We start from the raw sequence: 207,456 nt of genomic DNA on the forward strand, positions 1-207,456 counted from the left end.
TTAATCCAGCAATCCATAAAATAGTAATAGGATAACTTAACCAACCAAATTCAATCGTACCAAAATAAGGTAGTGTGATTGAGTGCATGATAATATCGAAAACAAAACACACATAGAGTGCGGCTAATATAATACCAATCATTTTTTGTTTGGGAGTAATTTCAAAAATGTCATCAATTAACCCAGTTATGACAATAATCCCTGAAGGAATAATCAAGTGCAAGGCATAGCTTGTTGGAATAATATCATCAAATAAAAATAAAATAGATAATGAAAATGTGATAAAAATAGCTAATCCACCTGCAGTAGGCATTGGTTTAGTATTGATTCGTCGCTTATTAGGTTGATCAACTGCCCCAATGACAAAGGCTAATTTACGAATGAAAGGTGTTATAATGAAAGAAAAGAGCATCGTTAACACTAAACGAAATGATATTTCAAAAATAAAGTCCATTCTCTTACCTACTTTCAGAATTCAACACATATTATAGCACGGCAACTCTTTAATGCACAATTTAATTCTAAATATAAGAATTCTTTAAAAAAGTATAAAAATATTAGATTGGTACCATAAAAACTTCTCATTATGCTATACTATCTTAGATTGAAATTATGTTACTATATTATTTATTATCTAGGAGATTGATAGAGTGAGTAAAAAGAAAAATAAAAAAACTCAGAAAAAAACTGACAAAAATCTTAAAATACAAGAATTTAGTTCCTTACACTCTAGAAAAAATAATCGCAAGAAAGATTCTGGGTTAAAGAAGACACTATTGAGTATTAGCAAAATTTTAGGTGTATTACTCGTAATCTCTCTCTTGGGGATTGTCGTATACGGTGTTAAAATGGTGGTCGATGGCAATAAGTTTTTAAATGATGCTTACAAGCCAAGAGAGACAAGTCAGGTAGCCAATGATAAGATTGATGTGCAAAAAGACCCAATTTCTATCCTTTTACTTGGTCTTGATGATGACGCGGAGGATACTAGAGGAACAGGCGGTGCTAGAACTGATTCAATGATTCTACTTACAATCAATCCGTCAAATGAGCTAGTCAGTATGGTAAGTATCCCACGTGACACTTATACACATATTTCTACTAAAAATTTTGATGGGAACGATAAAATAAATGCAGCTTATGCTCACGGTGGAATAGAAGGATCTATAACGGCTGTGGAAGAACTATTAAATGTCCCAATCAATTACTACGCAACAGCAGATTTCCAGGCATTTGAGGATGTTGTTAATGCAGTTGGTGGGATTGAGATAGACGTCCCATTCACTCTAACTGAACAGAATGCACAAGGAAAAAAAGTGGTGCAACTTAAAGAAGGAAAACATAATTTAAACGGTGAAGAAGCACTAGCATTTGCAAGAACTCGTTATATTGATAATGATGTTGAACGAGGGAAACGTCAACAAGAAGTACTTGAAGCTATTGCTCAAAAGGCAATGGAAGTAGGATCGCTAGCCAAGTATAAGAGCATATTGAATGCATTAGATGGTCATGTAACAACCGATATGCCACCAAGTCGTATTTTATCAGTAGCGCAATCTGGTTTAACGAAAGACTATAAGTTTGATTCGTATATCTTTTCATGGATGAGTTATAACTACGGTGAGCAAAGTATGGTAGGTTTACATAAAGACAGCATCGACTACATTTCACATAAATTACGTCTATCTTTAGGGTTAGATTCAACGGATGATCGTGATGACGCAAACTATAAGTTTGAAACGGATGGACTCGTTGACCCAAGAACCTATCCACAAGATGGTATGGCAATTGATGATTATTAAAAGAGTTTAGGGGGGTTGTCCCTTAAACTCTTTTTTAAATGCTGAAGAATGACTTAAATTTATGATGAAACTTTGATAAAATACAGATAATAGTGTAAAATGGTGTAGTTTTAATGAACTGAAAAAGAATAGGATGGGTCAACGTGAATCAAAAAGAAAATCCAAAAGTAGAATTAGCGATGATTACCAAAGAATATGATTTATATAAGAAAAAGTCCGATAAAATCAAAGCATTGTTCAAGTTCTCAGAAAAAAGTGTACCGCATTTTTGGGGATTAAGAGGAATAGATTTAAAAGTCTATCCTGGTGAAGCAGTCGGATTAATTGGAATTAATGGATCAGGAAAATCTACGTTATCAAATATATTAGCAGGAATCATCCCTCAAACAACTGGGCAAATGATAATCAAAGGTGAAACATCCATTATTGCCATTGGAGCTGGATTGAAACCACAATTAACAGGTCTTGAAAACATTCGCTTAAAATGTTTGATGCAAGGATTAACCAATGAAGAAGTAGACGAAATACTACCAGATATTATGGAGTTTGCTGATATTGGGGATTTTGTTAACCAGCCAGTAAAAAACTACTCAAGCGGGATGCGATCACGCTTAGGTTTTGCGATTGCCGTACACAATAATCCTGACGTTTTGATTATTGACGAGGCGTTATCAGTAGGGGACGATACGTTCTATCAAAAATGTGTGGACCGTATTTTACAATTTAAAAAAGAAGGAAAAACAATTTTCTTTGTATCACACTCTCTTAACCAAGTAAAAAAACTATGTGATAAAGTGGCATGGATTCATTATGGTGAATTACGTGAGTATGGTACCACAGAAGAAGTCGTTGCTAACTATAATGACTTTATTAAATGGTTTAGAGCCTTATCAGAAAAAGAGAAAAAAGAATATCAAAATGGCTACAAAGAAAAGCAAAAAAACTTTAACGTTAATGAATTAAAAGAAATTGCAGTTGAAAGAGGACATGGAAAGTCTGTCTTAAGAGGTCCTGCAATAGGAAAAATGTCTAGCCTAACAAAACTAATGTTAGTACTGATGATTGTTGCAATCGTGGTGTTTGGTACGATACATGTTAGAGGTAGATCGTTTAAGTCTTACTTTGCCCAAGATACCACACAAAAAATCGAACAAACAGTGACAGATAAAACCTCTATGGATAAATTGTATGACACATATATTGGTTAGTTACTTAAAAGAGCTATATAGTGTTGTCGTTAGAAGATTATCTAAAAAAAATAAATCGAAACCAGTAATCAAAAGAGTCTGTTACTTGATGAGTTTTCCTAATAATAATCAAGGGTTGATTGAAGCCATATCACACGAGAAACAAGTGATTGTTTTATATAAAAAGAATTGCTTAGAAGAAGTGAAACAACTTAAAAGTTTTGGGATTGAGTGTATCAATCTAGACACAGTTAGTGGTTTCATCAAAGGAATTAATTGTCTTTGTCAAAGTCAGGTGATAATAGCTGATAATTATTTTGCGTTTTTAGGAGATATTACCTTTAAACAAAATCAAACAGTTTACCAACTTTGGCATGCGACTGGAGCGATTAAACAGTTTGGCTTAGAGGATAAGTCAGCTGTAAAACGCTCTGAAAAAGATAAACATCGTTTTAGACGAGTGTATGAGTCGTTTGATTATGTCTTTGTTGCGTCGGAAAAAATGGCCGATGTATTTAAGAGAAGTTACGGCTTTTCTAAAGAACAAATACTTTTTACTGGCTTTCCAAGAACAGACAGACTATGTCAAAGAATAGCTAAACCAAACAGTAATAAAAGACGCATTTTATATTTACCAACTTATCGTGAAAATGAACCTGTTGAGACATGGTTATTAGATATCAAAAAAGTAGCTGATAGCTTAAAAGATGAGGGGTTACTTCAGGTGAAGCTACATCCCCACGTTGAGTTAGAACATGTTAATCAAACAAATGTCGACTGGATATCGTCACACGAATCGGCTGATGAGTATATCATACAAGCGGATGTTTTGATTACTGATTATTCTTCTGTGGCGTTTGATTTTACTCTAGCCAATCCGACTGGGCAGTTAATCATGTATTGGCCGGATGAAATGAAGTATCGTCAAGTGACAGGTATTCAGCCAAATATTGAAGCAGACTTCCCGCAATCTGTGGCTCATACAACAGACGACGTCATTAAACAACTAACTAATCACCCGATGCTTGAGGGAAATAAGCAGTTTAATGCATTATGGAATACATATAACGACGGACAAGCAACAAACAGAGTATTAGATGAAATCAAAGAAGTATTGGATGGAGAAAAATGACTAAAAAGGTAGAATACATTTTAAATACGCCTGTTGACTATTTGACCATGACAGATATTAAACGAGATTTATCTTGGTATTTTGACCATCATCAAAAAATGGTGCTTGCAAGTATCAACCCGCAAATCATTTTAATATCTGAAAAAAATAAGTGTGTCAAATCATTTATTGAACATGCGACTCATCGCTTTGCTGATGGGATTGGTGTTGTCAAAATGTCACAATGGACAAACGGACGTATCAAAGAACGGGTTGCAGGGATTGACGTAATGGCAAGTGTGTTAGAATTTTGTCATGAAAATAAAAAATCAATCTTTTTATATGGAGCAAAACCAAAAGTGGTCGCGCAAGCCGCACGTAACATACAAAAAGACTACTCAAACATTCGAGTGAGTGGATGGTTAGATGGCTATGACAAAAAAAGTAGTGGTGAAATCATCGATATAATCAATCAACATCATGCCGATGTGTTATTCGTTGCATTAGGATCACCTAAACAAGAGGAGTGGTTACAACGCTACATGCCACAACTCAATCCAACTATCTTTCAAACAGTTGGGGGAAGTTTTGATGTGTATAGTGGTGAAGTGAAACGAGCTCCTGAAGTATTTATCAAAACAAACTTAGAGTGGTTGTATCGCTCGGTAAGTAATCCGAAACGCTTTAACCGTATTTTTCAAGTACCTTTGTTTGTCACAAAAGGATTAGTGTGGCATTTAAAACAAAGTAAACAGTAAGGAGAGCTAAAACGTGAATGACGTAAAGACCGTAATTACGGAACAATTTAAAAATTTTGGGATTATTCGTCGTATTTCGAAATATGAAGAAAAAGCCACTTATCAAAGTCACTATCTAGGCCTGTTGTGGCAAGTATTAAATCCAGCAATTCAGATTGGAATTTATTATTTAGTCTTTGGTTTAGGAATGAAGAGAAAAGACATAGATGGCGTGCCATATATTATTTGGATGCTTGTAGGGATTATTGCGTGGTTCTTTATTAATAGCTCAATATTAGGAGAATCAAATAGTATCTACAAACAAATTGGGATGGTATCAAAAATGAAGTTCCCAGTCAGTATTTTACCGACTGTTAATATGGCAAGTAACTTTAAAAGTTATCGATGGATGATGTTTATTTTATTAGTTTCCATGTTTTCAGTCGGAATCTATCCTAATATTTATTGGCTACAGTATTTTTATTATTTATTCTGTATGTTTGCCTTTCTGTTTGCTTTTGGTATATTGAATTCAACCATTTCAGTCTTGGTGCGAGATTATCACATCATGCTTCAATCAATTTTACGTCTACTATTCTATTTATCAGGACCGATAATGCAATTTAATACAATTTTTGCAGGAACAAGACATGCATGGATAACACGAGTACTTGAATTAAATCCTATCTACTATATTATAGATGGGTTTAGAGATTCGCTACTATTCGGTCGTTGGTTCTGGGAAAAAGGCGTACAAACTGTCTTTTTCTGGTTAGTTGTTGGCGTCCTATTGATTTTAGGGTCACACATTCACATGAAATTTAGAGCACGCTTTATGGACTTTATCTAAAAGGGAGATTACCATGAAAAAAATGATAGAAAAATTGATTTCAATCTGGTTTAGTATGCTAGGCCATTTGCCGAAAAAAAATATTGTCTACTTTGAAAGCTTTCATGGTAAGCAGTTTAGTGATAATCCTAAAGCAATTTACGATTATTTAAAAAAAGAAAATACAACACTTGAACTAGTGTGGGGAGTAACAGCTGGATATGAGGAGACCTTTAAAGAAAAAAAGGTCCCTCATGTTCGACGTTTTTCTTTACGCTGGTTTTTTATGATGCCTAGAGCTAAATTTTGGGTGATTAATACGAGAACACCATTATGGTTAACAAAATCAAAAAAGACAACTTATATCCAAACATGGCACGGAACACCACTAAAACGAATTGGTACAGATATAGAAGAGGTCAATATACCTGGTTACACCAAAGAAAGTTATGACAAAGAATTTTTAGCAGAAAGCAAGAGATGGGATTATTTAACCACCTCAAGTAGCTATACTACTACACATTTTAAACAAGCATTCGGCTATCCTGGAAAAATCATCGAAAAAGGATTTCCAAGAAATGACCAGTTAGTTAATCTGAAACAAAATAATGATAAGGCTGATGATTTAAGAGCTATACTAGGCATCTCACCAGATAAGAAAATAGTTTTGTATGCACCTACTTGGCGTGAGACAGATAACAAGACATCAGAGGGCTATGAATTTAATATCGATTTTCCTTATACAAATTTTTTGAAACAGTTCAGTGATGAGATGGTATTGTTAGTCCGAATGCACTATTTAGTGGCACAAACACTTGATTTTTCAAGTTGGCCATCTGATCAAGTCATCGACGTTTCAACTGGATATGATATGAGTGATTTACTACTAATCAGTGATGTATTGATTACTGATTATTCCTCATGTCTATTTGATTTTAGTTTAACCAACAGAACAATGCTGTTCTTTATGCCAGATTCAACTCAATATGAAGAAGACATTCGTGGCTTTTATCTGCCCATTCAATCATTGTTGCCAGGACCGATTATTAAAGAACCTGATGCCTTAATCGAGCAATTAAAGCAAATAGATGATATTGTGGTGGATAAACAATACGAAGAGTTTAAACAAACATTTTGTAACCATGAAACTGGTAAATCAGCACAGCATATTGCAGAGATAATAAAAAAAGAAATGAGTGAAACACGATGAGTATACTATCTCCAGTCAAAAGGTTAGCTCAACCGTTTGTAAAAACTAAACTATCACCAACCGGAAAACGTGTTGAGACTTATACACGTTTTTATATAAATGAACCCGTGCAACAAGATACCATCCTTTATGAAAGTCGAGATGGTAAATCTCTGACGGATTCACCGTTTGCTATTTTTAATTACTTATTAAAACAAGACATAGAGAAAAAGTACACACATATATGGAGTATTCAGTCATCTGACGAGATGACTTATTTTATGACGCGATTTAAAGACCTGAGTAATGTCTTATTTGTCGAGCGAAACTCAGAAGAGTATTTGAAATGGTTAGCTAAAGCAGAGTATCTGATAAATAATGCAACCTTTCAATCGTTTGTTACGATTAAAGATGAGCAAACATATATCAATACGTGGCACGGGACACCGCTTAAAACAATGGGATTTGACATTCCAGGTAATCCAAATGGTGCACGTAATGTGGTTCGTAACTTTTTTATGGCTGACGTGTTAATCAGTCCAAATAAACATACCACCAATATGTTTTTAGATAGTTATCGTTTGCGACATAATTATCAAGGTGTGATTTTAGAAGGTGGCTACCCTCGGATGGATGCAACCTTTAATAACAATCACGATACAGTGATTCGCACACTACATGAACGAGGTGTGACACTTGATTTGAGTAAAAAAATCCTGTTATACACGCCAACATGTAAAAGTGGCGAAGTGGCTTATACAGAACAAGAACTTCGCCAAATCATCAGCGAGACATCTGTTTTAAGAGAAACATTTGGTGACACATACAATATCTTAATCAAAGTTCATCCATTTATTTATGACAAAGCCAAAAAAGAAGAAGGCATCTTACCGTATCTGATTCCTGATGGGATTGATACCAATGCCTTACTTGCATGCGTGGATTGTTTGGTGACAGATTATTCCAGTATCTTTTTTGATTATTTAGTGACTGATAAACCAATTGTCTTTTATTGTTGGGATGATGATTTATATAGTCACGAACGTGGGAAATACTTTGATTACGATGAGTTACCAGGGCCAGTAGCATTTAATCTCGATGAGTTAATCACTATTTTAAAAGAGTTGCCGAAAAAAATGGAGGAAGCACGCTGGAACTATGAGCGGTTCAAACGGTTATATGTGCCATATGAAGATGGACAGGTCACACAGCGATATGTCGATTATCTCTTTTTCAATCAGCCGCTTCCTGAGAAAATAAAAGAAGTCAGACAATCAGAAGATAAAGAGACACTGCTTATTTATCCTGGTGGGTTAAGAAAAAATGGGATTACCAGTAGTTTTCTGAATCTACTATCTAATATAGACTATGAAAAATATGCTGTAACGTGTCTTTTAGATAATCCAAAATCACTCGAACAGATTGATTCGATTCACCGTATTCCAAAAGAAGCATCTATCTTATTTAACTTTGGGGAGCCGATTTATACCTTTAGTGAAAGCTATCAAGATTTGTACTATCACATAAAAGGAGTCAACCCATCTAAAAAAGAAAAGTTTCCACTTAATATCTATCAAAGAGATGCAAGGAGACTACTTGGAAAAACTGCTTTTGATGTGAGTATTGATTTTAGTGGCTATAGTTTGTATTGGACTAAAACGATTCTAGGTACCACCTCAGAAAAGAAAGTGTGTTACTTACACAGTGACATGCTTGCTGATATGGATCGCGAGGTAAATGGTAAAAAAATCCACAAAATGAATGTTCAAGGAATCATCAGTGTGTATGATTTTTACGATAAATTAGTGTCAGTCTCTAGTGTGATTAGTGACATTAACAAAGAAAACTTATCTCAGTATGCTGATGCATCCAAATTTGTTTACTCAGAAAACTTGTTAAATATTACTGACATCCTATCAAAAGAACAAGATGTACCTGAGCAGAAAGTTGATTACACGACACGTTTATTTAGAGAAGGTAAACTTACAGTTGAAGAAGATGTCACAATCTATGACACTAGGCCAGATAGTCGTTATGCAAAAGCAACGACAAAATCATTACTTGATAGTTCAGTCACTGTTTTAGGAGAGTTTAGTTATCAAGAAGAAACTTATTTGAAAATCAGTCAGTCAGATTGCTATATTGGTTGGATAAATGCAGCACACATTGATATTATGCCAGACAGTATTCAATCAGAGACAGATGTCTATGATTTATCAAAATTGATAGTAGGTAAAAACTCACAGCTCTTTACAGCACCTATTGGGTTGGATCATTCTAAACCAATATGTTCTCTAGCTAGCTTTGATGAATTATATGTGTTGGTGACTAAAAAAGTTATCACGAATACAGGAACGAGCTTTTTAGTGTCCAATGGCTCTGAAGATTTAGGCTGGGTAACACCAAACGTCTTGCGTGAGATGAGTTCAGTGGCAGTATTTAAACATCAAGTAGCTAAAAAAATGCTAAACAAGTTGTTTTCAGCATCTAATCGAAAACAACTTAATAAACTGACGGAAAAAGCTGCCAACCATCCAATCAACGAGCTCGTAAAAGTGACAGCTCCGATGATGGTATCTGATAGTGCGAGTGAAGAAGCAATCAAAACAGCTCTACCAGTTGGAGAAAAAGTTGTGTTGATTTCAAAAAATACGAGCACACATTGGGTGACTATTCTTTTAGATGATGGCCAACACTATTTTGTCAAAGAATCTGAATTAACAGTTGAAAAACGTGATGAGAGATTTGTATTAGAAGTAAAAGACACGCTATTTTCTGCGGTCTTTACCCAATCAAAAGCGGTAATCTATGCCTCTGTTGAGGATGTCCTTGATGAAAAGGGACTACTATCTAAAGTACCTAAAGAAATTACCGTGACAAAATTCATCGTGAGAAATGACCGACAAGAATACTATCAAGTCTTACTCCAAAACAAACGCGTGTGGGTAAAAAAAGAGATGGTCACCTTTGACTTTACGAAAGGTGTATTGAATAAAGATGGCCTCTTTTTTGATTACCCTAAATCAGATGAACCAACTTTTGTCACAGTGGGAAGATTATCTCAAGAAAAAAATCAGTCGTTACTGATAGAGGCTTTTCATCGATACAGAGAAACTTATCAGAAAGGTCATTTATATATTATTGGTGATGGACCTGAAAGAGGAAAGTTAGAGAAAAAAATAAACGAATTATCACTAAAAAATGACATAACAATGGTAGGACAATTAAATAAACCATACATATTTATGGCATATTGTGATATATTTGTTTTAACGTCTTTTTATGAAGGGCAATCACTTGTGTTACTTGAAGCACTGACTTTAAAAATGAAAGTAGTATCGACAGATATACCAGCGTGTCGCAACGTGTTAGATGGCGGTAAATATGGGATGTTGGCTAAGACAAATGATGCCAAAGGGGTTTTCCAAGCGATGGAAGCCACACTTAAAAAGAAGAAAAACTTCAAAGCTTTTAATCCAGTCCAATACAATAAAAAAGCAATGTTGGATTTTTACGATATAACACGTTTAGGAAACAAATGTATAGTTAAATGAAAAAATATTGTACTTAGGAACACAGTTTATGTTACAATGCATAATGGGTTATCAGTTAAATCTGAATAAAAATAAAATTGAACACATATAATTTGGAGGACATGATGGAAGAAACAGTTAGTTTAGATGAAATATTTCAACTTTTGAAAAAAAAGTGGACATTGATTGTGAGTATGCTTATTTTAGGTACCGTTATTTCGACAGTGGTCACGTTGTTTGTTATCACGCCTAAATACAGTTCGACAACACAATTAGTGGTTCAAACAAAAGATGCAGACTCAAATATCAATACTGATAAGATTAATTCAAATCTTTTATTAATTAATACATATAAAGATTTAGTGAAGAGTCCGACAGTCACTGAAAAAGCCAAAGACCGTTTAGTAAAAGATGGTATGACAGATATCACAAAAGATTATTTATCTGGTGTGGTTTCAGTTGAGCAAAATCAAAATTCACAGTTGTTTTCTATTAAAGCTGTGACAACTAATCCTATTGAGTCTGCTGCAATTGCAAATACAGTATCTGAAGTTTTCCAAGAAGAAGCAGTGAAGATGACTGAAACAAACAAAATATCCATTGCTTCTGAAGCAACGCCAAATAACAAAGCTGTGTCGCCAAATAAAAAAGTTAATATTGCCATTGGTGCTGTATTAGGTTTGATTGTTGGTGTGATGTTAGCTTTATTAGGTGAGTTATTCAATCGTACTGTTCGTTCAGAAGAGTTTGTTTCAGAAACGATAGGTGTACCAATATTAGGTACATTGCCAATTGTTAGTGAGCGTGAGATGGAAGAAATTAGAAAGTTACAAAAAAATGCTTTTATCAATGAAGAGTTTTTTCTTGAAGTGAGTGATAATTATGAAAACTCACTTAATACTGAAGTTGATGGATTAGATTTTGACTTAAGAATGACGAAAGATTTTGATGATAGATATTAAAAAGGAGACCAACATGAGTAAGAGGAACCAACATGGTAGAAATAAAAAAAATAAACTAGAAGCATCAAAGCCTGCGACACTTTTTACGGTGATTGAGCCAAACTCACCAATCTCAGAGCAGTTTAGAACCATTCGTACAAATATCATGCATGCTCAATATGGAGTTCAAACACATAGTATCGCCATTACGTCAGCTGGACCTAGTGAAGGTAAATCAACGACAGCCGCAAATTTAGCAGTTATGTTTGCTAAGTTAGGATTGAAAACACTATTAGTTGATGCGGACATGCGACGTCCAACAGCTCATATGACGTTTGAATTAGATAACTCCATGGGGTTAAGTAATATTTTAAGCATCAAGAAACTCTCTGTGGGAGAGGTTGTAAAAGAAAGCAATATTCCCTATCTTGATGTCATGACAAGTGGGTTTAAAGCACCCAATCCTTCAGAGCTTTTGGCTAGTACAAGAATGCAAAAACTCATCAAAGTACTAGAAAATCTATACGATTTCGTAATTTTCGATATGCCACCAGCTTCAACTGTGACAGACGTGCAACTTGTCGCATCTCATTTAGATGGTGTGGCAGTTGTTGTTAGAAGTAACGTCACAGATAAAAAACAATTACAGAGAACCATTGAATTACTGGAAAAAGTAGATTCAACTATTATGGGATGTATTTACTTTGCTGAAAGTAATTTAAGTTACACAGATTACTACTATAGTTAAAAAGGGGGGAGAGTACTGTGTTTATTGATTTACATTGTCATATATTACCAGGTATAGATGACGGTGCTCAGACAATAGAAGATTCCCTTTTTATGGCAAAAGCAGCAGTGTCAGAAGGGATATCTCACATACTCTGCACACCTCATTATAATAATGGAAAGTATCTAAATAAAAAAAATGACGTCATCTCATCTGTCGTCCATTTACAAACAGTACTTGACGAACAGAATATCCCACTGACGTTATTTGAAGGACAAGAAATACGTATTTCTGCTGACTTATCTCGTCGAATGTTAAAAGATGAGATTTTATTTGCTGATTTAAATGACACGTACATCTTGATAGAGTTTCCGTTTACTACAGTACCAGATTATGCATATGGAGTGTTATCTGAGTTATGTCGTAATGGGCATCAGCCAATCATTGTTCATCCAGAGAGAAATAATGTTTTCTTAGAACAACCAAAACGTTTGGATACATTCATTGAGATGGGATGTCTCACACAAGTGACAAACGGCAGTTATATCGGCCAATTTGGGAAAAAAATCCAACGCGTCACAAGACAAATGATTAAGCACAATCAGGCACATATGTTGTCATCAGACGCGCATAATGTGTCGTCACGGGGGTTTTATACCAAACAAGCGTATGAATTATTAGAAAAAGAGTTTGGAAAAGAAAAAAGAGAAGCCTTTGAACAAATCACAAAAGATATTGTCAATGGCGATAAGGTAAAGGTTGACCCAGTTGTTTCTAGTAAAAAGCATTGGGTGTTTTCTTAAAAAAGTTAGGTGGTTTTTGTCGTGAGTCGTAAAATAAAGATGTCGATATTAATCGGGGTAGACACAGTTATTATCATTTTAGCTAACATTTTAGTTAGTTTTTATACCAATTTTTTGTACGATATAAATAGCCCTATCCCAGTAAAAGTGATAGGGTTACAAATTGTGTTGTACTTGATATTTGGGTCATTTTTTAAAGTCTTTAATAGACTGACCAGATATACAAGTATCAATGCGATTGTTTCAATATTCTTCGCAGTAACAGCATCAAGTATTTTAGAGTACATCATACTAGGTTTTTATACATCATCTTCGATTGAACATTTACAGATATTATTAGCTTATTTTATTGTATTATTGACGATTATCAGCTCACGCGTGGTGTGGCGATTGATTGTCGATTATTTAAACATGTACCACAATAAAGGAAATAAAACGTGCGATAATGCCTTTATTATTGGTGCAGGAGATGGTGGCGAGCTACTTTACAATACCGTGAAGTATAAATCCGGACAGTTAGGATTAAACTTTAAAGGATTTATAGATGATGATATTAATAAAAAAAATACGTATCTATCTGGGTTAAAAGTCGTGGGGTCAATTGATGACCTACCAATGTTAGTGAAAGAATATGAAGTTAATGTGTTGACGGTGGCGATTCCGTCGATGACAGCTAGTCAGTATGAGCATCTACTTGATGTGACACGCGATTTGGATGTCACCATCAACTCGATTCCGTCAATTGAAGAGTTAGCGATGGGTGAAGTTGCGGTGACAAAACTTCGCGAGATTGATGTCGTTGATTTACTCGGACGTGATGAAGTCAAACTTGATATGGATGCCATCAAAACACAACTAGCCAATGAAACCATCCTCGTAACAGGGGCAGGTGGCTCGATTGGCTCAGAAATCTGCCGACAAGTCATGGCCTTTTCACCAAAAAAACTCGTACTACTTGGTCATGGTGAAAACTCGATTTACTTAATAGAAAAAGAATTACGACAAAAGTATGCGGATAAAATTACGGAAATAGTACCAACGATTGCGGACGTAAGAGATGCTAAACGAATGTTTGATGTGATGCATGAACACAAACCGTCGATAGTCTATCATGCTGCCGCTCATAAGCATGTCCCTTTGATGGAGTACAACCCATCAGAAGCCTTAAAAAATAATATTTACGGTACAAAAAACGTGGCTGAAGCTGCTTTAGCCAATGATGTGGATAGCTTTGTCATGGTATCAACAGATAAAGCCGTCAAACCACCCAATGTGATGGGATCAACTAAACGCATTGCTGAAATGATCGTGACCGGTCTAAACGGCAAAGGGAAAACAAAATTCTCTGCCGTTCGTTTTGGTAATGTATTAGGCAGTCGAGGAAGTGTGGTCCCGCTCTTTAAAGAACAAGTCGCAAAAGGTGGACCAGTCACTGTGACAGATTTTCGTATGACACGCTACTTCATGACCATACCAGAAGCGAGCCGTTTGGTTATCCAATCAGGTGCTTTAGCAAAAGGTGGCGAAATCTTTATCTTAGACATGGGAGAACCAGTGAAGATAGTTGATTTAGCTAAAAAAGTCGTTAAGTTGAGTGGGTATAGTGAAAATGAAATCCAAATAGTAGAAAGTGGTATCAGACCAGGCGAGAAACTTTACGAAGAGTTACTAGTCGATAAAGAACGATCGAAAGAACAAGTTCATGAAAAAATCTTCGTCGGAAATGTCAATGGGTTTACCTATGATGAAGTGATGAAAAAACTAGACGAGTTGCCAGAAGACTATACAGAGTTAGCAAAAGAGTTGGTACTATTTGCTAATCAATCAAGTGAGGAGTAGTAAAATGAAAGAGTTTGAGAGAATTTATTTATCATCACCCCATATGAGTGATGAAGGCTATGAGCAAGAATATGTGAAAGAAGCTTTTGATACAAACTGGGTTGCCCCACTTGGAAAAAACGTTGATGGTTTTGAACAAGAATTAGCTGACTATGTAGGGATTGACCATGCAGCTGCCTTAAGTTCAGGAACATCAGCTATACACCTAGCGTTAAAAGCTGTTGGAGTAACAGAGGGTGACATCGTTTTTTGCCAAAGTTTAACTTTTTCAGCAACTGCTAATCCGATTATTTATGTAGGAGCTACTCCTGTTTTTATAGATAGTGATAGAAAAACTTGGAATATGGATCCAAAAGCACTGAAGAAAGCTTTTGAAAAATATACACCTAAAGCAGTGTTAGTTGTTCATCTTTATGGCCAATCAGCTGATTTAGATGAAATAAAAGCTTTATGTGATGAATACAATGTAGCATTGATTGAAGATGCTGCAGAAAGTTTAGGGACTCTTTATAAGGGGAAACATACAGGCACTATAGGTGATTATGGTATTTTCTCTTTTAATGGTAATAAAATTATCACTACATCAGGTGGTGGTATGCTTGTTTCAAACAATGAAGAAAAAATAAATAAAACACGTTTTTGGGCTACACAAAGTAGAGACCAAGAAAGACACTATCAACATTCAGAGATTGGTTATAACTATCGTATGAGTAATATAGTCGCAGGTATTGGTCGAGGACAATTAAAAGTACTAGATGACAGAGTTGAAAAGAAAAGACAAATATTCTCATTATATAAAGAGCATTTAGGAGAGTTAGATGGTGTTATCTTTCCAAATGAAAATGAATTTGAGTATTCAAATCATTGGTTATCACCAATGTTAGTTACAAAACATGTGACACCAATTGAGATTATGGAAGCTTTGGAAAAAGAAAATATTGAGAGCAGACCAATATGGAAACCAATGCACCTACAACCAGTTTTTTCTTCGTATGATTATATTGGTGGCAATGTATCAGAAGAATTATTCAATCAAGGAATATGTCTACCGAGTGATACAAAAATGAGTGTAGAACAACAAATGAGAGTAATCAACATTATAAAAGAATTATTTGGAGAGAAAGATTTATGATAGAGGAAACATTCTATGTTAAGTATATGAAACGATTTTTAGATATAATCCTTTCAGGGTTGGCATTGATTGTTTTATCACCAGTTTATTTGGTAGTCGCTATTTTGGTTAGAACAAAACTAGGCTCACCAGTTATATTTATACAAAAAAGACCAGGTAAAGATAATAAGATTTTTAATATGTATAAGTTTCGAACAATGACAGATAAAAGAGATGAACAGGGGGATTTATTGCCAGATGATGAAAGGCTGACATCATTTGGAAAAATGCTTCGTTCCACTAGTTTAGATGAATTACCAGAATTGTGGAATATATTTAAAGGTGATATGTCTATAGTTGGACCAAGACCACTATTAATAGAGTACCTTGATATATATACAGATGACCAAATTAAAAGACATCTAGTAAGACCTGGATTAACTGGATTAGCTCAAGTAAATGGAAGAAATGCTATCTCATGGAATGAAAAGTTTCAATTTGATATTGATTATATTGAATCTATTTCTTTATTACTAGATATAAAAATAGTCTTTTTAACAATAAAAAAAGTACTTATCAAAGAGGGGATTAGTTCAGATACTTCAGTTACGATAGAAAAATTCAATGGAGAAAATTAATGGAAGAATTAATAATAATAGGTTCAGGTGGACATGGTAAAGTTTGTGCTGAGATAGCTGAGTCGATGAATAAATGGAAAACTATTAGGTTTTTGGATGATAGTTTCCCGGGTGCTAGAAAATGTTTAGATTTTGATATTATAGGAAAAACTTGTGATATAGATAAATATTCTTCACATGATTTTTTTGTAGCTATTGGTGATAACGATATTAGAGAAAAGTTTTTTGAAGAATTAACCTTATTAAAATGTAATATTGTTTCATTAGTTCATCCTACATCATATATTAGTAAATATTGTAGTATTGGCAACGGAACATCAATTCATCAAAATGTTGTTATTAATACAGATTCTACAATTGGAAAAGGTTGTATTATCAATACAGGAACTATAGTAGAGCATGAAAATGTCATATCCGATTTCGTTCACCTATCTCCTAATGTCAGTTTAGGAGGTAGGGTGAGTGTTGGTAGAAAAACTTGGATAGGTATAGGTAGTACTGTTATAAATGATATACAAGTAGGTGAAAAAATCATTGTGGGAGCAATGTCGTTAGTTTTAAACAATATTAGTGATGCTAACGTTTACTATGGAGTACCAGTAGTACGTAGTAAGGAGAGTTTTTAATGAAATATTTATTTTTTATTAGTTTGTCTTTTATTTTTTACACAATGATATTTTATCCGATTATACTTCAAGTACTTGATAAGGTTATGAAGAAAGATAAATTAAATTTAAATACTGATTTTAATCCATTTATATCTATCATCATACCCGCGCATAATGAAGAAGACGTAATAGAAAGAAAAATAAAGAATTTATTGCAAATAAATTACGATAAATATAAGTATGAAATCATAATTGCTTCAGATCATAGTACAGATAAAACAAATGATATAGTGGAAGATTTATCAAGGAATTTTTCTAATATATTCTTGGTTGACGTAGACGAGAGAAAAGGTAAAACTAATGCTCAGAACGAAGCTGTTGGAGTTGCAAAAGGAGAAGTATTAATTTTTTCAGATGCTAATTCTATCCTTGACAGTGAGGCTGTGAAGCAAATTGTTTATTATTTATCGGATAAAAATGTTGGATATGTTGCTGGAAATTTACAGTATACGAATTCTTTAGAATCAATTTCAGCTAATACAGAAAGTGTTTATTGGAATTACGACTTGAGAATGAGAAAAGTAGAATCAGATATCAGCTCCATAACAGCTGGTAACGGTGCCATTTATGGATTAAGAAAAGAGGATTACATTGATATAGATCCTATCTATTCTCATGATAGTATTTTTCCAGTTTTACAGGTATTAAATGGTAAAAAGTCAAAATTTAATCCTAAAGCGATTGCGTACGAAAAAGCAGGAGAAAGTGATAAAGAAGAATATAAAAGAAAAGTTAGGATGTTTAGAAAAATAATCAAAATTAATTTTATAGACATTCAAAAATATAACTTCTTTAAATATGGTATTTTTAGTTATTTTTATTTTAGTCATAGATTTTGCAGAAACTTTTTATTTGTATTTCATATTTTATTAATTTTTAGTAGCCTTTTCTTAATACTAAATCCAATATATCGAGTACTATTTTTTCTCCAGTTAATGTTTTACATAGTCTCATTAGTAGGATATAAAGCGCAAATCAAAATGCTTAAACCGTTTACTTTTTACTCAATGACGTTATTAGCACAGTTAGTTGGGGCTTACAAAGAGTTAACTGGTAAATCTAAACCTTTTTGGGAAGTACCACAAAGTACAAGAAAGTAGAGAAAATATATGATAACTATACTAGCTATATTAATGATAGTCTTAATTTTAATTTTAGTACATAATAATATCATATCTAGTTTTTTTAATCCTGGAGTGTTCTTTGGATTAGTATGGTCCATCCAGATATTGATAAGTAATATATTTTTGGAAAATAATCATAATTCTGGCAGTTTATATATTTTAATTGTAGTTTTTTTTAGTCTTATTTCGGGTTTTATAGGGGAAAAACTACCTATGTTTGTGAACAATAAAAAAAAAATAGATTATTCTTTTAATGAAAGACTAAGTACAGTTTGTCTTTATGTAAGTATATTGCTAGGTGTTTTGTATGAAATTTTTTTATTACGAAGTAAAGGTATGTCCATATTGTCTATTTTTGAAGTTGGAGGCTTATTAGATTTAAACGTTCAAAATGCAGCAATAAGATATGGAGATGTAGCTATAAAGTCTTCATTAGTGACAAAAGTATTATTACCATTTACCTATTTGGCACCTTCTATTGGGGGAATTCATTTTGTATTATCAAATAAAAAAAGTAACAAATATTTATCGCTTTTATCGTTTTTACCGACTTTTTTATCTTTGACTATTGAAAATACTAAATCAGGATTTATTTCAGCAATAATTCTATTTGTATCTGGAATAATAATTGCAAATTTATTAAAGAATAAATATTTTGAAATAAATCTAAAAAAAATATTCATGTTAGTAATCATTACAATTTTTTTGTTTTATTTATTAATTTTTAGCATGGTTCTAAGGTCAGGAGAAATTTCTACAAGAATGTTTGATTTTGCTCAAAAAAAAATTATTGTGTACGCATTAGGTCACATATCTGCTTTTAATATTTGGTTTTCTGATTTTAGTATGGTTCCACCGAATGGTATAGGTAAGTATACTTTTTTAGGTATATACAACACTTTGGGGTTAACAGTAAGAGACCAAGGAGTATTTAATGAATTTGTGTATATTAATGGAACAACAACAAATGTATATAGTTTTTTTAGGAGTTTAATAATGGATTTTTCTGTAGTAGGAGCTTTTTTATTTATTTTACTATTCACTATTTTAGCAACGATAGCTTATAAGTCATTAATTAATAAAGTTAATATTTATTTTTCTATATTTATACTTTTTAATTATTATTTTTTCACTATGTTTAATTTCACTAGTATTTGGACGTATTCTAGCTATATTTTAATGTTAATATTAATTTTAGTATATTCTAAAATGATTATTAGGGAGATAAAAAATGTTAAAGAAAAATAGTGTTTTATTTGATATGATTGTTACTTTTGGAGTGCAGTTTATAATATTAATCCTGAATTTCTTAATTAATAAAATTTTTGCGATTAATTTAGGAGTTGAAAGTTTTGGTATATTTAATATAGCACGTAGGGGAGCAACATTAATCGGATTTTTGATTTTATGTGGTCAAGGTATATCGATAGTAAGATACTTGTCAATAAAGAAAAATAAGAACAATCAAGAAAAAATAAGTTACATATTTGCAGGACTTACAATTATATTATATATGGTTCTACTGTTTATTTTATTGTTATTTTTTTTCAATAATATTCTCACTAATATTTTATTTGGTTCTCAAGAATATAAATATTTAATGATACCTATTTTATTTTTTGCCTTTAGTACTAGTATATCAACCTATGTTTCTTCAGTCTTCAGAGGATTAGAGAAATTTGTTCAATTTAATATATCGCAGTTAATTATACAAGTTCTAATTGTAGTTTTTTTTATGATTACTAAAGAGACAAATTTAATATCTATATTTTTTTATTGGTCTATGATATCGTTAGTAGTCTCAATTATTTTTTCTATAATCCTATTTTTTAAAATGTTTAAATCGAATAGATTTGAAATTATAAATTTCAAATCTATTCGACTTAACATGTTTAAGTATGGAGCATCAAGAGTGATAGGAGAGTTTATTCAGTTTGCTTATTATTTGGTTCCGTTAGTTTTTGTTAATAATAAATTTGGTAACATAGAAGCAGGGTATTTTTCAGCTTCAACTGGAATACTACAAATGATGCTTCCTTTTTTTAGTTATATTGGCCTTGTTTTATTACCAAAAGCAAGTTCTTCAATTACTGATGGTCAGTTTAAAGATTTCAAGTATAAAATTAATAAAGGGATGTTTGTATATTTAATAATAAGTTTATTAGGAGTAGTATTCGCTATGATCTTTACACCATTTATAATTAGAATTTTATATTCTACCGATTTTTTAAGCGGAGTTCAGGTAGCAAGAGTTTTGATTATTAGCTTGATTCCAAGATCTCTATTTTTATTATTGAGAAATCCAATAGATGCTATAAGTCAAACACCATATAATACGATAAGTTTATTATTAAGCTTCCTTATAATGATAGTGCTGATGTATTTTTCAACTAGTGTGACACAAATTGCTCTTTCATTTGTATTATCTGATATTATACTTGCATTATGTAGTTTAATTATTTGGTTAAAAAGTGAAAAGCTTATAAAGGAGGAGTAGATTATGGTTAAGTACGATTTTGTATTCGTAGTTTTAGTATATAAAAATTATGATGATTTTATAGATTTTTATGAGTCTGTAAAGAAAGTCAATAATAATTTCCAAATCGTAATAGTTGACAGCTACTATAATGAAGAAACTTTGAAAAAAGGAAAAAAAATTGCAAAAGACTATAATATAGATTTTATACATGTCCCAAATAAAGGATATGGATTTGGAAATAATGAAGGAATAAAGTATGCGTTAAATAAGTATGAATTTGAGCATTTAGTTATATCTAATCCGGATGTTAAAATAGTTAATTTATCAATTGATAAATTATCTTCATCTGCTATAACTGGTCCTAAAATTTTAAATTTAGAAAATAAAAATCAAAACCCTCATTATTATACAAAAAATAGATTATGTTTCTATCTCATGAAAAAGTATGCAGAAAGTAGTAAAATATTTTATTTATATCTTTACTTAGTAATAAATAAGTTTATTAGAAACTACTATCAAGCATTAACAAATTCTAAAAATAATATACAAGTTTATTCTTTGCATGGCAGCTTTATTGTAATACCTAAAAAAGTTTTATTAGTATTAGAACCAATTTTTGATGAAAGTGTTTTTTTGTATACCGAGGAAAATTTTATTGCAGATTTAGCAAAAAAAAATAATATAAAAATGCTTTACGATAAAGAGTTAGAAATAATTCATAAAGAAGATGGAAGTTCCCAAAATGTAAATACTAGATTGCATACTTTAGAGTCATTAAAGATATATTTTAAAGTGAGAGATAATTAATTATGAAAAAAATTAAATTTGTTAGTAGACGTAGAGGCTTCTTTAATCATTTAGAAAACATAAATGATGAAATAGTATTTGAATTTATTCAGTCTTCATTTGAAGTACCTAGTATAAAAAGAAAAATTGCTAGTCAATTAATACGTACTAAATTCATGACTTTGTTAGGTGTTATAGAAACAATTAAATACAATACCAATGAAGATAAAGAAACACTTCTTGGGAGTTTTAATCGATTTTTAAGTGTTGAGAGACCTTATTTTATATATTTAGAAAATCCAACAGCTTTGTTTCACTATACACTTGGGAGAAACAAATCTTATTTAGGAAAACATAAATTTAAAAATAATTTAGAAAATGCTTATTTAAAAGAAATAGTTTGCATGTCATATGCCTGTATGAGCACTATGGATGATATTTTTAGTCCAGCAATATACAGGGGGAAAAGAAGAGTAATCTATCCTTTAGTGCCAGATAATAATAATGTTACAGTAAATTTGATTAAAGAAAGATGCAAAGATGATGAATTAAATGTTTTATTCATTGCTCAAGGTACTAGGTTTATTTCTAAAGGAGGACTTGAAGTTTTAGAAGCTTTTAAATATTTAAAAGATGTTAAAATAACAGTTATCACCAATATATCTAGTGTTGAGGGATTAATAAAAGAATATAGGGAGCTTCCTAACATTAAGTTCTACGATTTTAAATATTCTTATGAGGATATGGAACAAATATATGCGCAACATCAAATTTTATTACATCCATCTAGCGATGATAGTTTTGGATTAACTGTTTTAGAAGCGATGAAAGCAGGTTTACCCATAATTACTACCAGATTATACGCATTTCCAGAAATGGTTGAAGAAGGGATTAACGGATATATGGTACAACCAAAATGGGAATTTTTTGGCAAAAATAATCTTCCAAATCCGTTAGTGTGGAATAATAGAAAAAAAAACTCTATATTCGACTGAATTATCACAAACTATTATTGATTTCATAATTAAAAAAATAAATTCTTTAAATGAGGATAGAGAGTTATTAAAAGAAATGAGTATTAATTCATATAATAAAGCACGAAAGAAACCATTTTCTAGTGAATTTATACTTAAGCAATGGGAAAATATCTATATTGAGAGCATAGAGAACGAAGAGGAGTGGTAAATTGAAAGGTATAATCTTAGCAGGAGGAAGTGGAACTAGACTGTATCCACTTACTAAATCAGTATCAAAACAGTTAATGCCTATATATGATAAGCCAATGATATATTATCCATTGGCTAGTCTTATGTTAGCAGGAATTAAGGATATTTTAATCATATCAACACCAACAGATACACCAAGATTTGAGGAGTTATTAGGTGATGGACATGATTTAGGAATAAACATTGAATATGCTATTCAAGAAAGTCCTGATGGCTTAGCGCAAGCCTTTATCATAGGAGAAGATTTTATAGGTGAGGATTCTGTTTGTCTGATATTAGGTGATAATATTTATTATGGAAGTGGACTATCAAAACTATTACAACGTTCAGCACAAAAAGAATCAGGAGCAACAGTATTTGGTTACCATGTAAATGATCCTGAGAGATTTGGAGTAGTTGAATTTGACGACAATATGAGAGCAATCTCTATCGAAGAAAAACCAGAAAAACCAAAATCTAATTATGCAGTTACGGGACTTTATTTTTATGATAATAGAGTGGTCAATATTGCGAAAAATATAAAACCATCAGAACGTGGTGAATTAGAAATTACTGATATTAATAAAGAATATCTACGACTAAATGAATTAGAAGTTGAATTAATGGGACGAGGGTTTGCCTGGTTAGATACTGGAACACACGAGTCATTATTAGAAGCTTCAACATTTATTGAAACGATAGAGAAAAGACAAAATCTAAAAGTCGCTTGTTTAGAAGAAATTGCTTATCGCATGGGATATATAACAAAAGAAGAATTAGAGGTTTTAGCGAAACCACTATTGAAAAACCAATATGGCCAATACTTAAAAAGGTTATATGAAGATTAATTTTATTTTGGAGGGTGTATAGGTGAAGATTTTTAATACGAAATTACAGGATGTTAAAATTATAGAGACACCCGTTTTTGGAGATAATCGCGGATTTTTTACAGAATCTTACAATAAAGAAAAATTTTCTGAAATAGGAATCACAAATGATTTTATACAAGATAACCACTCACTTTCAGTTGAGGTTGGAACGTTACGTGGTATGCATTATCAACTATCTCCAAAGGCACAAACTAAGTTAGTACGTTGTACTACTGGAGTAATATATGATGTATTAGTAGATATGAGAAAAGGTTCTCCAACTTATGGACAATGGGAAGGATACCTTTTAAGCGAGTACAATCACAGACAGTTGCTTGTACCAAAAGGATTTGCACATGGTTTTTGTACACTTACTCCGGATGTAAATATTCAATATAAAGTAGACGAATTGTATTCACCTGAGCATGATAGAGGGATTGCTTATGACGACCCTAGTATTGGTATCGAATGGCCGATGAATGCAACAGTGTTATCTGAAAAAGATAAAAATCATCCTAATCTAAAAGATGCTGAAAACAATTTTGTATGGGGTGAAGTATAATATGAAAAATATTTTAGTTACAGGTGGAGCAGGTTTTATAGGAAGTAATTTTGTACATTATATGCTAGATAAACATCCTGACTACACTATTATAAATCTTGACTTACTAACATATGCTGGGAATACCCATAATCTGGATGATGTTATTGATAATCCAAGACATATTTTTGTTAAAGGAAATATAACTAATAGAGAGTTAGTTAGTTATTTAGTAGAAAAGTATTCAATTGATGCATTTGTAAATTTTGCTGCAGAATCACATGTGGATAGAAGTATATTAAATCCATCTATCTTTGTAGAGACGAACGTACAGGGAACATTAGCCTTATTAGACGTAGCAAAAAAATATGAAATACAAAAATATTTACAAGTATCAACAGATGAAGTATATGGAAGTCTTGGTTCTACTGGATACTTTACAGAGGAAACACCATTAGCACCAAACAGTCCTTATTCTGCTAGTAAAACAAGTGCTGATTTATTAGTTCGTTCATACTATGAAACATATGATATGAATGTAAATATTACTAGATGTTCAAATAATTATGGACCATATCATTTTCCTGAAAAGTTAATTCCATTAATGATTTCTAATGCATTAGATGGAAAAAATTTACCAATATATGGTGATGGTATGAATGTAAGGGACTGGTTACATGTTTATGATCATTGCCAAGCAATAGATTTAGTCCTTCATAAAGGTAGAAAAGGTGAAGTATATAACGTTGGTGGGCATAATGAACGAACTAATAATGAAATAGTAGATATTATCATTGAAAAACTACAAGTGTCTCCTGATTTAAAAGTATATGTTGAAGACAGATTAGGCCATGATAAGAGATATGCAATTGACCCTACTAAATTAGAAACTGAGTTAGGATGGAAACCTAAATATACATTTGAAACAGGTATTGTGGAAACAATAGATTGGTATTTAGCAAATGAATCATGGTGGAGACCATTGCAAGAAAAAGCAAAATTAAACTAGTTCTATAGATTGGACAGGAGGAATTGTAGTGACTGTATTAATCACAGGTGCAAATGGCCAATTAGGTAGTGAGTTAACTAATCTTTTAAAACAACAAAATATAGATTTTATTGCTTATGATAGTCAAGAGATGGATATTACAGATTTTGATAAGACGCTTTCTATTATTAAAGATATTAAGCCCTCAGTAGTTTATCATTGTGCAGCCTATACAGCAGTTGACTTAGCAGAAGATGAAGGAAAAGAGATGAATTATCTTGTAAATGTCGATGGTACTAAAAATGTTGCTCAAGCATGTAAAAAAGTTGGTGCTACATTGGTTTATATCAGTACTGATTATGTATTTGATGGAAAAAAAAGGGAAGTTCCATACATAGAAACAGATAAAACCTCTCCAATTAATGAATACGGAGAAGCAAAATTATTAGGAGAACAGGTGGTTCAGGAGATTTTAAACAATTATTATATTATAAGGACATCTTGGGTTTTCGGTGAATATGGAAATAATTTTGTTTATACAATGAAAAAGCTTGCTAAAACCCATGACCAATTAACGGTAGTAAATGATCAAGTAGGCAGACCAACCTGGACAAAAAGTTTAGCAGAATTTATGACATATTTAGTACAAAATAATTGTGAATATGGAACTTATCATTTTTCTAATGATGATATATGCACATGGTATGAATTTGCACAAGAAATATTACAAGATGATAATGTAACTATTTCTCCTGTAACATCTGATCAATTCATTACTAAAGCAGCAAGACCAGAGTATTCAATTATGGATTTAGAAAAAGCGAAATCAACTGGGTATGAAATAATTTCGTGGAAAACAGCATTACAGCATTTTTTGGAGGGAATTAAATGAAGGTCTCAGTTGTAGGTTTAGGTTATGTTGGTTTAGCTAACGCATTATTATTATCACAAAATAATGATGTAATAGCATATGATATAGTAGATGAAAAGATTGAATTGTTGAACAAAGGAATCTCACCATTAGTAGATAATGAAATTGAAGAATTCTTAACAGATAAATCTCTATCTATAGAATTCACAACAGATTTTGATAAGGCAATTAATCATGGTGAGTACTGTATTATTGCAACACCAACAGATTATGATGAAAAGAAAAATTATTTTAATACATCAACAGTTGAAAGTGTGATAGAAAAAGGATTTGCAGTCAATCCAGATACTATCTTTATTATAAAATCAACAGTTCCTGTAGGGTATACAAAAGAGTTGAAAGAAAAATACAACACAGAAAACATTATTTTTTCACCAGAGTTTTTACGTGAAGGAAAAGCCTTGTACGATAACTTACACCCATCAAGAATTATAGTGGGTGAGAGAAGCGAAAGAGCAGAGGTATTTGCTAAAGCATTATTGGATAATTCTTATGAAGAGGATATACCTGTTTTATTAACTGACTCTACAGAAGCTGAAGCAATTAAACTATTTTCAAATACATACCTTGCTTTAAGAGTGTCATACTTTAATGAGTTAGATACCTATGCAGAAGTGAGAGGACTAGACACTAAACAGATTATCGAAGGTGTTGGTTTAGATCCTCGTATAGGAAGTCATTACAATAATCCTTCATTTGGTTATGGTGGTTATTGCTTACCAAAAGACACCAAACAATTATTGGCTAATTATGACCAAGTACCTAATAATATTATTGGGGCAATCGTTGAAGCCAATAGAACGCGAAAAGATTTTATCGCTGACCAAATCATTGCTAAACAACCAAAAGTTGTTGGTATCTATCGTTTAACGATGAAAGCTAACTCGGATAATTTTAGATACTCGTCTATTCAAGGCATTATGAAACGATTAAAAGCTAAGGGAATAGAAGTGATTGTTTACGAGCCAACATTAAAAGAAGACACCTTTTTTAATTCAAAAGTCTATACTGATTTAGATGAATTTAAAAAAGTATCAGAAGTTATCGTAACAAATCGTATCGAAAAAGAATTATCAGATTCATTGGATAAAATTTATACAAGAGATATATTTAATCAAGATTAACAAAATCCCCCCACAAGAAGTCTATCTGATTTCTCGTGGAGGGCTATTTTTTTATCCTAATCTATCTTTCTAACATAATCCTTGTGAAGTGTAACAAATACCTTGCGATGATTATAGAGTATACAAGCATGCGTTGTTGTTTTGGTGTGGCAAATTTGCTCAATATCAAAGACAGTACTTTTGGAAAAGTGCATGCCAGATGCTTTTTTAAAGGATTCATCTGCTTGAATGACGAGTGTTCTTAATGCTTCAAATCGTGTTCCTGTTGTGTGATAAGCGTCCTTTTGTTGGGTGATGGTCTTTTTTGGTGCAGCATATTGTTGCCAAGCAAGTTTATCTCCGTAAAAATGACTTGTATCAACAGGTGTACTGGTGTATTGCCACATAGCATAGCTAGGCCATTGCTTAACAACAGGTGTGTGTTGAGAGTATTTGGCAACCCATAAACCATAATCACCAGCTACGACATCTAACCAATCATCAGAGTTTGCATCACTTTCATTCATATAGATGAGAGGTTTTACGCCAGTTTGTTTGTAGACATAATCTAAAAACTCTTTGGCTTTTTGTGCCCCTTGTTTACCATACTCTTCATAGTCAAGAACTAAGATGGCTTCACCTATATAGCCTTTGATATGTGTTAAGAAAAAGTCTGCTTGTTTGATGACATCATTTTGATCTAAAAAATGATACACCCCATAAGGCTTGTTTAATTTTTTGGCTTGTTGGACAAAAGTGTCACATGTATCATCAATAAAGTAAGTGCCTTCTGTTGCTTTAAAGATAAAGGCGTCCGCTTTTAGTGTATCAAGTGACATCCCTCGTTGGTGGTTTGATAAGTCAATAACTTTTAGCATATAAAAACTCCTTTCTGATATAAGAAAAGACGACGTTTGTGGTAAACGTCGCCTAAATTGTTAGAACAACTCTGTAATAATCGTTTCACTATAGTGTGCTGATTTTGGTGTCACATAAAGTTGTTTGCCGTTTGCTTCAAAGATTCCTAAAGCTGAGATAGCCATCATCGCATCTTTTACTTCATCTTTTGTTAGTTCTTGGCTGGCTACTTTTGGTACTAATGTTGTTTTTTTGTTTTCCTCGTTTAAAAAGTTTAAGTTTAGTTTTTTCATGGTTATGTCCTCCTAGTATAGTTGTCTGATTGATTACATATCGTAGTGGTGAGTGTTTACGATTGACAGTCTTTCTAATGGTTCATCTTTTGGAGCAAGTGAGTCGAAGATATCACCTAAGTCTAAAATGTTTTCATCAGTGGCACTTTCTTTTAAGTTAGCTAATGTTTGTTTACGTGGTTTGTCGTCACCTACTGCTTTGAATGTTAAGATTGATTTTTTACTGTCGAAGATTTTTTCCATGTTCGTCACGTCCTTTTGTTAGTTTAGTAAGTTGCGCGCCTTACACTTATATAAACGTTTCCCAAATCAAAAGTGTTAACCCCTTTTTTCAAATTTTTTATATTTTTTTCTTACACCATCTCGCCAGCGATAAACTGTCTTCCTAGAAACCTTGTATTTATCAGCTATTTGGCTCATAGTCAGTTGATCAAAAAAACGATCAGCCAAATATTTTTTTCGCAAGGAGTCAGCGTCTGAGCGAGTTGATGATACAAATCGGTTGTGGCTAAAGAAGAAGAGATATCATTATCCTCAGTGAGTAAGTCTAGTTGAGTATCTTCTATGATATCTTTGTCATAGCGTCGTTGTTCTTTTCTGATTTTATCGACTGTCGCCCAACAGATTTTTTGATAAACAAACGGTCTAAAGGGAGCTCTGTTGTCTGGTCGTTTTTGATAATCTCGATGTGTTAGTAGTAACTCTATACGAGCATGCTGCAAATAATCATCAAACTCTGGGTGTGATGGGGTAATGTGGTATTTTTTCAATGCGCCTAAGATAAGTGAATGATAGGTTGTAAATAGTGTCTCTTCCATAAAAATAATCCTTTCAAGTTATCATTTGGCTAGCCACTGTGAGTATAGACAATTTTTTAAAATCAGGAAAAAACCAAAATTTGAATTTTCTGCGTAAAATTAATTATTTTTGTATGAAAACGCTTTTAAAATAACTTGGATATGTTAATATAAGGTGTAATTAAAAAACGTAAACTTAGGAGTGATAATCATGGATATCAATGCAAGAAAACTTTTAATTCACGAGGATTTAGTACATGGAGATGCGATTAAACTAGATGATTTATATAACAAGTTTTTACCTTGTTGTGTGAAGACAGGAAACACGTCGTTAACACGTGATGTCTATTTTATACATGATATATCTGAATTGGGCATAAAGTATAAAGCCATGCTATTAACGTCTAATCATCTACCTATTTTAACGACCTCTACAACACGTGAACTAATGAGTGAATACAATCAATCTCATAATCGAATTTTTGAAAGGGTATACAACACGATTGAACTATATAATGATTTTCAGCAAAAAAATTATAAACAAGCCATGATTGACAAGCAGTTGATCTTTATGCCGCTAAATGGCACGGTGAGAAAAAATACAAGTTTTATTAATCCAATGTATATCACCAATTTTCATAAGATTGGTCAAGGGCAAATGACGATAAACTTTACTAATTTTTTAGGGATTGATCTGGATTATGGATGTCAGGCGTTTAATCAACGAGTAAACAAAGCGGTGAATCAGTATATGTTATATTTTTTCCCTGAAGCGTTTGACATATTAGAGCATGTTATTTCGTGGAAAGGAGATTACTTAATGAGTGAACTAACAAAAACAAGAAAAAAACGTCATAGTATTGATAGTGAAAAGTTAACTATATGTCGAAAGAAAGTGGATTATTTTTTAGTGATTCAGCAGTTGAATCAATCGCTTACGATTCAAGAGTTTATTGAGGAGTTTGATAGTTATTGGGATAAAATTTAGTTAAAATGTGATATAGTAAAAAGATGCAAGGAGGCTGAAAGAAAATGGAAGTCATTCAAAGCATCAAAAAAGAAAAAACAGGGTACTTGTTGGTGACAAAAAGTGGGATAAAGATACCACTGTCTGAGGATTCTCTGGTGAAGCATCGTCTACTTAAAGGTAGTGAAGTATCAGAAGAATTATTAAACCAAGTAAAAGAAGAAGCCAGCTTTGATATTGGGTATCAAAAAGCACTAAACTATTTGAGCTACCAGCTTCGTAGTGAAAAAGAGATAAAAGATTATCTCAAAAAACAAGAGATTAACCCCCCTCAAATAAAACAAATTATTGATAAATTAAAAGACTTATCACTTCTTGATGATAAGGTTTTTGCTGAAAGTTATGTTCGTACGGCTATTCGTACGACTGATAAAGGGCCACAAGGTGTCAAAGAATTTTTGATGAAAAAAGGTGTGCCAAGTGACTTCATAGATGAGGCACTTATTTTATTTGATGACACGCATCAATTAGAGCTAGGTCAAAAGCTTGGCGAAAAGATGGCAAGAAAGTATCAGAAGAGTAGCCAAAAAGAACGCATCAATAAAATTCGTCAGCAATTATTTATAAAAGGGTTTAAATCGGATGTTATCTCTAGCGTTATAGATGGTTTAGCTTTTGACGATGATGAGGACGAGTATGATTTATTAGTCAAACAAGGTGATAAATTATGGCGTCGACATGAAAGAGTCGAGACACGTAAGAAACATCAAAAGATAAAACAAAGTTTGTATCAAAAAGGGTTTTCTATAGATGATATCAACCGTTACATAGAAGAAAAAGAGATGGAGTTAGAGTAAGAGATGAGTGAAGAAGTAACTTGGACGCAAGAGAAGATAGAGAGCTTTCAAGATGATTTGTTGGCATGGTATCATCATGAAAAACGAGATTTACCGTGGCGAGAGTCGACAGATCCATACCGAGTATGGGTATCTGAGATTATGCTACAACAAACGCAAGTCGTGACGGTGATTCCATATTTTAATCGGTTTATGGAGTGGTTTCCCACGATAGAAGATTTGGCAAATGCTGAAGAAGATAAACTACTAAAAGCATGGGAAGGTTTGGGATATTACTCTCGTGTTCGCAACATGCAACATGCGGCAAAAGAAATGGTCGAAACGTTTGATGGGCAAATGCCACAGACGATAGAAGACATATTATCATTAAAGGGAATAGGGCCATATACAGGTGGAGCGATTGGAAGTATTGCTTTTTCGTTGCCAGAGCCGGCAATTGATGGAAACGTGATGCGAGTATACAGTCGCTTATTTTGTTTGTCTGATGATATCGCGTTACCTAAAACACGAAAAGTTTTTGATAAGTATGTGAGAGAAACAATGTCACAAACTGAACCAGGAGATTTTAATCAAGCCTTGATGGATTTAGGTGCCACAATTTGTACACCGACTAAACCATCATGTGAGACGTGTCCGATAAAAAATTATTGTGAGGCTAGAAAAACAGATACAGCATCATCTTATCCAGTGAAAAAGAAAAAAGAAAAAGCAAAGCCACTTTACTATGTGGCAGATGTGATTAGAAATAAAACGGGTGCTTTTTTATTGGAGAAAAGACCAGAAGATGGCCTGCTTTCAAACATGTGGACATTTCCTATGCATGAAGTCACAAAAGAAGACTATGATCGTTTGGCTGCATCGTATGACTCTGTTGAAGAAAAATCATCACAGGTAGCAGAGCAATTGAGCTTGTATGAAGAAGAAAAAATAGACATCAAAGAAAAACAACTTTTAGGTGTTGTGACGCATATTTTCAGTCATAGAAAATGGCATGTGTTAGTAGTGGAGGATTTATTGAGAGGCACAGATCGCGAAATGTTAGAAAAACAAAAATGGGTCTATCAAGAAGAGTTTGGTCAGTATGTTTTTCCTAAGCCACAGCAAAAGATGGTCGACTTACTAAAGAAAAGTATGAATAATTAGTGATATCATAGTCCAAGATATGCTATAATAATTCTGATATTGGTATTAAATGTTAAATTTAATACCCATGTGAAAAATTGACACAATTTGTCAAGGAAAGCAGGATTAGATAGTGATGCGTGTTCCTAAAGAAGGAGAGTTTATCACGATCCAAAGTTACAAGCATGACGGAAGTTTACATCGAACTTGGCGCGATACAATGGTCCTAAAAACAAGTGAGTGTTCGATAATTGGAATGAATGACCACACACTTGTGACAGAGTCAGATGGACGACGATGGGTAACGCGTGAACCTGCTATTGTATATTTCCATACAAAATATTGGTTCAACATAATTGCTATGATACGAGAGAAAGGAGTTTCCTACTATTGTAATCTTGCCTCACCTTATGTTTTGGATGAGGAAGCTTTAAAGTATATTGATTATGACTTGGATATAAAAGTGTTTCCTGATGGAGAAAAACGCTTGTTAGATGTTGACGAGTATGAAGACCATCGAAAACTAATGAACTACCCAAACGAAATTGATATTGTTCTTAAAGAAAATGTGAAGATTTTGGTAGACTGGATTAATGAAGGAAAAGGTCCTTTCTCTGATGAGTATGTCGATATTTGGTATAAACGGTATCAACAATTATCAAGAAAATGAAACAACTGTGTGTTTCGTAAATTCAGGGTTTGATAAGCATTACAAAAAATAGCGAAAGACTTCAAATTTTTTTGAAGTCTTTCGTTATTTTTTATCATTTTGAAACGAAAAAAATAACAATTTTTCTTGAAAAAAATATGTTATACTTTTTACAAGATGAATAAAGGAGGGTATTTAAGTGAAGAAAAAACTATCTATTCTATTTTTAGTAAGTGCTGTATTGTGTATTGGTTTGGTTCTTTTGAAAGTTCATGAATCAAGAACGACTGCTTCAGAAAAAGTGATTAGAGAGGTCATTGAACCTGAAAAAAAATCCTTACAATACCAAAAAAAGCATCTCTTAATTATATTAAAGAAAAACAAGTGATGTCGATTAAAGAAATGTAATTAGCCGAATAAAAAAACAGGAAACTTCATTAAAAAGTATCCTGTTTATTTTTATACCGTTTTTTTCATGTTTTGGTGCTGGATATTTGCTTCGATGTAGGTGTCACCAAAAGGCTCGTACCCTAAAGAATGATAGAAATCTAATGCGTGTAATTGTGCTCCTAAAATGAGTGTGTTTGCCTGGTGAGTTTTTGCTACTTGTTCGGCATATTCCATGAGCTGTTTGCCGATTCCTTTTCCACGATCGTCTTTAGCAACTGCCATGCGTTGAATTTTCATGGCTGTCTCATCAATAGGAAATAATCTTACAGTACCTAAAGCTTGCTGAAAGTCATCATATAATACACAATGAATTGCTTGATCTTCATCAGCGATTTCAATCGATTCTGGTACGTGTTGTTCGTTAACAAAGACGTCTAGTCTAATGCGTTTAGCGTCTTCGTATGCTTTTGACGTAAGGTCTTGAGTATGAATTAAGTTTACCATTTGTTTATCTCCTTTGTTATGCTTTTAATAAGTTTATCAAATTAGCAGTTTTTTTAAAACAAATAGATTATAATAAGTGTACGTGAATTTTAGATAAAGCGAGGGGAATTTATGCTACAAAAACTTAAAGCTTCTAAATTAATGTTTTGGTCACTAGAACTACTGATTATTGCGACATTAATTTTAGTTGGAACGAAAATCAATTTTATCTTTAAACCAATTGGAACACTGTTTACAACGATGTTCGCACCGATTATCATATCCGGTTTTTTATTTTATTGTGTTAACCCAATTTTACAATTTATGATCAAAAAAGGGATTAAACGGACATGGGCTGTGTCAATTATCATGATTTTTTTGATAGGTGTCGTGTTGTTGCTTATTATGTCGGTCATCCCAAATTTGATTAAACAAATGACTATGTTAACAAAAGCTGCACCAGATTTTTATATAGCGATTGAAAAAACAATCAATGAATTAGCACACCATCCTGTGATGAAAAATGTTGATATTCAACAATATCTAGAACAGTGGAATGTGTCTTTTGGAAATATTATTAAGACGACTATATCTAGTTTAGGAAATGGGTTAGGCTCATTTATTTCTTCTATAGCTGGAATTGTTATGATTATTTTTACAGTACCGTTTATTTTATTTTATATGTTAAAAGATGGGGAACGTTTTTTACCGAATGTCGCACGTTTTTTCCCAGAAACGCACCGAAAAGAAATGACAGAATTACTGATAAAAATGAGTCAAACGATTTCAAAATACATTAGCGGTCAAATGATTGAGTGTTTATTCGTTGGGGTTGCAACAAGTATTGGGTACATGTTGATAGGTGTCAATTACGCCTTTTTATTTGGTGTAATAGCAGGTCTTTCAAATATGATTCCATATATTGGTCCATATATCGGTTTAGCACCTGCCTTATTTGTGACGATATTTACAGATCCAGTTAAAGCTGTTCTAGCATGTATCGTCGTATTAGTTGTTCAACAAATAGACGGGAATATTATTTACCCAAATGTGATAGGGAAGAGTTTAGATATTCATCCATTAACTATTATTATCATTTTACTGGTTGCTGGAAATATTGCTGGACTACTTGGAATGATTTTAGGTGTACCATTTTATGCAGTCTGTAAGACCATTGTTGTTTATGTCTATGATATGGTTCAACTTGATAAACGAATTAAGAAAGAAAATACTCCCGTTAAATAATTTTTGTGTCTATATCTTTTATATTGAATTTAACTGATGTTTATGATACGATTTTTGGAGGAATATTAAAAAGAACGAAAAAGTTAGGAGAGAAAAGCTTATGAACGCTGACCCCGAGAGTCAGTCTATTTTTATCAATATTATTATTTTGATTGTGTTAACATTACTAAACGCCTTTTTTGCAGCCGCGGAGGTTTCCGTTATTTCGGTAAACCGTAACAGACTGGAAAGTAAAGCAGAAGAGGGAAATAAAACGGCGATAAAATTACTGGCATTAATTAATGATTCAAGCAATTTTTTATCTACGATTCAAGTAGGGATTACATTAGTGACTATTTTATCAGGGGCTTCATTAGCTAATTCATTTGCTAGAGAGTTAGCACCTGTTTTTGGCGGAGCACCTTGGGCAAAACAAGCTTCTCAAGTCATTGTTTTAATCTTGTTAACATATATATCGATTGTGTTTGGAGAATTGTATCCTAAACGAATCGCTTTAAACAATCCTGAAGCTGTGGCAGGATTTGTAATGAGACCTATCACATTATTAGGTAAGATAATGAGACCATTTGTATGGTTATTGTCAAGCTCGACAAACTTATTGAGCCGTATCACCCCAATGACATTTGATGATGAAAACGAACGAATGACACGTGAAGAGATGGCTTATCTTCTGACGAATGAGGGTGTATTAGATTCGGATGAATTGGAGATGGTGCAAGGTATTTTTGATTTAGACACGACAATGGCACGTGAAGTAATGGTTCCTCGTACAGAAGCCTTCATGATAGATATCCATGACGCTGCAGAAGAAAATATTGATAAAGTTTTAGCAAACAATTTCTCACGAATCCCAGTTTATGACGACGACAAAGACAAAGTCATTGGGATATTGCATCTTAAAAATTTACTAAAAGAAGCTCGAAGTAAAGGGTTTGAAAATTTAAACTTATTAAATGTGATTCATGAACCACTTTATGTTCCTGAAACCATATTTATTGATGATTTATTGTTAGAGCTGAAAAAGACTCAAAATCATATGGCAATTTTATTAGATGAGTATGGTGGAGTATCTGGCTTAGTAACATTTGAGGACTTGTTAGAAGAAATTGTTGGTGAAATAGATGATGAATCTGACGAATTAACGATTGACCATTTATTAAAACAAGTGAGTGACAATGAATTCTTAATCGAAGCTCGTATGCCAATCAATGATTTTAATGAAAAGTTTGGTACGAATATCTCTATGACAGATGTTGATACGATGGCTGGTTTTATGATTACAGAGCTTGGTGTGATTCCTGAAAAGGACGAACGTTTAACCATTCATGTTGATCATATTGATTTAACGACGTATAAAGCAGAAGGCACTCGCTTACTAGAGATATTAGTGACGATTAATGAAGTAGAAGAAGAAGAAGAAGATAAATATTACAAATCACGCGATGATGATTAATAGATAGTGAGGTATAACAGTGAGAAAAGTTATTACATATGGTACATTTGATTTATTACACTACGGACATATTAATTTATTACGTCGTGCAAAAGAGCAAGGTGATTATCTGATTGTTGCCTTGTCTACTGATGAGTTCAACTGGGACGAAAAGCAAAAAAAATGCTACTTCTCATATGAAAAGAGAAAGATGCTTTTAGAAGCGATTCGTTATGTTGACTTGGTCATACCTGAAGAGAGTTGGAACCAAAAGATGACAGACATTGAAGAGTTTAAAGTTGATGTGTTTGTCATGGGCGACGATTGGAAAGGTCAATTTGATTTTGTAAAAGAAACCGGTGCTGACGTTGTTTATCTTGAACGCACGCCAGAAATATCAACAACACAAATCAAAAAAGATTTGAATAAGAGATGATGAAGATAAGGAAATTAGGGGACTTACTTGGCTCTTAATTTCCTTATTGAATTTTCGTGAGGAGAAAACGATGACTAAGTTAAAATATTTAATTAATTCTATTGTTATAGCAGTTGGATTAAATTTTAGTTTTACTAAAGGACAACTTTTAGTAGTATCAATAAAAAACAGTTTAATGAAAAATGCTATTTTACTTAACGGTATTGCAATTATCTTATTCTATATATTATATAAAAATAGAGATTTTTTAAAAAAATCAAAAATTTCACTTATGCAATGGGTTGTTAGTTTGTTTTTAGGTATTGTTCAACTATTTAAGACAGCTCTATCTTCAACAGATGGATTAACAATCCTTTATAGTTCTTGGTTAAATATACTTATTAGTTTAGTAGTGCTGTATTCTTATACATATATATTTAATATTATTCAAATGCTGTTCATGGCCTTCATACAGAAAAATGATATGGTTGAATTTGTTCAACCAGAAAAAGGATTCTTAAATAAAAATTTAGCAAACCATCCTTTTATCACAAGTTTTGTTATCATACTAATTTGTTGGTTACCTGTCATAGTGATTAATTACCCAAGTATTTTGGTAGTTGATGCATTTAGGCAGTTACGACAGTACTATGGTGAAATTCCAATAACAAATGCACACCCACCAATTCATACGGTGATGCTTGGATTATCCGTTAGTCTAGGTAGAAAATTAGGTGATGCAAACTTAGGCTTATTTTTGAGTAATATTCCTCAAATTTTAATGACGTTGATTGGCTTTTCTTTATCAAGTGTCACGATAAGAAAAATGAAATTACCAACTTTTTATTCATGGGTTAATATCGTTATTGGAGCACTAAGTCCAGCTGTATTGGGGATGCTTTTAGTTAGTACAAAAGATTTATTCTTTACAAGTAGTCTTCTTGTAGTGTATAATATAACAATTTTATATTATTTAAAGAAAAATAAAACAACCACTACAAATGTTTTTTATGCATTAATGTTTATTCTCATGTCTACATTAGTCATTTTATTTAGAAAAAATGGTATTTATATGATGATTCCGTTGGTTGTTATTTTTATATTTAGAGTATTGATTTATATAGTTAAGTCTATACAACAAAAGAAAATTAAAATGATAGTTCCATCAGTAATGATGTTACTAATTCTTATTATCCCAATCGTATTATCACAACTAGTAGATAAAACGTTAGAAACAAAATATAATATGGTTGAGGATGTCAGAAAAAGCGAAATGCTATCTATTCCTTTTCAGCAAACAGCTAGATATGTTAAAAAGTTTCCAAATGAAGTCACTGCTGATGAGAAAGAAAAAATTAAAGCGGTTATGTATTATGATGGATTAGGCGAGATATACAATCCGATTATATCTGATCCAGTAAAAAGAACCACACCTAAAGACGTTACAAATGAAGAGTTGAAAGATTATTTTAAAGTTTGGTTTCAAATGTTTTTAAAACATCCAGTAACATATATAGAAAGTACTGCTGCACAGAATTATTATTTATTCAGTCCTGAAAATTATAATTTCTATTATTCTACTTTGACAGATGGATATGACAAACAGCAACCTGAAGAAAGAAAGACTTATGATGTTTTAATGGATAAAACAGGTATTAAAAAAACAGAACACAAAAAAGATATGCAAAAAGATTTAACTACTTATTTTAGAATATTTGATTCACTTCCAATTTTAGGATTGTTTAGTAGTTTCTCTTTTGGTGTTATGATTTTATTAATGATATTTGCCTTAGCAGTTAGACTACGACTAAATGTAGGAATGATGGCAACATTACCTATGTTGATGCTTCTATTAACAATATTTGCCGGTCCTGTTGTTAGAGGTTATTTACGTTATGGTTTACCATTTGTATATGTGATGCCGTTATTAGTTTGTTTTATTATTTATTTAAATAAAGAAAAAAATAATCAAACAATGTCAGAAGAACCTCAGCTAACTACAAATTGATAGTTAGTTGTGGTATAATTTGTTGATGTGTGTATACAACATTTAACTAGTAAGTTGATGATATTGAAGGAGATAAAATGAAAGTTTTAGTAATAGTACCAGCCTACAATGAAGAGGCAAGTATTGTAAAAACATCACAATCTATTGAAGAATATAAGAAGAAAGCTAATTTTACTTTGGACTATATTGTTATTAATGATGGTTCTACTGATTCTACAGGAAATATTTTAGAAAAAAATTCTATACCTTGTATTCATTTAATTAAAAATTTAGGTATAGGTGGAGCAGTTCAAACAGGATACATTTATGCCCATGAAAATGGTTATGATATCGCTGTACAGTTTGATGGGGATGGGCAACATGATATCTATTCATTAGATACTTTAATTGCTCCAATAGTTAATGATGATTATGATTTTGTTATTGGGTCAAGATTTACTAAAGAATCCCCATCAGATTTCAAAACATCATTTTCAAGAAGAATGGGAATCAATTTGATTTCGTTTTTCATTAAATTAAAAACAGGAAAAGAAATTTTAGATGTTACATCTGGTTACCGAGCTGCAAATCGTTCAGTAATTGAAATGTTTGCAAAATCTTATCCTAGAAAATATCCAGAACCAGAAACTAATGCCTATTTATTACTATTAGACAAAAAAGTAACCGAAGTCGGTGTAAAAATGTTTGAAAGAGAAGAAGGAAAATCATCGATTACACCTATAAAATCTGTGAGATATATGGTCGAAGTTCTCATTTCAATCATACTACTGAATAAAAATAGGAGGAATAAATAATGACAAGTTTGTCAATATCAATAACTATGATTATTTTTTCTGTATTATTTTTAGTTTTTATTATACGCCTAATAAAAACTGCTACGTTTACGTTGGAATACTCTCTTATGTGGTTAGCTATAGGAACTATTATGCTTGTTTTTTCTATCTTCCCACAGATTCCAGAGTATTTTGCTAATTTATTTGGTTTCGAAACAATGTCTAATTTTTTATTAGTCATGGCTGTTTTGTTTAGTTTGTTACAATTAATTATTTTTACAAAATATACGACAAAACAAACAGATGATATAAAATCATTAATTCAAGAAGTCTCGATTTTAAAAGAAAAAGTCAAAAAGGAGGAATAATACTATGTTTTTGTTTGTACTTTACGTTATCTTATCCTCTTCAGGTATTATTCTATTTAAATTGGGCTCATCCGATATGTCCATTAGATTTTTGAATAGCCAATTGAATATGAATATTCCATTTCTTAGTGTACTAGGATTGTTATGTTACTTAATAAGTTTTGTTCTATGGATGATTATTATTTCTAAATCAGATGTTAGTTTTATCGTGCCTCTTGGATTAGGTTTGACGAATGTTTTAATACTAGTTGGATCAGTAGTGGTCTTAAAAGAAGAGATAAATCTTTATGCTATATGTGGCATTGTGCTTATTTTAGTAGGAACATTATTAATAAATAAAGGATAAATAAAAGCGAGAGTTCATACTTCTTGCTTTTTTTTAAAGCTTACAGTGAAAGGACTACTAACATGGAAAAAAAAAGACTTTCAAATTTTGAGTTGCTTCGGATTATTTCAATTTTCTTAATCGTGATTCATCATTTTGCTATATGGACTCCTTGGAATTTTGACCAACATTCTCAATCGTATAGATTATTAGTAAACTTTCTCATGATTGGTGGGAAGTTAGGTGTGAATGTGTTCGTCATGATTACAGGCTATTTCATGATTAAATCAAATATTAAAATGAAAAGTATCATAAAATTAATCGTACAAGTAACAGTTTTTTCAGTTGTCTTATATGGTGTGACGATTTATTTTAATATACAAGGTTCATCTTTAAAATGGCCGGATTTAATCAATAGTATGTTTCCAATTTTGTTTAATAGATATTGGTTTATGACAGCTTATTTGCAATTGTATTTGTTAATACCACTAATAAATATAGCATTAAATAAAATCACTGAGATTAATTATGTGAGATTTATGACACTTTTTTTTGTTATATTTTCTATTTGGCCGATGATTTATTTTGAAGCAGGAACCACAAGCTCTCATTTAAGCTGGTTTATTTTTATGTACTCACTAGGGGCTTTTTTCAAACTTTATCAAGAAAGATTTGACAAAAAAGCAGTTTCTTATTTTGTTAAGATGAGTATGAGTATTGTTGTTACGATGCTGTGTACTTGGGGATTAACTGTTTTATTAAGTAACTCAGGTAATACAGGTTATTATTTTGTAAAAGACTTTTTAGGCTGGTATACGAATATTTTCGTTACTAGAGAATATAGTCCTTTTATATTGGTGATATCTATTTATCTATTTTTAACATTCATGAAACTGCCTATCAAATACAACCGTTTTATTAACTATACTGCGTCTATGATTTTAGGAGTCTACCTATTTCAAAGTACACCAGTTATTTCAGGCTGGCTGTGGAAGACAGTATTTAGAGGTCATTTAGTGAATAGTGGAGTAAAATTATTTTTCTATAGCTTATGTGTTGGATTAGTACTAACTATTATTGGAGTACTTCTTAGCATTATTTTAAATCCAATAGTTAGAGTATTGACTAACGTAATTGACAAAGGATTAAATAACTTATTAAAAAAAGAAATAAACTAACTATGGAAGGTTTATAAGTAAAATTCAGGGGGAACATTAATGTCGATTAAATTATCTATCATTGTACCAGTGTACAATGTGAGTAATTACTTGGAAGAGTGTCTGGACTCTTTATTAAAGCAAAATATTACAGATTATGAAGTTATTATGGTTGATGATGGTTCAACAGATAACTCTTATGAAATTGTGCAAGAGTATGAAGAAAAGTATGATCATTTTGTTGGTATGACAAAGGTTAATCAAGGTTTAGGACATAGCCGAAATGTTGGAGCAGCTATGGCTAAAGGTGAATACATCACTTTTGTTGATTCAGATGATATTATTCCAAATAATTCATATAAAGAAATGCTTGAAACGATTGAGAGAACAGGATCCGATTTTATCATTGGTGACGTTATCAGATTTAACTCTAATGGACAATTTGAATCAACTTTACATAATCATGTCTTTAGAGAAAACTATGAGAAAATATCAATAAAAACACATAAAGAGTTATTATATGATACAACGGCTTGGAATAAAGTATATCGATCATCATTTTGGAAGGAACATAATTTTATGTTTCCAGAAGGTATGTTGTATGAGGACATTCCTGTTACGATACCTAGTCATTTACTTGCAAAGAGTGTGGATGTGTTAACGAAAACGACTTATTTGTGGAGAGCTAGAGACGAGGGAGACCAGTCAATTACACAACAACGATCAAGTATCAATAATTTATCAGATAGACTGAAAGCAATACAAATGGTTTGGGATTTCATGGAAGAAAATCAGACATCAAAAGAGATTAAAGATGCGTTTGATTTTAAAAACCTAAATATGGATTTTCAAATCTATTTAAATTATTTAAAAGAAAAAAATCCAGAGTTTAATGAATTATTAATAGAATATTTGAAAAAATATTTGTCCCATGTGTCTGAAACAACTATCTTAGAGTTAGATGTTATTAAGCGATTAAAGTATCAATTGATTAAAGATGAAAGAATTGATGATTTTATTTCATTGATTGATTTAGAAACTCAACATGATTTAGATAAGAAACCATACAAAAAAGGAGATAGTTTTTATTACAACTATCCATATATTGACTGTCTGACTCCCGAGCAACAAGTTGCAAATGGAACTTTTGATATAAGAACTAGAATTGAAAAAGTACAGTGGTCAACACCAACTAATTTAAAAATTGAAGGTTTCGCTTATATTTATCATTTAGATACCTCTAAAGATACATCATTTTCTTTTTATTTAACTAATGAAAAAACAGGGTATTGTTGTGAGTTAACAACTCATTATAAACCTCATAAACGTCAAGATGTAAAAACAATGTTTGGAGGGAAAGTCAAAAATAGTAGAAATCCATTAAAACGACTATACGATTATTCTTATTCAGGATTTTCTATTGAAATTGATCCTACTGAATTTGATTATAAACAGTTTATGAATGGGGCAAATTATATTTCTATAGCTATCTATAATCAAGGACTTAGCGTAACGAAAAATCTTCGCTCTCCTATTGCAGGATTTGCAACAAGACCTAAATATCGATTAAAAGAGTTTATTAAATTATCGGCTGAATATAATTCATTTTGGGAGTTTAAGTACAAACTCGAAGAAGTTGACAATGTTATTCGTAAGGTAAAACTTGAAAATGAACAGTTAGTTATAACAGGAGAACATAATGGACAAGTTGTTGAAGACAATTCAACTAGATTTTATTTAGAAACGTCTTTTTACGACAATCCTTATTTAACTAATCAGACGATCCTTCCTATAGAAACTCAAATCAATGATAATCAATTTACTTATATATTTAATAAAAATGATTTAGATTACACTAGTCAGTCGGAAAACTATGATTTAATAGGTAAGAAAAACTATGTTGTTGATTCAAATTATTTAGATGAAGTGTACAGGTTTGATGATCAAAAGCAGATAAAGATTGATTATTATTTGAATAGTGAACTTAAACTTTCTATAACAGATTATCAAGCAGTTATAGAAAGTGTAAACTTTGAACAGAAGCAAATGAAGTTAACGTTATCGATAAAGCAATTAGATGTAATGAAGTTAGATTCTTTAAAAATGGAATTAAAACTATATGATTTAGAAAATAGTGAGTATACGTTTAAACCACATTCTAGTTGGACCAGTAATAGTAAGATGTTTTATGAGTTTAGGATAGATTTAATGGATAAAAAGAAACCGATATTGAAAGAGAAAACATATCGATTATTTTTAGCTATATCTTGTTCTGAACAACTAGATAATATATATGAGGCTCCTGTTGTTTTTTCAAACGAAGGAATTGATCGTTATAGAAATGAACTACATGGTTATAGGTTTGAAATACGTCATTTACGAGGCTCTAATATCGCAATATTTTCTCAAATGAAACATTGGAAGAGTATAGAGAATGGACCTAGAAGACAGGCTTTATTACGTGATATTTTCTATCCTTTAATGCGTAAACTACCATTAAAAAATGTTGCAGTTTATGAGTCGTTTTGGGGGAAAGAGTATAGTTGTAATCCTCAAGCGCTATGTGAATATATACAACAAAACGACACATCGATTAAAAATGTGGTGTTTTTGAAAGATGGATTTCATGAAGTTGATGGTAATGTAGAAACTGTAAAGATAAATTCATTAAAGTATTATTATTACCTAGCACGAGCAAAATATCTCTTTAATAATGTAAACTTTCCAGATTTTTATAATAAGAGAGTTGATGCGATTGAAGTTCAGACAATGCACGGTACACCTTTAAAAAAATTAGGTTTAGATTCTCCAAACGAAATCAAGCCACATTATGTAGAGACATATATTCAAAAAAATGATCGTTGGGATTATTTATTAATTCCAAGTGATTATGTAGGTGAGATATCTAAGACAGCATTTAAATTTAAAAAAGAATTTATTAAGTCAGGTTACCCTAGAAATGACAAACTGTTTGCTGATAACAATGTTGAAAATATTGAAAGACTTAAAGAAAAATATAATGTTCCTAAGGATAAAAAAATAGTTCTTTATGCACCAACTTGGAGAACTAAAGGGAATTTTACATTAGCGATGGATATAGAAAAAATGAGTAAGGAACTTGGAGAGGATTACTTTATTTTAGTTAAGTTACATCATTTTTCAAAAGCTAATTTTGATTTAAGTGATTATGCCGATTTTTGTAGAGATGTTTCTCTAGAAAGTGACATAAGAGAGCTTTATTTAATATCTGATATTTTAATTACTGACTATTCGTCGGTTATGTTTGATTTTGCGTTATTAGAAAAACCAATGATTTTTTATGTTTATGATTATGAAAAATATAAAGATGAATTAAGGGGATTCTATTTTGACTTTGAAAAAGAAGCACCTGGAGAATTAGCATATACAACTAATGATTTGGTAAAAATTTTAAAAAATATGGATAAATATACTAATCTGAATAAAGACAGATATCAAGCTTTTAGTAATAAATTTAATCAATATGATAAAGGCAATGCAAGTGAAATTGTCTATAAAAAAATTATTAATTAAGCTGTTATCCAGACGTTAATACAAAAATTAGCACTATGAACCTGATTTTTTACGATCAGGTTTATGGTGCTATTTTGTATTAATTTATTATGAATATTTTTTTTAAATAGTATTTTTAAAAATAGAGGTTATAATGTATAATGTGTATAACATGTAAAAAATGTGCTTTTTTGGGGAGGAAATTATGAAAAAAAGGATTAATACAGGACTTTGTTTATTATTATTTAGTACACCTATACTAACTTTAGCATCGGAAACCACAAACTCAAGCCAACAAGAGGGAGTTGGCGAGAATAAAACTATTGAAAGTACAACAATGAGTGACGGGATAACCGATAATACGGGAAGTACAGATACGTCTGACTCATTGGATAAAGCAAAACAGTCGGAAACAAAAAATAAAAAGGAAATTATTTATCTAAATGGTGAAGCCATTGAGATTGATGCTGAACCAGATAATTTAAAGAATGCTGAAGAAATGGTTATCACAGAAGAAAACCAAAGTGCTATGGGTGATTCATTCAAAAGTCTGACTCGTAGTTTTGATGATAAAGCATTTCTATCAAGTAATAAAGATTTACCACGTATGGATTTTGTAGACGTTTCTTCTCATCAAGGTGAAATAACAGTTTCTGATTATCAAAATATGAAAAAACAAGGGGTAACAGGGGTAGTTGTTAAATTAACTGAAAGTACCTCTTATACGAATCCTTATGCAAAATCTCAAATTAATAATGCTAAGGCAGCAGGTCTTAAAGTAAGTGCATATCATTACAGTTGGTTCACTAATAAGCAAAGAGCCGAAGCTGAGGCAACTTATTTTGCAAATGCTGCTAGGAGTTTAGGATTAGGAACTGATACAATTTTAGTAAATGATGCAGAAGAATCTTCAATGAATAATGGTCGAATGACTGAAAATTCATTATATTTTGCATCAACACTATCAAATAAATTCGGATATAAAAATATTCATCATTATAGCATGGCGAGTTGGTTTACACCTGGAGTAATCGATATGACCAAATTGGGTGGAGAACAGTTCTCTTGGAAAGCTCATTTTGTTAATAATCCATCAAAAAATAATTTATTATACCAATCATCTTCTGCTTGGCAATGGAGTAGTCAAATGAAATTTGTTGGAGATAGAGTTTCTAATAGACTATTTGATGTGAATATTGATTATAAAGGAAGCTTTTCAAATCCTTCTTATGTTGAGGATTTTCCAGAAACACAAATTTCTAAAAGAAAGTTTATCAATAAAGATTATGGTATTATTTATGAACGTCCATACACTTCAGGTGTATCTAAAATAGATACAACTGCGGGAATGAAGAATCAATTAGTTTATTTAACAGCTGAGTCTAAAACAGATTATGGATTATGGTATAAATTTGCCTATTCCAAAGGTGGAGTTAGTTACACTGGTTGGATTAAGTCAACTGATTTAGATGATGTAATTAATCATCAAAACGTCAATAAGAGTTTATATATAAAAAATAATAATGCTCATGTGTATGACACACCTTATACTGAAACAACAAAAAAAATTGATACCACACAAGGAATTAGTGGAACCATTTTTAAAGCTACAAAAACAGCTACTACTGGTTACGGAAACTGGTATTATGGAACATACGCTAAAAATGGCGTACAAAAATCTGGCTGGATTAAGTATAACGATTTAGGCGATTATACAAATTATGAAAATACTAAGGGTCTATTTTATGTGAATAAAGATTATGGAGATGTCTTTAACGAACCTTATGAAGGATCAAGTACTAAGAAAGTTTCTTCTTTAGAGAATATGAAAAATGTTGTATTTTCTTATACAGCTAAAGCTACAACAGCATATGGAACATGGTATCAAGGAGAATTTATAAAAAATGGTCAAGTAGTTAAGGGATGGGTAAAAGATAAGGATCTCTCTACTACATACACTTCAAATATTGAAAATGATACTAGAGAAGTTATTACCAATAAAGGGTACATTTATGATACTCCTTATAATAAAGGTTACACGAAAAGAATAGGCACAACGACTGATTATTTAAATAAAACAATTCATGTAACGCGTTCAGTTAAAACTCCATATGGTTTATGGTATGAAACAACATTTAATATAGACAACAAAGTAGTAACTGGATGGATTAAGTCAACGGATACATTGAAAAAAGAAGTGGTTAGCGGGACATTATACGTTAATAAGGACTATGGAGACGTATATGATTCAGCTTATGTGCGTGGTAAGTCTAAAAAGGTAGATAATTTAAATAATATGAAAAATGTTCCGTTCTCATATAAATCAAAAGTAATAAATGAATATGGGACATGGTATGAAGGTGAATTCATAAAAAATGAAAAAACTGTTAAAGGATGGATTAAAGAAACAGATTTAAATAAAGACTATACTTATAATAGTGAAAATGATACCCGTTATGTAATAAATGATAAAGGATATATTTATGATTCGCCTTATAACATGGGATATACTAAAAAAATAGGAACTGCTACTGGGTACAAAGACAAGAGTATCAAAGTGACTAAATCTGTTAAGACACCATATGGTTTGTGGTATGAATCTCAATTTACTATTAATAATAAAGTAGTGACAGGTTGGATAAAATCAACGGATATTGATAAGTATGATCATTTTGAAGTAGCAAAAGGATTATTCTATGTAAATAAAGATTACGGTTCTGTTTATGATAGTCCATATGAAAAGAATAAAACAAAACAAATTGCTAATTTGAATGATATGAAAAATGTTGTATTTTCTTATACAGCTAAGGCCACAACGTCTTATGGGACATGGTATCGAGGTGAATTTATAAAAGATGGTAAATTAGTTAGTGGCTGGGTTAAAAATACAGATTTAAGTTCAAGCTATACTGATGAAAAAATTAATGTTATGAAACATATTACTAACTTATCTGGTTATATTTATGATTCACCATATAATGAAAATTACACCAAAAGAATTGGTACTGCATCAGATATTTTAGAACAGAAATTCTTAAGTACAAAACGAGTCAAAACACCATATGGTTTATGGTATGAAGCTAAATATACTCAAAATGGTAAACAAACAACAGGATGGATTAAATCTGTTGATTTAGATTAATCAAATTTGGAGGCTATTATGAAAAAATCAGGGATTATACTATTTTCGTTAATGTTATTAGGACAACCGTTAGTATCAGTGGCGGTTGATACAACGCAAAGTAGTTCAATAATTAGTAGTGACAAATATTCAGAGGGAGTAACTGATAGTACATCAGTGATACCAGAAACGAGTACACAAACCACGGATTCAACTACAAGTACTAGTGAGTCTACGAATGCCAAATCGGCAGAAGATGAATATCAAAAGATGGCTGAGCTTGCTTTAAAGGCTCAAACACCAGAGGAACAAGAAAAAGTATTAGAATATATTAAAGAGAATACTGACTATGCTTCTAGTGGAGCGTTTTCAGGAATGATGAATAGGGCTTCTAGAAAAATGGGTGTTGCTGAGTATATGGGAACAACCAAAGCTAAATTACTAAATGAATTACAAAGCCATGAAAAAGATAATTTTTATTTAGGAACCCCTTTTAGAAGTATTTGGATACCTAGTGAACAAAATATGAGTCCAAATGGAGCGCCGAATAGATTTGGTCCAGGGATGAACTGCACTGGATTTGTTGCAACAGCGTTTAAAAGATCAGGAGGAGATTTAGGTCAAATTACTCGTGTTGCTAATGCGTGGGGAGATGTTGCTAATGCTTATAACTGGCGTGATGCTTTGAGTAAAAATACGGAATATTATGAGTTTAATTCTGTTGAATCACTCCTTGCTAGTGGTAAAGCTGAAAAAGGTGATATTTTGTATTTTGAACCAAATTATTCAATTCCCGGGTATGATCCTCATATTGGTTTTTTCTGGGGAAGTAAATCAAATGAAAATAAAATGTGGCATTCTTATGATAAAAATAGAATCAGTAATATAAAAGCAGCAAGACCATGGACTAAGATTCTTTTATTCAAACTAGGATCAAATAAAAATGATATTATTAGTCAGAAAAATATGGATGTTCAACGTTTCGTAAACACTAATGAAGCGTATGTTTACTCACGTCCCTATCAATCTGGAGATAGTAGAAAACAAACTACTAATGGTTTGAAGGATAAACAAGTAAGAGTAACTAAACAAGTAGAGAATGGATACGGAATATGGCAAGAGTTTACTTATAACGAATCAGGTAAAATTGTCACTGGGTGGATTAAATCAAATGAGTTTGATGATTATATTAATAAACAAAATTATTCTGCTAAACTTATTCTTAAAGGTAATACCGCCTATGTCTATTCACAGCCTTATTATCCAGGAGTAAATACACTTAATATTTTAAAAAATCAACAATATAAACCAGTTGAAATTACTCAAAAAGCTACGTCAGGATACGGTGAATGGTACTATAGTACAACTGTTGTTAATGGAAGAAAAGTTACAGGTTGGATGAAATCAACAGATTTTATAAAACAGTCACCATCAGTAGCTGTCAATAAGAACTATGTGGTAACTCAAAAAAATGGAGATATTTACGATACACCATTTCTATCTAAAAGTGAGACACGTAAGATAGCTTCTACTCAGGATTTATACCAAAAAAGTGTATTATTTACAGAAAAAGTCACAACAGGCTATGGTGAATGGTACAAAACTACTCTATCAAATGGACAGGCAGGATGGATAAAGTCTACCGATCTAAGCTATTATCACGACTATGAAACAACATCAGGAGCATTTTACTTAAATCGTAGCTATTCTGAAGTATACAATGAACCATATAGAGGAAGCCAAACAAATAGAATTGACCAATTGAGAAATATGGATAATGGATACTTTACATATACAGAAAAAGCCACAACTTCTTATGGAACTTGGTATAAAGGAACAATCATTCGTAATGGCAAGAAAGTTAATGGATGGGTAAAATCAACAGATTTGAGTAATAACTATAGTTCTACAAAAATCTCTGAGACTCGTGAAGTTATTAATGTGAATAATGGCGATATTTATGACAGCCCATATAATGATGGTCTAACTAAAAAAATCGCTTCTACATCAGATATTAAAGATAAAACTGTTAAAGTAACAGAAACAGTAAAAACTCCAAGAGGTCTTTGGTATAAAGCTTCAATTAGTCTGGCTGATAAAGAAATAATAGGATGGATAAAGTCATCAGATTTAAGTTACTACTCAAATGTTGAGAATGTAGAAGGTCAATTTTACATCAACAAAAATTATGGTGATGTATATGATGAACCACATAGAAAAGGTAATACAAAAGTTGTTGATAAATTAACTGATTTACAAAATACGCCGTTTGTCTATACACAAAAAGCAACAACAAATAGTGGAACATGGTATAAAGGTGAGTTTTATAAAAATAAGAAAAAAGTAACTGGTTGGGTAAAATCAACAGATTTAAATCAGGATTATGTTTCATCACAAGTTAATGAAACGAAAACTATTAAAACAAGTAAAGGCCATATCTATGATTCTCCATATAATGATTTCTTTACCAAAAAAATAGGAGACACTTCTAACTTGAATGGTAAGAGTATTAAATTAACTAGATCAGTAAAAACACCAAGCGGTCAATGGTTTGAATCTGAATTTGATATTGACGGCAAACAAACAACAGGTTGGATAAAATCAACAGATTTAAAATAACCTTAGCAAATTAAATGGGCTCTTTGTCAACTACTGTTGGTAAGAGTTAAAACGTTAGAATTTAGGATCTAGAAAACAACATGTTTTCTAGATCTTTTTTGGTGTCTTGAAGACAGATTTCTTTAAACAAATTGCTATTCGTAATTTGAAATTATAAAAACTTCTCATGCCATAGGCATTACGCTTAATGACTTTAATATGATTGTTCATACATTCTAAAGGACCGTTTGAATACGATGTTTCAAAAGTATTTTTTATTTCTTCTTGATACTTTCTAAATGTTTTCATTTGTCAAATTAAGCTAGACAAAATATCGTTGTCTACATAACTCAAAAATACTTCCAATGGTGTTTTATAGTTTAATGATTTTCTAGGAATATTATTTCTTTTAGAAGCGATAGATTGGATAAAAGATTCCTCAACTTTGTTGAAATCCATTTGTTTAGGTAATCCATCTTTACGTAATAACCCATTAGAGTTTTCATTTAAGCCACGTTGTGATGGTGTTCCTGGATCGGCAAAATAAATATCAATATCATTTAGATTGCTGATTGATTTCCAATTAGAAAATTCTTTACCACAATCGAATGTGATTGATTTAAATAGATGGCATGGAAACTTTTTAAACCAATTATTTAAACTATTTTCGATATCTATTGCTCGTCTGCCTATTGGTTTTAACGTAATAATCACTTTCGATAGTCTTTCAACGAGTGTGATAACAGCACTTTTATGATCTTTTCCAACAATTGTGTCACCTTCAAGGTGACCAAATTCATTATTAAAGAGTTGATAGTCCTTATTACGTTGATGGATGGTTCTTTTAAAGGCTTGTTTACCTCTTTTTTCTTTATAACCATTCGCTTTCCTTTTACCTTTCATAGGTAATGCGGTCAAATCAAACAGTCCTTGCTTAAATAATCTATAAAGAGTACTGATAGAACATGAGATAGGAAACTCAGCACGACCAATAATGACATCTGGAGTCCATCCTTGAACAACCTTCTTTTGAATGTATTCTGTTTCATTATCAGATAAAGAAATAGGACGCCTGCCACAATTCTTTTTATTATTTTTGTATCTTTTATAGTAATCTAGTGCAGATAATCCCTCATCAAAAGCTTTGTAAACATTATAGATAGTCTGTTTTGCTCGTTTCAATTGTTTCGCAACGTATGTTCCTTTTTTATTTTGATGGTAATAAGCTTCTATCAAAACTAGCTCGTCTGTAGTAAGATGTGTATAGGTCATTTGTGATCACTCTCCTTGTTTTCTTTGGTTGGAAATACAATTTGAGTGTATCACAAATGATTTTTTAGTTGTCTAGCTTAATTTTACAATCGGCGTGTTTTAAAAACAGGTATATACTCTTGAAAAAGAGTTTTTTGATTGATTAAATCTACAAATAAAGAATAATCTTTTGTTTGAAAAGCTCTTAAAATCTGTTGATAAATATTATAAGCATCTGTAAGTTCAGCATTGTAAGTAAGTAGGCGTTCAAGTAATTCTTTTTCAGAAAGATACGTTTTAAATGAAGAGTGCCATTGTTGTTGAATAAAGTCTAGTTTGCCATAACTTTTTTGAAGTAATTTCCAATATTTTTTTATTCGTCTATAAATAATTCCATTATCTTTATGCTTTAATTGATTCATTATTCTAATTCGTATTTTTTGAAAAGCTCTACCAATGTGTTGAACTAGATGAAATTTATCTAAAACGACTTTAGCGTTAGGAAAAAGTCTCTTAGTTAAGATGATGTAGGGTTGATAAATATCAGAAACAACATACTTCACTTGTTCTCTGTTAGATAAAGAGAATCCGTTAAAGTATTTCTCGATCTTAGATAATCTTCGATCAGGTAAAATATCAATTAACTCCTTAGTGTCACCATCTATCATAATAAAACTCATAGATCCAGCTACTTTTTTTACAGATTTAAACTCATCAAAACAAAGGACAGCTGGTAAGGAATAACTATATTTCTGAATGGGTTGATACCATTCTTTAAGTACCCGATAAACAGTTGAAGTAGAAACGTTTGCTTGTTTTGAAATGTCACTCATAGATTGTTTAGAAGTTAGTTTTTTAGCAACAAGACGTTTTAAATTGTTAGAAATAGAATTGTTTCTAGAAACAAAAGGCGTATCTAAAAAAAATGTCGATTTACAATCTTTGCACAAGAAACGACGTTTCATTAATTGAACATATGTAACGTATTCAGAAATAGCAGGAACTTTAATTAAACTAGCAGTATATCCCCACTTAATAATGTGTGTATCCTTTTCTTCGCAATGAGGACAACATTCTGGTGTTTCATCTAAAAAACCTTCAAATACTCTAGAGAAAACTCCCTTTATTTTCCTAGTAGACAAACAATTTTCATTAAAAATAATATTTAGGTCTAGTATATTTAAGATATCTTTGATAGTCTGTGAGTATGACATGTGGTATCCTCCTTAGATTGTTGTTTCGCAATTTCATTCTAACGGATAACACATGTTTTTGTGTACTAAAAACTGCTGGTAACTTTCGTTACCAACAGTAGAAATTATAGAGCCATTAAATGTTCAGACCACCAAGATACTTTATTATCTTGGTGTTTTTTTTCATTGATTAACCCTCCAATAAAAAAATAATTGAATGTAAGCCTATTCTTTATAAAGTCCACATTGACAGTGTTTTGAGTGAGCTATAAAATGAGTTCAGACGTTTAGTAAGTAGGGGTGTGTAGCGTCAAGAATTGGGGGAAAGTAAGTTGGGAATGACCGTGTTCAATGAAACAATCGTATTAATTTTTTTTATGTTTGTAGGTGTTTGGTTAAATAAACGAGGTAAATATTCATCAGGAGCAAATATTTATATAGGGTATTTGTTAACGACTGTTGCGTTACCAGCAGCAATTATTAATAGTTTTCAAGTAGATAAGAGTGATAAATTATTAGTTATGATGAGGCAAACAGCAATTTATACCTTTATCATGATTGTCGCAACACTGATTATTACCTATGTTATTGCAACTTTGTTTAGAAAAAAAGATATGTTACGAAGTTTATGGGTCGTTAGTTTAACTTTTTCAAACATATTATTTATCGGAATACCGATTGTTGGCAAATTATATGGTGAAGTTGGATTGATTGTCTTAGTAGTATGTAATACAGTAACAAGCTTGTTTTTATTCACAGTAGGGATTATGTTTTTATCTAATAGTCGAGAAATCAGAATTCGAAGTATTTTGACTACACCAGCTATTTTAGCAGCTGTCTTAGGGTTTGCGTTGTTTATGTTTGGTGTAAAATTACCAAAACCAATTCATACTTTTAATGTTGATTTGTCGATTATGACGGCTTCTCTATCTATGATTATCAATGGTAGTTTGTTCTCACAAGTAAAACTAAAAGAGTTGTTCTTCGATAAAGATAATTTACAATTTCTATTTGTTCGAGCAATTATTATACCCATTATTTTTATTCCAATATTAAAATTCTTTATCACAGATCCAATTATTTTAGGTGTGCTAGTGTTATTAGCTTCTATGCCAGTTGGCTCATTGGATGCGATTTTAGCTGAAGAATATGCTGGCGAAGGAACAAAAGTGTCACAATACATTGCATTGACAACTGTTACAAGTATGGTAACATTACCAATTATTATGTCATTAATATAAATAAAAAAAGTATCTGAGAGGATACTTTTTTTATTTATATGGTATAATTTTTAAAACTGAACGTGGAGGAAGAGTGACGTGATATATACACGATTAGCGAAAAAAGAAGATGTACCTCAAATAGTAACCATCATTGAAGAAGCAAAAGACGTATTAAAGAAAAGTGGGAGCCCACAATGGCAAGAAGGCAGCCCAAATGAGTCAATGATATATGACGATATTGAGCATCATTATGGCTATGTCTTAGTTTATGATAACCAAGTAGTTGGCTATTTGGCTATGATTAATCAAGAAGATGAAGATTATAAAATTTTAACCAATTGGCAGCAGACGTCTGACTATATTGTGATTCACCGAGTAGCCATCTCATCTAACTATCAAGGACGTGGGTTAGCAAATTATTTTTTCTCTAATATATTGAGCATTGCATTAAGCAAAGGCTATTCAGCTGTGAGAATCGATACACACAGAGTGAATGTAACCATGCAAACTCTATTAGAAAAGTTTGATTTTGTTTACCGAGGGATAGTATATGTTGCCTCTGATATCGATGGTGAACGTTTTGCTTATGAGTTGGTAATTGAAGACTAATTAAAAAGATATTAAAACAGCTAAATATTTGCTAGAATCGATTTATAAAGCATGTGTTTTTATGATGCTAATTAAATTGATTTTTTATTGATGTTGGAGGTGGGTAGAAATGAAGGTAATAATCGTTGGTGGCTCATTTGCGGGCATTCATTGTGCGATTAAGGTAAAAGAGTTGTATCCGTCATTTGATGTGGTACTGATAGAAAAAAAGACAAAAATAGGTTACATACCTAGTGGGTTATCTATGTTGTTGAATGGTGAAATTGATTCATTAGAAGAAGCCTATTTTATGACTAAGAAAGAACTAGAAAAGACTGGGATTAATGTATTAACTGATACAGAAGTTTTATCCTATGACTTTAAGGGCAAAACAATCGATACAACAAAAGGATTGATGTCCTTTGACAAATTAGTATTAGCAACTGGCTCGTCACAAAAATCATCAAAAATGGAAGATGATTTTGATCATATTAAAACATATAAAGATAAAGAATCAGCTGAACAGACATTAAACGCATTAAGTAATGTTGACGAAGTTATAGTGATAGGAGCTGGACAAGCTGGAATGGAGCTTGCGAGTGGGTTAATCTATCAAGGGAAAAAAGTTCATGTCATTGAGACGATGGATTATCCGCTATATAAGTATTTCGACAAAGATTTCTTAAAATCTTTTTACACTGCAACAGGAGACATTCCCAATATGACGTTTCATTTCAGTGAGACAGTAAAGGAAATTGATGAGTCTAGGTTAGTACTATCAAATGGAAAAACGATGAACATCACTGATAAGATGGTACTTAGTGCAAATAGTGTGAGACCCGAATTATCTATTTTTAATCACCAACTACGAGCTAATAGTGATAATACACTGTATGTTGATGATTATTTAGAAACATCTGTATCTGACGTTTATGCGATAGGGGACTTGATACAAGTGCCAAGTTTTCTGTTTCATGCACGAGTTTATGCCCCATTGATTGTCAATGCCGTACAAACGAGTATGACGTGTGCCAAAAATATTGTGAAAAAAAAAGAAACCCTTAGACCAATGTTAAAAACAGTTGGAATTAAATTATTTAATCATTATTTGGCGAGTACTGGTTTGATGGAATCAGAAGGCTTTTTATATGATGCGGAAGTTAAAAGTGTGATTATTACCTTGCCAATATCAACAGTGAGTAAAAAAGAAGTAAGTATCAAATTAGTTTATGACGGGAAAAATTATCACTTGTTGGGTGTGCAGCTTATTTCTAAAGAACCAATTTTAGATAAAATAAACACCTTTGCCCTAATGATAAAAGAGAGGATAGATATAAGGAATCTGAGTCAATTACCTCATTTCTACAATGCTGTTTTTGCGAATACATCGTTAGGTCTGCCGGATGTGTTTGGAAAAGGAGATGATTTGGGTGAGATTTGATGAGTTACTTGAAAAAAAAGAAGCCAAACAAGTACAACTTCTAAAAAGTCTCTTACTTCGTGGTGGGACGTCGATGATTAGCTCATTAGCCAAGGAGCTTGGCATTAGTAAATCATCTCTTGAAACGTACATTGAGGATTTGATGTGGATTAATGATACATATAAAAAAGAAGCAACTTTGTTTTATGACGGGGCACTTGTCACGTTAGAGTTAGCTCCCAGTTTTTCTTTAGAAGTGATTGAAACACATTTGTATAAAGACTCCATTAAATATCAAATTATGGACTATTTGTATCATCATTTTGAGTATTCAACTGTTGCGTTGACTAATAGAATAGGCATCAGTGAGTCAACACTTTTTCGTAAAATAAAAGAGTTGAATGTGTCACTGAAAGAGTTTGGTTTGACTATTTGGCAAGGTAAGTTAGTTGGAGAAGAAAGTCAGATTCGTTACTTTTACTATTGTTTTTATTGGTATTTAGATAATTATGCACAAAAAGAGATATCATTTAAACAACAATCATTGATTGATGCAATAGAGCGAGGATTAGGCGTTAATTTTTTACCTGAAAATACGAAACGTATCAATTTATGGCTGATTATTTCAAAAAAAAGGATTAGTTACGCCTCACCAATATATACAGAACTAAAAAAAGCAATAGAACCTTACGAACGAGACACACTTTACCTTGAGTTAAAATCAATTGTTTTACGTGTTTTAGGGCACTACGCTGTAGAAGTAGATGAGGAAGAAGCAATGATTCATTTTTGCTTTTTAATGAGTTTTCAAGCGATGTCTCAAAATGATTTTTATAAATATGAGATACTTCGCTCCAAATTTACACCAGTCGGATTAGTGGATACCTTTATTTTAGAGTCGTTAATTTTATATTATGCACCACTGAAACTATCACATCAATTGGAAAGCCAAGTTAATTATTATTTGTCGCGTGTTCACTACAGATTATATTTTTTTAGAGGAACCATTGAGGTATTATCACGTGAATACATTATAGAAACTGAAAAAGACTGGTCAGGGCATGTGATTGCACCGTTAATTGAAACACTTTTTTCGTCAGTCGAAGGAGACTATGAAGGTTTAAGTTTAGAACATAATAAGACGCTAATTGACTACTCAAAATTACAGTATCTTCATATTATTGCGTTAATTGATAGTCAAATTAATCGCACAGTAACAATTGGTGTCAAACTTGTGTTAGAAGATGTGTATCAAGACGTATCAACCACTCGCTTAATTAACGAAATAAATTGTTTGAATGGTGTGAGATGCATGAAGTATGATGCGTCTAAATCATTTGACCTAGTGATAAGCAATAAGCCAATAAATCACGCTAAAGCTCAAACTTATCTTTTGTCAGAATTAGGTACAACGTATGATGTGATTCATATTACTCGACTCATTCGAGATATTTCTACAAATAAAATGACAAAAGAAATAAACGTTAAAAAAATCCAATTATAATTGGTCTAAGTAGTATATAATTTAATAAGCAATATGAAACAGTCAATTATTTGTAAAAATAAATAAATATTGACTGTTTGTTTTATAAAAAAAAGGGTAGAATGAATCTATCAAAAAGAAAACGCTATCTTAAGTGTTTGGGAGGAATTATCATGACAGAAAAATCTTATATTATGGCGATAGACCAAGGTACAACAAGTTCTAGAGCAATTATTTTTGATAAAGCAGGAAATAGTGTTGGAAGTTCTCAAAAAGAATTTACGCAAATTTTCCCTGAATCTGGATGGGTAGAACACAATGCAAATGAAATTTGGAACTCGGTACAATCTGTTATAGCCGGCGCATTGATCGAGTCAGGTGTTCGCCCAACTCAAATTAAAGGTATAGGTATTACAAACCAACGTGAAACCACAGTTATCTGGGATAGAAAAACTGGAAAACCAATTTACAATGCTATTGTGTGGCAATCAAGACAATCTGCTCCTTTAGCTGAAAAGTTAAATGAAGACGGTTACGCAGATATGATTCATAAAAAAACTGGTTTAGTCGTTGATGCTTACTTCTCAGCTACAAAAGTTCGTTGGATTTTAGATCATGTAGAGGGCGCTCAAGAACGTGCAGAAAAAGGCGAATTAGCTTTTGGAACAATTGATACATGGTTATTATGGAAGTTAACAAACGGAGCAACTCACGTAACAGATTACTCAAACGCAGCTAGAACAATGATGTATAACATTCATGATTTAGAGTGGGATGACGAAATCTTAGAACTATTAAATATTCCAAAATCGTTATTACCAGAAGTTAAAAGTAACTCAGAAATTTATGGTTACACACAAAGTTACCACTTCTATGGTAGTGAAGTGCCAATTGCTGGTATGGCAGGTGACCAACAGGCTGCATTATTTGGTCAATTAGCATTTGAAGAAGGATCAATTAAAAACACTTATGGAACTGGTGCATTTATCGTCATGAACACTGGTGAAAAACCTCAATTATCAGACAATAAATTATTAACAACAATTGGGTACGGAATTAACGGTAAAGTTTATTACGCGTTAGAAGGTAGTATCTTTGTTGCTGGATCAGCTGTTCAATGGTTAAGAGATGGTTTACGTATGATTGACTCATCTGCTGAATCAGAACAATTAGCAAATGAATCAACAAGTGATAATAGTGTTTATGTTGTACCAGCATTTACTGGATTAGGAGCACCTTACTGGGATTCAGAAGCACGTGGCGCAGTATTTGGCTTAACTCGTGGAACAACTAAAGAAGATTTTGTTAAGGCAACACTACAAGCAATTGCTTACCAATCAAAAGATGTAATTGACACGATGCAAAAAGATGCTGGTGTGAAAATTCCATTAATTAAAGTAGACGGTGGAGCAGCAAATAACAATTCATTATTACAATTCCAAGCTGATATTTTAGATATTAAAGTTCAACGTGCATCTAACTTAGAAACAACCGCTTTAGGAGCAGCTTATTTAGCTGGTTTAGCTGTAGGATTCTGGAAAGACTTAGATGAATTAAAAGAATTTACACAAGAAGGTGAAATCTTTACTCCTCAAATGAGTGAAGAAGAACGTACAGAATTGTATGAAGGATGGACAGAAGCTGTTAAAGCAACACAACTATTCAAGAGAATTAAATAATATAAGGACTGATAAAAATGAGTTTTTCTTTAAAAACGAGACAAGAAAGTATTAACTATCTAAAAGATCATTCCGTTGATGTATTAATCATTGGTGGCGGTATTACAGGAGCGGGTCTGGCTTTACAGACCGCTGCTTCTGGCATGAGTACAGCTTTAGTTGAAATGCAAGATTTTGCTGAAGGAACATCTTCACGTTCGACTAAGCTAGTTCATGGTGGTATTAGATATCTGAAAACCTTTGATGTTGAAGTGGTATCAGATACAGTGAGTGAGCGAGCAAATGTCCAAAAAATTGCGCCACATATTCCTAAACCAAATCCAATGTTATTACCAATTTATGATGAGCCTAATAACACATTTTCATTATTCTCATTGAAAATTGCGATGGATTTATATGATCAATTAGCTCACGTCACAGGAACAAAGTATGAAAATAGAGTATTGACAAAAGAAGAAGTGCTTGAAGTAAGTCCATATCTAGCTAAAGAAAATCTTCTAGGTGGCGGGATTTACCTTGATTTTAAGAATAATGATGCCAGACTTGTTATAGAAAATATCAAAAAAGCTCATGAAGATGGTGCTCATCTGTTAAGTAAAACTAAAGTAACTGGATTTATTTACGATGAAAACAATAAAATTTCAGGTGTTCATGTAGTCGATGTGTTAACGAATGAAACATATGATATTCATGCTGATGTCGTAGTGAATACAACTGGACCTTGGAGTGATACGATTCGTGGCTTATCAAATGATGAGACAATTGTTGGTCAAATGCGTCCGACAAAAGGTGTTCATTTGGTGGTTGATTATGACAAGTTACCTGTGACTCAACCAGTTTATTTCGATACAGGTTTATCCGATGGGCGTATGGTTTTTGTGATTCCAAGAGAAAACAAAACATACTTTGGAACAACAGATACTGATTATACAGGAGATTTAATGCATCCAACGGTGACACAAGAAGATGTTGATTATTTACTAGAAGTGGTTAATAATCGCTTCCCAGATCGTGATATTCGTTTATCTGATATTGAAGCAAGTTGGGTAGGATTAAGACCTTTATTATCTGGTAATGCTGGTTCAGATTACAATGGTGGTTCTAAAGCCTCATTATCTGAAGAAAGTTTGGACTTAGTTATTCAATCTGTTAAAGAATTTGAAGCAGGAAATGGTTCTAAAGAAGCAATTGAGCAAACTATTAAAGATGCTAAGACAAGTAGTGGTGAAAAAGAAGTCTCTTCTTCATCTGTGTCACGTGGTAGTAGCTTAGATGTGACAAAAGATGGCCTTGTGACGTTGGCTGGTGGGAAAATAACGGACTACCGTTTAATGGCTGAAGGTGCTCTTGAAGTGATTGCATCATTATTAAAAGAACAAAAAAATAAAGACTATAAGTTAGTGGATTCTAAAAACTATCCAGTGTCAGGTGGCGAGTTTGACGCAACAAAAGTTGAAGAGATGACACAGGAATTTACAAAACTTGCAATGGCTAGTGGTTTAACTGAAGAAGAAGCGGCAGATATTGCAAATCTTTACGGGGCTAATACGAAAAAAGTACTAGCTTATGGCACAACAGAATTTGATGGTTTAACCAAAGCAGAATCAATGAGTTTAATGTATGCACTTGAAGAAGAAATGACATTAACTCCAGTTGATTATAGTTTACGACGTACAAATTATTTATTATTTAAACGTGAGCGCTTAGAAGAAATAAAAGACGCATTAGTGAATGCTATGTCACATTATTTTGAGTGGACACAAGAAGAAGAAAGCACTTATAAAAATGAATTAGAAAAAGCAATGTCTGAATCTTTCTTAGAAGATTTAAAGACAGAAGGGTGAGTAAATAATGGATGCAAATAATTTACAGATTTTTAGTGAGTTTTTGGGAACATTGATTTTAGTGTTACTTGGAGACGGAGTTGTTGCTGCAGTTAGTTTAAACAAAAGTAAAGCACAAGGTGCTGGTTGGGTTGCTATCACTTTAGGTTGGGGTGCAGCTGTAACTATGGCCATTTATGTATCTGGATTTATGGGTCCTGCTCATTTAAATCCTGCTGTAACACTAGGTTTAGCTATAACCGGTGATTTTTCTTGGGGCTTAGTAGTACCATTTATGATTGCTCAAGTCTTAGGAGGAATTGTGGGAGCTATTTTAGTTTGGATTACTTACTTACCACATTTTGCTGCAACAGAAGATGAAGCAGCTATTTTAGGAACTTTTGCAACAGGACCAGCAATTCGTGATTATAAATCAAACGTTGTGACTGAAGCAATTGGAACATTTGTATTAGTATTTGCTTTACTAGCATTTGGCCAAAATACATTTGCTGATGGATTTAACCCAGTAGTTGTTGGATTATTAATTTTAGCATTAGGTCTATCTTTAGGAGGACCAACAGGGTATGCAATTAACCCAGCACGTGACTTAGGTCCACGTATTGCTCATCAAATTTTACCAATTGCTAACAAAGGTGGATCGGACTGGTCTTATTCATGGGTACCAATCGTTGGACCATTAGTAGGTGGTGCTTTAGCTGCTGGTTTATGGATGATGATTCCTTTATAGAATAAAAAGTATTAAAGTTGTTAGATTGAGCTTGTCTCATCTGACAACTTTTTTTAGGTAAAAAACACTCCTTTTTTTGTGTTATTAACTTGTATTATTTTTCTAAATAACTCATAATATATAATAAAAGTGTTATTTATGAGATGTGATAGATCTCAGATGAAAATAGATTGTTAAGGGGATAGGAAAATGAAAAAAGTGACACCGTATTTATTATTATCGACTTTAGTATGCCAAAGTCTATCTGTAGGGAGTATTGTTCAAGCAACAGAACTTAATAAGGCAGATAGTGAATTAATAAATCAAGAAGTAGTAGCAACAAATGATAGTACAACTGAAACAATACTTGGTAATGACTCGGATACTGATATAGAGAATATACCGGAAAACAAACCAGAAGAAACACCAGAGCAACAACCGGAAAACAAGCCAGAAGAAAAACCAGAATCAAAGCCGGAAGAAACACCAGAGCAAAAACCAGAGCAAAAACCAGAGCAAAAACCAGAGCAAAAACCAGAGCAAAAACCAGAGCAAAAACCAGAGCAAAAACCAGAGCAAAAACCAGAGCAAAAACCAGAGCAAAAACCAGAGCAAAAACCAGAGCAAAAACCAGAGCAAAAACCAGAGCAAAAACCAGAAACAAAACCGGAAACAAAACCAGAAACAAAACCAGAAGAAACACCAGAACAAAAACCAGAAACAAAACCAACAGTTAATTATCCATCACAAGACAAAGGTACATACTTTGCTGATACTAGTAAATTGACCACAAATAAAGACAATTCTCCAATTAATTTTTCAGTGACAAAAACGACACAAGAATTTATCAATGAAATTGGAGAAGCAGCACGAAAAATAGGGCAAGAATATGATTTATATGCTTCTGTCATGATTGCTCAAGCTATACTTGAATCAGGTAGTGGACAAAGTTCTTTATCGACACATCCTAACTACAATTTATTTGGCATTAAAGGTGAGTATAAAGGAGAATCAGCATCATTCTATACATTAGAAGATAATGGTGCAGGTCAGCTTTATGGTATACAAGCTAAGTTTAGAAAATATCCATCAGTGAAAGAATCCCTAGAAGATTATGCTGAGTTGATGAAAAAAGGCATTGCATCAAATGAAGATTTTTATAAAGGCGTGACTAAAAAAGAAGCTAAAACATATAAAGAAGCAACCGCTTATTTAACTGGTCGATATGCAACAGACACTAGATATGACGAAAAACTAAACGCTTTAATCGAAACATATGATTTAACTTATTTTGATCAAGCAGTGAAAAAAGGAAAACGTGTAACAAAAGGTAATGTTGAAGTGGATACCTATGAAATTATGAATCCAGAAACGAAGAAAACAGCTATCTTTACACTGCCGTTAGAAGAAAAATATGTAATTTCTAGTCCATTTGGTTATAGAGGGAATGAACATCACGATGGTATCGATTTAGCCATCGCAGCCAATACGCCAGTACTTGCTTCAAGTGATGGTGTGGTTGTAGGTACAGGATTTGACCCATCAGCAGGTAATTATGTCATCGTCAAACATGCGAATGATTTGTACACTAATTATTTCCATTTAAATTCAATTAGTGTGTCACTAGGAGAAAAAGTAACAAGCGGAAACATCGTAGGTCTTGTAGGAAGTACTGGAAATTCAACAGGTAGTCATTTGCATTTTGGTATTAGCACAGATATGTGGCGTAACTATTTAAATCCAGCATCTTATTTTGAATTTTAATAGATTTAAGTATAATAAGAAAGACAAGGCTGACCCAAAAGTAACTTTTTAAATGAAAATCACTAAACTAACAAAATAGAAATCCCATGAAGTCGGTGTTTTAATAAGCTGATTTCATGGGATTTTTCTATGTTTAAGACTTTTGAATCAGCCTCTTCTTTTAATTTAATGGCTTAATATGTTTTGAGGCAAGTTCAAACGCCAATTCTTTATCTACTGTTGATAGTAATCCAATGGCAGATAGAATATAATCGTGATCAATAAACAAATGACTTTCTTCTGGTGTCAGTGTTAACTCATCTGTTGGGGTAAGGGCAGAAGCTAATATATTTTTAGGTTGGTCGTTGTGTACAAGTATACCTCCAGTACCAATAATCGTTTGAAATTGTCTTAAGTCTTTACCGTATTGATGATAAATGGCTCTTGAAGGAGTTTGCTCTTTCTTATAATAGCCAGCATGACGGGCAACAGCGGTTTTAATCGCTAATTTAGCAATGGCATTATCTAATTGCTTTTCTTCACTAGAATCTGCTATATAGCTAGGATGTTGACTTCTGAATTCGCATTTACGTGATAATTGACTTTCGTTAAGGTTGATATAATCGTAAAATGCTTGGGGAGAGACACTCTCTAGGAGACTTTTAGCAGAATATCTCATGCCTAAGTCACCTTCAACAGTCCGTTTGCTGTAAGGTTCAGCTAATCCATCAAACTGTACATTTTTCTTTTCTTCTTTTCCACTTCCAATAGAATGAATATCAGTTGTTGCACCGCCAACATCAACAATCAATGTATTACCAAATCCTTTTTGAGTTGTTGTTCCTTCTGATAAGAGTTGCGCGGCATATAAAACAGCTGTTGGCGTGGGAATAATTTCCGCTGCTACTTGAGTTTGGATATCGCTCATCCCTTTTGCTTTGATAATATTATTAATAAAAATATCTCGTAATATTTTTCTAATAGGTAAAGCATTTAATTGATTAATTTGAGGCATGACATTTTCTGTTAAATGGTAATTAGTACAATATTGGTTAAAAAGCGCTTTTATTTTAGGATAAGTTTCTTCATTTCCGGCCACTACAATAGGTATGTTTAAAGATAGTTCGGTTAATTGTTTTGCATCTTTTAAAATATTTTTATCATTTCCTCCATTTGTTCCTCCACTTAACAAAATGACGTCAGGATGTAGCACTTCGATTTCTTTGATATTGTCAGATGTTAGGCCATAACTGTATACTTTCAGAATTCTCGTTCCAGCACCAAGAGCGGCTCGCTTAGCTGCCTCAGCAGTTAGAGTAGGAGATAGGCCAATCGCTACCATCTTAAAGCCACCTTTAGCAGATGAGCAAGCAAGGACTTGATCAAATGATTGTTGAGTAAGATGTTTGGTCAAATCATCATAAGCCTTATGATAACCATCAAGTACATTTGTTTCGATAGTTGTGTATGATTTACTAGTTGCTAATATCTTTCTTTCTTCATCATCAACTGCTGTTAATTTAGTGTAAGTACTACCAAAATCTACTAATAAATAAGTTGTCATGTTTATCACCTCGAAAATATTTTTTGTTATTTAATTATTTTTTTCTTCGTCTTTTATTATCTAATAATCGTCAAAATCAGTTTTGACGTTTTAAACTTTCATTTTAAAAATGAGAATATATCGTTGTTGAATAAATAATGTTTTTTTAAGTGATTTTCTATTTATAAAACAAATAAGTTAGTAGATTCATCGCAACAATGGCTGTTCTAGGTTTGTAATATCAATGTTTTTCTACTATCTAATAGTATTGAAAGTTAGATTTGTCAAAAAAAGGTCAAAAGATTAAGGCTAGAAAAAACAGTTTTTTTAACTTGGTTTTTGTTAGCAAATAAAATAAAAATATTGTATAAAAAATGACTATTACTAATTGTTTCACAAGTTGTCTTTTTATATAAAAGTGGTGTTGACTTGTTATTTAAAGGGTGCTATTCTTTGGGTGTCAATTGAAAGCGCTACCTAAGAAGTTGTGCTTTATTTTAACAAAAGTAAGGGAGTGAAAAAAAGAGTAAAATCTTACTTTTTATTATAAAAGTAGGTTATAGTATTTGTACATAGTTTTTACGCGTATCAAAATCATAAATTGAAAGGATGTTGTTTATAATGGCAAAAATAATTGAATGTGTCCCAAATTTTAGTGAAGGTAAAAATGAAGAAGTAATTAACGGATTAGTTTCAGTGGCAAAAAGTGTCGGTGGAGTGACGCTGTTAGATCATTCTTCAGATAAAAGTCATAACCGTAGTGTATTTACACTAGTTGGGGATGAAGATGGTATTCAAGAAGTTGCTTTTCAATTAGTAAAATATGCAAGTGAAAATATAGATATGACAAAACATTCTGGTGAACATCCAAGAATGGGTGCAACAGACGTTGTTCCATTTATTCCGATTAAAGATGTGACACTTGAAGAATGTGTGGAAATTTCTAAAAAAGTAGCAAAACGAATCAATGATGAATTGGATATCCCAATTTTCTTATATGAAGAATCAGCATCTGCACCAACTCGTAAAAACCTTGCAAAAGTTCGTAAAGGTCAATTTGAAGGCATGCCAGAAAAATTGAAAGAAGAAGAATGGGCACCTGACTTTGGTGAAAGAGCTATCCATCCTACAGCAGGAATTACAGCAGTTGGAGCAAGAATGCCATTAGTAGCTTTCAACGTCAACTTAGATACTGATAACATTGACATTGCTAACAAGATTGCTCGTATCATTCGTGCATCAGGTGGTGGATTTAAGTATTGTAAAGGTATTGGGGTTATGTTAGAAGATAGAAACATCGCTCAAGTTTCTATGAACATGGTTAACTTTGAAGGAACACCACTTTATCGTACATTTGAAACAATCCGTTTTGAAGCAAAACGTTACGGTGTAAATATTATTGGTAGTGAAATCATTGGTTTAACACCAGCAAAAGCATTGATTGATTGTGCGGAATACTACTTACAAGTAGAAGACTTTGATTATGGTAAACAAGTATTAGAAAATCATTTATTAAATTAAGGAGCTGCTAAAGATGAAATTAGTCGAATTAACGGTAAGTGAATTTATTGAAACATTGGGATCAGATGCTCCCGCTCCTGGTGGAGGATCAGCAGCGGCATTATCTGCAACAATGGGAATTTCTTTAACAAAAATGGTTTGTGAATTAACAATCGGTAAAAAGAAATATGCTGAATATGAAGATGAAATTAAACTAGTGTTCGATGAAACAAAAGAACTCCAAAAGAATTTACTTGAAGCAATAGATAAAGATACAGAAGCATTTAACGCAGTTTCAGCAGTGTTTAGTATGCCAAAAGAAACAGATGATGAAAAAGCAGCTAGACGTGCGGCTATGCAATCAGCTTTAGAAGGAGCAGCTAAATCACCACTAGAGATGATGAAATTAATGTTAGAAGCACTTGACGTAACAAAACGTGCTATTGGAAAATCAAATACTAATGCAGCAAGTGACTTAGGTGTTGCAGCACTTAGCTTAAAAGCTGGAATTCAAGGCGCATGGCTGAATGTTTTAATTAATTTATCAGGTATCAAGAATGAAGAATTTGTCGCGTCTTATCGACAAGACGGTGAAGCATTATTAGCTAAGGGTTGTTTATTAGCAGATGAAATTTATGAGGAAACATTAAAAGTCGTTTAAAAAAGATGTTAATTAATTAAATGGAAGGGTTGAAGAAAAAGTTATGGCACATTTATCAGATATCGAAATCGCAAATTCAGTTGAAATGAAACCAATTAAAGAGGTAGCGGCTCCATTAGGATTAAAAGAAGAGGATTTAACACTTTATGGTAATTATAAAGCGAAATTAGATGCTCGTGAATTAACTAGGCTAGAAAATGAAAAAGACGGTAAATTAATTTTAGTAACTGCTATTACACCAACTCCAGCTGGAGAAGGAAAAACAACAACATCTGTTGGGTTAGCTGATGCCTTTACTAAATTAGGTAAAAAGGCAATGATCGCTTTACGTGAACCATCATTAGGACCAGTATTTGGTGTTAAAGGTGGAGCAGCAGGTGGTGGACACGCTCAAGTTGTCCCTATGGAAGATATTAACTTACATTTTACAGGTGACTTCCATGCGATAGGCGCAGCAAATAACTTGTTAGCTGCTTTGATTGATAACCATATTCATCATGGTAATGCGTTAGGTATTGATAGTCGTAACATCACATGGAAACGTGTTGTTGACATGAATGACCGTCAATTGCGTCATATTGTGAATGGATTACAAGGACGCGTCAATGGTGTTCCGAGAGAAGATGGTTATGATATTACTGTAGCATCAGAAATTATGGCTGTGTTATGTTTATCAAATGATATTGATGACTTAAAAGAAAAACTTAAAAACATGGTAGTAGCATATAATTTTGAAGGAAAACCAGTTACTGCTGGCGATTTGAAAGCAGAAGGTGCAATGGCAGCTTTACTTAAAGATGCGATTCATCCAAACTTAGTTCAAACATTAGAACACACACCAGCCATTATTCATGGTGGACCATTTGCCAATATTGCACATGGATGTAACAGTATTATCGCAACAAAAATGGCGATGAAATACGCAGATTATGCGATTACAGAAGCTGGCTTTGGAGCAGACTTAGGTGCTGAAAAATTCATCGATATTAAATGTCGTTTAGGAAATATCAAACCTGATGCTGTTGTATTAGTAGCAACAATTCGTGCACTAAAAATGCATGGTGGCATTCCTAAGAAAAAATTAGAACCAGAAAACGTAGAAGCCGTTGTTAAAGGATTAACTAACTTAGACAAACATATTGAAAACATTCAAGACGTTTATGGTTTACCTGTTGTTGTAGCAATCAACAAATTTCCATTAGATACAGATGCTGAAATCGAAGCAGTTGAAAAAGCATGTAAAGAGCGTGGCGTAGAAGTTGTTTTATCTGACGTTTGGGCTAATGGTGGCGAAGGTGGTATTGAGTTAGCTGAAAAAGTCATGGAATTAGCAGAACAAGATAATAGTTTCAGCTACGTATATGACTTAGAAGATTCAATAGAAGAAAAATTAACTAAGATTGTACAAAAAGTTTATGGCGGTAAAGGAATTGAATTAACTGGACCTGCTAAAAAACAATTGAAACAATTAGAAGAATTGGGTTACGATAAGTTGCCTATCTGTATGGCGAAAACGCAATACTCATTCTCTGATGATGCGACACTTGTTGGTGCACCAAAAGACTTTACGATTACGATTAAAAATCTCAAAGTATCTGCTGGAGCAGGTTTTATCGTAGCGTTAACTGGTGCAGTTATGACAATGCCAGGACTACCAAAATCACCTGCATCTGAAAGAATTGATATCGATGAAGAAGGTAACATTACTGGATTGTTCTAAAAGGTAGAGGAAAAAATATGTCGTATCATTTATTTAAACAGAATGATCATCAAACATCTCGTTGGAGTGGGGGAGAAACGACCCAAGTGTTTCTCTACCCACCAACGGGTAAGTATGAGCCTGGAAAATTTGACTACCGCATTTCTACGGCTTCAGTAGAAATCGAAGAAAGTACATTTTCAGCGTTACCTGGCTATAAGCGTTTGTTGATGTCATTGAATCATCCATTAGAACTAACACATGAATCAGAATCGTTTACTGTTAATAAAAAAATGAAACCGTTTGAAGTTGATGCGTTTGATGGAGCAGATAAAACAAAAAGTGTAGGGAAATGTCAAGACTTTAACGTTATCTTTAAACCAACCTACACTAGTGAAATGTCTGCTGTTTCAACTATTCGTGATAGACAATTATTACCTTGTGTTCGATACTTTTACTATATGTTAGTTGATGGAGTCATGACGTATATAGACCAAGAAGAAAAACATGTTGCCAAGTTGGAAGCCGGAGATTGTGTCATGGTAGAAGAGGGTCGTACGATTTCGATGATTAGTATAGAATCTCATCAACCACAACAATCACCAGCAGTTGTCGAAGTTGTTGTTTGGAAAAATGAAAAGTCGCTCTAATAAAAATAATTTGGATAGGAAGCATTTTTATATATTAAAAATGAACAAATTATGTTAACGATCAGATGATCGGAAAGGGGCCCCTTATGATTACCGAAACAAAAACACCGGTTGATGAGATTAAATTAACCGAAATAGACTCAGAAAGTTCAAAATTTAGTTTAGGTGGTGCAACGCTTTACGGTATTAATGCAGTAGTTGGTTCAGGTATTTTCTTATTACCACAAACAATTTATCGAGATTTAGGACCAGCTTCTCTATTAGCCATGGTATTTGATGCGGTGTTGGTGTTACTTTTGGCAGTATGTTTTGCTGAAGTAGCGTGTTATTTTGACAAAAATGGTGGTGCGTTCCAATATTCTAAATCAGCTTTTGGTGATTTAGTTGGATTTATCGTTGGACTATTAGGTTGGTTTGTAACGATTATCGCTTGGTCAGCAATGGCAGCAGGATTTGCCAAATTATTAATTGTTACAATACCTGCATTAGAAGGGCATAATAAAGCGATTAGTGTTATTTTAGTGATATTATTATCTATTATTAATAGTACCGGACTTAAAACATCCAAAATTTTTACCATAAGTATCACAATCGCAAAATTGATTCCGATTATTGCGTTTACCTTTATGAGTATTTTCTTTATTAAAAATGGTTTTGACGCTGGTAACTTTACACCATTCCTACAACTAAAAGAAGGTATGACGTTATCTAAAGCGATGGCTGGAACATCAATGACAGTATTCTATGCGTTTATTGGATTTGAAGCTTTACCAGTTGTAGCTGGTGAGATGAGAAATGCGAAGAAAAATGTTCCAAAAGCAATTATTGGCTCAATTAGTATCGTATCAATTCTTTACTTCATGATTATCGCTGGAACCATTGCGATGCTTGGAGTGGGGATTTTAGAAACAAATGCTCCTGTACAAGATGCCTTTGCTATGATGATAGGACCTGCTGGTAGATGGATTATTTCCATCGGTGCACTTATTTCAATTCTTGGATTAAACGTTGGGGATTCAATGATGATTCCACGTTATGGTGCAAGTATTTCTGATGAAGGTTTACTACCAAAAATCGTTTCTAAGAAAAATAAAAAAGACGCACCTTATGTAGCGATTATCATCTCTTGTGTATTAACTTGCTTATTATTATTAAGTGGAAGTTTCGAACAATTAGCAGAATTAAGTGTGGTATTTAGATTTATTCAATATATTCCAACAGCAATCGCCGTTATTTTCTTACGTAAGAAAAATCCTGGTGTTGAAACTGCCTTTAGATTACCATTTGGTCCAGTGATTCCAATACTTGCTGTAGTAGTTAGTGTGTGGATGCTTGCAATGGGTGCCAATAGTAAGAGTTTAATTGCTGGAGGTATTGGTATCATCATCGCCGCAATTTTCTATTTTGTATTGAATGGTAAAAACGCTAGTAAAGTGAAATAAAGGGTTAAAGAGTATTAAATGAGTGAAGTGAGTTATTAAGTTGAAAATGAGTTTAGGAGGAAGTAATAATGACTGAAGTAATTACATTAACAGGTAATGATTTAACATTGGAACAAGTGGTAGAGGTAGCAAGAAAAGGTGCAACAATTACGTTATCACAAGAAGCAATCGAGGCAGTGAATGCTTCAAGAAAAATTATTGATGATATTGTCGAAAGTAAAAAAGTAACTTATGGTGTAAATACTGGATTTGGTTCCCTTGTTAAAGTAAGTATTCCACAAGAAGAAACTAGACAATTACAAGAAAACTTAATTCGTACTCATTCAAGTGGATTTGGTGATCCTTTAGGAGAAGACGAAGTACGTGCTATTATGTTAATCCGTATCAACTCTTTATTAAAAGGTTATTCAGGTATCCGCTTAAGCACTATTGAAACATTGATGGCAATGCTAAACAAAGGTGTCGTGCCACATATCCCTGAAAAAGGATCATTAGGGGCTTCAGGAGATTTAGCACCATTATCACATATGGTGTTACCAATGTTAGGATTAGGACGTGCTTATTACAATGGCGAATTGCTTGAAGGTAAAGAAGCAATGGCTCGTGCTGGTGTTGAAGTGATTCACTTAGAAGCAAAAGAAGGTTTGGCTTTAATTAACGGTACAACTGTTTTAACAGCAATCGGAGCATTAGCAACACATGATTCAATCGAGTTATTAAAACTTTCAGACATTGCCGGAGCATTATCATTAGAAGTACACAATGGTATTGTAAATGCCTTTGATGAAGAATTACATATTATTCGTCCTCAAAGTGGACAACTTGCAACAGCGAAAAATATTCGTCACATGTTAGAAGGAAGTACCTTAACAACGCAAGCAACAGCTGAACGTGTACAAGATCCTTACACATTACGTTGTATGCCTCAAATTCATGGTGCAAGTAAAGATACTGTGGCTTACGTGAAGAAAAAAGTGGAAATCGAAATTAACTCTGTAACAGATAATCCAATTATCACTCGTAGTGGAGATGTTATTTCAGGAGGTAACTTCCACGGTGAACCAATGGCACAACCATTTGACTATTTAGGAATTGGTTCTGCTGAAATTGGTAACGTGTCTGAACGTCGTGTGGAACGTTTGGTAAATACTAACTTAAGTGGTTTGCCTTCATTCTTAGTGAAACATCCAGGTGTTAACTCAGGATTTATGATCACACAATATGCTGCAGCATCATTAGCATCAGAAAACAAAATCTTATCACATCCAGCAAGTGTGGACTCAATTACATCTTGTGAAAACCAAGAAGACTTTGTCAGTATGGGAACAACAGCAGCTAGAACTGCTAGAGATATTACGAAAAACTCTCGTCGTATCGTCGCAACTGAAATGATGGCAGCGTGTCAAGCTATTGACTTCATTAAAGACCGTGGTGTATTAGGTAAAGGAACTCAAGTAGCGTATGATGTCTTTAGAAAATATGTGAAATTTATTGATTTAGATAAAGACATTGAAATGTATGATGAATTAGAAAAAGCAACAGATGTATTAATCAATGGTGAATTATTAAAAGCTGTTGAAGAAGTTGTAGACTTAGATATCGAATTTGATTTTGGAAAATAAATAAACCACTTATTAAGCTCTGAATTGATTAAGATTCAGAGCTTTATTTGTAAATAAGTCGTGATAACTATTGAGTATCGAATCAATATTATGTAGTATGAATATAACGAGAAAAGGATGGTGTATGACGATGAAATATCAGAAACCAAAAGGAACAAACGATATTTTACCAGGTGAATCAGAAAAATGGCAGTTTGTAGAATCAACTGCACGTGACGTATTAAAAAAATATGACTTTCATGAAGTCAGAACGCCAATGTTTGAACATATTGAAGTTATTACACGAGGTGTTGGTGAGTCAACAGATATCGTGACAAAAGAGATGTATGATTTTAAAGACAAAGGTGATCGCCATATTACGCTTAGACCTGAAGGAACTGCTCCATTAGTTCGTTCATACGTTGAGCATAAATTATTCGGACCGGAACATCAAAATCCGTTTAAAGCTTTTTATATTGGCCCAATGTTTCGCTATGAACGCCCTCAAGCAGGACGTTTACGTCAATTTAACCAAATGGGGATTGAAGTATTAGGTAGTAGTAATCCAGCAACAGATGTTGAAGGGATTTTAGTCGCACTAGATTTCTTTAAACGTTTAGGCGTGACACATACTCAATTAGTGATTAACTCACTTGGAACAAGAGAAAATCGTATGGTTTATCGCCAAGCATTAATTGATTATTTAGAGCCTTTAAGCGACCAATTAAGTGATGACTCAAAACGTCGTTTACATACTAACCCACTTAGAGTATTAGATAGTAAAGATAAAAAAGATAAAGAAATTGTCGAAAATGCACCGTCAATTTTAGATTATCTAGATGAAGAGTCAAATGCTTTCTTTACTGAAGTGAAATCATTACTTGATGCAATGGGTGTGGAATATGTAGTCGATCATAGAATGGTTCGTGGTCTTGACTACTACAACCACACAGTATTTGAAATTATGAGTAATGCTCCAGGATTTAATGGTGCGATTACCACAATTTGTGCTGGTGGACGATATGATGGATTGGTTTCAGAATTTAATGGACCAGATAGTCATGATTCAGGATTTGGGTTTGGTATGGGAATTGAACGTGTCCTAATCACAATGGACGCTGAAGGAGTGGAAATTCCTGCAGCAAACAACGTGGATGTATATGTTGTTGGTCTAGGTGAAGAGACAAATTGTGAAAGTTTAAAATTAGCTCAAGCAGTAAGACAAGCAGGATTTGTTTGTGAACGTGATTTCCTAAATCGTAAAGCAAAAGCTCAGTTCAAGTCTGCAGATAAATTAAATGCTAAACTTGTTTTGATTATTGGTGAATCAGAATTAGCAGAAAAAATTGTTCGTATAAAAAATATGGTGACAGGTGAAGAGACAACCGTTTCATTAGATGATGTTTATACATCCTTTAGCAATGTTTACAACAACATTATAGGAGCGTAAACGTATCTTTGGAGGAGACTTATCATGAAACGATTTAGCAAGGACTCTAGTACCATTGCTGATTATACTCGTAAATTAACGGTTATATTTTTATACGCGTTATTATACGCAATTGCTTTGAACATGTTTTGGCATCCAGCTTCAATCTATACTGGTGGAATCACAGGTTTTTCTCAAATAGTAAACACTGTTTTTGAAAAATGGTTTGGCGTGAGTTTGTCGATATCAGTCATTTATTATTTGATGAATCTACCCTTTTTAATTTACGGTTGGAGAAAGATGAATAAAGAAATTGTCATTTTTACTTTAATAAGTGTGACAGCCGCATCCCTTGCAATTAGCATTGTACCTGAAATTGTACTAACTAAAGACCCAATTATCTGTGCACTGTTTGGTGGGGCCATTGGAGGGAGTTCTCTAGGTTTAGCTTTAAAAAATGGTATTGCTACAGGTGGGCTTGATATTGGGATTATTGTGATTCGACGCAAGACAGGGCGTAGTATCGGCTCAATTTCGATGGTAATCAACGGGATTATTGTAATAGCAGCAGGCTATCTATTTGGTTTTCCGTATGCTTTTTATAGTTTGCTATCAATTATTGTGAGTGGAAAAGTGACTGACTTTATTTTTACTAAACAACAAAAAATGCAAGCTTTAATCATTACTAGACAGCCTGAAAAAGTGATCGCCGAACTTAAGGTGCGATTACTTCGAGGTGTGACGATTTTAAATGAAGCAGAAGGAGCGTATGATCACCGTGAAAAAGTGGTTCTTTTGACGGTTATTACACGTTATGAAATGCCATTATTGGAAGAAGCAATCAAAGAAGCGGATAATGAGGCCTTTGTTAGTATCTCAGAAAATGTCCACACAATTGGAAAATTTGATGATTTTGAATTTTAAATCAATAGAAAAGCCACTTAGCGATTTGCTAGGTGGCTTTTTATAAACTCATTTTCACATGACAGGTAAAAATAAGACTTACACAAGTTGACGATTTTTTGAAACCAATTCTCCATTTTTATAAACGTCTTCGACTAAGTTTGTTGCAAAGAAATACAATGGATAATCAATGTTTGGTGCATCAAATACGGCAATATCAGCACGTTTTCCTTCTGTGAAACTTCCGATTGATTCTCCTAAACCAACTGAATAAGCAGCATTGATTGTCACAGCATTAAATACTTGGATTGGTGTTAAATGCATTTTGAAACAACCAAGTTGCATAATAAATTGGATATTAGCGGTTGGGCAGCTTCCAGGGTTTGAGTCAGTAGACAATGTAATGGCCATTCCAGCATCTAACATTTTTTTAGCTGGAGCATAAGTATCAGCCATTAAACTGAACGTTGTTCCTGGTAATAAGTTACCAATAACACCTGCTTCACTCATTTTTTTGATTCCTTCATCAGTAGCAGCCATTAAATGTTCTGCACTAACTGTTTCAAGTTCTGCAGCCACATCAACTCCACCGATTGAGTCGATTTCATCAGCATGAATACGTAATTTGAAGTCTAAGTCTTTTGCTGCTTGAAGTAAGCGACGAGATTGCTCTGCTGTAAATACACCAGTTTCACAGAATATATCACAGAAGTCTGCTAATTTTTCTTCTTTTACTTTTGGAAGCATTTCAGTGATGATTTGATCGATAAAGGCATCCCCATCTCCATTAAATTCTTCCGGAATGGCATGAGCTGCCATAAATGTTGACACTAAATCAATTGGATGAGTATGATTTAATTCTTTTACCACATTCATTTGTCTTTTTTCTGTTTCCCAATCAAGACCATAGCCACTTTTGGCTTCAACTGTTGTTACACCGTGAATTAACATCTCATCTAATAAATGACTTGATTTATCGTAAAGTGTGTCAAAAGAAGCACTCTTTGTTGAGCGTACGGTACTTAAAATACCGCCACCTTCTTTTAAGATATCTAGGTAAGAGATACCATTTAATTTTTTGGCAAATTCATTTTCACGACTGCCACCATATACTAAGTGAGTATGGCAATCAATCAATCCTGGTGTTGCAAGTTTTCCTGTATAATCATGGATTTTAGTATGATCACCAATTAGTGACTCATCAGGTTGTCCACTACCTATTTTGAGGATTTTACCATTTTTAATCGCGATATAGCCATCTTCAATAATGGTTGCCTCAGACATTTCGCTTCCTTTTAAAGCGCGTTGTTTATCTATCGGTGAAAAAATTTGACTAAAATGTACTAATATTTTATCTGCTTGCATGAAAAAGTTCCTCCTTTTTATTTCTATACTAATTATAACCATTTAATGAATATAATGTAGTCTTGTATCATCTAAAAAGGGTCAAAAAAATTTTTTTAGAAAAAAAAGAGAAAAAAAGAGACTTTTTGCTGTGAATTGACCCATAATAGACTATGGGAGGATAAACTAAGGCCATAACTTAATGATTCATTCACTTATGTCTACAGGAAAAGAGATAAGTAACTCAAGATAAACTAAGGAGGAAGTAAAATGATTAAAAATACTGATATTAGTAAAGCGATGACGATTAAATTACCAGATGTGTTACCAGATATGCCGAAATTTGAAGAAGGCATTCGTCGTGCCCCAGACAGAGGATTCCGTTTAACTGAAGCACAAACTGAATTAGCATTAAAAAATGCACTTCGTTATGTACCAGAACAATTTCATGATCAAGTGATTCCAGAATTCTTAGAAGAATTAAAAACAAGAGGTCGTATTTATGGCTATCGTTGGTATCCAAAAGAGCGCATCTATGGTAAACCAATAGATGAGTACAAAGGAAAATGCACTGCAGCTAAAGCAATGCAAGTTATGATTGATAATAACTTAGACTTTGACATTGCACTATATCCATATGAATTAGTGACTTATGGAGAAACAGGCCAAGTTTGTTCAAACTGGATGCAGTATCAATTAATTAAACGTTACCTAGAAGAGATGACTGATGAACAAACATTGGTTCTTGAATCAGGTCACCCATTAGGATTATTTGCTTCTAAAAAAGATGCTCCAAGAGTCATCATCACAAATGGTTTACTTGTTGGGGAATATGACAATATTCACGACTGGGAAATCGCAGAACAAATGGGTGTCACAAACTACGGACAAATGACTGCTGGAGGATGGATGTACATTGGTCCTCAAGGGATTGTACACGGAACATTTAATACATTATTAAATGCCGGTCGTTTGAAATTAGGAATTCCAGACGATGGAGATTTAACTGGAAAACTATTCATAACATCAGGTCTAGGTGGTATGAGTGGGGCTCAAGGTAAAGCTGGTGAGATTGCTAAATCAGTGACAATTGTGGCGGAAGTTGACCGCTCTCGTATCGATACTCGTTTAGAACAAGGATGGATTAGTCATGTGACTGAAACACCAGAAGAAACAATGACATTAGCTAAAGAATATTTAGATAACAAAGATTCAACATCTATTGCGTATCATGGTAATATTGTTGACTTACTTGAATATGTTGACAAACATGATATTCATGTTGATTTATTATCAGATCAAACATCTTGTCATAACGTATATGAAGGTGGCTATTGTCCAGTAGGTATTACATTTGAAGAAAGAACTCGTTTACTTGCTGAAGATCAAGAAACATTTAGAAAAATGATTGATGACACGTTGGCTCGTCACTTTAACGTGATTAAATCATTAACAAGTAAAGGAACTTACTTCTTTGACTATGGTAACTCATTTATGAAAGCTATCTATGATACAGGAATTAAAGAAATTTCTAAAAATGGTGTGGATGATAAAGATGGATTTATCTGGCCATCATACGTAGAAGACATTATGGGACCTATGTTATTTGATTATGGTTATGGTCCATTTAGATGGGTATGTTTATCACGTAAACATGAAGACTTAATGGCAACAGATAGAGCAGCTATGGAAGTAATCGATCCAACTCGTCGTTATCAAGACCGTGATAACTACAACTGGATTCGTGATGCTGAAGATAACAAATTAGTTGTTGGAACAGAAGCTCGTATACTATATCAAGATGCAATGGGCCGAGTGAATATTGCACTTAAATTTAACGAAATGGTTCGCCGTGGGGAAATTGGCCCTGTGATGATTGGTCGTGACCATCATGACGTATCTGGAACTGACTCTCCATTCCGTGAAACATCAAATATTAAAGACGGAAGTAATGTAACGGCTGATATGGCAACACAATGTTACGCTGGTAATGCCGCTCGTGGTATGAGTTTAATCGCTTTACATAACGGTGGTGGTGTTGGTATTGGTAAATCTATTAATGGTGGATTTGGTTTAGTATTAGATGGAACTGAATTAACAGACGAAATCATCAAATCTGCGATTGCATGGGACACTATGGGTGGCGTTGCTCGTCGTAGTTGGGCAAGAAATGACCATGCGATTGAAACATCAATGGAATACAATGAAATGAGAAAAGGATCAGATCATATTACCATTCCATATTTAGCTGATGAAGCGAAAGTAAAATCAGCAGTCAGTGAATTATTTAAATAACGATTAGAGTGGACTTCCTATCCAAATCTCTAAACCCTCTCGTTTTTACAGCGAGAGGGTTTTATTGTCTCAATTTGCCGAAAACGATTTCTTTTACTATAACAAAATAGTATAATTATGGTGACAGGGTATATGTGTATATCGTTAATATACAAACAAGGTATGATTTATTAAAGTGGGGAGAGTTTTTACGGTATGGGAAATTATTTAAATTGTCGATTGTTTGGAACACCAGAAGTAAGTTTAGATGGTGAGATTGTTTTGTTTTCTTTTTCTAAAATCAATGCCATGCTTTATTATTTATTAATTAATAAAACCGTTAGTCGTGATGAATTATCAGGACTGTTATGGCCAGATAAGAGTGATAAGAATGCAAAAAAGAATCTTCGAAACGCCATTTATCAAGCAAATAAAAGTTTAGGTATGGAGCTAATTATTTCTCCAAATAAATCATTGTTAATGTTAAATGACACAATTAACTTCACAAGTGATGTGGAACAATTTACTCAGGATCCTGAAACATATTATTATCTTTATAAAGGTGAATTTTTGAAAGGGTTTTATTTAAAAGAATGTGAAGGATTTGATTTTTGGGTTGTTAGGATGAAAAGCTTTTTTGAGAAAAAGTTCGTTGAGACCGTTCATCGCCGCATAGAACAAGATATTGCCAATGGTGTGAATGAGCATGTGGAAGAAGTGATTGAACAATTAATGTTTATTGATGAATTTAATGAAATTAACTATCAGTATTTGATGACTTTTTATCAACAACAAGGCCGAGATAATAAAGTAGTAGATGTTTATCATAAGTTATCAAATTTGTTGAAATCAGAGCTTGGCGTGACACCAAATAAACAAACAAAAGCCATTTATGAAACGTCACTTGAACGGATTTTGTCAGAAAATACGACAAACAATCAACGTTTTTCATCACTATTTTATGGTCGTTCAGAAGAGTTACAACAATTATCAGTGAATTTTGCGGCTTTTAAAAGTCGTCAGTCTTATCAATCTGTGGTGGTTCGCGGTGAAGCAGGTATTGGAAAAAGTGCGTTGATAAATCGGGCGATAGATAGCGTATCAGATGAGTTTAAAGTCATCGAAACACAGTGCTATCAAGCAGAAGAAAATCATTTGTTACGTCCATGGAAAAAAATTATTGATCAATTGACGGTTATAATAGAAAATCAAGAATTAATCGATCCACTTGTTTGGCAAAAAGTGATTCGAAAAGTTTTTCCTAGTTTTACTCAGCCGTTTCTTGAAGTGATTTCGCATGGAGAGACAGAACCTTACAAGGAAAAGATGTTATCAGATTTGATGATAGAGGCTATTAATAAGTTATCTCAACAACAACAACTTATTTTCTTATTTGATGATATTCAGTGGATGGATGAATCCAGTTTAGATTTGTTGACGACTGTTATGCTACATTGCCATACAAATGCGATGTTTATGATGTCCGCTAGAAGTGTTGAGCGTTATCCATTGGACAAATTTATCAATACATTAAAACAGAGTGGTAAGTTAGCAGTTATCAATCTAGAGCCTTTCTCATATGAGGAAACAGATGGATTTATTCGCAAAAAATTGCCGCATTTTGATGTGACAACTACAATAGTCGACAATGTGTATCAACATACTGAAGGAAACTTATTTTTCCTAATTGAGTACGTGTCTTTGTTAAATAGTAATACGAATTTAAATACCATGACAGTGAAGATGAAAGATGCTTTACGAAATCGCTTTTTATATTTAACAGAAGAAGAACAAGAACTAGTGTCTATTATTTCTTATTTTTATGATTATGCTTTAATTGATAGTTTAGTGTTTTTAACAAAGAAGTCAAGCTATGATATCGTGGCGATGATTGAGAGTCTCGTATCAAAAAATATTTTGGTAGAAAAAGCCGTTGGAGATAAAATTGCGACAAGTTTTACTCATGTGAAGTTACGAGAATTTGTTTATATGAACCAATCTCTTGCTAAAAAACGTGTACTCCATCACCGAATCGCTGAATTTTTAGAATCGCAACTTAAACCTGGAGGCAATGATATTCTTCAGTATGACACGATAGCCTATCACTACAAACATGGAAAAGATGAATTAAGTGGTTTGAAATATCGTCTAAAATATTTTGAAGGGTACCTTGGTTTTTATCACGAGCTATTCCCAGTTGAAGGACAATACGGTGTGGATCCATTTAGTTTCAACAAAGAATGGGCAACAGAGCAATTTGCGAAAATAAATCAACGATTGACGCAACTTAGTCTAGATGACAAACAAACAGATTTGTATAACTTACTCAGACTTCAATATTTGTACCTGGAAGGTCGTTTTTTGATAAAATATGGAGAGTATGAGCGTGGTGTAGCAAACATTCAAAGCGTATTGATTAGAGCAAGAGAATTAAACGAAAGCTCTTATTTATTAAATGGGTATAAGCAAATGATTTATTATTATATTCAGATAAATGAACCTAAAGAGATGATTTATTACATAGAACTGGCTTTGGATTTGTCGATTCGAGAAAACAATCATCAATCAATCGGTATTTTATTACGTCTTAAGGGACTTTATCATATGATGAGCGGTAATAATACGGTGGCTGAAAAGTTACTAAAAGAGTCCATTAATACGTTTATGTTGACTGATGAAATCAGTAAAAAGTATTCAGTGAGCATTGCAGCAGCCTATAACTACTTAGGTGAAATACGGATGAATAATGGAGAGTACCAAGATGCTGTGGGTACGTTTGAAAAAGCCATTGATTTGTGTCAAAGTAATCAAGCACTCTCAAGTTTAACCATATTCTATATTAATGTTGGCGTGGCATTATTTGCTTTAGAAAATTATGAAGAAGCAGAAATCTATTTCCTAAAAGCAGAAGAAATTTTTTCTAGTCTAAATTTTTACTGGAAACGAGCTAAATTAGATGCATATCTTTCTATTTTGTATGCACAAAAGAATCATATGCAAAAATCTCAGTTTTATTTAACTCAAGGTGAAAAACACGCAAAACGGATGGGAAATTGTCGTGATACAGGCATGATAGAATACGCAAAATATATCAATTATCACGTGTACCATCATGACGCTATAGATGATTTTTTACCAGTTGAAACGATTTGTGAGTATTTAAATGACTACCAAGATGCTTATGAAATTAGTAAATTAAAAGAAATTAGATAATAAATTCAAGTCTCCATAAGAGGCTTGAATTTTTTGTTTTTAATCATCGAAGATATTTAGTGAAACCAGTGATTTGATGTTAAAATAAAAATATAAAGAAAAAGAAGGGTGGATATGGGATGTATCCTTTAGCGATTGACGTTGGGACAACCAATATTAAGTTACAAATTTTTGAAAAAGACACGATTATAGAAGAATTAGTCTTACCAATAGAAACATTTACAGATAGAGGAAGTAGAGTTTTCCAAAGTCCAGCTTATATTTATCGTCAAATTGTACGAGGTATTCGTACCATGACACAAGAGGGTTACAACATTGATTCAATCGTTTTGACAACAGCTATGCATAGTATTATGCCAATAGTTGAGGGACGAGACGAGGAAATGTATATTTGGCTAGATGCGCAAAGCAAGCCATTTGTCGAAACAATAAAATCAGAAAAAAATTATCTGAATTATTATAAAAAAACTGGGACACCCATTCATGAGATGTCACCTTTTGCAAAAATTGGGCATTTCCAAAAAGAAAAATGGTTTAAAGATGTTATTCGTTGGGTTGGGATGAAAGATTACTTAATGGAACGATTGACAGGAGAATTTGTCGTAGATTATTCCATTGCCTCAGCAACAGGCTTATTTAATATCCATGATAAGAAATGGGATGCAGCCATTTTGAAAAAAGTTGGAACAGATGAATCAATGTTAGCTAAGTTAGTTGATACGGATTATTCTGCCCCGCTTCTTGAAGACGTTGCAGCTGAATTATTTTTAACACCAAATATCCCAGTTTATATTGGTGCAAGTGACGGTTGTTTAGCGAGTTATGCGAGTTATGTCGCTAATGGTACGCTTAATACCATCACGATTGGAACAAGTGGCGCGGTGCGTAAATTATCTAAAACAATTGAGTTAGATGATAAAGGACAGACGTTTTGCTATTACTTAAACGATACTTACTGGGTCATTGGTGGTGCGACAAATAATGGCGGACAAATAATGACATGGGCTGAACATGTCTTTTTTGAGGGTCAGTCTATTTATCAAGAGCTAAATCATTCTCTTAGTCAATCACCAATCGGAAGTGACGGTCTACTATTTTTCCCTTATTTAACAGGAGAACGTGCCCCAATTTGGCAATCAACTCCTCAAGGAAAATACATTGGACTCAGTTTAAAACATACTAAACATCATATGGTTAGAAGTATAGTTGAAGGTATTTTTTATAATTTACGCTATATTAGTGAATTAGTTGAATTAGAGCCAAGAGAGATTACGGTAAATGGCGGCTTTTTTGCTAATGAATTATTAGCCATGATGGCAGCCGATATTTTTGGTCAAAATGTTGTTCAATCAGTTTATAATGAACCAAATTTTGGAGCAGTGAGCCTAATTCATCCAGTTAAGTCGTTTTTATTATCAGACCACCGTCGAACATTTTATACGGAAGATAACCATCATTTATATAATCATAGCTATGAATCATTCAAAAAAGAACTAGAAACGAACGTTTTAAAAAATAAATTTTAAAACTTACGTATATTTTTGACAGGGTTTTTATCACTTGTTACAATGAACAAAAAGATAGAATGGAGAGTAGTCATGAGTGATATTGCTGTGATAATGGGTAGTAAATCTGATTGGGATACGATGAAAGAAGCATGTGATGTCTTAGATGAACTAAATGTAACGTATGATAAAAAAATTGTGTCAGCTCACCGGACACCAGAGTTAATGTTCGCTTTTGCTCAAGAAGCAGAAAGTAAAGACTATAAAGTCATTATCGCAGGAGCAGGTGGTGCGGCTCATTTACCAGGAATGGTGGCAGCTTTAACGACGTTACCAGTGATTGGTGTACCAGTAGAATCAAAAAGTTTAAAAGGAATGGATTCACTTTTATCAATTGTTCAAATGCCAGGAGGAATTCCTGTCGCAACGACAGCGATTGGTAAACCTGGCGCTAAAAATGCCGGTTTATTAGCAGCTCAAATTATTGGCATCACAGATAAACATATTAGAGAAAATCTGCATCAATATAGACAGCAGTTAAAGAAAACTGTACTAGAAAGTGGTGACTCTTTTGATTAATCCTATCTTGCCTTCGAAAACAGTTGGTATTATTGGTGGTGGACAACTTGGTCAAATGATGGCTCAAAGTGCAAAAGAAAAAGGATTTGTTGTCGGTGTACTTGATCCTAATGACAATTGTCCAGCTGCTCAAGTGTGTGATTTTCATATTCAAGCGTCATATGATGATGTATCGGCTATTAAGAAATTAGCTAATCAATCAGATGTTTTGACTTATGAATTTGAAAATGTTGATTCTAAAGTATTAGAACCATATGACAATATAGGCAAACTCCCTCAAGGATTGAAGCTATTAAAAATATCGCAAAATAGACAATTTGAAAAAGAATTTTTAGTTCAACATAATATCCCAGTTTCTCCATTTGAAGTCATTCAGTCAGTTGACGAATTAAAAAAAGCACTTAAAGTGATTGGGTTTCCAAGTGTACTGAAAATGATCGTTGGTGGGTACGATGGAAAAGGTCAAATTGTGTTGCGTAGTGAAGATGATATAAAAGACTGTCAAAAATTACTAAAAAATGCGACATGTATTTTGGAAAAATGGGTGTCGTTTGAAAAAGAAATCTCTGTGATTATTTCAAACAATAAACGTCAAGAGATTAGTGTGTTTCCTGTGGCAGAAAATAAGCATGTGAACAATATTTTGTTTACTAGCATCGCACCAGCTAGAATCAGTGAAGCATGTGCAAAAGAGGCTATATCACTAGCCAAGCGAATTAGTAAAGAACTTGAAGCATGTGGCACAATTGCGATTGAAATGTTTGTAACTGAGACAGAAGAATTGGTAGTCAATGAAATTGCACCAAGACCACATAATTCTGGTCATTACACGATAGAATCGTGTTCAGCAAGTCAGTTCGATACACATATATTAGGAATCTGCCAATGGGCAATGCCTAATATCAAAAGTTTTAGTGATGCAGTGATGGTGAACTTAATTGGAGACGAGCAAACTAAAGCAAAACAGGTTGTCTCTGAAAAAAATAATTGGGATTTTCATTTTTATGGAAAAAAAGATGAAAAACCAGGTAGAAAAATGGGTCACATTACGATATTATCAAATAGTATTTCAGAAACATTAACAGAAATTCAAAATCAAGATATTTGGCAATAAGAAAGGAAAAGACAATGATAGAACGTTATACTCGTAAAGAAATGGGAAATATCTGGTCAGATGACAATCGTTATGCTGCATGGTTAGAAGTTGAAATTTTAGCTGCGGAAGCATGGGCAAGCTTAGGAGAAATTCCTAATGAAGATACTGTGTTGATTAGAGAGAATGCGACGTTTGATATTGATCGTATTTTAGAAATCGAACAAGAAACACGTCATGATGTTGTGGCGTTTACGCGTGCAGTTTCTGAAAGTTTAGGACAAGAGAGAAAATGGGTTCACTACGGCCTAACAAGTACAGACGTTGTTGACACGGCTTATGGTTATTTGATGAAACAAGCTAATGATATTTTACGTAAAGATTTGTCTGAGTTTCTTGAAGTAATAAAAGAAAAAGCGCTAGAGCATAAATACACCGTTATGATGGGGAGAACGCATGGCGTACACGCTGAACCAACGACATTTGGGCTTAAACTAGCATTATGGTATTCAGAAATGAAACGAAACATCGAGCGTTTTGAACATGCTGCTAGTGGTGTTGAAGCCGGTAAAATTAGTGGTGCTGTTGGAACATTTGCTAATACACCACCTGAAGTCGAAGCGTTTGTCTGTGATAAGTTAGGAATTCGCGCGCAAGAGATTTCAACGCAAGTATTGCCTCGTGACCTACATGCTGAATATATTGCAACAATTGCATTAATCGCCACAAGTATTGAAAAATTTGCGACAGAAATCAGAGGATTGCAAAAATCTGAAACACGTGAAGTCGAAGAATTTTTTGCAAAAGGGCAAAAAGGGTCTTCAGCTATGCCACATAAACGTAATCCAATCGGTTCTGAAAACATGACAGGGTTGGCTCGTGTGTTACGTGGACACGTGGTGACAGCTTATGAAAATGTGTCTTTATGGCATGAAAGAGATATCTCTCATTCATCTGCAGAACGTATTATTATTCCAGATTCAACGATTTTATTAGATTATATGTTGCAACGATTTACTAACATTGTTAAAAATTTAACAGTATTCCCTGAGAATATGAAACGTAACATGGGTGCTACGTTTGGCTTGATTTATAGTCAACGTGTGCTATTAAAATTGATTGATAAAGGGATGTCTCGTGAGGAGGCGTATGATTTAGTACAACCAAAAACAGCTATTTCTTGGGATGAACAAACTGATTTTAGACCATTACTAGAAGCTGATGAAAAAATTATGTCTGTCTTATCTAAAGAAGAATTAGACGATGCATTTGATTATAACTATCATTTAAAACATGTTGATGATTTATTTGATAGAGTAGGATTAATAAATTAATGACTGAGGTTCGCGAAATGTTTTTTCGCGGCCTTTTTATTTTGTCTAAAACCACACTAATTAGATTAAAAGCGAACGTTTTAAAGAATGTTTTGTTTTATCGTTAATAATTAATTGACGTTCAAAAAAACTCTTGTTACTATATGTTTATTAAATGAATAATGTTAATAAAATACATACAAATGTTCTCTAATGGAGAAAGGAAGGGAAGAAATGTCAGAATTTTTATATTTAGGCAAGGCTAAAAGCGTACATTCAACAGAAAAAGAAAATGAGTTAAGGTTGGTTTATCTAGATCAGGCAACGGCATTAAATGGTAAAAAGAAAGATGAAATTATTGGTAAAGGTCAATTGAATAATTCAATTAGTTCTGAAGTGTTTCGATATCTATCTTCAAAAGGAGTTGCACATCATTGGATTAAGCAACTTAGTGAGAATGAGCAGTTAGTTAAAGCTGTGACAATAATTCCGCTTGAAGTCGTCGTTCGAAACATTGCAGCAGGGAGTTTTTCAAAACGTTTTGGTATAAAAGAAGGGACGATTCTACCAAAACCAATTCTTGAGTTTTATTATAAAGACGATGACTTGGATGATCCATTTATGAATGAAGATCATATTGATTATTTAGATATTGCAACAAAAGAAGAAGTGGCTTTTATTAAAGAACAATCTTTTACAATTAATGATTGTCTAAAAGAATTGTTTTCATCCATTGGCTTGACATTAGTTGATTTTAAATTAGAGTTTGGACGAGATAGTGACGGACGCATTATTCTAGCAGATGAGGTAACACCAGATACGTGTCGTTTATGGGATGATAAGACGAATAAATCATTGGATAAAGACGTTTACCGAAAAGATACTGGAGATTTGGTGAGTGTATATAAAGAAGTTGAAAAACGATTAAACGAAAGAAAAGGAGAATAATCATGTTTAAAGTAAGAGTGTATGTAAACTACAAAGCATCCATTTTAGATCCACAAGCTGCAGTTATTGAAGGAGCTATCAAACGTTTAGGTGAAAATGGCGTATCAGATATTCGCGTGGGAAAAGTATTTGATTTTGTGATTAAAGCAGATAGCAAACAAGATGCTGAAGCAAAAGTTGATAAGATTAGTGATAATTTATTAGCTAATCCCAACATGGAGAGCTATGACTTTACTGTTACGGAGGTTAACTAATCATGGCAAAATTTGGTGTAGTAGTATTCCCTGGTTCAAATGGTGATCAAGATTTATTGTTAGCTATTCAAGATGTGATTGGTGAAGAAGCCGAATATGTTTCACACAGAGCAACTGACTTGTCAGAGTATGATGTTATTTTATTACCAGGTGGTTTTTCTTATGGTGATTACTTAAGATGTGGGGCTATTGCTAAATCAAGTCCAGTGATGGAAGCAGTAAAACAGTTTGCCAGTGAAGGAAAACTAGTTTTTGGCACATGCAATGGATTCCAAATATTAACAGAGACAGGTCTTTTACCAGGTGTTTTATTAAATAACACATCGCTGAAATTCATTTGTGCCATGCAACCATTAAAAGTGAAGAATAATCAAACAATGTTTACAAATGAATATGAACAAGATGAAATCATTACCTTACCGATTGCTCACGGTGAAGGAAATTACTACTGTGACAATGCAACTTTAAAAGAATTAAAAGAAAACAACCAAATTATTTTTACTTATGAAAAAACAAATCCAAATGGCAGTGCGGAAGACATTGCAGGCATTACAAATAAGGAAGGAAATATTATTGGTTTAATGCCCCATCCAGAACGTGCGATGGAAGATTTATTAGGTAGTTCTGATGGTAAAAAACTATTTCAATCAATCGTAAATCATTTAAGAAAGGTGACGGCATAACATGGTAAAAGCACAAACAATGACTCCAGAAGAAGTGAAAGAATCTAAGATTTATCAAGAATGGGGTTTGAAAGACTCTGAGTATGAGTACATAGCTGATTCGATTTTAGGTCGTTTACCTAACTACACAGAAACAGGTTTGTTTGCTGTCATGTGGAGTGAGCATTGTTCTTATAAAAATAGTAAACCTGTGTTAAAACATTTTCCAACATCGAACCAACATGTTTTACAAGGGCCTGGTGAAGGTGCTGGTATTGTGGATATTGGAGATGGGTTAGCTGTTGTGTTTAAAGCAGAAAGTCACAATCATCCATCAGCGGTTGAACCTTATGAAGGGGCAGCTACAGGAGTTGGTGGAATTATTCGTGATATTTTTAGTATGGGTGCTAGACCGATTGCTATGTTGAATTCTTTACGTTTTGGTGAAATTAAAACCAATCGTACTAAATATTTAATTGAAAAAGTAGTCGCGGGGATTGGTGGCTATGGTAATAGTATTGGGATACCAACTGTTGGTGGCGAGATTGCGTTTGACGCGTGTTATGAAGGAAACCCATTAGTGAATGCGATGTGTGTTGGTTTAATTAGATATGAAGACATCCAAAAAGGACAAGCAAAAGGAATTGGTAATCCAATCATGTACGTTGGAGCAAAAACAGGACGAGATGGGATTCATGGTGCAACGTTTGCGTCAGTTGAGTTTGTAGAAGGTGAAGAACAACAACGTTCTGCGGTACAAGTAGGCGATCCATTCATGGAAAAAGGCTTAATGGAAGCGTGTCTTGATTTGATTTTAAATCATTCAGATTGTTTAGTCGGAATTCAAGATATGGGTGCGGCTGGTTTGGTTTCTTCAAGTTCAGAGATGGCGTCAAAAGCTGGATCAGGATTAGAACTTTACTTAGATGACGTGCCACAACGTGAAACAGACATGACACCTTATGAAATGATGTTATCTGAGTCACAAGAAAGAATGTTACTTTGTATCAAAAAAGGAAAAGAACAACAAGTCATCGAATTATTTGAATCTTACGGTTTAGATGCTGTAACAATTGGTCATGTAACAGATGACAAGCGTTATAAATTATTTTTCCAAGGAGAAAAAGTCGCGGATATTCCTGTTGACTCGTTAGCGGAAGATGCGCCGGTGTATCATAACGAACAAGAAAAACCAAAACGCATCATTGAATTTGAAAAACAAGAAGCATATAAACCTAAAATAAAAGACTTTAAACAAACAACATTATCTCTTTTAGCTCAACCAACTATTGCGTCAAAACAATCATTATACGAAACTTATGACTCACAAGTTCGTACTAATACTGTTGTGGGTCCTGGTAGTGATGCTGCTGTCCTACGTGTAAGAGGAACACAAAAAGCTCTTGCGATGACAACTGATTGTAATGCGAGATACTTGTATTTAGATCCAAAAGAAGGCGGAAAAATGGCGGTGAGTGAAGCAGCTAGAAATATTGTGGCAAGTGGGGCAAGACCATTAGCTATTACAGACTGTTTAAACTTTGGTTCACCAGAAAAACCTGAAGGATTCTATGAGTTAGATCAAGCAGCAAGAGGAATTGCTCAAGCGTGTGAAGCATTTGATACGCCCGTTATTTCAGGTAATGTTTCGTTATACAATGAAACGAATAATCAGTCTATCTACCCAACACCTATGATAGGAATGGTTGGCGTAGTTGATGATTTATCCCATGTTACAACTCAAGATTTTAAAGAAGCATCAGATTTGATTTATGTGTTAGGTGAAACGAATGCTGATTTTTCAGGTAGCGAAATTCAAAAATTATTAACTGGTAAGATTTCAGGGACTATATCAGCTGTTGATTTAGAAGAAGAAGTGGTCATTCAAGCTAAATTATTACAAGCTATTCAATCAGGTTATGTAAAAAGTGCTCATGACTGTGCTGAAGGTGGACTATTAATTAGTGTGATTGAATCAACATTTGGAAATGGATTAGGTGTTGATATTAAGACGAACCTAGCAACAGAATTAGTGTTTGCCGAGACATCAGGACGATTCGTTGTCAGCGTGTCACCTGAATATAAAGATGCATTTGAATCTGTATTAAAGAAAGATGCTACTTTATTAGGAAAAGTGACAAATGATGGTGTGATAAAAGTTAGTACAGCCGACGATTCATTAGAATTACCAGTTGCAAAAGCCAAAGAAGTATGGGAGGAAGCAATACCATGTCTCATGAAATAAAAGGGATAAATGAAGAATGTGGTGTGTTTGGTGTATGGAACCATAAAGATGCCAGTCAAATGACTTATTATGGCTTACATAGTTTACAACATAGAGGACAAGAAGGTGCAGGGATTGTGTCATTAGAGAACAATCGCCTGCATGGTCATCGAGGATTAGGGTTATTGCATGAGGTATTTGCTAACCCTGATTTATTAACACAATTAAAAGGCCACTCTGCGATTGGTCATGTGCGTTATGGAACAAGTGGCGAGGGAGATATTATTAACATTCAGCCCTTTTTATTTCGCTTTTACAATGCTGAAATTGCATTAGCTCATAATGGAAATTTGATTAATGCTAAAACGTTACGTAAAGAATTAGAAGAAGATGGGGCTATTTTTCATTCTAATTCTGATACAGAAATCTTGATGCACTTAATTCGTCGTAGTAATAAAGACACATTCATCGACAAATTATCTGAAGCGTTGAATATTGTCAAAGGTGGGTTCGCTTATTTACTGCTAACTGATGACGCCATGTACGCGACTCTTGATCCAAATGCATTTCGACCGTTATCAGTTGGTCGTTTATCAAATGGGGCTTATGTTGTATCAAGTGAAACGTGTGCTTTAGATACAATTGGTGCAAAGTTTGTCAGAGATGTCGAACCTGGTGAAATTATTGAGATTAGCGATAACGGATTAAAAAGCTACCGGTACACTGATGAGACGATGTATTCAATTTGTTCAATGGAGTACATTTACTTTGCACGACCTGATTCAAATATTAAAGGAATTAATGTTCACTCTGCTCGTAAACGCATGGGAAAAACACTAGCTAAAGAACATCCAGTTGAAGCAGATATGGTCATTGGTGTGCCTAATAGTTCTCTTTCAGCGGCTAGTGGGTATGCTGAAGCAAGTTCTATTCCTTATGAAATGGGATTAGTAAAAAACCAATATGTCGCTAGAACGTTTATTCAACCAACACAAGAACTGCGAGAAGAAGGTGTTAGATTAAAACTGTCTGCTGTTCGGGGTGTTGTGGAAGGAAAACGTGTGATTTTAGTGGATGATTCAATCGTTCGTGGGACGACATCAAAACGTATTGTTCGTTTGTTAAAAGAAGCTGGTGCAAAAGAAGTTCATGTTAGAATATCATCACCTCCATTAGCATATCCATGTTTTTATGGGATTGATATTCAAACAAAAGAAGAATTAATTGCTGCAAATTATTCAACAGATAAAATGAGAGAAATTATTGAAGCTGATTCGTTAGAATTTTTAACTGAAGAAGGATTAATTAACTCGATAGGATTAAAGTTAGATGCCCCTTATAACGGGTTATGTATGGCGTATTTCAATGGTGATTACCCAACACCTTTATATGATTATGAATACAGAGAAAACAAGGAGGACTAATATGTCAACAGCATATGAAAAATCAGGAGTCAATGTTGAAGCAGGATATGAAGTCGTAGAAAGAATTAAAGCTCACACAAAACGAACTGAACGCTTAGGTATGATGAGTGCATTAGGTGGATTTGGTGGCTGTTTTGATTTAAGTCAGTATCATGTGAAAGAGCCTGTCCTTGTTTCTGGAACAGATGGTGTGGGAACAAAATTAATGGTTGCCATTGAAGCAGACAAACATAACACAATTGGGATTGATTGTGTTGCCATGTGTGCAAACGACATTTTAGCTCAAGGAGCGGAACCTTTGTTCTTTTTAGATTATATTGCTACAGGAAAAACCTATCCTGAAAAAATCGAAAAAATTGTTGAAGGTGTAGCTAATGGCTGTGTGGAATCTAAAATGGCTTTAATTGGTGGCGAAACAGCTGAGATGCCTGATATGTATGGTGAAAACGATTATGATTTAGCTGGATTTGCGGTGGGATTGGCAGAAAAATCAGAATTAATCGATTCATCGACTATTTCTGAAGGTGATGTGTTAATCGGTATTGCATCAAGTGGGATTCATTCAAATGGTTTTTCACTAGTCAGACAAATTTTATTTAAAGATAATGATTTTTCTTTAGATACAGTCTTAGATGAGTTAAATGGAAAAACTTTAGGTGATGTGTTATTAACGCCAACAAAACTCTATATAAAAAGTGTTTTACCATTAATTAAAATGCAAAAAATTAAAGGTATTGCTCATATTACGGGTGGAGGCTTCTATGAAAATATTCCTAGAATGTTACCAGATAATATATCAGCCACTATAACAAAAGGCACGTGGCCGGTACTACCTATTTTTGATTGTTTACAAAAACTTGGAAATATCAGCGAAAAAGATATGTTTAGTACATTTAATATGGGAATTGGTATGGTGCTGGCAGTTGATAAAACAGATGCTCAGACAGTTGTAGATTATATCAATGCTCATGATGAACATGCTTATACAATTGGACAAGTTGAACTAGGTGCGACAGGATCTGTTCACATTAAAGGAGAGAGTCGATGAGATTTGCCATTTTTGCTTCAGGAAACGGATCAAATTTTGAAGCAATAGTTAAAGCGAGTCAACAAGGAAATATTGCGGGAACATTGGTCTGTTTATTTTGTGATAAAAAAGATGCCTACGTGATTGAACGAGCAAAAAAGTATGACGTGCCTTATTTTGTGATGGAAAAAAAGGCGAATCAGACAAAAGAAGCGTATGAACAAAATATTTTGACGATGCTAGAAAATGAAGACATAGATTTCATTGTGTTAGCAGGCTATATGAAAATTATCGGCCCAACACTATTGAATCAATATAAAAAGAAAATCATTAACTTGCATCCATCCTTATTACCAAAATATCCGGGAAATAAAAGCATAAAAGAAGCATATGATAGTACTGATGAAAAGACTGGTGTGACGATTCATTTAGTTGATGAAGGTGTGGATACTGGCCCCATTATCTATCAAGAAAGTGTAGCGATTAACCGCGAGCTTTCTTTAGAAGAATTTGAGGAAGAGATGCATCAATTAGAGCATCATGTATTACCAATTATTTTAAATCAATTTATCTTGGGGGAATTTAAGAATGTCTAAAAAGCGTGCACTCATTAGCGTTTATGATAAAACTGGTGTAGCAGATTTTGCAAAAGAGTTAGTTAAGTTAGGATATGACATTATTTCAACAGGCGGCACAAAACGAATACTTGAATCTGAGGGAATTAAGTGTTTGAGTGTGGAAGAAGTAACGAAGTTTCCAGAGATGCTTGATGGACGAGTAAAAACACTGCATCCATTTATTCATGGAGGATTATTAGCTAGACGTGATAATCCAGAACACATGAACACATTAAAAGAGCACAAAATAGAGACAATTGATTTAGTGTGTGTCAATTTGTATCCATTTAAAGAAACCATTGCTCAACCCAATGTGACACAAAATGAAGCGATTGAACAAATTGATATTGGTGGCCCGAGTATGTTACGAAGTGCCGCGAAAAACTTTGCTAGTGTGACGGTTGTTGTTGATAATAGTGATTATGAGATTGTTTTAAACGAATTGAGTGAAGCAGGGGACACAACACTTAAAACAAGGCAATCATTAGCAGCAAAAGTATTTGCAACGACATCAGACTATGATGCAAGCATCGCTAATTACTTATCAGAAGAAAATGATGAAAAAGGGTTACCGAACCAATTGTCACTAAACTATACAAAAGTCGATACTTTAAGATATGGTGAAAACAATCATCAAAAAGCGTATTTCTATCAATCAGATGATAATAAATCAGAAATTGGAATAGGAACAGCAAAACAATTACATGGGAAAGAATTATCTTATAACAACTATAAAGATACTAATGCAGCGATACATTTAGTCAAAGAATTTGATGAACCAACAGTGGTTGCTGTGAAACATATGAATCCGTGTGGTGTTGGTTTTGGAAAAACGATACATGAAGCTTACAATCTAGCTTATGAAAGTGATCCGATTTCGATTTTTGGTGGCGTACTAGCTTTTAATCGTGAAATTGATGCTGATTTGGCTGAAAGTTTAAATCAATTGTTTTTAGAAATTATTATTGCCCCAAGTTTTACAGCTGACGCTTTAGAGATATTAGAGAAAAAGAAAAATCGTCGTTTGCTTCAATTAGACACAACGAAACCAAACCAATCTGAGTGGGAATTAGTTAGTGTTTCAGGTGGGTTACTAGTACAAGAATCTGACACTGAAATTGATGATGAGACAGAATGGACAGTTGTTACGGAGACATTACCAACAGCTGAAGACATTGATGCATTAAAAAAAATGTGGCTAGTGGTTAAATCTGTAAAAAGTAATGCGATTGTTGTGGGTAACGCTCGCCATACATTAGGTATTGGTGCTGGACAAATGAATCGTGTCGGTTCAGTAAAATTAGCAGTAGATCAAGCAGGTGATTTAGCAAAAGGAGCTGTATTAGCTAGTGATGCGTTCTTCCCAATGCCTGATAGTGTGGAATACGCAGCAAAACATGGGATAAAAGCAATCATACACCCAGGTGGTAGTGTGAAAGACCAAGAATCAATTGATGTAGCAAATGAGTATGGTATTGCAATGATTGTCACTGGAACAAGACATTTCAAACATTAAGAGGAGAAGACTTGATGAAAAGAAAACTATTGGTAATTGGTAGTGGTGGACGCGAGCATGCGATTGGTAAAAAATTATTACAAAGTCCACTAGTTGAAACAGTCTATTGTTTACCGGGAAACGCAGGAATGGTCATAGATGGGATTCAGTTAGTAGATGGAAACGAAAGTGATCAAGAATTTATTGCATCATTTTGTCAGGAGAAAGAGATTAGTTGGGTATTTGTCGGACCTGAAGTGCCTTTAATAGATGGATTAGTCGATTTTTTAGAGACAAAAGGGATTAAAGCGTTTGGACCTAAAAAAAATGCAGCCATTATTGAAGGTTCAAAAGATTTTGCAAAACAACTAATGGCAAAATATGATATTCCAACGGCAAATTATGAAACATTTACCGATAGAGATGATGCAATTGCCTATTTATCAACACAGGAATTACCGATTGTCATCAAAGCAGATGGATTAGCTGCAGGTAAAGGTGTTGTGATTGCAGAAACCATTGAAGAAGCAACACAAGCTGTTGATGATAATTTATTAAATAATGTTTTTGATAGTGAAGAACCTAAAATTGTGATTGAAGAGTTTTTAGTTGGTAAGGAATTTTCTTTATTGTCATTTGTGGGAGAATCTTTTGTGTATCCAATGGTTGCAGCGAAAGACCACAAAGCAATTTTTGATGGAGACAAAGGACCAAATACTGGTGGGATGGGTGTATACAGTCCAGTACCATATGTGACAGATTCAGTGTATCAAGAGTCACTATCAAAAATAGTTTACCCGACAGTAGACGCAATGAAAAAAGAAGGAAGAACTTTCCAAGGGATTTTATATACTGGATTAATCATTACAAAAGATGGTCCGAAAGTCATTGAATATAATGCTCGATTTGGAGATCCTGAAACACAAGTATTACTTGAGAGATTAGAAACAGATTTAGTTGAAGTAATCGAATCTATTTTTGATGATAAATCAATAGAAGTTTCTTGGAAAGATACTGGATTTGACTTAGGTGTTGTTGTCTCTGCAAAAGGGTATCCAAATAGTTATGAAAAAGGAAGGCCTTTACACATTGATACAACGAATAAAGAAGTGAACCTTTTCTTTGCAGGAGTTGCAAGTAAAAATGATTCTCTTGTCTCAAATAGTGGCCGAGTATTTATGGCTGAAAGTAGTGGAGCAACACTCGAAGAAGCGAGAGGAAAAGTATATGGTTGGTTATCTGAGCAACAGTTAACTGATTTTTATTATCGAACAGATATTGGAAAATAAAACAAGCTGACTAGGACTATCTTAACCTGGTCAGCTTGTTTTATTATTTTAACTTATTGCCAAAAACACTAATTAATCCGCCACCCAAATTATTATTAGTATAGGGATAATTTGTGATAGTCAGATACAATTCACCGGTTTCTTTTGATAACTGTCCACTTATAGCTAATGGAGTAAGTGACGCTCTTAAATCAGAAACGACACGTGGTAAGTAGCTGTTATTCTCAAGAGTTGTTTTAGCTTTTGTTAGTATCGCTTTTTCATTTTTGGGAATTTCTTTAAGTATCAGCTTATCAATACAACATATAAACTCCTTGTTAGACATTTGTTTTTGCATGAAATATCCTCTTTTCGTTTTTATGATAATATTACGACATGTTTTACTCTGTGTAGTAATAAAAGTTATTATTCTAGCCGTTTGTCAATAATGGAACGTAGTACTTTTTCTCTTAACTCAAGCGAATCAACATTATACTTAATTTCATATCCTTTAATTAGTAAATCACAAATATATAATTGGGACATTTTACCGGCAATTGATCCTCCATCTAAAAATTCATCAACAGTTGTTTGAAGTACAACATCTGCTAATTGAGCGATTGGTGATAATAAATAATTTGTAATAGCAATAATTGTTGCCTGATTTTGTTTCGCGATTTTTAAAGAATCATAGGTGTCCTTAGTCTTACCAGAAAGAGATAATCCAATCACCAAATCTTCTTTGGTTAGTAATGAGGCAATTTGTGCTTGTAAATGGGGATCAATACTTGCATTAGATTGAAGGCCAACTCTTAAAAACATAGATTCTAAATCATTGGCTGTATTCCCGCTTGATCCCATGCCAAAAATATGAATGTTTTTGGCCGAACTTAGAAGATTAATGGCTGTATCTAAAGCATGATTATCTAATATCTTTTCTGTCATTTTTAACGTATGAGCCAAATTAGTAGCAAAATCACTGTAGAAAAAGGTCGAATTATTTTGTTTTTTTTTGTTGGTGAAGTCTTCTTTAGCAATTTCTATTTTTAAGTCAGTAAAGCCAGAAAATCCTAATTTTTGACAAAATCGAATTATTGTAGCGTCTCCAACACCTGTTTCTTGTTTGACTTCACTCATTGTAGAATGGATAATTTTTTCATTAGTGGTTGTAATATAATCAGCAATTTTTTTCTCTGATTTAGTTAATGTTTCGTAATGATCCTGCAATAGCTGTTTAAAGCTCATAATAACCCTCCGTCAATATAGTTACTGTTATAAGTATACGATAAAAAAAATAAATTGACTAATCTATTTACATTTATGAAAACGTATGCTAAATTAATTTTGGAGAATAAATCCGAAATAAATTAAAAACGGAGCGAAAGTGGAGTATGAAGAAAGAAGAATTTTTATCGCAAATTCATAAAGGCTTAATTGTTTCCTGTCAAGCATTACCGGGAGAACCCCTATATACTAAAGAAGGTGGTGTAATGCCTTTATTGGCTTTAGCAGCAAAGGAAGCTGGAGCAGTTGGAATCAGAGCAAATTCAGTTAGAGATATTCAACAGATTAAAGAAAAAGTTGATTTGCCAGTCATTGGTATTATTAAGCGAGATTACTTACCTGAGAAACCTTTTATCACAGCAACTATGAAAGAGGTAGATGAATTAGTAGAAACAGGTGTAGAGGTTATTGCTTTAGACTGTACGTTAAGACAACGTCATGATGGCTTAACGATTAATGAATTTATTAAACAAATAAAAGAAAAATATCCACAACAACTATTTATGGCAGATATCGCTACATTAGAAGAGGGGATAAATGCCCATAAAGCAGGGATTGATTTTATTGGGACAACACTTTGTGGCTATACAGAAGAGAGTAAGGATATGGTCGTACCAAATGATGATTTAATTAAATCATTGATTGAATGCGGAGCTAATGTAATAGCTGAAGGACAAATACATACACCAGAAGTAGCAAAACGTATCATGGATTTAGGCGTGAGTGGCCTAGTCGTTGGTGGTGCAATTACACGTCCAAAAGAGATAGCAACTCGTTTTATTAACGAATTAAATAAGGAGGAAAACTAATATGTTTAAAAAATTCTCTCAATTGGGTAGAGCATTTATGTTACCAATATCGATTTTACCAGTAGCAGGGTTGTTACTTGGTTTAGGTGGTGCGTTAACAAATGAAAGTGCTGTGGCTGCCTATCCATTTTTAAATCAAGGTTGGTTACAAACGATATTGACTGTGATGAGTTCAGCAGGAAATGCCGTATTTGCTAACTTAGCATTAATTTTTGCTATTGGTATTTCTGTTGGGTTAGCTAAGGGAGACAAAGGAACAGCTGGATTAGCTGGTGGTGTAGCCTTTCTAGTTTATACAGCAACTATTAGTGGATTATTACAATTATTTTCAGCAGAAGGTGCCACGATTGATACAGGGGTTGTTGGGTCAATCGTTATAGGTGTCACTGTTGCTACGCTACATAATAAATATCGTAAAATTCAATTACCACAATTTTTAGGTTTTTTTGGTGGGTCAAGGTTTATTCCAATCGTTTCATCTTTTGCTGCAATTATTATAGGTAGTTTCTTTTATATTATTTGGCCACCAATTCAAGATGCGTTAGTTGTCGCAGGAAATCACATTGCTGATATGGGAAGTATCGGAACGTTTTTCTACGGGTTCTTATTACGTTTAACTGGTGCAGTTGGACTACATCATACGATTTACCCAATGTTTTGGTATACCTCTCTTGGTGGTAGTGAAGTTGTGGCAGGTCAAACGATTTCAGGTGCACAAAATATCTTTTTCGCTCAGTTAGCTGATCCTCAACATACAGGATTATTTACTTATGGAACTCGATTCTTTGCAGGTCGTTTTATTACAATGATGTTTGGGTTACCTGCTGCTTGTTATGCTATGTATCGTGCTATTCCGAAAGCTAATAGGGAAAAAAATGGCGGATTATATTTTAGTGGAGCTTTGACATCGTTTTTGACAGGTATTACAGAACCAGTTGAATACATGTTCTTATTTGTTGCACCATGGTTATACGTCATTCACGCATTTCTGGATGGATTAGCCTTTTACTTTGCTGATATTTTAAATATTCGTATAGGTAATTCTTTTTCCGGTGGATTAATCGACTTTTTATTATTTGGTTTACTTCAAGGCGAAGATAAAACAAATTGGATAAAAGTAATTCCTTTAGGGTTGTTATGGGCAGTTATATACTACTTAGTCTTCACTGTATGCATTAAAAAATTCCATGTAGCCATTCCAGGAATGGAAGAAGCAAGTAGTACGTTAAATGAAGCTGATGTAGTGGATAAAAATAGTACATTGCATGAAGAAGCGGTACAAATTATTGAAATTTTAGGAACTGAAGAAAACATCGAATCTGTTACTGCTTGTGCAACACGCTTGAGAGTTTCTGTGAAAGATAGTCAAAAAGTTCAAGTAGAGGTGTTCAAAACGCTAGGAGCTACAGCTGTATTTGAAGTTCAAGGTGGAATACAAGCTGTTTATGGTGGTAAAGCCGATTTGTTAAGTCAAGAAATTAATCAAATTTTAGGATTAGATGAATAAATTTATTTTTAGCCGAATAAATGAGTGAATAGCGAGAATAATTGAGGTGATATAAATGTTTAAGATGTTTCAAAAGAAAGAAAAAACAATGCCGATTTATGCTGTAGCAACAGGTAAATTAATTGAATTAGCTGAAGTGTCTGATGAGATGTTTTCTCAAAAGTTGATGGGAGATGGTTTTGCAGTTTTACCAACAGATGGGAATGTGTCATCACCTATAGATGGAAAAGTAATGTCTGTTTTTCCAACGAAACATGCTATCACATTGGAAACAAATGATGGCTTAGAGTGTTTAATTCATATGGGGGTTGATACGGTTGAATTAAACGGAGAACCATTTACTATCCATGTTCAGGAAGGGGATAATGTATCTTCAGAGACGAGATTAGCAACTATCGATTTAGATAAACTAAAATCAGCAAGTAAACATGCAGATATTATCGTTGTTTTTCCAAATTATGCCGAAAAAATTAAATTAATGACAATGAACACGTTAAAGCAAGTTGTTTCAACAGATCAAATAGGCAAGCTAATTTTAAAATAAATTTGTTTTATTCATGGCTCTATAAAAGTAATGAATCAAATAAAGAAATGGTATATCTAGCACACTAAGAGTTAAGTGAATCATTCTGACTTTTAGTGTGTTTTTTTAATTAGAGACTTCTTTTTTTTCGATAGAAATTAATTAATCGTAACGGATGAAATATCATTAAAAATAGCGTATAATAGCAATTGACGTAGAGTGCCTAGGAGCCTCTATTTTTTTTGAAAGGAAGAAACTATGTTTAATCAATATAAACCGACATGGATGGTAGATAAAATTTACAATATTACGCCTGCGCAATTGAAGTCAAAAGGAATTGATGCAGTGTTGACTGACTTAGACAACACTTTAATTGCTTGGAATAATCCTGATGGAACGCCTGAGTTATTGGAATGGATTAAAAGTATGAAAGAAGCTAATATTCCAGTGATTGTCGTGTCTAATAATAAAGCATCACGAATTGAACGAGCTGTTAATTCGCTAGGTCTTGATTATGTGTCACGAGCAATGAAACCTTTTAACAAAGGATTTAAGGAAGTTGAAAGACGCTATAATTTACCGAATAAACATCTAGTGATGATTGGTGACCAGTTGATGACGGATATTAAAGGAGCTAATAGTGCTGGTATTCGTACTATATTAGTAAAACCGATTGTTGAAACCGACGCTTGGAACACCCAGTTTAATCGTGCGATGGAAAAGAAAATAATGTCTTATTTATTAAAAAAACATCCAGATATGAAATGGAGGACGTCATTGAATGACTGATGAACTAAAATGTATAGGGTGTGGCTCAACTATACAAACTGAAGATGCAAATAAAATAGGTTATACACCTCAATCTGCTTTAGACAAAGGAATGGAATCTGGTGAGTTATATTGTCAAAGATGTTTTCGTTTAAGACATTATAATGAGATTCAAGATGTGGATTTAACGGACGCTGATTTCTTAGCCTTGTTAAATAAAATTGGTGACACAGATGCATTAATTGTAAATGTTGTTGATATCTTTGATTTTAACGGTAGCTTAATTCCAGGCCTACACCGTTTTGCAGGAGATAATCCCGTGTTATTAGTAGGAAATAAAGCAGACATATTACCTAAGTCTTTGAAGAAACCCCGTTTAATTCAATGGATGAAAGAACGTGCTCATGAAGCTGGTTTACGTCCAATAGACGTGACGTTAACTAGTGCAAAACGCAAACAGGATATTCAGGAGTTTTTAGAATTAATAGACAAATATCGTGATGGACGAGATGTTTACATCGTTGGTGTGACAAATGTTGGTAAGTCAACATTGATTAATGAAATTATCAGACAATCAGCAGGAGTTGATAATGTCATTACAACGTCTCAATTTCCTGGAACGACACTTGACTTGATTGAGATTCCATTTGAAGATGGTAGTTGTTTAATAGATACACCTGGTATTATTCATCGTCATCAAATGGCACACTATTTAGGGAAAAAAGATTTACGTTTGGTATCACCAACTAAAGAAATCAAACCCAAAGTGTATCAGTTAAATGCAGGACAAACACTCTTTTTAGGTGGTCTTGCTCGTTTTGATGTGATTCAAGCTGAAAAGATGGGCTTTATTGCTTATGTATCTAACGATTTAATGATTCATCGTACAAAACTTGAAACAGCGACAGAGTTTTATAAAAAACATGTCGGTGGATTGTTACAACCACCTAGAGAAGATGAAGTAGAAGAATTTCCAGAGCTTGTTCGGTTTGAATTCTCTGTAAAAGAAAAGACAGATTTAGTATTTGCTGGACTTGGTTGGGTTACTATACCAAAACCATGTGTCATTGCAGGATGGGCACCAAAGGGCGTTGATGTTATCATCAGAAAAGCCTTGATTTAAGAAAGAGGGATAAAACATATATGGAATTACGTGGAAAACAAAAAAGATTTTTAAGAAGTCAAGCACATCACTTAGATCCAATCGTACAAATTGGTAAAAATGGCTTAACTGATACAGTATATGATCAGGTAGATGATATTTTAGAAAGACGTGAATTGATTAAAATAACGTTATTACAAAATACTGATGAAGATATTCAAGACGTTGCTTGGCGTATGGAAGAAGAACTTGATTGTGCGGCTGTTCAAATAATTGGACGCATTATAGTTCTATTTAGACCTTCTTCAAAAGAAAAATACCAAAAATTATCACCTCTTGTCAGAAAAATGTAGGAGTAGAGCTATGTCAACTCATGTAGATAACCATACAATCGTACACGAAAAAACTGAAATGATTAATGAGCCAAGAAAACGAGTTGGGATGTTAGGTGGAGGGTTTAATCCAGTTCATCTAGGGCATTTGGTGATGGCTGAACAGGTGTATGCCCAACTAGCTTTAGATGAGTTTTATCTCATGCCAACTTATCAACCACCACATGTTGACAAAAAGACAGTGATTGATGCAAGCCACCGAGTTGCCATGTTAGAATTAGCAACAAAATCAAATCCTCATCTTAAGGTTGAATTAGAAGAAGTATATCGTGAAGGAAAAAGTTATACGTTTGATACGATGGAGTCTTTAATTGCAAAAAATCCAAATACGGATTATTATTTTGTTATAGGCGGAGATATGGTTGACTACTTACCAAAATGGTATAAAATTGATGAGTTAATGAAGATGATTCAATTTGTTGCGATTAAAAGGAGTGGTTTTCCACAAACATCTGATTACCCATTAATATGGGTCGATTCTCCAAGGATGGATATCAGCTCTTCTTTGATACGACAAAATATTCAAAGAGGATGCCCAATTAAGTATTTAGTACCTGATAACGTGATTGACTATATACAAAAAAAGGATTTGTATCGCCATGACAACTGAGTTAGTTTATAGCAAACAATATACTGATTTAACTCGTGAAGACTTAATGCAAAAAGTATCTGAACAAATGTCTGATAAACGATTTCAGCATGTGTTACGAGTAGAAAAAAAAGCATTGGAATTAGCGAATAACTATCAAATTGATAAAGAAAAAGCAAGTATCGCAGCGTTAACTCATGATTACGCAAAGGAAAGACCTGATGAAGAGATGATGGATATCATCCAAAACGAAGGTTTTTCTCGTGAATTATTGGAATATGGAAATGCGATATGGCACGGTATACTAGGTGCTTATCTGGTCAAAACAGAATTAGGTATAGCTGACCAAGAGATTCTTGATGCGATAATGTTACATACGACTGGCGCTAAAGAGATGAGTGATTTGGCTAAGGTGATTTATGTGGCGGATTATATTGAGGATGGTCGTGATTTTCCTGGTGTTGTCGAGGCAAGAGAAAGTGCAGAAAGAAGTTTAGATGAAGCTGTTTCATATGAGACATATAACACCTTAACTTATTTATTAAAAAGTAAAAAGAAAATATACCCAAAAACATTAGAAACATACAATTATTGGGTTGTAAGTCATTAGGAGGGATTCATTATTAATAGTGAGCAGATTTTAGAATTAGTAGTAAAGGCAGCAGATGACAAACGTGCAGAGGATATCGTGGGATTAGATGTATCAAAGGTGTCTCTTTTAGCAGATTATTTCGTGATTTGTCATGGGAATAGTGATAAGCAAGTATTAGCAATTGCAAAAGAAATTATTGACGAAGCGTATAAACATGAGGTTGATGTGAGACGTGTTGAAGGAAAAGAGTCAGCTCGTTGGATTTTAATTGATTTAGGTGATGTCATTGCACATATTTTCTACGGAGAAGAACGTGAATTTTATAATCTAGAAAAATTATGGTCAGATGCACCACTTGTTAATATCGATCATATGGTAGTTAGCTAATGACAATTTATAAAACGTTCGCTAAGATTTATGATGAGGTCATGGACGAAACGTTATATGAAGATTGGTTGAATTTTACAATGCGTCATATTGGCGAGTCACAAAAAAATATTTTAGAACTTGCGTGTGGTACAGGCATATTATCTGTTGAATTAGCCAATATCGGTCATCAGGTGACAGGCCTTGATTTGTCTGAAGAGATGATTGAATTAGCGAAAGAACGAACAACAGAAGCTGATGACTTGTTATCTTTTGAAGTTGGAGATATGCTAGATTTGAAGAAAACAAATCAGTATGATATGGTGACGTGTTTTTCAGATTCGTTGTGTTACATGCCAGATGAAGAAGCAGTTCAGACTGTTTTTAATGAAGTGAATCGTGCGTTGAAATCAGGTGGGATATTTTTATTTGATGTTCATTCTATTTTTAAAATGGAGCATGAATTTCCAGAATATAGTTATCATTATCAAACGGATGAATTTGCTTTTTTATGGGAAAGTTATCCAGGAGATGTGCCTTATAGTATTGAACACTTTTTGACGTTTTTTGTAAAAGAAACAGAAGAAGAGGACATCTTTAAACGCTATGATGAACTGCATGAAGAACGTACTTATTCAATCGAAACATATGAAAAAATGCTTTCTAAATCAGGGTTTACTGATATTAAAGTCGTCGCTGACTTTACAGATAACAAACCAAATGACGAAAGTACACGTTGGTTTTTCATTTGTCAAAAATAATTATGTAGCTTAGAGACTCGTTCTCTGAGCTATTTTAATACGTTGGGAGTAGTTTGATGAGGTTAACAAGTTGCGGTGTTATTGTAGAGTATAACCCATTTCATAATGGACATATCTACCATTTGAAAGAGGCAAGGAAAAAGTCAGAAGCAGATGTGTTAGTAGCAGTCATGAGTGGTAATTTTTTGCAACGAGGAGAACCAGCTATCATAGATAAATGGCAAAGAGCAGAAACCGCCCTACATAATGGAGCTGATTTAGTCATAGAGTTGCCCTTTGCATATGCAGTACAGTCAGCAGATTACTTTGCAAAAGGTGGTGTTAAGTTGCTTCATAGTTTAAATGTGGAGTCACTTTGTTTTGGAACAGATTTAACACAATCAATGGATTATGAATTATTTGGTCAAACGTATGTGGAAAAAGAGAAACTTATTAATCAACGATACCAAGAAATAAAAAATAATGGACAGAGTTATCCGCAACAAATGACACAAATTTATAGGGAGTTATTGCAACAAGTTCCACTTGATTTTTCATCACCAAATCATATTTTAGGGATGGCTTATGCCAAAGAAAATGCAAGGTATGCTAATCCAATGTCGCTCATTCCTATTACTAGACAAGGTTCCGGTTATCATGATGAAACCATAAAATCACAAGAGTTTTCCAGTGCAACAGCTATCAGGCAACGTGTTTTAGAAAAAGATATGACAAGTATTTCTCACACAGTACCAAGTGAAACACGTGACTTTTTAGAAAATACTGACTTACATTCTTGGGAGGACTATTGGCCATTATTAAAGTATCATTTGTTAAATCACTCTTTTGAAGAATTATCTGATACTTATCAACTAAGTGAAGGAATAGAGTATCGATTGAAAGAATCGGTAAAAAAAGCGGCTAGCTTTTCAGATTTTATGTCTCTTGTTAAAACGAAACGGTACACATGGACAAGATTACAACGTTTAGCTACCTATTTGTTGTTAAATGTAAGAGAAAAAGAAATCCATGATGCTTGGCAAAATTCTTATTTAAGAGTTTTAGGGTTCACTGAAAAAGGTCGTCAATTTTTAAATCAAGAAAAAAATCATGCTACTTTGCCTATTGTGACAAAAATTGATCAAAAGAATGAGAAGCAGTTATCGTTGGACATTCGAGCAGGACAAATTTATCAGTTAGCTCAACAACATCAGCATAAAGAGCAGGATTATTACCGCTCGCCAATTTATTTGAAAGGGGAAACGTCATATGAAAGTTATACTTCATATCCATGATTTAATTATGTGGTCTACTTGTTTAGCAAATGTAAATAATTTGCTTGAAGCAAGTGAGGATGACGAGATAAAAAATATTGAAGTGGTAGCCAATGGACCAGCAATTAAAGGTTATCTGGATCAAGATATTTGTCAAAAAATTGACAGATTGCAACAAAACAGAGGGATTGTATTTTCTAGTTGTGCTAAGGCAATGTCAAATCAGGATGTGGCAAAAGAGAGTTTGTTAGCCAATGTTCAAGTTGTTGCATCAGGGGTTTACCGATTAGTTAAGCTACAACAACAAGGGTACTTATATATAAAAGTGTAGCCATGGATTTATTTCCATCGCTACACTTTTTAGTTTATTGGTAGATGTCTTTGATGACACCAGTTTAATAATTGATTATCTAATACAATTGATTTATCTTTTATAGACTGAATATTTTTTGCCCCAACTAAAGTCATTAAATGAGTGAGTTCCTGTTTAAACCGGTTGATTTGGCTAATTGTTTCCTGCGTCCCTTTAGTTAAAATCAGGTGGAGAAATTCTCCAGATAATCCAACAGCCGAAGCCCCAAGCCCAAAACATTTTAGCATCTCAAGGGGTGTTCTAATACCACCTGAGGCAATGAAGGTTGCTTTATCTTGATACATTTTAGTTTCAAGTAATGATTCAGCTGTTGTTTGTCCCCAATCATAGAGATAAGCATATTCTTTTAAGTCACGGCGTTCATTTTCAATTTCGATAAAATTAGTTCCGCCTTTTCCTGCAACATCAATGATGGTTACACCGACATCAGTTAATTGTTTGATAGTTTCTTTTGATATACCAAACCCAACTTCTTTGACAATAACAGGAACAGATAAAGAATTAACGATTGCTTCTATATTCGTTAACCAGTCAGAAAAATCACGATCTCCTTCAGGCATGACTAACTCTTGTGGCGTATTAAGATGAAGTTGTAGAGCATTTGCCTCAATCATCTCAACTGCCCGTTTAGCATTATCAACTGAATGGTGTGCTCCTAGATTAGCAAATAAAATGCCATTCGGATTCGTTTTTCTCACAATCTCAAAAGATTCTTTATACTGAGGCTCTTTTAAGGCAATACTAATTGATCCAAGAGCCATAGCTAAATTAGTATTTCGGGCAACTTCAGCTAAATTTTTATTGATGATGGTTGCTTTATCACTACCACCAGTCATCGCATTGATAAAAAATGGCGTGTCTAGTTCAATATCTCCTAGAGTTGTTTTTAAACTAACGTTGTTTACTGACATTTCAGAAAGAGATTGATGGACAAATCTAACACCATCAAGACCATTTGTTTTTGGTGAATTATATTGCATTTCAGCATAATGGATGTGTTGATCTTTTCGATTCCAAGATGTATTCATTCACTAAGCCTCCGCTTTAATTGATTGATGTGTGGTATTTGGCGTACGGTAAACTTTTAAAGGCAAATTCGTTATACCGTGTGTTTCCCATTGTGCCAACATAGAGGATGCATCGTCTTCTTTTTTAAATAGTACGATACCACAATCACCGCCACCAGCACCTGATGATTTAGCAGCGCCACCGAATTCTTCTGCACTTTGACATAAGCTTAATAATGCTTCAGTTTCGATATCAACGCCACTTTTTTGAGCAAGAGATGTTAAAAGAGAACGATTTAAACGGATTCCTTCTTGAAATTGTTCGATATTGCTTTGTTTAAATGCTTCAATCAAATCAGTGACACAGTCTGCACTTTTTTTAAGAAAGTCACGGTAAAAGCCATTCATTTCATGTTGTTCATCATTCATTGTATCAACAAGTAATGTAGTAGAAGCTGGTGTTCCAGTCCAACCAATATATAAATCTAAATTAGTTGGTGCTTCAAGTGGTTCAATCATTAATTTTGGCCATTTTTCTTTTAATAAATCGATTAAACTAATGGCTTTATTCGCTAAGCGTTCCAGTACCCAATCTTTTTCAAAGCATGAGTAAGCAACCCATCCTTCAAAAGAACTAGCTGCCAAATCACCAAAAGAGCCATTGCTATGCAGTGAAAGATGAGTGATAGCTGATAATTTATAAAGTAGTTCAGCATCATAATCAATCTTATAAAATTGTAAAATAGCTTTAATTGTCGCAATCGTCACAGCACCACTAGAGCCTAATCCGTATTTACGACCGTCTTTATTGTCTAATTCACTTTCAATGGTTAAATCAAAATATTTTAGCGGTAAACCTAATTCTTTTAAGTACGATTCAACAATCGTGACAGAACCCGCGATATAAGAAAAAGGATTATCACGCTCATCCATATAAAATTTACCATTTTTTCGTGTCCAAGGAATTGAAATACCGTTTGAATAAGATGAACGGATACTTCCTTGTTTGTCTGCGGGCTTTAGCGTTACAGTAATGAATTGATCTAGTGCAACGATTAGCGCAGGATTTCCAGGTTCTAACACAGCATATTCTCCTGCTATATACAATTTTCCTGGTGCACTTGCTTTAATCAAAAAAATCTCCCCTTTAGTAACTCCATTCTTCGTCAGTTAATTCTCTGATGCCTTCTCCCACTTTTGAGCAAATTAACTGATCATTTGTGAAACTTTCTTCTAATTTGTTTAAGATGTCAGACATTTGTGATTGTCTACATAATACTTTTACATTCGGTCCAGCGTCCATTGTAACATAACAAGGGATGCCATTGTTACGAATTTCTTTAACTTTATTGATTGCTTTAACACTATCTGGTTCCCAATAAGAAATAGGAGGAGTTGCCCCAAGCATGGTGGCATGCATTTTCATTCCATTAGATTCAGTAATTTCTCCCAATCTGATAAAATCTTTTTCGTTGATGGCTTGTTTGATGTCGATTAAATCCTTTTTAGCTTCTGTAACCCATACTGGATAGAAAGGAGATGTATCAACTGTTTGTTTCATCCCAACACGACTTGAAAGTTTTTTTTGTTGTTTGTTGATAGCGATGATAATCATACCTAAATCCCATGAAGCATCATCAACTTCAATCGCGTGACTGGTTTCAGATAGGTTTCCTTCACCCATATTCCACTCAACTAAACCACCATAAATACTTCGTGTTGAACTTCCGCTTCCCTGACGAGCATAGGTAGAGAGTGTTTGTTTATCAAGATTTAACTTCCAAGCACTATTCGCAGCTCCAGCAAGCGCAGCAAAAGCTGATGCTGAGGAAGCTAGTCCAGCAGCTGTTGGTACATGATTATAGCTTTCTACTTTAGCAAATGTATTATCTTTTGCAGTTTCACGAAATAAATTTAAAAATCGATTTATTTTTGTTGTTTCAGTTTTATCTTGCTTTATACCATTTAAATAAAATACATCTTCAGTCAAAGTATCATCAAGTGTAACGGATGTATCGGTATAAAAAGCATCTAAAGTTAACGATAAGCTGCTATTCATAGGTAAGAATAATTCATTATTTCTTTTTCCCCAATATTTAATTAATGCAATATTCGTATGAGCACGACATCTGCCGATATTTTTCATAAATGGTCACTCATTTCATATACCCATGTTTGTTTTGCACCAAAATCTTTTAACGTTTGGGCAATTTCATGAGCTGATTTTTTATCTATTGCTAATGCTATCATACATCCACCGCGTCCGCCACCGGTTAGTTTTGCCCCAAGTGCGCCGTGAGTCATGGCAGCGTCAACCAGTCTATCTAATGATGGACTGGACACACCTAATTCTTTTAAAATTTGGTGTGCTTGAGACATGTAGGAACCAAGTTCTTTAGCACGATCTGATTCTAAAGCGATTCTTCCTTTGTCTGGCAAAGATCCTAATGTATGGATTAGTGCAAGTGTATGCTCTTTAGTGTTTCCTTTTAGTTTATGGCTAATACTTTCAACCGCTTCTTTTGTTTGTCCTGTTTCACCAGTATCTGCTACGACAAGATAAGCATTCAACATCATGTGAAGCGGAACTTCCATTTGTCCTTTTTTAAAATAGTAAGGAGTTGAGGAACTGGTCATTAGAGCATCCAGTCCACTTGGATTTCCGTGAGCAATTTTTTCAGAAGTATTTACTAAATCAAGTAGTTTTTCTTGTGTTAATGACACGTCAAAGTAATCAAAAATCCCTCTAATGGTTGCAACAGCAACTGCAGCACTTGACCCCATTCCTCTTTCAGCAGGAATTGAGCTGTTAATGGTAATGTCTAATGGGTAGGATTCTTGATTTAATGTTTTTAAGCTGAGATGAATCGCTTCTTTTAAGCTATCTAATAACTCAGGCATGTCACCTAATAATCCAGTGTAAAAATCACACGAAATAGTTGGTTCTTGGATTGCTTTTTTGACAATTGTTTGAATCGATGTTTTAGGAAAAGGTATAGCAATCGATGGATAATTATAAACTACTGCATGTTCACCTAGTAGAATAATTTTACCATGAGATTGTCCAATTCCGGATTGTTTTGGTGCCATGTACAAACTCCTTTGATAACTTGTCATGTTTCATAAAAATGAATCTCTTATAGCATAATACAATAAATGGCTATATAACAACTAAAACTAGCGAATATTTTATAAATTCTTATATTATTTTTAGAATAAAACAATTAATGTACTAAAATTAATTTTATGTAATATATTTCTGTAGATAGGTATTGATAAAAAAGGTATAATTAATAAAAAGGAGGTGTTCACATGAATAAGAGTATCGTTGATTCAATCATTACAATGGTGATTATAGTATCTATGATAATTTATAGTTCTGTAAGCAATTCTGTGTCTATACTGTCAATGTCAATGCCGATAATACTATTATTATTGATTCTTGTATGTAGTTTATTTAAGAAGATTAATTTAAAGTTTGTTTTTAGTATCATATTTGTTATGTTATTTAGTATATTTGCCACAGATCCTGGAATGGTTGATATTAGTAGCTATGTACTCGTTGGTATTTTATCTCTACCGTTAGCTTTGTTAGGTACGTATGCAGTAAAATACATTAGAGAAGATAAAATGAAAAAAGTTACAGTAATAGATGTGTTTCATAAAAGGTTTCCTAGTATGTCATTATCAATTGCTTTTATCATAAATGTTGTGCTATCTTCCATTTTCCTGATAGGAATAGTTACTTTTGTGGGACAATCTTTTAATATCGTATTATCATTATTAATGATTTTATGGTCTATATTAGCAAGTTTGTCTGATAGTTACTTTTTAAATAAAACATAAAAAACTTCCTACTAATCTGACTCACATCAGCTTAGTAGAAAGTTTTGTTTATTATTCAGTTGCTTCTTGTAAGATATTGATTTTTTCGATTTTGATATCTTTTTTCGGTTTATCATTTTCTCCTGTTTCGGATTTTGCAATTTTATCTACAACGTCCATACCCTCAATAACTTGGCCGAATACAGTATGCTTTCCATCTAGATGAGGTGCGCCGCCTTTTTTATAAGCGTCGATGATTTTTGCAGGCACATCTTCAGCTAACAATCCATCAGACATATCATCGCTATTTTGAACGATGAAGAATTGACTGCCATTTGTATTTGCACCAGAGTTTGCCATAGATAGAGCACCTCTTAAGTTATACAATTGATTTGAAAATTCATCTTCAAATGGTTTATCCCAAATACTTGAACCGCCAGTACCATTTCCCTCAGGGTCTCCACCTTGAATCATGAAATCATTTATTACACGATGAAAAATAAGGCCATTATAGTATCCATCTTTAGCGTGTGTCATAAAGTTTTCAACTGCTTTTGGTGCAATTTTAGGGAACAATTTAATTTTAATTGATCCTTCAGTTGTCACCATTTCAACTAAGTCTTCGTCTTTTGCTACTTCTGTTGATAATTGTGGTAGCTCTAAAGAATTAATATCTACTGATTCTGAAGTTGCTGTACTTGAAGCAGCTGTTGATTGTTCTGTTTTACTTGTTACAGTTTTTTGTTTTGCTGAATCGTTATTACCACAAGCTGAAAACAAAGCCAATGATAAAAGAAGAGTTGTTGACGCTAATAACAATTGTTGTTTCTTCATTATAAAAAAGCCTCCATATAATAGTTTGATTTGTAAACTCTTTATAATAGTAACAGACTTTAAATAACTTTCCAAATAGAAAAGGTGGTTTAAATGGTAAGTTTTTAAGAATGATAATGAAAACATGATGAAAAGTCGTATCAATATACATTCAATGATATACTAATACTTGTTAACAAATATATAGGAGGCGTTAGATATGTTTAAAGAGTATGGTCCTCTTAGCACAATGATGTATCAGAAAACAAAAGCAGTAGGTCAATCCTTGGATGGTGATATTGAATATTATTACGATTTTTTACAAGATGTGAAGGGAAGTATTCTGGAAGCTGGTGTTGGAACAGGCCGGGTTCTTATCCCATTATTAGAAAAAGGACTAAATGTTGAAGGCGTTGATGTGTCGGAAGACATGTTATCACAATGCAAACAAAATATGGAGGCATATTCTGTGTCAACATTTGTTTACCAACAAGATTTGTTTGACTTATCATTGAATAAAGAATATGAAGCGATTATTATGCCGACTGGGAGTTTTTGCTTATTAGAAAAAGATAGGATAGAAAAAGTTTTGAGGGGGTTTTATCACTGCTTAAGTTGTAAGGGGAAAGTGATTTTAGATTTAATTGTCCCGAATGATTTTAAAAAAGGAAAAATCACACAATCTAAAATTGATATATCTAATACTGAGACTATTATATATACTCATTACGATGAATCCATCGACTGGATTAGTCAACAAACAACCTCTATTGACAAGTATGAATTAATAAATGAAGGTAAAGTAGTTGAAACAGAGTATTCCCATTTTACTTTATATTGGTATGGGTTAAAAGAATTTGAGTGGTTGATACAGTCATTAGGATTTAAATTAATTAAATATGATGACGGATACAATCGAGGCGTTCCGGGTATTGTGACTGCGATATTGGAAAAACAAGAAGAGTGATGTTTAACATGTTTTATTATGAAAGTATGAAACGTGGTAGACAAATAAAAAACGAACAGATACAATAGAAAAGAGATTTTTTAAAGAAAAGAGGTGGACTAAGATGTCCATGTTTTTAGATCAAGTAACGATTGACGTAAAAGCCGGTAATGGTGGAGACGGTATGGTGGCATTTAGACGAGAAAAATATGTTCCAGACGGTGGACCAGCTGGTGGTGATGGAGGTCGTGGTGGCAGTATTATATTTCAAGTAGATGAAGGTCTACGTACGTTAATGGATTTTAGATACAATCGACATTTTAAGGCAACTCCTGGTGAGCATGGTATGAGTAAAGGCATGCATGGTAGAGGGGCTGAAGATACATATGTCAGCGTTCCCCCAGGTACAGTCGTAAGAGATGTTGAAACAGGTCAAGTTTTAGGTGATTTGTTAGTTAAAGGGCAAACACTTTTAGTGGCTAAAGGTGGACGTGGTGGACGTGGAAACATTCGTTTTGCAACACCAAGAAATCCAGCACCTGAAATATCTGAAAATGGTGAACCAGGTCAAGAAAGAAAACTAGAGTTAGAATTAAAAGTTTTAGCAGATGTAGGGTTAGTAGGATTTCCTTCAGTTGGAAAATCAACGCTATTATCTATCGTATCAAAAGCTAGACCAAAAATCGGTGCATATCATTTTACAACGATTGTCCCAAACTTAGGGATGGTCACAACAAGTGATGGACGTAGTTTTGTTATGGCAGATTTACCAGGACTAATCGAAGGGGCTTCAGAGGGTGTTGGTTTAGGAACACAATTTTTACGTCATATCGAACGAACTCGCGTAATTTTACATGTGGTAGATATGAGTGGAATGGAAGGGCGAGATCCATTTGAAGACTATTTATTGATTAATAAAGAGTTGGAATCTTATGATTTACGTTTAATGGAAAGACCACAACTTATTGTTGCTAATAAAATGGATATGCCAGAAGCAGAAGAAAATTTGGTTGAATTTAAGAAAAAATTAGCTGAATTAAAAACAGATGAATGGGAAGATGATATTAAAATATTCCCAATATCAGGTGTGACGCAACAAGGTGTGGCACCGTTACTAAATGCTACAGCAGATTTATTAGAAGTAACGCCAGAATTTCCTCTTTACTTTGAAGATGAAGAAGAGGAAGATGTGGTTAACTATACATTCAAAGAAGATGAACCAGAGTTTACTATCTCTCGTGAAGATGACGCAACTTGGGTCTTATCAGGTGACAAATTAGAAAAACTATTTGTTATGACAAACTTTGATAGAGAAGAAAGTACCATGAAGTTTGCTCGTCAGCTGCGTGGCATGGGTGTTGATGAAACACTTCGAACCATGGGAGCAAAAGATGGCGATTTAGTTCGCATCAAAGACTTTGTATTTGAATTTGTTGACTAAAAGAAGTGAGAAAGAGATATTCTTTCTCATTTTTTGTTTTAAAGGTGCGATACTCTTTAAAAATTGATACAATAGTTGGTAGTAAAAAAGAATGAAAGAAAAGCAGGGGAAAAATGGAACTACAATTTTTAGGAACAGGTGCAGGTGTACCTGCCAAACAACGTAATGTGACAAGCATTGCTTTAAAGTTATTAGATGAAAGAAACGAAGTATGGTTATTTGATTGTGGAGAAGGCACACAGCAACAGATTTTAAATACAACCATTCGACCTCGAAAAATTGCTAAAATATTTGTGACACATTTACATGGTGATCATATATTGGGATTACCTGGTTTAATCAGCAGTCGGTCATTTCAAGGTGGAACAGATAAACTTGAAATATATGGTCCTAAAGGAATCAAAGACTATATTGAGTTGAGTCTGAAGATATCTGACACACATTTAAAATACCCGATTAAATTTATCGAAATTGACAAAGAAGGACTTATTTTTGATGACAAGACATTTAGTGTGTATTGTGATTATTTGGATCATCGAATTGAGTGCTTTGGGTATCGTGTTGTTGAAAAAGATTATCCAGGGGAATTAAACGTTCAGAAATTACGTGAAGAAAACGTCATGCCCGGTCCAATTTATAAAAAAATTAAAGATGGTGAAATTGTTACTTTAGAAGATGGTCGTACTATTGATGGAAAAGACTACTTAGGACCAGATATTAAGGGCCGAGTTGTGACGATTCTTGGTGACACAAGAACGCACCCGAATTGTTATACATTAGCTGAAGGAGCAGACGTTTTGGTGCATGAAAGCACATTTAGCGCATCAGAAGGTAAACTTGCCCGTAATTATTATCATTCAACGAGTTTACAGGCAGCAACTGTAGCTAAAAAAGCAAATGCTAAACAGCTATTTTTAACTCATATCAGTGCCCGGTATTTAGGAAGACAAGCTTTAGAATTACAAACTGAAGCACAAACTGTTTTTAAAAATTCAACCATAGTTAAAGATTTTGATGTATTTGATATTCCTTTGGTAAAATAAAAGGAGGAGATGTTTTGTCAGTAAAAACGTTAAAAAATAAACTGGTCTTAATTACTGGTGCTTCTAGTGGATTGGGTGAAGCAATCGCTTATGAAGCAGCTAAAAAAAATGCGTCACTAATACTTTGTGCTAGAAATGTAGACAAGTTGCAAAAAGTCGCAAGGACTGCGCAATCTATGACTCGTGGAACGGTTATAATAAAACAGCTTGATATTAGTGATTATACAAGTGTTGAAAACTTAGTGAGCTATCTTGATAAAGAAGAGATAGTTATTGATGTCCTTGTTAATAATGCTGGAGTTGGAATCTTTAAGCCGTTTATTGACACAACACAAGAAGACATTGAGTTGATGTTTTCAGTTAATGTGTTAGGACTGATGACTCTAACACAAAAAATTGCTTTAAGAATGATAGAAAATGAAGAAGGGCATATTATCAACATTGCGTCTCAAGCTGGAAAAATAGCGACACCAAAATCAAGTGTCTATGCAGCTACGAAGTTTGCCGCGCTTGGCTTTTCAAATGCATTACGTTTAGAATTAAAACCATTTGGAATTCATGTGTTAACAGTCAATCCAGGACCAATGAGAACAGCCTTTTTCGATACAGCAGATCCAACAGGTGAGTATTTGAAACAAGTATCAGGCTTTGTCACAGAACCAGAAAAACTTGCGAAAAAAGTAGTTGATAATTTTGGAAAATCCAAAAGAGAAATCAACACACCTTGGATTATGGAAATAGGTAGTATTGGTTATACACTATTTCCGAGGTTAGGGGATTTTTTAGCAGGTGGATTGTTTAATAAAAAGTAAGGGGTTGAAGAAAATAAAATGAAAAATACAACTAAGACGATTGTTATTTTATTATTACTATTTGTAGTAGTGTTGTTTGCTGTAATAAATGCTCAACCAATAACTATTAATTTTATATTTACCAAGCAACGTGTACCACTTGTTTTAATTATTATATCATCTGTTATCATTGGTGCGATTATCGCATTAATTGGGACAATGGGGACTATTTGGAAGAAAAATAGAACGGTTAAAGAGCTAAATAAAAAAATTGAAGATTTAAAAGCGAGTCCACTTGATGACACCAGTTCAGAATATGTGTCAACTTTAGAGGGAAAATATAAAGAAAGCCAGTTAGAGTTATCAGATTTACGTCACAAACTCGTTAATCAAATGATGAGTACTCCAGCTGATCCCAACTCAAGTACACAAACAAATGAGTTAACAGAAACGATGAAGGATTAGCTTATGTTACGAACGGAAAAAAGGGAGTTTCATCAGATTAATTATCGGATATTATTACCAGTTTTCTTTCTAAGTATTATCGGATTGATGTCAATGTATGTGGCAATCAGTGGTGAGTACTCGTCAACAGATTTTTTAAAAAAAATGTTACAGCAAGTACTCTGGTATGCCATTGGAGGAGCTTCATTGTATGTAACAATGATAATTAAACCAGAAATTATATGGAAACTAACGCCATATGCTTATATCTTAGGTTTGATTTTAATGGTAGCATTATTATTTTTTTATGATGTCCCACTTGCGTTAGAAACCGGATCTAAAAATTGGTTTCGTTTTGGGTCAGTAACATTTCAACCAGCTGAGTTGGTTAAGATTTTATATATTTTGATGTTGTCCTATATTGTGACAGGTCATAATCAAATGTATCAAGTACGAGATATAAAAACAGATGGATTACTAGTAGGAAAAATGCTTTTAGTAACGTTACCTATTGCTATTTTATTAAATCTACAAAATGATTTTGGTACGATGCTAGTCTTTTTAGCGATACTAGGTGGCGTGTTTTTAGTATCTGGTATTTCGTGGAAAATAATTTTAGCTGTGGTAACACTTGCGCTATTTTTAGGATTGGCATTGGTATATCTAGTCACAACAGATAGCGGTAGAGAATTTTTATATAAATTAGGATTCAAAGCTTACCAATTCGCTAGAATAGATGCCTGGATTGATCCTTTCTTTGATCCGAATAACCAATCTTATCAGCAAGTACAGGCCTTATTAGCCATTGCAACAGGTGGTTTTTTTGGTAAAGGATTTAATGTGACAGATGTCTATGTTCCCGTTAGATCATCAGACATGATTTTTTCAGTGGTTGCAGAAAATTTTGGATTTATTGGAAGTGTATTTGTTATCTTGATGTACTTATTGTTAGTATATCGTATGATTAAAACTTGTTTTGAAACAAAAAATGTTTTTTTCTCATATATTACAGCAGGTATTGTGATGATGATTGTATTCCATGTTTTTGAAAATATTGGGGCAAATATCGGTTTATTACCACTTACGGGAATTCCGCTTCCATTTATTAGTCAAGGTGGATCAGCTTTGTTAAGTAATATGATAGCTGTTGGATTGGTGATGAATATGACATATCACTATACATCGATAAAAATTAAAAGGCAGCGATTATAGTTATATTCTATAGTCGCTGCTTATGTTTTAAGATGTTTCGTTTGTTGAAAAAATAATATTAGCCTGTTTATGGCTAATATGGTGTTGAGAATTATCCTTATTAATCTTAAATATAATTAGTTCATTAAATTCATCAATATCTATTATAGTGACAGTGTCACCAATTGATAGATTAATGCTGTCAAGATAAGTTAAGACTGATACATCGTCCATAACTCGGCCAATAATAGGAGTGTCGCCAATATTAAATTGGGTCAAGGGAATAATTGCTTGTTCTCTGTAGTTGTCTTGTGTTGGTATGATACCACCATGGGGACAGTTGGTTGGATTTCCTAAATAATCATATAATCTATTAAAGAATACGGAATCTTTAACATGTTCTAGTTCTTCAGATAGGTGATGCAAATCGTATAAAGAATATCCTAATTTATCGTATAAAAAGGTTTCGATAATTCGATGGTTTCTAATGATAATAATCGTTTGATTTAATCCTTCAAGAGTCAATTTTGCTCCAGTATACGGTTTATACTCAATCAATCCATCTTTTTGTAGCTTTTCAACCATTTCGCTAACAGACGCAGGGGATACATGAAGATGTTGGGAGAGTGTTTTATTTGAAACAAATTCGTCAATGCCATTGTTCTCATAAATCGCTTTTAAATAGTCTTCTTTATTGGAAGATCTTGACATAATTGTCCCTCCTACAAATTAATTGCTAAAATATATTAACTCATTTATTTTATCATAAAAAACCGAAAATATATCAGTAAAAAGGAAATTTGTCCCCTTTTTTTTAATAATTGATATGCTATACTAGATACGTACAAAATAAGGGAAGTGAAGGTGAAAAAATGACTACATTTTATTGGTACCCAAAATGTTCTACATGTAAAAAAGCCATTGCTTGGTTAGATGAGCACCAGATTGATTATAAATTAATCGACATGATTGAAACACCACCTACAAAAGAACAGCTTGTTTCTTGGATGGAAACAAATGATTACCCAATTCGTCGTTTTTTTAATACGAGTGGAGTAAGATATAGAGAACAACACTTAAAAGATATTGTAAATGATTTTTCTAAAGAAGAGGCTGCAACACGTTTAACTGCTGATGGCATGTTGATTAAGCGTCCTATTTTAGAATTAGGCGATAAAGTGTTATTAGGATTTAAAGAATCAGAATATGAAGAGTTATTGTTAAAATAATAAAGGATGTGTTGGTATGTCAGAAGAAACATTATGGGTGAAAGAAGTATCAGAAGGTAAAAAAGTTGGCTTAACATCGACTGCTCAAGATGATTTAGGAAGTATCACATTTGCGATGTTACCAAAAGTTGGAAAAGAAGTAATAGCAGGTGAACCAGTTGTGGAACTTGAAGCTGAAAAAGCAGTTGTTGAGTATGACTCTCCTGTTTCTGGAGTGGTTGTGTCAATCAATGAAGCAGCAGAAAAAAATCCCAAGCTGTTAGATGAAAAAGATGCTTGGTTATATATTGTAAAATAAAAAATCCGCAACGAGTGTTGTGGATTTTTTATTTTTTATCTTCTGTTTTTTGATTATTTCATTTGTCAAATTAAGCTAGACAAAATATCGTTGTCTACATAACTCAAAAATACTTCCAATGGTGTTTTATAGTTTAATGATTTTCTAGGAATATTATTTCTTTTAGAAGCGATAGATTGGATAAAAGATTCCTCAACTTTGTTGAAATCCATTTGTTTAGGTAATCCATCTTTACGTAATAACCCATTAGAGTTTTCATTTAAGCCACGTTGTGATGGTGTTCCTGGATCGGCAAAATAAATATCAATATCATTTAGATTGCTGATTGATTTCCAATTAGAAAATTCTTTACCACAATCGAATGTGATTGATTTAAATAGATGGCATGGAAACTTTTTAAACCAATTATTTAAACTATTTTCGATATCTATTGCTCGTCTGCCTATTGGTTTTAACGTAATAATCACTTTCGATAGTCTTTCAACGAGTGTGATAACAGCACTTTTATGATCTTTTCCAACAATTGTGTCACCTTCAAGGTGACCAAATTCATTATTAAAGAGTTGATAGTCCTTATTACGTTGATGGATGGTTCTTTTAAAGGCTTGTTTACCTCTTTTTTCTTTATAACCATTCGCTTTCCTTTTACCTTTCATAGGTAATGCGGTCAAATCAAACAGTCCTTGCTTAAATAATCTATAAAGAGTACTGATAGAACATGAGATAGGAAACTCAGCACGACCAATAATGACATCTGGAGTCCATCCTTGAACAACCTTCTTTTGAATGTATTCTGTTTCATTATCAGATAAAGAAATAGGACGCCTGCCACAATTCTTTTTATTATTTTTGTATCTTTTATAGTAATCTAGTGCAGATAATCCCTCATCAAAAGCTTTGTAAACATTATAGATAGTCTGTTTTGCTCGTTTCAATTGTTTCGCAACGTATGTTCCTTTTTTATTTTGATGGTAATAAGCTTCTATCAAAACTAGCTCGTCTGTAGTAAGATGTGTATAGGTCATTTGTGATCACTCTCCTTGTTTTCTTTGGTTGGAAATACAATTTGAGTGTATCACAAATGATTTTTTAGTTGTCTAGCTTAATTTTACAATCGGCGTTAACTGAAAAATTGACAGTTGTTGTTTCTTTTTTTGCTTCAGGTGTATCTTTTTTATCTTCTTTTGGTTCAATGGCAAATTCTTCAAACATTTTTTCTAAAGAATCTTTTTTCTTAAATGTTAATCCCATCTGTTATTCTCCCTTCATCTTTGGTTGAATGTAATGATTAGGTTGATGTTTGTAAGACTCAAATAACGTCTTTTTATTGTATAACCAATCTACCATTGTTTTACCAATAATTGGCCCAGTTGTCAACCCAGATGAACCAAGACCGCTTGCTACTAGTAAATTACTTAGGTCTTCAACTTCACCAAAAAATGGTAGAAAATCAGAAGTATAAGCACGTGTTCCTATCCGGTAACTATTAATGTCATAATCAGCTAGTTGACCCACTGTTTGAGTGGCTGTTTCTTTTAATTGGTTGAGTAACTTATTTTCTGGTGTTAAGTCAAAGCCTTCATCATTTTCATGTGTGGCACCTACTAGTATTTTTCCATTGTAAAAAGGAATGATATCTGATTCCCCAACAGGCATGATAACTGGTAAATCAGTTGTTTCTATATCTGTTTGGATTTCGATTAATTGTCCTTTTTGAGGTCTAATATCAACTGACAGGTTTAATGATTCGAGTAAATGAGGTAACCATGCCCCAACGGCAATAATCACATCATCCACCACAACAGAGTCTTCATGTGTTGTGATAACCCATTTACCATCAGAAATAGATAGATTAGTAACACGCGTTTGTTTTAACTGATTCTTTTCCTTTAATAAATGATGTATGTTTTTAACTAAAATTTCTCCATCAATTTTTGCACCACCTGTAATAAAGAGAGCCTCCTCATCAGATGAGACAAAAGGAAATCGCTTTTGAATATCTTTACCAGATAATCTTTCAATCTCACCAATTTCAGGGGCTTCTTCGCGTCTATCATAAGCAATTTTTTCCAACTTATCCAATAATTTTGGTGTCTTTTTATAAAGTAAAGTACCTGTTTTTTTGTAGATTTTTTTTGTATCTAGATATTTAGCTAAATCACTCATATAGTCAGAGTAAAATTTAGCCCCTTCTCGAGCTAAAAAATACCATTCTTTGTTTCTTCTTTGAGATAGCCAAGGGGAAATAATACCTGCAGCCGCACTACTTGCTTGTCCTTTGCCATCATCAAACAATAGCAACTCAACTTCTGGATCGTTAGAAAGATAAAAGGCAGCAGTCGATCCAACGATTCCGCCACCTATAATTCCGATTTTGCGTTTTATTGACATAGTATCAAATCCTTATCACTTATTTACTTGGATAGAATGGTTCGACATGGACATCAATATCAAAAATCTCATATTTTTCTTTTAATTCACTCTCTAGATTATCCACTAGATGGTGACTTTTTTCTACCGTTAAGTTGGGGTTCATTGATACAACAACATCTAAAAAGACATTAGCCCCTAAACTTCTTGCACGGATACTCACGACATCCATGATTCCATCCATTTTAAGGATATCATCTTTATATAAAGCTAACAAATCTTTATCAAAGCCATCAGACAAATAAAATGTACTTTCCTTAAAAATTTCAAAAGCTGTTTTCAAAATAATGCAGCCAATAATAATTGCTGTTAGTGTATCAAGCCATCCTAGTTTAAATGATGCGGCAAAGACAGCGACAGATGTACCAATACTTGTAAGCATATCACTCAAATTATCTTTGGCAACCGCATGAAGTGCTTGGCTATTATTTTTTTGAGCAATTTTTTTATTGATAAGATACACTCCATACATAATTACAGCTGAAAATAATCCAACGTAAGCAGCCAGTTGACTAGGTTGTTCCATTTGTTTGTCAATAACCGAGCGAACACCGTCCATCACAACTTGAACCCCAACAGCAAACATGATTAGCGACGTTAATAAAGACGCAACGTTTTCCGCCTTCCAGTGCCCATATCTGTGTTCGTTGTCAGCAGGCTTTCTTGATAATTTCAATCCAATTAATACTGCAATTGAAGCGATCATATCAGTAAAGTTATTTAACCCGTCAGCAGATAGAGCTTGTGATTGTCCATAATACCCTGCAGCCAGTTTAATAATAGCTAGGAAAATATAGGCAAATATCGAGATGATTGCTCCTTTTTCAGCTTGTTTGATTTCGTTAATCCTTTTTGTCAATAAACTCACTCCTTAAATGATACGAAGGCAAGTATATCAGACAACCTATCATTTAGAAAAGATGGAAAAAAATATTAAGGCGCCCTAAAAAATAAAATAAAAAGCCCCAAAACTTATTGGGACTTAAGCAGCGGGATTAATTAACACACCATTGATATTGTGAACAGTGGTTAAATTGATATGATCGTCGTATCGTTCATCGGTGCCTTTTCTTGAGAAATTGAGATACAAATCATTACCATTATATACAAGTTCAAAAAATTCCATGTCATCATAAACAAAGCGTTCAGAGTTATTATAAATGATAATTATTTTACCTTCTGAGATATACATATGTGATGAAAGAATACTATTTTTCAAATCAATTAGTGAATGTTTTTTTACCATAATCATCTCTCCTTTAGCGTAGTGTATCATAAAAAGTTTGATTGATAAAATAATAGATAACTAAAATGTTAGTTTTTCAATTCGGTCAAAGGCTTCTTTTAAAACAGGGATATCTTGTGTTGCGGCCAGTCTGATAAAGTTAGTGCCACTTTCTCCAAATGCTTGACCTGGAATAACTAAAACTTGTTGTTCTGTTAGTAATTTTTTAGCAAAATCAACAGAATTTAATCCTGTTTGACTAATGTTGATAAAGGCATAAATACTTCCTTTAAGTGAATGCAAAGTCATAAAAGGAATGTCTTTCACACGTTTTTCGATGTATTCTAGTCTAGTTTTAAATAATTCTACGACCTCTTTTGATACAGCTTGATAGTTATCAAGTGCATAAATACCAGCACGTTGAGAAGGAGTAGGGGCAGAGTAAGTCACATCTTCAGATAACAAATGACAGGCATCATTAATGTATTTTGGTGCAATCATGTATCCGATTCGCCAACCAGTCATCGCAAAAGTTTTTGAAAAACTACTAAATGTTATGGTGTTCTCAGGAGCAAGAGATGCCATTGGTGTAAACTCTTCACCAAACGTGAATGCTTCATATACTTCATCTGATAAGATAAATAAATGATGTTTTGTTGCAAGTTCCGCTATTTTAGTTAGTGTTTCTTTTGAAAAGACAGCACCTGTTGGATTATTTGGCGAATTGATAATAATTGCTTTTGTTTTTGGTGTGATAGCGTCTTTTAAAATAGTTGGATCAATTTGGAACCCATCTTTTTCATAAGTGGGAATAATAACTGGTACACCACCAGCTTCAATGACTTGTGTTTTATAAGGAGAAAAATAAGGCTCATGTATAATCACTTCATCACCTTCGTTTAGTAGAACTTGAAGAGTTAAATACATTCCTTGTAAGGCACCTACAGTAGCGCGTACTTGATTTTTTTCAAATGTTAAACCATATTGTGTTTGGTAAAAATTTACCACACTTGTTAGAAAATCATCGCTACCATCAGAGGCGGTATAGTGCGTGTGTCCATTTGTGACATCTTTAAATGCGGCATCGATTATTGTTTTAGGCGTTGTAATATCTGGGTCTCCTATAGAAAGATTAAGTAAATTCGGTGTTTTACTTGCTAAGTCAGTAAACTCCATTAATAAACTTTCATTAGGTAGTTGATAATAAGTATTTAGCATGTTTTTATTCATTGATATCCCCCTTAATAATAAAAAGTCAAAGGCTTAACCTTTGACTTTATTTTATAGTACTTTTTCTAAAAAGTCTTGTGTTCTGTCATTTTTTGGGTGTAAAAAGATGTCTTCAGGTGTGCCTTCTTCTTGAATCACCCCTTTATCCATAAAAATCACTCGATCTGCTACTTCCCTGGCAAAGCCCATCTCGTGAGTCACGACGACCATCGTCATCCCTTCTTTAGCTAAGGCATTCATAACCGCTAAAACTTCACCAACCATCTCAGGATCTAGCGCACTTGTTGGTTCATCAAACAACATGACATCTGGATGCATCGCTAGAGCACGCGCAATCGCGACACGTTGTTGTTGACCACCAGATAAACTTTTTGGGTATTGATTGGCTTTATCTTTTAGTCCAACACGTTCAAGTAAAGCAAGTCCTTCTTTTTCTGCTGTTTCTTGTGACTCGTTTTTAACTTTTACTGGGCTAATAGTCAAATTTTCTAACACTGTTTTATGTGGGAAGAGGTTAAAGTTTTGGAACACCATACCCATTTTTTGACGTAGTTGATTGATGTCTATTTTTGGATCAAGTAGGTTGGTTCCCTCAAATTCAATCACACCACTTGTCGGTGTTTCGAGTAAGTTTAAACAACGTAGAAACGTACTTTTTCCGCTACCAGAAGGGCCAATCACCACAACCACTTCCCCGGCTTTTATATCTAAATTAATTCCTTTTAGGACATCATTATCACCAAAGGATTTTTTTAAATCATGTATTTTAATCATTGGCACCAATTCTCCTTTCAGCTACACCTAATGCACGAGATAAGGTGAAGGTTAATACAAAATAAATCAATGATGCAATTAAAATCGGCAAGAATGGTTTGAAACTTGCACCACGTACCACACCTGCTTGGAACATCAATTCAGATACCCCAATCACTGATACGACAGAGGATTCTTTAATAACTGTCACAAACTCGTTACCTAAAGCAGGTAAAATATTTTTAATCGCTTGTGGCATGATAATGTATCGCATCGCTTTTTTCTGACTCATACCTAGAGAACGAGCCGCTTCAGCTTGCCCTTTGTCAACGGCGTTTAACCCGGCACGAATAATTTCAGCCACGTAAGCGCCACTATTTAGAGATAGTGCCACACAACTTGAAGCGAGTGCGCTTAAATTAATTCCTAACACATTTAAACCAAAGAACACTAAAAAGATTTGAACTAGTAGGGGAGTCCCACGCACGTATTCGATGTAGATGACTGAAATCCATTTAAATAATTTATTTTTAGAGCGTTTCATTAACGCAAGTAGTGTTCCTAATACACTACCACATAACACGCCAACAAATGCTAAGAAAATTGTATATCCTGTCCCTTTAATGTAGTAGGGAGCATATTTTTTCATAAAAGACTCATCTTGGAACATATAAGGAATGACTTCTTGCTTATAGTCTTTCATTAAATCTTTATCATTAATTTCTTTGATAGACGTATTCACGAGATTAAGAAAATCAGGAGCATTTTTTTGTAGTGCAACGGCTGTTCCTTTGTTAGCATTATCTAGTTTAATGTCAGCAAACATTAAAGAGTCATCCTGTGTTAAGTAAGCTTCAGCAACAGGTTCTTCGATTACAGCCGCATCAATTTTCTTTTGTTGAAGTTGTAGAATAATGTCAGGTACTTGTTGTAGAGAAACGGTATTAGCTTTTAACTCATTGTTTGCTAATTCCTCCTGCATGGATTGCACTTGAGCCCCAACTTTGATTCCATTAAAGTCATCAACGGTTTTAAATTTATCTTGATCTTCTTTTCTAATGACAACTTTTTGTTGAACAGTCATGTATGGATCAGAAAAATCAACTTCCTTCAAACGCTCAGGAGAAGGAGACATACCAGAGATAATTAAATCAATTTTGCCAGTTTTAAGAGCCCCAATTAACGCATCAAATCCATATTCTTCTACTTTTAATTTAACCCCCATATCATCAGCAATTTTTTGAGCAATTAAAATATCTGTTCCGACAACTTTATCTTTACCATCAACTGTAGCATGAAATTCATACGGAGCGTAATCCGCAGATAGTCCAACTGTTAGCACCCCTTTGTCCTTGATTCCTTTTAAAATGGCATCTTCTTCGGCTAATGAATGAAGAGGAAATAGAAAAGCTGTAAAACTTATAAAGAAAACAAATAATAGCGATAGTTTTTTATTTATGAATTGTTTCATTAAAACACTCCTTTCGTTTTGATCTTGGGTCTAATTATATACGTCTTATAATTATTATGCAAGTTATTTTGAATAAATGTATAAAAATGACGTTTATTCAGTATTTTCGTTTTTTTTATACATTTCTTTTATAACATTATGAATTTAAAATAATAAGATTAGAAAAAAATGATAAAACGATTGATTTTTTCTAATAAAAAAGATAGAATAAATTTCATTAGTTATAAGAGGAGGAGTAGAATGAGTAAAAGAATAAAAGTAGGATTAGCACTAGTTAGTGCAGTTTGGTTATTAGCATCTTGCGGGGGAAATAATGCGAATACGAAAAAGCAAGAATCAACTAACGGAAAGATTGAGCAGGTTGCTAGATTGGCTATTCCACAAGAGGTAGCTTCAATTGATTCGGGTAATGCTACGGATTTAGTTAGTTTTGGTGTGATAAATCAAATTAATGAAGGTATTTATCGATTGGATGAAACAAACAAACCTACCGCCGCTGGAGCAAAAGAATTAGCAACCGTCAGTGAAGATGGATTAGAATATACAATTAAACTAAGAGAAGACGCAAAGTGGAGTAATGGGGATCCTGTTGTAGCAGATGATTATGTTTACGCATGGCAGCGAGTGGTAGATCCTAGTACTGGTGCGGAGTATGCTTACCTTTTTGAAAATGTAAAAAATGGCTCAGAGATTATAGAAGGTAAAAAACAGCCGACAGAATTGGGTATAGAAGCAGTGAATGACTATGAATTAAAAATTACATTAGCTAATGCGACACCTTATTTTGATTATTTATTAGCTTTTCCAACGTTTTATCCATTAAATAAAAAAGCAGTGGAGGAATATGGGAAAGACTACGGTAATTCAAGTGATAAAACAATTTATAATGGACCATTTGTCTTAACTAACTTTGATGGTCCAGGTTCAGATGTGGAATGGTCTTATGAAAAAAATCCTAATTATTGGGATAAAGACAATGTGAAAATGGAAAAAATAGACGCTCAAGTTGTAAAAGAAGCCTCAACAGCACTCAATTTATATGAAGATAATCAATTGGATGATGTCATTATCAGTGGTGAATTGGCTCAACAGTACCGAGAAGATACTAATTTTGTTGGGGTACCAGATGGAAGAACGATTTACTTAGAAATGAATCAAGAAAGAAAAGATAAACATTTTGAAAATGTTAATTTACGTAAAGCTTTATCATATGCAGTAGACGGAGAAGCTATTGTTAATAATGTTTTAGGAGATGGTTCTCAGTCTGTTACAGGTATTGTTCCTAAAGGATTGGCATCAAATCCGGAAACAGGGAAAGATTTTGTTGAAGAGTCAGGAAAATACAAGGAATTTAATGAAAAAAAAGCGAAAGAGTATTTTGAAAAAGCTAAAAAAGAGTTGAATATTGACACACTTAGCTTTGAAATCTTGACAGATGATAACGATTCAACCAAAAAAATTGCCGAATATATTCAAGGAGCATATAAAGATGTCTTAGGGATTGAAACTGAAGTAGCTGTTGTGACAAAACCTATTCGTCTTGATCGTACGACAGCGGGTGATTTTGACATGGTAGTAACTGGATGGGGAGCTGATTACAATGATGTTAGTTCATTCTTAGACTTATTTGTTACAGGGAATAGTTACAATAAAGGGAAATATTCAAATTCTAAATATGACAAACTGATTGAAGAAGCTAGAACAACGAATGCTACAAATTTAGAAGCAAGATGGCAAAATTATTTAGATGCTGAAAAAGTATTACTAGGTGAGGATTATGCTATTATTCCACTGTATCAAGTAGTAGAAGGACATCTTATCAATCCTAAAATCAAAGGATATGTTCGTCATACTGCAGGAGCACCTTATGATTATAAATATATGTCAGTTGAATAGGTAAACAATTTAACATCGAAGAATTATTCTTCGGTGTTTTCTATTTTGTTACCGTATAAAATATTCTTGAAGAATATGTTAAATAAGAATAATATTTGCTATAATTGAATAGAAAGAAAAATGTAGATTATATAAAAGGAGGCGTGTTTATATGTTACCTCAAACAGGAGAAGTTATTATGAATTGGTTACCATATATTGGCATTGCACTTGTTGTCGTTGTAGCCTTTTTATTGTTTAAGAAGAAAAAATCTAATGACGATGAAGAACAAGATGAACAATAAAACAAGAAGCACCTTCTTAGGTGTTTTTTTGCTATAAAGAATAGGAGAGATAACATGTCAAAACTACTAGAACGCTTTATTACGTATGCAAAACTAAATACTCGCTCAGATGCCACAAGTCAAACAATCCCTACAACTCAAACGCAAGTTGAATTTGCTATGATATTAAAAGAAGAGATAGAAAAAATGGGATTGGAAAATTGTCATTATAATGAAAAGAATGGGTTTTTAACAGCTAATTTACCAGGAAATAGTACTAATAAAACAAAAGCAGTAGGATTTATTGCACATTTAGATACAGCAGACTACAATGCTGAAAACATCAACCCGCAAATTTTTGAACATTATAATGGAAAAGATGTTGTGCTAAATTCGGAAAAAAACATCGTGATGAAAGTCAGTGAATTTCCTAACTTAACAGATTATATTGGCGAAACGTTGATTACAACAGATGGCACCACATTACTAGGAGCAGATGATAAGGCTGGTATTGTCGAGATATTAGAGATGTTAGATTATTTCATTGATCATCCTGAGATTGAACATGGAGATATTTATGTAGCTTTTGGTCCTGATGAAGAAATCGGGACTGGAGCAGATCACTTTGATCCATCCTTTTTCCCTGTAGATTATGCTTATACAATAGATAGTGGCCGTATTGGTCATTTTGAGTATGAAACATTTAATGCAGCTCAAGCGACTATCACAATAGATGGGACAAGTGTCCATCCAGGGACGGCTTATGGCATGATGGTTAACGCCTTAAAAGTAGCGATGGCGTTTGACACTCATTTACCACAACTAGATGTACCAGAAAAAACACGAGGTTACGAAGGATTTTATTTATTGCATAATTTAGAAGGAAGCATCGACTTTGCAACAATGACTTATATTATACGCGACCATGATACAACGCGTTTTAATGAGCGAAAAGAGTATATGACAAGATTAGTAGATGAAATGAACAAAACGCTTGATAGACCAAGATTATCTGTAAATATGATTGATCAGTATTTTAATATGAAAGATATCATTGAACAGGATATGACAAGTGTTGATGTGGCAATTGAAGCAATGAAAAATCTGGCCATTACTCCAATTATTACTCCATTTAGAGGTGGAACAGATGGCTCTAAGATATCGTTTATGGGAATACCAACACCCAATATTTTTACAGGTGGAGAAAACTTTCATGGTCAGTATGAATTTATTACAGTAGAGTCAATGCAGACAGTTGCTAAAACGTTGATTGAAATCATCAAATTGAGTAAGTAAACTTAAGGAGAATAGAAATGGTGGAGAGGTTATTAGATTGTGTAGACTTAACTATTGAGCAAGAAAATGATTTAAAAAATACATTTCCTAATATAGAAATCATTAAACTTAATGAACTAACCCAACAAAACACTGAAGACATAACCATTATGTATGGTTGGTCGCAATATTTACCAGACATTGACCAGTTTTGTTCGTTGAAATGGGTGCAAACTTTGTCAGCAGGTGTCAATTACTTACCTTTGGATAAATTAGAGCGTAATGGCATTACTGTTACCACAACTAGTGGCATACATGGTCATCAAATGACTGAAAGTGTGTTGGGAATGTTATTTAGTCATACACGAAATATACGTCAATCTATTTTGAATCAAGAAAAACGTGAATGGGGTATAACAGAAAAAGGAACAGACTTAGTTGGAAAAAAAGTCATGATATTTGGTACAGGGAATATCGCAAGACAATTAGCTAAAACGTTACAAGTATTTGATTGCGATGTATTTGGTATAAATCGAAGCGGTAGAGTAGTAGAGGGATTTACTCAAACATGTTCATTTGAAGAAGGTAATGAGGTTCTTCGTACAGTAGACATTATGATAAATCTAATGCCAGGAACAACAGAGACTGATCATTTTTTTAATGATGATTTATTTTCGAAAATGACAAACGGGGTTATCTTTATAAATATGGGACGAGGTAGCTCTGTAGACACTAGAGCCTTGATTAAGCATATCAAATCTGGAAAAATTGGGTTTGCCGCTCTGGATGTTTTTGAAGAAGAACCGCTCTCTAAGGACAGTGAATTGTGGTGTTTAGAGAATGTATTAATCACCCCGCATATTTCAGGTGCTACTGATAAATATAATGAAAGAGCGTTTAACGTTTTGATGGACAATGTATCTCATTTTACTCATCAAGAACCATTAAAAAATAGGGTTGATTTAGAGTTAGGTTACTAAATAAACATAGTAGAAGCCACTTATGAAAATAAGTGGTTTTTTGTAATAAATTGGTATGAATGTCATATATAATTGACAAATAGAGAAGGGAACTTTATAGTAAAATTAGTCATATATAGATGTCTTTTTAAGAGAGGAAATCATGAACCGAATAAAAGAATATCGTAAACAAAAAAGTTGGTCGCAAGCTGAACTAGCAAAACGAGTCGGTGTTGCAAGACAAACAATTAATTTAATTGAAAATACCACCTATAATCCATCGCTAGATTTATGTATAAAGATAGCAAGAGAACTTCAAACAGATCTAAATACATTGTTTTGGAATGTGGAAAACAAGGAGTGAAAAAATGAAGCAAACAGAACAAAAATTATTAAAACGCTTTGTAGGATTTATTGACGACAGAGATGAATACCAACAAAAAATGATTTATAAAGTATTGGCAGATACTAATATGATTACGTTTATATTGTTAACTATGTCCATGATGATTAGTTTTATCTGGGATGCGTGGCATCATACTATTTCATTAGGAACTATTTTTTTATTTCTCATTCAGCAATTTAATTCATATTATATTCTATTAAAAACAAAAAAATATGATGTAGTTAAAACAGAAGTTTTCGATGAAGAAACGTATCAAAAAGAATTAAAAAAGATTAAACGAGGAGCAATAATAGCGGGGATTAATTGGGGGATTTTTATGTTTGGCTGGATGGAATTTCTATTTCCGCTTATTTTACATGAGCCAATCGAGTTGAAATGGTTCAATATTGGTGTATGGGTAGTAACGAGTATGATGTTTGGCGGTTCGATGTACGTAGTAGGTAAGGGAAAATTAAAACTAGTTAAAGAATAAAGAAAACGTGAGAACATTTAAAAAAATGGCCTCACGTTTTTTTATTAATAATTTTTAACACGAACAATTTCTGGAGCAAAAACATCTTTTTGTAAGAGAGTTAATAATCCAGTATCGTTGTTTCTTTCAAAAAGTGTTAGATTATCAGAGTTTTGATTAGCCACTACGATGAAATCACCAGTTTTTGATAGATTAAAATCACGAGGAAAATCACCTTCAACCGAAATCCATTGTAAGGTATTTAGAGCTTTTCCATCTTCAGATATACCATAAACAACTAATGAATTATGCCCTCTATTTGACGCATATAAAAACTTACCGTCTTTAGAAATGCGAATAGCAGCTCCACCATTAAAGCCAGTATGTGTCTCTGGTAAAGTTGAAATAGTTTGTAATTCTTTAAAACTACCTGTGCTAGCATCATAATCTAATACTAGAACATCGCTTGATAACTCACCGAAAAGATAAGCGATAGGTTTAGTTGGATGAAAGACAAGGTGACGAGGTCCAGTGCCAGGAGCTGCGATAAATTTTGCTACTTCAGTTAATTTACCCTCATTGTCTACATCATAAGTATAAACAGTGTCATTTCCTAAGTCACAAACGACTAAACGATTATCAGGTGTTAAGTCAGCGTAATGAACGTGAGGTCCATCTTGGTTTTCATGAGGACCATGTCCACTATCTTGGATTTTGTCAGCCAATGCCAAAGAGCCATCTTCTGAAATTTTATAAGAGTACAAAATTCCTTGGTGATAATTAGCACCATAAACAACTTGACGTTTGTTATCAACAGCAACATAACAAGGTGGTGCTCCTTCAATCATAACACGGTTTAATAAAGTGTAAGTCCCATTGTCATTTGTTTTATAGCTAGCAACTCCCCCTAACTCGCCTTCTTTTGCTACAGCATAAAGAATATTATTATCTGACACATCCAGATAAGTTGGGTTGTCTTCGCTGATTAAGTGAGTTAAATGAACAAGTTCTTTCTTTTTTGTATCCAAAGTGATGCCATAGATTCCTTCACTTATTCTTCTAGTATATGAGCCTAATAAAAATTTTTCCACACTACTCATTCCTTTCAAGTTAATAAATATATTATAACATAGAATGTTTTATTCTTGACTTTGAAACAGATGTTAGTGTTTTATGTACTAAAGAAACAAGTTTAAGACATATCTTTAACTTGTTTCTTTGTTGCATTATATAGTAATATGTTCAATGAAGACTATGATGCAACAAGGAAAGAGTAAGGTAGATAATGAAAAAAAATAAACCAAGAAAATCAACAAAACCAATGAAATCAAACGGATTTCAACAGAAGCAGTTTACTGTTACTGAAGAAGCTGAATTATTACCATTTTTATTAGCTAATATTAATAAAAGTCGTAACTCAGTAAAATCAATCCTAACAAGAGGGCAAGTATCGGTGAATGGTAAACCAACAACAAAACACAATGATGAACTTGTCAGTGGAGATGTTGTGAGTATTCAAAGCAATGAGTCATTGATGAAAGAAAAAGCGTTGGTTGGTTTGAGTGTTGTATATGAAGATGATGATATTATTGTCATTGATAAAGAAGCTGGATTGCTATCAGTTGCGACAGATAAAGGCAACGAGCCGACTGCTCACAATCAATTAATGGGATATGTGAAACGTGATCATCCGAAAAATCGTATTTATATTGTTCATAGATTGGACAAAGACACATCAGGTGTGATGTTATTTGCTAAGAAAGAATCAGTAAAGCATAAATTACAAGAAACGTGGAAAGCTTCAGTACAAGAGCGTCTCTATACAGCTTTGGTAGAAGGAAAAGTAACTAAAGAAAAAGGCACCATTACATCATGGTTGACTGAAAGCAAGACATTTAAAGTTTATTCAAGTCCACATGACAATGGCGGTAAAAAAGCAGTGAGTCATTATAAAGTAACACGCAAAAATAACGACTACAGCCTACTAGAGGTCTCTCTTGATACTGGTAGAAAAAACCAAATCAGAGTTCATATGGAAAGTATCGGACATCCAATTGTTGGGGATAAAAAATATGGTGCAACGAGTAATCCGTTAAAACGATTAGGATTACATGCTACGACACTAGTCTTTATACATCCAACTACTGGTGAAAAAATGATATTCAAATCAAAAGTTCCTCGCTCATTTATAAAGAAAACACAAGCCTCAAAATAAAAAAATAGGAGTTAGAAAATTAATTTTTCTAGCTCCTTTTTAGATTAACTAAAAGACTCTTTAGCTTTAGTTGGCAGGTCATATTTGTTAACTTCTTCCCAACTCAAAACCCCTTTTATATCATTAACTTTTATTTTTAGATAGGCATCTTGTTTTAGAGGTTTGTCTTTATAGGCCTCAAATTCAATCTCTTTTTCTTTTCCGTCTTTATCAACGCTTGGTAAATTATAAGTATAAATAGAACCTTGAGTTATTCCTCTATCATCAGTAGCATCATTAATATTGATTGGTTCTCTGGTGATTTTAGTATAATAGTAAGTACCACCTTGGTATTTGTGATAGAAATACCAAGGTGTTCCAATAAAGGCAACTAGAATAATAGCTATAATCAATTTTTTATAATGTTTCATTGTCATCATCCTCTCTTCACAAGTATAAAGTATAGAGCAAAACAGCGTGTAATTAACGAATCTAAAGATTGATTTTTACCTCATTCTTGGGATGTATGGAGTATGAAATTATCTGTGTTATTTAATGTCATTTATGATGACAGTATTATCTGTAAGGAGAAACGTTATGCAAGAAAAAAACTAGCAGGTTTTACAGAGCGGTATAAACGTTTATATTATGAGTTAAGAAATATGCCAAGTTGGAAAAGAGTGATAAAAAAGAAATGTTATCCGAAAATTTTAATTCTCGCATCATGTTAGCAGTCACAGAAGTAAAGGGACGTACGGTTTGTTCATATGGGCAATACATTTGGTATTCCAATTGGATCATTCTTATCTCGATTTATTAGAAAAGAAGCATTTAAACGAGATTCGCGTTAGACGCTTGCTTATGAACTATGGGTGATAGTATCATTATTAGGCATGATTCCAGTGACATTAATCCAAGCGGTGTTCGGTATCTTATTAGACTTACCCAAATCTTTTTTTAATTAAATTAAAAAAAAATGAGAAATAATATTGACATCACATGATATATTAAGATATACTACGTTTAACAAATTTAGATTGTGAGGAACTTGCTATGAATACAACAAAGCAACAAAAACCAACAAAACTGAATAATTTTTACTTTAGCTACTTTAGATAGTGTTTGTAGACATGTCAGTCATGGATGCAAACCGGAAAGTTTGTATCTATGGGGCTAAGGAATTTTAACGAGCAACGTTCGCCACATAGATTGTTAAGATAATCTAAGTGGCTTTTATATTTTAAAAGATAGTCGTTCGATATCTTTTTAAAGCATTGGCTTAGATTATTGTATCTAGTCAATGCTTTTTTAATTGATTTTCTTATGTGGTTGAACTAAGAAAATGGAGGAAGAAAAAATGAAGAAAAAAATGTTAAGTAGTTTAGTCGGATTAGCAGCAGTAGGATTATTAGTTGGATGTGGAAACAAAAGTGCGGAAACGGATTCGAGTGTACAAAGAATCGGGATCCTACAATATATGGAGCATAAATCTTTAGATAAAGCCAGAGAAGGATTTATTGCTGAATTGAAGGATGAAGGTTACGAAGATGGGAAAAACATAAAAATTGATTCTCTAAATTCACAAGGAGATCAAGCAAATCTAAAAAGTATGAGTGAAAAATTAGTAAAAGAGAAAAGTGATGTGATTTTAACTATCGCAACACCAGCAGCTATTTCAGTAGCGACAGAAACAACAGATATACCTATAATATTCACTGCGGTGACAGATGCTGTGTCGGCAGGTCTAGTAGATAGTAATGAAAAACCAGGTAAAAATATTACAGGAACGAGTGATATGGTACCAATAGACAAACAAACAAATCTATTGTTATCAATTGTTCCAGATGCAAAAACGATTGGAATTATTTATAACTCAAGTGAGGAAAACTCAGTTATTCAAGCGAAATTAGCAAAAGAAGCCATTGAGAAAAAAGGTGTCAAAGTCAAAGAATCAACCGTGACTTCAACAAATGATGTGCAACAGGTTATGACAGCTCTAGCAGGAGAAGTAGATGGTGTGTATATTCCAACTGATAATACTTTAGCTAATACCATGGAGACAGTTGGTGAGATTGCACGAAATAAAAAATTACCGATAGTTACTGGATCTGCAGAAGATGTAAAAGTTGGGGCTTTGGCAACTTACGGATTAGATTATGAAAAATTAGGTCGACAAACTGGAAAATTAGCAGTGAAGATTTTAAAAGGTGAAGCAAAACCAGCTGATTTAGCAGTAGATACGCCAACTGATTTGGACTTAGTAGTCAATGAAGATATGGCAAAAGCATTAGGGATTGACCCTTCAACGATAAAATAAGACAAAGATAAGCGGAGTGAATTGTAATGGATATCATAATTTCAAGTGTTTCTCAAGGATTTTTGTGGTCGATTATGGCTATTGGTGTGTACTTAACATACCGAATTCTAGATGTGGCAGATTTAACGGCAGAGGCTAGTTTTCCATTAGGTGCAGCTATAAGTGCTAGCCAAATTGTGTCAGGAACTTCTCCATTAATTGCAACAATAATGGGATTAGGTGGTGGATTATTAGCAGGACTTGTTTCAGGCTTACTTCACACTAAATTAAAAATCCCAGCATTACTTGCAGGGATATTAACCATGACAGGGTTGTATTCAGTTAATCTAAGAATCATGGGACAAGCGAATGTTTCATTATTAGGTAAAAAGACTGTCATGCGTTTGTTTAATGATTTAGGAATGACTAATCAAATCGCCACTTTAATCGTTGGTGTAATTGCTTCGTTAATTGTCATTTTATTCTTGTTCTTATTCTTTAGAACAGCCATTGGTCTAGCGATTCATGCAACAGGTGATAATAATGCGATGAGTGAGGCTAATGGGATTAACACAGACAATATGAAGATCATTGGCTATATGATATCAAATGGTTTAATTGCTCTATCAGGAGCTTTAATGGCCCAAAGTAATGGGTATGCTGATATTAGTATGGGGATTGGCACAATCGTTATTGGATTAGCTTCAGTCATTATCAGTGAGGTTTTATTTAAAGATGTTAGTTTTGTTAAACGATTATGTCTAATTATACTAGGGTCAATTATTTACCGATTCATTATTTCATTCGTACTGTATCTAGGTGTTGCACCAACAGACTTAAAATTATTCTCAGCAATTATTTTGACGATTTGTTTATCGTCACCTTTAATCAAAAATAAATTGAATCGAAAGAAAAAATAACGAGAATAAGGAGGAATCATCATGTCAGCAACATTAACATTGACGGATATACATAAAAGTTTTGAAGTGGGAACGGTGAATGAACATCATGTGTTACGTGGAGTAAACTTAACGTTAAATGAGGGTGATTTTGTCACAGTCATCGGTGGTAACGGAGCAGGGAAATCAACATTATTAAATTGTATCGCAGGAAATATTCCAGTCGATTCAGGGATAATACTCTTAGAAGACATGGATATTACCAATCAAAAAACTGAAAAACGTGCTGCTCATATCGGGCGAGTATTCCAAGATCCACGTATGGGGACAGCGACAAGATTAAGCATTGAAGAAAATTTATCGATTGCTTATTCACGTGGAAAAAAACGGGGGTTGTCTTTAGGTGTAACAGATAGTCAACGAGAAGAGTTTAAGAAACAGTTAGTGCGTTTAGATTTAGGATTAGAAGAACGACTAAAAAAAGAAGTTGGGCTACTATCTGGAGGACAACGCCAAGCACTGACACTACTTATGGCAACATTAGTAAAACCTAAACTATTATTACTAGATGAGCACACTGCTGCTCTTGATCCAAAAGCGAGTCAATCTGTTTTATCTTTAACCAATAAAATGGTTCATGAAGATCAATTAACGACACTCATGATTACGCATAATATGGAAGATGCTATAAAGTATGGGAATCGTTTGGTTATGTTACATGAAGGAAAAATAGTCGTTGATATTAATCAGGAACAAAAAGAAGGACTTAAAGTACAAGATCTAATGGATTTATTCCAAAAAAATAGTGGACAAGCATTAACAGATGATGCACTGATTTTATCATAATGTAAAATAGGGAAAACTCAAATCATTTTGGTTTGAGTTTTTTTATTTGTGAAAAATTGTTCTTTATTATTTGTGATAAAAGTTCTATCATCATAGAAAAACTTGTTAAAACCATTTGTGAATTTGTTTTTAAAGGGTTTATTTAATGTTAAATAACTCACAAATGTATTGTGTAAACGTTATTTTATGATATAGTAGTTACTAAGGTAGCTACTAAAAAAGAGGTTGAAAAAATATGGAAACAATAATACAAATAATGAAAAAATATCATTTTTCTGAGATGGAGACATTAGTGTATACCACCTTGTTAGAACAAGATAAACTAACAGGTTATGAAATTAGCAAAAAGTCTGGTGTACCAAGGTCAAAAGTGTATAACATTTTAGAAAAGTTATTGAAAAAAAATTTAATTATTGTCAATAAATCAGAACCAAAGTTATATCGAGCAATTTCTTCAGATGAATTTATCGAACGCTTAGAAAAAGATGTTAAAAAAGATTTGGCAGTACTGGACAAGCAATTAGGCGGGATAAAAGAAGCTGAGGAAGAAGATTTATTGTGGAAAATCGAAGGGTATTCACATGTAATTGAAAAAGTGGAGCATTTAATCAAGCATTCAAAAAGTAGTTTGTTAATTCAAATATGGAAACAAGATGTCAGTAAAGAGCTATTATTATTATTGCAAGACGCGGAAAAAAGGTTAGATGAGTGTGTCGTAATTTTATTTGATGCTGAACATCATTATGACTTGCCGCTAAATCATTATTATAAACATGGATTTGAAGAAGATAAATTGGCTGATTTTGGTTCCAGGTGGATAAATGTTGTGCGTGATGAAGAAGAAGTCGTTTTTGGGACTTTGTCAGAAGACGCAAATCAAACCGATGTCACTTGGACAAAAAACAATGCGATGGTCAGTTTGTCAAAAGAATATATCAAACATGATGCTTATACATTAAAAATTATTGAAGAAATGCCTCAAGAATTAAGCAGTAAATATGGTCACGAATTTGAAAAAGTGCGGTCAATATTTAAGGGGGAATAAGTCATGGTCAGAACGGTATTATTAACACTTATTATTTTAGTCAATGGATTCTTTGCTTTTACATTTGTGAAAGATTTAATGAGTCATAAAGAAGAATTTAAAGAAGAAAAAGCAAATGTAAAATGGTTGCCATTTACTTCATTTATCATGTTTTTCTTATCAACATTTGGTATTTCAGATTTTGCAATAGGAACAGTTCTTTATCCTAAATTAGGATGGGTTAACATGAAAAAATTACCAGGGACACTAAATACGCAATGTGTGATTCCTGTTGCAGCTATGGCGTTATCGTATATTTCAGGAGTAAATGTAGGAATTAAAACACTAGCGATTTGTATTATAGCACAAGTAATCGGTGCTTATATTGGGCCAAAATTTGTAGTGAAATTACCAGAAGATACCATTAAAAAATTCGTTGGTGTAGGATTAATCATTGCAGCATTCTTAATTTTTGCCGGACAAGTTAATTGGATTCAATCAAATGGCACAGCAACAGAATTATATGGTGGAAAACTTATTTTAGCAGCATTTTTATTATTTGTGTATGGTGCATTAAACAATATTGGGATTGGGTCATATGCTTTAACAATGGTGACAGTTTATTTATTAGGAATGGATCCAATCGCAGCATTTCCAATCATGATGGGAGCTTGTACATTCTCAGTGCCAATCGGAAGTGTTCAATTTATTAAATTTGGTGAATACAGCCGAAAAATCACACTATTTACTTCTGTTTTTGGGGTACTTGGTGTATTAGTTGCAGTGTTTTTAGTCAAATCATTAAATACTTACATGTTAAAATGGGTTGTCATTTTTGTACTACTTTATAGTTCATATTCAATGTTAGCTGCACAAATTAAAAAAGGATCACAACCAGTTTAGGAAGGGGAAATAAATATGTTATTTTTGAAAAAAGAAGATATTGAAAAATGTTTTGATATGAGAGCGGCAATGGATGCGTCTTTAGAAGCGTTAAAAATTTATTCAGAAGGTCGTGCTACTATTCCATTAAGAACGAATATTCCAGTACCAAAATCGGAAGGTCAAAGTCTTTATATGCCAGGATATGTTGAATGTGATAATGGCAAAGATGCTTTGGGAGTCAAAATTGTATCTGTTTATCCAAAAAATATTGAGAAGAATATTCCAAGTGTTCCAGCCACAATGGTAGTGTTGGATGCAGAAACAGGTATTGTGAATGCCATGATTGATGGCACCTACTTAACTCAATTAAGAACAGGTGCTGTCCAAGGAGCTGCAACAGAACTTTTAGCAAGGAAAGATGCTAAAATTGGTGCATTGATTGGAACGGGTGGTCAAGCAGAAGGTCAACTATGGGCTATGCTAACTGCTAGAGATTTAACAGAAGTTCGCATCTTTGATATTGATTTTGAGAGAGCTTCAGCGTTTGCTAAAGAGATGTCAGATAAATATGATATCAATATGATTCCTACAAAAACAGCACAAGAATGTGTTGAAGGAGCTGATATCATTACAAGTGTGACAACATCTAAACAACCAACATTTTCTAGTGAATGGGTGAAAAAAGGAGCTCATATAAATGGTGTAGGGGCTTATACACATGATATGTGTGAAATTCCGCGAGAGATTATTAAAGAAGCAGATGTGGTTATTTTTGACACGATGGATGGTGTCTTGCAAGAAGCAGGAGATTTCATGCAACCATTAGAAGATGGCTATGTATCAAAAGAAAAATATGAAGGTGAACTAGGTAAGCTTGGTTTAGGTAAATTAACTGGTAGAAAACATGATGAAGATATTACGATTTTCAAAACAGTTGGCTCAGCAGTGTTAGATGTTTATGTCGCTCAAAAAATGGTGGAACAAGCGAAAGAAAAAAATATTGGTTTAACTGTTTAATAATAAAAAATCAATCACCTATGTATGTGGTTGATTTTTTTATTGGACAAAAATAGTTATAAAACCATCATATTTACTTATTAATTTAATGATTCAATAAGTATGACTAACTAAATGAAAGGAGACAACATGAGAAAATTAATTAAGGTCTTTTTTGTTATTGGCATTATCTTGTTGCTCCTTGCTATATTTTATGCATACAGCCATCAATTATGCCAAAATCCAACACAATTAAAACAGTTTATTCATCATTTTGGGTGGTATGCACCGGTAATTTTTATCATGATTCAAATCATACAGCCTATTTTACCTATTATACCTGGTGGGATGAGCGATGTGGTCGGAGTTGTTGTTTTTGGCAAAATAATAGGAGTAATCTACGCGTCTGCTGGCCTGATAATAGGTGAAGTCATACTATTTATACTTGTTCGTCATTATGGTCGGTCATTTGTTTTATCGATTTTGTCGGAAAAAAGTTTACCTCGTTTAGATAAATTGATTCAACTAGGGAATAAACATACCATCTGGATGTTAATTATTGTCTTTTTGATGCCTTTTGGTCCTGATGATTTGGCTTGTTTAGCAGCAGGTTTTACAAATATATCATTTAAAAATTATCTAAGAACTATTATTTTGTTTAAACCATTGTCTGTTGCGATTCATTGTTATTTGTTATTGGATGTCTTTAAAATGGTGAAAATAAATTAATTATGCTAGTAATTTAAGTAAAACATGTTACACTAATTAAGCTAAAATAAACAAATAGGCAAAAGCTTATTTGATGAAGGATGTTTACATGACAAAAAATAAATTTAATCTTTTCGGAATCGATGAGTCAATTATTAATGCACTTGACGTTTTAGGCTATACCTCACCAACTGAGGTGCAAAAAGAAGTGGTTCCTTTGTTACTTGAAAAAAAAGATATCGTGGTTCAATCTCAGACTGGTAGTGGAAAAACAGCGGCATTTGGTATTCCTGTATGTGATACTGTTGAATGGGAAGAACGATACCCACAAGTTTTGATACTAACACCAACTAGAGAACTCGCTACACAAATCCAAGATGAATTATTCAATATTGGTCGATATAAACGTTTAAAAGTAGTGAGTTTATTTGGTAAAAGTTCTTATCAAATGCAAGTCAAACAACTTAAGCAACGAACACATATTGTAGTAGCAACGCCTGGTAGATTGTATGATCATATCATGCAAAAAACGATCAACCTAAGTAAAATCAATCAAGTGATAATTGACGAGGCAGATGAGATGTTTGCGATGGGATTTATCGAGCAACTTGATCAGATTATGCCGAGATTACCAAAGAAAAGAACGACCGCCCTGTTTTCAGCAACAATGCCTGATGCAGTGAAACGATTATCTAAAAAGTACCTACATAATCCAGTGTATGTTGAAATTAAAAAAACTGATGACCAAAAGAAACGTATTTCACAATATTATCAATGGACAGCTGATGATGAAAAAAGCGCACAGTTTAAAGATACATTGATTGTTGAAAATCCTGAGACAAGTATTATCTTTTGTAATACTAAGATTATGGTTGAAGAGTTAACGAAGCAACTAAAAAATCTAGGTGTTAATTGTGAAATGTTACATGGTGGGATGGAACAACGAGATAGAACACGAGTGATTAAAGATTACAAACGTGGATACATTCATTGTTTAGTCGCAACAGATGTCGCAGCTAGAGGGATTGACGTATCAGACATTAAGCTAGTTGTGAATTATGATATTCCTGATAAAGTTGAAACATATACGCATCGAATCGGTCGTACAGCTCGTTTTGAGAAAAGTGGGAAAGCCATATCATTTGTCAATTCGAAAGATAAATCCTCTTTTAAAGCGATTATGGCAAAAGAAGGCGATAGTCTTGAAGAGATGCGTCGTCCAAATCAAGAGTTAGTAAAAGAGATGAAACGTCCATTTTTAGATAGACAATTAGAATCTCCAAAATTACGCAAAGAAAAAGGATTATCATTTAAAGAAGATATCATGAAAATTCATATCAATGCTGGAAAAAAACAAAAAATGCGCGCCGGTGATATTGTAGGAGCTTTGTGCCAAATTGATGGTATGACTGCTGATGATATTGGGGTGATTGATCTATTAGATATTTCAACTTTTGTTGATATATTAAATGGTAAAGGTGAGCTAGTTTTAAAAACGTTACAAACCAAACCTATTAAAGGCCGTTTACGAAAAGTTAACCAATCAAATATCACAAAATATGAGCAAGATTTACAAAAATATCAACGCTAAAAAGAGTCTTTTTAAGGCTCTTTTTCCTTTTTTACGAATATAGTATTAAAGGAAGGTGTGACTTATATGTTGAATGGTTATATTTTATTATTTTTCCTTGGAGCCAGTTTGGCTTCTTTTTTTGTTTTAGTTGGTCAACGCACAAGAAATGGTCAGTCAATTGTACTACCAAAATCACATTGCAGTGTTTGTAGGCATGAGCTTTCATGGTATGAACTGGTTCCTGTTTTTTCTTTTTTATTTTTAAGAGGAAAATGTTTGTTTTGTTTTTCAACGATTCCAAGGCAAAGTATCTATTGGGAAGTTGTTTCCGGATTATTATTTATTTTATTATATTGTTTGTTGGAAAGTTTGAGTCTATTTATTGGTTTAAATGTGTTATGGTTTATAAGTGTCATAGTGATTAATTACAAAATATAAAACGGAGCCCATAACTGATTCTTAGTGAAAAATCTAATAATAATAGTAAAAAAACTGTTGATTTGATGATTTTTTTCGAAAATTACAGTATACTATCATAGGATAAACTAAGGAGAGTATGATGAAATGGCTCAATTATTTTTTAAATATGGTGCAATGAATAGTGGGAAAACGATTGAAATTTTAAAAGTCGCACACAATTATGAAGAACAAAATAAACCAGTCGTGTTGATGACAAGTGGATTAGATACAAGAGATGAAATAGGTATCGTTTCAAGTCGTATAGGATTACGTCGTGAGGCTATTCCCATTTTTCATGATACAAATGTTTATGATACAGTGAGTAAGATGTGTAATAAACCATACTGTATATTGGTTGATGAATCGCAATTTCTAGAACAAGCTCATGTGGTACAATTTGCTAGAATTGTGGATGAACTTGATATTCCTGTGATGGCATTTGGCTTAAAAAATGATTTTAAAAATGAGTTATTCGAAGGCTCTAAATATTTATTATTATATGCAGATAAAATTGAGGAATTAAAAACGATTTGTTGGTTTTGTCATAAAAAAGCTACAATGAATCTAAGAATGGATAATAATAAACCTGTTTATACAGGTGAACAAATTCAAATAGGTGGCAATGAAGCTTACTACCCAGTTTGTCGTAAGCATTATGTGAATCCACCACTGTCAAATCGAAAGGATGAAGAAAATGTTTGATCAATTACAAGCGATAGAAGACCGTTATGAAGAATTAGCGGAATTACTAAGTGACCCAGATGTCGTAAGTGACACGAAGCGTTTTATGGAGCTATCAAAAGAAGAAGCAGGAACACGTGAAACAGTTGACGTGTACCGCCGATACAAAGAAGTCACTCAAGGCATTTCAGATACGGAAGAGTTATTAGGTGAAAAACTTGATGATGAGATGCAAGAGATGGCTAAAGAAGAGTTATCTGAATTAAAAACTGAAAAAGAAGAATTAGAAGAACGTATTAAAATTCTTTTATTACCTAAAGACCCGAATGATGATAAAAATATTATCTTGGAGATCCGTGGTGCAGCAGGTGGAGATGAAGCCGCATTATTTGCTGGCGATTTATTTGAGATGTATCAAAGTTATTCACAAAATCAAGGATGGACGTTTGAAGTCATGGATGCCAACATCACTGATATTGGTGGATATAAAGAAGTCACTGTGATGATTACAGGAGACAGTGTCTTTTCAAAACTAAAATATGAAAGTGGCGCACATCGTGTACAACGTGTTCCATCAACTGAATCTCAAGGTCGTGTTCACACGTCAACAGCAACAGTCGTTGTCTTACCTGAAGCAGAAGAAGTTGAGTTAGACTTAGAAGACAAAGACATTCGTGTGGATATTTATCATGCAAGTGGAGCCGGTGGACAGCACGTCAATAAAACAGCTTCTGCCGTTCGTTTGACACATATTCCAACAGGGATTGTTGTAGCTATGCAGGATGAGCGTTCTCAGTTGAAAAATAGAGAAAAAGCGATGAAAGTGTTGCGTGCTAGAGTATATGATCAATTGCAACAAGAAAGCCGTAGTGAATACGATGCTAACCGTAAGTCAGCTGTTGGTACGGGAGATCGCTCTGAGCGTATTCGGACATATAACTTCCCACAAAATCGTGTGACGGATCATAGAATTGGTTTGACCATTCAAAAATTAGACCAAATCTTAGCCGGAAAATTAGACGAAATTGTGGATGCGTTGATTATTTATGATCAAACAGCTCAATTGGAGAAATTAAATGGATAAACCTGTTACATATTTTGAAGTCCTGAAATGGGCTTCTTCTTTTTTAGAAGAGCATAATAAAGAAACGGAGATTGCTGAATACCTATTGTTAGAATATAATAACTGGAATAAGACAAACCTCTTATTGCATTTCAATAAAGAAGTACCTGAAGAGATAGTGCATCGATTAAAAACTGATTTAGTTAAGGTGAGTGAAAATTACCCGCCACAATATTTAATAGGGTCATGTGAATTTTATGGTGAACGTTTTGTTGTGTCAGAAGATACGTTGATTCCAAGACCTGAAACAGAAGAACTCGTTGAACTGTGTTTAACAGAAAATGATTTAACTAAAAAATCAGTTATTGATATTGGCACGGGTACAGGTGTTATTGCGATTTCTCTGAAAAAAAATCGCCCTAACTGGGATGTAGTAGCCGTTGATTTATCATCAAGTGCTTTAGAAATTGCAAAGAAAAACGCATTACAACTAGATACATCAATTGATTTTTATTTAGGGGATGCCTTAGAACCAGTCATGGATGAAACGTTTGATATTATCATCTCAAATCCACCTTATATTGGAGAAGACGAGTGGCCAGAGATGGATGAATCCGTTAGAACACATGAGCCTAAAATGGCTTTATTTGCTGATAATAAAGGATTAGCGATTTATGAAAAAATAGCTAAGGAATCAACAAAGGTATTAAATGAAAAGGGTAAAATTTATTTAGAAATTGGCTACACACAAGGAATGAGTGTCTCACGACTTTTTGAAGAATACTTTCCGCAAAAAGTTGTAGAAGTAGTCAAGGATATGTCTGGTCATGATCGAATGATTAAAGTTTATTAAAAGGAAGTGTAGGGATGGAGACAAAAATCTATCATCAAGAAGACATTAAACAAGCAGCACGTGTCATAAAACAAGGTGGTTTAGTATCGTTTCCAACAGAAACAGTTTATGGTTTGGGGGCAGATGCGACTAATAGTAAAGCAGTAAAAAAAGTCTATGCAGCAAAAGGAAGACCTAGCGATAACCCATTAATCGTTCATGTTGCTTCAAAAGAAATGGTTGCACAATATGTAAGTGGCATTTCTGATAAGGCAAATCAATTAATGGAAACTTTTTGGCCAGGACCTTTAACACTTATACTACCGTTATCTGAGGAAGCCAATCTGTCGATTAGTATGACAGACCAATTGGAAACAGCAGCATTTAGAATGCCAAATAATGATTTAACATTGTCATTAATACGTGAATCTAATCTGCCACTTGTTGGTCCAAGTGCTAATACATCAGGTAAACCATCCCCTACAACAGCTACACATGTGTTCAATGATTTAAATGGAAAAATTGAAGCCATATTAGATGATGGAGAATGTGAAGTAGGGATTGAGTCAACAGTTATAGACATGAGTCAATTAGATAAACCAACGATATTAAGACCTGGAGCTATCACAAAAGAAGAAATTGAAAAAATAATTGGGGAAGTATTGATTGATACGCATCTTGTAGATGATAAACAAGCACCAAAATCACCAGGAATGAAGTATAAGCACTATTCACCTGACGCTGAGGTGATTATTGTTGATGGATCAATTAATGACTGGAGACACGCGATTAACTATTATAAATCGCAACAAAAAAAAGTGGCGATTTTGTCAAGTCAAGCTATCTATGATGAATTAGATGATTATTCGGTATTTGCTCATTATATTTTATCTGAAAATAAAGACGTGAAATCAGCTATGCATCATTTGTTTAGCGGATTAAGACAATTAGATGCTGATTTATTGGGACATGATGGTATTATTCTAGCTGAAGGATATGATGAAACCAGTGAAAATATGGGATATATGAATCGATTAAAAAAAGCAGCAAATCAAACATTTTTTAGAAAATAAATAGTAATTATAAAGAAATATGGTACAATGGTATAAAAAATCGGGAGTGTGTTTGCATATGGATTATAAAAAAGAAGATGCTGTTTTATGGGATGCAATTGCTAATGAAAAACAAAGACAACAAAAAACAATTGAATTAATTGCTTCAGAGAATTTCGTATCAGAAGCTGTTATGGCAGCTCAAGGAAGTGTGTTAACAAACAAATATGCTGAAGGATATCCTGGACGCAGATATTATGGTGGCTGTGAGTTTGTTGATGTAGTAGAAAATTTAGCAATTGATCGTGCGAAAGATTTATTCCAAGCAGATTTTGCTAATGTTCAAGCTCATTCAGGTTCACAAGCTAATACAGCTGCTTATTTATCATTGGTTGAAGAAGGCGACACAGTGATGGGAATGGACCTAACAGCAGGTGGGCATTTAACTCATGGGTCTCCAGTAAACTTTAGTGGTAAAACATATAACTTTGTGTCATATGGCGTAGACCCAGTGACAGAAGTGATTGATTATGAAGTGGTAAACATACTTGCAAGAAAACATCAACCAAAATTAATAGTTGCCGGAGCAAGTGCTTATTCACGTGATATTGATTTCAAGAAATTTAGAGAAATCGCTGATGGTGTTGGAGCAAAATTAATGGTTGATATGGCTCATATAGCCGGTCTTGTGGCAACAGGTTTACACCAAAATCCAGTTCCATATGCAGATGTTGTAACATCGACAACACACAAAACATTACGTGGGCCAAGAGGTGGTCTTATTTTAACAAACTCACCTGAATTAGCTAAAAAAATCAATAGTGCTATTTTCCCTGGTATTCAAGGTGGACCTTTAGAGCATGTGCTTGCAGCTAAAGCTGTGGCTTTTAGAGAAGCATTATTACCTGAATTTAAAGACTATAGTAAACAAGTGCTAGCAAACGCTAAAGCAATGGCTAGAGTAATCAATCGAACCCCAGGATCTCGTTTAATTAGTGGCGATACAGATAATCATTTATTATTAATTGATGTAACTGGTTTTGGCTTGACTGGTAAAGAAGCAGAAGCTATTTTAGATAGTGTTCATATCACTGTCAATAAAAATACGATTCCATTTGAAAGTCAAAGTCCATTTGTGACAAGTGGTATTCGTATTGGAACGCCAGCAATTACAACACGTGGATTTAAAGAAGATGATGCAACAAAAGTCGCTGAATTAATTGTTGAAGCACTAACATATCACGAAGAAGAAAGTGTTTTAGAAAAAGTCAGAAAAGAAGTAGTAGAGCTATTAAAAAGCCATCCACTTTATAAATAAAATTTTGGCTCTTTGTCAAATTGGACTGATGAATTAAATTTGTAAGATGATGACTGTGAGAGTAATCTCATATTTATCATCTTTTTAATGACTTTAGTCAATTGAGCAGAAATCGTGCGAGACAGAAAAATCACGCGTATTGCGCGTGGAAGAAATAGCTTTAGCGTTAAGAAACTCCTTTCGATATACTAAAAAGTGGCTACCAACCACAATAAGAATATTGAAAGGAGTTTCTTTATGTTTAATGACGATAAAAGTTTAGCACATACAGGATGGAATTGTAAGTATCATTTAGTAGTTACTCCAAAATACCGAAGGAAAGCAATATATGGGTTTATTTCTTCTCGAATAAAGTGGCTAAGTGTTGCCCATTATCCAACCTATCATTTATTAAAGAAACAACGGTTCCTTTGTCGTGAATGTCACACTTCTTTTCTAGCTGAATCTTTATAAATTGATAAGCACTGTTTTATCGCTAACAGAGTGAAACAATCTATTGGCATGGAGTTGTCCGATCCTGTCTCATTGAAAGACTTAGCTAAAAGACATTTTGTATCAACTACTACAATCAGTAAAATTCTTAATTTATTAGGAAAAGAGCTGTCAAATAACTTTACTGATTTGCCCCAAAACTTGTGTTTTGATGAATTTACATCTGTCAAAAATAAACAAGGTAAATATAGTTTTATCTATTCAGATTCTGTTTCACATCAAATCATTGATATTTTGCCTGATAATAAATCTCATACATTGGAGAGTCACTTCTCAAAAATAAAGATTTAAAAATGATATTTTCATTCTTAAATCCTTATTTCTTTATCTTAGAGACTTTTGGGTCAGCCTCTTTCGTTTAGTCGATCAGGTTCAGAGTGAGCCAGACGACTTGCAGCAGCGGCCGCGATAGCTCCGACAATATCATCTAAAAAGGTATGAACTTGATTGCCTTCATGTGAATTCAATTTTTCTAAAATCCCTGGTTTGACTTTATCTATATAACCATAGTTAGTAAAACCGATTGAACCGTATATATTAACAATAGATAGTGCTAATATTTCATCAATGCCATATAAACCTTCATCAGTTTCAAGAATTTCTTGTAAAGGTTCTAACACTTGATGATTTTCTGCGGCGATATCCAGTTGAATCCCTGTTAAAATAGCATTTTGAACTTCTCGTTTATTTAAAACAGCTTCAACATTTTCTAAACACATATCAAGAGTTAAATCTTGTACATATTTTTCTTGAAGAAAGTAAACTAGTTCTGCTATGTCCTTAATTGTTACACCACGATCTAATAATAATTGTCGAGACATTTTTTTTAGTGTTTCTTTTTTTATTGTCATTATGTCACCTTCTTAATTCGTATTGTTAACTAGTATAACCTAGTGTTAGAGTTGTAACAAGTATGAATTATTGGTCAAATAAACTAGTACTGTGCATCGGTTGAATACGTTCTTTAGGATTTATGTGGTTTACTGCATGATTAACGGCAATCGGAGCTTCACCAAATCCAGTTGCGATGAGTTCAACTTTCCCATCATACGTTGAAATATCCCCAATCGCAAAAATCCCTTCAACAGACGTTCTAGTAGCAGAATCCGTTACAATTGATTGACGCGTTAATTTTATTGGCCAATTTTTTATTGGCCCTAGTGAAGAAGAAAAACCATAATTAACGAGTAAATCAGATACGTCTATCGTTTTTGACTCATCTTTTTTTGGATTAAATAAGGTAACACCTGTTAATTGTTGTTCATCTCCATGTAATTCTTGAATAACAAAGGGTGTTTCAATGTCGACACTGGATTGTTCTAATAAGCTGATACTATGTTCGTGTGCTCTAAACGTTGGACGACGATGAACCAGTTTGACAGATTTAGCAACATCTTCAAGCATCAATGCCCAATCAACTGCTGAATCACCACCACCACAAATCATGATATCTTTTCCTCTAAATTGTTCCATGTCAGTCACAAAATAGTGTAGGCCTTTTCCTTCATAATACTCATGACCTTCAGTTGTTAATCGTTTTGGTTGAAACGCCCCATTACCGGCAGCGATAATCACTGTTTTGGAATAGTGCGAGCCTTTTTTGGTGATGAGTTTAAACATGTCATCTTCTTTTTCTATTTGTAACACTTCTTCATCCAAACAAATCGTTTGATCAAACGGTTTAATTTGTTCAACTAATTGATCGACTAATTGTTGTGCTTTGATATTTGGAAATCCTGCTACATCATAAATGAGTTTTTCCGGATAAAGTAAACTAAGTTGTCCTCCAAGTTGTGGTAGAGATTCAATAATTTTAGTTTTAGCTTGTCTCATTCCTGCATAAAAAGCAGCAAAAATCCCAGCAGGTCCACCACCAATAATTGTAATATCATATATTTCTTTTGTCATGTGTAACTCCTTTACTAAATCAATACCCAAAGTATAAATGACATGTTTAGATAAATAAACTATTTTGAATTTTAAAGTGTTTTTAATTGATTTATGACATGGTGTCATATATAATGACACCATGTCATAAATCAGTTAGGAGATAAATTTATGCCAAGTCCCACATTTTTTCGTTTAGAAGAAGAAAAGCAGAAAAAAATTATTGCAGCATGTGAAAAAGAATTTTCTGATGTTCCAATCCATCAAGCATCAATTGCCAATATTGTGAAGTACGCAGATATACCAAGAGGAAGTTTTTATCAATACTTTGAAGATAAAGATGATGTCTTTTATTATATTTGTGATAATTTAGTAAAAGAACCTGAAACAACATTCATGACATTATTTAAAGAAAACAAAGGAAACTTATTTTTAACCATGCAAGAATTTTTTGATTATTTTATACATTTGGTTTTAAAAAGCAAGCATGAAAAGTTATTAAAAAACATTTTTATGTATATGGATTACAAACGATCAAGTGAAATTATTGATGAGTTAGGTGTTGAAAACAGAACAGAAAAACAAATAATGGGTCGAAAAAAACAACGCTATCATCAGTATGAAGAATTAGTAGAAAATATTGATTATTCCTATCTAAGGATATCTAATACTAAAGAATTAAAAGTGTTATTAAGACTGTTATTTTATACAATGCACGCTTCAATTAATGAAATTTATCGTTCAGAACAAATGGGGAAAAAAGTAAATATTGAAAAAGTGAAAGCGGAGTTTAATATGAAGCTAGATTGGATTGCCTATGGGGTAATGAAAGATAAATAGGAGGATAGAAACATGTTAAGAATTATAAAACGAATGTCTCTACCAGCAGTTTTAGGGGCTATTTTATTCATGGTAATTCAAATTACCAGCGATTTGTATTTACCGACACTTACGTCAAATATTATTGACAATGGTGTTACTAAGGGAGATATCCCATACATTTGGCGCGTTGGTTTTGTGATGATAGGTATTTCATTTATCGGAATATTAGCATCTATTGCTAATACATTTATTGCCACCAGACAAGCGCAAAAACTAGGCAAAAAATTGCGTTCTGAGATTTATGAAAAAGTAGAATATTCATCTCAACGTGAATTTGACAAAATTGGAACAGCGTCTTTAATTACCAGAACAACCAATGATGTTAATCAAATTCAAATGGTTAGTCAGATGTTCTTAAGAATCATGATTAATGCACCAATCACATTAATTGGTGCAAGTGTTTTGGCTTTTTATCGTGACAGAGAACTGACAAAAATATTTTTATATGTCATTCCAATGATTATATTAGTTGTTGGTGTTACGATGTATTTTGCGATTCCCTTATTCAAAAGTTTACAAGAAAAAACAGATAGATTGAACTTAGTATTTCGTGAAGGACTAACAGGCGTACGTGTTATCCGTGCATTTAATCAAACAAAATTTGAAGAAAATCGTTTTGATGAGGCTAATAAAGACTACACAAACACAGCCGTAAAGGTAAATACATTGATGTCATTCTTACTACCTGTGATTACGTTCATTATTAGTGTGACAAATGTATCCATCATTTGGTTTGGTGGTCATAATATAGCGGAAGGAACGCTTGAAGTAGGTAACATGATGGCGTTTATGACGTATGCTATGCAAATTTTAATGAGTTTTGTGATGATGGCGATGATTTTTGTGTTTGTGCCCCGTGCTCAAGCATCAGCTGTTCGTATTAACGAAGTACTTGACATGAAAGACGATATTAAAAATCCAGATTCACCAAAAGCATTTAATTCAGATAGTTCATTAACATTTAAACAAGTTAGTTATAGCTACAGTGGTGCTGAAAAACCAGCTTTATCTGGTGTTGATTTTACCGCAAAAAAAGGTGAAACTGTGGCTATTATCGGAGGAACTGGTTCAGGTAAATCTACTCTGGTCAATTTAATTCCCCGTTTCTTTGATACAACGGAAGGTGAAATATTAGTTGATGAATGCAATGTAAAAGATGTCTTGCAGCATGAACTGAGAGAGAAAGTCAGTTTTGTACCACAAAAAGCAGTATTATTTACCGGAACAATCCGATCAAATATGCAGTACGGGAAAGAAAATGCGACAGACGACGAGATTTGGCAAGCTTTAGAAATAGCGCAAGCAAAATCATTTGTTTTTGAATTACCAGATGGTTTGGATAGTAAAGTTGAGCAAGGTGGAACAAACTTCTCCGGTGGACAACGTCAACGTCTATGTATAGCTAGAGCACTTATAAAAGACGCGTCAGTCTACGTGTTTGATGATTCCTTCTCAGCACTTGATTTTAAAACAGATGCTGCTCTTCGAAAGGCATTGAAAGAGTCGATCACTGAAGCAGTAGTCGTCATAGTAGCACAAAGAATTAGTACCGTGGTGGATGCTGATACGATTCTTGTATTAGACGATGGTGTCATGGTAGGTCGTGGCGATCACCAAACGCTTAAAGCAACCAATGATACCTATCAAGAAATTATTTCATCACAGTTGAGTAAGGAGGAAATAGCATGAGACAACACGGATCTGGTGGAGCAAAAGGAAAAAAAGCAAAGCCAAAGAATTTTTGGAAAACGACCAAACGTTTGATGTCATATATGATGAAGCGTTGGTACTTAATTGCTTTAGTGTTTGTTTTAGCAACAGCCTCTACTATATTTCAAATTCGCACTCCTAAAATATTAGGGGAAGCAACAACTGAAATTTTTTCTGGACTGATGAAAGCAAAAGAAGCCATGATGAGTGGTGCTAAAGTAAGTAAAATAGATATAAACTTTGATAAAATTGGTAGCATATTAATGATTGTATTAGCAATGTACGTTGCTTCAGCTATGTTTAGTTTTTTACAACAATTTATTATGACACGTATTTCTCAACGAACAGTGTATCAATTAAGAAAAGAATTTAAAGAAAAAATGGGACGTGTCCCTGTTTCTTACTATGACACGCATTCAAATGGTGATATTATGTCTCGTGCGATTAACGACATGGATAATATTGCCACAACTCTCCAACAAACGTTAACCCAGTTTGTAACAAGTATTTTAATGTTTTTCGGGGTACTTTGGATGATGTTAACAATCAGCTGGAAATTAACAATTGTTGCAGCGTTGACAGTTCCGCTTAGTTTAATTATTACTATGATTATCGCTCCAAAGTCTCAACGCTATTTTGGAAAACAACAAGCAAGTCTTGGATTGCTAAATAATCAAATAGAGGAAAGCTATAGTGGACATGCAGTGGTTAAAAGTTTTAATCATGAAAAAGATAATATAGATGTATTTGAAATTCAAAATGAGAATTTATATGAATCTGGTTGGAAATCTCAATTTATTTCAGCGATTATTATGCCACTGATGAACTTTGTAAAAAATATTAGTTATGTATTTATTGCTGTATTAGGTGGGATACAAGTAGCAAATGGACACATGCCTTTAGGGGACGTACAAGCATTTATGCAGTACACTAACCAATTTGCTCAACCTCTAAGTCAAATGGCGAATCTGTTAAATACAATTCAATCAACAATTGCTTCGGCTGAACGTATTTTTGATGTATTAGACGAAATGGAAATGAGTGATACAACAGTTGATAGTTCACTTGCTACACCAACAGACGCGGTTGTGTCATTCCAACATATGGCATTTGGTTATGATGATAGTGAATTATTGATGAAAGACTTTAACTTAGATGTATTTAAGGGACAAAAAGTTGCGATTGTAGGACCAACTGGTGCTGGTAAAACAACGATTATTAATTTACTTGAACGCTTTTATGATGTCTCAGGTGGATCAATTTTGTATCAAGGAAAAGACACTCGTAATATTAAACGTGAAACATTACGCTCTCATTTTTCGATGGTACTTCAAGATACATGGCTATTCACTGGCTCAATTTATGACAATATTCGTTATGGTAATATGGATGCTAGTGAAGAAGAGGTTATTCGTGCCGCAAAAGCAGCTCGTGTGGATGAATTTGTTCGTCGTTTACCTGAAGGTTATGATACAGTCTTAAACGAAGATGCATCAAATATTTCTCAAGGACAAAGACAATTAATCACGATTGCACGAGCCTTTTTAGTTAATCCAGATGTTTTAATTTTGGATGAAGCAACTTCTAGTGTTGATACAAGAACTGAAATATTGATACAAGAAGCAATGGATAAGTTATTAGAAGGTCGTACAAGTTTTGTTGTGGCTCATAGATTATCAACAATTCGCGATGCAGATAACATTATTGTGATGGATCAAGGAGACATTGTTGAAACAGGAAATCATGATCAATTGCTTGAAAAAGCCGGTTTCTATGCTGAACTGTATAACAGTCAATTTTCAACTGGTGTAAGTATTTAATAAATAAAATGATATTCATCTAATTTTTCGAATATAATAATGGAATTTCCTAGATAAAAGGTGTTACAATGTAAAGTGACGTTAAGGGAAAAGACATTGATTTTTAAAATTTAGGGGGAAATGAATATTATGGTTAACTTTTCATTAAATCCAAACACCAAATTGACTTCTGTTGCCATCAAAGTAAAAGATTTTGACAGAATGTTAAGTTTCTACCAACAAGTTGTTGGGTTTGATTTGATTAATGAAGAAAATGATATGGCTATTTTAGGTATTGGTAGTCAGAAAAGAAAATTGCTGGGATTGATTTCGACACCAGATGGCGTTGAAGGATCAAATACTCAGACTGGATTAAACCATACATCGTTTGTTTTTCCAACTAGAGACGACCTCGCTCGTTTTATCAAACATCTCATGTTAATGAATTATCCAATTGAAGGCGAAAGTGACCATGGATTTTGTGAATCTGTTTATATTAGTGATCCTGAGAATAATCGTTTAGAGTTCAGTTGGGATAAGCCAAGAGATGAATGGCCAATGGTAGATGGTAAAATAGATGGTGTAACCAAAGAATTGAACATTCAAAAACGTTTAAATCGAGTAGAAGGAGAGTATACGTCTGTTCCAGAAGAAACTAAAGTAGGACATGTCCACCTGTCTGTTTCTGATTTAGAAGAAGTATACCAGTTCTATGCTGAAAAATTAGGTTTTAAAATTCAAGATGATGATTTTGGTTCAACTCATTTGCTTTCTGTGAATGACTATCATCACCAATTAGCAATTAATGAAGCTCAATCAAATGGAGTGTCTCCAGTTATCCATGAGACGGATTTGGGAGTAGACCATGTGACATTTGATATACCAACAATGGATGACTTACTTTTATTAAAAGAAAATCTAGAATCACTCGGGTGTGATTTTTATTACAATAAAGGAAAACGAATCATTGGATTGTACGATCCTAGTGGTATTCATTTATGGTTCATCGTTTTTAAAAAAGAAAATAAAAAATAAATAAAAGCTGATAATAGTTGCTAGTATTTGACTAGCTATTATCAGCTTTTTTCTTAAATAAGGAGACACTATGTTTGAAAAAACTATCGCTACTATCGAGTTGATGCATCAAGATAAGATCATACCAGGAGCCAATTATCTTTTTTTAAAACAAGGTGATATACAAAAAGGAGTCATTGGTTTTAAAGAAGTGATACCAGAAGAGATAAGTGCAACTCATGACACACTTTACGATATGGCTTCTCTTACGAAAGTCATGATGACTAATACACTTGTTTTGCAATTAATCGAAAAAAATGTTTTAGATATTGATGCCCCTTTTAAAACCTATTTACCCTCATGGCATGAAGAACGTGTGACATTACGACATTTATTGACACATACGTCAGCCGTTTATGGATACATTGAAAATAGAGATGAGTTATCAGGAGAAGAACTTAGACAAGCTATTTTACGCTTACCGGTTAATAAATCAATCATAGGAAAGAAAAAAGTGTATACTGATACAGGCACATTATTGATGGGATTTATGTTGGAAGATTATTATAAGAAAAACTTACATGATTTGTTTACTGAAAAAGTTTTACATCCACTAGGAATGACTTCAAGTGGCTTTACAAACATTGATAAAACGAAATGTGCACCTACTCAGGTTACTAAAACAAGAGGAATCATAAAAGGTGAGGTTCATGATCCAAAAGCTTATCAACTAAAAGAACACTGTGGCAGTGCGGGTTTATTTAGTACAATTGATGACAGCTTTAAGTTTGTTCAAATGATGTTGAATAAAGGGACATTACCATCTGGCGATAAGATGCTTTTACCCGAAACAATAGAAAGTTTATTACAAGACTACACTTCAACAGCTACTCTGTCTCGTTCTTTAGGGTGGGATTTAAGGTATCATTTAGAAAAAAAACATCCAATATTATATCATACAGGTTATACGGGTACTTTTATGTTGATAGATATTATAGAACAAGAGGCTTTTATTTTTTTATCAAATAGAGTTCATCCTTATGATAATAGACAAGATTACATAAGAAAACGTGATGAATTAATCGAGGTTTTTCAAAAAGAACAGACGAATTAGATAAGAAATGATATACTATTTTTATCAATAAAGATGAGGTGAAGAGACAAGATGACAAAGCCATTATTTTTAAAACCAGTATTCCAAGAAAAAATTTGGGGTGGAGAAAAATTATCGACAGAATTTGGTTATGAATTAACTAGTAAAACGATTGGTGAATGTTGGGCAATTAGTGCGCATCCTCATGGTGTTTGTACGATTGAAAATGGGGAGTTCAGTGGAGAAAAGTTAGATGATTTATGGGAAAAACATCCAGAATTATTTGGTCATCCAAAGGAAAAAGTTTTCCCATTATTGACTAAAATTTTAGATGCAGAAGATGATTTATCTGTACAAGTTCATCCAGATGATTTTTACGGATTAAGTCACGAAGGAGAGCTTGGAAAAACTGAGTGTTGGTATATTATAAGTGCTGAACCAGGAGCTGAGATTATTTATGGTCATCATGCTAAGACAAAAGATGAATTAAAACGAATGATTGATTCAGGTGAATGGGATGATTTGTTGAGACGTATTCCTGTCAAAAAGGGAGATTTCTTCTATGTGCCAAGTGGAACAATTCATGCGATCGGTAGTGGGATTATGATTTTAGAGACACAACAAAGCAGTGATACCACATATCGCGTGTATGATTACGATAGAGAAGATGATAATGGCATTACTCGTGAGTTACATATTCAACAGTCACTTGATGTAACAACGGTTCCTCATGTTGATCCTAAAATAGCTGTTACACAACTGAATGAAAATAAATCAAGTATTACTACCTTTATAGAATCTGATTATTTTAATGTATATGAGTGGAATGTTAATGGTATTTTGGATATTCAGTCTCATGCGCCTTATACACTAGTTAGTGTGATAGATGGATTCGGTTATTTAAAATTTGATGAGCAATCATATGAGATTTCTAAGGGCATGCACTTTATTTTACCAAATGGAGTAGATACATGGTCATTAGAAGGAGATTTAGATATCATTGCTTCAGAACCTGGAAAGAAAAATAGATAGTATCAAAAAAGAGGTTGGCCTAAAAGTAACTTTTTAAATGAGAATCACTCAAAAAAACAGAAATCCCACGAAGTCAGTGTTTTAACAAACTGATTTCATGGGATTTTTCTATTTTAAAGACTTTTGGGTCAGCCTCTTTTGTTTATTATAAAATTTCTGTTATTGGTTTGTATTCCACTAAACGATTTTGGTCTTCGGCCACTTCTTTAGAAGTTAATACGCCGTTATATGTATTGAAACCATTTAATAAGGCTACATCCGTTTTTATAATATCTGCCAAGGGCTTGTTTGCTAATTTAACAATATAAGGTAAAGTATTGTTAGTTAAAGCAAGTGTTGATGTACGAGATACTGCACCAGGCATATTGGCAACAGCGTAGTGAACAACACCATGTTTAATATATGTTGGATCATCATGGTTTGTTACATGGTCAGTTGTTTCAAATATACCACCTTGGTCAATGGCAATATCAATAATCACTGAACCAGGCTTCATTTGTCTAACCATATCCTCAGTTACTAAACGTGGAGCTTTGCGTCCAGGAATTAAAACAGCACCAATTACTAAATCAGCTATTTTAACTGATTTTTCAATGTTATGTGAATTTGAAATGACCGTTTCAATAGTATTACCAAAAATGTCTTCTAATTCTGCTAATCGTTTTGGATTAATATCTAAAACACGGACTTTTGCACCTAATCCAACTGCAATTTTTGCAGCATTTGTACCAGCGACCCCACCACCTATAATGACGATTTGACCTTTTTCAACCCCGGGAACAGATGATAGTAAGACACCAGATCCTTGGTTGATTGATTCTAGGAAGTAAGCACCCGTTTGAGGAGCCATACGTCCTGCAATTTCCGACATTGGTGTTAGTAATGGTAAAGATCCATCAGGTAAACGAACTGATTCATACGCTATCGCTGTTACTTTATTTGCCAATAAAGCATCAGTTAACTCTTTATTAGGTGCTAAATGTAGATAAGTAAATAAGATTTGATTAGGTTTGAATAAATGATATTCAGATGCCAACGGTTCTTTAACTTTTAAAACCATGTCTACATCCCATGCGTCTTCTTGACTTTGAACGATGGTTGCACCCATTTCCTCATAAGCACTGTCTTCAAATCCAGCACCTATACCTGCTTGAGTTTGTATGAAGACTTCATGCGAGTTCTCCACTAAAATTTTTACAAATGGAGGAGTCAATGCAACACGATTTTCATTGTTCTTAATTTCTTTTGGTACGCCAATTTTCAATTTTTTTCACTCCTATTCTTTCATAACTTATTAAAGTTATAACAATACTCATTATATATATAATGTCAAAAAAATGCTAATAAAATGGTATTTATATCAAAAAGAACACAAAAAGTATTTTGTGCTCTAATTTAACTCTTTCAGTTTAAACGTTTTTTCGTATTTTGTTTTCATAGCCATATTTAGTAATCTAAGTGCAAGTTGTTTATTTTTGGCTAATAAAGGTCCATGAAAATATGACCCAATGACATTTTTATAAATAACACCTTCTGTTTTATCTTTTCCATTGTTTCCATAGCCCTTGACGACTTCGCCGAGTGGTTTTTCACCTTTACCTAAAAAGGTCATCCCGTTATGATTTTCAAAGCCGTAGTAAGTTTCATCAAATTCCTTATTATAAATTTCTATATCTCCGATAAAACGATTATTATCCTGGCTAAGAGTATAGTGGGGAAGAGCTGCGATTCCGTCAATTTTTTCACCGTGAGCGCCGATGTAATACTCACCTAATAATTGGAACCCTCCACAAATAGCAAGCATCACACCATCGTTTTCGATGTAACGAGTGATAGCGTCTTTTTTTGTTTGAATGTCTTCAGAAACGATTTTTTGTTCATAATCTTGACCTCCACCGAAAAAGACAAAATCATATTTCGTCTCATCAAAATCTTCAAACACGCTGATGATTTCAGTATCAATTGTAATACCTAATTTTTTTGCATAGTAGTTTAATAAAAGTAGGTTACCATTGTCACCATATGTATTCAATAAATTTCCATATAGGTGACAAAATGTTAAATGATAGTTTGTCATACTAGGCTTCCTCCTTGATAAACCCTTGTTGGATTAATTCTTTTCTTAAGCCTAATACTGCAGTGTATGTGGCTAAAATATAAACATGTTCAGTTGGTGCTGATTTTATTTCTTCGATGACTTGTGTAAGTGACGATGTTTCAACTAAATTTTCTTCGTTAATGCCAGCTACTTTTAATCGAAGTGACATATCACTCTGACGTTCTCCACCTGAGATGACTTTAGGAATATCTAATTCACCTAACTCTTCTAATTGACTGTCCCAAATCCAACTGACATCAATTCCGTCAGCATAGTTTGCATTCAGTAGTGCAGCTAGTGAAAATGGGTAAGGAGATAATTTCATCGTATCAATAACTTGATTTAGCCCAACTGGATTTTTAACTAAAACAAGAGTGCATTTTTTATCTCCAATCTCAATGACTTCTTGACGGCCAAATACTTTTTCGTCGTACGCTAAACCTTTTCTGATTTTTTCTGATGAAATATTATAATGTTTCGCTACAGCTGTTGCTGCTAGTGCATTGTAAATATTGTACATGCCCCCTACTTCAATTTGATAGTCATGTTCATCAATCGTAAAGGTAGAAGAGACATTAGTCATATGTTTAATGTCAGTTAAAGCAACACTAAGTTCAGGACGTTTGAAATCACAATTAGGGCAATAATAATCGCCTAAGTTACTATATGTAATCATTTTATAGTGAAGAATGTGATGACAGTGAGGACAAAGTACACCATCTGTGTTGTAGTGAGTCATTTGTTCTTTATCATCTTTATGGCTAAAACCATAATATTCACGTGGATTAACTGTATCAATCGAATTAAATATCGGTAAATCACCATTCATTAATATTGGTGCTTTTGGTGCTTTTTTCGCCCCATCAACAATTAATTGATAAGTCGTGTAAATTTCACCATAGCGATCCATCTGATCACGAAAAATATTGGTAAATAAGAATAACTCAGGTGTTAAAAATTCGGTCACTTTATTTAAACTGGCTTCGTCGATTTCTAAAACAGCGACGTTTTTGCCATGTTTGTTTTTCTTTCCTTGAAGGAATGTAGAAACGATTCCTTGTAGCATATTAGCACCTGTTGTATTCGTAACAACAGAATCGAATTCCTCTTTTAATATATTAACCGTTAACGCAGTTGTTAACGTTTTTCCATTTGTTCCAGTCACAACAATCACATCATAATCTTTTGCTAGACTTGAAAGAATTGTTGGATCTATTTTTAAAGCCAATTTTCCAGGCAAGCTACTGCCACCTTTGAAAAACGTTTTTAATAGCCATTGTGAAGATTTACCAACAGTTGTCGCTAATCCACTTTTAAAACTCATATACATTCCTCCTGTGTATACATTAACCTAATCATAATACCATAAAAAAAGAATGGATAGATTAAAAAAATCCATAAGATTCTATTAATTAAGATAACAAAAAAACCTCAGAACATAAAACTATCTGTTCTAAGGTTTGAATTAACCAATAATAATTTTTTCAGCTGGGTAAACATATCCGCGATCATGTTTTTCTTTTGGTATAAAAATCATTAACGTATAAAGCATGCCAATACGTCCAACAAACATGAGAATGGCTATAACAATTTTTCCAACTGGTGATAGAGAAGATGTAATACCAAGAGATAGTCCTGTCGTTCCAAAAGCTGAAGCGACTTCAACGATGAGAGCAATCATTGATTCTTTTTCTGTAATGGTCAAAATAAGAATCGATAAAAAGCACATAAAAGCTGATAAGTTAAATACAACAATGGCTTTTTTGATATCTGTTTTGTCAATTCGACGATTAAAAACCGTCACATTTTCTTGTCCTTTGATAAAACTGTACATGTATAAGCCGAGAATTGCGACAGTAGTAGTTCTGACACCCCCACCAACTGAACTTGGACTACATCCAATAAACATCAACATAGAAAAAAGTAGAAGAGTTGGGGTTTGAAAGTCATTTAGATTGTTCAACTGCAACCCAGCGTTTCTAGTGGTAGTTGAGTAAAACATGGAGGTTAGCCACTTTTGTGACTCCGTCATGTCGATAAATAGATGGTTTTTTTCGAGTAAATAAATTAAAATAGTTCCTACTATAAATAGGACAAGATAAATGCTGATAGCCAAACGACTAAAGAGAGAAAAGCGAAAAGGTAGACCGTGTTGTTTGTGTTTAAAAAAAATCCATTCTTTCACTTCCATTAATACTGGAAAACCGATTCCACCAATCATAATTAAAATCATTAAAACAGGTAAAAAGAAGAAATCATTTTTATATGGAGTGACTGATTCACCCGTTACATCAAACCCAGAATTCGTTACAGCAGAGATTGATTGATAAAAACCGTGGAATAGTGACTCAACGATATTTAAATGGTGCTCTGCAAAGTAAAAGTGAGTAGCAAAAACAATCCCGAAAACTAGTTGGATAACTAATAATGTCAACATAGTATTTTTAATTAATCTAATACTACCACTCAATTTTGGTGAGTTCATATCAGTCATAATGAGCTGTCTACGTTTTAGGGATATTTTTTTCTTTGAGAGGATAAAGAAGAAGGTTGATACCATCATAATCCCGAATCCACCGATTTGAAAGAGAATTTCAAGTAAAATAATCCCACGTTCATTAAATATCTCGTTAATATTAAACGTACTTAACCCTGTCACACTGATAGTACTGATGGCCATAAAAACCATATCAAATGTCGAGTAAGATGCATTATCTTGATGAAAATAGGGTATATTCAACAGAAAATAAGCGGCTGCTGTCATCAAAACATAATAGATAAAAATGATTTGAATACTTGATAGGTGCCGATTGATATAGCGAGTCCCATAATATTTTAGTTTCATATAAGAAAAATCTAAACGAGGCAAGTCATCTCCTCCTAATCTAGTTATGTTTCACTAGTATAACAACTTCTGTATTATTAAACCAGTCTTTACAAAAAAGTCACGAAATTTATTCTATCAGTTAATAAAAAAGCTGTATACCTAACCATTTTTATAAAACAAAAAAGTCATAAGAGATATCTATAAATCCTCTCTTATGACTTAAGCTTACATTATAGGTGAAAATAGTCTAGCTGTTTTTTGTTTGAATTTTAACCAAATAGACATCTCATCAATCGTTTGTTGTGTTAGTTGTGTTGATTGGTTTAAATCTTTGTTGAAGTAATGAGTCAATTCATTGTTGATTGATGCATCATACATCACAGCACTAGCTTCAAAGTTTAGTTTATAGCTTCTTATATCTTGATTTGCCGACCCAACGATACTGACATCATCATCCATAATGAGGACTTTTGAATGAAGAAAGCCACCTTCGTAAATAAAGACATCCACATCATACTTCATTGCGACTTGTGCAAAATACTGTGTTGCCCGGTATATAAATGGATGGTCTGGCTTATTTGGAATCATGATTTTTACATCAACACCTGATTGTTTGGCGATTTTTAATGCATCCAAAATCGTATCATCAGGAATGAAGTACGGAGTTTGAATCCAAACACGTTTTTTAGCACTTGTAATCAGTTTTGTGAAAGCTAATTTAATTTGTTGTTTTTCATCATGAGGTCCACTTGCAATGATTTGGATGTCTGTGTGAGCAGACTCATTTGGTTTTTCATGATACAGATAGTCTAGTTTGCCTAATAACTTTTCATTTTCAGGAACTGAAACATTCCAGTCAGATAAAAAACGTAATTCTAAAATTGAGGTAGCAGGGCCATTTATTCTAAGATGAGTATCGCGCCAATAACCAAATTTTTTAGTGGTTTCAACATATTGGTCAGCAATATTAAATCCTCCAATGTAGCTTGTTTTTCCATCTATGATGACAATCTTTCGGTGGTCATGGTAGTTGACACGGAATTTTAAAATAGCTTTCTCACTTGTAACGAATGTTTGAATTTTTCCTCCAGCTTCTATTAATTTAGCAAATTTACTTTTTTGGACACCTTTTGATCCTAACTCATCATAAAGTAAGCAAATTTCGACTCCTTCTTTTGCTTTTTCTGTTAATAAATCGACTACTTTCATACCCGTTTCATCTGTCACAAAAGCATAATATTCGATGTGAATAAACTTCTGTGCGTTTTTTATGTCATGAAGTAAGGATTCTAATTTCTTTTGTCCATCAACTAAAATCTTGACTTTGTTGTGGTGTGTTAGTGGTGTGTGATTTAAATTCGACATAAAATAGGCTAGTTGTTTGTGCTTACTATCACTTGGAATATCGTCATAGAGTTGCAATGTTGGATCATATATGTCCTCAAGTGTATTGAAATCAAGAGAAATTTGATGTTTGATATCATATCTTTCTTTTTTACTAAGACCTAAGCCGAAGAATAAGTATAAAATAAATCCTAAAAATGGTATAAACATAAAAACTAGCAACCAAGCCCATGTGACACTCGTATCACGTTCTCTATAAAATATTAAAAATAATGCAAACAACAAATTAATGAGGTAAAGAATAACTAAAAGGGTACTCATATATGTTAACTTCCTTTCTACTGATACCTTATTCTAGCAAAAAATAATTAATATACCTAGATATTTTTGTGAACTAGATGACTTAGTGGGATTTCTTTAATGTTTTAGCTAGTGTTTGCTTGGCATAGTGATCAGCCATTTTATTTTGTGATTCTGGAATCCACTCGATAGATAGATTATCAAAATCTTGAGCTAGTATTAAAAGATGCTCTAATAGCAGCGAGAAATCTTTGTTTTTTGCATATTTCTTATTAAAAGATGTTACGACAATATTACTATCAGAATATATAAATATAAGTTGACTGTTTAAATGATGTTCTAAGCAGTATTCCAGTGCTTTAATCATGGTTTGAAATTCTGCTGTATGATTATCACTGGCTTCTAGTTGAAATGTTTCAATTATCGTATCTTTTTCATTTTTTATAATAAAGCATCCAACACTTTTTTTATGTTTTGGGTGAGTAGATGCATCTGTGTAAATTTTTATCATAAAATGCCTCATTTCATTTTTTTATTCGTTTATATTGTGTTAGTATTATATATTAGATTAGAGTGAGTAGCGGAGGGTAGTAATGAGCGAGAATAAGATTCATATATATAGATATCAACCAATCTTAGCAGATACAGTGATTTATTGGTCTCTGACGTTTGTCTTATTTTTTGCAAGTATGATCGGGTTACTGGAGGAACAAGGAAAAATTAATGTGTTTAGTATAGTGACGTTTTTATTATTTTTATTATTTTTCTACTTAGGTACCAGACGAAAGTTAATTTTAACGCAGGATCAAATTAAAGTGACAGCCGTTCTGAAAAAAAATGAGTATACAATTGATATTGATAACATAAACAAAGTTCTTGTTGGTAAATATGGATTTACTTTAGTTACCAATCAAGGTCAAAAATCTTATTTGATGTTATCCTCATCTAAATTAAAATGTATAAAGTTGCTAGAACAATCGAACAAATTAGATTGTGTAATAAATGGGTATAAAAAAGGAGTTGACGACTAGTCAACTCTTTTTTCTTCTATAATAGATACATTTGAAGCTTGAGAGCCTCTAGCACCTTCTTTAATATCGAATAATACATGTTGCCCTTCAAATAAGGTTTTAAACCCATCCTGATCTATTGCCGTAAAATGAACGAAGATTTCCTCATCTTGATCGTAAATAATGAATCCGTATCCTTTCTTTACATCAAACCATTTAACTAAACCTTGCTTCATTTCACATTCCTCCAGGTTTTTTAGTATTACATCACTTATTATACGTTTCTAACGAACATTCGTCAAATAACAAAATTAACTTAAAATTGTCTCTAAATAAAGTTTGTTCTTTCAAAAAAATGTATTATACTGTACTTATTGTTTTAGACAAAATACATAGATTTATATTAATGAGGGAGACAAGTCGATGATTCTTTATTTGCTGATTATTATAGGAAGTATAGTACTAGATCAACTGACAAAAATAATGGTCGTACAAAATTTAGATTTATATGAAACAACAATGAAAAATCCTATCCTTTCAATTACGCATATTCGTAATGAGGGAGGGGCTTGGAGTATTTTTGAAGGACATATGTGGTTTTTCTTATTAGTAGGTATCATTGCATTGTGTATTTTTTCTTATTTACTTTATAAAAATAGATACAATAATAAGTGGTTGACTGTGGGATTAAGTTTTGTCATCGGAGGAACGGTGGGGAATTTTATTGATCGTTTTAGACAAGGTTATGTAGTCGATATGTTTCAAACCGAATTCATGAAGTTCCCGATTTTTAATGTTGCGGATATTTGTTTAGTAATTGGAGTAATTTGTATCTTTATTTACATTTTATTTTTTGATGAAGAAACTAACAATAAATAAGAATCTTGCGAAAAATTATAAAGAGTAGTAGAATGGAATTAATATAAATAGTGAGGATGATGCTATATGTCAAAAAATCACTTAGTTGACGAAGCAATTGAAAAATTAAAAGCAGCTGATATTAGAATAACACCACAACGATACGCTATTTTAGAGTATCTTATTGAGAGTCACACGCATCCAACTGCTGATGACATTTATAAAGAATTGGAAAGTCGTTTTCCAAATATGAGTGTCGCAACTGTATACAATAATTTGCGATTGTTTACAGAAATCGGCTTTGTCGTTGAGATGGCATATGGTGATTCTTCAAGTCGATTTGATTTTGCTACTGAAAAACACTACCATGCTATTTGCGAGAAGTGTAAAAAGGTAGTAGATGTGAATTACCCAGGATTAGGGGACGTTGAAGCAGCGACAGAAAAACTAACAGGCTTTAAGATAAATGACCATCGTTTAGAAATGTATGGTATTTGTCCAGATTGTCAAAAATTAGAAGAAGATTGATTCTAAAGTAAAACACCCAAATTACGTTGTGGGACTGAACCCCTAAAATGAGACAGTAATAAAAACACCTATGCGATTACTTTTTTCCGATAGTCAACTGGAGATAAGTAGTCGTATTTTTGTTGAATTCTTTCTTTATTATAATAGTTGATGAAATTTTGTACAGTTTCAATTACACTAATTGTAGAGCTTCCAAGCTCTGGGTGTAATGAGAACGTTTCAGACTTTAGGATGGAATGAAACGATTCTATTGGAGCATTATCTGCAGGAGTCCCTTTTCGGGACATACTTCTGGTAATGCTCTTTTCTTTTGTTGCGTGATAATAAGCATATGAAGTATACACAGAACCTTGATCCGAATGAAGTATACATTTATCTGGAAGTTTAGGTAATTTATTTAGTGTGTCTAAAACACAAGATATGTCCTGTTTTTCACTTATTGTATAAGAAAGTATTTCTCCATTAAACAAATCCATAATGCTAGAAAGATAGAGTCTTTTAGGACCATAATCAAGATAAGTGATGTCTGTTGTTAGTTTTTCTAGTGGCTTACTTGAACTAAAGTCTCTATCAATTATATTAGTAGTTTTAAAATAAATAGAACCTGGACGTTTTTCTTTCTTTATTTTCACCTGACAACTCCATCCATATTTTTGCATAATACGCTGAACAACTTTATGATTCACTTTTATCTTTTTACGAAGTAAAAAAGTGATTTTTCGATAACCATAAGTGAACTTGTTTTCTTTACACAGCTGCTCAATCATTTTAATTCGATTATCGGCAACATATTCTTTCTTAGACCAACGATAGTAAGTACTTCTAGCTATCCCAAAATAGTGACATAACCATGTTATAGATAGTTTTCCTTTATAAGAATCAACTAAATTTATGAATACTTCTTTTTCCACATCCTTTCCAACTCCTTGTATTTTTTTAAAACATCAATTTCCTGTTTCAAGTACTTGTTTTCTCTTTCTAGAACTTCTAAAGGCGAAAAGTGTTCATTACCTTTTCCATAAGTATATTGTTTTCCCACACCTTGAGAGAATCGATAAGATTCTCCATTTCTATACCATTTCCACCATGTTTTCACCTGAGTTTTATTCCAAATGTTGAGTTTATTCATAATTTCTGATGTTGTTTTACCTTCAAGTTTCATTTTTATAGCTTCTTCTTTTACTTCTACTGGATAAGCAATCCTTTTAACCATAAAAAATACACCTCCGTTAAATTCATTTTACATGAATTCAACAGGGGTGTTTTTATATTTGTCTCATCTTTTGGGGTCAGTTCCTTGTTTATAAAACAAGTGATTTGGGTGTTTTTTCTTATTTACTTCCAGACATCTCTAATAATTTATTTTTTAAGTCTTCTTCCATCATAGATAATTCTAATTCAGCATTACGGCGTTTTTCTTTACCTTCTTGTTGAATTTTGAGTGTTTCTTGGATGGTTTCAATTAAGTCATTTTGTGTTTTTTGTAATGTTTCGATATCGACAATACCACGTTCATTTTCCTTAGCTGTTTCAATAGCAGAAATTTTTAGCATTTCTGAGTTTTTAGCCAATAAATCATTGGTTGTCTCAGACACCTGACGTTGAGCAGTAACGGCGTCTTTTTGTCGTAACAATGTTAAGGCGATTGCCACTTGGTTTTTCCATAAAGGAATCGCTGTGTTGATAGATGCTTGAATTTTTTCAGCTAAAGCCTGATTTGTGTTTTGAATCAAACGAATTTGTGGTGCTTGTTGAATCGTAATCTGTCTCGCTAGTTTTAAGTCGTATGTTCTTTTTTCAAGACGATCAACAAATTGGTTTAAGTCATTTACAATTTGTGTATCCATTTGGTCGCCAGTTTTTTCAGCTAAAGCCATTGCTTCAGGAATTGTTTTAGTTTGAAGTTCTTCAATTTTCAATTCACCAGCAGCAATATAAATATTTAATGCATCAAAATAGTCTTTATTTTTATGATACAGTTGTTCAAGCATCGCATTGTCTTCTAATAAACCATTTTTTTCATGGTCTAATTTGACCGCTATTTTATCAATTTGAGCCCCGATTTTTTGATATTTGGCTGTGATTTCATAAATTGATTGTTTCACTTTTCCAAACATGCGTTTAAATAGATTGCCATCTCTTGCTTCTAATTCACTTGGACTAGCTTCGTTTAAACGATACATCAATTCAGTTAAAGAATCTCCCATTGGCCCAATATCTTGAGTTTGCACATGGTTTAACATAGTGTGTGAGAATTCACTTAATTTTTGTTGAGCTGCCACTCCATAACTTAAGATAGATTGACTGTCATTTGTATCGATTTGATTCGCAAGTTCTTGTGCTTGTTGTTTTCTTTCATCAGATAACTTGTCAATGACTTTTGTTGAAGTTTGAGCTTTAGCCACTTGTTGTTTTTTTTCTGCTTGAGTAAGTAAATCAGTTTGTTCAATCTCAGAAAAAGGGTTGCTAAGTAAATCATCTAATGTATTGTCAACAGGTTTTACTTCTTTTAATTCATCAGACATTAGTTTTCCTCCTGATCTTCAGATACATCTGTCTTTTGTTTGTCTCGGTTTGTATTTTGTTTTGCAATAGATATTTCAACTTCTAAATCTTCAATATCATCGCTGACAAAATTTTCATAATCTTTAATAATGAGTTGAGCCACATCTTCAATCGCAACAATGCTTTCATTTAATGTATCATAAGTTGCTTTACTTTTAATTTCATGATCTGAAATTTCAACGTATTTGTTGGTTAATTCCACTACATTAGGCAAATGGTTGTATAAGAATTTATCAGCTAGATGTAGTTTTTTTGGTTCTTTGACAAGCTCTTTAAACATCGCTTGAGATACTTTTAATGTATCGTATCTTAAATTTATCGCCTTTAGTTTTGGAACAGCTCTGAAGTTTTGCTCTAGTTGGTTGATTTGTTCTTTGGCTTCAGCTAAAGTGTTTCTAAAAAACTCAATCTCTTTGTCAGACATACCTGCTTCATAGTAATGTTCTTGTTTTTCTTTAGATAATCCTGGAACAACGTCTTTTTTATTTCGTTTGGAAAATTTTCGATAAATAAACCAAACAATCGCAATGATAAGCACTATTGGAATGAAATTTTCGTCAATCTCCGACAAAATACCCATTCCTATCAAGAAACCAATTATCGCAATGATTGTGTATTTCTTGTTTTTCATTTGTGTCACTCCTTCTATTTCTTGAATTTTTTGTATAGTAATAGTTTATCACAAGGAAGTAAAAACATTATCAGTCCCAAGTTTGATTTATAAATAAGTATAAGGTTACAGTAAGAGTTGTTGAAATAACACCTCTTTAAAGGTATCATAAACATAAATGACTCAAAACACAAGGAGCATACTAAGATGAAAGATAAATTTAATGAAGAGACTCTTGAGAGAAAAGAAATCTATAATGGCGCTATTATAGATGTGTGTATAGACAGTGTTGAATTACCAAACGGTAAAACAGCCAAACGTGAACTAGTTTTTCATAATGGTGCAGTAGGTATTTTAGCCATAACACCCATGAATCGCATTGTACTCGTAAGACAATACAGAAAAGCAATTGAAAAAAGTATCTTGGAAATACCAGCAGGAAAAATAGAAAAAAATGAAACAGATCCATTAGAAACAGCCAAACGTGAGTTAGAAGAAGAAACTTATTACCAGTGTGATCGTATGGAACAAGTGGCTGATTTTGTAACGTCACCAGGTTTTTGTAATGAGCGAATGGTATTATTTCAAGCACATGGGATCAAACGAGTTGAGAATCCATTACCTCGTGATGAAGATGAGTTTTTAGATATTGTAGAGTTATCATTAGAAGAAGCAAAAGAGCATATTCGTCTTGGTGACATTTGTGATGCAAAGACATTATATGCTATTCTATTATGGGAATTTCAAATGAAATAAGGAGTAAAGTATGTCAAAAGAAAAACCAAAAAAAACAGACACAACCTCACAACAAATTTTAACAAGAAGCCGCGTAAGAGAGGCAAATAAAAATGAAAAACGCAATGCTTGGTTAAACCGTGCGATTGTCATTATTGTCATTTTATTAGTCATTACACTATACGCTATCTTTAAACTATAAGGAGTCTTATATGAAAATTGGAATTATTGGGGCAATGGAACAAGAAGTTGTCTTATTAAAAAATCAACTTGAAAACAAAAAAGAGTGGCACGAAGCGGGTGTATCGTTTTACTCAGGAACGATTGGAAATCATGAAGTAGTCGTGACCCAATCAGGTATCGGAAAAGTATTAGCAGGACTAACAGCCACACTATTGATTAGTCATTATGATGTGGAGTGTTTAATCAACACAGGATCTGCCGGTGGAATTGGTGACGGATTAGCGATTGGTGATTTGGTAATTTCTGAAAAGTTAGCCTACTTTGATGCTGATGTTACAGCGTTTGGCTACAGTTATGGTCAAATGCCTCAGATGCCACTGTTTTATGAAGCAAGTGTCAAGCTGATAACTGCAGCACAACAAGCAGCTAAAGATAATCAACTAAACACACACAATGGGTTAATTGTATCAGGGGATACCTTTGTTCATAGTAAAGAGCAAATCAAACAAATTAAAGAGTATTTTCCAGATGTGTTAGCTAATGAAATGGAAGGCGCGGCGATAGCTCAAGTTGCTCATCAATATAAGTGTCCGTTTGTCGTGATTCGTGCAATTAGTGATGTCGGAGACGAGAATGCAAGTGTTAACTTTGATGAATTTATCATAGAAGCTGGCAAAAAATCTGCTGAAATGGTCATTCAATTAATTAAACAAATAAATTAAGGAGTGAGATGATGGAAGCTTTAATATCAATAGATTATACGAATGATTTTGTTGCAACTGATGGAAATTTAACGACCGGAGAGTTTGGTCAAGCGATAGAAACTGAGATGGTACGATTAACCAATCAATTTATCGACGAAGGGAATTATGTTGTTTTTGCTATTGATTGCCATGATTCACAAGATAAGTATCATCCTGAAAATAAATTATTCCCATCCCATAACTTAGTAGGCACAAGTGGTCGTGATTTATACCAAGGTCTAAATGATGTGTATCAAAATAATAAAGACAAAGAGACGGTGTATTGGATTGACAAACGTCACTATTCAGCATTTAGTGGAACAGATTTAGATATCCGTTTGAGAGAAAGAAACATCCGTACAGTTCATCTTGTTGGTGTTTGTACAGATATTTGCGTGTTACATACGGCAATTGATGCTTATAATTTAGGTTATAATATTGTGATACATGAAAAAGCTGTCCAAAGTTTTGATCAAGTAGGGCATAATTGGGCATTAGGACATTTTAAAAACACACTAGGTGCAATAGTTTTATAAATATAAAGATGACAGTTAGACGTGAAAAATCTAAACTGTCTTTTTTATTTCAGTTAAGCATACTGGGAAAGATTTAAATATGTCAGAGTTAAATAAATGAATATCCCATAAATGTTTAAAAAATGTAAGATATATGTTAAACTGACTTAGCGTTATATTTTAATTAGGAGGTTTTTTATGAAAAAAATTGAACAAAAAGGTAGAGTGACTTTTGGAGAAGCAGTAAGTGATTTTTTTAAAGGTTATTTTGATTTTAGCGGAAGAACAACAAGAGCAGGCTATTGGTGGGCCCAGCTGTCAATTGTTATAGTTTATATTATTCTTTATATTTGGACTATTTCAACTGTGATTGGCAGTATATATGGAGAACCTAATATGTTGCCCATTATATTATTAGTATTATTTACTCTTGCTATTATTATACCATCGATATCTATTCAAGTAAGACGTTTAAGAGATTTAGGGATAAAAGGCAAAGCGTTATTAGGTCTTTTTATCATATATTATGGTCTAACATATACTTGGTTATTTTCTTTTTATTTAAATGCAATAGGAAACATTGCTTCTACAGTGTCGAATTCATTATCAACAGGAGAACTGTCAATATTTTCTAATCAATCATCACTTATCATGTTTTTATTTACCGTTATCAGTATTTTTATGTCTATTTCAATGTTTTTACCAACAAATTATTTTGTCACAAACAGTGAACATCCGTTTATTACATTTTTATTTGTTAGTAAAAAAGATATCACTGAACTAACAGAGATTGTAGAAAATAGTGAAACAAATACGATAAATGATAATTTTCATGAAAATGAAAAGATTTAAAAAGTAATCTACTTCGAATCTTTTTAAAATTAAATCACTACAATATTAACCCCCATATCATCAATGATGTTATCAATTGATGATATGGGGGTTGCTGAGTTAAAAGTTAAGTAACAATTTGATTAAACTAATCGCGACTATTGTTTGAATCAATCCAACACTACCGGCATAGGCTAAAAATCTCGGTCCTTCTTTGAAAAATTCTCTAGCATTAATACGTAAACCAATCGCGGCTAGTGCTGTAATTTCAAACCATCCACTAATAGAGTGTGTCGTTTGACTAAGAAGAGTAGGAAAGTGAATCACACTATTTAATACACAACAAACGATGAATCCAATAATATACCATGGAAGTGGAAATTTTTTCTTTTTGTTTGCTGTTTGTGTGTTAGTTTCGGCAGTGTCGTTATTTTGTTGCGCTACTTTTCCAAAGACAAATACCACAACCGCTAAAAACATGATCCGTAAAATTTTAAATAAAGTTGCCATTTCCACGACGTCTGGACTGACCATGTTTGCACTGGCAATCACTTGTCCAACAGATTGAAGTGTTCCTCCAATTAAAGCACTTTTTGCCATGACACTTTCTGAGAAAACAGCTCCACCAACAAGCGGTAGTGTTAACATCATGACTGTTCCAAGTAAATTAACCAGAGTGATGATTTGCCCTTTTTCTTTGTCCTTTGCACCAATTTCTGGAGCAATCGCCCCTATTGCTGACGAGCCACATACGGCATTTCCTCCAGCCATCATAAGAGACATCGTTTGACTAAATTTCAATTTTTTTCCAATAAAGTAAGCCGCTAGTATGGTAATCGTCATCTGCAATATAATAAAAATGACCCCAGAACCACCGATTTGAGCAATGGTTTGAAACGTAACAGTTGTTCCTAATAGAACGATAGAAAGTTCTAATAATGTTTTTTCAGAGAACTTAGTTCCTTTTTGCCAGATAGGTTGATTGAAAAAAATATTTCCTAATAAAATTCCTAATAAAATGGCAATCGTTCCTGCACCTAATGACGGTAACCATATAGCAATTATTTTTGATAAACAAGCAATCCCCAAAGATAGAAGAAGGCCAGGTAAAAGTGTCTGATTAAATTGTTTCATGTTCATCCCTCCAAAGTTAACTTAATTAAATTATACTTGTTTCATTTACATTTTAAAAATAAATAGTTAGAATATTAACTATTAGAAAAATAAATAGTAGGTGTGAAAATGTTTAAATTGTTTGTGACATTTAAAGAAGCATATGAAACTAGAAACTTTACTAAAGCAGCTGAAAATCTGTATATTTCTCAACCATCTGTTTCTAGTCAGATCAAATTATTAGAAGAAGAATTGAAATGCAAATTATTTACCAGAAAGTCGAAACAAGAGATGTCGCCAACTAAAGAGGCAACTATTTTGTATAATCGACTATTAAATTTGGAAGACGATTGGTTAGAAACCAAGCGTTTGATTCGGCATGTTGGAAAGGATCCAGTGAAGTGTGTGATTAGCGCGTCAAACACTTTTTCCATCTATTATTTACCAGACTTAATGAGTGTGTTGATAGAAAAATTTCCAGATGTCTATTTTGAACTTGAGATGCACAATTCAGAAGAAGTATTAGAAAATGTGCAACAACATCGTGCTCATTTTGGTTTTATTGAAAAGCCATTGGAAACTGGTTCAGTGTATCGGCAAGCGTTTTTATCGGATGAACTGGTTATCGCTGGTGATTTAACAAGTGAGTTATGGCTGTGTCGCGAGGATATATCAGGAGTTTATCATTATACAAAACGCTATTTCTTACAGGAAAATATTCAACCAAAACGTTTGTGTGTTAAGAACAATGAGATGATTATTAGATTACTTGAAAAAGGAATTGGTAAAAGCATTATTTCTCGAGTATCTGTTCCTGAAAATATGTCTTATAAAGAGTTAGGGACAAACTATAAACGGTTGTTTTATTTTCTTAAAAAGGATTATTTAACACATCCAGTTTTATTAGAAATTGAAAAAACAATTGAACAATATCCTAAAAAAAAGGACGGAGAATAGCTTATTCTTCGGCCTTTTTATAATGCTTCTTTTTGAGAATCATATCTACTTTTTGTAGAAAAGTTAAATTTAATGGGAACTTAACCATGATGAGTGGTGTACGTGTGTATAAAGATTGTTCGAAAGTTTCATGAAAGGGCGTAAGTACGATATCTGTATCCCCTTCCAAGTAGACAGAATCATAGTTAATTTGGTTATTAAAGTATAGATTTAAATAGTCTTTGATTTGTTGCTGATGTAATTTATCAAAAGCAGGCTCGATATATATTGATAAGGTTTTGTGTAGATGTTTTGAATCGACAAAATAGAGAAATCTAAAGAAATATTGCTGTAGGAGCGTTTCTACTTGATTTTGTGGAATAAACCCTGTATCTATTAACCTTTCTTGAATAATATTAGAAAAGATAGATGTAATAATGGGGTATTGTTTTAGATTGTAGTGGACAGTTACACCATATTTATATTCAAAGACTAATTGGTTGAAAATCATTGTGACAAAACTTGTGTAAAAGATATCACGTTTAATCAGATAAGCCTCTTCGTCGGTTAATGGACGAAACAAATAAAATAAATCATTAAAAATTAAATCAGTAGTGGTCATTAGGTCTAATTGATACTTATCAAAAAAATTATAAACTAAGTTAGTATCTTGCATTCGATTTAATTCTTCATCAAGGGTCATGATATAAAAAAAGTAAGCAATTTCTTTTTTATTAAATACATAATAATGATTAAACAGCTCCTCAACGTATGGAAAAATAGGATGCATAATAAGTTCACGGCTAAATTTATCATGAATAGAAATAAATTGGTTAAATCCAATGCGTTGTAGATGTATTAAAAAGATATTTAAGGTTTTTTGCTTTTTAACTGCAGATACAGTCATATTTGCCTTTTTAAAAAAGGTATCAAATTGTTTGTTTAATTCTTGATAGTTAATTCCTTCCAGTAAAAAATAAGTTTCGCGACTTACCATCGTATCAAATAGTGCAATGAAATAGCGAATTCTTCGCTCATCTCCTACTAACTTTAAATGCATTAAATCGATACCATAATTTTGACATGCTTCTTTAATTCGTTTTATGTTTTTCCGGACCGTAGTCTCACTTAGAAAATGTTTTTGGCAATAGTTTGTAACCGAAATAATTTGTTGATTGATGATGTCATTAAGAAGGCTCATAGTTTGACTTTGTTGAATCACAAACTTTTTAAAATCTTCAAAGTCATTGGAGTAATCAGTGATCTTAATTCCTTTAATCTTTAGATATTCAATAGTTAATTGATCATTGTTGATCAGATCGTATTGTTTTTTTAATTCCATAATATCTTTTAAGTAGTGTTGTACTGTTCGTTCTGAGATATCTAATTCTTTAGAAAGATAGGATGTTTGAGTCCAGTCATAATGATTATAGATGACGTTGATAATAGAAATGGTCATTTTTATTTTTGGTTCAAGTAATAAATTAATCAACTATTTCATTCCTTTCAAACAAATAAACTAGATATACTAGCATGTAAATTATAATCTGTTTTATTAAAAAAAACAATTCGTATAAAAAGAGATTTTAGATCAATAAAATCAAAGTTTATTAGTTTTTTTTTCATTATGTGTTCTAAGTTAAATATGAATTAAGCGTTATACTATCGTTGCGCTAAAAGTTGTGGGCAATGTCTGTTAACTCTTTGACGATTTTATCATGCTATAGCATTTTAATAGTTATGTAAAGAAAAATGAATTTATTTTTAGATGTGTAGAGAGAGGGTTTAAATCATGCAAAACACAAAAAAATTATCTTTATTTAGTTTTTTTGCTATGACGGCATCATTATTTATTACAGTTTATGAATATCCAACATTTGCCGAATCAGGCAAGACACTAATTTTTTTCTTACTGGTTTGTGGACTATTTTGGTTTTTACCAGTTGCTTTATGTGCAGCAGAAATTGGGACCGTCGAAGCATTTGATGGTGGCGGAATATTTGGTTGGGTTGGAAAAACATTAGGAGAAAAATTTGGCTTTGCGGCTATTTTCTTTCAGTGGTTTCAAATCACAGTTGGTTTTGTCACGATGAGTTATTTCATTATTGGTGCTTTATCGTATGCACTGAAGTTTCCAGAGATGAATGACAATAAGCTCATTAAATTTTTAGTGGTAGTTTTAATTTTTTGGTTATTAACATTTTTACAATTTAAAGGGACAAAAACCACATCTCAAATTGCAAAAGCTGGTTTTGTGATAGGCATTATTATTCCAGTCACTGTTCTACTGATTTTTACCATTAAATATGTGATGAGTGGCCATGCTATTACTCACTCTTTTATGGATAAATCATTTTTCCCTAATAAGCAAACCTTCTCATCGTTGGTGACTTTTATTTTAGCCTATGTTGGGGTGGAAGCTTCAGCATCGCATATTAAATCACTGGATAATCCACAAAAAAACTATCCATTGATGATGATTTATTTAGTTATTACGGGCATTGTACTAAGTACGATTGGTGGAACCACCGTTTCAATGGTCGTACCAGCGAAACAACTGTCGTTAAATAGTGGAGTGATTCAAGCATTTGAAACATTGATTTTGAAAGGCAATCCTCATCTATCATGGTTAGTCGAAATCCTTGCGATTATGTTGGCATTTGGAGTGTTAGCTCAAGTTAGTTCATGGATTGTGAGTCCGACAGAAGGCTTGCGCTATGTTGCCGATCAAGGATTACTTCCTAAAAGCTGTCAAAAAATTAATAAAAATGGGGTACCAACCTCTTTACTAATCTTACAAGGTGTTATCGTGACCATTTGGGCTGCCGTTTTAACTTTTGGTGGTGGAGGGAATGCTGTATCATTTTTAACCGCCATTTCATTGACAGTGGTGATTTATTTATGTGGGTATTTACTATTTTTTATTGGGTATTTTGTTTTAATTTTTAAGAAATCAAATCAACAATTAAAACGAGCTTATGAAGTACCAGGAGGAAGAAAGGTAAAAACGTTGTTAGCAAGTTTGGGTATGGTGATGTCTTTATTAGCATTAGTTTCTTCCTTTATTGCGCCAAGTGAATTAAAAGCAAACGAAGCGAAAACCTACTTAATAACACTAGCTTTTAGTTCTATTATAACCGTATTGTTACCATTTGTTTTTTATCACATATATGGAAAAAAACATTCGATTAATTTAAACAATGAAGAAAGAAAGTGATTAATGTGCAAATGATTAAACAGGAATTTAAACAGTTATTTCATAATAAAATACTATTAATATCTGTGATAGCTATCTGTTTTATTCCGATATTATATTCGAGTGTATTTGATAAATCTGTTTGGGATCCATATAACCGCTCGAGTCATTTACCTGTTGCCGTGGTAAATGAAGATCAACCTGTTGAAATGCTGGGTCAAAAAATTGATGTTGGGAAAAGTGTCATTGATGAATTGAAGCATAACAAACAACTTAAATGGGAATTTGTTGATGCAAAGCAAGCAATGGATGGTATGAAAGACTTGAAATATTACATGATTGTCACGATTCCAAAAGATTTTTCAAAAAATGCAACAAGTCTTTTAAATCCTTCTCCAAATCAAATGGAAATTCAGTACACAACAAATGGGTCACTGAATTATATTGGATTAGATATGGCACAAATTGGAGCCAAAGAGTTGGAAGCAAAAGTGCGAGAAAGTGTCACCGCAGCTTATGTTAAAACAGCTTTAGTGCTTGGTCAAAAGGGTAAACAAGATTTAATAAAATTAACCAATGGCTCAAAAGAACTTGCAACAGGTAGTAAAAAACTTGATAACGGTTTGGGTGAATATACGAATGGTGTGTCTACTGCAGCTAATGGCTCCAATACGTTAGCAAATGGTGTAAACGAATTAGCATCTAATGTTTCTCCGTTAAAACAAGGGGTAACAGAATTACAAAATGGTGCGACACAATTATCTAATGGATTAAACGAAGTAAATGATAAACTTCAACCACTTTCAGGAAAATTAAATGACGTTGGAAGTGGTGTGACAGATTTACTAAATGGTACAAAAGAGTTAGAAGCCAGTTTAAGAAATGTGGAAGCCAGTTTATCAGGATCTTCAGCTAATCTGTTAAAACAAGATATTGAAAAGATTAATCAACAAGTTGAATCAGTTTTAAATGATTCAAAAGAGTTGAGTGACGTTTCTAGTGTGTCAACTGCTTTGTCAACTGATCTAATTGGATTAAGTAATCAATTATCAGGGTTTAGCCAAGTGATTGGAAAAATCAATCAGACAGTCTCTCAGGACACACAACAATTTGAACAAGTGTTAGAAGGTATCATTCAACAAAATAGCCGAATAAGTGATGACGTTAAACAAGAGTTGATCGCACAACTATCACAACAAGTCACTAGTTTCTCGACACAATTAGTGACAGATATAAAAAATTCTTCAGCTGACATTGATAGTATCGTTAGTCAAGTTCAAACAGGACTAAATGATGCAAGTCAGCAAGCAAAATCATTATCACAACAAGCAACGATGATGAGCCAATTAGCTAAAGGATTATCAGATAATACTGGAGAAATGAAAGAATCCATTTCAAATATAAAAGCAGGAACCACCGATTTATTGGAAAACTTTGGTAACAATGTCAACTTAGCCAACACACAAAATGTGTTACATGAATTAGAAACAGGATTATCTCAAGTGGATAACCTAGTGAATGAAGCGCCTGTTGCGTTAAACGGAATAAATCGTTTGTCTGCAGGAAGTGATGCCTTAACAAATGGATTAAATACAATGTCAGGTAAAATGCCAGAACTTATATCAGGGGTCACACGTTTAGATGGTGGGGCCAATGAATTAAGCCAAGGACTTACAAAATTAACAGACAATACACCGACATTAATGAGTGGAGCCAATCAACTAACAGTTGGTGCAACAACGATGGCCAGTGCATTAACACAAGCAGATAAACTCGTTAGTCGTATGACATTTAATAATAAAAACGTCAAAATGTTCGCAGCCCCAACAGGGTTACAAAATATTGAATACAGTAAAGTAAAAAATTATGGTCAAGCTTTAGCACCATATATTATGTCACTTGCTTTATTTGTTGGCTGTATTGTATTCAACTTTATATTCCCAATCAGACGTGTCTCAATGGAGGGACAATCCAGTCGTGATTGGTGGTTAAGTAAAGTTGCGATGGGATTTGTCGTCTCAACCATTATGGCGATTATTGAAGCGACTATCATGTTGTTATTAAAATTGCCTGTCGATCAAGTTGGAAAACTTTATCTAGTGGGAATTGTAACTGCATGGAGTTACATGTTCTTGATTATGTTTTTAGCTATGACATTTGATAATCCAGGTCGATTTGTTGCGATGATTTTATTAGTGTTACAACTTGGAGGAGCTGGAGGAACATTCCCATTACCATTACAGAATAGTTTCTTTAATGCCATCCATCCTTATTTACCAATGACCTATTCGGTTTACGGATTTAGAGAAGCCATTTCAAGAGGGATTGGGGCACCAATGTTTAATAGAAGTATTATCACCTTATTATGCATCTTTGTTTTCTTTGTTATTCTTTTAAGATTTTCAATGGATTACTTGCAAAGAAAACATTTGGAAAATATATCTGCTTTAAATGATAATCAAAAATTACAAGCTTTAGAAAAATAATATTTTTAAATGAGATATCTATCCCATTTTATATAATTTAAAATTTTTAGGAGGTCTAGTTATGACTAGCGAAAAAAATCAATCAGTAGTACCTATATTTGGCTCAAATGCATCAGAAGAAGCAGTAATGTTGGATAAAATGAGAATGGATCCAATCAATCCATCTATTGCTTATCGTTTAATAAAAGATGAGTTAATTAATGAAGGAAATGCTCGTCAAAACTTGGCGACATTTTGTCAAACTTATATGGAACCAGAAGTGACAGCTATTATGGCAGAAACAATGGAAAAAAATGCAATTGACAAATCTGAATATCCCCAAACGGCAGCTATGGAACAAAAATGTGTGAAGATGATTGCCGATTTATGGCATGCACCAAATCGAGATCGGGTGATGGGGACTTCAACTGTCGGATCAAGTGAAGCTTGTATGCTTGGTGGTATGGCGATGAAATTTAGATGGCGAGATCGTGCTAAGAAAAATGGATTAGATATCAATGCCAAACGACCAAACCTAGTTATTTCATCTGCTTATCAGGTATGTTGGGAAAAATTCTGTGTGTACTGGGATATTGAAATGCGTGAAGTCCCAGTTGATAGTGAGCATTTAAGCATCAACACAGATACTGTCATGGATTATGTTGATGAGTATACGATTGGAATTGTCGGTATTTTAGGCATTACTTACACTGGAAAATTTGACGACATAAAAAAATTAGATGAGTTGGTTGAAGAATACAATCAAACACACAATCAAGACTTAGTGATTCATGTGGATGCAGCAAGCGGTGGTTTATTTGTCCCATTTATCGAACCAGATTTATTATGGGATTTTAGATTGAAAAATGTGGTATCTATCAATTCTTCTGGTCATAAATATGGCTTAGTTTATCCAGGTGTTGGATGGGTACTATGGAAAGACGAAGAGTATCTACCAAAAGAATTGGTTTTTGAAGTGAGTTATTTAGGTAGTGTCATGCCAACAATGGCAATTAATTTTTCTAGAAGTGCTAGTCAAATTATTGGTCAATACTATAATTTCTATCGTTTTGGATTTAATGGCTACAAAGAAATTCATGAGCGTACTAAACGTGTGGCGATGTCATTAGCTAAAACAGTAGAAGACACTGGTCTGTTTAAAATGTTTAATACTGGAGAAAACTTACCAATTGTCTGCTTTACATTAAGAGAAGATGCTAATGTTGAGTGGTCACTATATGATTTATCAGATCGCTTGCAAATGAGAGGATGGCAAGTTCCATCTTATCCATTTCCTAAGGATATGCAAGACACGATTGTACAACGCTTTGTGTGTCGTGCTGATATGGGACAAAATATGGCAAATGCTTTTGCAAAAGATTTTAATGCGGCGATTAAAGAATTAAATCATGCAAGAATTTTGTGTCACGAAGAACCCAAAAAAACAACAGTTAAACCAGAACACTAAAAAAGATATTGAATAAATTGTGAAAATGTATTTCAATATGTATCAAAAAAATAGAAAATAATATTCATGAATTAGATAAAATTAAAAAATATAATACTTATATTGAATCAATTAAATAACTAATTCTTATTAGACATTAGTTAAAATCAGGAGGAACAATCATGAAAAAAACTGCATTATTAAGTGTCACTGTCGGAGCAACATTATTATTACTTTTAGGTGGCTGTGGATCAAAAGAAGAAGTGAAAGGAACAGTTGAAGCTGGGACAGTTGCTTCTACAACAGAAACACTTAAAGACGGTGAAAAAGTTGATGTAGAAAGTGTGAGCCTTAAAGATGATGGTTCATTTAAAGAAATCATCAAAGGTGACAATGATCCAAAAGTAAAATTAGAAGCAAAATATGATACTGACTGGCAAGATAAAAGCTGGGAAGACGTTGATTTTAAAATCGATAAAGTAAAAATCGTCGAAGTTGATAAATACAAAGACAAAGAAAATAATGAATACAAAGGCTTAATGTCTATGGACTTTACATTAAAAAATGATGGAAAAGAAGATGTCAGCATCCATCCAAGTGATGCAGTATTAGTCTTAAAAGATGGTACAGAAATCACAGGTAAACATTTTAGAGACTACTGGGAAGATATCTTTGCTAAAGACAAACAAAAAGACGGCCATGTTTATTTTACCTTTGATAAGTTAGAACAAGCTGATCAAGTCAAAGAAATCAAATTAACATTTGACGGACACAAAAAAGGTGATGACAGCGAAAAAGTTGAACACACTTATGATGTGAAATTACCTCTAGAACTACAAAAATAAGGAATAGGACGTGTTAAAAATGACAGACTATGAAAAAAAAGAAGAAAAAGCAATCAATAAAATCTCTAATGTTTTAACAAATTTAGATGAAACATTAGCTAAAATTGACGATGAAATGGAAAAAGGTCATGAAAAATCAGTAAAATGCTGGTTTGAAGAAAAGAAAGCCATTCATGAAATCAAAAAAATATTACATGAAATAGATAAATACGAAAACTATAATGAAAAAGAATTAGATAATCTTGTAGATGAATGGGATTAATAATTATTTGACAGTTTAGTCGACATTTCTTTTGAACATACCTTTTAATCAAGCGGAGTAATGAAAATTATTCCGCTTGATTTAGTATTAGCGCGAGAGCGACCTAGTCGATTTTTTGATAACTGTCATACAGATAGGAGTCATAGATATGGAAACAGATTTATTTATGTTATTAGATACCAATAGTCGAAATATTTTATCGATTCTATCAATCATATCCGAAAAAAATGAGTGGTATACTATCCATGAAATCAGTGAAAAACTGAATGTGGTAGAAAGAACCATCCAACGTTATATCATTCATTTAAAGGATTGCATTGATCAGTTTAATGAAGGAGAAAAAGAAAACGATAGGTTGTTTTTAAGTTATGAAAAATATAAAGGGGTTCATCTTGAAACGCCAAAAGGTCAGGGGTTAACCCGTTTTAAACAGGTAGTATTAGAGCAAGATGAAACGTTCATTATGTTAAGAGACATTTTCTTTGAAGAATTTCAGTCGGTCACAAAATATGCAATGGAACACTATATTAGTGAGAGTAAGGTCAGAAAAAGTGTAAAAAAAATTCGCTATTATTTAAAACGATATCATTTATCATTATCAAATATAAGTTTTAAAATTGTTGGAGAGGAGAAACAAATTAGATTGCTTATCTACTATGTAGTATGGTATGGACTAAAAGGTCATGACTGGCCGTTTAGACAAGTAAGTCAAAATAAAGTATACGAAGTGATTGATAGCTTAGATGAGTCTTTATCTATGAAATTAACTCATACTCAACGAAAGCAATTAGGTTATATGTTAGCCATTAATTTATTTCGAATGGGAAAAAATCATCCAATTGAACTTGAACCTCATTGGCAAAACTACGTTGATATAAAACGAGTAATGGATGAGATGCCGTTTTTATCTTTAGTGTTTATAAAAAGAAGGCAGGAACTAACAGCTGAAATTTATTTTTACATGTTACTCATTCAACTGAGAATCAATGTTTATCAGTCTAAACCATTCATTAAACAGACGCTTGACTATCATAAGCTTAATGACTCTGATGTTTATGAGACTACTAATCATTTTGTTGAACGATTTCATACAGAGTTACACCCAATTCCATCAGAGTTTTATCACTCTTTTTTTCTAACGACTTTTTGTGCTCATTTATTTTGTAGACTGTTTCGTTATGTTGTTTTAACCGCTGATGGCTGTAATAATGTAGGGGAGTTGCAAAATAAATACACTGTTTTAACAACTCAACTCCATCAAATCATAGACAAACTTTATATTCAAACAAACAATGTCCTTTTTTTGCAACGGCCCTTTTTAATGCAAAAATACATGATGCTCTTTTCCATGATAAAACCTTTAACTCATTTTGAACCGACGATTAAAGTACTAGTTGAAAGTGACTTGCCGTATTTAAAGAAGACGTTACTTGAAAATGATATAATAAAACGATATTCAGGTGATTATCATATTGAGTTTATCAATACAAGTGACGTAACTATCGATATCATATTGACCAATGTCCCAAACGATTTAACAAACAAAGCACACACTAATTTACTCATTCATTTTTTTGACTATCCACTAACATTACGCGATATTGAGGAGTTGGATAAGGTAATTAAACTAGTTTATCAGCGTAAGTATTTAATAAAGAAATAAGTGATAAAAAACTTAGTTTCATTAAAAAACAATGAATTGTGAAAAAAATCATTTTTTATATTGTTAATTGAATGGATTTAGGGTATTATTTCCCTGGGTATGTTAAAAAATTAACAATATAAAAAAGGAGATTAGATTGATGAAGATCAAATTATTTAAATCATTCGCCATTAGTTTTGCGACGATGATGCTATTGTCAGGTTGTGGGGGACAAAAATCTGCAGAAAAAACAGTAGAAAGCTCATCTACAAAAGCAAGCACATCAGATGTCACTTCAGGAGCGTCAGAACAAAAATACACTGACCCTAAAGAGATGAAAGATGAATATGATATTATTATTGTCGGAGCGGGTGGAGCAGGAATGTCAGCTGCTTTACAAGCGAAAGAAGAAGGTAAAAATCCAGTTATTTTAGAGAAAATGCCCGTTGCTGGTGGGAACACATTGAAAGCCTCAAGTGGGATGAATGCTTCAGAAACAAAATTCCAAAAAGAAGCGGGGATTACAGACTCGAATGACAAGTTTTATGAAGAAACATTAAAAGGTGGACATAATACAAACGATAAAGAATTACTTCGTTATTATGTTGACAATTCAGCAAGTGCAATAGACTGGTTAGATTCAATGGGTATTAAGTTAAACAACTTAACAATCACAGGTGGAATGAGTGAAAAAAGAACGCATAGACCTGAAGATGGCTCAGCAGTTGGCGAATACTTGGTTCATGGACTATTAAACAATATACATGAAAAAGAAATTCCAATTTTTGTTAATGCTGATGTAACAGAGATTTTAGAAAAAGATTCAGTTGTTGATGGTGTTAAAGTAACTGTTGAAGGCAAAGAGAAAGAAGTACATGGTAAAGCCGTTGTTGTGACAACTGGTGGATATGGAGCTAATCCAGAAATGTTGGAAAAAGAAAAACCTGAACTTAAAGGTTATGTGACAACTAACCAAGAAGGTAGTACTGGTGACGGTATCCGAATGATTGAAAAATTAGGTGGTCAAACAGTTGATATGGATCAAATTCAAATTCACCCTACTGTTCAACAAGACAAAGGTATCTTAATTGGTGAAGCGGTTCGTGGTGAAGGAGCTATTTTGGTTAATCAAGATGGTAAACGATTCACAAATGAAATGGGAACACGTGATAATGTATCAGCTGCTATTACTGCATTACCTGATAAATCTGCTTATTTAATTTTTGATGCTGGTGTTAAAGAAAGAGTAAAAGCAATTAATTTTTATGAAAAACAAGGATTTGTAAAATCTGCTGATTCAATCGAAGCATTAGCTAAAGAAATTGACATGGATGGTAAAACATTAGACACGACTGTTCAAGATTGGAACAAAGCAGTTGAAGCGAAATCCGATACAGAATTTTCTCGTGAAACTGGTATGGACAATGCATTAAACAAAGGTCCATATTATGCGATTAAGATTGCCCCAGGTATTCATTACACAATGGGTGGTGTAAAAATCAACGATAAAACAGAAGTATTAAACAAAGACAACAAGCCAATTACTGGATTGTATGCTGCTGGAGAAGTGACTGGTGGGTTACATGGTAGCAATCGTATTGGTGGAAACTCAGTTGGTGATATCATCGTATTTGGTCGCCAAGCTGGTGAACAATCTGCAAAATTTGTAAAATAGTAGTATGAAGACTTCGTGTGAACGAGGTCTTTTTTATATTTTATATTTCCTAAAAGTAATACACTAGTATACAATAAAGATAGTGTATTGCTTTTAGGAGGTTAAAAATGAAACGAATTGATCAAGTATATAATTATGTTGTTGACCAAACTAAAAATTTGTCACCAAATGAGCTAAAAATGGACTCTGGTGTTACAACAAAGGAAGTAGCCGACTATTTAGGTATTCAACGATCAAATGCCAGTAAGGATTTGAATACACTTGTTCGAGAAGGGATAGTTGAAAAGTTAGATGGTCGACCTGTTAGATATGTAACAAAATCAATTTTTCAACACAAACCATTTTCAAAGTATGTTCCAAGTTATCAGGAGCAAAAAGAATCCATCTTTGTACCAGAAACGACTCGTTTTTATGAGAATGATGATATATTTAAACGAATTATCGGAATAAATGCCAGTATGAAAAATGCAATTATGCAAGCAAAAGCCGCGATTTTGTACCCACCAAATGGGTTAAACTGCTTAATTACAGGACCAACAGGGTCAGGAAAAACCTATTTTGCTCATACCATGTTTCAATATGCCAAGCAGCAACACGTTTTAGATGAGAAAAAAGAATTGATTGTTTTCAACTGTGCGGACTATGCGAGTAATCCAGAATTATTGATGAGTCACTTGTTTGGTCATATTAAGGGTGCGTTTACTGGAGCAGATGAAGAAAAAGATGGGTTAATGAGCTTAGCCAATGATAGCTACCTATTTCTCGATGAAATTCATCGACTGCCTCCAGAAGGACAAGAAATGATTTTTTATTTTATGGATAATGGAAAGTATTCTAAGCTTGGTGAATCAACTAAAAATAGAGAAGCTAATGTTCGAATCATATGTGCGACAACGGAAGACCCTAGTTCAGCTTTACTAAATACGTTTGTTAGACGTATTCCTATTACGATTAAATTGCCAACGTTTAAAGAAAGAAGTGCTAAAGAAAAAGTTGAACTAGTAAAAAATATGATGATTATTGAAGCTAAACGAATTAATCGTCGTATCGTCCTAACAGAAGATGTAGTGAAAGCATTAATTGGGAGTGTCTCATATGGAAATGTCGGACAATTAAAGTCAAATATTCAACTCGTTACGGCACAATCATTTTTAAAACATATGGACCAATCCGATGTGACGATAACCATGGATGAGCTAAACGATGGCATTAAGGAAGGATTAGTTCAATTAGCCACAGACCGCACCACTTTGTCTGAGTTAACTCAAATTCTTGAGTCAAAGATGGTCATTTCTCCCAATGAATCGTTTGATACATACGAGGGAGATAGTTACGAATTACCTTATAATTTATATGAAATTATTGGGGATAAAGCAGCTTTGCTAAAAGAAGATGGATTTAATCAAGAAGCCATTAATCATTTTATTACGACAGATATCAATGTGCATTTAAAATCATTTTATCGTAATCATGGCTTTAATTTTGATTCGGAAAATAAGTTAGGTGAAATTATAGATAGTAAAATAATCAAAACAACGCGTAAACTATATGAATATGCAACAGAACAAGTTGGCTATAAGTTTGAACAGAACTTTTTATATGCAATAGGTTTACATATTAGTTCTTTTTTAAATCGTTATAACGAGGGAATTAAAATTGAAACAGGTAATGACGAGAACATTATCAATATGATAGAAGATTATCCTAATGAACATCGTGTGGCTAAAGTATTTAAACAAATTATCGAAGCAGAACATCAAGTCATTCTTCCGCAATCAGAAATTAATTATCTAACAGTGTTACTTATTTCGTTAAACGAGTCCGTAAAGAAGGGGCGTATTGGGATTATTGTTGCAGCTCACGGCAGAAGTACCGCTTCAAGTATGGTGGAAGTGGTCAGCCAGTTATTAAAGATTAATAATATTCGAGCAGTTGACATGCCTTTAGATATGAAGCCAAATGAGGCTTTAGAAAAAGTAGTTCATGAAGTACGACAAGTTGATGAAGGAAGTGGTGTGTTGTTACTAGTGGATATGGGATCTTTGACGACATTTACTGACGACATAAAAGAACGCACATCCATTGATGTCAAAATTATTGATATGGTCACCACAGCTTTGGTATTAGAAGCAGGGAGAAAATCAAGCTTGCTCGAAGGAGATTTAGTTGATTTATATGAATCACTAAGTCATTTTCATGGCTATCATGCTAAAGAACTATCTGAATCAATTGAAGAGATGGACAAACCTAAAGCCATTTTAGCTATTTGTGCTTCTGGTAAGGGAACAGCACAACGAATGAAAGAGTTGATTAATGATTATTTAATGCTTTATATGGAAGAAGATATTGAAGTGATAACCATGTCAATCGCAGACTTAGATACACAAATAGATGACATTCAAGCACAATACCATCTTTTGGCTAGTACTGGAATCAAAAATCCTAATTTATCCATTCCGTTTGTGACAATGGATCAACTTTTTTCTAAGGACGGACCAACCTATATCGGAAGCATTGTATCCAATACACTTGATTTAGATGATAGTATCACGTTGAATGAAGTAACAGCCAGACAAACATGTTTAGACTATATGACGGAATACTTTACATTTATTAATCCAGTTAAATTAATTGATCCTCTGTGGCAAATATCGCAACAAATTGATGAGGAAATTCTGTCTACCCAACAAGATTACTCATTCTACATGTCTTTGAGTATGCACCTAGCTGGAATGGTAGAGAGAATTTTAAAAAATGATACACTAACAGCTAACCAAGAAGAACTAAATCAATTAGGTAATTGTCAGTACATAGATACTTTAAAAAACAGTTTAGAATTATTAGAACACTTATTTCATCTTAATATTCCAAAAGATGAATTTGTGTATGTTGTCAACATTATCGACAATCAATTACCAACACTGTATTGATACACTAAAGATACACTTTTGTTAGTGTATCTTTTTTTGTTTGAATCATTGATAATAATATGTTTTGAAAAGTTGGCACAGTAATTGCTTATATATTTAATGGAATGTTTAGTGTGAAGAAGAAGGGGGCATCATATGGATATTCGTTTAGTTCGTATCGATGACAGGTTAATTCATGGACAGGTAGCTACAGTCTGGACAAAACATTCAAAAATAAATCGTATTCTAGTTGTCAGTGATGATGTAGCTCAGGATTCACTTAGAAAAACGTTGCTAATTCAAGCAGCTCCACCCAACATTGTGGTCAATGTTATACCAGTTGCAAAAATGATAGAAGTTTATCATGATCCGCGGTTTAATGATTCGATTAAAGCAATGCTATTATTTACTAATCCAACAGACGTTAAACGAGTGGTAGAAGCTGGTGTCATTATTGATAGTGTGAATGTTGGCGGCATGAGTTATCAAAAAGGAAAATACATGTTAACTAATGCTGTAGCTGTTGATGAGGTTGATGAGGATGCTTTTTGTTATCTAGATGACAGAGGCGTATCAATCGAGATTAGGAAAGTTGTTTCTGATAGTCCTGTGGGTTTGATTCAATTACTTAAAAAGAATCAAACAAAAAACGACAAAAAGAAAGCGATACAATAGGAGGTCACAAATATGGTTGGAATTATTTTAGCAAGTCATGGTGAGTTTGCTAAAGGAATCTTACAATCTGGTTCAATGATTTTTGGCGAACAAGAAAATGTTAAAGCTGTTACATTAATGCCAAGTGAAGGTCCAGAAGATGTTAAGAAAAAAATTGTTGAGGCAATTGAAACATTTGATCAACAAGATGAGGTTCTTTTCCTAGTTGATTTATGGGGAGGCACACCTTTCAATCAAGCAAACACATTGTTTGAAGAGCACAAAGACAATTGGGCTATTGTTAGTGGATTAAACTTACCAATGTTGATTGAAGCTTACGCAATGAGATTATCTGAAGAAAGTGCTCATAAAATTGCGGCACAGATTGTCACAACTGGTAAAGATGGAATCAAAGTTCGTCCAGAAGAACTTGAACCAGAAGAAGAGAAAAAAGAAGTAGCACAGCCTGAAGCACAAATGGGTTCAATCCCACCAGGAACAGTCATTGGTGATGGAAAAATCAAATTTGTGTTGGCACGTATTGATTCACGATTGTTACATGGACAGGTGGCAACAGCCTGGACAAAAGCAACTAATCCAACACGTATTATCGTTGTGTCAGATTCAGTGGCAAAAGATGACTTACGTAAGAAATTAATTGAGCAAGCAGCTCCTCCAGGGGTTAAAGCTAACGTTATTCCAGTAAGCAAAATGATAGAGATTGCAAAAGACCCTCGTTTTGGTGGGACACGTGCGTTATTATTATTTGAAAATCCAGCAGACGTTGTTCGTGTGATTGATGGTGGTGTGAAGATTGATGAAGTAAACGTTGGATCTTTAGCTCACTCTGTTGGAAAAGTTGTGGTTAATAAAGTTCTGTCAATGGGACAAGAAGACGTAAAAGCTTTTGAACAGTTAAAAGCAGATGGCGTGAAGTTTGACGTACGTAAAGTACCAAATGATTCAAAAGCAAATATGGATGAGTTGCTTAAAAAAGCTAAAACAGATTTAGCTAAATAAATTATAGGAGGGATATCATGTCTGTATTATCAATTATTTTAATTATTATAGTAGCCTTTTTTGCAGGAATGGAAGGGATTTTAGATGAGTTTCAATTTCACCAACCATTAATTGCCTGTACGTTAATCGGATTAGTATCAGGACACTTAGAAGCAGGGATTCTTTTAGGAGGATCACTACAAATGATCGCTCTAGGTTGGGCAAACATTGGGGCAGCAGTAGCACCAGATGCGGCTCTAGCTTCAGTAGCATCAGCAATTATTTTAGTTAAAGCTTTAGGAGCACAATCAATTTCAGTTAAAGATGCTGTATCATCATCAATCGCAGTAGCTATTCCATTAGCAGTTGCTGGTTTATTCTTAACAATGATCGTTCGTACACTTGCTGTACCAATCGTTCATATGATGGATAGCGCAGCTGAAGAAGGAAATATGGGTAAAATTGAGCGTTTGCACATCATGGCTGTTTGTATGCAAGGGATTCGTATTGCCATTCCAGCAGCAGCACTTTTATTTATTCCAGCTGAAACAGTCCAACACTTTTTAGAATCAATGCCAGCTTGGTTAACTGAAGGTATGGCAATTGGTGGGGGAATGGTAGTAGCTGTTGGGTATGCAATGGTTATTAACATGATGGCAACAAAAGAAGTATGGCCATTCTTTGCAATGGGATTTGTGATTGCCGCTATTTCAGATATCACATTAATGGGATTAGGAGCATTAGGTGTTGCCTTTGCATTAATCTACATTAACTTGTCTAAAATGGGTGGTTCATCAAATTCTGGTGGTGGAAGCAACACAGGTGATCCACTAGGCGATATTTTAAACGATTACTAATAGTAGGAGGAAAGAAAAATGGCAGAAAAGATAGAATTATCGAAAAAAGATCGTATGACCGTTGCGTGGCGTTCAACATTTATCCAAGGTTCTTGGAACTATGAACGTATGCAAAATGGTGGTTGGGCATTCTCAATGATTCCAGCTATTAAAAAATTATACAAAACAAAAGAAGAACAATCTGATGCGTTAAAACGTCACTTGGAATTCTTTAATACACATCCATACATTGCTTCTCCTATTTTAGGGGTAACGCTTGCCTTAGAAGAAGAGCGTGCCAATGGTTCTGATATTGATGATGTGGCTATCCAAGGGGTTAAAGTTGGAATGATGGGACCTCTTGCCGGTGTTGGAGATCCAGTCTTCTGGTTTACCTTACGTCCGATGTTAGGAGCACTTGGAGCTTCTCTAGCAATGGGAGGAAGTATTTTAGGACCAATTATTTTCTTCGTAGCTTGGAATTTAATTCGTTGGGGATTCATGTGGTACACACAAGAATTTGGTTACCGTGCAGGATCTAAAATCACTGATGATTTATCAGGTGGTTTATTGCAAGACGTGACAAAAGGTGCGTCTATATTAGGTATGTTTGTTTTGGCAGCACTAGTGGAAAGATGGGTATCCATTGATTTTAAACCAATTGTTTCTAAAGTACCATTAGATAAAGGAGCCTATGTTGACTGGGCAAATCTTCCAAATGGTATGGCTGGTGTGAAACAAGCGTTTGAAGAAGTTGCTTCTGGTCGTGCGTTAAGTGATGTTAAAGTCACAACATTACAAAATAACTTGGATCAATTAATACCAGGTTTAGCACCATTATTATTAACATTCTTCTGTATGTGGTTACTTAAGAAAAAAGTTAGTCCAATTGTTATCATCATCGGTTTATTCATCGTTGGTATTTTAGGACACGTCATCGGCTTACTATAAAAGGCAGAGGTCAACTGTTGACCTCTCTTTTTATTTAGATATTTTTTCTTTGGATTAAAAATGATATGATAGTAAAAAGGACGTGAGAATGTGGTACAGTCTTTAAACACAAAAAATGATTTAGTAATTGATGCAACTGCTTATACAGGATTAACAGATTACGGTGAAATTATGATAGGTGATAAAGGGTTCGAGTTTTATCATGGTCGTGATCCAAGAAAATTTATCCAAATACCTTGGGAAGAAGTCGACTATGTTGTGGCTTCGGTTATGTTTAAAGGAAAATGGATTCCGCGATATGCTATTCAAACGAAGAAAAATGGCACGTATACCTTTTCATCAAAAAAACCAAAAGTTGTATTACGAGCTGTAAGAGAATATGTTGATCCTGAAAAAATGGTTCATTCATTAAGTTTTGTGGATGTCGTAAAACGTGGAATAAAATCAACATTTAAAAAGAATAAATGACAAACTTTCGAAAAATGAGTATCAACTCGTTTCCTCGAAAGTTTTTTTATTTCCCAAACTATTGAGTTAAACGTATTTTTTAAGGTTACTTCAACAAAAATCAATCTTTTTATGAAAATAAATTTGAAATATGATTGATTTTATCATCTCAATCATATATTATATTCATTATATTATTAGATTATTCTAATTTATTTCTAATTAAAAGGAGGAGCATTAAATGAAAAAGAAAATAAAGTATTTACTGATGTCTGCAACAGTACTAACTCTTGTAGCCTGTGGTAATAATACAGCAAAAAACGATACTAGTAGTAAAAATACTTCAGGAGGTACAGAAGAATTAGCAGATGAACAAATTTTTACGGTTAACGTGCCACAAGAAATGCCAACAGCTGATTTATCATTAAGTACGGATGTTATTAGTTCCGTTGCGTTAAATAATGTATATGAAGGAATTTACCGTTTAAATGATAAACAAGAACTTGAACCAGCTGGTGCAAAAGAAAAAGTGGAAATCAGTGAAGATGGTCTAACGTATAAAGTAAAATTACGTGAAGAGTCTAAATGGTCTGATGGCGAGCCTGTTACGGCGAAAGATTATGTTTATGGTTGGCAACGTACAGTTGATCCCAAAACACAGTCTGAATATGCTTACCTTCATGGTGCAGTGAAAAATGCTGAAGCAATCACTGCTGGTAAAAAGGATAAAAGTGAATTAGGAATTAAAGCGGTTGGTGATTATGAGCTAGAGATTACCTTGGAGCAACCAACACCTTATTTCGAAAAACTATTATCATTTTCAACATTCTTACCACAACGTCAAGATATTGTAGAAAAATATGGTGATAAATACGCATCAACAAGTGAAAATGCTGTATACAATGGGCCATTTGTTTTAGCTGAGTTTGATGGACCTGGTACTGATACAGAGTGGGCATACGAAAAAAATGATACTTATTGGGATAAAGACAACGTGAAATTAGATAAGATTAAAGTAAGTGTTGTTAAATCTGATGCAACCAGTCTAAGTCTTTATGAAGATGGACAAGTTGAGGATATTAAACTAAATGGTGAATTAGCACAACAAATGGCAAACAGCGAAGATTTTGTCACTGATAAAGAAGCAGGTGTCCGCTACTTAGAATTAAATCAAAATGACAAAGACTCACCATTTAAAAATGAGAACTTTAGAAAAGCTGTTGCTTATTCAATTAATCGTGAGGCATTAGCGACACAAATTTTATCAGATGGTTCTGTTGCTGCTACAGGTTTAGTTCCAACAGGTGTTGCTGAGGGACCAAGTAGTAAAAAAGACTTCTCTGAAGAAACAAAGAATAAAGTGGGCTATGACGCCACAAAAGCGAAAGATTATTGGGAAAAAGCGAAAAAAGAATTAGGTAAAGATAAATTTGAAATCAACATCTTATCTTCTGATGATGATTCAACTAAAAAAGCAACTGAATTTATTAAAGGATCACTTGAAGATGAGTTAGATGGTCTAACAGTTGAATTAAGTCCAGTACCATTTGCTGTTCGTCTAGAACGTTCAAATAGTGGTGACTTTAGTACAGTATATGGTGGATGGGTAGCAGATTATGCTGATCCAAGTAGTTTTGTTGATTTATTTGTTACAGGAAGTTCATATAATAGAGGGAAATACTCAAACCCTGAGTATGATAAAAAAATCGAATCAGCAGGTGTAACAAATGTCTCTGACCCTGAAAAACGTTGGCAAGATATGGTTGATGCAGAAAATATCATCATGAAAGATATGGGAATGATTCCATTAATCCAATCTGCAGAAGCGCATTTAAGATCACCTAAAATTAAAAATGTCGTGGTTCATCCAGCGGGAGCTCGTTATGACTATAAATGGGCTTATAAAGTAAAATAGCCTAATGATTTATATCATTAAGCTAAGTTAGTTAGATGATTATTAGTAGTAAGCTACTAGCTGCTAGGATGACACCTACTATCAACCAGTAAGCTGGAGAAAATGAAAATGTCGTAGAAAAGGGAGTGAACTCTTCCTTTTCTCTATTTTTTCTACGATGGAATAAATGATGCAATTGTTCTTGGAATCGGTCGAAAAAACCAGATGAGAAGACAATAATCATTCCAGCAACAATCAAAAAGCCTAAAGAGAGTATAAAATACCCGTTAGATAAGGCTATTTTTGTAATAGGTTGGCCAGTAATAAGCTTAAAAAATGGAACAATAAGGTAACAAATAAGTAAACTGATAATCGTTTTTTTAGACATAATGACCACTTTCTTGAAAAGGTATAATAAATATTATTTTAAGTGAAGTTAAAAGTAAAAGTCAATGTGTTTTTAATTACTTATAGGAGGAAACTAAATGGGGAATTTTGCTAAGTACTTTCTTAAGCGGGTAGGATACATGCTATTAACATTATGGTTAATTATTACCATTACATTCTTTTTAATGAAATTATTACCAGGATCACCATATGCTAATCAAGAAAAACTATCCCCTGAACAAAAAGAAATTTTGGATAAACAAGCTGGGTTAGATAAACCAGTCATTGAACAGTACGGTATTTATATGACAAATGTTGTTAAAGGCGATTTTGGAACATCTTTCCAATTTAAAAACCAACCTGTTTCAAAACTCTTGAAAGAACGTGTGGGACCATCTGTTCAGCTTGGTGCTCAAGCGATTATTTTCGGGACGTTAGTTGGGATTCTACTAGGAGCAATTGCTGCGATGCGGCAAAACACGTGGGTGGATACTATCGCCACCTTGATAGCAATACTCGGGCGATCGATACCGAACTTCGTCTTTGCCGTATTATTACAATACGTGTTTGCCATTAAACTTGGCGTGTTACCAATTGCTAAATGGGATCAAGGATTTGCCTCTACGATTTTACCGACACTTGCCTTAGCGATGTCTCCACTAGCTGACTCGGCAAGGTTTATCAGAACAGAGATGGTCGAAGTATTAAGCAGTGATTACATTGAATTAGCTAAAGCTAAAGGGTTAAGTCGTATGCAAGTAGTGTTTAGACATGGACTAAGAAATAGTTTAATTCCGTTAATCACGCTGTTAGGGCCATTAGCCGTTTCACTGATGACAGGATCACTAGTAGTTGAGAATATTTTTGCGATACCAGGAATTGGTGAGCAGTTTGTAAAATCAATTATGACAAATGACTACCCAACAATCATGGCCGTAACGATTCTATTTTCAACAATGTTAGTCGTAGTGATATTAATTGTTGACTTATTATATGGCGTTGTTGACCCAAGAATTCGAGTATCAGAAGGAGGAAAAGATTAATGGAAAAAATAAATGTTAAAGATATACCAAAAGACTTGTTTAAACCATTACCCCCTTCAAAAGATTTAGAAAGAGAAAAAATTAGTGCCCCATCACTAAACTTCATGCAGGATTCATGGAGACGTTTAAAGAAAAATAAAGCAGCAGTTGTGTCGATGATTTTATTAGTGATTGTCGCAATTGTAGCATTTGGGTCAATCTGGATTACGCCACACAATCCAACTAAACAAAATCCACAATACATTAACTTGCCTCCAAAAATTCCTGGGGTATCAATCAATGGATTTAACGGAACAGCTATTGTGGGTGGTAACAGAGTAGATAAGTACGAACAAGCTAAAGTACCAGAAGGTGAGTATTTCATTTTAGGAACAGATGGTTTAGGACGAGATGAATTATCTCGTTTATTGATGGGGACACGCATGTCTTTAATTATTGCCTTAACTGCCGCCTTTCTTGATTTAACGTTCGGTGTTATTTACGGACTGATATCGGGGGTGAAGGGTGGACGAGTCGATACCGTCATGCAGCGTATATTAGAGATTTTATCTGGTATACCAAACTTAGTTGTGATGATTTTAATGTTAATGATTTTTAAACCAGGGATGTTATCCATTATTTTAGCGATGATTATAACAGGTTGGATTACAATGGCTCGTATTGTCAGAGCACAGACACTTAAAATTAAAGACCAAGAATATGTTTTAGCCGCGACAACTTTAGGAGAAAAACAATCTAAAATTGCGTTTAAACACGTGTTACCAAATATTTCCGGGGTAATTATTGTTCAGATGATGTTTAGTATCCCGTCAGCGATTTTCTTTGAAGCCTTTTTAAGTTTTATCGGGTTAGGTTTAACACCACCGACAGCTTCTTTAGGAACGTTACTTAACGAAGGATACAAAACATTTAGATTTTTACCTCATTTAATGTGGGCACCAGCAATCACACTATCCGTTATCATGATTTGTTTTAATCTGCTAGCAGATGGGTTGCGTGATGCGTTTGATCCGAAAATGAACGACTAACAGGAGGAATCATAATGACAGTAGAAAAAATATTAGAAGTAAAAGATTTAAATATTTCATTTGATACTTTTGCTGGTGAAGTTCATGCGATTCGTGGAGTTAACTTTGATTTACATAAAGGCGAAACACTTGCTATTGTTGGTGAGTCTGGGTCTGGTAAATCAGTTACATCAAGAGCGATTATGCGATTATTGGCGAATAACGCCAACATCACTAAAGGAGATATTTTATTTAAAGGTGAAAACTTGCTAAATAAAACGGAAAAAGAGATGCAATCCATTCGAGGAAAAGATATTGCGATGATTTTTCAGGATCCGATGACGTCTCTTGACCCAACAATGAATATAGGAAATCAAGTAGCAGAGTCACTTAGAAAACATAAAAAAATTAGTAAAAAAGAAGCATTGGATCGAGCACTAGATTTACTTAAATTAGTTGGTATTCCGAACGCTGAGAAACGTTTGAAGAATTATCCTCACCAATTTTCAGGAGGGCAACGTCAACGTATCGTTATTGCGATTGCCTTGATTTGTTATCCAGAAATTCTGATAGCTGATGAGCCAACAACAGCTTTGGATGTGACCATTCAAGCTCAGATTATTGAATTGATGAAAGACATTCAAAAGAAAATTCAAACATCTATCATTTTTATTACCCATGATTTAGGCGTAGTGGCAAATGTTGCCGATAGAGTCGCGGTTATGTACGGAGGACGAATTGTGGAGATTGGGACTTCAGATGAAGTGTTCTATAATCCACAACATCCTTATACGTGGGGGTTACTAAGTTCGATGCCAACACTTGAAACAAAAGAAGAAAAACTATATGCCATCCCAGGCTCTCCACCAGATTTATTGGATCCACCAACAGGGGATGCTTTCTATCCAAGAAATAGATATGCGATGGAAATCGATAAACTTGAAGCTCCACCATTCTTTGAAGTGTCGCCGACTCATTATGCAGCGACTTGGTTACTTGCACCAGGCGCACCAAAAGTGACACCGCCATTAGAGATTGTCAAACGCCAAGAAGAATACAAAAAAAGATTTGCGTAAGGAGGAGCCTATATGACAGTAGCGAATAAAACGAGACTTTTAGAAGTAAAAAATCTAAAACAATACTTTAATGTCGGTCGTCCTGACGAAGTAAAAGCAGTAAATGATATTAGTTTCTACATTAATGAAGGTGAAACATTTGGCTTAGTGGGTGAGTCTGGTTGTGGGAAATCTACAACAGGAAGAAGTATCATCCGTTTGTATAATCCAACAGGTGGCGAAATTATTTTCGATGGTGAAGATATTGCGACAATAAAGGGCCGTAATCGAATGAATAAGTTTCGCCGTGACGTTCAGATGATATATCAAGATCCTTATGCTTCTTTAAATCCTCGTATGAAAGTACGTGATATTATTGCTGAGGGAATTGACATTCATAAACTAGCTAAAAACGATGAAGAACGAAATAAACGCGTCAATGAATTATTAAAACTGGTTGGTCTTGATCCAAGTCATGGCACACGTTATCCTCATGAATTTTCAGGAGGACAACGTCAGCGTATTGGTATCGCACGTGCCCTTGCAGTGGAGCCAAAATTTATTATTTGTGATGAGCCGATTTCAGCTCTTGATGTATCCATTCAAGCACAAGTTGTTAATCTTTTACAGGAATTACAAGAGCAACAAAAATTGACATACTTATTTATCGCCCATGATTTATCAATGGTAAAATACATTAGTGATAGAATAGGTGTGATGTATTTTGGAAAATTAGTAGAAGTAGGTAGTGCGGAAGAAATTTATAAATATGGTTTACATCCATATACTGAAAGTTTACTCTCAGCTATCCCATTACCAGATCCAGAATATGAGCGTCATAGAGTAAGAACAACATATCATCCAACAGATACTGATGCGACAGATTTAGAATTACGAGAAATTGTACCAGGGCATTATGTCTATTGCAGTGAGTCTGAGGTAACAACCTATCAAGAGAAATTAAGAAAGTTAAAAAATTAAAAATATGTCAAAGTGGCAGCTGAGAGTAGATTAAACATTATACTCTCAGCTGCCACTTTGCTATATATTATGAATTTGTTGTAGTAAATATAGTTGTGAAAAACCTTGTATAAGTGAGTATCATTTAATAATAATGTCACGGTTCTTTTTAATTCATTCAGATCCATTTGAAAATTTTTTTATTTTTTATTCTTATTTAAAAGAGTAAATAAAAAAACTAATTTTGTGTCAAGGTTTTATTTATGTTTAAAAAAATAATTTTCTGTTTATAAATTGCATATATATATGAATTTTTTGAGGTTTTTAAATAACAAAATATGCTATTTTTGTGAATTTTCATTTAAAGATGATTAATTATCAAAATTTACGTATTGTTAGGAAAAGTTTGATATGGCGGGTTTTTTAAAAAAGAGATATAGTATGAACATAGCCAAGAAATAAAACGAAATAAAAATATTACAATAAAAAATAACAGGGGGTAGGAGCTATGAAAAAAATAGGTTATGTTTATGCTTCTAGTGAGGAAAATTACGTAAAGGAACAAATTGATGGTTTAAATAGTTTAAATATTGAAACGGTATCTGTTGAAAAAGAAACAAATGAAGAAATCACACAAAGTGATACAGTTTTAACTGAAATAGTGGAAAATCTTGGCTCAGGAGATCAATTGGTCGTTTATGAATTGAGATGTTTAGGAAAATCTGTGATTCAGTTGGCTGAATTTTTAGGACAGTTAAAAGAAAAAGGAATAGGATTAGTTGTTGTTAAAAAAGGTGAAGCATATAGTGATATTAATGATGCTGCCTACTTAGAAATGGTATTAAAAATTGCTGAGATGGAAAAGTTAATTATTAGAGAAAGAACAACTAAAGGTTTACAAGAAGCTCGTCGTAAAGGTCGTGTGGGTGGACGTCCAAAAATTTCTCAAGAAACAATCGATCAAATCAGATTCTTATACAATAATAATCGCTACACATTAAGACAAATCGCTGAAGAATGTAATATTTCTTTGGGAACAGCCTATAAATACGTGCAAGAAAGATAAATCAAAAGACTAGCTAACGAAAAATTAGCTAGTCTTTCTTTTATTTTAATTGAGATAAATCGTTAAAGTATTGTTTATATGATAAATAGCTGGCTATCATCGTTGAAAAACCAGTTGTTGCAATCAACATAAACATGACAACAATTTGATATCTAATCGCTGTTGTAGGATCAATACCAGCAAACATTAATCCAGACATCATACCGGGTAAACTAACAAGCCCAACTGTTTTTGCTCTGTCGATACTCGGAGACATCGCGGCTTTGATACTTTCTCTAACAATAGGTAAAGTTGATTGTTTCTCTGTTGCGCCTAAAGCTAATTTTTCCTGAACTTGTTGCCGTTGATCTTCGAATTTAGTTGCCATTGAACGATACCCAACCCCGACAGCCGTCATCGCATTACTCGCAATCATACCGGTGATGGGAACAATTTGTGAAGGCGTCCATTTTAAAGTGCCAGATAAAAAAAGAATTCCTAAAGATAAAACAGTGCCAAATCCAATGGAGATGAAAGAAATTTGAAATGCTTTGTCTAAATGATTTGCGCGTTTTCCAGCATGGTGTGCCGCATTTAAAATGATAAAAGCTACCATAACTAAGGTTAGAATAATATTGTCTAATTGAAATACAAAACCTAATACATACCCAATAATAAATAATTGCACGACGGTTCTAAAAGCTGAAATAAAAATATCCTTTCCAAGCCCAAGTTTTTCTTTGTAGTCAATCACTAAAGCAACCACGATTAATAAACTCGCTAACAATAGTGACGTATTTGAAATATTTAAGTCTGTCATCTACTTCTCCTCCAAAATTCCATCAACAATACTTAGCTGACGTTTTCCAAGTTTAAATTCACCATTATCATGAGTCACCCATATAATGGTTTTGTCTTTTAAATCTTCTGTGATGAACTGTTGAATGATTTCTTTGTTTTCATCATCAAGTGCACTTGTCACTTCATCTAATAATAAAACGTCAGGTTCAAACACTAAGTTTCTAACAAAAGCAATTCGTTGTTTTTCTCCTCCTGAAAGGTCGATAATCTTTTTATCAAGGTAAGATTCGTTAAGTTTGAATCTCTTAAGTAGTTTTGTTACTCTTGATTTGTCAAATTCAGCTTGTCTGATATCAAAAGGAAACTTCAAATTATCCATAACAGTGTCATCAAACAGTGTTGGTTGTTGAAAAAAATAGGAAACTTCTTTTCTGTAATCTGTGATCCGTTCTTTTTTTAGAGTTTTGCCTTTATAGGTTAAGCATCCAGATGTTGGAGTAATCATTGAAGCAAGCATTTTAAGTAATGTACTTTTCCCACTACCAGAAGGTCCACTAATTGTAATAAAATCTCCAGCTTCAATAGTTAGGTTGATATTATTGAGAATGGTTTGATTTTGTACGGAATAAAAAATATTTTCCAAGTTAAATAAAGTTGTCATAATAATCTCCTTTTTCATTTTCTTTATTATAGTATAACATTATAATTATTACTATTTAATATAAATGCTTAGATGATAATCAATTTATTTTATTTTTATTATTTCCTTTCTGTTGAAATCGTTTCGCTTATAGAGTAGGATATCAAAGAAGGAATAAAAAACGAGCGGGGGATATTAATGACAGCAACAAAAGGTAGACCAATTGTCATAGGTGTAACTGGTGGGTCTGGAAGTGGTAAAACAAGTGTCAGTCGTGCAATATTAAAAGCATTGCCAAATCATTCTATATTATTATTTGAGCAAGATTCTTACTATAAAGATCAAAGCCATTTGTCATTTGAAGAACGACTAAATACAAACTATGATCATCCATTTGCTTTTGATACTGATTTGTTAATCGAACATTTAAAAGATTTGATGGAATACAAAGCCATTGAAAAACCAGTTTATGACTATGAGGCACATACTCGTAGTAAAGAAGTAATCTATCAAGAACCAAAAGAAGTTATCATCCTTGAAGGTATTTTAATTTTAGAGGATGAACGTCTAAGAGACTTGATGGACATTAAAGTCTATGTTGACACAGAAGATGATATTCGTATCATTCGTCGTATTAAGCGTGATATGCATGATAGAGGCCGCTCGCTTGATTCAGTCATCGGACAATACTTAAGTGTCGTTAAACCAATGCATCAACAGTTTATTGAACCAACAAAGAAATATGCTGATATTATTGTCCCAGAAGGCGGAAAAAACCAAGTTGCAATTGACTTGTTAACAACAAAAGTAAGAAGTATACTTGATAAATAGAAATATTAGGAGGAATTAACATGACAACATTTCCACAATTAGATTTAGAAAATGCTAAAGTAACAGCAACAATTAAAACAAATAGAGGTGACATCAAAGTCGCTTTATTCCCAGAACAAGCACCAAAAACTGTAAAAAACTTTATTGAATTAAGCAAAAAAGGTTACTACAATGGGATCATTTTCCATCGTGTTATTCCTGATTTTATGATTCAAGGCGGTGACCCAACAGGAACAGGTATGGGAGGCGAAAGTATTTATGGTGAAAAATTTGAAGATGAGTTCTCTAAAGATGTATTCAACTTAAGAGGAGCTTTATCAATGGCAAATGCTGGGCCAAACACAAATGGTAGCCAATTTTTTATCGTTCAAAATAAAAATGTTCCATCTAATATGTTATCTCAATTGGAAGGTGCTGGCTTCCCAGAAGAAATTATTGAAGCTTACAATGATGGAGGAACACCATGGTTAGATTTCAGACATACTGTATTTGGGCATGTTATTGATGGTATGGATGTTGTGGATGAAATAGCTGGTGTTAGTCGTGACTCACAAGATAGACCTATGCACGATGTAACGATTGATGAAGTCTTAATAGAAGAATAAAAATTTAAGCCCACTTAATTTAGTGATTAAGTGGCTTTTTTTATTATTTAGTACAGAAGAGTTAATAGCTTGTTTTATTTATGTTAAAATGAAGAACAGTAATACACTTAGGAGGTTTAGAGAATGAATGCCAAAATAGGCGATATAATGAATGGGGAAATTACAGGAATTCAACCATATGGTGCATTTGTCTCGCTAGGAGACAATCAACAAGGATTGATTCATGTTTCAGAAGTTAAACATGGTTTTATAAAAAATATAGAAGATGATTTAAAAGTAGGCCAAAAAGTTAAAGTTCAAGTTATTGATGTAGATGAATATACTAAAAAAATTAGTTTATCATTACGTGTATTTCAAGATGCACCCCCTATTTTATTTAAGAAAAAAAAATATTTTACAAATCGTTATAAAAATATCGGTTTTGAAAGCATCAATAAGAATCTATCGCTCTGGATTAATGAGTTTTTAGATGATATTACGGAAAATAACTGATATATTTCAGAAAATATGTTACAATTACATTTGTCGATTTATTATAACTATTAAATAAGAGGTGTGTAATATTGGAACAGTCTAGAGTAGCTGGGACAGTCATTCTTAATCAACAAGATGGTCATAAAAAATTTTTAGTACAAAAAAAAGATGATACTGTAAGTTTTATTCAAACTACAATCAATAACAATTATACTAGTTTAGCATGTATTTTAGAGAAATTGACTCAGTCTGCTGGGTTAGATTCAGATGTTATGGATTTAGTAGAGTTAACTAATATTAATGTTGAAAATGAGAAGCTGCCACTCTTTGTCTTTAGTTTAGATGAAGAATGTATTGATTATTCTTCTTTAAATCCTGAAATTTTATGGGAAGAACCTGCGACATTAAGAATGGTTTTACAAGATTTTAATGTTAGTGGAGTGCCTTTTTTAAATTAACTGTTGACATTACCAAATAGGAGTTGTAATATATAGTAGTTGTCAAAAACAACTTATTATTTTTATTTTAAAAAAACAATAAAAATTATTGACAAAATATTATTTTGTTGATATGATATAAAAGTTGTTACGGCAACGACGTTTAGACCTTTGAAAACTGAACAAAGTAAGACAAACCAAATGTGTAGGGCGTTTCTACTATGTAGAAACAAACCATATTTAGTGAATACAATTCGCTAGCAAGTTTTAAACAAATGAGCTTAAACATCGTAAGATGTTATCAACTTTTTATTGAGAGTTTGATCCTGGCTCAGGACGAACGCTGGCGGCGTGCCTAATACATGCAAGTCGAACGCATTTCTTTTCACCGGAGCTTGCTCCACCGAAAAGAAATGAGTGGCGGACGGGTGAGTAACACGTGGGCAACCTGCCCATCAGAGGGGGATAACACTTGGAAACAGGTGCTAATACCGCATAATTGATTTTGCCGCATGGCAAGATCATAAAAGACGCTTTAAGTGTCGCTGATGGATGGGCCCGCGGTGCATTAGTTAGTTGGTGGGGTAACGGCCTACCAAGACCATGATGCATAGCCGACCTGAGAGGGTGATCGGCCACACTGGGACTGAGACACGGCCCAGACTCCTACGGGAGGCAGCAGTAGGGAATCTTCGGCAATGGACGAAAGTCTGACCGAGCAACGCCGCGTGAGTGAAGAAGGTTTTCGGATCGTAAAACTCTGTTGTTAGAGAAGAACAAGTGATAGAGTAACTGTTATCACCTTGACGGTATCTAACCAGAAAGCCACGGCTAACTACGTGCCAGCAGCCGCGGTAATACGTAGGTGGCAAGCGTTGTCCGGATTTATTGGGCGTAAAGCGAGCGCAGGCGGTCTTTTAAGTCTGATGTGAAAGCCCTCGGCTCAACCGAGGAAGGTCATTGGAAACTGGAGGACTTGAGTGCAGAAGAGGAGGGTGGAATTCCATGTGTAGCGGTGAAATGCGTAGATATATGGAGGAACACCAGTGGCGAAGGCGACTCTCTGGTCTGTAACTGACGCTGAGGCTCGAAAGCGTGGGGAGCAAACAGGATTAGATACCCTGGTAGTCCACGCCGTAAACGATGAGTGCTAAGTGTTGGAGGGTTTCCGCCCTTCAGTGCTGCAGTTAACGCATTAAGCACTCTGCCTGGGGAGTACGGCCGCAAGGCTGAAACTCAAAGGAATTGACGGGGGCCCGCACAAGCGGTGGAGCATGTGGTTTAATTCGAAGCAACGCGAAGAACCTTACCAGGTCTTGACATCCTTTGACCACTCTAGAGATAGAGCTTTCCCTTCGGGGACAAAGTGACAGGTGGTGCATGGTTGTCGTCAGCTCGTGTCGTGAGATGTTGGGTTAAGTCCCGCAACGAGCGCAACCCTTATTGTTAGTTGCCATCATTCAGTTGGGCACTCTAGCGAGACTGCCGGTGACAAACCGGAGGAAGGTGGGGATGACGTCAAATCATCATGCCCCTTATGACCTGGGCTACACACGTGCTACAATGGACAGTACAATGAGTTGCGAGACCGCGAGGTTTAGCTAATCTCTTAAAGCTGTTCTCAGTTCGGATTGTAGGCTGCAACTCGCCTACATGAAGCCGGAATCGCTAGTAATCGTGGATCAGCATGCCACGGTGAATACGTTCCCGGGCCTTGTACACACCGCCCGTCACACCACGAGAGTTTGTAACACCCAAAGTCGGTGAGGTAACCTTTTGGAGCCAGCCGCCTAAGGTGGGATAGATGATTGGGGTGAAGTCGTAACAAGGTAGCCGTATCGGAAGGTGCGGCTGGATCACCTCCTTTCTAAGGAAAATTACGGAAAACACATTTTGTCTTTACTTTGTTCAGTTTTGAGAGGTCTACTCTTAAAGTAGTTAGGGGCCTTAGCTCAGCTGGGAGAGCGCCTGCCTTGCACGCAGGA

At 33.5% G+C, this 207,456-nt stretch carries 198 protein-coding genes, 1 tRNA gene, 1 rRNA gene and 2 pseudogenes (2 of these 202 cut by a window edge); 155 read left to right on the forward strand and 47 right to left on the reverse strand.

The features are described from left to right. A protein-coding gene (locus BW731_RS08990) for a glycosyltransferase family 4 protein (RefSeq protein ID WP_079347479.1) crosses the window boundary here: on the reverse strand, positions 1-454 show its beginning. Its footprint begins 692 nt before the window's first position; 454 of the gene's 1,146 nt are visible here — the first part of the coding sequence; the start codon lies at positions 452-454; its stop codon lies beyond the left edge, outside the window. Positions 455-650: 196 nt separating this feature from the next. Between BW731_RS08990 and BW731_RS08995 the strand changes: the two genes are divergently transcribed. The 24 genes from BW731_RS08995 to BW731_RS09110 all read left to right on the forward strand — a co-directional run bounded on the left by BW731_RS08995 (position 651) and on the right by BW731_RS09110 (position 27,162). Beyond that, entirely contained in the window at positions 651-1,802 is a 1,152-nt protein-coding gene (locus BW731_RS08995; protein ID WP_079347481.1) for an LCP family protein, read from the forward strand. Between the two features lie 179 nt (positions 1,803-1,981). After that, entirely contained in the window at positions 1,982-3,010 is a 1,029-nt protein-coding gene (locus tag BW731_RS09000) for an ABC transporter ATP-binding protein (RefSeq protein WP_079348617.1), read from the forward strand. Beyond that, on the forward strand, positions 2,991-4,121 hold the full coding sequence (locus BW731_RS09005) for a CDP-glycerol glycerophosphotransferase family protein (RefSeq protein WP_079347483.1): 1,131 nt from the start codon (positions 2,991-2,993) through the stop codon (positions 4,119-4,121). Before BW731_RS09000 ends, BW731_RS09005 begins: the two co-directional genes overlap by 20 nt. Beyond that, positions 4,118-4,858: a WecB/TagA/CpsF family glycosyltransferase gene (locus BW731_RS09010; RefSeq protein WP_079347484.1), complete on the forward strand. Its 741-nt coding sequence runs from the start codon at positions 4,118-4,120 to the stop codon at positions 4,856-4,858. Before BW731_RS09005 ends, BW731_RS09010 begins: the two co-directional genes overlap by 4 nt. A gap of 13 nt (positions 4,859-4,871) precedes the next feature. After that, complete coding sequence (locus BW731_RS09015) at positions 4,872-5,687, forward strand: ABC transporter permease (protein ID WP_079347486.1); 816 nt, start codon at positions 4,872-4,874, stop codon at positions 5,685-5,687. A gap of 13 nt (positions 5,688-5,700) precedes the next feature. Further along, entirely contained in the window at positions 5,701-6,876 is a 1,176-nt protein-coding gene (locus tag BW731_RS09020; RefSeq protein WP_079347487.1) for a CDP-glycerol glycerophosphotransferase family protein, read from the forward strand. Further along, the gene (locus tag BW731_RS09025; RefSeq protein ID WP_079347489.1) at positions 6,873-10,409 is read left to right on the forward strand and encodes a CDP-glycerol glycerophosphotransferase family protein; all 3,537 of its coding nucleotides are present in this window, start codon (positions 6,873-6,875) and stop codon (positions 10,407-10,409) included. Before BW731_RS09020 ends, BW731_RS09025 begins: the two co-directional genes overlap by 4 nt. A gap of 104 nt (positions 10,410-10,513) precedes the next feature. Next, complete coding sequence (locus BW731_RS09030; RefSeq protein WP_158080195.1) at positions 10,514-11,350, forward strand: YveK family protein; 837 nt, start codon at positions 10,514-10,516, stop codon at positions 11,348-11,350. Positions 11,351-11,363: 13 nt separating this feature from the next. Then, on the forward strand, positions 11,364-12,077 hold the full coding sequence (locus BW731_RS09035) for a CpsD/CapB family tyrosine-protein kinase (RefSeq protein ID WP_079347493.1): 714 nt from the start codon (positions 11,364-11,366) through the stop codon (positions 12,075-12,077). Positions 12,078-12,094: 17 nt separating this feature from the next. Then, positions 12,095-12,859: a tyrosine-protein phosphatase gene (locus BW731_RS09040; protein ID WP_233120458.1), complete on the forward strand. Its 765-nt coding sequence runs from the start codon at positions 12,095-12,097 to the stop codon at positions 12,857-12,859. 39 nt (positions 12,860-12,898) lie between these two features. Then, positions 12,899-14,698 (forward strand): polysaccharide biosynthesis protein, encoded by a 1,800-nt coding sequence (locus BW731_RS09045; protein WP_079348620.1) that lies wholly within the window; start codon positions 12,899-12,901, stop codon positions 14,696-14,698. Positions 14,699-14,702: 4 nt separating this feature from the next. Beyond that, complete coding sequence (locus tag BW731_RS09050) at positions 14,703-15,830, forward strand: DegT/DnrJ/EryC1/StrS family aminotransferase (protein WP_079347495.1); 1,128 nt, start codon at positions 14,703-14,705, stop codon at positions 15,828-15,830. Next, positions 15,827-16,447: a sugar transferase gene (locus BW731_RS09055; protein WP_079347496.1), complete on the forward strand. Its 621-nt coding sequence runs from the start codon at positions 15,827-15,829 to the stop codon at positions 16,445-16,447. Before BW731_RS09050 ends, BW731_RS09055 begins: the two co-directional genes overlap by 4 nt. Further along, a complete protein-coding gene (locus BW731_RS09060; RefSeq protein WP_079347498.1) occupies positions 16,447-17,073 on the forward strand; it encodes an acetyltransferase in 627 nt (208 codons plus the stop codon). Before BW731_RS09055 ends, BW731_RS09060 begins: the two co-directional genes overlap by 1 nt. Next, complete coding sequence (locus tag BW731_RS09065; protein WP_079347500.1) at positions 17,073-18,215, forward strand: glycosyltransferase family 2 protein; 1,143 nt, start codon at positions 17,073-17,075, stop codon at positions 18,213-18,215. Before BW731_RS09060 ends, BW731_RS09065 begins: the two co-directional genes overlap by 1 nt. A gap of 33 nt (positions 18,216-18,248) precedes the next feature. Continuing rightward, positions 18,249-19,487, forward strand: a complete 1,239-nt coding sequence (locus tag BW731_RS09070; protein WP_233120557.1) for an O-antigen polymerase — start codon at positions 18,249-18,251, stop codon at positions 19,485-19,487. Further along, positions 19,471-20,736 carry an oligosaccharide flippase family protein gene (locus BW731_RS09075; protein ID WP_079347504.1) on the forward strand — a complete coding sequence of 422 codons (1,266 nt, stop codon included), beginning with the start codon at positions 19,471-19,473 and terminating at the stop codon, positions 20,734-20,736. The genes BW731_RS09070 and BW731_RS09075 overlap by 17 nt, the downstream gene beginning before the upstream one ends. Before the next feature lie 3 nt (positions 20,737-20,739). Next, positions 20,740-21,525, forward strand: coding sequence for a glycosyltransferase family 2 protein (locus tag BW731_RS09080; RefSeq protein WP_079347506.1), 786 nt, complete (start codon positions 20,740-20,742; stop codon positions 21,523-21,525). A gap of 2 nt (positions 21,526-21,527) precedes the next feature. Further along, positions 21,528-22,499 (forward strand): glycosyltransferase family 4 protein, encoded by a 972-nt coding sequence (locus BW731_RS09085; protein WP_079347508.1) that lies wholly within the window; start codon positions 21,528-21,530, stop codon positions 22,497-22,499. 191 nt (positions 22,500-22,690) lie between these two features. After that, complete coding sequence (rfbA, locus tag BW731_RS09090; protein WP_079347510.1) at positions 22,691-23,557, forward strand: glucose-1-phosphate thymidylyltransferase RfbA; 867 nt, start codon at positions 22,691-22,693, stop codon at positions 23,555-23,557. A gap of 22 nt (positions 23,558-23,579) precedes the next feature. Then, positions 23,580-24,140, forward strand: coding sequence for a dTDP-4-dehydrorhamnose 3,5-epimerase (rfbC, locus tag BW731_RS09095; protein ID WP_079347512.1), 561 nt, complete (start codon positions 23,580-23,582; stop codon positions 24,138-24,140). Between the two features lies 1 nt (position 24,141). Beyond that, positions 24,142-25,128 (forward strand): dTDP-glucose 4,6-dehydratase, encoded by a 987-nt coding sequence (gene rfbB / locus BW731_RS09100; RefSeq protein WP_079347514.1) that lies wholly within the window; start codon positions 24,142-24,144, stop codon positions 25,126-25,128. Positions 25,129-25,156: 28 nt separating this feature from the next. Further along, positions 25,157-25,999 carry a dTDP-4-dehydrorhamnose reductase gene (gene rfbD, locus BW731_RS09105; RefSeq protein WP_079347515.1) on the forward strand — a complete coding sequence of 281 codons (843 nt, stop codon included), beginning with the start codon at positions 25,157-25,159 and terminating at the stop codon, positions 25,997-25,999. Further along, the gene (locus BW731_RS09110; RefSeq protein WP_079347517.1) at positions 25,996-27,162 is read left to right on the forward strand and encodes a nucleotide sugar dehydrogenase; all 1,167 of its coding nucleotides are present in this window, start codon (positions 25,996-25,998) and stop codon (positions 27,160-27,162) included. The genes rfbD and BW731_RS09110 overlap by 4 nt, the downstream gene beginning before the upstream one ends. A gap of 56 nt (positions 27,163-27,218) precedes the next feature. Here BW731_RS09110 and BW731_RS09115 read toward each other — a convergent pair whose 3' ends face one another. The 5 genes from BW731_RS09115 to BW731_RS09135 form a co-directional block, all read right to left on the reverse strand. Continuing rightward, complete coding sequence (locus BW731_RS09115; protein WP_079347519.1) at positions 27,219-28,019, reverse strand: GH25 family lysozyme; 801 nt, start codon at positions 28,017-28,019, stop codon at positions 27,219-27,221. A gap of 60 nt (positions 28,020-28,079) precedes the next feature. Next, on the reverse strand, positions 28,080-28,292 hold the full coding sequence (locus BW731_RS09120; RefSeq protein WP_071457330.1) for a DUF2922 domain-containing protein: 213 nt from the start codon (positions 28,290-28,292) through the stop codon (positions 28,080-28,082). A 33-nt stretch (positions 28,293-28,325) separates the two neighbouring features. Then, the gene (locus BW731_RS09125) at positions 28,326-28,535 is read right to left on the reverse strand and encodes a DUF1659 domain-containing protein (protein ID WP_071457329.1); all 210 of its coding nucleotides are present in this window, start codon (positions 28,533-28,535) and stop codon (positions 28,326-28,328) included. Positions 28,536-28,610: 75 nt separating this feature from the next. Then, a complete protein-coding gene (locus BW731_RS13090; protein ID WP_079347521.1) occupies positions 28,611-28,712 on the reverse strand; it encodes a helix-turn-helix domain-containing protein in 102 nt (33 codons plus the stop codon). A gap of 2 nt (positions 28,713-28,714) precedes the next feature. Further along, positions 28,715-29,110: an RNA polymerase sigma factor gene (locus tag BW731_RS09135; protein WP_079347523.1), complete on the reverse strand. Its 396-nt coding sequence runs from the start codon at positions 29,108-29,110 to the stop codon at positions 28,715-28,717. A gap of 190 nt (positions 29,111-29,300) precedes the next feature. Between BW731_RS09135 and BW731_RS09140 the strand changes: the two genes are divergently transcribed. From BW731_RS09140 to BW731_RS09160, 5 genes are all read left to right on the forward strand, one after another. After that, the gene (locus BW731_RS09140; protein ID WP_079347525.1) at positions 29,301-30,077 is read left to right on the forward strand and encodes a competence protein ComK; all 777 of its coding nucleotides are present in this window, start codon (positions 29,301-29,303) and stop codon (positions 30,075-30,077) included. A 44-nt stretch (positions 30,078-30,121) separates the two neighbouring features. After that, entirely contained in the window at positions 30,122-30,913 is a 792-nt protein-coding gene (recX, locus tag BW731_RS09145) for a recombination regulator RecX (RefSeq protein WP_079347527.1), read from the forward strand. 3 nt (positions 30,914-30,916) lie between these two features. Next, positions 30,917-32,056, forward strand: a complete 1,140-nt coding sequence (gene mutY, locus BW731_RS09150) for an A/G-specific adenine glycosylase (RefSeq protein WP_079347529.1) — start codon at positions 30,917-30,919, stop codon at positions 32,054-32,056. A 115-nt stretch (positions 32,057-32,171) separates the two neighbouring features. Next, positions 32,172-32,705 carry a nucleoside tri-diphosphate phosphatase gene (gene ntdP, locus BW731_RS09155; protein WP_071457324.1) on the forward strand — a complete coding sequence of 178 codons (534 nt, stop codon included), beginning with the start codon at positions 32,172-32,174 and terminating at the stop codon, positions 32,703-32,705. Between the two features lie 178 nt (positions 32,706-32,883). Further along, positions 32,884-33,072: a hypothetical protein gene (locus BW731_RS09160; protein WP_079347531.1), complete on the forward strand. Its 189-nt coding sequence runs from the start codon at positions 32,884-32,886 to the stop codon at positions 33,070-33,072. 71 nt (positions 33,073-33,143) lie between these two features. Here BW731_RS09160 and BW731_RS09165 read toward each other — a convergent pair whose 3' ends face one another. Next, entirely contained in the window at positions 33,144-33,578 is a 435-nt protein-coding gene (locus tag BW731_RS09165) for a GNAT family N-acetyltransferase (protein WP_079347533.1), read from the reverse strand. A gap of 111 nt (positions 33,579-33,689) precedes the next feature. Here BW731_RS09165 and BW731_RS09170 point away from each other — a divergent pair, with 111 nt between their 5' ends. From BW731_RS09170 to BW731_RS09220, 11 genes are all read left to right on the forward strand, one after another. Continuing rightward, complete coding sequence (locus BW731_RS09170) at positions 33,690-34,802, forward strand: AI-2E family transporter (RefSeq protein ID WP_079347535.1); 1,113 nt, start codon at positions 33,690-33,692, stop codon at positions 34,800-34,802. A gap of 100 nt (positions 34,803-34,902) precedes the next feature. Next, positions 34,903-36,255: a hemolysin family protein gene (locus BW731_RS09175; protein ID WP_079347537.1), complete on the forward strand. Its 1,353-nt coding sequence runs from the start codon at positions 34,903-34,905 to the stop codon at positions 36,253-36,255. Positions 36,256-36,274: 19 nt separating this feature from the next. Beyond that, positions 36,275-36,670: a glycerol-3-phosphate cytidylyltransferase gene (tagD, locus tag BW731_RS09180; RefSeq protein WP_079347539.1), complete on the forward strand. Its 396-nt coding sequence runs from the start codon at positions 36,275-36,277 to the stop codon at positions 36,668-36,670. Between the two features lie 70 nt (positions 36,671-36,740). Further along, positions 36,741-38,657, forward strand: coding sequence for a DUF6020 family protein (locus BW731_RS09185; RefSeq protein WP_079347540.1), 1,917 nt, complete (start codon positions 36,741-36,743; stop codon positions 38,655-38,657). A gap of 77 nt (positions 38,658-38,734) precedes the next feature. Continuing rightward, positions 38,735-39,451 (forward strand): glycosyltransferase family 2 protein, encoded by a 717-nt coding sequence (locus BW731_RS09190; protein ID WP_079347542.1) that lies wholly within the window; start codon positions 38,735-38,737, stop codon positions 39,449-39,451. Then, positions 39,451-39,798, forward strand: coding sequence for a DUF2304 domain-containing protein (locus BW731_RS09195; RefSeq protein WP_079347544.1), 348 nt, complete (start codon positions 39,451-39,453; stop codon positions 39,796-39,798). The genes BW731_RS09190 and BW731_RS09195 overlap by 1 nt, the downstream gene beginning before the upstream one ends. A gap of 4 nt (positions 39,799-39,802) precedes the next feature. Continuing rightward, complete coding sequence (locus BW731_RS09200; RefSeq protein WP_079347546.1) at positions 39,803-40,144, forward strand: EamA family transporter; 342 nt, start codon at positions 39,803-39,805, stop codon at positions 40,142-40,144. Positions 40,145-40,206: 62 nt separating this feature from the next. Continuing rightward, positions 40,207-41,301, forward strand: a complete 1,095-nt coding sequence (locus BW731_RS09205) for an acyltransferase (RefSeq protein WP_079347548.1) — start codon at positions 40,207-40,209, stop codon at positions 41,299-41,301. Positions 41,302-41,340: 39 nt separating this feature from the next. After that, positions 41,341-44,832 (forward strand): bifunctional glycosyltransferase/CDP-glycerol:glycerophosphate glycerophosphotransferase, encoded by a 3,492-nt coding sequence (locus BW731_RS09210; protein WP_079347550.1) that lies wholly within the window; start codon positions 41,341-41,343, stop codon positions 44,830-44,832. Between the two features lie 184 nt (positions 44,833-45,016). Then, positions 45,017-47,953 carry a GH25 family lysozyme gene (locus BW731_RS09215; protein ID WP_158080196.1) on the forward strand — a complete coding sequence of 979 codons (2,937 nt, stop codon included), beginning with the start codon at positions 45,017-45,019 and terminating at the stop codon, positions 47,951-47,953. Positions 47,954-47,971: 18 nt separating this feature from the next. Further along, on the forward strand, positions 47,972-50,551 hold the full coding sequence (locus BW731_RS09220) for a GW dipeptide domain-containing protein (RefSeq protein ID WP_079347554.1): 2,580 nt from the start codon (positions 47,972-47,974) through the stop codon (positions 50,549-50,551). Between the two features lie 87 nt (positions 50,552-50,638). On the opposite strand, the pseudogene BW731_RS09225 reads toward BW731_RS09220, so the two are convergent. The 3 genes and pseudogenes from BW731_RS09225 to BW731_RS09235 all read right to left on the reverse strand — a co-directional run. Further along, positions 50,639-50,833 (reverse strand): annotated as a pseudogene (locus BW731_RS09225) (transposase); the annotation flags it as partial. Positions 50,834-50,842: 9 nt separating this feature from the next. Beyond that, positions 50,843-51,802 (reverse strand): IS30 family transposase, encoded by a 960-nt coding sequence (locus BW731_RS09230; protein ID WP_079344899.1) that lies wholly within the window; start codon positions 51,800-51,802, stop codon positions 50,843-50,845. A gap of 83 nt (positions 51,803-51,885) precedes the next feature. Next, positions 51,886-52,995 (reverse strand): ISL3 family transposase, encoded by a 1,110-nt coding sequence (locus BW731_RS09235; protein WP_079347558.1) that lies wholly within the window; start codon positions 52,993-52,995, stop codon positions 51,886-51,888. 317 nt (positions 52,996-53,312) lie between these two features. On the opposite strand from BW731_RS09235, the gene BW731_RS09240 reads away from it, so the two are divergent. The 8 genes from BW731_RS09240 to BW731_RS09275 all read left to right on the forward strand — a co-directional run bounded on the left by BW731_RS09240 (position 53,313) and on the right by BW731_RS09275 (position 63,681). Next, positions 53,313-54,215, forward strand: coding sequence for an AEC family transporter (locus tag BW731_RS09240; protein WP_143592772.1), 903 nt, complete (start codon positions 53,313-53,315; stop codon positions 54,213-54,215). 78 nt (positions 54,216-54,293) lie between these two features. Then, positions 54,294-54,806, forward strand: a complete 513-nt coding sequence (locus BW731_RS09245) for a GNAT family N-acetyltransferase (RefSeq protein ID WP_079347562.1) — start codon at positions 54,294-54,296, stop codon at positions 54,804-54,806. Between the two features lie 109 nt (positions 54,807-54,915). Beyond that, complete coding sequence (locus BW731_RS09250) at positions 54,916-56,226, forward strand: NAD(P)/FAD-dependent oxidoreductase (protein ID WP_079347564.1); 1,311 nt, start codon at positions 54,916-54,918, stop codon at positions 56,224-56,226. Beyond that, entirely contained in the window at positions 56,216-57,709 is a 1,494-nt protein-coding gene (locus BW731_RS09255; protein WP_158080197.1) for a helix-turn-helix domain-containing protein, read from the forward strand. The genes BW731_RS09250 and BW731_RS09255 overlap by 11 nt, the downstream gene beginning before the upstream one ends. Positions 57,710-57,861: 152 nt before the next feature. Beyond that, a complete protein-coding gene (gene glpK, locus BW731_RS09260; RefSeq protein WP_079347568.1) occupies positions 57,862-59,367 on the forward strand; it encodes a glycerol kinase GlpK in 1,506 nt (501 codons plus the stop codon). A gap of 17 nt (positions 59,368-59,384) precedes the next feature. Further along, on the forward strand, positions 59,385-61,211 hold the full coding sequence (gene glpO, locus BW731_RS09265; RefSeq protein WP_079347570.1) for a type 1 glycerol-3-phosphate oxidase: 1,827 nt from the start codon (positions 59,385-59,387) through the stop codon (positions 61,209-61,211). 7 nt (positions 61,212-61,218) lie between these two features. After that, positions 61,219-61,938, forward strand: a complete 720-nt coding sequence (locus BW731_RS09270; RefSeq protein ID WP_079347572.1) for an MIP/aquaporin family protein — start codon at positions 61,219-61,221, stop codon at positions 61,936-61,938. Positions 61,939-62,127: 189 nt separating this feature from the next. Then, a complete protein-coding gene (locus BW731_RS09275) occupies positions 62,128-63,681 on the forward strand; it encodes a glucosaminidase domain-containing protein (protein ID WP_079347574.1) in 1,554 nt (517 codons plus the stop codon). A gap of 160 nt (positions 63,682-63,841) precedes the next feature. Here the strand turns inward: BW731_RS09275 and glmL are convergent, their stop codons facing one another. Next, positions 63,842-65,224 carry a methylaspartate mutase accessory protein GlmL gene (gene glmL / locus BW731_RS09280; protein WP_079347576.1) on the reverse strand — a complete coding sequence of 461 codons (1,383 nt, stop codon included), beginning with the start codon at positions 65,222-65,224 and terminating at the stop codon, positions 63,842-63,844. 600 nt (positions 65,225-65,824) lie between these two features. Here glmL and ftcD point away from each other — a divergent pair. The 8 genes from ftcD (at position 65,825) to BW731_RS09320 (ending at position 75,109) form a co-directional block, all read left to right on the forward strand. Then, positions 65,825-66,724: a glutamate formimidoyltransferase gene (ftcD, locus tag BW731_RS09285; RefSeq protein ID WP_071457295.1), complete on the forward strand. Its 900-nt coding sequence runs from the start codon at positions 65,825-65,827 to the stop codon at positions 66,722-66,724. 13 nt (positions 66,725-66,737) lie between these two features. Beyond that, on the forward strand, positions 66,738-67,364 hold the full coding sequence (locus BW731_RS09290) for a cyclodeaminase/cyclohydrolase family protein (RefSeq protein ID WP_079347578.1): 627 nt from the start codon (positions 66,738-66,740) through the stop codon (positions 67,362-67,364). Positions 67,365-67,407: 43 nt separating this feature from the next. Next, positions 67,408-69,084 carry a formate--tetrahydrofolate ligase gene (locus BW731_RS09295; RefSeq protein ID WP_079347580.1) on the forward strand — a complete coding sequence of 559 codons (1,677 nt, stop codon included), beginning with the start codon at positions 67,408-67,410 and terminating at the stop codon, positions 69,082-69,084. Between the two features lie 17 nt (positions 69,085-69,101). Beyond that, entirely contained in the window at positions 69,102-69,713 is a 612-nt protein-coding gene (locus BW731_RS09300; RefSeq protein WP_079347582.1) for a HutD/Ves family protein, read from the forward strand. 86 nt (positions 69,714-69,799) lie between these two features. Then, positions 69,800-71,155 carry an APC family permease gene (locus BW731_RS09305; RefSeq protein WP_079347584.1) on the forward strand — a complete coding sequence of 452 codons (1,356 nt, stop codon included), beginning with the start codon at positions 69,800-69,802 and terminating at the stop codon, positions 71,153-71,155. Between the two features lie 68 nt (positions 71,156-71,223). After that, entirely contained in the window at positions 71,224-72,777 is a 1,554-nt protein-coding gene (gene hutH / locus BW731_RS09310; protein WP_079347586.1) for a histidine ammonia-lyase, read from the forward strand. 130 nt (positions 72,778-72,907) lie between these two features. Then, positions 72,908-74,206: a histidine--tRNA ligase gene (gene hisS / locus BW731_RS09315; RefSeq protein ID WP_079348622.1), complete on the forward strand. Its 1,299-nt coding sequence runs from the start codon at positions 72,908-72,910 to the stop codon at positions 74,204-74,206. A 24-nt stretch (positions 74,207-74,230) separates the two neighbouring features. Beyond that, positions 74,231-75,109 (forward strand): YitT family protein, encoded by an 879-nt coding sequence (locus BW731_RS09320; RefSeq protein WP_079347588.1) that lies wholly within the window; start codon positions 74,231-74,233, stop codon positions 75,107-75,109. A gap of 78 nt (positions 75,110-75,187) precedes the next feature. Here BW731_RS09320 and hutI read toward each other — a convergent pair whose 3' ends face one another. Continuing rightward, positions 75,188-76,453 (reverse strand): imidazolonepropionase, encoded by a 1,266-nt coding sequence (gene hutI, locus BW731_RS09325; protein WP_079347590.1) that lies wholly within the window; start codon positions 76,451-76,453, stop codon positions 75,188-75,190. Positions 76,454-76,702: 249 nt separating this feature from the next. Between hutI and BW731_RS09330 the strand changes: the two genes are divergently transcribed. The 15 genes from BW731_RS09330 to purD all read left to right on the forward strand — a co-directional run bounded on the left by BW731_RS09330 (position 76,703) and on the right by purD (position 96,349). Then, complete coding sequence (locus BW731_RS09330) at positions 76,703-78,727, forward strand: urocanate hydratase (protein ID WP_079347592.1); 2,025 nt, start codon at positions 76,703-76,705, stop codon at positions 78,725-78,727. A gap of 195 nt (positions 78,728-78,922) precedes the next feature. Beyond that, the gene (locus BW731_RS09335) at positions 78,923-81,919 is read left to right on the forward strand and encodes an AAA family ATPase (RefSeq protein WP_079347594.1); all 2,997 of its coding nucleotides are present in this window, start codon (positions 78,923-78,925) and stop codon (positions 81,917-81,919) included. A gap of 119 nt (positions 81,920-82,038) precedes the next feature. Then, positions 82,039-83,445 (forward strand): gluconokinase, encoded by a 1,407-nt coding sequence (locus BW731_RS09340; protein WP_079347596.1) that lies wholly within the window; start codon positions 82,039-82,041, stop codon positions 83,443-83,445. 72 nt (positions 83,446-83,517) lie between these two features. Further along, positions 83,518-84,003 carry a 5-(carboxyamino)imidazole ribonucleotide mutase gene (gene purE / locus BW731_RS09345; RefSeq protein ID WP_079347598.1) on the forward strand — a complete coding sequence of 162 codons (486 nt, stop codon included), beginning with the start codon at positions 83,518-83,520 and terminating at the stop codon, positions 84,001-84,003. Further along, a complete protein-coding gene (gene purK / locus BW731_RS09350; protein ID WP_143592774.1) occupies positions 83,987-85,117 on the forward strand; it encodes a 5-(carboxyamino)imidazole ribonucleotide synthase in 1,131 nt (376 codons plus the stop codon). Before purE ends, purK begins: the two co-directional genes overlap by 17 nt. Before the next feature lie 14 nt (positions 85,118-85,131). Beyond that, positions 85,132-86,430 (forward strand): adenylosuccinate lyase, encoded by a 1,299-nt coding sequence (gene purB / locus BW731_RS09355; protein WP_079347602.1) that lies wholly within the window; start codon positions 85,132-85,134, stop codon positions 86,428-86,430. Between the two features lie 192 nt (positions 86,431-86,622). Then, entirely contained in the window at positions 86,623-87,357 is a 735-nt protein-coding gene (gene purC, locus BW731_RS09360; protein WP_079347604.1) for a phosphoribosylaminoimidazolesuccinocarboxamide synthase, read from the forward strand. A gap of 2 nt (positions 87,358-87,359) precedes the next feature. Next, positions 87,360-87,611 (forward strand): phosphoribosylformylglycinamidine synthase subunit PurS, encoded by a 252-nt coding sequence (gene purS, locus BW731_RS09365; protein WP_079347606.1) that lies wholly within the window; start codon positions 87,360-87,362, stop codon positions 87,609-87,611. A 2-nt stretch (positions 87,612-87,613) separates the two neighbouring features. Beyond that, complete coding sequence (gene purQ / locus BW731_RS09370) at positions 87,614-88,294, forward strand: phosphoribosylformylglycinamidine synthase subunit PurQ (protein ID WP_079347608.1); 681 nt, start codon at positions 87,614-87,616, stop codon at positions 88,292-88,294. 1 nt (position 88,295) lies between these two features. Beyond that, entirely contained in the window at positions 88,296-90,518 is a 2,223-nt protein-coding gene (gene purL, locus BW731_RS09375) for a phosphoribosylformylglycinamidine synthase subunit PurL (RefSeq protein WP_079347610.1), read from the forward strand. Further along, complete coding sequence (purF, locus tag BW731_RS09380; protein ID WP_079347612.1) at positions 90,503-91,921, forward strand: amidophosphoribosyltransferase; 1,419 nt, start codon at positions 90,503-90,505, stop codon at positions 91,919-91,921. The genes purL and purF overlap by 16 nt, the downstream gene beginning before the upstream one ends. Before the next feature lies 1 nt (position 91,922). Further along, a complete protein-coding gene (gene purM, locus BW731_RS09385) occupies positions 91,923-92,969 on the forward strand; it encodes a phosphoribosylformylglycinamidine cyclo-ligase (RefSeq protein WP_079347614.1) in 1,047 nt (348 codons plus the stop codon). After that, entirely contained in the window at positions 92,966-93,544 is a 579-nt protein-coding gene (purN, locus tag BW731_RS09390; RefSeq protein ID WP_079347616.1) for a phosphoribosylglycinamide formyltransferase, read from the forward strand. Before purM ends, purN begins: the two co-directional genes overlap by 4 nt. Continuing rightward, positions 93,537-95,081 carry a bifunctional phosphoribosylaminoimidazolecarboxamide formyltransferase/IMP cyclohydrolase gene (gene purH, locus BW731_RS09395; protein WP_079347618.1) on the forward strand — a complete coding sequence of 515 codons (1,545 nt, stop codon included), beginning with the start codon at positions 93,537-93,539 and terminating at the stop codon, positions 95,079-95,081. The genes purN and purH overlap by 8 nt, the downstream gene beginning before the upstream one ends. A gap of 14 nt (positions 95,082-95,095) precedes the next feature. Beyond that, positions 95,096-96,349, forward strand: a complete 1,254-nt coding sequence (gene purD, locus BW731_RS09400) for a phosphoribosylamine--glycine ligase (protein ID WP_079347620.1) — start codon at positions 95,096-95,098, stop codon at positions 96,347-96,349. A gap of 43 nt (positions 96,350-96,392) precedes the next feature. Here purD and BW731_RS09405 read toward each other — a convergent pair whose 3' ends face one another. Next, on the reverse strand, positions 96,393-96,686 hold the full coding sequence (locus BW731_RS09405; RefSeq protein WP_079347622.1) for a bacteriocin immunity protein: 294 nt from the start codon (positions 96,684-96,686) through the stop codon (positions 96,393-96,395). Positions 96,687-96,754: 68 nt separating this feature from the next. Further along, the gene (locus BW731_RS09410) at positions 96,755-97,573 is read right to left on the reverse strand and encodes a MurR/RpiR family transcriptional regulator (protein ID WP_079347624.1); all 819 of its coding nucleotides are present in this window, start codon (positions 97,571-97,573) and stop codon (positions 96,755-96,757) included. A gap of 146 nt (positions 97,574-97,719) precedes the next feature. On the opposite strand from BW731_RS09410, the gene BW731_RS09415 reads away from it, so the two are divergent. The 12 genes from BW731_RS09415 to BW731_RS09470 all read left to right on the forward strand — a co-directional run bounded on the left by BW731_RS09415 (position 97,720) and on the right by BW731_RS09470 (position 106,605). Continuing rightward, entirely contained in the window at positions 97,720-98,421 is a 702-nt protein-coding gene (locus tag BW731_RS09415; RefSeq protein WP_079347626.1) for an N-acetylmannosamine-6-phosphate 2-epimerase, read from the forward strand. A gap of 1 nt (position 98,422) precedes the next feature. Further along, on the forward strand, positions 98,423-99,928 hold the full coding sequence (locus BW731_RS09420) for a PTS transporter subunit EIIC (RefSeq protein ID WP_079347627.1): 1,506 nt from the start codon (positions 98,423-98,425) through the stop codon (positions 99,926-99,928). A 55-nt stretch (positions 99,929-99,983) separates the two neighbouring features. After that, entirely contained in the window at positions 99,984-100,472 is a 489-nt protein-coding gene (locus BW731_RS09425) for a PTS sugar transporter subunit IIA (protein WP_079347629.1), read from the forward strand. Between the two features lie 237 nt (positions 100,473-100,709). After that, positions 100,710-101,240, forward strand: coding sequence for a YqeG family HAD IIIA-type phosphatase (locus tag BW731_RS09430; RefSeq protein ID WP_079347631.1), 531 nt, complete (start codon positions 100,710-100,712; stop codon positions 101,238-101,240). Continuing rightward, complete coding sequence (gene yqeH, locus BW731_RS09435; RefSeq protein ID WP_079347633.1) at positions 101,233-102,342, forward strand: ribosome biogenesis GTPase YqeH; 1,110 nt, start codon at positions 101,233-101,235, stop codon at positions 102,340-102,342. The genes BW731_RS09430 and yqeH overlap by 8 nt, the downstream gene beginning before the upstream one ends. Positions 102,343-102,362: 20 nt before the next feature. Continuing rightward, entirely contained in the window at positions 102,363-102,674 is a 312-nt protein-coding gene (gene yhbY / locus BW731_RS09440; protein WP_071457264.1) for a ribosome assembly RNA-binding protein YhbY, read from the forward strand. 10 nt (positions 102,675-102,684) lie between these two features. Beyond that, on the forward strand, positions 102,685-103,323 hold the full coding sequence (locus BW731_RS09445) for a nicotinate-nucleotide adenylyltransferase (RefSeq protein WP_079347635.1): 639 nt from the start codon (positions 102,685-102,687) through the stop codon (positions 103,321-103,323). Continuing rightward, complete coding sequence (yqeK, locus tag BW731_RS09450; RefSeq protein ID WP_079347637.1) at positions 103,313-103,912, forward strand: bis(5'-nucleosyl)-tetraphosphatase (symmetrical) YqeK; 600 nt, start codon at positions 103,313-103,315, stop codon at positions 103,910-103,912. The genes BW731_RS09445 and yqeK overlap by 11 nt, the downstream gene beginning before the upstream one ends. Positions 103,913-103,939: 27 nt before the next feature. Continuing rightward, positions 103,940-104,281, forward strand: a complete 342-nt coding sequence (rsfS, locus tag BW731_RS09455; RefSeq protein WP_211267928.1) for a ribosome silencing factor — start codon at positions 103,940-103,942, stop codon at positions 104,279-104,281. Then, on the forward strand, positions 104,281-105,021 hold the full coding sequence (locus BW731_RS09460; protein ID WP_079347639.1) for a class I SAM-dependent DNA methyltransferase: 741 nt from the start codon (positions 104,281-104,283) through the stop codon (positions 105,019-105,021). Before rsfS ends, BW731_RS09460 begins: the two co-directional genes overlap by 1 nt. A gap of 53 nt (positions 105,022-105,074) precedes the next feature. Further along, positions 105,075-106,295 carry a nucleotidyltransferase gene (locus BW731_RS09465; protein WP_198931934.1) on the forward strand — a complete coding sequence of 407 codons (1,221 nt, stop codon included), beginning with the start codon at positions 105,075-105,077 and terminating at the stop codon, positions 106,293-106,295. Further along, positions 106,270-106,605: a DsrE family protein gene (locus BW731_RS09470; protein ID WP_079347643.1), complete on the forward strand. Its 336-nt coding sequence runs from the start codon at positions 106,270-106,272 to the stop codon at positions 106,603-106,605. Before BW731_RS09465 ends, BW731_RS09470 begins: the two co-directional genes overlap by 26 nt. 29 nt (positions 106,606-106,634) lie before the next feature. Here BW731_RS09470 and fni read toward each other — a convergent pair whose 3' ends face one another. Genes fni through mvk form a run of 4 tightly spaced genes read right to left on the reverse strand, consistent with a single transcriptional unit; the run spans position 106,635 to position 110,744 of the window. After that, the gene (fni, locus tag BW731_RS09475; RefSeq protein ID WP_079347645.1) at positions 106,635-107,675 is read right to left on the reverse strand and encodes a type 2 isopentenyl-diphosphate Delta-isomerase; all 1,041 of its coding nucleotides are present in this window, start codon (positions 107,673-107,675) and stop codon (positions 106,635-106,637) included. Between the two features lie 3 nt (positions 107,676-107,678). Beyond that, positions 107,679-108,788: a phosphomevalonate kinase gene (locus tag BW731_RS09480; protein ID WP_079347647.1), complete on the reverse strand. Its 1,110-nt coding sequence runs from the start codon at positions 108,786-108,788 to the stop codon at positions 107,679-107,681. 13 nt (positions 108,789-108,801) lie between these two features. After that, the gene (gene mvaD / locus BW731_RS09485; protein ID WP_079347649.1) at positions 108,802-109,800 is read right to left on the reverse strand and encodes a diphosphomevalonate decarboxylase; all 999 of its coding nucleotides are present in this window, start codon (positions 109,798-109,800) and stop codon (positions 108,802-108,804) included. Then, the gene (gene mvk, locus BW731_RS09490) at positions 109,797-110,744 is read right to left on the reverse strand and encodes a mevalonate kinase (protein ID WP_079347651.1); all 948 of its coding nucleotides are present in this window, start codon (positions 110,742-110,744) and stop codon (positions 109,797-109,799) included. The genes mvaD and mvk overlap by 4 nt, the downstream gene beginning before the upstream one ends. A 222-nt stretch (positions 110,745-110,966) precedes the next feature. On the opposite strand from mvk, the gene BW731_RS09495 reads away from it, so the two are divergent. Further along, the gene (locus tag BW731_RS09495) at positions 110,967-111,500 is read left to right on the forward strand and encodes a hypothetical protein (RefSeq protein ID WP_079347653.1); all 534 of its coding nucleotides are present in this window, start codon (positions 110,967-110,969) and stop codon (positions 111,498-111,500) included. 51 nt (positions 111,501-111,551) lie between these two features. Here the strand turns inward: BW731_RS09495 and BW731_RS09500 are convergent, their stop codons facing one another. After that, on the reverse strand, positions 111,552-112,313 hold the full coding sequence (locus BW731_RS09500) for a peptidylprolyl isomerase (RefSeq protein ID WP_079347655.1): 762 nt from the start codon (positions 112,311-112,313) through the stop codon (positions 111,552-111,554). 199 nt (positions 112,314-112,512) lie between these two features. Between BW731_RS09500 and BW731_RS09505 the strand changes: the two genes are divergently transcribed. The 6 genes from BW731_RS09505 to BW731_RS09530 all read left to right on the forward strand — a co-directional run bounded on the left by BW731_RS09505 (position 112,513) and on the right by BW731_RS09530 (position 118,169). Then, positions 112,513-113,259 carry a class I SAM-dependent methyltransferase gene (locus BW731_RS09505; RefSeq protein WP_079347657.1) on the forward strand — a complete coding sequence of 249 codons (747 nt, stop codon included), beginning with the start codon at positions 112,513-112,515 and terminating at the stop codon, positions 113,257-113,259. 103 nt (positions 113,260-113,362) lie between these two features. Further along, complete coding sequence (gene obgE / locus BW731_RS09510) at positions 113,363-114,679, forward strand: GTPase ObgE (RefSeq protein ID WP_079347659.1); 1,317 nt, start codon at positions 113,363-113,365, stop codon at positions 114,677-114,679. A 113-nt stretch (positions 114,680-114,792) separates the two neighbouring features. Then, complete coding sequence (gene rnz / locus BW731_RS09515) at positions 114,793-115,722, forward strand: ribonuclease Z (protein WP_079347661.1); 930 nt, start codon at positions 114,793-114,795, stop codon at positions 115,720-115,722. Between the two features lie 14 nt (positions 115,723-115,736). Then, positions 115,737-116,534 (forward strand): SDR family NAD(P)-dependent oxidoreductase, encoded by a 798-nt coding sequence (locus BW731_RS09520; protein WP_079347663.1) that lies wholly within the window; start codon positions 115,737-115,739, stop codon positions 116,532-116,534. A gap of 18 nt (positions 116,535-116,552) precedes the next feature. Further along, positions 116,553-116,978 carry a lipopolysaccharide assembly protein LapA domain-containing protein gene (locus BW731_RS09525; protein WP_079347665.1) on the forward strand — a complete coding sequence of 142 codons (426 nt, stop codon included), beginning with the start codon at positions 116,553-116,555 and terminating at the stop codon, positions 116,976-116,978. Positions 116,979-116,981: 3 nt separating this feature from the next. After that, on the forward strand, positions 116,982-118,169 hold the full coding sequence (locus tag BW731_RS09530; protein WP_079347667.1) for an FtsW/RodA/SpoVE family cell cycle protein: 1,188 nt from the start codon (positions 116,982-116,984) through the stop codon (positions 118,167-118,169). A 27-nt stretch (positions 118,170-118,196) separates the two neighbouring features. On the opposite strand, the gene BW731_RS09535 is transcribed toward BW731_RS09530, so the two are convergent. Then, positions 118,197-118,859: a metal-dependent transcriptional regulator gene (locus BW731_RS09535; RefSeq protein WP_079347669.1), complete on the reverse strand. Its 663-nt coding sequence runs from the start codon at positions 118,857-118,859 to the stop codon at positions 118,197-118,199. A 161-nt stretch (positions 118,860-119,020) separates the two neighbouring features. Between BW731_RS09535 and BW731_RS09540 the strand changes: the two genes are divergently transcribed. Both BW731_RS09540 and BW731_RS09545 read left to right on the forward strand, forming a co-directional pair. Further along, a complete protein-coding gene (locus BW731_RS09540) occupies positions 119,021-119,377 on the forward strand; it encodes an arsenate reductase family protein (RefSeq protein ID WP_079347671.1) in 357 nt (118 codons plus the stop codon). Positions 119,378-119,393: 16 nt separating this feature from the next. Then, positions 119,394-119,675 carry a glycine cleavage system protein H gene (locus BW731_RS09545; protein ID WP_071457244.1) on the forward strand — a complete coding sequence of 94 codons (282 nt, stop codon included), beginning with the start codon at positions 119,394-119,396 and terminating at the stop codon, positions 119,673-119,675. Between the two features lie 65 nt (positions 119,676-119,740). On the opposite strand, the gene BW731_RS09550 is transcribed toward BW731_RS09545, so the two are convergent. From BW731_RS09550 to BW731_RS09580, 8 genes are all read right to left on the reverse strand, one after another. Next, positions 119,741-120,700 (reverse strand): IS30 family transposase, encoded by a 960-nt coding sequence (locus BW731_RS09550; RefSeq protein WP_079344899.1) that lies wholly within the window; start codon positions 120,698-120,700, stop codon positions 119,741-119,743. A gap of 64 nt (positions 120,701-120,764) precedes the next feature. Next, positions 120,765-120,926: an SPJ_0845 family protein gene (locus BW731_RS12650; protein WP_158080198.1), complete on the reverse strand. Its 162-nt coding sequence runs from the start codon at positions 120,924-120,926 to the stop codon at positions 120,765-120,767. Between the two features lie 3 nt (positions 120,927-120,929). Beyond that, positions 120,930-122,066 carry an NAD(P)/FAD-dependent oxidoreductase gene (locus BW731_RS09555; RefSeq protein WP_079347673.1) on the reverse strand — a complete coding sequence of 379 codons (1,137 nt, stop codon included), beginning with the start codon at positions 122,064-122,066 and terminating at the stop codon, positions 120,930-120,932. Positions 122,067-122,085: 19 nt separating this feature from the next. Further along, entirely contained in the window at positions 122,086-122,964 is an 879-nt protein-coding gene (locus tag BW731_RS09560; RefSeq protein ID WP_079347675.1) for a cation diffusion facilitator family transporter, read from the reverse strand. Positions 122,965-123,087: 123 nt separating this feature from the next. Continuing rightward, complete coding sequence (locus BW731_RS09565; RefSeq protein WP_079347677.1) at positions 123,088-123,351, reverse strand: hypothetical protein; 264 nt, start codon at positions 123,349-123,351, stop codon at positions 123,088-123,090. 60 nt (positions 123,352-123,411) lie between these two features. Then, entirely contained in the window at positions 123,412-124,560 is a 1,149-nt protein-coding gene (locus BW731_RS09570) for a pyridoxal phosphate-dependent aminotransferase (protein ID WP_079347679.1), read from the reverse strand. Between the two features lie 51 nt (positions 124,561-124,611). Then, the gene (locus BW731_RS09575; RefSeq protein WP_071457240.1) at positions 124,612-125,334 is read right to left on the reverse strand and encodes an amino acid ABC transporter ATP-binding protein; all 723 of its coding nucleotides are present in this window, start codon (positions 125,332-125,334) and stop codon (positions 124,612-124,614) included. Next, complete coding sequence (locus tag BW731_RS09580) at positions 125,327-126,784, reverse strand: ABC transporter substrate-binding protein/permease (RefSeq protein ID WP_079347681.1); 1,458 nt, start codon at positions 126,782-126,784, stop codon at positions 125,327-125,329. The genes BW731_RS09575 and BW731_RS09580 overlap by 8 nt, the downstream gene beginning before the upstream one ends. A gap of 240 nt (positions 126,785-127,024) precedes the next feature. Here BW731_RS09580 and BW731_RS09585 point away from each other — a divergent pair, with 240 nt between their 5' ends. The 6 genes from BW731_RS09585 (at position 127,025) to BW731_RS09610 (ending at position 132,054) form a co-directional block, all read left to right on the forward strand. Continuing rightward, on the forward strand, positions 127,025-128,680 hold the full coding sequence (locus BW731_RS09585; protein ID WP_079347683.1) for a peptide ABC transporter substrate-binding protein: 1,656 nt from the start codon (positions 127,025-127,027) through the stop codon (positions 128,678-128,680). A 151-nt stretch (positions 128,681-128,831) separates the two neighbouring features. Continuing rightward, positions 128,832-128,963, forward strand: a complete 132-nt coding sequence (locus BW731_RS09590; RefSeq protein WP_079347685.1) for an LPXTG cell wall anchor domain-containing protein — start codon at positions 128,832-128,834, stop codon at positions 128,961-128,963. A gap of 54 nt (positions 128,964-129,017) precedes the next feature. After that, positions 129,018-130,238: a peptidase T gene (gene pepT, locus BW731_RS09595; protein WP_079347687.1), complete on the forward strand. Its 1,221-nt coding sequence runs from the start codon at positions 129,018-129,020 to the stop codon at positions 130,236-130,238. A gap of 17 nt (positions 130,239-130,255) precedes the next feature. Further along, positions 130,256-131,197 (forward strand): NAD(P)-dependent oxidoreductase, encoded by a 942-nt coding sequence (locus tag BW731_RS09600; RefSeq protein WP_079347689.1) that lies wholly within the window; start codon positions 130,256-130,258, stop codon positions 131,195-131,197. Positions 131,198-131,339: 142 nt separating this feature from the next. Then, positions 131,340-131,540, forward strand: coding sequence for a helix-turn-helix transcriptional regulator (locus BW731_RS09605; RefSeq protein WP_079347691.1), 201 nt, complete (start codon positions 131,340-131,342; stop codon positions 131,538-131,540). 4 nt (positions 131,541-131,544) lie between these two features. Further along, positions 131,545-132,054, forward strand: coding sequence for a DUF3278 domain-containing protein (locus BW731_RS09610; RefSeq protein ID WP_158080199.1), 510 nt, complete (start codon positions 131,545-131,547; stop codon positions 132,052-132,054). 44 nt (positions 132,055-132,098) lie between these two features. On the opposite strand, the gene BW731_RS09615 is transcribed toward BW731_RS09610, so the two are convergent. Then, positions 132,099-133,133: a lactonase family protein gene (locus BW731_RS09615; RefSeq protein ID WP_079348624.1), complete on the reverse strand. Its 1,035-nt coding sequence runs from the start codon at positions 133,131-133,133 to the stop codon at positions 132,099-132,101. A 185-nt stretch (positions 133,134-133,318) separates the two neighbouring features. Between BW731_RS09615 and BW731_RS09620 the strand changes: the two genes are divergently transcribed. Further along, entirely contained in the window at positions 133,319-134,248 is a 930-nt protein-coding gene (locus BW731_RS09620) for an RluA family pseudouridine synthase (protein WP_079347695.1), read from the forward strand. Positions 134,249-134,292: 44 nt separating this feature from the next. Here the strand turns inward: BW731_RS09620 and BW731_RS09625 are convergent, their stop codons facing one another. Beyond that, entirely contained in the window at positions 134,293-134,658 is a 366-nt protein-coding gene (locus BW731_RS09625; RefSeq protein WP_158080200.1) for a YxeA family protein, read from the reverse strand. A 926-nt stretch (positions 134,659-135,584) separates the two neighbouring features. Between BW731_RS09625 and BW731_RS09635 the strand changes: the two genes are divergently transcribed. The 16 genes and pseudogenes from BW731_RS09635 to BW731_RS09710 all read left to right on the forward strand — a co-directional run bounded on the left by BW731_RS09635 (position 135,585) and on the right by BW731_RS09710 (position 149,642). Then, complete coding sequence (locus tag BW731_RS09635) at positions 135,585-136,544, forward strand: ABC transporter substrate-binding protein (protein WP_198931935.1); 960 nt, start codon at positions 135,585-135,587, stop codon at positions 136,542-136,544. Between the two features lie 26 nt (positions 136,545-136,570). After that, positions 136,571-137,443, forward strand: coding sequence for an ABC transporter permease (locus BW731_RS09640; RefSeq protein WP_079347703.1), 873 nt, complete (start codon positions 136,571-136,573; stop codon positions 137,441-137,443). 21 nt (positions 137,444-137,464) lie between these two features. Further along, positions 137,465-138,268, forward strand: a complete 804-nt coding sequence (locus BW731_RS09645; protein ID WP_079347705.1) for an ABC transporter ATP-binding protein — start codon at positions 137,465-137,467, stop codon at positions 138,266-138,268. Between the two features lie 235 nt (positions 138,269-138,503). After that, the gene (locus tag BW731_RS09650) at positions 138,504-139,313 is read left to right on the forward strand and encodes a TrmB family transcriptional regulator (RefSeq protein ID WP_079347707.1); all 810 of its coding nucleotides are present in this window, start codon (positions 138,504-138,506) and stop codon (positions 139,311-139,313) included. 3 nt (positions 139,314-139,316) lie between these two features. Further along, on the forward strand, positions 139,317-140,195 hold the full coding sequence (locus tag BW731_RS09655; RefSeq protein WP_079347709.1) for a sulfite exporter TauE/SafE family protein: 879 nt from the start codon (positions 139,317-139,319) through the stop codon (positions 140,193-140,195). A gap of 15 nt (positions 140,196-140,210) precedes the next feature. Beyond that, on the forward strand, positions 140,211-141,194 hold the full coding sequence (locus BW731_RS09660) for an ornithine cyclodeaminase family protein (RefSeq protein ID WP_079347711.1): 984 nt from the start codon (positions 140,211-140,213) through the stop codon (positions 141,192-141,194). Positions 141,195-141,323: 129 nt separating this feature from the next. Then, complete coding sequence (locus BW731_RS09665) at positions 141,324-141,902, forward strand: TVP38/TMEM64 family protein (protein ID WP_158080201.1); 579 nt, start codon at positions 141,324-141,326, stop codon at positions 141,900-141,902. 88 nt (positions 141,903-141,990) lie between these two features. Continuing rightward, the gene (locus tag BW731_RS09670; RefSeq protein ID WP_079347715.1) at positions 141,991-143,472 is read left to right on the forward strand and encodes a DEAD/DEAH box helicase; all 1,482 of its coding nucleotides are present in this window, start codon (positions 141,991-141,993) and stop codon (positions 143,470-143,472) included. Positions 143,473-143,538: 66 nt separating this feature from the next. Further along, positions 143,539-143,892 carry a prepilin peptidase gene (locus tag BW731_RS09675; RefSeq protein WP_079347717.1) on the forward strand — a complete coding sequence of 118 codons (354 nt, stop codon included), beginning with the start codon at positions 143,539-143,541 and terminating at the stop codon, positions 143,890-143,892. A gap of 126 nt (positions 143,893-144,018) precedes the next feature. Next, positions 144,019-144,615 (forward strand): thymidine kinase, encoded by a 597-nt coding sequence (locus BW731_RS09680; RefSeq protein ID WP_079347719.1) that lies wholly within the window; start codon positions 144,019-144,021, stop codon positions 144,613-144,615. Further along, positions 144,608-145,678, forward strand: coding sequence for a peptide chain release factor 1 (prfA, locus tag BW731_RS09685; RefSeq protein WP_079347721.1), 1,071 nt, complete (start codon positions 144,608-144,610; stop codon positions 145,676-145,678). The genes BW731_RS09680 and prfA overlap by 8 nt, the downstream gene beginning before the upstream one ends. Then, complete coding sequence (prmC, locus tag BW731_RS09690; protein ID WP_079347723.1) at positions 145,671-146,510, forward strand: peptide chain release factor N(5)-glutamine methyltransferase; 840 nt, start codon at positions 145,671-145,673, stop codon at positions 146,508-146,510. Before prfA ends, prmC begins: the two co-directional genes overlap by 8 nt. Positions 146,511-146,524: 14 nt before the next feature. Continuing rightward, positions 146,525-147,562 (forward strand): L-threonylcarbamoyladenylate synthase, encoded by a 1,038-nt coding sequence (locus BW731_RS09695; RefSeq protein ID WP_079347725.1) that lies wholly within the window; start codon positions 146,525-146,527, stop codon positions 147,560-147,562. Between the two features lie 58 nt (positions 147,563-147,620). After that, complete coding sequence (gene glyA, locus BW731_RS09700; protein ID WP_079347727.1) at positions 147,621-148,859, forward strand: serine hydroxymethyltransferase; 1,239 nt, start codon at positions 147,621-147,623, stop codon at positions 148,857-148,859. A 237-nt stretch (positions 148,860-149,096) separates the two neighbouring features. Beyond that, positions 149,097-149,210, forward strand: a pseudogene (locus tag BW731_RS09705) (IS200/IS605 family transposase); the annotation flags it as partial. 132 nt (positions 149,211-149,342) lie between these two features. Next, positions 149,343-149,642, forward strand: coding sequence for a transposase (locus BW731_RS09710; RefSeq protein ID WP_143592775.1), 300 nt, complete (start codon positions 149,343-149,345; stop codon positions 149,640-149,642). 53 nt (positions 149,643-149,695) lie between these two features. Here the strand turns inward: BW731_RS09710 and BW731_RS09715 are convergent, their stop codons facing one another. Next, a complete protein-coding gene (locus BW731_RS09715) occupies positions 149,696-150,202 on the reverse strand; it encodes a phosphatidylglycerophosphatase A family protein (RefSeq protein WP_079347731.1) in 507 nt (168 codons plus the stop codon). A 67-nt stretch (positions 150,203-150,269) separates the two neighbouring features. Then, positions 150,270-151,259, reverse strand: coding sequence for an NAD(P)/FAD-dependent oxidoreductase (locus BW731_RS09720; RefSeq protein ID WP_079347733.1), 990 nt, complete (start codon positions 151,257-151,259; stop codon positions 150,270-150,272). A gap of 150 nt (positions 151,260-151,409) precedes the next feature. Here BW731_RS09720 and BW731_RS09725 point away from each other — a divergent pair, with 150 nt between their 5' ends. From BW731_RS09725 to manA, 6 genes are all read left to right on the forward strand, one after another. Then, positions 151,410-152,078 (forward strand): TetR/AcrR family transcriptional regulator, encoded by a 669-nt coding sequence (locus BW731_RS09725; protein ID WP_079347735.1) that lies wholly within the window; start codon positions 151,410-151,412, stop codon positions 152,076-152,078. 12 nt (positions 152,079-152,090) lie between these two features. Next, on the forward strand, positions 152,091-153,809 hold the full coding sequence (locus BW731_RS09730) for an ABC transporter ATP-binding protein (protein ID WP_079347737.1): 1,719 nt from the start codon (positions 152,091-152,093) through the stop codon (positions 153,807-153,809). Then, complete coding sequence (locus BW731_RS09735) at positions 153,806-155,650, forward strand: ABC transporter ATP-binding protein (RefSeq protein WP_079347739.1); 1,845 nt, start codon at positions 153,806-153,808, stop codon at positions 155,648-155,650. The genes BW731_RS09730 and BW731_RS09735 overlap by 4 nt, the downstream gene beginning before the upstream one ends. A 129-nt stretch (positions 155,651-155,779) precedes the next feature. Then, the gene (locus BW731_RS09740; RefSeq protein WP_158080202.1) at positions 155,780-156,664 is read left to right on the forward strand and encodes a VOC family protein; all 885 of its coding nucleotides are present in this window, start codon (positions 155,780-155,782) and stop codon (positions 156,662-156,664) included. Positions 156,665-156,734: 70 nt separating this feature from the next. Then, a complete protein-coding gene (locus BW731_RS09745; RefSeq protein WP_079347743.1) occupies positions 156,735-157,757 on the forward strand; it encodes a serine hydrolase domain-containing protein in 1,023 nt (340 codons plus the stop codon). Between the two features lie 51 nt (positions 157,758-157,808). Further along, complete coding sequence (manA, locus tag BW731_RS09750; protein WP_079347744.1) at positions 157,809-158,768, forward strand: mannose-6-phosphate isomerase, class I; 960 nt, start codon at positions 157,809-157,811, stop codon at positions 158,766-158,768. Positions 158,769-158,913: 145 nt separating this feature from the next. On the opposite strand, the gene ald is transcribed toward manA, so the two are convergent. The 6 genes from ald to BW731_RS09780 form a co-directional block, all read right to left on the reverse strand. Further along, positions 158,914-160,032 carry an alanine dehydrogenase gene (gene ald, locus BW731_RS09755; RefSeq protein ID WP_079347746.1) on the reverse strand — a complete coding sequence of 373 codons (1,119 nt, stop codon included), beginning with the start codon at positions 160,030-160,032 and terminating at the stop codon, positions 158,914-158,916. Between the two features lie 126 nt (positions 160,033-160,158). Next, positions 160,159-160,845: a type 1 glutamine amidotransferase gene (locus tag BW731_RS09760; RefSeq protein ID WP_079347748.1), complete on the reverse strand. Its 687-nt coding sequence runs from the start codon at positions 160,843-160,845 to the stop codon at positions 160,159-160,161. A gap of 1 nt (position 160,846) precedes the next feature. Next, the gene (locus BW731_RS09765; RefSeq protein ID WP_079347750.1) at positions 160,847-162,190 is read right to left on the reverse strand and encodes a Mur ligase family protein; all 1,344 of its coding nucleotides are present in this window, start codon (positions 162,188-162,190) and stop codon (positions 160,847-160,849) included. Positions 162,191-162,331: 141 nt separating this feature from the next. Beyond that, the gene (locus tag BW731_RS09770) at positions 162,332-163,711 is read right to left on the reverse strand and encodes a TrkH family potassium uptake protein (RefSeq protein WP_079348625.1); all 1,380 of its coding nucleotides are present in this window, start codon (positions 163,709-163,711) and stop codon (positions 162,332-162,334) included. A gap of 207 nt (positions 163,712-163,918) precedes the next feature. Then, positions 163,919-165,358 (reverse strand): cardiolipin synthase, encoded by a 1,440-nt coding sequence (cls, locus tag BW731_RS09775; RefSeq protein ID WP_079347752.1) that lies wholly within the window; start codon positions 165,356-165,358, stop codon positions 163,919-163,921. Between the two features lie 82 nt (positions 165,359-165,440). Next, on the reverse strand, positions 165,441-165,848 hold the full coding sequence (locus BW731_RS09780; RefSeq protein ID WP_158080203.1) for a ribonuclease HI family protein: 408 nt from the start codon (positions 165,846-165,848) through the stop codon (positions 165,441-165,443). Positions 165,849-165,930: 82 nt separating this feature from the next. On the opposite strand from BW731_RS09780, the gene BW731_RS09785 reads away from it, so the two are divergent. Next, positions 165,931-166,368, forward strand: a complete 438-nt coding sequence (locus tag BW731_RS09785) for an EbsA family protein (protein WP_079347756.1) — start codon at positions 165,931-165,933, stop codon at positions 166,366-166,368. On the opposite strand, the gene BW731_RS09790 is transcribed toward BW731_RS09785, so the two are convergent. Beyond that, positions 166,365-166,583 carry a cold-shock protein gene (locus tag BW731_RS09790; RefSeq protein WP_079347758.1) on the reverse strand — a complete coding sequence of 73 codons (219 nt, stop codon included), beginning with the start codon at positions 166,581-166,583 and terminating at the stop codon, positions 166,365-166,367. The two genes, BW731_RS09785 and BW731_RS09790, sit on opposite strands and share 4 nt — an antisense overlap. A 187-nt stretch (positions 166,584-166,770) precedes the next feature. Here BW731_RS09790 and lspA point away from each other — a divergent pair, with 187 nt between their 5' ends. Together lspA and BW731_RS09800 are read left to right on the forward strand one after the other, a co-directional pair. Next, on the forward strand, positions 166,771-167,226 hold the full coding sequence (gene lspA / locus BW731_RS09795) for a signal peptidase II (RefSeq protein ID WP_079347760.1): 456 nt from the start codon (positions 166,771-166,773) through the stop codon (positions 167,224-167,226). A 66-nt stretch (positions 167,227-167,292) separates the two neighbouring features. Next, complete coding sequence (locus BW731_RS09800) at positions 167,293-167,733, forward strand: Fur family transcriptional regulator (protein ID WP_079347762.1); 441 nt, start codon at positions 167,293-167,295, stop codon at positions 167,731-167,733. A gap of 68 nt (positions 167,734-167,801) precedes the next feature. Here the strand turns inward: BW731_RS09800 and BW731_RS09805 are convergent. The 3 genes from BW731_RS09805 to BW731_RS09815 all read right to left on the reverse strand — a co-directional run bounded on the left by BW731_RS09805 (position 167,802) and on the right by BW731_RS09815 (position 170,929). After that, a protein-coding gene (locus BW731_RS09805; RefSeq protein WP_143592776.1) for an IS3 family transposase occupies positions 167,802-168,946 on the reverse strand; the annotation gives its coding sequence in 2 pieces (ribosomal slippage) (positions 167,802-168,664 and positions 168,664-168,946; 1,146 coding nt in all). Between the two features lie 118 nt (positions 168,947-169,064). Continuing rightward, a complete protein-coding gene (locus BW731_RS09810) occupies positions 169,065-170,258 on the reverse strand; it encodes a toxic anion resistance protein (protein ID WP_079347764.1) in 1,194 nt (397 codons plus the stop codon). Beyond that, positions 170,258-170,929 (reverse strand): 5-bromo-4-chloroindolyl phosphate hydrolysis family protein, encoded by a 672-nt coding sequence (locus BW731_RS09815; RefSeq protein WP_079347766.1) that lies wholly within the window; start codon positions 170,927-170,929, stop codon positions 170,258-170,260. Before BW731_RS09815 ends, BW731_RS09810 begins: the two co-directional genes overlap by 1 nt. Positions 170,930-171,115: 186 nt before the next feature. Here BW731_RS09815 and BW731_RS09820 point away from each other — a divergent pair, with 186 nt between their 5' ends. The 5 genes from BW731_RS09820 to BW731_RS09835 all read left to right on the forward strand — a co-directional run bounded on the left by BW731_RS09820 (position 171,116) and on the right by BW731_RS09835 (position 173,936). After that, entirely contained in the window at positions 171,116-171,664 is a 549-nt protein-coding gene (locus tag BW731_RS09820; protein WP_079347768.1) for an NUDIX hydrolase, read from the forward strand. A gap of 10 nt (positions 171,665-171,674) precedes the next feature. After that, on the forward strand, positions 171,675-171,845 hold the full coding sequence (locus BW731_RS12655; protein WP_157093645.1) for a hypothetical protein: 171 nt from the start codon (positions 171,675-171,677) through the stop codon (positions 171,843-171,845). 10 nt (positions 171,846-171,855) lie between these two features. Beyond that, on the forward strand, positions 171,856-172,548 hold the full coding sequence (locus BW731_RS09825; RefSeq protein WP_079347770.1) for a 5'-methylthioadenosine/adenosylhomocysteine nucleosidase: 693 nt from the start codon (positions 171,856-171,858) through the stop codon (positions 172,546-172,548). Between the two features lie 11 nt (positions 172,549-172,559). Next, on the forward strand, positions 172,560-173,105 hold the full coding sequence (locus BW731_RS09830) for a cysteine hydrolase family protein (protein WP_079347772.1): 546 nt from the start codon (positions 172,560-172,562) through the stop codon (positions 173,103-173,105). 177 nt (positions 173,106-173,282) lie between these two features. Further along, complete coding sequence (locus tag BW731_RS09835) at positions 173,283-173,936, forward strand: DUF805 domain-containing protein (protein WP_079347774.1); 654 nt, start codon at positions 173,283-173,285, stop codon at positions 173,934-173,936. A 99-nt stretch (positions 173,937-174,035) separates the two neighbouring features. Here the strand turns inward: BW731_RS09835 and BW731_RS09840 are convergent, their stop codons facing one another. After that, a complete protein-coding gene (locus BW731_RS09840; RefSeq protein ID WP_143592777.1) occupies positions 174,036-175,055 on the reverse strand; it encodes a YeiH family protein in 1,020 nt (339 codons plus the stop codon). Between the two features lie 102 nt (positions 175,056-175,157). Between BW731_RS09840 and BW731_RS09845 the strand changes: the two genes are divergently transcribed. Continuing rightward, the gene (locus tag BW731_RS09845; RefSeq protein ID WP_079347778.1) at positions 175,158-175,985 is read left to right on the forward strand and encodes a LysR family transcriptional regulator; all 828 of its coding nucleotides are present in this window, start codon (positions 175,158-175,160) and stop codon (positions 175,983-175,985) included. Position 175,986: 1 nt separating this feature from the next. Here BW731_RS09845 and BW731_RS09850 read toward each other — a convergent pair whose 3' ends face one another. Beyond that, the gene (locus tag BW731_RS09850) at positions 175,987-177,456 is read right to left on the reverse strand and encodes a helix-turn-helix domain-containing protein (RefSeq protein WP_079347779.1); all 1,470 of its coding nucleotides are present in this window, start codon (positions 177,454-177,456) and stop codon (positions 175,987-175,989) included. Positions 177,457-177,756: 300 nt separating this feature from the next. On the opposite strand from BW731_RS09850, the gene BW731_RS09855 reads away from it, so the two are divergent. The 14 genes from BW731_RS09855 to BW731_RS09920 all read left to right on the forward strand — a co-directional run bounded on the left by BW731_RS09855 (position 177,757) and on the right by BW731_RS09920 (position 196,207). Further along, a complete protein-coding gene (locus BW731_RS09855) occupies positions 177,757-179,181 on the forward strand; it encodes an amino acid permease (RefSeq protein WP_079347781.1) in 1,425 nt (474 codons plus the stop codon). Continuing rightward, positions 179,178-181,646 (forward strand): YhgE/Pip domain-containing protein, encoded by a 2,469-nt coding sequence (locus BW731_RS09860; RefSeq protein WP_079347783.1) that lies wholly within the window; start codon positions 179,178-179,180, stop codon positions 181,644-181,646. The genes BW731_RS09855 and BW731_RS09860 overlap by 4 nt, the downstream gene beginning before the upstream one ends. A 61-nt stretch (positions 181,647-181,707) precedes the next feature. Continuing rightward, positions 181,708-183,093, forward strand: a complete 1,386-nt coding sequence (locus BW731_RS09865) for a glutamate decarboxylase (RefSeq protein WP_079347785.1) — start codon at positions 181,708-181,710, stop codon at positions 183,091-183,093. 161 nt (positions 183,094-183,254) lie between these two features. Next, complete coding sequence (locus tag BW731_RS09870; RefSeq protein ID WP_079347787.1) at positions 183,255-183,917, forward strand: hypothetical protein; 663 nt, start codon at positions 183,255-183,257, stop codon at positions 183,915-183,917. 19 nt (positions 183,918-183,936) lie between these two features. Further along, positions 183,937-184,179 carry a hypothetical protein gene (locus BW731_RS09875; RefSeq protein WP_079347789.1) on the forward strand — a complete coding sequence of 81 codons (243 nt, stop codon included), beginning with the start codon at positions 183,937-183,939 and terminating at the stop codon, positions 184,177-184,179. Positions 184,180-184,327: 148 nt separating this feature from the next. Then, on the forward strand, positions 184,328-185,842 hold the full coding sequence (locus tag BW731_RS09880) for a helix-turn-helix domain-containing protein (protein WP_079347791.1): 1,515 nt from the start codon (positions 184,328-184,330) through the stop codon (positions 185,840-185,842). 139 nt (positions 185,843-185,981) lie between these two features. Then, a complete protein-coding gene (locus tag BW731_RS09885; protein WP_079347793.1) occupies positions 185,982-187,496 on the forward strand; it encodes a flavocytochrome c in 1,515 nt (504 codons plus the stop codon). A gap of 107 nt (positions 187,497-187,603) precedes the next feature. Next, positions 187,604-190,426 (forward strand): sigma-54-dependent transcriptional regulator, encoded by a 2,823-nt coding sequence (locus BW731_RS09890; protein WP_079347795.1) that lies wholly within the window; start codon positions 187,604-187,606, stop codon positions 190,424-190,426. Positions 190,427-190,561: 135 nt separating this feature from the next. Next, a complete protein-coding gene (locus BW731_RS09895) occupies positions 190,562-191,080 on the forward strand; it encodes a mannose/fructose/sorbose PTS transporter subunit IIB (protein ID WP_079347797.1) in 519 nt (172 codons plus the stop codon). 12 nt (positions 191,081-191,092) lie between these two features. Further along, positions 191,093-192,079 (forward strand): mannose/fructose/sorbose PTS transporter subunit IIA, encoded by a 987-nt coding sequence (locus tag BW731_RS09900; protein WP_079347799.1) that lies wholly within the window; start codon positions 191,093-191,095, stop codon positions 192,077-192,079. 17 nt (positions 192,080-192,096) lie between these two features. Further along, positions 192,097-192,915 (forward strand): PTS mannose/fructose/sorbose transporter subunit IIC, encoded by an 819-nt coding sequence (locus BW731_RS09905; RefSeq protein ID WP_071457165.1) that lies wholly within the window; start codon positions 192,097-192,099, stop codon positions 192,913-192,915. Between the two features lie 18 nt (positions 192,916-192,933). Then, positions 192,934-193,845: a PTS system mannose/fructose/sorbose family transporter subunit IID gene (locus tag BW731_RS09910; protein ID WP_079347801.1), complete on the forward strand. Its 912-nt coding sequence runs from the start codon at positions 192,934-192,936 to the stop codon at positions 193,843-193,845. Positions 193,846-193,935: 90 nt separating this feature from the next. Next, a complete protein-coding gene (locus BW731_RS09915; RefSeq protein ID WP_079347803.1) occupies positions 193,936-194,313 on the forward strand; it encodes a DUF956 family protein in 378 nt (125 codons plus the stop codon). Positions 194,314-194,533: 220 nt separating this feature from the next. After that, complete coding sequence (locus BW731_RS09920) at positions 194,534-196,207, forward strand: peptide ABC transporter substrate-binding protein (protein WP_079347805.1); 1,674 nt, start codon at positions 194,534-194,536, stop codon at positions 196,205-196,207. A 31-nt stretch (positions 196,208-196,238) separates the two neighbouring features. Here BW731_RS09920 and BW731_RS09925 read toward each other — a convergent pair whose 3' ends face one another. Next, a complete protein-coding gene (locus BW731_RS09925) occupies positions 196,239-196,574 on the reverse strand; it encodes a DUF3899 domain-containing protein (protein ID WP_079347807.1) in 336 nt (111 codons plus the stop codon). A 97-nt stretch (positions 196,575-196,671) separates the two neighbouring features. Between BW731_RS09925 and opp3b the strand changes: the two genes are divergently transcribed. The 5 genes from opp3b (at position 196,672) to BW731_RS09950 (ending at position 201,704) form a co-directional block, all read left to right on the forward strand. Then, positions 196,672-197,616, forward strand: a complete 945-nt coding sequence (opp3b, locus tag BW731_RS09930; RefSeq protein WP_071457160.1) for an oligopeptide ABC transporter permease — start codon at positions 196,672-196,674, stop codon at positions 197,614-197,616. Beyond that, complete coding sequence (gene opp3C / locus BW731_RS09935) at positions 197,616-198,644, forward strand: oligopeptide ABC transporter permease (RefSeq protein WP_079347809.1); 1,029 nt, start codon at positions 197,616-197,618, stop codon at positions 198,642-198,644. Before opp3b ends, opp3C begins: the two co-directional genes overlap by 1 nt. 14 nt (positions 198,645-198,658) lie before the next feature. Continuing rightward, positions 198,659-199,699, forward strand: a complete 1,041-nt coding sequence (locus BW731_RS09940; protein WP_079347811.1) for an ABC transporter ATP-binding protein — start codon at positions 198,659-198,661, stop codon at positions 199,697-199,699. Between the two features lie 12 nt (positions 199,700-199,711). Beyond that, positions 199,712-200,659, forward strand: coding sequence for an ABC transporter ATP-binding protein (locus BW731_RS09945; protein WP_079347813.1), 948 nt, complete (start codon positions 199,712-199,714; stop codon positions 200,657-200,659). 487 nt (positions 200,660-201,146) lie between these two features. Then, positions 201,147-201,704 carry a recombinase family protein gene (locus tag BW731_RS09950; RefSeq protein WP_079347815.1) on the forward strand — a complete coding sequence of 186 codons (558 nt, stop codon included), beginning with the start codon at positions 201,147-201,149 and terminating at the stop codon, positions 201,702-201,704. A gap of 40 nt (positions 201,705-201,744) precedes the next feature. On the opposite strand, the gene BW731_RS09955 is transcribed toward BW731_RS09950, so the two are convergent. Both BW731_RS09955 and BW731_RS09960 read right to left on the reverse strand, forming a co-directional pair. After that, positions 201,745-202,503: an ABC transporter permease gene (locus BW731_RS09955; RefSeq protein WP_079347817.1), complete on the reverse strand. Its 759-nt coding sequence runs from the start codon at positions 202,501-202,503 to the stop codon at positions 201,745-201,747. Continuing rightward, on the reverse strand, positions 202,504-203,145 hold the full coding sequence (locus BW731_RS09960; protein ID WP_079347819.1) for an ABC transporter ATP-binding protein: 642 nt from the start codon (positions 203,143-203,145) through the stop codon (positions 202,504-202,506). Positions 203,146-203,322: 177 nt separating this feature from the next. Between BW731_RS09960 and udk the strand changes: the two genes are divergently transcribed. The 6 genes from udk to BW731_RS09990 form a co-directional block, all read left to right on the forward strand. Continuing rightward, a complete protein-coding gene (gene udk / locus BW731_RS09965; RefSeq protein ID WP_079347821.1) occupies positions 203,323-203,955 on the forward strand; it encodes a uridine kinase in 633 nt (210 codons plus the stop codon). Between the two features lie 20 nt (positions 203,956-203,975). After that, entirely contained in the window at positions 203,976-204,560 is a 585-nt protein-coding gene (locus BW731_RS09970) for a peptidylprolyl isomerase (RefSeq protein ID WP_079347823.1), read from the forward strand. A 123-nt stretch (positions 204,561-204,683) separates the two neighbouring features. Beyond that, positions 204,684-205,052 (forward strand): CvfD/Ygs/GSP13 family RNA-binding post-transcriptional regulator, encoded by a 369-nt coding sequence (locus BW731_RS09975; RefSeq protein ID WP_079347825.1) that lies wholly within the window; start codon positions 204,684-204,686, stop codon positions 205,050-205,052. Between the two features lie 71 nt (positions 205,053-205,123). Beyond that, entirely contained in the window at positions 205,124-205,492 is a 369-nt protein-coding gene (locus BW731_RS09980; protein WP_079347827.1) for a hypothetical protein, read from the forward strand. 287 nt (positions 205,493-205,779) lie between these two features. Next, positions 205,780-207,338 (forward strand): 16S ribosomal RNA (locus BW731_RS09985). Between the two features lie 74 nt (positions 207,339-207,412). Next, positions 207,413-207,456, forward strand: a tRNA-Ala gene (locus BW731_RS09990); it runs 29 nt beyond the window's last position.

The sequence above is a fragment of the Vagococcus martis genome (genome assembly GCF_002026305.1).
GTDB lineage: Bacteria > Bacillota > Bacilli > Lactobacillales > Vagococcaceae > Vagococcus > Vagococcus martis.

Bases quoted from the DNA above. Each gene is read 5' to 3' on its own strand.
- BW731_RS09000 (WP_079348617.1), top strand. From the start codon at position 1,982: ATGATTACCAAAGAATATGATTTATATAAGAAAAAGTCCGATAAAATC.
- BW731_RS09005 (WP_079347483.1), top strand. From the start codon at position 2,991: ATGACACATATATTGGTTAGTTACTTAAAAGAGCTATATAGTGTTGTC.
- BW731_RS09010 (WP_079347484.1), top strand. From the start codon at position 4,118: ATGACTAAAAAGGTAGAATACATTTTAAATACGCCTGTTGACTATTTG.
- BW731_RS09020 (WP_079347487.1), top strand. From the start codon at position 5,701: ATGAAAAAAATGATAGAAAAATTGATTTCAATCTGGTTTAGTATGCTA.
- BW731_RS09025 (WP_079347489.1), top strand. From the start codon at position 6,873: ATGAGTATACTATCTCCAGTCAAAAGGTTAGCTCAACCGTTTGTAAAA.
- BW731_RS09030 (WP_158080195.1), top strand. From the start codon at position 10,514: ATGGAAGAAACAGTTAGTTTAGATGAAATATTTCAACTTTTGAAAAAA.
- BW731_RS09035 (WP_079347493.1), top strand. From the start codon at position 11,364: ATGAGTAAGAGGAACCAACATGGTAGAAATAAAAAAAATAAACTAGAA.
- BW731_RS09045 (WP_079348620.1), top strand. From the start codon at position 12,899: ATGTCGATATTAATCGGGGTAGACACAGTTATTATCATTTTAGCTAAC.
- BW731_RS09050 (WP_079347495.1), top strand. From the start codon at position 14,703: ATGAAAGAGTTTGAGAGAATTTATTTATCATCACCCCATATGAGTGAT.
- BW731_RS09055 (WP_079347496.1), top strand. From the start codon at position 15,827: ATGATAGAGGAAACATTCTATGTTAAGTATATGAAACGATTTTTAGAT.
- BW731_RS09060 (WP_079347498.1), top strand. From the start codon at position 16,447: ATGGAAGAATTAATAATAATAGGTTCAGGTGGACATGGTAAAGTTTGT.
- BW731_RS09065 (WP_079347500.1), top strand. From the start codon at position 17,073: ATGAAATATTTATTTTTTATTAGTTTGTCTTTTATTTTTTACACAATG.
- BW731_RS09070 (WP_233120557.1), top strand. From the start codon at position 18,249: ATGATAGTCTTAATTTTAATTTTAGTACATAATAATATCATATCTAGT.
- BW731_RS09075 (WP_079347504.1), top strand. From the start codon at position 19,471: ATGTTAAAGAAAAATAGTGTTTTATTTGATATGATTGTTACTTTTGGA.
- BW731_RS09080 (WP_079347506.1), top strand. From the start codon at position 20,740: ATGGTTAAGTACGATTTTGTATTCGTAGTTTTAGTATATAAAAATTAT.
- BW731_RS09085 (WP_079347508.1), top strand. From the start codon at position 21,528: ATGAAAAAAATTAAATTTGTTAGTAGACGTAGAGGCTTCTTTAATCAT.
- rfbB (WP_079347514.1), top strand. From the start codon at position 24,142: ATGAAAAATATTTTAGTTACAGGTGGAGCAGGTTTTATAGGAAGTAAT.
- BW731_RS09110 (WP_079347517.1), top strand. From the start codon at position 25,996: ATGAAGGTCTCAGTTGTAGGTTTAGGTTATGTTGGTTTAGCTAACGCA.
- BW731_RS09115 (WP_079347519.1), bottom strand. From the start codon at position 28,019: ATGCTAAAAGTTATTGACTTATCAAACCACCAACGAGGGATGTCACTT.
- BW731_RS09120 (WP_071457330.1), bottom strand. From the start codon at position 28,292: ATGAAAAAACTAAACTTAAACTTTTTAAACGAGGAAAACAAAAAAACA.
- BW731_RS09125 (WP_071457329.1), bottom strand. From the start codon at position 28,535: ATGGAAAAAATCTTCGACAGTAAAAAATCAATCTTAACATTCAAAGCA.
- BW731_RS13090 (WP_079347521.1), bottom strand. From the start codon at position 28,712: ATGAGCCAAATAGCTGATAAATACAAGGTTTCTAGGAAGACAGTTTAT.
- BW731_RS09135 (WP_079347523.1), bottom strand. From the start codon at position 29,110: ATGGAAGAGACACTATTTACAACCTATCATTCACTTATCTTAGGCGCA.
- BW731_RS09140 (WP_079347525.1), top strand. From the start codon at position 29,301: ATGGATATCAATGCAAGAAAACTTTTAATTCACGAGGATTTAGTACAT.
- recX (WP_079347527.1), top strand. From the start codon at position 30,122: ATGGAAGTCATTCAAAGCATCAAAAAAGAAAAAACAGGGTACTTGTTG.
- mutY (WP_079347529.1), top strand. From the start codon at position 30,917: ATGAGTGAAGAAGTAACTTGGACGCAAGAGAAGATAGAGAGCTTTCAA.
- ntdP (WP_071457324.1), top strand. From the start codon at position 32,172: ATGCGTGTTCCTAAAGAAGGAGAGTTTATCACGATCCAAAGTTACAAG.
- BW731_RS09165 (WP_079347533.1), bottom strand. From the start codon at position 33,578: ATGGTAAACTTAATTCATACTCAAGACCTTACGTCAAAAGCATACGAA.
- BW731_RS09170 (WP_079347535.1), top strand. From the start codon at position 33,690: ATGCTACAAAAACTTAAAGCTTCTAAATTAATGTTTTGGTCACTAGAA.
- BW731_RS09175 (WP_079347537.1), top strand. From the start codon at position 34,903: ATGAACGCTGACCCCGAGAGTCAGTCTATTTTTATCAATATTATTATT.
- BW731_RS09185 (WP_079347540.1), top strand. From the start codon at position 36,741: ATGACTAAGTTAAAATATTTAATTAATTCTATTGTTATAGCAGTTGGA.
- BW731_RS09190 (WP_079347542.1), top strand. From the start codon at position 38,735: ATGAAAGTTTTAGTAATAGTACCAGCCTACAATGAAGAGGCAAGTATT.
- BW731_RS09195 (WP_079347544.1), top strand. From the start codon at position 39,451: ATGACAAGTTTGTCAATATCAATAACTATGATTATTTTTTCTGTATTA.
- BW731_RS09200 (WP_079347546.1), top strand. From the start codon at position 39,803: ATGTTTTTGTTTGTACTTTACGTTATCTTATCCTCTTCAGGTATTATT.
- BW731_RS09205 (WP_079347548.1), top strand. From the start codon at position 40,207: ATGGAAAAAAAAAGACTTTCAAATTTTGAGTTGCTTCGGATTATTTCA.
- BW731_RS09210 (WP_079347550.1), top strand. From the start codon at position 41,341: ATGTCGATTAAATTATCTATCATTGTACCAGTGTACAATGTGAGTAAT.
- BW731_RS09215 (WP_158080196.1), top strand. From the start codon at position 45,017: ATGAAAAAAAGGATTAATACAGGACTTTGTTTATTATTATTTAGTACA.
- BW731_RS09220 (WP_079347554.1), top strand. From the start codon at position 47,972: ATGAAAAAATCAGGGATTATACTATTTTCGTTAATGTTATTAGGACAA.
- BW731_RS09230 (WP_079344899.1), bottom strand. From the start codon at position 51,802: ATGACCTATACACATCTTACTACAGACGAGCTAGTTTTGATAGAAGCT.
- BW731_RS09235 (WP_079347558.1), bottom strand. From the start codon at position 52,995: ATGTCATACTCACAGACTATCAAAGATATCTTAAATATACTAGACCTA.
- BW731_RS09240 (WP_143592772.1), top strand. From the start codon at position 53,313: ATGACCGTGTTCAATGAAACAATCGTATTAATTTTTTTTATGTTTGTA.
- BW731_RS09250 (WP_079347564.1), top strand. From the start codon at position 54,916: ATGAAGGTAATAATCGTTGGTGGCTCATTTGCGGGCATTCATTGTGCG.
- glpK (WP_079347568.1), top strand. From the start codon at position 57,862: ATGACAGAAAAATCTTATATTATGGCGATAGACCAAGGTACAACAAGT.
- glpO (WP_079347570.1), top strand. From the start codon at position 59,385: ATGAGTTTTTCTTTAAAAACGAGACAAGAAAGTATTAACTATCTAAAA.
- BW731_RS09270 (WP_079347572.1), top strand. From the start codon at position 61,219: ATGGATGCAAATAATTTACAGATTTTTAGTGAGTTTTTGGGAACATTG.
- BW731_RS09275 (WP_079347574.1), top strand. From the start codon at position 62,128: ATGAAAAAAGTGACACCGTATTTATTATTATCGACTTTAGTATGCCAA.
- glmL (WP_079347576.1), bottom strand. From the start codon at position 65,224: ATGACAACTTATTTATTAGTAGATTTTGGTAGTACTTACACTAAATTA.
- ftcD (WP_071457295.1), top strand. From the start codon at position 65,825: ATGGCAAAAATAATTGAATGTGTCCCAAATTTTAGTGAAGGTAAAAAT.
- BW731_RS09290 (WP_079347578.1), top strand. From the start codon at position 66,738: ATGAAATTAGTCGAATTAACGGTAAGTGAATTTATTGAAACATTGGGA.
- BW731_RS09295 (WP_079347580.1), top strand. From the start codon at position 67,408: ATGGCACATTTATCAGATATCGAAATCGCAAATTCAGTTGAAATGAAA.
- BW731_RS09300 (WP_079347582.1), top strand. From the start codon at position 69,102: ATGTCGTATCATTTATTTAAACAGAATGATCATCAAACATCTCGTTGG.
- BW731_RS09305 (WP_079347584.1), top strand. From the start codon at position 69,800: ATGATTACCGAAACAAAAACACCGGTTGATGAGATTAAATTAACCGAA.
- hutH (WP_079347586.1), top strand. From the start codon at position 71,224: ATGACTGAAGTAATTACATTAACAGGTAATGATTTAACATTGGAACAA.
- hisS (WP_079348622.1), top strand. From the start codon at position 72,908: ATGAAATATCAGAAACCAAAAGGAACAAACGATATTTTACCAGGTGAA.
- BW731_RS09320 (WP_079347588.1), top strand. From the start codon at position 74,231: ATGAAACGATTTAGCAAGGACTCTAGTACCATTGCTGATTATACTCGT.
- hutI (WP_079347590.1), bottom strand. From the start codon at position 76,453: ATGCAAGCAGATAAAATATTAGTACATTTTAGTCAAATTTTTTCACCG.
- BW731_RS09330 (WP_079347592.1), top strand. From the start codon at position 76,703: ATGATTAAAAATACTGATATTAGTAAAGCGATGACGATTAAATTACCA.
- BW731_RS09335 (WP_079347594.1), top strand. From the start codon at position 78,923: ATGGGAAATTATTTAAATTGTCGATTGTTTGGAACACCAGAAGTAAGT.
- BW731_RS09340 (WP_079347596.1), top strand. From the start codon at position 82,039: ATGTATCCTTTAGCGATTGACGTTGGGACAACCAATATTAAGTTACAA.
- purE (WP_079347598.1), top strand. From the start codon at position 83,518: ATGAGTGATATTGCTGTGATAATGGGTAGTAAATCTGATTGGGATACG.
- purB (WP_079347602.1), top strand. From the start codon at position 85,132: ATGATAGAACGTTATACTCGTAAAGAAATGGGAAATATCTGGTCAGAT.
- purC (WP_079347604.1), top strand. From the start codon at position 86,623: ATGGAGAAAGGAAGGGAAGAAATGTCAGAATTTTTATATTTAGGCAAG.
- purS (WP_079347606.1), top strand. From the start codon at position 87,360: ATGTTTAAAGTAAGAGTGTATGTAAACTACAAAGCATCCATTTTAGAT.
- purQ (WP_079347608.1), top strand. From the start codon at position 87,614: ATGGCAAAATTTGGTGTAGTAGTATTCCCTGGTTCAAATGGTGATCAA.
- purL (WP_079347610.1), top strand. From the start codon at position 88,296: ATGGTAAAAGCACAAACAATGACTCCAGAAGAAGTGAAAGAATCTAAG.
- purF (WP_079347612.1), top strand. From the start codon at position 90,503: ATGTCTCATGAAATAAAAGGGATAAATGAAGAATGTGGTGTGTTTGGT.
- purM (WP_079347614.1), top strand. From the start codon at position 91,923: ATGTCAACAGCATATGAAAAATCAGGAGTCAATGTTGAAGCAGGATAT.
- purN (WP_079347616.1), top strand. From the start codon at position 92,966: ATGAGATTTGCCATTTTTGCTTCAGGAAACGGATCAAATTTTGAAGCA.
- purH (WP_079347618.1), top strand. From the start codon at position 93,537: ATGTCTAAAAAGCGTGCACTCATTAGCGTTTATGATAAAACTGGTGTA.
- purD (WP_079347620.1), top strand. From the start codon at position 95,096: ATGAAAAGAAAACTATTGGTAATTGGTAGTGGTGGACGCGAGCATGCG.
- BW731_RS09405 (WP_079347622.1), bottom strand. From the start codon at position 96,686: ATGCAAAAACAAATGTCTAACAAGGAGTTTATATGTTGTATTGATAAG.
- BW731_RS09410 (WP_079347624.1), bottom strand. From the start codon at position 97,573: ATGAGCTTTAAACAGCTATTGCAGGATCATTACGAAACATTAACTAAA.
- BW731_RS09415 (WP_079347626.1), top strand. From the start codon at position 97,720: ATGAAGAAAGAAGAATTTTTATCGCAAATTCATAAAGGCTTAATTGTT.
- BW731_RS09420 (WP_079347627.1), top strand. From the start codon at position 98,423: ATGTTTAAAAAATTCTCTCAATTGGGTAGAGCATTTATGTTACCAATA.
- BW731_RS09425 (WP_079347629.1), top strand. From the start codon at position 99,984: ATGTTTAAGATGTTTCAAAAGAAAGAAAAAACAATGCCGATTTATGCT.
- BW731_RS09430 (WP_079347631.1), top strand. From the start codon at position 100,710: ATGTTTAATCAATATAAACCGACATGGATGGTAGATAAAATTTACAAT.
- yqeH (WP_079347633.1), top strand. From the start codon at position 101,233: ATGACTGATGAACTAAAATGTATAGGGTGTGGCTCAACTATACAAACT.
- yhbY (WP_071457264.1), top strand. From the start codon at position 102,363: ATGGAATTACGTGGAAAACAAAAAAGATTTTTAAGAAGTCAAGCACAT.
- BW731_RS09445 (WP_079347635.1), top strand. From the start codon at position 102,685: ATGTCAACTCATGTAGATAACCATACAATCGTACACGAAAAAACTGAA.
- yqeK (WP_079347637.1), top strand. From the start codon at position 103,313: ATGACAACTGAGTTAGTTTATAGCAAACAATATACTGATTTAACTCGT.
- BW731_RS09460 (WP_079347639.1), top strand. From the start codon at position 104,281: ATGACAATTTATAAAACGTTCGCTAAGATTTATGATGAGGTCATGGAC.
- BW731_RS09470 (WP_079347643.1), top strand. From the start codon at position 106,270: ATGAAAGTTATACTTCATATCCATGATTTAATTATGTGGTCTACTTGT.
- fni (WP_079347645.1), bottom strand. From the start codon at position 107,675: ATGAATACATCTTGGAATCGAAAAGATCAACACATCCATTATGCTGAA.
- mvaD (WP_079347649.1), bottom strand. From the start codon at position 109,800: ATGAAAAATATCGGCAGATGTCGTGCTCATACGAATATTGCATTAATT.
- mvk (WP_079347651.1), bottom strand. From the start codon at position 110,744: ATGGCACCAAAACAATCCGGAATTGGACAATCTCATGGTAAAATTATT.
- BW731_RS09495 (WP_079347653.1), top strand. From the start codon at position 110,967: ATGAATAAGAGTATCGTTGATTCAATCATTACAATGGTGATTATAGTA.
- BW731_RS09500 (WP_079347655.1), bottom strand. From the start codon at position 112,313: ATGAAGAAACAACAATTGTTATTAGCGTCAACAACTCTTCTTTTATCA.
- BW731_RS09505 (WP_079347657.1), top strand. From the start codon at position 112,513: ATGTTTAAAGAGTATGGTCCTCTTAGCACAATGATGTATCAGAAAACA.
- obgE (WP_079347659.1), top strand. From the start codon at position 113,363: ATGTCCATGTTTTTAGATCAAGTAACGATTGACGTAAAAGCCGGTAAT.
- rnz (WP_079347661.1), top strand. From the start codon at position 114,793: ATGGAACTACAATTTTTAGGAACAGGTGCAGGTGTACCTGCCAAACAA.
- BW731_RS09525 (WP_079347665.1), top strand. From the start codon at position 116,553: ATGAAAAATACAACTAAGACGATTGTTATTTTATTATTACTATTTGTA.
- BW731_RS09530 (WP_079347667.1), top strand. From the start codon at position 116,982: ATGTTACGAACGGAAAAAAGGGAGTTTCATCAGATTAATTATCGGATA.
- BW731_RS09535 (WP_079347669.1), bottom strand. From the start codon at position 118,859: ATGTCAAGATCTTCCAATAAAGAAGACTATTTAAAAGCGATTTATGAG.
- BW731_RS09540 (WP_079347671.1), top strand. From the start codon at position 119,021: ATGACTACATTTTATTGGTACCCAAAATGTTCTACATGTAAAAAAGCC.
- BW731_RS09545 (WP_071457244.1), top strand. From the start codon at position 119,394: ATGTCAGAAGAAACATTATGGGTGAAAGAAGTATCAGAAGGTAAAAAA.
- BW731_RS09550 (WP_079344899.1), bottom strand. From the start codon at position 120,700: ATGACCTATACACATCTTACTACAGACGAGCTAGTTTTGATAGAAGCT.
- BW731_RS12650 (WP_158080198.1), bottom strand. From the start codon at position 120,926: ATGGGATTAACATTTAAGAAAAAAGATTCTTTAGAAAAAATGTTTGAA.
- BW731_RS09555 (WP_079347673.1), bottom strand. From the start codon at position 122,066: ATGTCAATAAAACGCAAAATCGGAATTATAGGTGGCGGAATCGTTGGA.
- BW731_RS09565 (WP_079347677.1), bottom strand. From the start codon at position 123,351: ATGGTAAAAAAACATTCACTAATTGATTTGAAAAATAGTATTCTTTCA.
- BW731_RS09570 (WP_079347679.1), bottom strand. From the start codon at position 124,560: ATGAATAAAAACATGCTAAATACTTATTATCAACTACCTAATGAAAGT.
- BW731_RS09575 (WP_071457240.1), bottom strand. From the start codon at position 125,334: ATGATTAAAATACATGATTTAAAAAAATCCTTTGGTGATAATGATGTC.
- BW731_RS09580 (WP_079347681.1), bottom strand. From the start codon at position 126,784: ATGAAACAATTCATAAATAAAAAACTATCGCTATTATTTGTTTTCTTT.
- BW731_RS09585 (WP_079347683.1), top strand. From the start codon at position 127,025: ATGAGTAAAAGAATAAAAGTAGGATTAGCACTAGTTAGTGCAGTTTGG.
- BW731_RS09590 (WP_079347685.1), top strand. From the start codon at position 128,832: ATGTTACCTCAAACAGGAGAAGTTATTATGAATTGGTTACCATATATT.
- pepT (WP_079347687.1), top strand. From the start codon at position 129,018: ATGTCAAAACTACTAGAACGCTTTATTACGTATGCAAAACTAAATACT.
- BW731_RS09600 (WP_079347689.1), top strand. From the start codon at position 130,256: ATGGTGGAGAGGTTATTAGATTGTGTAGACTTAACTATTGAGCAAGAA.
- BW731_RS09605 (WP_079347691.1), top strand. From the start codon at position 131,340: ATGAACCGAATAAAAGAATATCGTAAACAAAAAAGTTGGTCGCAAGCT.
- BW731_RS09610 (WP_158080199.1), top strand. From the start codon at position 131,545: ATGAAGCAAACAGAACAAAAATTATTAAAACGCTTTGTAGGATTTATT.
- BW731_RS09615 (WP_079348624.1), bottom strand. From the start codon at position 133,133: ATGAGTAGTGTGGAAAAATTTTTATTAGGCTCATATACTAGAAGAATA.
- BW731_RS09620 (WP_079347695.1), top strand. From the start codon at position 133,319: ATGAAAAAAAATAAACCAAGAAAATCAACAAAACCAATGAAATCAAAC.
- BW731_RS09625 (WP_158080200.1), bottom strand. From the start codon at position 134,658: ATGAAACATTATAAAAAATTGATTATAGCTATTATTCTAGTTGCCTTT.
- BW731_RS09635 (WP_198931935.1), top strand. From the start codon at position 135,585: ATGAAGAAAAAAATGTTAAGTAGTTTAGTCGGATTAGCAGCAGTAGGA.
- BW731_RS09640 (WP_079347703.1), top strand. From the start codon at position 136,571: ATGGATATCATAATTTCAAGTGTTTCTCAAGGATTTTTGTGGTCGATT.
- BW731_RS09645 (WP_079347705.1), top strand. From the start codon at position 137,465: ATGTCAGCAACATTAACATTGACGGATATACATAAAAGTTTTGAAGTG.
- BW731_RS09650 (WP_079347707.1), top strand. From the start codon at position 138,504: ATGGAAACAATAATACAAATAATGAAAAAATATCATTTTTCTGAGATG.
- BW731_RS09655 (WP_079347709.1), top strand. From the start codon at position 139,317: ATGGTCAGAACGGTATTATTAACACTTATTATTTTAGTCAATGGATTC.
- BW731_RS09660 (WP_079347711.1), top strand. From the start codon at position 140,211: ATGTTATTTTTGAAAAAAGAAGATATTGAAAAATGTTTTGATATGAGA.
- BW731_RS09665 (WP_158080201.1), top strand. From the start codon at position 141,324: ATGAGAAAATTAATTAAGGTCTTTTTTGTTATTGGCATTATCTTGTTG.
- BW731_RS09670 (WP_079347715.1), top strand. From the start codon at position 141,991: ATGACAAAAAATAAATTTAATCTTTTCGGAATCGATGAGTCAATTATT.
- BW731_RS09675 (WP_079347717.1), top strand. From the start codon at position 143,539: ATGTTGAATGGTTATATTTTATTATTTTTCCTTGGAGCCAGTTTGGCT.
- BW731_RS09680 (WP_079347719.1), top strand. From the start codon at position 144,019: ATGGCTCAATTATTTTTTAAATATGGTGCAATGAATAGTGGGAAAACG.
- prfA (WP_079347721.1), top strand. From the start codon at position 144,608: ATGTTTGATCAATTACAAGCGATAGAAGACCGTTATGAAGAATTAGCG.
- prmC (WP_079347723.1), top strand. From the start codon at position 145,671: ATGGATAAACCTGTTACATATTTTGAAGTCCTGAAATGGGCTTCTTCT.
- BW731_RS09695 (WP_079347725.1), top strand. From the start codon at position 146,525: ATGGAGACAAAAATCTATCATCAAGAAGACATTAAACAAGCAGCACGT.
- glyA (WP_079347727.1), top strand. From the start codon at position 147,621: ATGGATTATAAAAAAGAAGATGCTGTTTTATGGGATGCAATTGCTAAT.
- BW731_RS09715 (WP_079347731.1), bottom strand. From the start codon at position 150,202: ATGACAATAAAAAAAGAAACACTAAAAAAAATGTCTCGACAATTATTA.
- BW731_RS09720 (WP_079347733.1), bottom strand. From the start codon at position 151,259: ATGACAAAAGAAATATATGATATTACAATTATTGGTGGTGGACCTGCT.
- BW731_RS09725 (WP_079347735.1), top strand. From the start codon at position 151,410: ATGCCAAGTCCCACATTTTTTCGTTTAGAAGAAGAAAAGCAGAAAAAA.
- BW731_RS09730 (WP_079347737.1), top strand. From the start codon at position 152,091: ATGTTAAGAATTATAAAACGAATGTCTCTACCAGCAGTTTTAGGGGCT.
- BW731_RS09735 (WP_079347739.1), top strand. From the start codon at position 153,806: ATGAGACAACACGGATCTGGTGGAGCAAAAGGAAAAAAAGCAAAGCCA.
- BW731_RS09740 (WP_158080202.1), top strand. From the start codon at position 155,780: ATGGTTAACTTTTCATTAAATCCAAACACCAAATTGACTTCTGTTGCC.
- BW731_RS09745 (WP_079347743.1), top strand. From the start codon at position 156,735: ATGTTTGAAAAAACTATCGCTACTATCGAGTTGATGCATCAAGATAAG.
- manA (WP_079347744.1), top strand. From the start codon at position 157,809: ATGACAAAGCCATTATTTTTAAAACCAGTATTCCAAGAAAAAATTTGG.
- BW731_RS09760 (WP_079347748.1), bottom strand. From the start codon at position 160,845: ATGACAAACTATCATTTAACATTTTGTCACCTATATGGAAATTTATTG.
- BW731_RS09765 (WP_079347750.1), bottom strand. From the start codon at position 162,190: ATGAGTTTTAAAAGTGGATTAGCGACAACTGTTGGTAAATCTTCACAA.
- BW731_RS09770 (WP_079348625.1), bottom strand. From the start codon at position 163,711: ATGAAACTAAAATATTATGGGACTCGCTATATCAATCGGCACCTATCA.
- cls (WP_079347752.1), bottom strand. From the start codon at position 165,358: ATGAGTACCCTTTTAGTTATTCTTTACCTCATTAATTTGTTGTTTGCA.
- BW731_RS09780 (WP_158080203.1), bottom strand. From the start codon at position 165,848: ATGATAAAAATTTACACAGATGCATCTACTCACCCAAAACATAAAAAA.
- BW731_RS09785 (WP_079347756.1), top strand. From the start codon at position 165,931: ATGAGCGAGAATAAGATTCATATATATAGATATCAACCAATCTTAGCA.
- BW731_RS09790 (WP_079347758.1), bottom strand. From the start codon at position 166,583: ATGAAGCAAGGTTTAGTTAAATGGTTTGATGTAAAGAAAGGATACGGA.
- lspA (WP_079347760.1), top strand. From the start codon at position 166,771: ATGATTCTTTATTTGCTGATTATTATAGGAAGTATAGTACTAGATCAA.
- BW731_RS09800 (WP_079347762.1), top strand. From the start codon at position 167,293: ATGTCAAAAAATCACTTAGTTGACGAAGCAATTGAAAAATTAAAAGCA.
- BW731_RS09810 (WP_079347764.1), bottom strand. From the start codon at position 170,258: ATGTCTGATGAATTAAAAGAAGTAAAACCTGTTGACAATACATTAGAT.
- BW731_RS09815 (WP_079347766.1), bottom strand. From the start codon at position 170,929: ATGAAAAACAAGAAATACACAATCATTGCGATAATTGGTTTCTTGATA.
- BW731_RS09820 (WP_079347768.1), top strand. From the start codon at position 171,116: ATGAAAGATAAATTTAATGAAGAGACTCTTGAGAGAAAAGAAATCTAT.
- BW731_RS12655 (WP_157093645.1), top strand. From the start codon at position 171,675: ATGTCAAAAGAAAAACCAAAAAAAACAGACACAACCTCACAACAAATT.
- BW731_RS09825 (WP_079347770.1), top strand. From the start codon at position 171,856: ATGAAAATTGGAATTATTGGGGCAATGGAACAAGAAGTTGTCTTATTA.
- BW731_RS09830 (WP_079347772.1), top strand. From the start codon at position 172,560: ATGGAAGCTTTAATATCAATAGATTATACGAATGATTTTGTTGCAACT.
- BW731_RS09835 (WP_079347774.1), top strand. From the start codon at position 173,283: ATGAAAAAAATTGAACAAAAAGGTAGAGTGACTTTTGGAGAAGCAGTA.
- BW731_RS09840 (WP_143592777.1), bottom strand. From the start codon at position 175,055: ATGAACATGAAACAATTTAATCAGACACTTTTACCTGGCCTTCTTCTA.
- BW731_RS09845 (WP_079347778.1), top strand. From the start codon at position 175,158: ATGTTTAAATTGTTTGTGACATTTAAAGAAGCATATGAAACTAGAAAC.
- BW731_RS09855 (WP_079347781.1), top strand. From the start codon at position 177,757: ATGCAAAACACAAAAAAATTATCTTTATTTAGTTTTTTTGCTATGACG.
- BW731_RS09865 (WP_079347785.1), top strand. From the start codon at position 181,708: ATGACTAGCGAAAAAAATCAATCAGTAGTACCTATATTTGGCTCAAAT.
- BW731_RS09870 (WP_079347787.1), top strand. From the start codon at position 183,255: ATGAAAAAAACTGCATTATTAAGTGTCACTGTCGGAGCAACATTATTA.
- BW731_RS09875 (WP_079347789.1), top strand. From the start codon at position 183,937: ATGACAGACTATGAAAAAAAAGAAGAAAAAGCAATCAATAAAATCTCT.
- BW731_RS09880 (WP_079347791.1), top strand. From the start codon at position 184,328: ATGGAAACAGATTTATTTATGTTATTAGATACCAATAGTCGAAATATT.
- BW731_RS09885 (WP_079347793.1), top strand. From the start codon at position 185,982: ATGAAGATCAAATTATTTAAATCATTCGCCATTAGTTTTGCGACGATG.
- BW731_RS09890 (WP_079347795.1), top strand. From the start codon at position 187,604: ATGAAACGAATTGATCAAGTATATAATTATGTTGTTGACCAAACTAAA.
- BW731_RS09895 (WP_079347797.1), top strand. From the start codon at position 190,562: ATGGATATTCGTTTAGTTCGTATCGATGACAGGTTAATTCATGGACAG.
- BW731_RS09900 (WP_079347799.1), top strand. From the start codon at position 191,093: ATGGTTGGAATTATTTTAGCAAGTCATGGTGAGTTTGCTAAAGGAATC.
- BW731_RS09905 (WP_071457165.1), top strand. From the start codon at position 192,097: ATGTCTGTATTATCAATTATTTTAATTATTATAGTAGCCTTTTTTGCA.
- BW731_RS09910 (WP_079347801.1), top strand. From the start codon at position 192,934: ATGGCAGAAAAGATAGAATTATCGAAAAAAGATCGTATGACCGTTGCG.
- BW731_RS09920 (WP_079347805.1), top strand. From the start codon at position 194,534: ATGAAAAAGAAAATAAAGTATTTACTGATGTCTGCAACAGTACTAACT.
- BW731_RS09925 (WP_079347807.1), bottom strand. From the start codon at position 196,574: ATGTCTAAAAAAACGATTATCAGTTTACTTATTTGTTACCTTATTGTT.
- opp3b (WP_071457160.1), top strand. From the start codon at position 196,672: ATGGGGAATTTTGCTAAGTACTTTCTTAAGCGGGTAGGATACATGCTA.
- opp3C (WP_079347809.1), top strand. From the start codon at position 197,616: ATGGAAAAAATAAATGTTAAAGATATACCAAAAGACTTGTTTAAACCA.
- BW731_RS09940 (WP_079347811.1), top strand. From the start codon at position 198,659: ATGACAGTAGAAAAAATATTAGAAGTAAAAGATTTAAATATTTCATTT.
- BW731_RS09945 (WP_079347813.1), top strand. From the start codon at position 199,712: ATGACAGTAGCGAATAAAACGAGACTTTTAGAAGTAAAAAATCTAAAA.
- BW731_RS09950 (WP_079347815.1), top strand. From the start codon at position 201,147: ATGAAAAAAATAGGTTATGTTTATGCTTCTAGTGAGGAAAATTACGTA.
- BW731_RS09955 (WP_079347817.1), bottom strand. From the start codon at position 202,503: ATGACAGACTTAAATATTTCAAATACGTCACTATTGTTAGCGAGTTTA.
- BW731_RS09960 (WP_079347819.1), bottom strand. From the start codon at position 203,145: ATGACAACTTTATTTAACTTGGAAAATATTTTTTATTCCGTACAAAAT.
- udk (WP_079347821.1), top strand. From the start codon at position 203,323: ATGACAGCAACAAAAGGTAGACCAATTGTCATAGGTGTAACTGGTGGG.
- BW731_RS09970 (WP_079347823.1), top strand. From the start codon at position 203,976: ATGACAACATTTCCACAATTAGATTTAGAAAATGCTAAAGTAACAGCA.
- BW731_RS09975 (WP_079347825.1), top strand. From the start codon at position 204,684: ATGAATGCCAAAATAGGCGATATAATGAATGGGGAAATTACAGGAATT.